227 protein-coding genes, 2 pseudogenes and 3 riboswitches (2 of these 232 only partly in view) are annotated in these 230,686 nt (G+C 27.4%); of the genes and pseudogenes, 188 read left to right on the forward strand and 41 right to left on the reverse strand.

Translation table 11 applies throughout. The annotated features are described in order from the left end of the window. The 3 genes from EJL03_RS01255 to EJL03_RS01265 all read left to right on the forward strand — a co-directional run. Nucleotides 1–802, forward strand: the 3' end of a protein-coding gene (locus EJL03_RS01255) for a methyl-accepting chemotaxis protein (RefSeq protein WP_125152151.1). Its footprint begins 1,193 nt before the window's first position; 802 of the gene's 1,995 nt are visible here — the last part of the coding sequence; its start codon lies beyond the left edge, outside the window; the stop codon is at nucleotides 800–802. A gap of 169 nt (nucleotides 803–971) precedes the next feature. After that, nucleotides 972–3,575: a sensor domain-containing protein gene (locus EJL03_RS01260; RefSeq protein WP_125152152.1), complete on the forward strand. Its 2,604-nt coding sequence runs from the start codon at nucleotides 972–974 to the stop codon at nucleotides 3,573–3,575. 291 nt (nucleotides 3,576–3,866) lie between these two features. Beyond that, nucleotides 3,867–4,886: a LacI family DNA-binding transcriptional regulator gene (locus tag EJL03_RS01265; RefSeq protein WP_125152153.1), complete on the forward strand. Its 1,020-nt coding sequence runs from the start codon at nucleotides 3,867–3,869 to the stop codon at nucleotides 4,884–4,886. 436 nt (nucleotides 4,887–5,322) lie between these two features. On the opposite strand, the gene EJL03_RS01270 is transcribed toward EJL03_RS01265, so the two are convergent. From EJL03_RS01270 to EJL03_RS01280, 4 genes are all read right to left on the reverse strand, one after another. Continuing rightward, nucleotides 5,323–6,204 carry a 4Fe-4S binding protein gene (locus tag EJL03_RS01270; RefSeq protein WP_125152154.1) on the reverse strand — a complete coding sequence of 294 codons (882 nt, stop codon included), beginning with the start codon at nucleotides 6,202–6,204 and terminating at the stop codon, nucleotides 5,323–5,325. After that, nucleotides 6,197–6,331 (reverse strand): CD1871A family CXXC motif-containing protein, encoded by a 135-nt coding sequence (locus EJL03_RS16745; RefSeq protein WP_279222042.1) that lies wholly within the window; start codon nucleotides 6,329–6,331, stop codon nucleotides 6,197–6,199. Before EJL03_RS16745 ends, EJL03_RS01270 begins: the two co-directional genes overlap by 8 nt. An 8-nt stretch (nucleotides 6,332–6,339) precedes the next feature. Beyond that, complete coding sequence (locus EJL03_RS01275; protein ID WP_125152155.1) at nucleotides 6,340–6,876, reverse strand: TlpA family protein disulfide reductase; 537 nt, start codon at nucleotides 6,874–6,876, stop codon at nucleotides 6,340–6,342. A gap of 125 nt (nucleotides 6,877–7,001) precedes the next feature. Next, nucleotides 7,002–7,676 carry a response regulator transcription factor gene (locus EJL03_RS01280; protein WP_125152156.1) on the reverse strand — a complete coding sequence of 225 codons (675 nt, stop codon included), beginning with the start codon at nucleotides 7,674–7,676 and terminating at the stop codon, nucleotides 7,002–7,004. 137 nt (nucleotides 7,677–7,813) lie between these two features. On the opposite strand from EJL03_RS01280, the gene EJL03_RS01285 reads away from it, so the two are divergent. Then, nucleotides 7,814–8,002, forward strand: a complete 189-nt coding sequence (locus tag EJL03_RS01285; protein ID WP_125152157.1) for a DUF896 domain-containing protein — start codon at nucleotides 7,814–7,816, stop codon at nucleotides 8,000–8,002. A gap of 97 nt (nucleotides 8,003–8,099) precedes the next feature. Further along, nucleotides 8,100–8,435, forward strand: coding sequence for a hypothetical protein (locus tag EJL03_RS01290; protein ID WP_125152158.1), 336 nt, complete (start codon nucleotides 8,100–8,102; stop codon nucleotides 8,433–8,435). A 45-nt stretch (nucleotides 8,436–8,480) separates the two neighbouring features. On the opposite strand, the gene greA is transcribed toward EJL03_RS01290, so the two are convergent. Next, a complete protein-coding gene (gene greA, locus EJL03_RS01295) occupies nucleotides 8,481–8,948 on the reverse strand; it encodes a transcription elongation factor GreA (protein WP_125152159.1) in 468 nt (155 codons plus the stop codon). Between the two features lie 257 nt (nucleotides 8,949–9,205). Beyond that, a riboswitch (THF riboswitch) is annotated at nucleotides 9,206–9,308 on the forward strand. 194 nt (nucleotides 9,309–9,502) lie between these two features. Between greA and EJL03_RS01300 the strand changes: the two genes are divergently transcribed. From EJL03_RS01300 to EJL03_RS01305, 3 genes are all read left to right on the forward strand, one after another. Next, nucleotides 9,503–10,018 carry a folate family ECF transporter S component gene (locus EJL03_RS01300; RefSeq protein ID WP_243108587.1) on the forward strand — a complete coding sequence of 172 codons (516 nt, stop codon included), beginning with the start codon at nucleotides 9,503–9,505 and terminating at the stop codon, nucleotides 10,016–10,018. A 175-nt stretch (nucleotides 10,019–10,193) separates the two neighbouring features. Further along, nucleotides 10,194–10,331 carry a hypothetical protein gene (locus tag EJL03_RS15900; protein WP_164508968.1) on the forward strand — a complete coding sequence of 46 codons (138 nt, stop codon included), beginning with the start codon at nucleotides 10,194–10,196 and terminating at the stop codon, nucleotides 10,329–10,331. Nucleotides 10,332–10,562: 231 nt separating this feature from the next. Further along, nucleotides 10,563–14,030, forward strand: a complete 3,468-nt coding sequence (locus tag EJL03_RS01305) for a 5'-nucleotidase C-terminal domain-containing protein (protein WP_125152161.1) — start codon at nucleotides 10,563–10,565, stop codon at nucleotides 14,028–14,030. Nucleotides 14,031–14,055: 25 nt separating this feature from the next. On the opposite strand, the gene EJL03_RS01310 is transcribed toward EJL03_RS01305, so the two are convergent. Then, the gene (locus EJL03_RS01310) at nucleotides 14,056–14,922 is read right to left on the reverse strand and encodes a formate/nitrite transporter family protein (protein WP_125152162.1); all 867 of its coding nucleotides are present in this window, start codon (nucleotides 14,920–14,922) and stop codon (nucleotides 14,056–14,058) included. 217 nt (nucleotides 14,923–15,139) lie between these two features. Beyond that, nucleotides 15,140–16,843 carry a homocysteine S-methyltransferase family protein gene (locus EJL03_RS01315; RefSeq protein WP_125152163.1) on the reverse strand — a complete coding sequence of 568 codons (1,704 nt, stop codon included), beginning with the start codon at nucleotides 16,841–16,843 and terminating at the stop codon, nucleotides 15,140–15,142. Nucleotides 16,844–17,035: 192 nt separating this feature from the next. On the opposite strand from EJL03_RS01315, the gene EJL03_RS01320 reads away from it, so the two are divergent. Both EJL03_RS01320 and EJL03_RS01325 read left to right on the forward strand, forming a co-directional pair. Then, nucleotides 17,036–17,542 (forward strand): gamma carbonic anhydrase family protein, encoded by a 507-nt coding sequence (locus EJL03_RS01320; protein ID WP_125152164.1) that lies wholly within the window; start codon nucleotides 17,036–17,038, stop codon nucleotides 17,540–17,542. Between the two features lie 79 nt (nucleotides 17,543–17,621). After that, the gene (locus tag EJL03_RS01325; RefSeq protein ID WP_125152165.1) at nucleotides 17,622–17,963 is read left to right on the forward strand and encodes a single-stranded DNA-binding protein; all 342 of its coding nucleotides are present in this window, start codon (nucleotides 17,622–17,624) and stop codon (nucleotides 17,961–17,963) included. A 118-nt stretch (nucleotides 17,964–18,081) separates the two neighbouring features. On the opposite strand, the gene EJL03_RS01330 is transcribed toward EJL03_RS01325, so the two are convergent. After that, nucleotides 18,082–18,954, reverse strand: coding sequence for a DegV family protein (locus EJL03_RS01330; protein WP_125152166.1), 873 nt, complete (start codon nucleotides 18,952–18,954; stop codon nucleotides 18,082–18,084). A 196-nt stretch (nucleotides 18,955–19,150) separates the two neighbouring features. Between EJL03_RS01330 and EJL03_RS01335 the strand changes: the two genes are divergently transcribed. From EJL03_RS01335 to EJL03_RS01475, 30 genes are all read left to right on the forward strand, one after another. Beyond that, on the forward strand, nucleotides 19,151–20,035 hold the full coding sequence (locus EJL03_RS01335) for a flagellin N-terminal helical domain-containing protein (RefSeq protein WP_125152167.1): 885 nt from the start codon (nucleotides 19,151–19,153) through the stop codon (nucleotides 20,033–20,035). A 537-nt stretch (nucleotides 20,036–20,572) separates the two neighbouring features. Further along, nucleotides 20,573–20,974 carry a flagellar basal body rod protein FlgB gene (gene flgB / locus EJL03_RS01340; RefSeq protein ID WP_125152168.1) on the forward strand — a complete coding sequence of 134 codons (402 nt, stop codon included), beginning with the start codon at nucleotides 20,573–20,575 and terminating at the stop codon, nucleotides 20,972–20,974. 16 nt (nucleotides 20,975–20,990) lie between these two features. After that, nucleotides 20,991–21,425: a flagellar basal body rod protein FlgC gene (flgC, locus tag EJL03_RS01345; RefSeq protein WP_164508969.1), complete on the forward strand. Its 435-nt coding sequence runs from the start codon at nucleotides 20,991–20,993 to the stop codon at nucleotides 21,423–21,425. A gap of 8 nt (nucleotides 21,426–21,433) precedes the next feature. Then, nucleotides 21,434–21,739, forward strand: a complete 306-nt coding sequence (fliE, locus tag EJL03_RS01350; RefSeq protein ID WP_125152170.1) for a flagellar hook-basal body complex protein FliE — start codon at nucleotides 21,434–21,436, stop codon at nucleotides 21,737–21,739. 15 nt (nucleotides 21,740–21,754) lie between these two features. After that, a complete protein-coding gene (gene fliF / locus EJL03_RS01355; protein ID WP_125152171.1) occupies nucleotides 21,755–23,326 on the forward strand; it encodes a flagellar basal-body MS-ring/collar protein FliF in 1,572 nt (523 codons plus the stop codon). A 6-nt stretch (nucleotides 23,327–23,332) separates the two neighbouring features. Then, a complete protein-coding gene (gene fliG / locus EJL03_RS01360) occupies nucleotides 23,333–24,355 on the forward strand; it encodes a flagellar motor switch protein FliG (protein WP_125152172.1) in 1,023 nt (340 codons plus the stop codon). Next, nucleotides 24,339–25,118 (forward strand): FliH/SctL family protein, encoded by a 780-nt coding sequence (locus tag EJL03_RS01365; RefSeq protein ID WP_243108590.1) that lies wholly within the window; start codon nucleotides 24,339–24,341, stop codon nucleotides 25,116–25,118. The genes fliG and EJL03_RS01365 overlap by 17 nt, the downstream gene beginning before the upstream one ends. Before the next feature lie 26 nt (nucleotides 25,119–25,144). Further along, nucleotides 25,145–26,455, forward strand: coding sequence for a flagellar protein export ATPase FliI (fliI, locus tag EJL03_RS01370; RefSeq protein ID WP_125152173.1), 1,311 nt, complete (start codon nucleotides 25,145–25,147; stop codon nucleotides 26,453–26,455). Between the two features lie 24 nt (nucleotides 26,456–26,479). After that, nucleotides 26,480–26,917 carry a flagellar export protein FliJ gene (gene fliJ / locus EJL03_RS01375; protein WP_125152174.1) on the forward strand — a complete coding sequence of 146 codons (438 nt, stop codon included), beginning with the start codon at nucleotides 26,480–26,482 and terminating at the stop codon, nucleotides 26,915–26,917. Nucleotides 26,918–26,922: 5 nt separating this feature from the next. Further along, nucleotides 26,923–28,326, forward strand: a complete 1,404-nt coding sequence (locus EJL03_RS01380; protein WP_125152175.1) for a flagellar hook-length control protein FliK — start codon at nucleotides 26,923–26,925, stop codon at nucleotides 28,324–28,326. A 10-nt stretch (nucleotides 28,327–28,336) separates the two neighbouring features. Beyond that, the gene (locus tag EJL03_RS01385; RefSeq protein WP_125152176.1) at nucleotides 28,337–28,939 is read left to right on the forward strand and encodes a flagellar hook assembly protein FlgD; all 603 of its coding nucleotides are present in this window, start codon (nucleotides 28,337–28,339) and stop codon (nucleotides 28,937–28,939) included. Nucleotides 28,940–28,955: 16 nt separating this feature from the next. Then, entirely contained in the window at nucleotides 28,956–29,351 is a 396-nt protein-coding gene (locus EJL03_RS01390; RefSeq protein WP_125152177.1) for a TIGR02530 family flagellar biosynthesis protein, read from the forward strand. An 82-nt stretch (nucleotides 29,352–29,433) separates the two neighbouring features. Then, nucleotides 29,434–30,441: a flagellar hook-basal body complex protein gene (locus tag EJL03_RS01395; RefSeq protein ID WP_125152178.1), complete on the forward strand. Its 1,008-nt coding sequence runs from the start codon at nucleotides 29,434–29,436 to the stop codon at nucleotides 30,439–30,441. Nucleotides 30,442–30,575: 134 nt separating this feature from the next. Beyond that, nucleotides 30,576–30,785 (forward strand): flagellar FlbD family protein, encoded by a 210-nt coding sequence (locus EJL03_RS01400; RefSeq protein WP_125152179.1) that lies wholly within the window; start codon nucleotides 30,576–30,578, stop codon nucleotides 30,783–30,785. Beyond that, complete coding sequence (locus tag EJL03_RS01405) at nucleotides 30,782–31,612, forward strand: motility protein A (RefSeq protein ID WP_125152180.1); 831 nt, start codon at nucleotides 30,782–30,784, stop codon at nucleotides 31,610–31,612. Before EJL03_RS01400 ends, EJL03_RS01405 begins: the two co-directional genes overlap by 4 nt. Next, entirely contained in the window at nucleotides 31,605–32,345 is a 741-nt protein-coding gene (locus EJL03_RS01410) for a flagellar motor protein MotB (RefSeq protein WP_125152181.1), read from the forward strand. Before EJL03_RS01405 ends, EJL03_RS01410 begins: the two co-directional genes overlap by 8 nt. Beyond that, nucleotides 32,342–32,848 carry a flagellar basal body-associated FliL family protein gene (locus tag EJL03_RS01415; protein WP_125152182.1) on the forward strand — a complete coding sequence of 169 codons (507 nt, stop codon included), beginning with the start codon at nucleotides 32,342–32,344 and terminating at the stop codon, nucleotides 32,846–32,848. The genes EJL03_RS01410 and EJL03_RS01415 overlap by 4 nt, the downstream gene beginning before the upstream one ends. Nucleotides 32,849–32,874: 26 nt before the next feature. Next, nucleotides 32,875–33,231, forward strand: a complete 357-nt coding sequence (locus tag EJL03_RS01420; protein ID WP_125152183.1) for a flagellar biosynthetic protein FliO — start codon at nucleotides 32,875–32,877, stop codon at nucleotides 33,229–33,231. After that, a complete protein-coding gene (gene fliP / locus EJL03_RS01425) occupies nucleotides 33,224–34,003 on the forward strand; it encodes a flagellar type III secretion system pore protein FliP (protein ID WP_125152184.1) in 780 nt (259 codons plus the stop codon). The genes EJL03_RS01420 and fliP overlap by 8 nt, the downstream gene beginning before the upstream one ends. Nucleotides 34,004–34,012: 9 nt before the next feature. Beyond that, nucleotides 34,013–34,282: a flagellar biosynthesis protein FliQ gene (gene fliQ, locus EJL03_RS01430; protein WP_125152185.1), complete on the forward strand. Its 270-nt coding sequence runs from the start codon at nucleotides 34,013–34,015 to the stop codon at nucleotides 34,280–34,282. Nucleotides 34,283–34,311: 29 nt separating this feature from the next. Continuing rightward, a complete protein-coding gene (locus EJL03_RS01435; protein WP_125152186.1) occupies nucleotides 34,312–36,141 on the forward strand; it encodes a fused FliR family export protein/FlhB family type III secretion system protein in 1,830 nt (609 codons plus the stop codon). Nucleotides 36,142–36,162: 21 nt separating this feature from the next. After that, nucleotides 36,163–38,229 carry a flagellar biosynthesis protein FlhA gene (gene flhA / locus EJL03_RS01440; RefSeq protein ID WP_125152187.1) on the forward strand — a complete coding sequence of 689 codons (2,067 nt, stop codon included), beginning with the start codon at nucleotides 36,163–36,165 and terminating at the stop codon, nucleotides 38,227–38,229. Beyond that, on the forward strand, nucleotides 38,230–39,387 hold the full coding sequence (gene flhF, locus EJL03_RS01445) for a flagellar biosynthesis GTPase FlhF (protein ID WP_125152188.1): 1,158 nt from the start codon (nucleotides 38,230–38,232) through the stop codon (nucleotides 39,385–39,387). Next, nucleotides 39,381–40,256, forward strand: coding sequence for a MinD/ParA family protein (locus tag EJL03_RS01450; protein WP_125152189.1), 876 nt, complete (start codon nucleotides 39,381–39,383; stop codon nucleotides 40,254–40,256). The genes flhF and EJL03_RS01450 overlap by 7 nt, the downstream gene beginning before the upstream one ends. Before the next feature lie 14 nt (nucleotides 40,257–40,270). After that, nucleotides 40,271–40,933, forward strand: coding sequence for a flagellar brake protein (locus EJL03_RS01455; protein ID WP_125152190.1), 663 nt, complete (start codon nucleotides 40,271–40,273; stop codon nucleotides 40,931–40,933). Between the two features lie 3 nt (nucleotides 40,934–40,936). Further along, entirely contained in the window at nucleotides 40,937–41,671 is a 735-nt protein-coding gene (locus EJL03_RS01460; RefSeq protein ID WP_125152191.1) for a FliA/WhiG family RNA polymerase sigma factor, read from the forward strand. A gap of 18 nt (nucleotides 41,672–41,689) precedes the next feature. Continuing rightward, nucleotides 41,690–42,115 (forward strand): DUF6115 domain-containing protein, encoded by a 426-nt coding sequence (locus EJL03_RS01465; RefSeq protein ID WP_125152192.1) that lies wholly within the window; start codon nucleotides 41,690–41,692, stop codon nucleotides 42,113–42,115. Between the two features lie 77 nt (nucleotides 42,116–42,192). Continuing rightward, nucleotides 42,193–42,315 carry a hypothetical protein gene (locus EJL03_RS16540; protein WP_279222043.1) on the forward strand — a complete coding sequence of 41 codons (123 nt, stop codon included), beginning with the start codon at nucleotides 42,193–42,195 and terminating at the stop codon, nucleotides 42,313–42,315. After that, nucleotides 42,312–43,103: a flagellar hook-basal body complex protein gene (locus EJL03_RS01470; RefSeq protein ID WP_125152193.1), complete on the forward strand. Its 792-nt coding sequence runs from the start codon at nucleotides 42,312–42,314 to the stop codon at nucleotides 43,101–43,103. Before EJL03_RS16540 ends, EJL03_RS01470 begins: the two co-directional genes overlap by 4 nt. An 18-nt stretch (nucleotides 43,104–43,121) precedes the next feature. Next, a complete protein-coding gene (locus tag EJL03_RS01475; RefSeq protein WP_125152194.1) occupies nucleotides 43,122–43,904 on the forward strand; it encodes a flagellar hook-basal body complex protein in 783 nt (260 codons plus the stop codon). Between the two features lie 45 nt (nucleotides 43,905–43,949). Here EJL03_RS01475 and EJL03_RS01480 read toward each other — a convergent pair whose 3' ends face one another. Continuing rightward, the gene (locus EJL03_RS01480; protein WP_125152195.1) at nucleotides 43,950–44,714 is read right to left on the reverse strand and encodes a hypothetical protein; all 765 of its coding nucleotides are present in this window, start codon (nucleotides 44,712–44,714) and stop codon (nucleotides 43,950–43,952) included. Nucleotides 44,715–44,795: 81 nt separating this feature from the next. Then, the gene (locus EJL03_RS01485) at nucleotides 44,796–44,981 is read right to left on the reverse strand and encodes a hypothetical protein (protein WP_125152196.1); all 186 of its coding nucleotides are present in this window, start codon (nucleotides 44,979–44,981) and stop codon (nucleotides 44,796–44,798) included. A gap of 575 nt (nucleotides 44,982–45,556) precedes the next feature. Here EJL03_RS01485 and EJL03_RS16750 point away from each other — a divergent pair. Both EJL03_RS16750 and EJL03_RS16755 read left to right on the forward strand, forming a co-directional pair. Then, nucleotides 45,557–45,727: a hypothetical protein gene (locus EJL03_RS16750; RefSeq protein WP_423243317.1), complete on the forward strand. Its 171-nt coding sequence runs from the start codon at nucleotides 45,557–45,559 to the stop codon at nucleotides 45,725–45,727. Beyond that, the gene (locus tag EJL03_RS16755; protein WP_423243318.1) at nucleotides 45,724–45,885 is read left to right on the forward strand and encodes an IS3 family transposase; all 162 of its coding nucleotides are present in this window, start codon (nucleotides 45,724–45,726) and stop codon (nucleotides 45,883–45,885) included. The genes EJL03_RS16750 and EJL03_RS16755 overlap by 4 nt, the downstream gene beginning before the upstream one ends. 63 nt (nucleotides 45,886–45,948) lie before the next feature. Here the strand turns inward: EJL03_RS16755 and EJL03_RS01495 are convergent, their stop codons facing one another. Beyond that, nucleotides 45,949–47,592 carry a putative manganese-dependent inorganic diphosphatase gene (locus EJL03_RS01495; protein WP_125152197.1) on the reverse strand — a complete coding sequence of 548 codons (1,644 nt, stop codon included), beginning with the start codon at nucleotides 47,590–47,592 and terminating at the stop codon, nucleotides 45,949–45,951. Between the two features lie 281 nt (nucleotides 47,593–47,873). Between EJL03_RS01495 and EJL03_RS01500 the strand changes: the two genes are divergently transcribed. Continuing rightward, nucleotides 47,874–50,426, forward strand: coding sequence for a calcium-translocating P-type ATPase, PMCA-type (locus tag EJL03_RS01500; RefSeq protein WP_125152198.1), 2,553 nt, complete (start codon nucleotides 47,874–47,876; stop codon nucleotides 50,424–50,426). A 75-nt stretch (nucleotides 50,427–50,501) separates the two neighbouring features. Here the strand turns inward: EJL03_RS01500 and EJL03_RS01505 are convergent, their stop codons facing one another. Beyond that, nucleotides 50,502–50,909: a hypothetical protein gene (locus EJL03_RS01505; protein ID WP_125152199.1), complete on the reverse strand. Its 408-nt coding sequence runs from the start codon at nucleotides 50,907–50,909 to the stop codon at nucleotides 50,502–50,504. Between the two features lie 391 nt (nucleotides 50,910–51,300). On the opposite strand from EJL03_RS01505, the gene deoC reads away from it, so the two are divergent. The 3 genes from deoC to trhA all read left to right on the forward strand — a co-directional run bounded on the left by deoC (nucleotide 51,301) and on the right by trhA (nucleotide 55,188). Next, nucleotides 51,301–51,963, forward strand: coding sequence for a deoxyribose-phosphate aldolase (gene deoC, locus EJL03_RS01510; protein WP_125152200.1), 663 nt, complete (start codon nucleotides 51,301–51,303; stop codon nucleotides 51,961–51,963). Nucleotides 51,964–52,092: 129 nt separating this feature from the next. Further along, nucleotides 52,093–54,393: an AAA family ATPase gene (locus EJL03_RS01515; RefSeq protein WP_125152201.1), complete on the forward strand. Its 2,301-nt coding sequence runs from the start codon at nucleotides 52,093–52,095 to the stop codon at nucleotides 54,391–54,393. 153 nt (nucleotides 54,394–54,546) lie between these two features. Continuing rightward, a complete protein-coding gene (trhA, locus tag EJL03_RS01520) occupies nucleotides 54,547–55,188 on the forward strand; it encodes a PAQR family membrane homeostasis protein TrhA (protein ID WP_125152202.1) in 642 nt (213 codons plus the stop codon). Nucleotides 55,189–55,622: 434 nt separating this feature from the next. Here trhA and EJL03_RS01525 read toward each other — a convergent pair whose 3' ends face one another. Then, complete coding sequence (locus tag EJL03_RS01525; RefSeq protein WP_125152203.1) at nucleotides 55,623–57,497, reverse strand: LTA synthase family protein; 1,875 nt, start codon at nucleotides 57,495–57,497, stop codon at nucleotides 55,623–55,625. A gap of 161 nt (nucleotides 57,498–57,658) precedes the next feature. Here EJL03_RS01525 and ychF point away from each other — a divergent pair, with 161 nt between their 5' ends. The 7 genes from ychF (at nucleotide 57,659) to EJL03_RS01555 (ending at nucleotide 64,891) form a co-directional block, all read left to right on the forward strand. Beyond that, nucleotides 57,659–58,756, forward strand: coding sequence for a redox-regulated ATPase YchF (gene ychF, locus EJL03_RS01530; RefSeq protein ID WP_125152204.1), 1,098 nt, complete (start codon nucleotides 57,659–57,661; stop codon nucleotides 58,754–58,756). Nucleotides 58,757–58,959: 203 nt separating this feature from the next. After that, nucleotides 58,960–59,589, forward strand: coding sequence for a hypothetical protein (locus EJL03_RS01535; protein ID WP_125152205.1), 630 nt, complete (start codon nucleotides 58,960–58,962; stop codon nucleotides 59,587–59,589). A 501-nt stretch (nucleotides 59,590–60,090) separates the two neighbouring features. Next, the gene (locus tag EJL03_RS01540) at nucleotides 60,091–60,900 is read left to right on the forward strand and encodes a putative bifunctional diguanylate cyclase/phosphodiesterase (RefSeq protein ID WP_125152206.1); all 810 of its coding nucleotides are present in this window, start codon (nucleotides 60,091–60,093) and stop codon (nucleotides 60,898–60,900) included. Nucleotides 60,901–60,971: 71 nt separating this feature from the next. Continuing rightward, nucleotides 60,972–61,103: a hypothetical protein gene (locus EJL03_RS16545; RefSeq protein ID WP_279222044.1), complete on the forward strand. Its 132-nt coding sequence runs from the start codon at nucleotides 60,972–60,974 to the stop codon at nucleotides 61,101–61,103. Nucleotides 61,104–61,229: 126 nt separating this feature from the next. Beyond that, nucleotides 61,230–62,450: a MerR family transcriptional regulator gene (locus EJL03_RS01545; protein WP_125152207.1), complete on the forward strand. Its 1,221-nt coding sequence runs from the start codon at nucleotides 61,230–61,232 to the stop codon at nucleotides 62,448–62,450. Between the two features lie 48 nt (nucleotides 62,451–62,498). Continuing rightward, nucleotides 62,499–63,677 (forward strand): DegT/DnrJ/EryC1/StrS family aminotransferase, encoded by a 1,179-nt coding sequence (locus EJL03_RS01550; protein WP_125152208.1) that lies wholly within the window; start codon nucleotides 62,499–62,501, stop codon nucleotides 63,675–63,677. A gap of 92 nt (nucleotides 63,678–63,769) precedes the next feature. After that, nucleotides 63,770–64,891, forward strand: coding sequence for a DegT/DnrJ/EryC1/StrS family aminotransferase (locus EJL03_RS01555; RefSeq protein ID WP_125152209.1), 1,122 nt, complete (start codon nucleotides 63,770–63,772; stop codon nucleotides 64,889–64,891). A gap of 57 nt (nucleotides 64,892–64,948) precedes the next feature. Here EJL03_RS01555 and EJL03_RS16550 read toward each other — a convergent pair whose 3' ends face one another. Further along, complete coding sequence (locus tag EJL03_RS16550; protein WP_279222045.1) at nucleotides 64,949–65,083, reverse strand: hypothetical protein; 135 nt, start codon at nucleotides 65,081–65,083, stop codon at nucleotides 64,949–64,951. A gap of 360 nt (nucleotides 65,084–65,443) precedes the next feature. Between EJL03_RS16550 and mraZ the strand changes: the two genes are divergently transcribed. The 28 genes from mraZ to EJL03_RS01690 all read left to right on the forward strand — a co-directional run bounded on the left by mraZ (nucleotide 65,444) and on the right by EJL03_RS01690 (nucleotide 89,722). After that, the gene (gene mraZ, locus EJL03_RS01560; RefSeq protein ID WP_125152210.1) at nucleotides 65,444–65,872 is read left to right on the forward strand and encodes a division/cell wall cluster transcriptional repressor MraZ; all 429 of its coding nucleotides are present in this window, start codon (nucleotides 65,444–65,446) and stop codon (nucleotides 65,870–65,872) included. Nucleotides 65,873–65,943: 71 nt separating this feature from the next. Beyond that, nucleotides 65,944–66,876: a 16S rRNA (cytosine(1402)-N(4))-methyltransferase RsmH gene (gene rsmH / locus EJL03_RS01565; protein WP_125152211.1), complete on the forward strand. Its 933-nt coding sequence runs from the start codon at nucleotides 65,944–65,946 to the stop codon at nucleotides 66,874–66,876. 37 nt (nucleotides 66,877–66,913) lie between these two features. After that, nucleotides 66,914–67,402 (forward strand): septum formation initiator family protein, encoded by a 489-nt coding sequence (locus EJL03_RS01570; RefSeq protein ID WP_125152212.1) that lies wholly within the window; start codon nucleotides 66,914–66,916, stop codon nucleotides 67,400–67,402. 14 nt (nucleotides 67,403–67,416) lie between these two features. Further along, nucleotides 67,417–69,612 (forward strand): stage V sporulation protein D, encoded by a 2,196-nt coding sequence (locus EJL03_RS01575; protein WP_125152213.1) that lies wholly within the window; start codon nucleotides 67,417–67,419, stop codon nucleotides 69,610–69,612. Between the two features lie 80 nt (nucleotides 69,613–69,692). After that, complete coding sequence (locus EJL03_RS01580) at nucleotides 69,693–71,141, forward strand: UDP-N-acetylmuramoyl-L-alanyl-D-glutamate--2,6-diaminopimelate ligase (RefSeq protein WP_125152214.1); 1,449 nt, start codon at nucleotides 69,693–69,695, stop codon at nucleotides 71,139–71,141. Nucleotides 71,142–71,157: 16 nt separating this feature from the next. After that, the gene (locus EJL03_RS01585; RefSeq protein ID WP_125152215.1) at nucleotides 71,158–72,546 is read left to right on the forward strand and encodes a UDP-N-acetylmuramoyl-tripeptide--D-alanyl-D-alanine ligase; all 1,389 of its coding nucleotides are present in this window, start codon (nucleotides 71,158–71,160) and stop codon (nucleotides 72,544–72,546) included. Between the two features lie 40 nt (nucleotides 72,547–72,586). Beyond that, entirely contained in the window at nucleotides 72,587–73,543 is a 957-nt protein-coding gene (mraY, locus tag EJL03_RS01590) for a phospho-N-acetylmuramoyl-pentapeptide-transferase (protein ID WP_125152216.1), read from the forward strand. Nucleotides 73,544–73,560: 17 nt separating this feature from the next. Further along, on the forward strand, nucleotides 73,561–74,667 hold the full coding sequence (spoVE, locus tag EJL03_RS01595) for a stage V sporulation protein E (RefSeq protein WP_125152217.1): 1,107 nt from the start codon (nucleotides 73,561–73,563) through the stop codon (nucleotides 74,665–74,667). Between the two features lie 169 nt (nucleotides 74,668–74,836). Further along, a complete protein-coding gene (locus EJL03_RS01600) occupies nucleotides 74,837–75,619 on the forward strand; it encodes a cell division protein FtsQ/DivIB (RefSeq protein ID WP_125152218.1) in 783 nt (260 codons plus the stop codon). Between the two features lie 12 nt (nucleotides 75,620–75,631). After that, nucleotides 75,632–76,348, forward strand: coding sequence for a DUF881 domain-containing protein (locus EJL03_RS01605; RefSeq protein WP_125152219.1), 717 nt, complete (start codon nucleotides 75,632–75,634; stop codon nucleotides 76,346–76,348). 39 nt (nucleotides 76,349–76,387) lie between these two features. After that, the gene (locus EJL03_RS01610) at nucleotides 76,388–76,741 is read left to right on the forward strand and encodes a small basic family protein (RefSeq protein ID WP_125152220.1); all 354 of its coding nucleotides are present in this window, start codon (nucleotides 76,388–76,390) and stop codon (nucleotides 76,739–76,741) included. Continuing rightward, complete coding sequence (locus EJL03_RS01615; protein WP_125152221.1) at nucleotides 76,742–77,464, forward strand: DUF881 domain-containing protein; 723 nt, start codon at nucleotides 76,742–76,744, stop codon at nucleotides 77,462–77,464. It begins immediately after the preceding gene. A gap of 78 nt (nucleotides 77,465–77,542) precedes the next feature. After that, the gene (locus EJL03_RS01620) at nucleotides 77,543–78,223 is read left to right on the forward strand and encodes a YggS family pyridoxal phosphate-dependent enzyme (RefSeq protein WP_125152222.1); all 681 of its coding nucleotides are present in this window, start codon (nucleotides 77,543–77,545) and stop codon (nucleotides 78,221–78,223) included. Further along, nucleotides 78,224–78,679 (forward strand): cell division protein SepF, encoded by a 456-nt coding sequence (locus EJL03_RS01625; protein ID WP_125152223.1) that lies wholly within the window; start codon nucleotides 78,224–78,226, stop codon nucleotides 78,677–78,679. A gap of 14 nt (nucleotides 78,680–78,693) precedes the next feature. Beyond that, entirely contained in the window at nucleotides 78,694–78,957 is a 264-nt protein-coding gene (locus EJL03_RS01630) for a YggT family protein (protein ID WP_125152224.1), read from the forward strand. Next, nucleotides 78,954–79,727 carry a YlmH/Sll1252 family protein gene (locus EJL03_RS01635; RefSeq protein WP_125152225.1) on the forward strand — a complete coding sequence of 258 codons (774 nt, stop codon included), beginning with the start codon at nucleotides 78,954–78,956 and terminating at the stop codon, nucleotides 79,725–79,727. The genes EJL03_RS01630 and EJL03_RS01635 overlap by 4 nt, the downstream gene beginning before the upstream one ends. A 15-nt stretch (nucleotides 79,728–79,742) precedes the next feature. Further along, nucleotides 79,743–80,354 carry a DivIVA domain-containing protein gene (locus tag EJL03_RS01640; protein WP_125152226.1) on the forward strand — a complete coding sequence of 204 codons (612 nt, stop codon included), beginning with the start codon at nucleotides 79,743–79,745 and terminating at the stop codon, nucleotides 80,352–80,354. A 64-nt stretch (nucleotides 80,355–80,418) separates the two neighbouring features. Continuing rightward, nucleotides 80,419–81,501, forward strand: coding sequence for a 3-dehydroquinate synthase (gene aroB / locus EJL03_RS01645; protein ID WP_125152227.1), 1,083 nt, complete (start codon nucleotides 80,419–80,421; stop codon nucleotides 81,499–81,501). A 5-nt stretch (nucleotides 81,502–81,506) separates the two neighbouring features. After that, nucleotides 81,507–82,199, forward strand: a complete 693-nt coding sequence (locus EJL03_RS01650) for a 5'-methylthioadenosine/adenosylhomocysteine nucleosidase (RefSeq protein WP_125152228.1) — start codon at nucleotides 81,507–81,509, stop codon at nucleotides 82,197–82,199. Nucleotides 82,200–82,210: 11 nt separating this feature from the next. After that, complete coding sequence (aroF, locus tag EJL03_RS01655) at nucleotides 82,211–83,008, forward strand: 3-deoxy-7-phosphoheptulonate synthase (RefSeq protein ID WP_125152229.1); 798 nt, start codon at nucleotides 82,211–82,213, stop codon at nucleotides 83,006–83,008. A gap of 23 nt (nucleotides 83,009–83,031) precedes the next feature. Beyond that, entirely contained in the window at nucleotides 83,032–84,333 is a 1,302-nt protein-coding gene (gene aroA / locus EJL03_RS01660; RefSeq protein ID WP_243108592.1) for a 3-phosphoshikimate 1-carboxyvinyltransferase, read from the forward strand. 60 nt (nucleotides 84,334–84,393) lie between these two features. Further along, a complete protein-coding gene (locus tag EJL03_RS01665; RefSeq protein WP_125152230.1) occupies nucleotides 84,394–85,029 on the forward strand; it encodes a TraR/DksA C4-type zinc finger protein in 636 nt (211 codons plus the stop codon). Nucleotides 85,030–85,186: 157 nt separating this feature from the next. Next, on the forward strand, nucleotides 85,187–85,645 hold the full coding sequence (gene lspA / locus EJL03_RS01670) for a signal peptidase II (RefSeq protein ID WP_125152231.1): 459 nt from the start codon (nucleotides 85,187–85,189) through the stop codon (nucleotides 85,643–85,645). Then, a complete protein-coding gene (locus EJL03_RS01675) occupies nucleotides 85,635–86,552 on the forward strand; it encodes an RluA family pseudouridine synthase (protein ID WP_125152232.1) in 918 nt (305 codons plus the stop codon). Before lspA ends, EJL03_RS01675 begins: the two co-directional genes overlap by 11 nt. Before the next feature lie 215 nt (nucleotides 86,553–86,767). After that, a complete protein-coding gene (pyrR, locus tag EJL03_RS01680) occupies nucleotides 86,768–87,304 on the forward strand; it encodes a bifunctional pyr operon transcriptional regulator/uracil phosphoribosyltransferase PyrR (RefSeq protein WP_125152448.1) in 537 nt (178 codons plus the stop codon). A gap of 45 nt (nucleotides 87,305–87,349) precedes the next feature. Further along, nucleotides 87,350–88,669: a uracil permease gene (uraA, locus tag EJL03_RS01685; protein ID WP_125152233.1), complete on the forward strand. Its 1,320-nt coding sequence runs from the start codon at nucleotides 87,350–87,352 to the stop codon at nucleotides 88,667–88,669. 138 nt (nucleotides 88,670–88,807) lie between these two features. Further along, nucleotides 88,808–88,936: a hypothetical protein gene (locus tag EJL03_RS16555; RefSeq protein ID WP_279222048.1), complete on the forward strand. Its 129-nt coding sequence runs from the start codon at nucleotides 88,808–88,810 to the stop codon at nucleotides 88,934–88,936. Between the two features lie 21 nt (nucleotides 88,937–88,957). Next, nucleotides 88,958–89,722, forward strand: coding sequence for an exodeoxyribonuclease III (locus tag EJL03_RS01690; RefSeq protein ID WP_125152234.1), 765 nt, complete (start codon nucleotides 88,958–88,960; stop codon nucleotides 89,720–89,722). Nucleotides 89,723–89,736: 14 nt separating this feature from the next. On the opposite strand, the gene EJL03_RS01695 is transcribed toward EJL03_RS01690, so the two are convergent. Further along, nucleotides 89,737–91,470: an Rqc2 family fibronectin-binding protein gene (locus EJL03_RS01695; protein WP_125152449.1), complete on the reverse strand. Its 1,734-nt coding sequence runs from the start codon at nucleotides 91,468–91,470 to the stop codon at nucleotides 89,737–89,739. A gap of 160 nt (nucleotides 91,471–91,630) precedes the next feature. Here EJL03_RS01695 and dapF point away from each other — a divergent pair, with 160 nt between their 5' ends. The 38 genes from dapF to spo0A all read left to right on the forward strand — a co-directional run bounded on the left by dapF (nucleotide 91,631) and on the right by spo0A (nucleotide 121,987). Beyond that, nucleotides 91,631–92,455 (forward strand): diaminopimelate epimerase, encoded by an 825-nt coding sequence (dapF, locus tag EJL03_RS01700; RefSeq protein ID WP_125152235.1) that lies wholly within the window; start codon nucleotides 91,631–91,633, stop codon nucleotides 92,453–92,455. Then, nucleotides 92,452–93,513: a hypothetical protein gene (locus EJL03_RS01705; protein WP_125152236.1), complete on the forward strand. Its 1,062-nt coding sequence runs from the start codon at nucleotides 92,452–92,454 to the stop codon at nucleotides 93,511–93,513. Before dapF ends, EJL03_RS01705 begins: the two co-directional genes overlap by 4 nt. A 108-nt stretch (nucleotides 93,514–93,621) precedes the next feature. Continuing rightward, nucleotides 93,622–95,058 (forward strand): GspE/PulE family protein, encoded by a 1,437-nt coding sequence (locus tag EJL03_RS01710; RefSeq protein WP_125152237.1) that lies wholly within the window; start codon nucleotides 93,622–93,624, stop codon nucleotides 95,056–95,058. Next, complete coding sequence (locus EJL03_RS01715; RefSeq protein WP_164508970.1) at nucleotides 95,021–96,268, forward strand: type II secretion system F family protein; 1,248 nt, start codon at nucleotides 95,021–95,023, stop codon at nucleotides 96,266–96,268. The genes EJL03_RS01710 and EJL03_RS01715 overlap by 38 nt, the downstream gene beginning before the upstream one ends. A 16-nt stretch (nucleotides 96,269–96,284) precedes the next feature. After that, nucleotides 96,285–96,671, forward strand: a complete 387-nt coding sequence (locus EJL03_RS01720; RefSeq protein WP_164508971.1) for a type II secretion system protein — start codon at nucleotides 96,285–96,287, stop codon at nucleotides 96,669–96,671. Between the two features lie 28 nt (nucleotides 96,672–96,699). Continuing rightward, nucleotides 96,700–97,152, forward strand: a complete 453-nt coding sequence (locus tag EJL03_RS01725; protein ID WP_125152240.1) for a hypothetical protein — start codon at nucleotides 96,700–96,702, stop codon at nucleotides 97,150–97,152. Next, on the forward strand, nucleotides 97,130–97,558 hold the full coding sequence (locus EJL03_RS01730) for a pilus assembly FimT family protein (RefSeq protein WP_125152241.1): 429 nt from the start codon (nucleotides 97,130–97,132) through the stop codon (nucleotides 97,556–97,558). Before EJL03_RS01725 ends, EJL03_RS01730 begins: the two co-directional genes overlap by 23 nt. Beyond that, nucleotides 97,555–98,016, forward strand: coding sequence for a prepilin-type N-terminal cleavage/methylation domain-containing protein (locus EJL03_RS01735; protein ID WP_125152242.1), 462 nt, complete (start codon nucleotides 97,555–97,557; stop codon nucleotides 98,014–98,016). Before EJL03_RS01730 ends, EJL03_RS01735 begins: the two co-directional genes overlap by 4 nt. A 143-nt stretch (nucleotides 98,017–98,159) precedes the next feature. After that, nucleotides 98,160–98,921, forward strand: a complete 762-nt coding sequence (locus EJL03_RS01740) for a hypothetical protein (protein ID WP_125152243.1) — start codon at nucleotides 98,160–98,162, stop codon at nucleotides 98,919–98,921. Nucleotides 98,922–98,941: 20 nt separating this feature from the next. Next, nucleotides 98,942–99,394, forward strand: coding sequence for a hypothetical protein (locus EJL03_RS01745; RefSeq protein WP_125152244.1), 453 nt, complete (start codon nucleotides 98,942–98,944; stop codon nucleotides 99,392–99,394). Next, nucleotides 99,384–99,785, forward strand: coding sequence for a hypothetical protein (locus EJL03_RS01750; RefSeq protein ID WP_125152245.1), 402 nt, complete (start codon nucleotides 99,384–99,386; stop codon nucleotides 99,783–99,785). Before EJL03_RS01745 ends, EJL03_RS01750 begins: the two co-directional genes overlap by 11 nt. Before the next feature lie 33 nt (nucleotides 99,786–99,818). Next, entirely contained in the window at nucleotides 99,819–100,295 is a 477-nt protein-coding gene (locus EJL03_RS01755) for a shikimate kinase (RefSeq protein ID WP_125152246.1), read from the forward strand. 103 nt (nucleotides 100,296–100,398) lie between these two features. Next, a complete protein-coding gene (aroQ, locus tag EJL03_RS01760) occupies nucleotides 100,399–100,839 on the forward strand; it encodes a type II 3-dehydroquinate dehydratase (protein WP_125152247.1) in 441 nt (146 codons plus the stop codon). Beyond that, a complete protein-coding gene (locus tag EJL03_RS01765) occupies nucleotides 100,840–101,907 on the forward strand; it encodes a M24 family metallopeptidase (RefSeq protein ID WP_125152248.1) in 1,068 nt (355 codons plus the stop codon). Nucleotides 101,908–101,979: 72 nt separating this feature from the next. Further along, complete coding sequence (efp, locus tag EJL03_RS01770) at nucleotides 101,980–102,537, forward strand: elongation factor P (protein WP_125152249.1); 558 nt, start codon at nucleotides 101,980–101,982, stop codon at nucleotides 102,535–102,537. Nucleotides 102,538–102,627: 90 nt separating this feature from the next. Continuing rightward, nucleotides 102,628–103,044 carry a CD1247 N-terminal domain-containing protein gene (locus EJL03_RS01775; protein WP_125152250.1) on the forward strand — a complete coding sequence of 139 codons (417 nt, stop codon included), beginning with the start codon at nucleotides 102,628–102,630 and terminating at the stop codon, nucleotides 103,042–103,044. A 128-nt stretch (nucleotides 103,045–103,172) separates the two neighbouring features. Next, complete coding sequence (gene spoIIIAA / locus EJL03_RS01780) at nucleotides 103,173–104,087, forward strand: stage III sporulation protein AA (protein WP_125152251.1); 915 nt, start codon at nucleotides 103,173–103,175, stop codon at nucleotides 104,085–104,087. 15 nt (nucleotides 104,088–104,102) lie between these two features. Then, nucleotides 104,103–104,621, forward strand: coding sequence for a stage III sporulation protein SpoIIIAB (gene spoIIIAB, locus EJL03_RS01785; RefSeq protein WP_125152252.1), 519 nt, complete (start codon nucleotides 104,103–104,105; stop codon nucleotides 104,619–104,621). Nucleotides 104,622–104,638: 17 nt separating this feature from the next. After that, nucleotides 104,639–104,836, forward strand: a complete 198-nt coding sequence (gene spoIIIAC / locus EJL03_RS01790) for a stage III sporulation protein AC (protein WP_125152253.1) — start codon at nucleotides 104,639–104,641, stop codon at nucleotides 104,834–104,836. Nucleotides 104,837–104,845: 9 nt separating this feature from the next. Then, nucleotides 104,846–105,229 carry a stage III sporulation protein AD gene (gene spoIIIAD / locus EJL03_RS01795; RefSeq protein ID WP_125152254.1) on the forward strand — a complete coding sequence of 128 codons (384 nt, stop codon included), beginning with the start codon at nucleotides 104,846–104,848 and terminating at the stop codon, nucleotides 105,227–105,229. Nucleotides 105,230–105,238: 9 nt separating this feature from the next. Beyond that, on the forward strand, nucleotides 105,239–106,393 hold the full coding sequence (spoIIIAE, locus tag EJL03_RS01800; RefSeq protein ID WP_125152255.1) for a stage III sporulation protein AE: 1,155 nt from the start codon (nucleotides 105,239–105,241) through the stop codon (nucleotides 106,391–106,393). A 4-nt stretch (nucleotides 106,394–106,397) separates the two neighbouring features. Next, complete coding sequence (gene spoIIIAF, locus EJL03_RS01805; RefSeq protein ID WP_164508972.1) at nucleotides 106,398–106,982, forward strand: stage III sporulation protein AF; 585 nt, start codon at nucleotides 106,398–106,400, stop codon at nucleotides 106,980–106,982. Nucleotides 106,983–106,994: 12 nt separating this feature from the next. After that, entirely contained in the window at nucleotides 106,995–107,624 is a 630-nt protein-coding gene (gene spoIIIAG, locus EJL03_RS01810; RefSeq protein ID WP_125152257.1) for a stage III sporulation protein AG, read from the forward strand. Between the two features lie 59 nt (nucleotides 107,625–107,683). Continuing rightward, on the forward strand, nucleotides 107,684–108,193 hold the full coding sequence (locus EJL03_RS01815; protein WP_125152258.1) for a SpoIIIAH-like family protein: 510 nt from the start codon (nucleotides 107,684–107,686) through the stop codon (nucleotides 108,191–108,193). A 90-nt stretch (nucleotides 108,194–108,283) separates the two neighbouring features. Then, nucleotides 108,284–108,679 carry an Asp23/Gls24 family envelope stress response protein gene (locus EJL03_RS01820; RefSeq protein WP_125152259.1) on the forward strand — a complete coding sequence of 132 codons (396 nt, stop codon included), beginning with the start codon at nucleotides 108,284–108,286 and terminating at the stop codon, nucleotides 108,677–108,679. Between the two features lie 108 nt (nucleotides 108,680–108,787). Continuing rightward, nucleotides 108,788–109,249: a transcription antitermination factor NusB gene (gene nusB / locus EJL03_RS01825; RefSeq protein WP_125152260.1), complete on the forward strand. Its 462-nt coding sequence runs from the start codon at nucleotides 108,788–108,790 to the stop codon at nucleotides 109,247–109,249. An 18-nt stretch (nucleotides 109,250–109,267) separates the two neighbouring features. Next, nucleotides 109,268–110,113 (forward strand): tetrahydrofolate dehydrogenase/cyclohydrolase catalytic domain-containing protein, encoded by an 846-nt coding sequence (locus EJL03_RS01830; RefSeq protein WP_125152261.1) that lies wholly within the window; start codon nucleotides 109,268–109,270, stop codon nucleotides 110,111–110,113. Next, on the forward strand, nucleotides 110,104–111,306 hold the full coding sequence (xseA, locus tag EJL03_RS01835; protein WP_125152262.1) for an exodeoxyribonuclease VII large subunit: 1,203 nt from the start codon (nucleotides 110,104–110,106) through the stop codon (nucleotides 111,304–111,306). The genes EJL03_RS01830 and xseA overlap by 10 nt, the downstream gene beginning before the upstream one ends. A 43-nt stretch (nucleotides 111,307–111,349) precedes the next feature. Beyond that, entirely contained in the window at nucleotides 111,350–111,559 is a 210-nt protein-coding gene (locus EJL03_RS01840) for an exodeoxyribonuclease VII small subunit (protein WP_125152263.1), read from the forward strand. Between the two features lie 30 nt (nucleotides 111,560–111,589). Further along, nucleotides 111,590–112,459 (forward strand): polyprenyl synthetase family protein, encoded by an 870-nt coding sequence (locus tag EJL03_RS01845; RefSeq protein WP_125152264.1) that lies wholly within the window; start codon nucleotides 111,590–111,592, stop codon nucleotides 112,457–112,459. A gap of 790 nt (nucleotides 112,460–113,249) precedes the next feature. After that, nucleotides 113,250–113,768, forward strand: coding sequence for a CNNM domain-containing protein (locus EJL03_RS01855; RefSeq protein WP_125152450.1), 519 nt, complete (start codon nucleotides 113,250–113,252; stop codon nucleotides 113,766–113,768). 2 nt (nucleotides 113,769–113,770) lie between these two features. Further along, the gene (dxs, locus tag EJL03_RS01860) at nucleotides 113,771–115,633 is read left to right on the forward strand and encodes a 1-deoxy-D-xylulose-5-phosphate synthase (protein ID WP_125152265.1); all 1,863 of its coding nucleotides are present in this window, start codon (nucleotides 113,771–113,773) and stop codon (nucleotides 115,631–115,633) included. A gap of 14 nt (nucleotides 115,634–115,647) precedes the next feature. Further along, nucleotides 115,648–116,466 carry a TlyA family RNA methyltransferase gene (locus tag EJL03_RS01865; protein WP_125152266.1) on the forward strand — a complete coding sequence of 273 codons (819 nt, stop codon included), beginning with the start codon at nucleotides 115,648–115,650 and terminating at the stop codon, nucleotides 116,464–116,466. A 4-nt stretch (nucleotides 116,467–116,470) separates the two neighbouring features. Beyond that, nucleotides 116,471–117,295, forward strand: a complete 825-nt coding sequence (locus EJL03_RS01870) for an NAD(+)/NADH kinase (protein ID WP_125152267.1) — start codon at nucleotides 116,471–116,473, stop codon at nucleotides 117,293–117,295. A 26-nt stretch (nucleotides 117,296–117,321) separates the two neighbouring features. After that, on the forward strand, nucleotides 117,322–117,774 hold the full coding sequence (locus EJL03_RS01875) for an arginine repressor (protein ID WP_125152268.1): 453 nt from the start codon (nucleotides 117,322–117,324) through the stop codon (nucleotides 117,772–117,774). A gap of 10 nt (nucleotides 117,775–117,784) precedes the next feature. After that, nucleotides 117,785–119,485: a DNA repair protein RecN gene (gene recN, locus EJL03_RS01880; protein WP_125152269.1), complete on the forward strand. Its 1,701-nt coding sequence runs from the start codon at nucleotides 117,785–117,787 to the stop codon at nucleotides 119,483–119,485. A gap of 234 nt (nucleotides 119,486–119,719) precedes the next feature. After that, nucleotides 119,720–120,931: a SpoIVB peptidase gene (gene spoIVB, locus EJL03_RS01885; RefSeq protein ID WP_125152270.1), complete on the forward strand. Its 1,212-nt coding sequence runs from the start codon at nucleotides 119,720–119,722 to the stop codon at nucleotides 120,929–120,931. 243 nt (nucleotides 120,932–121,174) lie between these two features. After that, complete coding sequence (gene spo0A / locus EJL03_RS01890; RefSeq protein ID WP_125152271.1) at nucleotides 121,175–121,987, forward strand: sporulation transcription factor Spo0A; 813 nt, start codon at nucleotides 121,175–121,177, stop codon at nucleotides 121,985–121,987. A gap of 889 nt (nucleotides 121,988–122,876) precedes the next feature. On the opposite strand, the gene EJL03_RS01895 is transcribed toward spo0A, so the two are convergent. Beyond that, nucleotides 122,877–123,140, reverse strand: coding sequence for a hypothetical protein (locus tag EJL03_RS01895; RefSeq protein ID WP_125152272.1), 264 nt, complete (start codon nucleotides 123,138–123,140; stop codon nucleotides 122,877–122,879). Between the two features lie 20 nt (nucleotides 123,141–123,160). Then, nucleotides 123,161–124,423 carry a Y-family DNA polymerase gene (locus EJL03_RS01900; protein WP_125152273.1) on the reverse strand — a complete coding sequence of 421 codons (1,263 nt, stop codon included), beginning with the start codon at nucleotides 124,421–124,423 and terminating at the stop codon, nucleotides 123,161–123,163. Nucleotides 124,424–124,961: 538 nt separating this feature from the next. On the opposite strand from EJL03_RS01900, the gene EJL03_RS01905 reads away from it, so the two are divergent. Both EJL03_RS01905 and EJL03_RS15905 read left to right on the forward strand, forming a co-directional pair. After that, entirely contained in the window at nucleotides 124,962–125,687 is a 726-nt protein-coding gene (locus tag EJL03_RS01905; RefSeq protein ID WP_125152274.1) for a polysaccharide deacetylase family protein, read from the forward strand. Between the two features lie 287 nt (nucleotides 125,688–125,974). Beyond that, nucleotides 125,975–126,151, forward strand: a complete 177-nt coding sequence (locus EJL03_RS15905) for a hypothetical protein (RefSeq protein ID WP_164508973.1) — start codon at nucleotides 125,975–125,977, stop codon at nucleotides 126,149–126,151. 59 nt (nucleotides 126,152–126,210) lie between these two features. Here EJL03_RS15905 and EJL03_RS01910 read toward each other — a convergent pair whose 3' ends face one another. Continuing rightward, nucleotides 126,211–126,699, reverse strand: coding sequence for a YhcN/YlaJ family sporulation lipoprotein (locus EJL03_RS01910; protein WP_243108594.1), 489 nt, complete (start codon nucleotides 126,697–126,699; stop codon nucleotides 126,211–126,213). Nucleotides 126,700–126,839: 140 nt separating this feature from the next. Here EJL03_RS01910 and spoIIM point away from each other — a divergent pair, with 140 nt between their 5' ends. From spoIIM to scpB, 8 genes are all read left to right on the forward strand, one after another. Next, complete coding sequence (spoIIM, locus tag EJL03_RS01915; protein ID WP_125152276.1) at nucleotides 126,840–127,466, forward strand: stage II sporulation protein M; 627 nt, start codon at nucleotides 126,840–126,842, stop codon at nucleotides 127,464–127,466. 329 nt (nucleotides 127,467–127,795) lie between these two features. Next, nucleotides 127,796–128,674, forward strand: a complete 879-nt coding sequence (gene xerD, locus EJL03_RS01925; RefSeq protein WP_125152278.1) for a site-specific tyrosine recombinase XerD — start codon at nucleotides 127,796–127,798, stop codon at nucleotides 128,672–128,674. Nucleotides 128,675–128,772: 98 nt separating this feature from the next. After that, on the forward strand, nucleotides 128,773–129,588 hold the full coding sequence (locus EJL03_RS01930) for a purine-nucleoside phosphorylase (protein WP_125152279.1): 816 nt from the start codon (nucleotides 128,773–128,775) through the stop codon (nucleotides 129,586–129,588). A gap of 20 nt (nucleotides 129,589–129,608) precedes the next feature. Continuing rightward, nucleotides 129,609–130,436 (forward strand): purine-nucleoside phosphorylase, encoded by an 828-nt coding sequence (locus tag EJL03_RS01935; protein ID WP_125152280.1) that lies wholly within the window; start codon nucleotides 129,609–129,611, stop codon nucleotides 130,434–130,436. A 24-nt stretch (nucleotides 130,437–130,460) separates the two neighbouring features. Further along, nucleotides 130,461–131,765: a pyrimidine-nucleoside phosphorylase gene (locus tag EJL03_RS01940; RefSeq protein ID WP_125152281.1), complete on the forward strand. Its 1,305-nt coding sequence runs from the start codon at nucleotides 130,461–130,463 to the stop codon at nucleotides 131,763–131,765. A 151-nt stretch (nucleotides 131,766–131,916) separates the two neighbouring features. After that, on the forward strand, nucleotides 131,917–133,098 hold the full coding sequence (locus tag EJL03_RS01945) for a D-alanyl-D-alanine carboxypeptidase family protein (protein ID WP_125152282.1): 1,182 nt from the start codon (nucleotides 131,917–131,919) through the stop codon (nucleotides 133,096–133,098). Between the two features lie 187 nt (nucleotides 133,099–133,285). Further along, the gene (locus EJL03_RS01950) at nucleotides 133,286–134,038 is read left to right on the forward strand and encodes a segregation/condensation protein A (RefSeq protein ID WP_125152283.1); all 753 of its coding nucleotides are present in this window, start codon (nucleotides 133,286–133,288) and stop codon (nucleotides 134,036–134,038) included. Continuing rightward, complete coding sequence (scpB, locus tag EJL03_RS01955) at nucleotides 134,025–134,606, forward strand: SMC-Scp complex subunit ScpB (protein WP_125152284.1); 582 nt, start codon at nucleotides 134,025–134,027, stop codon at nucleotides 134,604–134,606. The genes EJL03_RS01950 and scpB overlap by 14 nt, the downstream gene beginning before the upstream one ends. A 38-nt stretch (nucleotides 134,607–134,644) precedes the next feature. Here scpB and ytfJ read toward each other — a convergent pair whose 3' ends face one another. Then, nucleotides 134,645–135,094: a GerW family sporulation protein gene (gene ytfJ / locus EJL03_RS01960; protein WP_125152285.1), complete on the reverse strand. Its 450-nt coding sequence runs from the start codon at nucleotides 135,092–135,094 to the stop codon at nucleotides 134,645–134,647. Between the two features lie 16 nt (nucleotides 135,095–135,110). Then, on the reverse strand, nucleotides 135,111–135,659 hold the full coding sequence (locus tag EJL03_RS01965) for a DUF2953 domain-containing protein (protein WP_125152286.1): 549 nt from the start codon (nucleotides 135,657–135,659) through the stop codon (nucleotides 135,111–135,113). A gap of 148 nt (nucleotides 135,660–135,807) precedes the next feature. On the opposite strand from EJL03_RS01965, the gene EJL03_RS01970 reads away from it, so the two are divergent. From EJL03_RS01970 to EJL03_RS01985, 4 genes are all read left to right on the forward strand, one after another. Next, nucleotides 135,808–136,944, forward strand: a complete 1,137-nt coding sequence (locus EJL03_RS01970) for a D-alanyl-D-alanine carboxypeptidase family protein (protein WP_125152287.1) — start codon at nucleotides 135,808–135,810, stop codon at nucleotides 136,942–136,944. A 191-nt stretch (nucleotides 136,945–137,135) separates the two neighbouring features. Beyond that, complete coding sequence (locus tag EJL03_RS01975; RefSeq protein ID WP_125152288.1) at nucleotides 137,136–138,272, forward strand: iron-containing alcohol dehydrogenase; 1,137 nt, start codon at nucleotides 137,136–137,138, stop codon at nucleotides 138,270–138,272. 7 nt (nucleotides 138,273–138,279) lie between these two features. After that, nucleotides 138,280–138,465 (forward strand): hypothetical protein, encoded by a 186-nt coding sequence (locus EJL03_RS01980; RefSeq protein ID WP_125152289.1) that lies wholly within the window; start codon nucleotides 138,280–138,282, stop codon nucleotides 138,463–138,465. 32 nt (nucleotides 138,466–138,497) lie between these two features. Next, nucleotides 138,498–139,394: a chemotaxis protein gene (locus EJL03_RS01985; RefSeq protein WP_125152290.1), complete on the forward strand. Its 897-nt coding sequence runs from the start codon at nucleotides 138,498–138,500 to the stop codon at nucleotides 139,392–139,394. 58 nt (nucleotides 139,395–139,452) lie between these two features. Here EJL03_RS01985 and EJL03_RS01990 read toward each other — a convergent pair whose 3' ends face one another. Beyond that, the gene (locus tag EJL03_RS01990; protein ID WP_125152291.1) at nucleotides 139,453–140,631 is read right to left on the reverse strand and encodes a DEAD/DEAH box helicase; all 1,179 of its coding nucleotides are present in this window, start codon (nucleotides 140,629–140,631) and stop codon (nucleotides 139,453–139,455) included. A 127-nt stretch (nucleotides 140,632–140,758) separates the two neighbouring features. Further along, on the reverse strand, nucleotides 140,759–141,121 hold the full coding sequence (locus EJL03_RS01995) for a phage holin family protein (protein WP_125152292.1): 363 nt from the start codon (nucleotides 141,119–141,121) through the stop codon (nucleotides 140,759–140,761). A gap of 247 nt (nucleotides 141,122–141,368) precedes the next feature. Here EJL03_RS01995 and EJL03_RS02000 point away from each other — a divergent pair, with 247 nt between their 5' ends. The 3 genes from EJL03_RS02000 to EJL03_RS02010 all read left to right on the forward strand — a co-directional run bounded on the left by EJL03_RS02000 (nucleotide 141,369) and on the right by EJL03_RS02010 (nucleotide 144,829). Beyond that, nucleotides 141,369–143,063, forward strand: coding sequence for a bifunctional diguanylate cyclase/phosphohydrolase (locus tag EJL03_RS02000; RefSeq protein WP_423243321.1), 1,695 nt, complete (start codon nucleotides 141,369–141,371; stop codon nucleotides 143,061–143,063). A gap of 113 nt (nucleotides 143,064–143,176) precedes the next feature. Beyond that, nucleotides 143,177–144,355: a 30S ribosomal protein S1 gene (rpsA, locus tag EJL03_RS02005; protein ID WP_125152294.1), complete on the forward strand. Its 1,179-nt coding sequence runs from the start codon at nucleotides 143,177–143,179 to the stop codon at nucleotides 144,353–144,355. Between the two features lie 69 nt (nucleotides 144,356–144,424). Further along, nucleotides 144,425–144,829 (forward strand): hypothetical protein, encoded by a 405-nt coding sequence (locus EJL03_RS02010; RefSeq protein ID WP_125152295.1) that lies wholly within the window; start codon nucleotides 144,425–144,427, stop codon nucleotides 144,827–144,829. An 81-nt stretch (nucleotides 144,830–144,910) separates the two neighbouring features. On the opposite strand, the gene EJL03_RS02015 is transcribed toward EJL03_RS02010, so the two are convergent. Then, nucleotides 144,911–146,308 carry a hypothetical protein gene (locus EJL03_RS02015; protein WP_125152296.1) on the reverse strand — a complete coding sequence of 466 codons (1,398 nt, stop codon included), beginning with the start codon at nucleotides 146,306–146,308 and terminating at the stop codon, nucleotides 144,911–144,913. Nucleotides 146,309–146,821: 513 nt separating this feature from the next. Between EJL03_RS02015 and EJL03_RS15910 the strand changes: the two genes are divergently transcribed. Further along, nucleotides 146,822–146,980 (forward strand): hypothetical protein, encoded by a 159-nt coding sequence (locus tag EJL03_RS15910; protein ID WP_164508974.1) that lies wholly within the window; start codon nucleotides 146,822–146,824, stop codon nucleotides 146,978–146,980. A gap of 167 nt (nucleotides 146,981–147,147) precedes the next feature. On the opposite strand, the gene EJL03_RS02020 is transcribed toward EJL03_RS15910, so the two are convergent. Further along, nucleotides 147,148–148,341 carry a dicarboxylate/amino acid:cation symporter gene (locus EJL03_RS02020; protein WP_125152297.1) on the reverse strand — a complete coding sequence of 398 codons (1,194 nt, stop codon included), beginning with the start codon at nucleotides 148,339–148,341 and terminating at the stop codon, nucleotides 147,148–147,150. A 217-nt stretch (nucleotides 148,342–148,558) separates the two neighbouring features. Beyond that, entirely contained in the window at nucleotides 148,559–150,466 is a 1,908-nt protein-coding gene (locus tag EJL03_RS02025; protein ID WP_125152298.1) for an ABC-F family ATP-binding cassette domain-containing protein, read from the reverse strand. A gap of 295 nt (nucleotides 150,467–150,761) precedes the next feature. Here EJL03_RS02025 and EJL03_RS02030 point away from each other — a divergent pair, with 295 nt between their 5' ends. From EJL03_RS02030 to EJL03_RS02095, 13 genes are all read left to right on the forward strand, one after another. Beyond that, nucleotides 150,762–152,960 carry a DNA topoisomerase III gene (locus tag EJL03_RS02030; RefSeq protein WP_125152299.1) on the forward strand — a complete coding sequence of 733 codons (2,199 nt, stop codon included), beginning with the start codon at nucleotides 150,762–150,764 and terminating at the stop codon, nucleotides 152,958–152,960. Between the two features lie 147 nt (nucleotides 152,961–153,107). After that, entirely contained in the window at nucleotides 153,108–155,405 is a 2,298-nt protein-coding gene (locus EJL03_RS02035; protein WP_125152300.1) for an ATP-dependent Clp protease ATP-binding subunit, read from the forward strand. 84 nt (nucleotides 155,406–155,489) lie between these two features. After that, nucleotides 155,490–157,571, forward strand: a complete 2,082-nt coding sequence (locus EJL03_RS02040; RefSeq protein WP_125152301.1) for a helix-turn-helix domain-containing protein — start codon at nucleotides 155,490–155,492, stop codon at nucleotides 157,569–157,571. Nucleotides 157,572–157,778: 207 nt separating this feature from the next. Next, nucleotides 157,779–159,158: an MATE family efflux transporter gene (locus tag EJL03_RS02045; RefSeq protein WP_125152302.1), complete on the forward strand. Its 1,380-nt coding sequence runs from the start codon at nucleotides 157,779–157,781 to the stop codon at nucleotides 159,156–159,158. Nucleotides 159,159–159,562: 404 nt separating this feature from the next. Beyond that, the gene (locus EJL03_RS16305) at nucleotides 159,563–159,706 is read left to right on the forward strand and encodes a hypothetical protein (protein ID WP_243108597.1); all 144 of its coding nucleotides are present in this window, start codon (nucleotides 159,563–159,565) and stop codon (nucleotides 159,704–159,706) included. Nucleotides 159,707–159,776: 70 nt separating this feature from the next. Beyond that, complete coding sequence (locus EJL03_RS02055) at nucleotides 159,777–160,115, forward strand: arsenate reductase family protein (protein ID WP_125152303.1); 339 nt, start codon at nucleotides 159,777–159,779, stop codon at nucleotides 160,113–160,115. A 225-nt stretch (nucleotides 160,116–160,340) separates the two neighbouring features. Next, a complete protein-coding gene (locus EJL03_RS02060) occupies nucleotides 160,341–161,600 on the forward strand; it encodes a TcaA 3rd/4th domain-containing protein (RefSeq protein ID WP_125152304.1) in 1,260 nt (419 codons plus the stop codon). A gap of 96 nt (nucleotides 161,601–161,696) precedes the next feature. Continuing rightward, on the forward strand, nucleotides 161,697–162,626 hold the full coding sequence (locus EJL03_RS02065; RefSeq protein WP_125152305.1) for a DUF6414 family protein: 930 nt from the start codon (nucleotides 161,697–161,699) through the stop codon (nucleotides 162,624–162,626). 978 nt (nucleotides 162,627–163,604) lie between these two features. Beyond that, a complete protein-coding gene (locus tag EJL03_RS02075) occupies nucleotides 163,605–164,285 on the forward strand; it encodes an ABC transporter ATP-binding protein (protein WP_125152306.1) in 681 nt (226 codons plus the stop codon). Between the two features lie 9 nt (nucleotides 164,286–164,294). Further along, nucleotides 164,295–166,808, forward strand: a complete 2,514-nt coding sequence (locus EJL03_RS02080) for an ABC transporter permease (protein WP_243108598.1) — start codon at nucleotides 164,295–164,297, stop codon at nucleotides 166,806–166,808. 122 nt (nucleotides 166,809–166,930) lie between these two features. Continuing rightward, nucleotides 166,931–167,626 carry a response regulator transcription factor gene (locus EJL03_RS02085; protein ID WP_125152308.1) on the forward strand — a complete coding sequence of 232 codons (696 nt, stop codon included), beginning with the start codon at nucleotides 166,931–166,933 and terminating at the stop codon, nucleotides 167,624–167,626. Nucleotides 167,627–167,633: 7 nt separating this feature from the next. Next, nucleotides 167,634–168,884 (forward strand): HAMP domain-containing sensor histidine kinase, encoded by a 1,251-nt coding sequence (locus EJL03_RS02090; protein WP_125152309.1) that lies wholly within the window; start codon nucleotides 167,634–167,636, stop codon nucleotides 168,882–168,884. Between the two features lie 29 nt (nucleotides 168,885–168,913). Then, nucleotides 168,914–169,771 (forward strand): MBL fold metallo-hydrolase, encoded by an 858-nt coding sequence (locus EJL03_RS02095; RefSeq protein WP_125152310.1) that lies wholly within the window; start codon nucleotides 168,914–168,916, stop codon nucleotides 169,769–169,771. Between the two features lie 33 nt (nucleotides 169,772–169,804). On the opposite strand, the gene EJL03_RS02100 is transcribed toward EJL03_RS02095, so the two are convergent. The 4 genes from EJL03_RS02100 to pflB form a co-directional block, all read right to left on the reverse strand. Next, nucleotides 169,805–170,746, reverse strand: a complete 942-nt coding sequence (locus EJL03_RS02100; protein WP_125152311.1) for a DMT family transporter — start codon at nucleotides 170,744–170,746, stop codon at nucleotides 169,805–169,807. A gap of 94 nt (nucleotides 170,747–170,840) precedes the next feature. Further along, nucleotides 170,841–170,947, reverse strand: a riboswitch (glycine riboswitch). A 107-nt stretch (nucleotides 170,948–171,054) separates the two neighbouring features. Continuing rightward, a riboswitch (glycine riboswitch) is annotated at nucleotides 171,055–171,162 on the reverse strand. Between the two features lie 118 nt (nucleotides 171,163–171,280). Further along, nucleotides 171,281–172,288, reverse strand: a complete 1,008-nt coding sequence (hutG, locus tag EJL03_RS02105) for a formimidoylglutamase (protein ID WP_125152312.1) — start codon at nucleotides 172,286–172,288, stop codon at nucleotides 171,281–171,283. Nucleotides 172,289–172,554: 266 nt separating this feature from the next. Then, on the reverse strand, nucleotides 172,555–173,268 hold the full coding sequence (gene pflA, locus EJL03_RS02110) for a pyruvate formate-lyase-activating protein (protein WP_341472405.1): 714 nt from the start codon (nucleotides 173,266–173,268) through the stop codon (nucleotides 172,555–172,557). Nucleotides 173,269–173,289: 21 nt separating this feature from the next. Next, nucleotides 173,290–175,539 (reverse strand): formate C-acetyltransferase, encoded by a 2,250-nt coding sequence (gene pflB, locus EJL03_RS02115; protein ID WP_125152314.1) that lies wholly within the window; start codon nucleotides 175,537–175,539, stop codon nucleotides 173,290–173,292. A 643-nt stretch (nucleotides 175,540–176,182) separates the two neighbouring features. Between pflB and EJL03_RS02120 the strand changes: the two genes are divergently transcribed. Further along, nucleotides 176,183–177,211: a DUF1002 domain-containing protein gene (locus EJL03_RS02120; protein ID WP_125152315.1), complete on the forward strand. Its 1,029-nt coding sequence runs from the start codon at nucleotides 176,183–176,185 to the stop codon at nucleotides 177,209–177,211. Nucleotides 177,212–177,369: 158 nt separating this feature from the next. Beyond that, on the forward strand, nucleotides 177,370–179,034 hold the full coding sequence (locus EJL03_RS02125; protein ID WP_125152316.1) for a ribonuclease J: 1,665 nt from the start codon (nucleotides 177,370–177,372) through the stop codon (nucleotides 179,032–179,034). An 83-nt stretch (nucleotides 179,035–179,117) separates the two neighbouring features. Here the strand turns inward: EJL03_RS02125 and EJL03_RS02130 are convergent, their stop codons facing one another. After that, a complete protein-coding gene (locus tag EJL03_RS02130) occupies nucleotides 179,118–179,708 on the reverse strand; it encodes a 3'-5' exonuclease (protein WP_125152317.1) in 591 nt (196 codons plus the stop codon). A gap of 185 nt (nucleotides 179,709–179,893) precedes the next feature. Here EJL03_RS02130 and EJL03_RS02135 point away from each other — a divergent pair, with 185 nt between their 5' ends. The 6 genes from EJL03_RS02135 to EJL03_RS02160 all read left to right on the forward strand — a co-directional run bounded on the left by EJL03_RS02135 (nucleotide 179,894) and on the right by EJL03_RS02160 (nucleotide 186,418). After that, nucleotides 179,894–180,337, forward strand: coding sequence for a GNAT family N-acetyltransferase (locus EJL03_RS02135; RefSeq protein WP_125152318.1), 444 nt, complete (start codon nucleotides 179,894–179,896; stop codon nucleotides 180,335–180,337). 94 nt (nucleotides 180,338–180,431) lie between these two features. Further along, a complete protein-coding gene (locus EJL03_RS02140; RefSeq protein WP_125152319.1) occupies nucleotides 180,432–181,199 on the forward strand; it encodes a MerR family transcriptional regulator in 768 nt (255 codons plus the stop codon). 194 nt (nucleotides 181,200–181,393) lie between these two features. Continuing rightward, a complete protein-coding gene (glpK, locus tag EJL03_RS02145; protein WP_125152320.1) occupies nucleotides 181,394–182,890 on the forward strand; it encodes a glycerol kinase GlpK in 1,497 nt (498 codons plus the stop codon). Nucleotides 182,891–182,994: 104 nt separating this feature from the next. Further along, nucleotides 182,995–185,133, forward strand: a complete 2,139-nt coding sequence (gene recQ / locus EJL03_RS02150; protein ID WP_125152321.1) for a DNA helicase RecQ — start codon at nucleotides 182,995–182,997, stop codon at nucleotides 185,131–185,133. A 320-nt stretch (nucleotides 185,134–185,453) separates the two neighbouring features. Continuing rightward, on the forward strand, nucleotides 185,454–185,579 hold the full coding sequence (locus EJL03_RS16760; protein ID WP_125152451.1) for a PEP/pyruvate-binding domain-containing protein: 126 nt from the start codon (nucleotides 185,454–185,456) through the stop codon (nucleotides 185,577–185,579). A gap of 656 nt (nucleotides 185,580–186,235) precedes the next feature. Continuing rightward, nucleotides 186,236–186,418, forward strand: coding sequence for a PEP-utilizing enzyme (locus EJL03_RS02160; protein ID WP_279222055.1), 183 nt, complete (start codon nucleotides 186,236–186,238; stop codon nucleotides 186,416–186,418). 181 nt (nucleotides 186,419–186,599) lie between these two features. On the opposite strand, the gene EJL03_RS02165 is transcribed toward EJL03_RS02160, so the two are convergent. Further along, nucleotides 186,600–186,839: a DUF2164 domain-containing protein gene (locus EJL03_RS02165; protein WP_125152323.1), complete on the reverse strand. Its 240-nt coding sequence runs from the start codon at nucleotides 186,837–186,839 to the stop codon at nucleotides 186,600–186,602. 541 nt (nucleotides 186,840–187,380) lie between these two features. Here EJL03_RS02165 and EJL03_RS02170 point away from each other — a divergent pair. The 11 genes from EJL03_RS02170 (at nucleotide 187,381) to EJL03_RS02220 (ending at nucleotide 201,399) form a co-directional block, all read left to right on the forward strand. Next, nucleotides 187,381–188,340: a metallophosphoesterase family protein gene (locus tag EJL03_RS02170; RefSeq protein WP_125152324.1), complete on the forward strand. Its 960-nt coding sequence runs from the start codon at nucleotides 187,381–187,383 to the stop codon at nucleotides 188,338–188,340. Between the two features lie 117 nt (nucleotides 188,341–188,457). Further along, a complete protein-coding gene (locus tag EJL03_RS02175; RefSeq protein WP_125152325.1) occupies nucleotides 188,458–189,147 on the forward strand; it encodes a lantibiotic protection ABC transporter ATP-binding protein in 690 nt (229 codons plus the stop codon). Between the two features lie 15 nt (nucleotides 189,148–189,162). After that, nucleotides 189,163–189,897, forward strand: coding sequence for a lantibiotic immunity ABC transporter MutE/EpiE family permease subunit (locus EJL03_RS02180; RefSeq protein WP_125152326.1), 735 nt, complete (start codon nucleotides 189,163–189,165; stop codon nucleotides 189,895–189,897). A 5-nt stretch (nucleotides 189,898–189,902) separates the two neighbouring features. Next, a complete protein-coding gene (locus EJL03_RS02185; protein ID WP_125152327.1) occupies nucleotides 189,903–190,709 on the forward strand; it encodes a lantibiotic immunity ABC transporter MutG family permease subunit in 807 nt (268 codons plus the stop codon). A 199-nt stretch (nucleotides 190,710–190,908) separates the two neighbouring features. Further along, on the forward strand, nucleotides 190,909–192,336 hold the full coding sequence (locus tag EJL03_RS02190) for a S8 family peptidase (protein WP_125152328.1): 1,428 nt from the start codon (nucleotides 190,909–190,911) through the stop codon (nucleotides 192,334–192,336). 226 nt (nucleotides 192,337–192,562) lie between these two features. Further along, a complete protein-coding gene (locus EJL03_RS02195; protein WP_125152329.1) occupies nucleotides 192,563–192,712 on the forward strand; it encodes a gallidermin/nisin family lantibiotic in 150 nt (49 codons plus the stop codon). A gap of 208 nt (nucleotides 192,713–192,920) precedes the next feature. Continuing rightward, nucleotides 192,921–196,064: a lantibiotic dehydratase gene (locus EJL03_RS02200; protein ID WP_125152330.1), complete on the forward strand. Its 3,144-nt coding sequence runs from the start codon at nucleotides 192,921–192,923 to the stop codon at nucleotides 196,062–196,064. Between the two features lie 22 nt (nucleotides 196,065–196,086). Next, nucleotides 196,087–197,895, forward strand: coding sequence for an ABC transporter ATP-binding protein (locus EJL03_RS02205; protein ID WP_125152331.1), 1,809 nt, complete (start codon nucleotides 196,087–196,089; stop codon nucleotides 197,893–197,895). Nucleotides 197,896–197,906: 11 nt separating this feature from the next. Beyond that, the gene (locus EJL03_RS02210) at nucleotides 197,907–199,241 is read left to right on the forward strand and encodes a lanthionine synthetase C family protein (protein ID WP_243108602.1); all 1,335 of its coding nucleotides are present in this window, start codon (nucleotides 197,907–197,909) and stop codon (nucleotides 199,239–199,241) included. Between the two features lie 54 nt (nucleotides 199,242–199,295). Continuing rightward, nucleotides 199,296–199,994 (forward strand): response regulator transcription factor, encoded by a 699-nt coding sequence (locus tag EJL03_RS02215; RefSeq protein ID WP_125152332.1) that lies wholly within the window; start codon nucleotides 199,296–199,298, stop codon nucleotides 199,992–199,994. After that, a complete protein-coding gene (locus EJL03_RS02220) occupies nucleotides 199,984–201,399 on the forward strand; it encodes a HAMP domain-containing sensor histidine kinase (RefSeq protein WP_125152333.1) in 1,416 nt (471 codons plus the stop codon). The genes EJL03_RS02215 and EJL03_RS02220 overlap by 11 nt, the downstream gene beginning before the upstream one ends. A 310-nt stretch (nucleotides 201,400–201,709) precedes the next feature. Here the strand turns inward: EJL03_RS02220 and EJL03_RS02225 are convergent, their stop codons facing one another. The 3 genes and pseudogenes from EJL03_RS02225 to EJL03_RS02235 all read right to left on the reverse strand — a co-directional run bounded on the left by EJL03_RS02225 (nucleotide 201,710) and on the right by EJL03_RS02235 (nucleotide 203,941). Continuing rightward, nucleotides 201,710–201,910 (reverse strand): alpha/beta-type small acid-soluble spore protein, encoded by a 201-nt coding sequence (locus EJL03_RS02225; RefSeq protein ID WP_125152334.1) that lies wholly within the window; start codon nucleotides 201,908–201,910, stop codon nucleotides 201,710–201,712. A 129-nt stretch (nucleotides 201,911–202,039) separates the two neighbouring features. Next, nucleotides 202,040–202,333 (reverse strand): annotated as a pseudogene (locus EJL03_RS02230) (FAD-dependent oxidoreductase); the annotation flags it as partial. Between the two features lie 21 nt (nucleotides 202,334–202,354). Beyond that, a complete protein-coding gene (locus tag EJL03_RS02235) occupies nucleotides 202,355–203,941 on the reverse strand; it encodes a recombinase family protein (protein WP_125152335.1) in 1,587 nt (528 codons plus the stop codon). Between the two features lie 124 nt (nucleotides 203,942–204,065). Between EJL03_RS02235 and EJL03_RS15915 the strand changes: the two genes are divergently transcribed. The 7 genes from EJL03_RS15915 (at nucleotide 204,066) to EJL03_RS02265 (ending at nucleotide 212,089) form a co-directional block, all read left to right on the forward strand. Beyond that, a complete protein-coding gene (locus EJL03_RS15915) occupies nucleotides 204,066–204,233 on the forward strand; it encodes a hypothetical protein (protein WP_164508975.1) in 168 nt (55 codons plus the stop codon). 149 nt (nucleotides 204,234–204,382) lie between these two features. Beyond that, a complete protein-coding gene (locus EJL03_RS02240; protein ID WP_125152336.1) occupies nucleotides 204,383–205,486 on the forward strand; it encodes an ABC transporter ATP-binding protein in 1,104 nt (367 codons plus the stop codon). Between the two features lie 313 nt (nucleotides 205,487–205,799). After that, entirely contained in the window at nucleotides 205,800–206,810 is a 1,011-nt protein-coding gene (locus tag EJL03_RS02245) for a LacI family DNA-binding transcriptional regulator (RefSeq protein WP_125152337.1), read from the forward strand. Between the two features lie 76 nt (nucleotides 206,811–206,886). Then, entirely contained in the window at nucleotides 206,887–208,215 is a 1,329-nt protein-coding gene (locus EJL03_RS02250) for an ABC transporter substrate-binding protein (RefSeq protein WP_243108604.1), read from the forward strand. 54 nt (nucleotides 208,216–208,269) lie between these two features. Then, nucleotides 208,270–209,139 (forward strand): carbohydrate ABC transporter permease, encoded by an 870-nt coding sequence (locus EJL03_RS02255; protein WP_125152338.1) that lies wholly within the window; start codon nucleotides 208,270–208,272, stop codon nucleotides 209,137–209,139. After that, nucleotides 209,139–209,957 carry a carbohydrate ABC transporter permease gene (locus EJL03_RS02260; RefSeq protein WP_125152339.1) on the forward strand — a complete coding sequence of 273 codons (819 nt, stop codon included), beginning with the start codon at nucleotides 209,139–209,141 and terminating at the stop codon, nucleotides 209,955–209,957. The genes EJL03_RS02255 and EJL03_RS02260 overlap by 1 nt, the downstream gene beginning before the upstream one ends. A 14-nt stretch (nucleotides 209,958–209,971) precedes the next feature. Next, nucleotides 209,972–212,089, forward strand: a complete 2,118-nt coding sequence (locus tag EJL03_RS02265; RefSeq protein ID WP_125152340.1) for a glycoside hydrolase family 31 protein — start codon at nucleotides 209,972–209,974, stop codon at nucleotides 212,087–212,089. A gap of 114 nt (nucleotides 212,090–212,203) precedes the next feature. On the opposite strand, the gene EJL03_RS02270 is transcribed toward EJL03_RS02265, so the two are convergent. Beyond that, a complete protein-coding gene (locus EJL03_RS02270; protein WP_125152341.1) occupies nucleotides 212,204–212,410 on the reverse strand; it encodes a DUF1648 domain-containing protein in 207 nt (68 codons plus the stop codon). A gap of 1,715 nt (nucleotides 212,411–214,125) precedes the next feature. Continuing rightward, nucleotides 214,126–214,440 carry a signal peptidase II gene (locus tag EJL03_RS16765; RefSeq protein WP_125152342.1) on the reverse strand — a complete coding sequence of 105 codons (315 nt, stop codon included), beginning with the start codon at nucleotides 214,438–214,440 and terminating at the stop codon, nucleotides 214,126–214,128. A gap of 510 nt (nucleotides 214,441–214,950) precedes the next feature. Here EJL03_RS16765 and EJL03_RS02280 point away from each other — a divergent pair. Both EJL03_RS02280 and EJL03_RS02285 read left to right on the forward strand, forming a co-directional pair. Next, nucleotides 214,951–215,364, forward strand: coding sequence for a hypothetical protein (locus tag EJL03_RS02280; protein ID WP_125152343.1), 414 nt, complete (start codon nucleotides 214,951–214,953; stop codon nucleotides 215,362–215,364). Next, entirely contained in the window at nucleotides 215,357–215,611 is a 255-nt protein-coding gene (locus EJL03_RS02285; protein ID WP_125152344.1) for a hypothetical protein, read from the forward strand. The genes EJL03_RS02280 and EJL03_RS02285 overlap by 8 nt, the downstream gene beginning before the upstream one ends. Nucleotides 215,612–215,868: 257 nt before the next feature. Here EJL03_RS02285 and EJL03_RS16560 read toward each other — a convergent pair. The 3 genes and pseudogenes from EJL03_RS16560 to EJL03_RS02300 form a co-directional block, all read right to left on the reverse strand. After that, nucleotides 215,869–216,864, reverse strand: a pseudogene (locus tag EJL03_RS16560) (FAD-dependent oxidoreductase); the annotation flags it as partial. Then, nucleotides 216,861–217,847, reverse strand: a complete 987-nt coding sequence (locus tag EJL03_RS02295; RefSeq protein ID WP_125152345.1) for a sulfide/dihydroorotate dehydrogenase-like FAD/NAD-binding protein — start codon at nucleotides 217,845–217,847, stop codon at nucleotides 216,861–216,863. The gene EJL03_RS02295 and the pseudogene EJL03_RS16560, both read right to left, overlap by 4 nt. Before the next feature lie 319 nt (nucleotides 217,848–218,166). Further along, nucleotides 218,167–218,580 (reverse strand): hypothetical protein, encoded by a 414-nt coding sequence (locus EJL03_RS02300; RefSeq protein WP_125152346.1) that lies wholly within the window; start codon nucleotides 218,578–218,580, stop codon nucleotides 218,167–218,169. 600 nt (nucleotides 218,581–219,180) lie between these two features. Here EJL03_RS02300 and EJL03_RS02305 point away from each other — a divergent pair. The 7 genes from EJL03_RS02305 to EJL03_RS02335 all read left to right on the forward strand — a co-directional run bounded on the left by EJL03_RS02305 (nucleotide 219,181) and on the right by EJL03_RS02335 (nucleotide 227,755). Beyond that, on the forward strand, nucleotides 219,181–220,482 hold the full coding sequence (locus EJL03_RS02305) for a hypothetical protein (RefSeq protein ID WP_125152347.1): 1,302 nt from the start codon (nucleotides 219,181–219,183) through the stop codon (nucleotides 220,480–220,482). Nucleotides 220,483–220,976: 494 nt separating this feature from the next. Beyond that, nucleotides 220,977–222,812 (forward strand): glycosyl hydrolase family 18 protein, encoded by a 1,836-nt coding sequence (locus EJL03_RS02310; protein WP_125152348.1) that lies wholly within the window; start codon nucleotides 220,977–220,979, stop codon nucleotides 222,810–222,812. 446 nt (nucleotides 222,813–223,258) lie between these two features. Beyond that, a complete protein-coding gene (locus EJL03_RS02315) occupies nucleotides 223,259–223,816 on the forward strand; it encodes a sugar O-acetyltransferase (RefSeq protein WP_279222051.1) in 558 nt (185 codons plus the stop codon). A gap of 140 nt (nucleotides 223,817–223,956) precedes the next feature. Beyond that, the gene (locus EJL03_RS02320) at nucleotides 223,957–224,226 is read left to right on the forward strand and encodes a hypothetical protein (protein WP_125152349.1); all 270 of its coding nucleotides are present in this window, start codon (nucleotides 223,957–223,959) and stop codon (nucleotides 224,224–224,226) included. Between the two features lie 128 nt (nucleotides 224,227–224,354). Continuing rightward, nucleotides 224,355–224,663, forward strand: a complete 309-nt coding sequence (locus EJL03_RS02325; RefSeq protein WP_125152350.1) for a hypothetical protein — start codon at nucleotides 224,355–224,357, stop codon at nucleotides 224,661–224,663. A gap of 490 nt (nucleotides 224,664–225,153) precedes the next feature. Then, nucleotides 225,154–226,893, forward strand: a complete 1,740-nt coding sequence (locus EJL03_RS02330) for a M4 family metallopeptidase (RefSeq protein ID WP_125152351.1) — start codon at nucleotides 225,154–225,156, stop codon at nucleotides 226,891–226,893. 178 nt (nucleotides 226,894–227,071) lie between these two features. Continuing rightward, nucleotides 227,072–227,755, forward strand: a complete 684-nt coding sequence (locus tag EJL03_RS02335) for a PepSY domain-containing protein (protein ID WP_125152352.1) — start codon at nucleotides 227,072–227,074, stop codon at nucleotides 227,753–227,755. A gap of 81 nt (nucleotides 227,756–227,836) precedes the next feature. On the opposite strand, the gene EJL03_RS02340 is transcribed toward EJL03_RS02335, so the two are convergent. Beyond that, a complete protein-coding gene (locus EJL03_RS02340; protein ID WP_125152353.1) occupies nucleotides 227,837–229,069 on the reverse strand; it encodes an MFS transporter in 1,233 nt (410 codons plus the stop codon). 98 nt (nucleotides 229,070–229,167) lie between these two features. Continuing rightward, nucleotides 229,168–229,368, reverse strand: a complete 201-nt coding sequence (locus EJL03_RS02345) for an alpha/beta-type small acid-soluble spore protein (RefSeq protein WP_125152354.1) — start codon at nucleotides 229,366–229,368, stop codon at nucleotides 229,168–229,170. A gap of 419 nt (nucleotides 229,369–229,787) precedes the next feature. Between EJL03_RS02345 and EJL03_RS02350 the strand changes: the two genes are divergently transcribed. The 3 genes from EJL03_RS02350 to EJL03_RS02355 form a co-directional block, all read left to right on the forward strand. Continuing rightward, nucleotides 229,788–229,949, forward strand: coding sequence for an aspartyl-phosphate phosphatase Spo0E family protein (locus EJL03_RS02350; RefSeq protein ID WP_125152355.1), 162 nt, complete (start codon nucleotides 229,788–229,790; stop codon nucleotides 229,947–229,949). Between the two features lie 117 nt (nucleotides 229,950–230,066). Then, a complete protein-coding gene (locus EJL03_RS16565) occupies nucleotides 230,067–230,192 on the forward strand; it encodes a hypothetical protein (RefSeq protein ID WP_279222052.1) in 126 nt (41 codons plus the stop codon). 25 nt (nucleotides 230,193–230,217) lie between these two features. Next, nucleotides 230,218–230,686, forward strand: the 5' portion of a protein-coding gene (locus EJL03_RS02355; RefSeq protein WP_125152356.1) for an undecaprenyl diphosphate synthase family protein. It continues 191 nt past the right edge of the window; the window shows 469 of its 660 coding nt (coding positions 1–469); the start codon lies at nucleotides 230,218–230,220; the stop codon falls past the right edge of the window.

The following is a 230,686-nucleotide window of genomic DNA, read 5'->3' on the forward strand; positions in this document are numbered from 1 at the left end:
GGGAACAGGAAGTCAGGCTCAAGATTTAGTAAAAGTTACTTCTATAGTAGATGAGTTTGGAAAGGCCATAGACAATATAATACTATCTATAGAAGAAATAAGGGACAATTCTAAGAATATAGAAAATATAGCTAGTACAAGTAATGGTGATATGGAAAATTTAATTAATACTGCTAAGGATATAAAGAATGCATTTAAAGAGTTTGCGCCTCAAATAAAAAAACTTGGGCAAAGAGTTATAGAAATTAATGATATAACAGCTCTTATAAACAATATTGCGGATCAAACAAATCTTTTAGCATTAAATGCAGCAATAGAAGCTGCAAGGGCAGGAGAAGCAGGAAAGGGCTTTGCAGTAGTGGCAGATGAAATAAGGAAACTTGCTGAACAAAGTAAAGTTTCTTCAGAAAATATAAATAATTTAATATTAAATATAGCTAAAGAGACGGAAGATATGATTAAATCTACAGATGTTATGAGTAATAATTTAGAAGAATCTGTTACCATAATAGATAATTCAATAGTATCATTTGAAAGTATAGTTCATTCTATAGATGATGTAATCCCTAAAATAGAGAGTGTGTCAAATTTAACTAAAACTATAAATCAAGAGAAAAACTCTATAATAGAAAAAGTAGAATCTGTTTCTTCTATATCAGAAGAAGTTTCAGCATCTGCGCAAGAAATTGCAGCCTCCTCAGAAGAAATGACTGCTTCAACCCAAGAAGTAGCCAAATCTGCGGTGAATTTAAATGAAATTACTAAACAACTTATAGACCATGTTAATAAATTTAAACTTTAATAGAAAACTCTACAGAAATGTAGAGTTTTTATTATTATTAATAATTATGGAATTGTAGTTAATAAAATGGTAAAATTTAAATAGATAAATAAAATAACTTAAAATATTACATTATATAGAAAAAAACATACAATAAATGCAGCATATTTGATTTAAGGGGAGAAATATATTGAAAAATATAAAATTTTATAGAAATATACGAAAATATATATTATTTCAAATAGTAATAATGATTTTAATACTGATAGTTTTTCAAATTATATATTTTAAATATAACATAAACGAAGGAAAGAATAAGCTTACAATAGTAGGACAAGATGTACGAAGTAAAATAGAAAAGAATATTAATCTTAATATATCTTCATTTAAGGGATTTGTTTATAATTTTGATATGGAAAATGATGTAGATAAAATTAAGTTTGGTAATCTTGCAGAGGAATATTTGACAAATTTTAGTAATATAATGTGTGTTACCTACGAAAATAAAAAAAATATAACTCACATGTTTTTTACAAAAAAATATAAGGATACAGATATAGTGTCTTCAATAAAAAATGATAATAAAAGAAAATTAAGTTTTAATTTAAAAGTGAAAGACAAATTAATATTTGTACGAGGACCTTTTAATTTAAATGGAATATCAGATGAAAGGAAGTTTTTAGAAGTAACTTATCCTAGATTTTCAAATGAAGAAATTAATGATATTTTTGCCTGCATAATAGATTTAAATAGTTTTTTTAATACATTAATACCTAAGGAGATATCAGATATTTATAATATATCTATATCTGATGGCAGGTATAATTTTTATGGAAATAGTTTACATCATAATGAAGTTTTTAGTAAAAAAATAAAAGCAAATAAGGATTGGTGGTATCTAACTTTATCTAGTAAGACTAATTATAAATTGAAGATTTTTAAAGAGATTTTTGTAATAACAATTTGTTTTATTTTTATAGTATTAATTTTATTATATATAGAAAAAAAGATAATCAATAAAAATAGAATTATACGTGAACTAACTATTTTAAGCAAAAAATTAAAAATGGAAATATTAACAAGAAAGTCTGTGGAGGAAAAACTTAAAAAAAGTGAAGAAAGATATAAATTGGCTGTAGATGGTGCAAATGATGTAATATGGGAATGGAATATAGAGAATAGGAAATTGTTTATTTCGGACAAGTGGAAAAATATAAGTGGATATACTGATAATGAGTATATCAATATAAAAAAATTATTAAAAGATGTTGTCTGTTTAGAAGACAGAGGTAGAATGCTTAAAGACTTACGAAATTATATTAATGGTAAAAGCGCTTTTTATAGGAGTGAATTTAGAATTAAAACAAAAAATGGTTCGTATAAATGGATTTATAATAGAGGAAAGATGTTAAAAGATTCTACTGGAAAGATTATAAGAATGTCAGGATCTATAACAGATATTACAAAAAGAAAAAGAATAGAAGAAAAGATAAAGTATTTAGCATGGCATGACCAACTGACGGATATACCTAATAAAAGATATTTTATAGATGTAGTTTCTAAACTAATACAAAGTAACAAAGAAGATAATTTTTATGCAGCGGTGCTATTTTTAGATTTAGACAATTTTAAAAAAGTTAATGATATTTTAGGTCATTATTTTGGAGATGAACTTTTAAAAAAGGTGGCTAAAATATTAGAAAATTGTATAGGAACGAAGCAAAATATAGCCAGAGTAGGTGGGGATGAATTTTTAATATTTTTACCCTGTAGCAGTGACTATAGTAGTATATTGGAAATGTGTTTAAAAATAATAAATGCATTCAGTAAACCTATAAAAGTTGAAAATAAATTCGTACATATCTCTACTAGTATAGGAATAAGCGTATTTCCACAGGATGGAGATAATATTAATGTTTTATTAAGAAATTCTGATGTTGCTATGTACAAAGCTAAAAAAATAGGAAAAAATACTTATTGTTTTTTTAACAAAGAAATGGACAGAGAGATTAAAAGAAAGTGCCAAATTGAAAAGGAATTAAGAAATGCTTTACAAAATAATGAATTTGAAATATATTATCAACCTGAAATAAATGCTAACACTGAGGAAATAGTTGGGTTTGAAGCTTTATTAAGATGGGAAAATAAAGAGATAGGTCAGGTTTCACCTATGGAGTTTATACCTATTTTAGAGGACATGGGTCTAATTGTAGATATTGGGGAATGGGTTATAAAGAATGTTTTTATTCAAAATAAAAATTGGACAGACGCAGGGTTTAAATTTGATTTTATTGCTATAAATTTATCAGTTATCCAACTTCAAAGCTATAGTTTTAAACAAAGGATGGAAAATCTTATAAGGGATACAAAGGTTGAACCTAAAAAAATTCAATTTGAAATAACAGAAACAGTATTAATGAGTTATTTATCTGAGAATATTAAGCTTTTAAATCATTTTAGAAAGTTAGGATTACAAATTTCATTAGATGACTTTGGTACTGGATATTCTTCTTTTAAATATTTAAAGGATTTACCTGTAAATACTTTAAAAATTGATAAATGTTTTATAGACAATATTAATACAATAAACAGTGATAAAACAATTACTGAGGGCATAATTAAATTGGCACATAATATAAATATTGATGTGGTGGCAGAAGGTGTGGAGACACAAGAGCAATTTAATATTTTAAAAAGTATTTATTGTGATAAAATTCAGGGGAATTACTATAGTAAACCATTACCAGCAAAAGATATTGAAAAAAAATTTTATTGTAAGATTATTAAAAATTAATTTATAAGTAAAAAAGCAATAACTACGCTAGAATTTTTATTTATTAGAACTCATAGAATATTGCTTTTTTATATAAATTTATATGTTAGCATATAAAAATTCTTATTTACTATTTAAAAATTATATAATATAGTAAATAAATTTTAATTATTTATGTGTTTTTAATAAGGGGTGTAAACGATAATGTTAATTAAATATTAGTCTGATGAAATATATAGATGTATATAGTTATAGTTTATAATTATTGTAAAAATATTTCACAGCACTTCTCAATGTAAGGAGGAAATGTAAATGGCTATAACTATAAATGACATTGCCAAAAAGGCAGGAGTATCATTAGCTACAGTATCTAGAGTTTTAAATAAGTCTGGATATGTTAAAAAAGAAACAAAAGAAAGAATTTTAAAAGTAATAGAAGAATTAAATTATTCACCTAGTGCCATAGCTAGAAGCCTATCTAAAAATAAAACCAATACTATAGGGGTTATAGTTCCTCAGATTAATAATCCTTTTTTTGCTGAAATTATAAAAGGGGTAAGTAAAATAGCAGATGAGCATGACTTGAATATAATATTATGTGACACTGATGATAGTTTAAATAAGGAAATGAAAGCATTAAGGCTTTTAAAAGAACAAAGGATACAAGGAATATTAATAACCCCTACGTCTGTTGAAGATGAGTTTAATAGTGAATATTTAAATATAATTGAGAGCTTTGGTATTCCTATCATATTAATAGATGGACATGTAAAATGTTCTACTTTTAGTGGAGTGTTTGTTAATAACATTAAAGCTGCTTATGAATCTGTAAGTACGTTTATAAAGGCTGGGCATAAAAAAATAGGTATTATTACAGGGCGTATGAATTCAAAACCTGCACAAGATAGACTAATAGGTTATAAAAAGGCTCTTAAAATGAACCATTTACCCTTTAATGAAAACTATGTTTTTTATGGTGATTATCAACAAGACACAGCATATAAAATAACAAAAGGCATTATAAATATGGAAGACAAGCCTACAGCTATGTTACTTTGTAGTAATATGACCACCCTTGGATGTTTGAAAGCTTTTTTTGAGTGCAATATAAAAATACCAAAGGATATGGCTATTATTGGATTTGATAGAATAGATGTATTGGAGATAGTTGGCTTGAATATTAGCTATGTAGATGGGCCTACAATAGATATGGGGAAACTAGCTATGAAAATGCTAATAGATAATATTAAAAACAACAATAAAGAAGTAAAAAGAGTAACACTTATGCCAGAGCTTGTGCTAAAGGGATCGGAGGTTTACTATAACAGATAAAGTGTGAAGACATTCACATTTTTGTATGTTATATGTAACCGCTTTCCTATTTTAAATCTTTCATTATCTTAATTTTAAGTAGATGATAAAATCACATTTTAAAACTAAAAGCTAGATTTTTAGCAGATACATTTAAAATAATATGACTGTACTAGGAGGGCTACTTTAAAACTTTAAGTGAGTTTTAAATGCCGAGAGTTTTTGGTTAAGATGCAGAAGTTATATCTACCGTTCTAGAAGAAATAACGTCTAATAACAATGAATTTTTGTGTTTATAATATGGAAACTGGAATTTTAAAGCTTTCATTAAATAATAAAGATATTATAAAAACTTTTGCTGTGCCTAAGGAGAAGTTTATAAAGCTTTATATTATTAATAAAAAAACTTAATTATAATATAAGCTTTATAGTGAATAAATTAGTAGGAGTAATAGGTTTATTTATGAATAACCTTTTTTATAAAATTTGTTTTTAAGTTATATTTTTTAGATGATAAGGAAGTGCTTATAGCTTTTTCAGGGCAAGAGTCAATACATTGGCCACATCGAATACATTCCAAATTATTTGGAGTCTTATAAACTTCTATATTTAGTTTGCAGATTTTGCTACAAGCATTACACTTAGTGCACTTAAATTTATCAATTTTAAATTTATATATACTTATGGGATTAAATAGTGAATATATGGCACCTAAAGGGCAAATGAACCTGCAAAATGGTCTAAAAATAATTAATGATAAAAATAATAAAATTATAAGTATAGTAAATTTTAGTTTAAATAAAAGTCCTACAGCAGTACGTAAAGAAGCATTGATAAAAGTTAACGGCACGGCTCCTTCTAATGTTCCAGCGGGACAAATATATTTACAAAAAGTTGGGCTTCCCATGCCTATACTATTTGTCCAAAACATAGGAAAAATTATAACAAATACAAGGAGTATCAAATATTTTATATACTTAAGGGGATTAAATTTTTTATTTAGTTTAATTTTGTTAAAAGGAATTTTATATATAATTTCTTGGATTAAGCCAAAAGGACATAAGAACCCGCAAATAGCCCTACCTAAAAGTAACCCCATAAGCATTAAAAAACCTACAATATAATAAGAAAATTTGTATTTTAAATCACCTATTATTGCTTGTAAAGAACCTATGGGGCATGATCCAAATGCACCAGGACAAGAATAACAATTTAAACCAGGCACACAAATTTTTTTGAAATCTCCTTTATAAATAGTACCATTTATAAAACCTTTTAGGTAACCGTTATAAGATATAGTAGACAATATCTGAACAAATTTACGTTTACATTTACCCAATACCTATACACTCCAAACATATATTAGTTGCTTTTATAAATACTCTATCTATTTCACCACGGTATATTCCTAATCCGATAAAAATTATACTAATTACAAAAAACAGATTTGTGATTTTTTTATTCATAAGATCACCTATTGTATTTCCATTAAAGTCTTTTTAATTATATTTTTATATTCCTCTTTTGATTTAGAACCTATAATTATTTCTCCAACCCTTTGCCCCTTATTATTTATAAAAATAGATACAGGGGTTTCACTTGTTCTACTTACAAATTCTTTTATAAATTCTTCATTTGGAATCATGTTAATAAAATTAATTTTCTCATGGTTCAATATTTTTATTGCTGTTATCTCGTTACTTAATCCGTCTCCGACAACACCTATAATTTGAAAGTTTTGTGATTTTAATTCGTTATTTAATTCTTCAAGATATGGAAGCTCATCTATACATGGTTTACACCCTGTCCCCCATATATTTACCATTGTAAGATTTTTACCTTTGAAGATGTCCTTTGTAATATATCCATCTTTAGTGTCCTTACATTTAAATTCTGGCATAGTTTTTAATGTGTCAAAGGTTTCTCGAGAATTAGTCTTACTTTGAGAATTGCAACCAATAAAAGTTAGACTTATAATAAGAAAAACAAATAAAACAAAATTTTTTTTCATAATAAGTACCTCCAATAATTTACACGAATGATTTATTTAACTACATTTTATACATAATATAGTTTGTAAACCATTTATTTGACTTACAATACTGGAGGTATATCTTACAATTTCGTAATATTATTTTATGGAATTATATATCCCTGACCTTTTTTTGTTTTAATAAAGTTTTTTAAATTAACGTCATCTAGTTTTTTTCTAAGTCTATTTATATTTACTGTTAAAGTATTATCATCTACAAAGCTTTCATCTTCCCAAAGACTACGCATAATTTTATCTCTACTTACAATAGAACCATTATTTTTCATAAGAATATAAACTATTTTATACTCATTTTTTGTAAGTTCAATTTTTATATCCTTATATATTAAATTATTATCTTTTAAATTTAATACTACTCCTTTATGTTGTATAATGTTAGAATCTACATTTGAATATGAGTATGTTCTTCTTAAAAGGGCATTAACTTTTGCCATTAAAACGTCTAAAGAAAAAGGTTTTTGAATAAAGTCATCTCCACCCATATTTACTGACATAATTATATCCATGTTGGTGTTCCTAGAGGAAATAAATATGATGGGAACCTTTGAGACCTCTCTTATTTTGTTACACCAATAAAAACCATCAAATGAAGGGAGATTTACATCCATTAGTACTAAATGAGGTTGATATTTTACAAAAGAGTCAAATGTTTTATTGAAATCTTCTATATACATTCCATCATAACCCCATTTTTTTATATTTTCTAAGATAATTTCTCTAATTTTAAAATCATCTTCTACAATCATTATTTTAAACATAAAAATCCTCCCTTTATTTAAAGTATATTATATTATATACTTTAATGTTTTTTTATAATCCTGTAAAGTTTTTAATTGAGAGGAAATTAATATTATGTTATAATGTGAAAATATTTTCATATTTTAAGGAGGATTTTATGAATATAGAAGAGTTACTAAAAAGAATAAATTTTCTTTATAAAAAAAGTAAAGAACAAGGGTTAACAGATGAAGAAAAAGAGGAGAAAGAAATATTAAGAGAGAAATATCTACAAAATTTTAGAAATAATTTTAGAAATCAGTTAGAGTCTTTAGGGAGATCCTCTAATAAAAAAAGAAAAAATTAAAGGATATACATATTTTAAATTGGGTAAATAACTATATTATGGTATAATAGAAGTGAAATGGAGTTATTAGTTTTAATAATTAGTTGGGGGGACACTAATGGGAGAAGATAAGATAGTATTAGATAAGGAGATTTTAACAAAAATACAATCCAGGGCAACAGCAATAAAACTTATATCAAATGATAAACAAATTATTAAAGAAGCCAGTGAAATTTTGAGTATAATAGAAGAACAGTTTAAAGTAAATTCTGTTAGTCTATTAGAAAGAATAAATCAAAAAATGAAAGAAACTAAATTATCTAACCCAGAATTAAATGCTAATTTATATATACTTTATAGAAAACTATCAGATAATAAGATTTCTGAAGAAGATGCAGCAGTCTTGTATGATCTTTATGTATCTTCGGAGCCATTTGATAAAAAAATATATTAATAATTCTACTAAATAGGACTAGTATCCTAGTCCTATTTAGTAGAATTATATGATTTCTATAACTTCTACGTCATAGTCTCCATCTGGAGAAGTAACGGTAACTTTGTTTCCAATTTCAAGTTTATATAAAGCCTTTCCTAAAGGAGAGTCAATGCTAATCTTCATATTTTTTGCATCAGCTTCAATTGAACTTACTAATGTAACCTCTTCAGTTTCATCTACATCATAGAATTTAACTAATGCAGTCTTATTTAAATCAAATATAGTTTTAGAGTCGGAGCTTTCTACTACTATAGAATTTTTCAGCTGAGCTTCAAGATCTAAAATTTTAGTTTCATTAAGAGATTGATCATCTTTTGCAGCACTATAGTCTGCATTTTCACTTAAATCTCCTTGGGCCCTGGCAGCTTTAAGGGCAGCTTTAATTTCTACTCTTTTTACAGTCTTTAAAAATTCTAGTTCGTCTTCTAATTTCTTTTTTGCAGATTCTGTTAAGATAACTTTATTAGACATTTATATTCACCATCCTAAATTTAATATAAATTATGTATATAATAGAAAACATCTTAAATAATTGTACCACTAAAATAATGTTACTATCAAGTATAGAAGTGAATAGCATCATTATAGATAAAAAATGATAAAAAAGTAGTAGTTTTATGCTTTAGTCTGATAAAATTTTGTTTTATGACAATTTTCAGAATATCCAATAAAATCCCTTGTAATTTTGTATCATTTTGTTATATAATAGAATAGAAATGAATTTGCTGGTTAGAGTAGGTGGTTGCGCGTAAAGTGCTAGTTGAACGGGAAGTTGTCACTAGACGAAAAAATCTAAAAGATTTTGCGATGCAATTACCGCATTCCGCTAACAATGCCACTTCTCTATAGGCAAAATCAAAGAATATTAAATATTCTTAAAATTATCCTATGACTAGTATTTCTAATACAGCCACTTAAAGGTGGCAGCAAAGAGTTACTACGTCTCTGGATAACGATTTCTAGGTTTTAAAGGATAAGAAATTTCCTTAAAACTGAGAATTTTGTTTATGAGAGGAGGTGGCCAAGTGAAAGATACTAAAAAAATGGTGATTGTAAGTTTATTAATAGCATTACAAGTTGTGCTAACGAGATTTTTAGGAATAGAAACCCCAATTGTTAGAATAAGTTTTGGGTTTCTTCCATTATCCATTTGTGCGGCTATATTTGGACCTGTGGTTGGAGCAATAGCAGCAGTAGCAGCAGATATAATTGGTATGTTAGTATTTCCTAAAGGGGCATATTTTCCGGGATTTACTTTAAGTGCTGCTTTGTCAGGGTTTATCTATGGATTTTTTCTTCATAGAAAACCTAAGTCTTTATTAAGTATTATTTTAGCTGCAGTTTGTGTAACTTTATTTGTTAATCTAGGCCTTAATACTTTATGGTTATCTATGATAACTAAAAATGCTGTTTACGCAGTTATTTTGCCTAGAATAGTTAAAAATTTAGTTGAATTGCCAATAAGAATATCCATGATATATATATCATGGAGAGCAATAGGAATGTATTTCAACAAAAATTTTACAAATATTTCAATGTGATGATATTTTAATAAGTTAATAACACTCCTTTGTTAATAATAAAAAAGGTAGGATATGTATTTTATATCCTACCTTTTGTCATTTTAATTTATTTAAAAGTTTTTAGAATAAAAGTTATTCTATTAGGTAAACTAATAATGAAGTTATAAATTAGATAATTAGGAAGTGGAAAAATATGAAATCCTATAAAGGAGAAAAACATAAAAAATGTGATAAAAAAAGACATGACGGTATAAAGCCAGAAGATAGATATAAAGGTGAAAAGAAAAACTCCCCAATGTATGAGGATTTTAAAGGGAATCCTATAGAGTAAATTGAGTTTTCCATATCTGCTGAAGTGAAATTTATTTAAAGGGCATATAAGCATTAGCTTTATATGCTCTTTATTTTTCTAGAACGATTATTAAGATTTTTTTGCTTTAGATTTATAAATAAAATGTATTAGTTTACACTATAAGGTAAATGTTGTATAATATTGCTATGACTTATGATAAATTATGAAATAAAATAAAAAAATGTAAAAGTAGTAGAAAGGGGAGGTTATATGTTTAATAAGTTAAGAAAATGGACTTCTTATTTGGTAGCTATATTTATGATGTCTGGAATTCTTATGCCTTTAAATGTAGAGGCAGCTACTAAGATAGTGAATATTCAAATAATTGCCACTAGTGATACCCATGGAAAGTTCTTGCCTTATGAATATGCTACAAATTCGGAAAATAATTCTGGTAGTATGGCACAAATTGCTACTGTAATTAAAAAACTTAAAAGGGACAACCCTAATACTATAGTAGTAGATGCAGGAGATACTGTTCAAGATAATTCAGCCAGTTTATTTTTAAATGACAAAATTCATCCTATGATTTATGCTATGAATGAAATAGGATATGATACTTGGACTTTTGGAAATCATGAATTTAATTATGGTATACATACATTAGAAAAAATATCATCTACATTTAAAGGTACATCTTTATGTGGAAACGTTTATAAAAAGAATGGGGAAAGACTAGAAAAACCATATAAAATTATAGAGAAGGCAGGAGTAAAGATAGCTATAGTAGGAATGACTACTCCTAATATTACAAAATGGGATGTAGAAAATTTAAAAGATTATAATGTTAAAGATCCTATAAAAGAAACTAAAAAAGTTATATCAGAAGTAAAAAATAAAGTTGATGCAATAGTTGCAGTGGTTCATATGTCGGAAGGAGAAGAATATAATAATAAAAGCTCTTCTGCTATAGAGCTTGCTAAATTATGTCCTGAACTATCTTTAATAGTTTCAGCCCATGAACATAAACCAGTGGATGGTGTAAAATACAATAATACATTATTAGTAGAGAATAAAAACCTAGCTCAGACATTATCAAAGATAGATATAAAGTTTACTAAGAAAAATGGCAAGTTTGTAATACAAGATAAGTCTAAGGATATTTCATCTAAGATTATATGGATTCAGGACCAGGATACAAAAACTATAAATTATGAAAAGGATAAAGAATTAACAGATAAATTAATGCCTTATCATGAAAGGGCTTTACAAGATGCTAATAAAATAATAGGGGAATTAAAAGGTGGAAATTTAATTAAAGATGATGAAATAAAAGGGATTCCAACCTCTCAAATAGAGGAAAACCCTATGATTGATTTGATAAATAAGGTTCAAATGCATTATGGTAATGCAGATATATCTGCGGCGGCAGCTTTTAGATCAGATGCTAATATGAAAGAAGGTAAAATAAAAAAAAGTGATACATCTTTAATATATAAGTATGATAATACTTTATATATACTAGAGATTAATGGTAAGCAATTAAAACAGTATATGGAATGGTCTGCAAATTATTATAATACCTATAGAACTGGAGATTTAACTATATCTTTTAATGAAAAAGTTAGAGGATATAATTATGATATGTTTTCAGGAATTAAGTATGATATAGACATTTCCAAGGAACCAGGAAAAAGAATTGTTAATTTGAGAAAAATGGACAACTCTCTAATAAAAGATACAGATGTTTTTAAATTAGCAATAAATAATTATAGAGCTAATACTCATTTATTAAATCCTAGTGCAGGTATATTTAAAGAAGGAAATATGCCCAAAGTAATAGCTAAGGATATTTATAATGGTAAAGCAATAAGAGATATGATAGGTGAATATATTATTAATGAGAAGAATGGGGTATTAACCCCAGAAAAAAATCAAAATTGGAAAATTATTGGTAATAATTGGAGTGAACCAAAGAGAAGGGATTTAATTAAATTTATTAATGAAGGAATAATAAAAATTCCTAGGTCTAAAGATGGAAGAACTCCTAATGTGGCAGCTATTACAGAAAGTGAGTTAGAAGATGCTAAAAATACTAAGATCATTAATATAATATCTTTTAATGATTATCATGGAGTAGTAAAGGAGTCAGGAAAGGATGTAGGGATTGCTAAATTTGTGGACGCTATCAAAAAAGATAAAAAAGAAAATAAAAATACAATAGTTGTAGGGGCAGGAGACTTATATCAAGGAACAGCATTATCTAACTTAAATTATGGTGCCCCAATAAATGAAATGGTAAAATCTATGGATATGGTAGTTTCTGCAGTTGGAAATCATGAATTTGACTGGGGAACAGAAAAAATAGCTAAGTGGGCTGATGAAGGAGAGTTTAATTTTTTAGCCTCAAATATCTATAGCAAAAAAACAGGAGAACCCGTAAACTGGGCTAAACCTTATAAAATTATAGAAATAGATGGTGTGAAGATAGGATTCATAGGCCTTGCCACTCCTGAAACTGAATTTAAAAGTAAACCAACCAATATTAAAGAGTTAGATTTTAAAGATTTTAAAGTTGCAGCTAAAGAGTGGACAAGAAAATTAAGAAGTGGGGAATTAAAGGAAGGTAAAGCGGATGTAGTAATAGCATTAACTCATTTAGGATCTATACAAGATAAAAAGACAAATATTATTACAGGGGAAGCAGAAGAACTTGCTAAGGCTAATGTAGGAGTAGATGCTATAATTTCGGCTCATACCCACGAAGTGGTTTGTGGAAAAGTTAATAAAATTCCTATAATACAGTCAGGAAAGAATGGAAGAAATTATGGGAAAATGAGAATAGCTTTTAATACTAAGACTAATAAAGTGAATGTAAAATTGCAGGTAGTTGATTTAGCATCACAAGTAAAAACTTTATCTGAGGATGAAATGGGAAAAAGTATAGTTAAAAAATATGAGGAAGCTTCTAAATCAAAATTAGATGAAATAGTAGCAGTAACAGATAAGGAGTTATCCCATGACAGATACGGTGGTCCATCAATTCTTGGGGAATGGGTTTGTCAGGTTATGGCTAAAGAATCTAATGCAGATATCGCTTTAACTAATGGTGGTGGATTAAGATGCCCTATAGAAAAGGGAAATATTACTGTTGGGAAATTATATCAGCTAATGCCTTTTGATAATACATTATATACAATGGAACTTAAGGGATCTGAATTAAAAAAGATAGTCGAAAATGGGATAGGAAATGATAATAAAGTAGGATGGATTGCAGTATCAGGGATAAAGGTTAAATATGATTTAAGTAGACCTTTTGGAAATAGAATATATGAAATGAGATTATGTGATGATTCAAAGGTTGATATGAATAAATACTATAAGGTAGTAACTAACGATTTTATGGCTGCCAATGGAGACAATTATGATTTTACAGCAGCTAAAAACTTGAGAGATACTAATTTACCTATAAGGGATGCTTTAATAAAAGAATTAAAATTTGTTGAAAATCTTTCAGTGAAAAGAAAGAACTACTTAACTGAAGGGAAGGCATCTAATAATAAACCAGAATTAAAGCCATCATCTAAAAAAGTAGTTTATACAGTAAAGAAGGGAGATTGTTTATATTCTATCGGAAGAAAATTCAAGGTAGATTATAAAAAAATAGCTAATGAAAATAAAATTATAAATATAAATTTAATTTTTGAAGGCCAAAAATTAATAATACCTATAAGATAAAATAAAACCTTGCTTATGCAAGGTTTTATTTTGTTTCTATATTAGAATTTAAATTTACAATTTTTTCATTACACAAATTTTTTCTGTATACCGACCAATATAAAGTGGCAACTAGAACACTACCTCCAACTATATTACCTAAAGTTACCCATAGAAGATTATGGGATATATTTAACATGTTTATATTCGAAAGTTGGTTAATATTTAAAGAAAGGTTGGTTAAATAATTAGGATTGTTTTTAGCCAAAAGTCCAATAAACAAAAAATACATATTAGCTACACTATGTTCAAACCCAGAGATAACAAAAGCCATAATAGGAAACCATATTATAGATATTTTACTTATAATATCTTTGGCTGCAAAGGAGCCCCACACAGTTAAGCAAACAATAAAATTGCATAATATTCCACTGAAGAATGCTTTGGAACTTGAAAGTATACTTTTGGTATAGGCGGTTTTTATAGCAAAGCTCCCTAATTTACCAGAGTTTACATCTAAAGAACCACTATAATATATTAATAAGACTATTAATAAGGAACCTACAAAATTTGCTATATATACTAAAATCCAATTTTTCATCATTTCTTTAAAAGTAATTCTTTTTTCTAAAACAGCGGTGACCATTAAAGAATTACCAGTAAAAAGTTCAGCACCACAAATTATAACTAGCATCAATCCTACAGGAAAGATCATTCCAGCCAATAGTTTTGAAATAGAAAAATTTGTGACATTATGAGAGACTATAGCTGAAGAAAAACCACCTATGGCAATAAAGGCACCAGCTAATATACCGAGTATTAACATTTGTTTAGAAGATAGATTAGCTTTAGATATAGCTGAATTAATATTTTCTTTACATAAATCATTTGGCTTTAACATTCTTTTTTCCATGAAAATCCCCCTTTGTATTATTGCAAATAGTACTTTGAATTACAAAAAAATTATAATAGTGAAAATTAATATATATTTTATTATATTAGCATAATAAGGTCTTGTCAAAATTTTCAGTAAATTATCATTGTAGAGTTTTACTATAATAAAGCTATTTTAGTATATTAAAATGAACTGTCTAAAGAATTCTCTACAAGACAGTTCAGCTGGTTTTAAACTATATAAACTTTCTATATTTATCTATAAAATTCATACAGCCTTCATCTAAATTGCTAAGAACTTTAAAACAGTCTATTGTTTCCATTATATCTTTTGAGCTAGTATCCACAATAACTGCATCAACTCCATAGATTAAAGCTGCTGCTAAAAATGTTCTATTTAAACTTTTTCTTAAGGGAAGTCCAAAGGAAACATTACTTATACCAAGTACCGTTTTTACTTTTAATTTTTCCTTAACCATTTTTAATGATTTTAAACATTCTAAAGTTTTTTCTTGATATACTGATGTTGGTAAAACAAGGCAATCTATTAATAAGTCTTCTTTAGGAATACCATAGGATAATGCGCAGGCAACCATTTTTTCAGCTATTTTAAATCTATCTATAGCAGTTGAAGGTATGCCATTTTCATCTAATGTTAAGCATATAATACAAGCACCATATTTTTTTGCTAAAGGAAATATTCTTTCCATTACTTTTAATTGCCCATTTATAGAGTTTATAATAGGCTTTCCATTATATATTCTTAAAGTATCTTCAAATATATTTATGTTGGAACTATCAATTTGTAATGGAATGTTTATTGAACTTTGGATTTCTTTTATGCACTTAAGCATTGAGCTTTTTTCGTCTATTTCAGGTATTGCTACATTTATATCCAATATATCTGCACCAGACTCTTTTTGTTCAATGGCTTCATCAACTATAGTATCTATATCTTTATTTATTAAAGCTTTTTTTAAGTAATCTTTTCCTGTAGGATTAATTCGTTCTCCTATAACTGTCATATTGTTATCTAAAATTACAGTTTTACTTCCAGAGGATACTGCAGAAATATGATTATTCTTTATTTTTTTAAAGGGAATATCTAATAATGCATTTTTTAAGGCTTTGATATGGCTAGGAGTTGTACCACAGCAGCCACCTAATATGGAAATACCTTTTTGTGCGAAGGTTTTCATTATACTTGAAAAGTTTTCACAAGTTATATCATAACTTTGATGGTTTTTATTTAATTTGGGTATTCCTGCATTAGGTTGTACAATTATAGGAATTTCACTGTAATTAATTAGTTCATCAACTAGTGGAATCATATCACTAGGTGTTAATGAACAATTTATACCTAAAGCATCTACACCTAGTCCTTGAAGTACATTTACCATAGTTAAAATATCTGCTCCAGTTAATGTTCTTTTATTTTTATCTAAGGTTAAAGTACAAAATATTGGTAATTTGGAATTTTCTTTTGCGGCTAAAATCGCAGCTTTGGCCTCATATAAATCACACATAGTTTCTATTAGTATTATATCTACCCCAGAGTTATACCCGCAAATAATTTGTCTTTTATATATATTATAGGCATCATTAAAGGATAATTCTCCTAAGGGTTCTATTAATTTTCCAATTGGACCTATATCTAATGCTATTAGATTTTGATTTGAAACTTTTTTTGCTATTTTTACAGCACTGTTTATTATTTCTTCAACAGAATAATCATACTTAGATAATTTTAATTCATTTGCTCCGAAAGTATTGGTGGTTATTATATCTGAACCTGCCTTTAAATAAGATCTATGTAAATTCTCTACAACAGTAGGGTTAGTTATATTAAGTATTTCAGGGATTTGACCAGAGTAAGACGAATATTTTTGTAGGTTAGATCCCATAGCACCGTCTAAGATTAAAAAGTTATCTATATCCATATAATCACATCCTTAAAAATTATTTTATATAATAATTATAACTGTTGACAAAGTAAAAATATACAAATAACATATAATAAATTTTGTAAAAGTATAAGTTTGAAAATATAGACTAACATATTTATATAATGTAAAATATTAAATTATTAATATGTTAAAATTTATTAGATTTATTTTAAGGAGTGATAAAATATGATTTATAAATTTAAAAATTTACAGCCCAATATACATGAAAGCTGCTTTATTGCTAAAAGTTCGGATTTAATTGGTAGTGTGATTTTAGGAGAAAATTCTAGTGTATGGTTTGGAAGTGTAATAAGAGGAGATAGTAATAATATAGTTGTTGGAGAAAATACAAATATTCAGGATAATTGCACACTACACGTGGATAGCAATGCTGAGCTTAAAATAGGAGATAATGTAACTATAGGTCATAATGTAATTTTACACGGATGTAATATTGGGAACTGTTCTTTAATAGGTATGGGAAGCATTATATTGAATAACGCTAGAATAGGTGAAAATACTATAGTTGGAGCTAAAAGTTTAGTTACTCAAGATAAAGAGATTCCTTCAGGAGTGCTGTGTATAGGTAGCCCAGCAAAGGTTGTAAGAAATCTTACAGAAGATGAAATAAGAAATTTAAAATATAGTGCAGATCACTATGTTCAATTGGCAGATATGTATAAGAATATTTAAGTCTATGTTTATAAATCTCATTTCTGGATAGAATCATAAAAGAGCGTCACGCTAATAGAAAATAATCAGAGGTGAGAATATGAATAAGGTATTACTTATAGGTAGACTTACAAAAGATTGTGAGGTAAAATATACTTCTCAAATGGGTAATCCATTTTTAAACTTTACTCTGGCGGTACAGAAACCCTATAATAAAAACAAAGAAAATAGAGACGCAGATTTTATACGTATTATATATTGGAAGAAATGGTGTGAATCTTTGGCACCTTATTTAACTAAAGGGAAATTAATAAGTATTTTTGGAAGAATCAGTGTAAAGTCTTTTACAGATAAAGATGGGGAAAAGAAGTTTATGACTGAAATTGTTGCTGAGGAAATACAATTTATAGATTCATCTAGTTCTAAGGAAAAAAGTAGTTAAATTTACATACAGGGTTATGGTTAATAAGAACATAAAAGGTAGGATTTAAAAAGTCCTACCTTTAATCATATTATTATAAAAAATTAATAACTATAAGATTTAATAAGTGCAAATAATATTAAAATATACGTTCTTTTCCTAAAAAGCATATAGAAAGCATGTTTTCTCCTGTATGAGAAGCAAGTACTGGTCCTACATAATTCATTAATACATTCTTTATTTTGTATTCTTTAATTAAAAGTTCTTTCAAATGCAAAGCATCTTCAATACAATCACCATGTGTTATTCCTATAACTTCATTTTCGATATTAGTAAAGTTATCCTCAAATGCTTTTACTAATGACTTAATTGCTTTTTTCCTCCCCCTAATATTATATGGATTTATTAATTCTCCTTTTTTATTTATAAATATTATGGGTTTTATATTTAATAAAGTTCCTATGGTTGCAGAAGTAGAGGACAATCTACCTCCCCTTTTTAGATGCATAAGATTATCTACCATAAACCAATGATTCATTTTTAATATATTTGTTTCTAACCAATATAATACATCATTTTTTGAGGCACCTAATTTTAACATCTCTATAGCTTTGTATACCAAAATTCCTTCACCTATAGAAGCACTTTTACTATCTACTATATTTATATCTGCATTTGGTATCTCTTCTATTATTTGATTTTTGGCTATTAATGCACTGTTTATGCAACCACTAATAGCAGAAGACATACCGATATATATAATTGATTTTCCCTCGTGTACGTATTTTCTAAAAATTTTCTCAAATGTATATGTATTTATTTGAGAAGTTTTAGGCATTTCTCCCTGCCTTAAACTATTATAGAACTTTTTATAGTCAAGTGTATTACCGAAATCGTCTTTAAAATCTCCATAACTTAGGTGGCAAGTTAAGCTTAAATAAGGAATATTATTCTCTTTTATATAACTTAGTGGTAAATCGCAACTAGAATCTGTTAATATTACTATGTCCATTTCATCACTCTCCTTAAAATACAATTGGTATTATTATATACTTATAAGTCTAATTATAAATATATTCTATAAAGTATAAAAGTAGTCCTTTTTATATTATTGAAAAATAGCTTGGAATTTATTATACCACTATTAAGTTTATATTACATAGTACGATAAAAATAAAGAATTAAATTATATATGGAGTGATTAGTAAATGAGATTAAATCATAATCTAACGTCTTTAAATATATATAGAGAGTATGGAAAAAATTTAAAAAGTCAAAGTACAGCTTTATCTAGAATATCCTCAGGATTAAAGATTATAAAATCAGGAGATGACCCAAATAAAATAGCAAAAAGTGAAAGAATGAGGCTTCAGGTAAGAGGGCTTCAAATGGCTCAAAGAAATGTTCAAGATGGAGCTAGTATGATGCAAACTGCGGATGGGGCATTAAGTAGTATAAATTCTATACTATTAAGAATTAGAGAACTATCTGTTCAATCTGGTAGCGGAAGTAATAGTGATTCTGATAAAGAGGAAATAAAAAATGAAATTAATGAAATGGTTGAGACTTACAAGGATATAGTAAATAATACTGAATTTAATGGAGTAAAGCTTTTTAAAAGTGAACAGGAAAAGCCTATGCAGATAGGATCTGATGTGGGAGAAGTAATGGACATAAAATTTTACGACTTATCCGCAGATAAAGTAGGGGTGTATAAACTGGATAATAACGGTACTAAGGTTATAGATGATAATAAAACTTTAGAAAGTCTAAAAAAAATGGATCCTAAGGAAAAAGATTTTGCAAATAGGGCTTTAGAAATAGTTGATGCAGTTTCTGAAAAAGTAGTGGATACAAGAAGTAAATATGGAGCATTGTCAAATAAATTTGAGAGCACCTATAAAAATTTGGGGGAATTTGAAGAGATTACACAAAGAAATGAGAGTAGTTTAAGAGATGCAGATATAGCAGAAGAAATGATGGATTATGCTAAAACTTCTATTTTAATAGATGCTGGTAATGCTATGATGGCACAAAGTAATAAATTTCCACAAGACATGCTTAGAATACTTGAAAATGTAAGAACTAGATAGAGAGTAAAGATAGAGATATATGGTAAAATTATCTCTATCTTTTTATTGTTATATAATATATCAAAAAAATACAAATAACAACAATAATAATACAATTAAATGTTTGATAATTAACATACTTTAATGTAAAATAAAGTTAGTTTATATTAAATGTTTCTATAAATGTCTATATTTATAAAAGTAAAAAGTGTACGAAAATAAAAGTATAAAATAAATTTTAATTTCAATATAAAAAGAATTAAAAACATATAGAAAAAAATGTTCAAATATTGTATAATAATTGTGGTAATGGTAATTTAATATAATTAGTATAAATAAAATGATATACATGAATATTATATTATAAATACAATAAAAATAAAATTAATCTATTATATTACAAATAAACATTTTTATTCATGACGGAATATAGGGTTACATGGGAAAAAATCTATTAAAATGTAATTACATTAAATCTAAAATTTCATAAAAAATAATTTGTTATTTATAAGTATGAACTATTATGAAAAAAATGGCATGTTTTTGGAGGATGATATTATGAAAGTTCAAAATATGGCACTAGATAGTAAAAATTATGATTTAATTAAAAAAGAATTACAGGCAAGCTCTATAAGGGGTAGAGTTATAAGTAATAATTTATCTAATATTAACACTAAAGGATATAAAAGAAGATATGTTAAGTTTGAGGACACATTAAAAGAAAGTTTAAATAATTTGGAATTAAGGACTACTAACAATAAGCATTTAAACACAGGGGAGGATTATGGAAGCATAAAAGTTGAACAGGACAAGGTATCAAGTATGAGGGAAGATGGCAATAATGTGGATTTAGATATTGAAAAGGTGAATCAAGCGGCAAATGCCCTTATGTATAATACTATGATTTCTCAATTAAATAATAGGCTGTCAACTAAAAGATATATTATAAATGGTAGATAGGAAAGGGGATAGAATATTGATAAAAGCATTTAGTGGTCTTAGAATAAGTGCAAGTGGGCTTTCGGCTGAAAGACTAAGAATGGATGTAATATCATCTAATATGGCAAATGTAAATACTACTAGGGGGGAAGATGGGAAAGCTTATAAAAGAAAAGTAGCTATATTTCAAGAGAATCTTGAAAGGGAGATAAATAAAAGTACAGGTACACTAGAGGAAAAACCTTTAGGTGTTAAAGCAGTGAAAGTTGAGGAGGATAAGTCAGAACTTAGAAGAGTTTACGATCCATCACATCCGGATGCAGATGAATCTGGGTATGTACTTATGCCTAATGTTAACATTTTAAATGAGATGGCAGATATGATAACAGCAGCTAGATCTTATGAGGCTAATGTAGACGCTATCAATTCACAAAAGAGTATGTTTGCTAAAGCGTTGGAAATAGGGAGGTAGACGTATAAATGAAGATTAATGAATTTACACCGGACTCTAAAATTTTTGAAAGTAATAGTGTGGGGAATGTTATAAATAAAGAAAATAATGATAGTAATGTTTTTTTTACTATTTTGAAAGATAAATTAAATGAAGTAAATAATAAGCAGATTAGTGCAGAAAAGTTTACTTCGGATTTTATAAAAGGTGAAGATGTAGATGTACATGAAGTAATGATAAACTCGGAGGAAGCAAAAATGTCTATGGAACTTGCAGTTCAAGTTAGAAATAAGATAGTAGAGGCTTATCAGGAGTTGAATAGAATGCAGTTATAGTAAGGAGTGCTAGAAATGAACAAGCTATCCCAATGGATAAAGGGTTTAAAAGAAAAATGGATTGAATTAAGCAAAAAAAAGAAGATAGCTTATGGGGTAATTTTGGCAGGTATAATAGCAGCATTAGTATTTGCAGTATTTTCATTTGGAAAGACTAAATATGCGGTACTTTTTTCAGATGTTGATAAAAATGATACGGGATTAATATACAACAAACTAAAAGAGAAAAAAGAGGATTTTAAGGTGGATGGAAATACTATATTAGTACCAAAGGATAAGGTAGACACCTTAAGAATGGAAATACTTGCAGAAGTACCTATGACAAATGGAACTCAGGGTTTTGAACTTCTTGATAAAAGTAAATTTGGAGCTACAGATGCTGAAATGAAGATTAACTATCAAAGAGCTTTACAAGGAGAATTAGAAAGAACAATTAAAGCTTTTCCGGAAGTGGATAATGTAAGAGTTCATATAGTATTGCCAGAAGATAGTGCTTTTGTAAAAGATACTACCCCAGGAAAAGCTTCTGTAACCTTAAAGTTAAAACAATACAAAAAACTTACGGAAGAACAAGTAAAAGCAATAGTTGCATTAGTATCTGGTAGTGTGAAAAATTTACCTCAAGAAAATGTAGAGGTAAATGATACTAATGGTAGTTTAACAAAGGATTTATTTAAAAAAGATTCAATGGACATGACAGATTCCACTGAGAAACAACAACTTTTAAAAAGCGAATATGAGAAAAAATTAGAAAATAAAGTTTTAAGTATGCTTCAGGCTGTTTATGGTAAAGAAAAAGTAAAAGTAAAGGTAAATGCAGATTTAAATTTTGATGCTGTAAAAAGAGATAGTATTATCTATGATCCTAAAAACGTAGTTGTAAGTGAAAAAAGTGTAAAGGACACTAATAATGCTGAGAAGGATACAGCTAGTGGTAGTCCCGTAGATGATAATATGAGTAATAGAGCTAGTGACAATACGGGATCTGGTTCAACAAGTAGTCATGAGGAAAATACAAAAAACTATGAGGTATCAAGAACAGAGGATAAAACAATAAAGGCTCCAGGAGATGTAAGAAGATTAACAGTTTCTGTACTTTTAGATGGTAATCTAGATAATGCCACAAAAGCCTCTGTAAGTAATGCAGTTATGTCCGCTGTAGGATATGATGACAAAAGAGGAGATACTTTAAGTGTTGAAGGACTTCCTTTTGATACAGCTCAGCAGGATAAGATTAATAAAGATATAGAGGAAATGAAAAAAGAGGAACAAATAAAGAACCGTAAAAAATTATTTGCCATTGTTGGTATAGTAGCTGCTATTGTTATGGCCTGTATAATAGCTTTTATAATATGGAGAAGAAATAATAGAGAAGAAGAGGAAGAAGATACACTTGCCACGCAAGGTTTAGATGTTGTAATTGGTGATGAGGAAGCTAAAAATGAAACACCAAAATTCAAACCTATTGAATTAGATATTGAAAATGAGAAGAGCCATATAGAAAAGGAAATAAGAAAATATGCGGCAGAAAAACCAGATCAAGTTGCCGAAATTGTTAAAGCTTGGTTGGCAGAAGATGAGAGGTGATAGTGAATGGCTAAAGTAGGAGATGGTGAAAAACTTAGTGGGTTTCAAAAAGCAGCAATACTATTTATAACCTTAGGACCAGAAGCTTCTGCAGGAATAATAAAAAAATTACCTGAGGCGGAAATTCAAAAAATAACCTATGAAATAGCAAATATAACATCTGTTAAGTCAGAACAAAAGGAAAGAATATTAGATGAATTTATACAAATGAACAAAGCTAAGGATTACTTAATAGAAGGCGGAATTGAGTATGCAAAAACTTTGCTAGCCAAAGCATTAGGGAGTCAAAGAGCTATGGAAATTTTAGATAAAGTTACAGAAGCTACTCAGCAATTTAGACCTTTTGCTATTGCAAGAAAAGCAGATGCAAATCAGCTATTAAATACTATATCCAATGAGCATCCACAAACTATTGCTCTTATACTTTGTTATCTTCAGTCTGATAAGTCAGGGCAGATTTTATCTGCTCTTCCTGAGGATGTACAGTCAGATGTAGCTTACAGAATAGCTACAATGAGTACTACATCTCCTATGGTTGTTAAGGAGATTGAGAAAGTTTTAGATAATAAATTGTCCTCAGTAGTAAGATCAGATATGAAGGTTATAGGTGGAGTTACTACAATAGTTGATATATTAAATCAGGTTGATAGAACAACAGAAAAGAATATTACAGAAGCGTTAGAAAGAGAAAATCCAGAACTTGCAGAAAAAATTAAGGAATCTATGTTTGTATTTGAAGATATTATTACATTGGATGATGTGTCAATACAAAGAGTTTTAAGAGAAGTAGAAACAAAGGAACTTGCACTTGCATTAAAAGGATGTTCAGAAGAAGTTGCTAATTGCATCTTTAGAAATCAATCCAAGAGAGCTGCTGCTTCCTTAAAAGAAGATATGGAATTTTTAGGGCCAGTAAGGCTTATGGATGTTGAAAAATCACAACAGAGAATAGTCAGTATTATAAGGCGACTTGATGAGGCTGGAGAAATAGTTATATCAAGAGGTGGAGAGGATGCAATCATTGTATAAAATAATTAAAAATACTAGCGTCATAAAACAAGGAAAAACAAAAATACATACAGATTATACTCCACCAGTAGAAGAAGAAGTAGAAGTAATAAGGGAAGTAAATGCTAAAGAGTTTATAAATAGTTATGAAAATTTAGCAAGGACTATGCTTGAAAGTTCTCGAAAGAAAAGTGATGATATAATTGCTAAGGCCTTTCAAGAAGCAGAAAAAATACAGTTAGAGGCATATCCTAAGGCTTATGATAAGGGATATAAGGAAGGAAAAGAAAAAGGATACAAAGATGCTTATGAAGAAGCTTATGTAAAAAATATGGAAAAGTTAGAAGAGGAAAAAACTAAAATCATAGAAAATACTAGAGAAGAAATAAGTACAATGATGAAAAATGCTCGAGAAGAATATTTAAACTATCTTCAGGATAAAAAAGATGAAATAAAGGATACCATAGAAAATATAGTTGAGAATGTATTTCAAAGAGAGATTAAGGATGGGGACAGTTTAAATAGTATGATACTAAATGTATTAGATGATGTGAAAAATTCTAAGACCATAATTATAAGGTGCAATGGAATATACTTAGAAGATATAAAATGTGGAATAGATTCATGGAGACAAAATACAGTATTCAAAGGAGAAATTTTTGTTATATCAGATGAATTTATAGAAGAAGGATCAGCTGTTATAGAAAAAGATAATGGGAAAATAGTTGTAAGTTCTAGTAGGGCACTTGAAAAGGTAAAGCAAATAATAGAAGACTCAGAATAAGAAAGGTTTTAGTTTGAGGTGTTTATATGGATTTTTTAAATCTTCAGTTAATAAATAAAAGAGTTAAACAAACTAATTATTCTTATAGAGAAGGTGTAGTAAAAAAAGTAATAGGACTTACAATAGAAGTAGAGGGGATAAGGGCTTTTATTGGAGAAGTTTGTTTAATTTATAATGAAAGAAATGATACTATAAATTCTGAAGTGGTTGGTTTTAAGGAGGATAATGTAATTTTGATGCCTTTAGGAGAGCTTGTTGGTATAGCACCTGGATGTAAGGTAGTACCTACAGGTGAAGCTTTAAATGTAAAGTGTTCTGAAGAACTTTTTGGGAAAATATTAGATGGACTTGGGCAACCACTTACAGATGAAGAAATTATATCTGGGCTTTACTATAAACTAGATACTGAACCACCAGATCCACTGAAAAGAAGAAGAATAAAGGATGTAATATCTACAGGTGTAAGGGCGATAGATGGTTTTTTAACCTGTGGAGAGGGTCAAAGAATCGGCATTTTTGCTGGTAGTGGAGTAGGTAAAAGCACAACCTTGGGTATGATTGCAAAGTATGCAGAAGCAGATGTGAATGTTATTTGTTTAATTGGAGAGAGAGGAAGAGAAGTAAGGGATTTTATTGAAAAGGACTTGGGAAAAGAGGGCATGAAAAAAAGTATAGTTGTGTGCGCCACATCAGATAAACCTGCTTTAGTTAGACTTAAAGGTGCTTTTGCAGCCACAGCTATTGCCGAATATTTTAGAGACAAAGGGAAAAAAGTAATATTAATGATGGACTCAGTTACTAGATTTGCTATGGCTCAAAGAGAAGTTGGACTTGCTATAGGAGAGCCTCCAGCAACTAAAGGATATACTCCCTCTGTTTTTGCTATGCTACCAAGGCTTATGGAAAGAGCTGGTATGTCTGATAAAGGATCTATTACTGCTTTTTATACAGTACTTGTGGATGGGGATGATTTCAATGAACCTATAGCAGATGCAGTAAGAGGTATTTTAGATGGTCATATAGTATTGTCTCGTAGTTTGGCCTCTAAAAATCATTATCCAGCTATAGATATACTAAATAGTGTTAGTAGACTTATGACAGAAATTGTAGAAAAACAGCACAAGGATAATGTTTCATTAGCAAGAGATTTATTATCAACATATAAAGATTCGGAAGACCTTATAAATATAGGGGCTTACGTATCTGGAAGTAATAAAAAAGTGGATATGTCCATTAAGTATATAGACGAGATTAATAGATTTTTAAGACAAAAGATAGATGAACATACGAATTTTGAAGATACAGTGAAATGTCTTAATAATATTTTTAAAAAATAATAGATGAAAGTTAGTGAGGGTAACATGAAAGGATATAAGTTCAGACTTCAAAAACTTTTAGATATAAGGGTTTCTAAAGAGGAAGAGTGTAAAAGAAGATTCCAAGAGGCACAAAGAAGAAGATTAGAAGTTGAGAATAGATTAAGTTTGCTTAAGGACAATTATAAAAAATACAGTACCATAAATGCTAAGGATTCTATAATTGAAAAAAAAATAAAGCATCAGTATTTAATAGCTTTAAATTCTAGCATTGAAAACACACATTTAGAATTAAAAAATAAAAAAGAGAAGGTTAATGAAGTAAGATTAGATTTAAAACAAAAGCAAATAGACAGAAAAACTGTTGAGACTTTAAAGGAGAAAGGACAGGATGCATTTATAAAAGAGCAAAAATTAATTGAACAAAAAAGCAATGATGAATTTGCATTGTATGCATTTTTAAGAAACATTGAAAGGAGGTGAGGAATATGGAAAGTGTAATGGGTATTATAGGCAATACATCTTTAAATAATTCTAATGAAAAAATGAAAGGAAAGCAAAAATTAGAAACAAGTTTTGTAAAAACACTAAATAAGGTATCTCTAAAAGAAATTAATACAGATGATAGTATTAAGAGTAATTTGAAGTACTCTAAGAAAATATATCCTAATAGTAGTAAAGAAAATGAGGATATTAGTGCTATAAAAGATACATTAAAGAAAGCTGGATTTACCGAAGAAAAGTTAAATAAGATAAATTCTTCTGATGAATGCATAGAGTTATTAGATTCTTCAATAGGGGATATGAGTTTAGATAATTTAACTTTAAATGAGTTATTAAATCTTTTACAATCCTTGTTTGTAAGTAATAATTTTTTAAAAGAGAATGTATCATTAGAATTAAAAAACAATATGGAAAATTTAGTTGATAAAACATTAGATTTTATAAAATCTAATGACAGCTCTAAAAATATTCAAATAAGTAATCTGGGAAAAGAATTAAAAAATTTGCTTAAAAATATGTTAAATGAAAATTCTTCTACAATTCACTTAGAAATTAAAAATCTTTCAGATATTATAGATAATTTTGTGGATACTGCATTTAATAAGGTAAGTACAGAAAAAGAGTCAAAAAATAATGTAAAAAAAATATTAACTGAAATAAAAGCAAGTTTGGGTAATAACTCAAAGATTGAAGATAAGGAAATAGTAGCTAAAAAAGATAATTATATTGCTTTAAGGGATGCTTTAGAAAATAGCAAAAATACAGTTTCTAAAAATATCTATAAAAATCAACAAAAAAATTCATTTTTAAAAGAAGATTTTTCCTCTGAAGAAAAATTTTTAAAAAATATAGTTGTAGAAGAAAAAGAACAAAAGTTTTTGAAGAATGTAAATTTTTTAAGCCAGTTTAATAGAGTGGATAATATAGAAAATTTAAATGTAGAACCACAAGAGAAATTAATTTTAAATAAAGCTACATTAGGACAAGATATAATAAAAACTGTAAAATATATGGAATTAAATAATATAAAAGATTTAACTGTAAAAATAAATCCTAAGGAACTTGGGGAAGTTATAATAAAAGTTACTATGGAAAATGGTGCTTTAAAGGCTGATATATCTGCTAAGAATAAAGAGGCATTTAATTTGTTAAATGCTAATATAAGTGATATTACAAATAAACTTCAGAATACAGATATAAAAATACAAAACTTTACTTTAAGTTTATATGAAGATACTACCTTTTATAAAAAGGATGGAAATGAAAATAATAATGAAAGTAAAGAAAAAGGAAGGAATTCAAATCAAAGATCTATTGAAGGTATTGAGGATATCAATTCCATAGAAAATTTAAGTGAAGATTTAAGCAATGTAAATATTTTAGCTTAGGAGGTATTGAATGCCTGATTCAACTATAAATTCAAAAAATCAATTTTATACTAAACAGACTAATAAGTCTAAAGTAAAATCAAGTGCTGGTAATTATACTGAAAATGGTACTAGAATAGTAAAACCAGGTGGGGAACTTGATAAAAATGCTTTTTTAATGATACTTTCAGCAGAACTTTCTCATCAAGATCCTATGAATGCTAAAGATGGAACGGAATTTGTTTCACAAATGGCTCAGTTTGCAGCACTAGAGCAGATGACAAACTTAAATAGTAATATGAGGTTTATAGGTGCTACATCTTTAATAGGTAAAGTTGTAATGGTAAATAGAGTAGATGAAAATGGGGATTTATATTTTGGTAAGGTTAAAGGTGTGTCAAGGGATAAAGATTCTATTAGAATAAATGTAGTTGTTGGAGAAACTGAAGATGAAGAAGGTAATATAGTAGATGTAATTCAACAGTTTAATTTAGAAGATATTATAGAACTTATTAATAATCCTATTGATGATGGTAAAGATATTGATGATGGACAGGATGATGAAGAAGATATTCATGATGACAATGATGAAAATACTGAAGATATTATAGAGGATAAGAATAAAAAAATATAGAAAAGGATAATTTACTATGGGATACAGGGTTATAAATGGTAAAATTCAATTTTTAGGACAATTTGATTGTAACTATTCTAATAATAAAACTAAAATTACTCAAAATACTGATAAAAATAATTTTTCTAATGTATTAAAAAAGGAAATAAATAAAGAAAATAGTTTTGTTATTTCTAATCATGCATTAGATAGACTAAGAGAAAGAAATGTGTCCTTTAACCAAAATGATATGAAAAACATAAATAATGCTATAAATAAAGCAGTAAATAAAAACTGTAAAGAATCAGTAATATTATACAAGGATATAGCGTTGGTAACCAGTATAAAAAATAGAACCATAATAACTGCTGTAAATAAAAATGAGGGAAAGGACAATGTATTCACTAATATTGATAGCTTAGTAATTATATAGGCAGGACCGTTAGGATGCCTAGTTTTGCGGAATGATAGAAGCAAAACGATTAATAAGAAGAAAGATTTTGGAGGGTTAATATATGTTAAGATCTATGTACTCAGGAATCAGTGGATTAAAAGCAAATCAGATAAAACTTGATGTTATAGGTAACAATATAGCTAATGTAGGAACTACAGCATTTAAGACTCAGAGGGTAAGATTCCAAGATATGTTGAGTCAAAATTTAAGACAAGCAACTGGTCCTGGAACTAATCAAGGGGGAACAAATCCAAGCCAAGTTGGATTAGGAACTCAAGTATCTGGTATTGATACAACAATGTCACAGGGACATTTGCAACCAACAGGGAATGATTTTGATTTTTTAGTAGATGGTAATGGATATTTTGTAGTTGGAAAAGGAGCCACAGGAGATGATGCTGGTGTTACTTTAGGAGAGAATCATAGCATTGAAACAGAGGGAGACGATGGAGAGGATGGATCTTTTGAACTATCTTTTACAAGAGATGGATCTTTTACGTTAGATGAATATGGACAACTTGTTAATTCAGATGGGTTGAGAATTATGGGTTATGCTATAGAAGGTTCTGAAATAACTTATGATGAAAATGGAAAACCACAAATTTCAGAAGCTGCAGATGTAAATTCTGAAGAATTAAAAGCTAATGAAGAAAAATTAGTGCCACTTTGTATACCTGATGAGATTGCAGGACAAAAGGTAAAAAGTTTTTCAGTAGGAAGAGATGGGATTATAAAAGCTAGTTTAGCAGATAATAGAACAGTTGCAGTAGGGCAGATTGCTATGGCCACTTTTAAAAACCCTGCAGGTCTTTCAAAGGAAGGAAAAAACCTTAATACGGCTACAGCTAACTCAGGACAACCAGTATTTAGAAGTGGAATTGGGGCAGAGGAGAATAATAATGAAAAAGGCTTTGGTAATATAGTACAGGGAGCATTAGAATCGGCTAATGTGGATTTAGCAGAGCAATTTACAGAAATGATAGTTGCAAGTAGAGCTTTTCAAGCAAATGGAAAGATAATTAGTACTGGAGATGAAATACTTCAAGATCTTGTAAATTTAAAAAGATAATAATTTAAATTAAAGCTTCGCTTCTAAAGTATTAATTTAGAAGCGAAGTAAAAATTAATTAGAAAACAAAAGAGGGTTTCTCTTTTAATATAGATTGATACTAATGGATAAAGAAGCTAGGGGGGATAAATATTATGATTGAATTGACGGGGTTAAATCATAAAAGATTTATTTTAAATGCAGAACATATTGAAAAGATTGAATCAGTTCCTGAAAGCATTATAACTTTAATTAATGGTAAAAAATATTTAGTTGAAGAAAATATAGATGAAATTATAAACAAGGTTGTAATTTATAAAAGAAAAATATTTACAATGAATATACAGGAGGCATCTGCAAAATGAAGAGAAGAGATATTTTGACAGCTATAGGAGTTATTGCAGGATTTGCAATGATGATATGGGCTATGGCTATGGTAAGTATTACTAAATATGATGTTAAACAATTGAAGCTATTTTGGGATGTATCATCAATAATTATAACCATAGGTGGATCCTTTTGTGCAATGCTTGTTAATTATCCAGCTAATAAATTAAAGAAAATAATAAAAATAATTATAGAGTCTTTTAAAGAAGGCGAAAAGTCTAGTATTGATATAATTCATCAGTTTATAGAGCTTTCTAGAAAAGCTAGAAGAGAGGGGTTACTATCTTTAGAAGATGAAATAAACCATATAGAGGAAGATTTTTTAAAAAAGGGATTACAAATGGTGGTAGATGGTATAGAGCCAGAAACTATAAGAGAAATACTAGAGCTTGAGATATCGGAAATGGAAAGAAGACATAAAATGGGTTCTGATATGCTTAAAAATTGGGGGGCATATGCTCCAGCTTTTGGTATGGCAGGAACTCTTGTTGGACTTATACAAATGCTTGGGAATCTTACTGATTCTGGTCAGATAGCCAGTGGTATGGGGAAGGCCTTAATAACCACCTTCTATGGTGCAATAATGGCATATATAGTTTTTAACCCTATGGCGGCTAATTTAGCTTTAAAAAGTGAAGAGGAAGCTGCTATAAGGGAAATGATGTTGGAGGGAATATTATCTATTCAATCTGGAGTAAATCCAAGAATAGTAGAGGAAAAACTTATATCATATTTATCACCAGAAGAAAGAAAGATATATTCAACAACTGTAGCTTCAGGAGAAGGGGTGTCAGAAAATGGCTAGAAGGAAAAAAAATAACGGGGATGGAGGAAGTACAGGTAATGAATGGTTACAAACATATGCTGATACAGTTACGTTACTTTTAACATTCTTTGTTCTACTATATTCCTTTTCTAGTGTAGATGCTCAAAAGTTTAAGCAAGTAGCTAGTGCTTTTCAAAGTGTACTTATGGGACAATCTGGAGATACTATTTTTGATTTTAACATGAAAAACGGAGAGGTACCTTTAGTTGGAGAAACGGTAAAAATGGGACCTGCCAGTGGCGGACGGGAAAATGAATTGTATGACAAAGTAAGGGAAGCTGTGGATAAAAATCAGCTTCAAGGAGCAGTTAAAATAAAAAATGATAGTAAGGGTGTAATATTAGAGCTTAAAGATAGTATATTATTTGAAACAGCGGAAGCTAATATAAAAGAAGATAGTAAGCCAATTTTAGAGAAATTATATAAGCTTATAGGTACCTTCCCCAATAATATAGTAGTAGAAGGTCATACAGATAATGTGCCTATAAAAAATTACAAGTATGATTCTAACTGGGAGTTATCTACAGCTAGAGCTGTTAATGTATTAAGATATTTTGTGGAGACTAAAAAACAAAATCCTTCAAGATTTACTGCTGCTGGATATGGAGAATTTAAACCATTGTATCCAAATGATACTAATGAGCATAAGGCTAGAAATAGAAGGGTAAATATTTTAATAGTTTCTTTAGAAAAGGAGAATGTTAAGAAATGAGTGAAAAGAATGTAGAAGCTAAAAGTGGGAAATCTTTAAAGATAGTAATCATAATTTTAATAATAATAATAATAGGTGGAGGAGCTTTTGGGGGATATATGCTACTTAATAAGAAGGGAAGTGGCATAAGTAATAATTCTGAACCTGTTAAAAATAACCCAAATGTAAATATAAATGCTAATGGCGTAAGACCAGTAGTATCAGAATATACTTATGATATGGAAGAATTTTTGGTTAATTTAGCAGATGAGGACGGAAAAAGATTTGTAAAAGCTAAAATTTTCTTGGGATATGAGAATAAAAAATTAACTAAGGAAATGGAAAATAAAAAGCCAATTATAAGAGATGCTATAAATAATGTTTTAAGATCTAAAAAGGCTAAAGATATTTCTAATTCAAAAGGATTAGAACAAGTAAAAACAGATATTTTAAATAAAATTAATTTGATGTTTGAAAATGGAAGATGTGATAGTGTTTATTTTAATGAAATCCTTATACAATAGATAATTTATAGAAAGATGGATAAAAAATGGACAGACAGTTTGTAGTTATGATTTTTAAAATATTAGTTTTTTTACCATTCATTTTGCTTATATTTTATATATCTATAAAGTATGGGGGAGATAAACTTCAAAAGATTCAAAATGGACGGTATATGAAAATATTAGATAGAATTTCACTATCAAAAGACAATGCTCTTTTGATAGTGAAAATAGGAGAAAGAGGTTATGTAGTTTCATCTTCTAATGGGAAGATAGAGATATTATTAGAAATTTCTAAAGAGGAACTTTTAAAAGTAGAATCTTCTAAAGAAGTGATAGAGCTTAAAAGTTTAAAGGATATGTACAAAAAACTTATAACTAAAAAGGAAGATAAGTATGAGTAAAAAAATCAATAAAAAATTAATATATATATTAGGAACTTTAATAGTGTTAATGGTTATATTTACTTGCAACAAGGTGTATGCAGCCTCAAACACTATACCTATTCCCAAAGTTAATATTTCCGTAGATGGAGCTGGTACACCTCAAAATTATGTGGATAGCATAAAGCTTTTAATAATACTTACTATATTAACATTATTACCATCTTTTATAATTATGATGACAAGTTTTGTAAGAACTATAGTAGTATTTGGTTTTTTAAGAAGTGCCATAGGAACACAGCAATCTCCTCCTAATCAAGTGCTTATAGGACTGGCATTGTTTTTAACAATATTCATTATGAGACCTGTATATATTGATATAAATTCAAAGGCATTGCAACCCTTTCTACAAAACAAAATTACGCAAGAGAAGGCTATAGAGGAGGGGAGTAAACCATTAAGAAACTTTATGTTAAAGCAAACAAGAAAAAAGGACTTAAAACTATTTATGGAAATAGGGAAAATGGGCAAAGATGTAACAGAAGAAAATGTACCATTATACATAGTAATACCGTCTTTTATGATAAGTGAGTTAAAAACTGCATTTCAAATAGGATTTTTATTATTTGTACCATTTTTAATAATTGATTTAGTAGTATCAAGTGTACTTATGTCTATGGGAATGTTTATGTTGCCACCGGTTATGATTGCACTACCATTTAAATTATTATTATTTGTAATGGTAGATGGATGGTATCTATTAATAAAATCTCTTATTTTAAGTTTTAAATGAGGTGATTAGATGAGTGAAAATATGGTTATAGGTGTAGTAAAAGATGCAATACAAACAGGTCTATTAGTAGCAGCACCCATACTTACAGTCTCAATATTAGTTGGTCTTTTAATAAGTATATTTCAAGCCACAACACAAATACAAGAACAGACATTAACCTTTGTCCCTAAACTTGTGGCTGTAGCATTGGTTGGCTTGTTAACTGGTAGCTGGATGCTTCATCAGTTAGTAAATTTTACTGAGAGGATATTTTCTATTATTTCAAATATTATAAATTAGATGTTTAATTTTAAAAGTAGGTGTTATTTTTGATTAATGTAGCATTTTTTACAGGAGTAATATTGATCTTTTTAAGATTATTAGGATTTTTAGTAATAACACCTGTGTTTTTTCCAAAGGGAACACCGGTAATATTAAAAGTTGGTTTTGCGCTAATATTAGCCTATATGGTTATACCAGGAGTTGATTATTCCACTATAAATAATATAAATAACACATTTTATTTTATTGGTGTTTGTATAAGTGAGATTACTACTGGAATTACATTGGGTTTTATAACTGAATTATGTTTTATGGCAGTTAAATTTGGTGGAAATCTTATGGATCTACAGATTGGATTTTCAATGATGACAATGTTTGATCCTAACTCAAATAGTAATTCTACACTACTAGAAAGATTATTATATTTTATAAGTTTAGTAATTTTTCTCATAGTTGATGGACATCATATGCTTTTATTACAAATAGTAAATAGTTTCAAAGTTGTGAATTTGGGGAAATTTATATTAAATGGTGATTCACCTACAATAGTGATACAAGCTTTTATAGAGTTTTTTACTATAGGGGTAAAAATAGCTATACCTATTGTATTAATAATTATACTTACTGATTTAACCTTAGGGCTTGTAGCTAGGACTGTTCCCCAATTAAATGTAATGATACTTGGATTGCCAATTAAAATATTAGTTGGTCTTGCAAGCTTTGTATTTGCACTACCTATTTTTCTACATTTAATAAGCGATTTATTTTCACAACTACCGGAAGCATTTAAAGGTATATACAAAACAATTCCAATAATAATTATTTTTGCTTCAGAAGAAAAAACTGAAGATGCAACCCCTCATAAGCTTAACGAAGCTAAGAAAAAAGGACAAGTGGCTAAAAGTAAAGAAGTAAACTTAGCTTTGACCCTTTTAGCGGCTACAATGGTATTATCGGTATTTGGCGATTATGTCTTTAGTAGTTTAAAAGACACCATGGTGGCTTTTTTAAATGATTTTATAAATATGGAATTAAATTATGATAATATATTTAATCTTACAATGATTGTAATATTCAGAGTGGGGGTCATAGTATTACCTATAGCGTTGCCAATAATGATTATAGGAGTATTTTCCAACCTATTACAAACAGGTTTTATACATACTAAGGAACCATTGAAACCAGATTTTAAAAAGATAAGTCCTATAAGCGGATTTAAAAGGCTTTTTTCTACTAGAACGGTTATAGAACTTATAAAAGATGTGGCTATTGTAACTGTAGTTGGAGTAGTAGGATATAAGTTTTTGTTAAATAATTATACAACAATTATAAATTTAAATAACTTAAGATTTCCTGTACTTATTGAAGGGATTAGGAAGTTGTCAGTAAGTATATTTTTTAAAGTAACACTTATAATGAGCATAATAGCTTTAGCAGACTTTATATTTCAAAAGAAACAATATAAAAAAGATATGAAAATGACTAAACAGGAGATAAAAGAGGAATTTAAACAAGAAGAGGGAGACCCTCAGATAAAAGGAAAAATTAAACAAAAGCAAAGAGAAATGGCTATGAGAAGAATGATGCAAAGCGTTCCAGATGCTACAGTAGTTATAACTAACCCAACACATATAGCCATAGCTTTAAAATATAAAGATGGGGAGGATAAGGCTCCTAAGGTAGTAGCTAAGGGAGTAGATCATGTAGCGTTTAAAATTAAGGAGAAAGCTAAAGAGTTTAGTGTGCCTATAATAGAAAATAAACCTTTAGCAAGACTTATATACAGTGAAGTAGAGATAGATTCTGAAATATCACCACAGATGTATCAAGCGGTGGCAGAAATATTAGCGATTGTTATGAAAATAAAGAAATCGTAACTTTATTAAGGGGTGTTTTTGGTGGAAGGTATTAGAAAAAGGCTAGATTTGAAAAAAAATATAGATGTAATTATAGCTTTGGGTGTTATAGCTATTGTTATGATGATTATTATTCCAATGCCATCACAAGTTTTGGATATATTAATAGCCTTAAATATAACTATATCTGTAGTAATTATATTATTAACCATGTTTACAACAGATGTTTTACAATTTTCATCTTTTCCCACTTTGTTATTGGTTACTACACTTTTTAGATTGGGATTAAATGTATCATCCACTAGACTTATTTTAGGTGATGGAGATGCAGGTAAGATAATAGAAGCTTTTGGTACTTTTGTTGTAAGAGGAAATTATGTGGTTGGAATTATTATATTTTTAATTATAATAATAATTCAGTTTATAGTTATAACCAGTGGTGCCACAAGGGTAGCAGAAGTTTCAGCCAGATTTACATTGGATGCTATGCCTGGAAAACAAATGAGTATAGATGCAGATTTGAACTCTGGTCTTATAGATGAAACTGGGGCTAGAGATAGAAGAAAAAAGCTTCAACAGGAGGCTAATTTTTATGGTGCTATGGATGGTGCATCAAAATTTGTAAAGGGAGATGCAGTAGCAGGACTTATAATAACGGCTATAAACATTTTAGGTGGAATAATAATTGGAACATTGATGATGGATATGACTGCTGGAGATGCAGCTCAAAAATTTACTAGACTTACTATAGGAGACGGGCTAGTAGGTCAAATCCCAGCACTTTTAATATCAACCGCATCGGGTATTTTAGTTACTCGTTCAGGTAGTGATGAAAATTTTGGGTCCGTTGTAGGAAAGCAGTTAACAGGATTTCCTAAAGTTATAGCTATGGCATCAGCAATTTTATTTTTCTTATTTTTAGTACCTGGTTTGCCTAAAATACCATTTTTTATACTTTCAGTAGCTAGTGGCATATCTGCTTACTTTTTATATAAAGATGAAAAAGAAAAGATAATAGAACAAATTGAGATGGAGAAACAGGAAATTACAGATATAGAGAGTAAAGAACCAGAAAATGTTATGAGTCTTATTAATGTAGAACCTATGGAAATAGAAATAGGTTATGGACTTATTCCCTTAGCAGATGAAGGTTCAGGTGGGGATTTACTTCAGAGAATTACCTCTGTTAGAAGACAATGTGCTATTGAAATGGGTATAGTGGTACAACCTATAAGAATTAGGGATAATCTTCAACTTAAAGCTAATGAGTATATTATAAAAATAAGGGGAACTGTTATTGCTAGGTCAGAACTTATGCCTAATATGCTTTTATGTATGGATCCAACGGATGGGGAAAGTAATATAGAAGGAATTAGAGGAGTAGAACCAGCCTTTGGACTACCAGCTATTTGGATTAATAAAGATGCTAGGGAAGACGCGGAAATAAAAGGATTTACAGTAGTAGATCCTACTACTGTAATGGTTACTCACTTAACGGAAACTATAAAAGCACATTCCTATGAATTAATAGGAAGACAGGAAGTAAAACTTATTATAGACTCTGTAAAGGAGAAATATAATACAGTAGTTGAAGAACTTATACCAGATTTAATGACTATAGGAGAAATACAAAAGGTTCTTCAAAATTTATTAAAAGAAAGAGTATCTGTAAAGGATATGGTAACAATATTAGAATCCCTTGCAGATAATTCTAGAACTACAAAAGATATAGAAATTTTAACTGAATATGTAAGGTTTTCTCTATCAAGAAACATATGTAATTCATTAGTGGATGAAAATGGAGCTATAACTGTAGTAACCCTCCATCCGGATATAGAGGAGATAATAGGAGACAATATTCAAAAATCAATGCAAGGCTCTTTTCCAGCATTGGATCCGGATACTACGGGTAAAATATTAAGTTCTTTAAAAAATGTATTAGAAAATACATTCTTTTACGAGGGACAACCTGTAATTTTAGTATCACCTAAAATAAGACCAGCTTTTAGAAAACTTACGGAAATGGTATTTCCAAGCCTTTATGTACTTTCTATAAATGAAATTCCTAATGATATAGAAATAAAAACTGAAGGAGTTGTGACAATATAAATGTTAATTAAAAAGTATATTGTAAATAATATGAATGAAGCTATGAATAGAATAAGATATGAACTAGGGAAAGAGGCTATAATAATTAGTCAGAGAAAAATAAGAAGACCAGGTTTTCTAGGATTTTTTAAAAAGAAGGTTATAGAAGTCACAGCTGCAATAGATAATTCAAATAAAGATGATAAAGATATGGAAAGCAGTGTAGAAATTATAAAAAAGATAATGGAAAATAAAGAAAAATTAAATAGCAAAAAATTAGAACTTTCAAAAGAAGAATTTAATAAAAATTCTCATGAGGATAAGAATAAACAGTTATTAGATAAAGAGATTTTATTAAATGAAATTCAAGAAATGAAAAACATGATGAGTAGTATGATGAATAATAGCTTAAGTGTATCTCAAGAGGAAAGTGAACTTGAGGGCTTATTAAAGAATAGTGATTTAAATGAAGATATTATAAGAAATATTTTGATGAAAGTGGAAAATATAGATAATGAATTAGAAGATGTAGAAAAAGCTAAAATTGTTATAAAAGAAATGATTCCTATATCTACAATGATTTTAAAGGATGTGATTGTCTTAGTTGGTCCAACTGGTGTTGGAAAGACTACTACCATAGCAAAATTAGCTGGTCGCTTATCTTTAATAGAAAAAAAGACAGTAGGTCTTATAACAATAGATACTTATAGAATAGGGGCAGTAGAGCAATTAAAAACTTATGCAGATATTATGAGAATACCTTTTAAAGTTGTTTTTTCAATAAAGGATATGGAAGAAGCAATAAGTGACATGAAGGATTGCGATGTAATTTTGGTAGATACTACTGGGAGAAACTCTAAAAATACTATGCAGATATCTGAACTTAGGGCGTTTATAGATAATACAAGAACAGAAAATATACATTTAGTAATAAGTGCTACTACAAAAAATAGAGATATAGATACTATAGTGGAAGGATACAAGCCTTTAGGATATAATAACATTATAATAACTAAATTAGATGAAACTACCACATATGGGTCTGTACTTAATATAATACAATATGCAGGAAAACCTGTAAGTTTTATTACAACAGGACAAAATGTACCAGATGATATTAGAAAGATAGATCCTGAAGAAATGGGAACTTTGATACTAGGAGAGAATAATATATGTTAGATCAAGCAGCGAGTTTAAGAAAAATTGTATTTGACAGTATGAATCCCGAAAGTATAGATAATGAAAAGACTAAGGCGAAGATTATTACTGTTACATCTGGAAAAGGTGGAGTAGGAAAAAGTAATTTTGTAGTAAACTTAGCTATTGCTCTTCAAAAAAAAGGTAAAAAGGTTATGATTTTTGATTCTGACATTGGTATGGGAAATGATGATGTATTAATGGGTGTTATGCCTAAATATAATGTATATGATGTTATATTTAATAACATGGAGATCAACGAAGTAGTTGTTAATGGACCACAGGGAGTAAAGTTATTATCTGGTGGTATGTGGGTTACTAAAATGGATGAAATTACAGATAAAAACCGGGATATCTTTGTAGAAAAGTTAACTAAGTTAAGAGATTTAGATTATATTTTAATTGATACTGGAGCAGGAATCAGTAGAAGTATTTTAGGGTTTATAGCTTGTTGTGAGGATGTTATTGTAATTACTACACCAGAACCTACATCACTAACTGATGCATATAGTTTACTAAAAGCTATAGATCATTTTAAATTAAAACCTACTGTAAAATTAGTTATAAATAAAACTTTAAATATAAAAGAATCTTTAGAAACTTATAGTAAATTTAGTAATACTGTGAATAATTTTTTAAAAATTAATTTAGATTATTTAGGGAGAATGTCAGAGGATAGAAAACTTGTAGAATCAGTTAGAAAACAAGAACCGTTTATTATAAAATTCCCCGAAAGCAATGTAGCTAAAGATGTATCTTATATTGCAGACAGGTTAATAGGTTTAAATACTAAAGAAAAGGGAATGGGTATTGAAAAATTTTTCAAAAAAATATTTAAAATTTTTTCTTGATTGGGGAGAGTTTTATGTATAAAAATATCAAGTTTAATATAAATAGAAAGATTGAGATTTTAATGGAAGATGGGGTTTATAAAAGTAATGTTCAGGATTTAGAAAGAGATTATATAGGAATAAGTATTCCAGTAAAGGATGGACAATATTTACCATTAAAAACAGGAGAAAAAGTAGAGGGTGTATATTATGATGAAAAAAATATATACAAATTTTATACAACAGTAAAGGGAAGAAAAATAGATAGAATTATGATGATTCTCTTACATTATCCAACCAAATTTATAAAAATACAAAGGAGAAATTTTGTAAGAGTACCTTTAGTTATTAATGTTTGCTGTGGATTACTTAACAAAGATTTAGATTTTAAGAATATTGGGGACAATCAAATAGAGTTCTTTGACGCTTTTTCTATAGATATGAGTGCTGGTGGAATAAAGATAGCAACTGAAAGGAATATAAAGATAGGAGATATATTAATGATAACCCTTCCTTTAAAAAATGAAGTGCTAACTTTAAAATGTAAAGCTGTTAGAATTGATAGAGATTTTAATAATAATAAAAACCTATGTGGCTTAACTTTTATGGACTTAGAAAATAAAACTAGGGAAAAAATAATTAAAATGCTATTTCAAATTATGAGGGAACAAAGGAAAAAAGCACCTAAGGGGGATTAAATTATGGCTATGGCAGCAGATTGTGATATAAAAGAACAAGTAATAAAAAAATATATACCGTTAGTAAAGTATATAGCTTCAAGAGTTATAATTGGAAAAACTAAATATATAGAATATGAAGATCTAGTTAGTTACGGTATGATAGGGCTTATGGATGCATTAAATAAGTTTGATAAAAGTAAAGGTATGAAGTTTTCAACTTATGCATCCATAAGAATAAAAGGATCTATGATAGATGAACTAAGAAAAATAAGTCCTATATCAAAGGGAGCTATGGATAAGTTAAATAGATACAATGATGCTATAGAAAGATTGCAAAAGAAAAATTATAAAGATCCTGATATTATAGAGATATCTAAGGAATTAGGAATTTCTATAAAGGAAGTTTCTCAAATTGAAAATTATATAAATTATATTTCTATAGTTTCTTTAGAGGATTTAATTTTTTCTGAAGATGATGATATACCACTGATTGGAACTATTGTGGATGAGAAGAGTCCAAGCCCTGAAAATACTTTAGAGGAAAAAGAACTCTTAGAGTATTTAGCTAGAGCATTAGATAATCTAAATGAAAAAGATAAAACTGTATTGTCATTATATTATTATGAAAAGCTCACATTAAAAGAAATAGGGAAAGTTTTAAGCGTTTCTGAATCAAGGGTTTGTCAGCTTCATAGCAGAGCTATAATACATTTAAGGCAAGAATTGAAACGACTTAAATATAATATTTTAAATTAATTTTTGGGAGTTATAATTATGATTATAATTTTAATATTAACAGGGACTATACTTATTGTGTTAAATGTTATAGCTTTAAAAAAAGAACAAGGTTCATTTAGAAAAATATTAGATAATAAAGAAAATAATATGGAAAATTTCCAAATAGAAATAGGAAAAGTAAGAAAAGATATGGCAGAAACTATTTTTCAGCTTCAAAGTGAAGTGGAATTTTTTAAAAAAGAAATTGAAAATATAAAAAAAATGTATAATGTAAAACAAGAAGAAAACGAAAATATAAGTGAAGAAGATAAAAAAGCATTATATCAGCAGGATAATAATGTGGTAAAAATAAAAGAAGTAGAAAAAATGATTAGTTCTGGTATGAGTGTTGAAGATATATCTAACGATTTGGGTATTGGTAAGGGGGAAGTACTATTAATAAAAGAATTATATCTAAAATAAAAAAAATTATATTTTTTCTTGGTGATAGAAAAATACTTTTAGGTATAGGAATAGGAATAATTATTTCTACTGTAATTATGACAGGTGTAAAAATTAATTATGAGTTAAGTAACTATGAGATAGAAAAAAAAGCTAGGTCAATGGGAATGGAATATCCTGATGAAACAAAAGTTATAATTGATAAGGATGTGGGGAAATGATTAGAAGTCTTTATACAGCTGTGTCTGGTATGATAACACAAGAAGCAAAACAGGATGTAATAACAAATAATTTGGCAAACGTTAATACTGTGGGATTTAAAAACGATGGTGTAGTAACTAAAAGTTTTGATGAAGTGTTATTGTATAACTATGACAAAAAGGTTAACGGAAAAAATTTTAGACAAAACTTAGGAAATTTAAGTTTCGGAAGTAGAATAGATGATGTAAATACGAATTTTACTCAAGGAATTATAGAAAAAACAGATAAATCAACAGATTTTTCTATTATGGGAAGAGGTTTTTTTACTGTAGTAAGAGATGATGGGATAAATACAGAAAGATTATACACTAGAGATGGGCATTTTCATACTAATAAAATGGGGTATTTAGTAAATGATAGTGGAAACAATGTGTTAGGAAGAAATATTCAAAATGGGAGAGTAGAGCCTATTAGAATAAATGGTGGTAAAATTACAGTAGATGATATGGGAAACATAAAGGAGAACGATGTATTAAAATATAAATTATATACAGTTGATTTTCCGGGAGATAATTCTTATAGTAATTTAAAAAAGGTAGGAGATAATCTTTACATAGGTGGTAATCCAGAAGAAAATAATAACGTAGTAGTAAATCAATATGCATTAGAAAGATCAAATGTAAATGTAACTAAAGAAATTATAGACATGATTACGGTCATGAGAACTTTTGAAACTAATCAAAAGGTTATACAAACTATAGATGAGACTCTAGGTAAAGCAGCAAATGAAGTTGGAAGTATTAGATAATAGTTTGGGGGTGTAAGAATGCTTAGAATCCTTTGGAATGGAAGAAGTGCTATGATGGCGCAACAAGAAAAATTAGATTGTATTTCTAATAATATTTCTAATGTAAAAACAGAGGGTTACAAAAGAGAAGAGGTGACTTTTCAAGATTTAGTTTATGAGACTTTAGATAGAAGGGGATATCCAACGAATTCAGGTGAAGATAAAAATTTAATATCCGGTACGGGTGTAAAAGCAGGAAGATGGATAAGAGACATGGAAAAGCAAGGTGATTTAGTAAATACAGGAACAAATACAGATTTAGCTATAGATGGGTTAGGATTTTTTAGGGTTGTAAATTCTAGTGGGCAATATAGATATGAAAGATCAGGGAACTTTAGTGTGGATACTAATGGCGATATAGTGGATAAGATGGGGAATAAATTAGATATTCAATTTTATGGAGAAAAAACTAAGTTTACTGAGGATAGTTTTGCAGTTAGACAAGATGGTACTGTTTTTGTACAGGAATACAGTAATAGTGGAAGTAAAACTAGGGAGGTAGGCAGAATAAATATTTATAATGCTGTAGGAGATGATGCTTTCATATCAGTTGGAGAAAATTTATATGAGGCTGTGGAGGGGGTTAACCCTACTCCGATACAAGCTGATATATTATCCGGTTATTTAGAAGGATCTAATGTGGATATGGGGAAAGAGATGACGGATATGCTTATGTCACAAAGAGCCTTTGAATTTGGATCTAGAGCGTTAAAAGCGGCAGATGAGATGTGGGGAATGGTAAATAGCTTAAAAGGCAGATAAAATACATAATTAAAGAAAAAATAGCATGTAGTAAAATTCTACATGCTATTTTATTCTTATAATTGAAAAGAAAAGTAAAAAGGTTATCATACATATGCTGTAAGTAATGCTTAAATAATCTTTTATAGAGTGTGCATCTATTTTTTTACTATATTGTCCATAGCTCTTTAAATAAGAAGTGTTATCTGCATTAAAATAATAATAAAAATTTACAGATTCAATATAAGCTGCTAAAATATCTACATTTAAAAGAGGATTTTTATAAAGATTAACCAGAAAATCTCCTCTAAAATTAATAGTAAATTTTTTATTTCTAATTATATATATTAAATATAAAAATACTTCGGCTATTATAGATGGAATTATAGTAAGTGTGTTAAAAACAAACTTTAATTTATTAGATTCATTATTAAGGTTAAGATTATAAATGTAAGTATAAATCAAAGCTAATGTGTTACCAGATATTAATATATATAAAAGAGGAGCTATAAATCCACATACAACGCATTGAGAGATCGTAGATATAGAATCATAAAAGTGGACCTTTTCTCTTTTCTTTAAATTTTTTCGTTCATTATTACTTATATCTATAACTAAAAAACTGGTAATAAAGTTTAAAAGTTCTTCTTTTGGAATAAATTTTATAATAAAGCAAATAAATAGTAGCATTAAAATATGAAATAGAAATAATATATATTTGTTTTTAAAAAATTTTTTTATTAAAAGATCCATTTTATAATATATTATTTGTCTATCTATTCTCCATAATAAGATGCTAAAAAGACAACCAATTAAGTAACCCACTCCCAAAACTTACTCCCCTCCTATATAAAAATAATATTAGTAATTAATATGCGGGGAATAGTAATTTAATTCTAATATATTTTATGTCTAATCTATTACTTCGCTTATATCTACCTGTTTAATTTTTATATTACATTGATTTTCTGAAAAATCTAAATCGTTACAACAACTCCTAAATGGAACGTAGTCTTCTGTATCTACCATAGGACACATATACATAGGGCACTTATATCTAGACAAATAAGGGATATGAAAATTATTCATATAATACATAAAAAATTCCTCCTAAAAATTTATCATTATATTATATGAAAAAAATAATCGATATATTTACAAATTAATAAAAAAAAGAATGTAGCTATATTTAAAATGGTACCTATAGATTGGATACATAAAAAAGAGTGTCTAGTTATAGGTGTTTTTTTGTATATAATAACTTTTGAATATGGAGGTTAATATGAGTAAAATTACATTTTCTAAAGAAGTTATTAAGACACTAAATCGTAATCCCTATGTTAAACCCGTTAGCAAGAAGTCAATAACATACTCTGACGAGTTTGAAAGATGATATCATTAATAAACAAGAAGCAAAAATAAAATTTTTAGAGGAACAATTGAAGTTGTTAAAAAACTCGATATAACAGAAAAAAGGCTGGTAAGAAACTGCCTAAATCTAATAAATAATGAAGTATATAAGAAAGGCTCAAAATCTATTAAAATGACTCTGAAAAATTAATTTAACATTACATATAGTAGTTCCTAATTTACTACATAGGAACTTTAAACAAAGTATTCCTGGTAAAACTTTACTCACAGATATTACGTATATCCCTTACGGGATAAATCAAATGGCGTATCTATCAGTTATAAAAGATAGTTTTTGTAATGATATTTTGGCATATCATATATCTAATCAAATTACACTAGATATCGCAACTACAATTATTTATAAACTAATAAGCTTACATAAATATGTATTTATTCACTCAGATCAAGGATTTCATTCTTTGGTCATATGAAAGATGAAGTAAACTTTAAATCATGTTGTTTCACTATTGAAGATGTATTTAATGAAGTCGACGATTATATAGAGTATTATAATAATCATAGATGTCAATGGGGATTAAAAAAGATGATTTCTAAACAATTTAGAAATCATCTTTTAGATGTTGCTTAACCCTTTTTTTATAATGTCCTTGACACGGGATCTATTTTAAATTTAGCCACACTTTTTTTATTATTAATTACTTTCTGTTGCTGCTGCAGTTAGTGGTGGAATAACTTGTTTTTTTCTTGACATGAGACCAGGAATATACGCACAAGATTCATTAAGTTGAACGTTAAATGCTTTATTTATGAGGTATTTCTCAGGTCCTTCTGCCAATAGTTCAGAACCATCTTTTAGAAGGTCTGTTACCATAAGGATTAGAAGATTAAAGTTTTCGCTATTAGATTTTTCATTCATATATGCAAGCATTTCATTTTTCATAGTAGCAAAGCCTTCTGTATCCATTGTAGTTATTTGGCCTACACCTACTTTAAGGGAACCTATTTTAAACACTTTAAAGTCTTGATTAAATATTTCGTCTAACGTCTTTCCTTGAAGTGAGGTACCTGCTTTAAACATCTCCTGTGCAAATTTATCTACGTCTATATTAGCTATTTCGCTAAGTCTTTTAAGCATTATTTTATCGGTGACAGTAGATGTTGGGGACTTAAATAAAAGTGTGTCTGATATTATTGCAGAGCAAAGTAATCCTGCGATTTTTTTAGTTGGTCGTAAACCATTCTCAAAATAGATTGAAGCAATTATTGTTGCAGTACATCCTACAGGTTCATTTCTAAAATATATAGGAAGACCTGTTTGTATATCGCCTATTCTATGATGATCAATTACTTCTAAAAGTTCTGCATCTTCAAGCCCTGGAATTGATTGTGTCCTTTCATTATGATCTACTAAAATAACTTTTTTCTTATTTTTAGAAATCAAATGATATCTGGATATACTTCCAAGTATTTTATTATTATTATCTACTACAGGGTAACTTCTATATCTGGTTTGGAGCATTGTTTCTTTAATTTCATCTACTAAATCTTCTTTGTTAAATACTATTAAATTATCTTTAGTCATTACGTAGTGTACAGGAACACTTTGGGGTATCAATCTTGCTGCAGTGAAAGTATCATAAGGAGTCATTATTATAGAACAGCCTATTTCTTTAGCTTTTTTTATTATTTTATCAGTAACATCATGTTTTCCTGTAATAATCATAAGTGAAGCTTTGCAATCAAGGATTATTTCTTGAGCATCTTCTCTATCACCGCATATAATTATATCATCTTTTTCTATAAGTTCTCGGGCACTATCAGGTTGCATTGCAGTAACTACTATTTTTCCATTGAAATTTTTAGTATTTTCACTTACGTATATGCATTTGGCAGAAAGAGTTTCTACTATATTTTCTAAAGTAGTGTTACTTTTTGATAAAATATTATTATCCCATATATCCATATAAGTGGAGGTTATATTTGAAAGTGAAGCAAGACCTATTAGTCGTTCTCTTTCATCCACAACTGGTAATGTTTTAACATTATGTTTTTTCATTATTGACCAAGCCATTTTAAGGGAAATTTCTGGTGATATAGGAGTTACAGAATCAATAGCTAAGTCTTTTATTTGAGTTCTAACTGTTTCAATATATTTAGGAGATTCCACACAAAAATAGTTAAGAACAAACTCTGTTTCTTTATTTAAATTTCCAAGTCTTACTGGCAATGTAGGAGCATCTCCAATTCTGTTTTTAAATTCGGCGTAAGCTATAGCAGAACATATAGAATCTGTATCCGGATTCTTATGACCGCTAACATATATTATATCTTTCACATTAAAAACCTCCTTAGGTTGTCATTGGTTAATAAAAATGATTTTTTATTAATTTAACTTACAAATCAATATTTGTAAAACCATGTATATTTATATATAATATCACTTTTTTATCATATCAAAAAATAAAGGAAATTTAAAGTAACATTTCTTTTAAAGTTGGAAAATGTAAAATTGGGTCTATTAAAAAAATTAAAAATATTTCACCTGTACCTTACATATATTTATATAGTAAAAATAATTCTTATGATATGTAAATTATGGGTACGGAGGTGTTTATATTGATTAACGAAAAAGAACTTTTCTCGGGTTTAACAACTATAGAAGCAGAGAGAAGGCTTAAAAAATATGGACCAAATGTTTTAGAAAAAAAAGAGAAAATTTCTCCAGTTAAAATTTTACTTCAGCAATTTAATGACTTTATAATATGGGTATTACTAGCTGCTACAGTTATATCAGGATTTATGGGAGAAAAGGCAGATGCAATAACTATTCTAATAATAGTAATTATGAACGGAATTTTAGGATTTATACAAGAATTTAAAACAGAAAAATCTTTGGAGGCATTAAATAGCTTAGCTGCACCTACAGCAAAAGTTATTAGAAATGGAAATGTAAAAGTTATAAGTGCAGAAAAGTTGGTTATTGGAGATTTAATAATTGTAGAAAGTGGTGATAGGATTCCAGCGGATTGTATTATTGTAGAAGACTCTGCATTAATGTTAGATGAATCTTTACTTACCGGGGAATCGGTTGGTGTTAATAAAAGCAGTCAGGATAAAGACAATATAGTATATATGGGTACTATAGCTTTGACAGGTAAGGCTAAGGCTAAAGTTATTGCTACAGGTATGAAAACTGAAATGGGAAAAATCGCAGGTATGTTACAAAATATAGAAAAAGATAAATCTCCACTTAAGGAAAAGCTTAATGCTTTAGGAAAAGTATTAGTAGTTCTTTGTATTGGAATTTGTATTATTGTTACTATAACAGGCATAAGTAGAGGTCATGATAAATATCAAATGTTTTTATTAGGTGTAAGCTTAGCGGTAGCAGCTATTCCAGAGGGATTGCCTGCTATTGTAACTGTAGCATTAGCACTTGGTGTGTCAAGAATGCTTAAAAAAAATGCATTGGTAAGAAGGCTACCTGCTGTGGAAACTCTTGGATGTACATCTATTATTTGCAGTGATAAGACGGGTACATTAACTGAAAATAATATGACAGTTAAAGCGTTGTATTTTAATAATAATTTATATAATTTGAATAAAGATACAGTGCCAGAAAATATGTTGTTTAAAAAATCTGTTACATATTGCAGTGATTGTAATATAGATTATAATGAAAAAAATTTGGATAAGGGATTATTTGGTGATCCTACAGAAACTGCTCTTATAAAGGCATTTTTAAAAAATACGGGGGAACTTAAAAATTTTCTATCAAAAGGAAAGAGGATAAAAGATAGACCATTTACATCGGAAAGGAAAATGATGTCTGTAATAATAAATGAGAATGGGAAAAAGAGATTATATTTAAAGGGGGCTCCAGAAAGGGTAATAGATAGATGTAGATATATTGTAATTCATGGGGAGGTAAAAGCTTTTACTTCTTTATACAAAGATAAGGTATTAAGAAGTGTTGAAACTATGTCATTTAAAGCATTAAGATGTATTGCTACTGCTTATAAAGAAATATCAAGTGTTAATGGTAATAACTTAGAAAATGATCTTACTTTAATAGGTGTTGCAGGTATTATAGATCCACCAAGAAGAGAGGTTAAGGATGCAGTACTAAAGTGTAGAATGGCAGGTATAACACCAGTTATGATAACAGGAGATCATAAAAATACTGCTTATGCTATTGGAAAAGAATTAGATATAGTAAATAATGAAAATCAAGTGATTACGGGAACAGAATTGGACAAAATAGATAACAAGTCATTAATAAGTAAAATAGATAATATAAGAGTATTTGCTAGGGTAAATCCAAATCATAAATTAAGAATTGTAAAAGCTTTTAAAGAAAAAGAAAATATTGTGGCAATGACAGGAGATGGAGTAAATGATGCTCCTGCAGTGAAAGAAGCTGATATAGGTATATCTATGGGTGTATCTGGTACAGATGTAACTAAAGAAGCATCCTCAATGATATTATTAGATGACAATTTTGCAACCATAGTATCAGCTGTAGAAGAGGGAAGGGTAATATATGATAATATAAGAAAATTTATAAGATATTTACTATCATGTAATTTAGGTGAGGTACTTACAATGTTCTTAGCATCTATATTAAATCTTCAAACACCCATGTTACCAATACAAATTTTATTTGTAAATCTAGCTACAGATGGTTTGCCAGCCATGGCTCTAGGAATTGATCCTGCTGATATGGATATTATGGAACAAAAGCCAAGACCTAAAAATGAAAGCATATTTGCTAGAGGATTAAGGGAGAAAATACTTATAAGAGGTAGCCTAATAGGGATTTGTACAATACTTGCTTTTATTATGGGAAGTAAATATGATATGAGTCTTAGAACTTGTAGAACATTGGCACTATGTACACTTGTAATGTCTCAACTTATACATGTATTTGAATGTAGATCAGAAAGACATTCAATATTTGAAATTAAATTATTTACAAATATGTATTTAGTAGGTGCAGTTGCTATATCAATTGTTATGCTTATGAGTATACTATATATTCCTTTTTTACAAGGAGTATTTCATACAGTCCCTTTAAATATAGGGCAATGGTGTATAGTATTATTTTTCTCAGGGATTATTGCATTCATAAATAGTTTGTATTTGTTTCTATTCCATAAAAATAAATAATGTTATGTAAAAGATAAAAAACAAAGTCTTGAAAAGATATTAAACTTTTCAAGACTTTAGATTTATAAGATTATATTATTTAAATCTTGTTTTGACTCTCTGTACTTTAGGCTCTTTTCCTTCCATTGGAATTAAGTCTTTTTTTGTAGTCATATTACGTACATTCATAATTTCTAGTTGTTCTCTATTTTCTTTTCCTTTTTTACCTTTAAGACCTTGTACTAAAAGATAATTTCCTTGAGATATTGAAATGAATTGAACAGGTTTAAACCATCTATGTTTTTTATAAGTGCATCTAACTATATTTTTGCTTCTTTCAGGTCTTACAAGTAATACTACAGTTAATTTATGGAATATTCCTAAAATAGTCTTTTGCTCTACTTTAACGGATACAGCATTACCTTGGACTTGAGATAATCTATCTCCATATTTTTTTATATAATTTTCAGCATAATATTTATTTAATTTTTCTCTGAAACTCATGTGCAATAACTCCTTTGCGTTAAATTTTGTGCATAGTTTTATAAATAATATAATATATGTATTATTTCATAATATAAAGTAGTAAATATCTACTAATTTTCTAAAATACTGTTAGAATTGATATTTAGAACATTTTATATACATTATAGCATAGTATTTTGAAATTTAAAATATATTAAAATCAGGTTTTATGTTCATAGTTTAACCTTATAAAAGAATATTTATTATTATATTATCTTTTATTTGTAAATTAATATTCTTTTATAAATAAAAGATTGAATTAAAAGATTTGTAAAGTTATAAAGAATAGTATAAAATATATATGTAAAATTTTAGATATTAATGATAGTTTAAATTAAAGTTTTATTAGTAAAGTTAGGGGGATTAAAGTATGAATAAATGTGATTTAGCTAGTATGATTGACCATACTATGTTAAAACCTGAATCAATTGAGGAAGATATAAAAAATATATGTAAAGAAGCAATTGCAAATGAATTTGCATCAGTATGTATTAATCCTTGTTATGTTAAATTAGCATCAAATTTATTAAAAGAGAGTAAAGTTAAGGTTTGTACTGTAATTGGATTTCCATTAGGAGCCACTACAACTAAGGTAAAAGCTTTTGAAGTAGAAGATGCCATATTAAATGGTGCAAGGGAAGTAGATATGGTTATAAATATTGGGAAATTAAAAGATAAGGATTATGATTATGTTAAGGAGGATATAAAGGCGGTAGTGGACAAGGCTAAAGGAAGAGCATTAAGTAAAGTTATAATAGAAACTTGCCTTTTAACAGAGGAGGAAAAAATCATTGCCTGTAAAATTGCAAAAGAAGTAGGCGCAGATTTTGTAAAGACTTCCACTGGATTTTCTAAGGCAGGTGCTAAAGTAGAGGATATTAAAACAATGAGAGAGACTGTAGGGAAAGAAATGGGAGTTAAAGCATCAGGAGGAGTGAGAACTTATGAGGATGCTATAAAAATGATTGAAGCTGGAGCAAGTAGAATAGGTGCATCTGCGTCTATAGAAATATGTAAAAATTGTAGGAAATAATATATTTATCTTTTTAAGGGCTAGAAAAGTAAAAGTTTTTCTAGTCCTTATTTTTATCTTTTTTAAAATTTTGTTCCTAAAAACACAGATTTGGAATATTAATATATTAATGGATATTAAGGGGGGATTATAATGAATGAACTTACGTCCATGGAAGTAAAATATAATATAGAATTTGACAATATACAGAGGAGAGATTCAAATGATTATATACCAGAGTATAGTGAAGTATATAAAAGTATTAAAACCGCTTTAGAAATTGATAAGGAAGGATATAATGTATATTTAATAGATGATTTTTCACAAGACAAATTAAATAATATTATGAATTTTATTAAGGAGAATTCAAGTGATATTCCACCTAAAGATATATGTTATGTAATATATGATAATCCTAAAGAACCTAAGGGCCTATTTGTGGATAATGGAAAGGGGCATTTATTTAAAAGCTATGTAGAGGAGATAAAAAAGACTTATTTAGAATTAACTTATGAATTTTATAATACTTCTGATAATAAAAATAAAGAAGAACTTTTAGATAAGATCGAAAAGGGAAGAAGCGAATTGCTAAGTAAAATGATCAAAATAGCTGAAGAAACAGGATTTGATATAAGATTTAGTCAAGGGGGATTCTCTTTTATACCTCTAAAAGATGATGGAGAGGTTATGAGTGAAAAAGAATATGAGTCATTAGAAAAGGATAAAAAAACTGAAATTATAGATAATGTTAGTATTTTGAAGAAACAAGCAGAAAAAATATTGGATGATATAAAAGAAGAGGAAGATATAGGAATAGAGAGTATAAAAAAACTTATGAGGGAATATTATAAAGTTAATATGGAAAATGTAAGAGATTCCTATGGGAAAGACTTTAATAGGGAAGGAAAGGTATTGGAGTATTTAGACAATATGTGCAATACTACAGAGGATGAATTAATCGAAAATTATTCATCTACTTATGAGGATGATGAGGAAGCTATAGGTGAGATCGTAGGGAAGTATATGGTAAATGTGTTAGTAGATAATAATGAGAATAAAAAACCTGTTTGTATATATGAAGATGATCCTAGTTTAAGCAATTTATTAGGAACTATAGAATATGAAAATAAAAATGGAGTATATATAACAGATGTGAGCCTTATAAAGGCAGGCTCTATGCTGAAAGCTAATGGGGGATGTCTTATAATAAGGCTCAGTAGTCTTTTGGCTAATCAATCAGCTTATTACTATTTAAAAAAATCTCTTATAAGTGGAAAGGTGGATATTGATCATAACAGAGGATATTTAGAATTATTGTCTTTAAATGGTCTTCATCCAGAACCTATAAAAATAAATGAAAAAGTTATACTTATTGGAGATTACGAAACTTATGATGTATTATATAGGTATGATGATGATTTTAAAAAGATTTTCAAGCTAAAAGCTGAATTTAATCCTATTGTAAAAATAAATGATAAGACAAAGGCAGCTCTCATAAAAGATATAGAAAAGATAAGTTATGAAAACAGTTTAAAACCTATAAAAGCTGAGGGTATAAAAGAAATAGGAAAATTTTTATCTAGAAGAGCGGAGGATCAAAATAGATTTTATTTTGATGGATATGAACTAAATAAATTATTAATGCTTACAAATAACAAGGTAAAAAATCAAAATAAGGATTTTATTGATAGTAATGATATAAGAGAAATACTTTATGAGGAAGAAACAATACAAAAAGAGATTCTGGAAACTTTTAAGGAAAATAAGATATATATAAATGTTAAAGACAAGGTAGTGGGGGAAGTAAATGGGTTAACTGTGTTGGACGCAGGATACTTGAGGTTTGGAAAACCTGTAAGAATAACCTGTAGATGTTATAAAGGCGATGGAAGTATAATAGATGTGCAAAAAGATTCGGAGTTAAGTGGAAAAATACACAGTAAGGCTATAAATATATTAAATGGATATATTAATGGGCTTTTAGGTGATTATGGAAAGTTGCCAGTGGATTTTCATCTTAGTTTTGAACAGGTATATGGAAAAGTAGATGGAGATAGTGCTTCAGTTGCAGAAATAATAGCTATGTTATCTTCTTTAAGTAAAATTGGTATAAAGGGAAACATTGCAGTTACAGGCTCTGTAAATCAGTTAGGTGAAGTTCAACCAATAGGAGGAGTAAATGATAAAATAGAAGGTTTTTTTAAAGTTTGCAATATAGTAGATACAACACATGGCAAAGGGGTTTTAATACCCTATTCTAATATTGACAATTTAGTTTTATCTAAAGAAGTAGAAGATGAGATTGAAAAGGGTAATTTTCATATATATACTATGAAAAATATAGAAGAAGCAGTGGATACTTTAATGGGTGATGGTAATATTAGTTTTAAAGATGTATTAGATTTGGCAGAAAAAGAGCTGAAGAAATACGGAAAGAAAAGAGGGTTTTAAAAAAATATAAAATCAAATTATTTAACTATTTAAAAATGAAGTAACATGGATTTCCCTATGGGAAATCCTATTATTTATTTTGTACAAAGATAATAAATTTATAATATATGTGATATAATAAGTTAAACTATTAAATAGAATTCGGGTGATAATTTGGAAGGAAATTTCTATACTAAAAAAGAAGAGATAATGAATGCATTAACTCATGGTTTAGGTACTTGTTTAGCAATATCCGCCTTAGTAATATTAATAGTGTTTGCTTGTATTAAGGGGACAGTGTGGCATGTAGTAAGTTTTTCTATATATGGTTCAACGTTAGTCATTCTTTATTTGGAATCAACACTTTATCATAGTTTACCAGGTAAAAAAGTAAAAAAATTATTTAGAAAATTTGATCATATGTCTATATTTTTACTCATAGCAGGTACTTATACACCATATTGTTTAACGGTATTAAGAGGGTATATAGGATGGTCAATATTTGGTATAGTTTGGGGATGTGCTATATTTGGAATTGTTTTAAAAGCATTTTATACAGGAAAAAAAGAAATACTATCAACACTGTTATATATTATTATGGGTTGGATTATAATATTAGCAATAAAACCTTTATATAATATAATGACAATTAGTGGTTTAGCATGTCTAGTAGTTGGTGGATTATTATATACACTAGGATCATACTTTTTTATTAAGGACAAAATAGTTTTTAATCACGCCATATGGCATTTATTTGTATTAGGGGGAAGCGTGTGCCATTTCTTTTCCGTAATGTCCTTACTTTACATAGGATAAAAATAAGTTAGAATATTTCAGTAATATAATTAGTTATGTTTAGTATTATAAAAAAGGTTTATATTAATTCTAAAATAAATAATCTATAAATATATTATTTTTTATGATGTGTTTAAGTGTATAAATAAGGGGCTGCTTTATAGCAGACCCTTATATTATCTTAAAATATTATTTAAAAAGAAAGAGGTACCTTTTAAAACAAGTATGTTAAATAGTGCACCTAGTAAAATTGCTATAGAAGTGTAAATAATACATTTGGTTAATTTCACTTTTGTGGGAAAAGAATTATTTGTACTTGATTTTATACATTTTGATGAAAAGAATATAAATATAAACCATGGGACTATACTTTCTATAGAAAATATAGGGATCAAAATACAAATAAATATAAATATTAAACACCATTTAGGAAGTGTAAAGTCCATAAAATTCACCTACTTTTTAAAATAGTTTGCTCTTATTATTTTATCACTAATAGTAATACCTTTAAGAAAAAATTCTTTATTTAATTTTTTAGTTTCTTTGCCAATATATTTTCCTGTAGAGGTTACTGCAAAATCTAATTTTGTGTTTAATAGATTCCTCCCTATAGAGCTTAATAAATAATCAGAGGAATTGGCTCCCATAAGGTAACTTAAAGTGGGAAGCAGATCAACTTGTCCACCAGTTGTAGATATAGTTTCTCCCTTTATGTCTTTAGAATATATTATTAGTGGAATTTCTAAATTATTATCCCACCATTTTTCCTTTTGTGACATAGAATTTATTTCATCATCAAAGAATTTATGGACTCCTTCATGGTCCCCATATAAAACTACCACAGAATTATTTAATAGATTTTTTTTCTTTAAAATATTTAAAAAATTGCCTATTTGTTTATCTGTATAGTGTATTGATTGAAAATATTTTCCCATTCTACTTTCATTAAAGGAAGAGTTAAGTTTTAATTCTTCATATTCCTTAGGAAGATTAAAAGGAGAATGACTAGTAACAGTTATTGAAAAACTATAAAAAGGTTGTTTTTCTTTTTCTAATATATCTGGTAATTGATTTAAAAAGCTTTTATCGCTTATCCCAAGGCCTATAACTTCATCTGAGTTAAAAGAGCTTGAATCATAACATTTATCAAAGCCTATGGATTTTAATGCAGGAAGCCAGTTCCAATAAGAGCCTTTATCAGGATGGCAGGCTACAGTATTATAACCTAGTCTTTTCATAATATTTGGCAATGAATTTACATATGTATTTCCTGGATATCTAAAAAAAGTACTCCCACTGCGTACAGGATAAATAGAGGTATTAGTTAAAAGTTCAGCATCGGAGGTTGTACCATTATGTGTTTGTTCTATATAATTGTCAAAATATAAACTATTTTTTAATAGCTTATTCAAATTAGGAGTAATTTCTTGGTTTTGTATTTTTTGTCCAACAACAAAATTTTCCAAAGATTCCACTTGAAGTATTATTAAATTTTTATCTTTAAATATACCTTTATATCTATTGTCAGGTAGAGTAACAGATTTAGATTTAAACCAATTATCTATTTGAATTTTTTCATTATCATCTATAATATATGGTTGAGATTCTTTATAGAATGTATATATATCAAAAATATGATATCCAATTGGGGTAAGGGAAGCCATAGTTTGATTTTGAGTCCAACTTCCTTTAAAGAGAATTTGATTTTCATAACCTTTTTTTAATATATCTACTTTATAATGAGCATAAACTAAATACAGAATAGGTAATAAAAATAAAATAAAAAAACTGGTTAAATTCCTCTTACATCTTTTATACATTTTTAGATCCTTTAAAGATATAAAAATTATAAATATTATATCTAATAAAAATAAAATATCTATTGATCGTGACATAGCAAATATGCTATCACCTAAGTTATTTAAGTTGGAAGTAGCTTTTAAAAGATGGTAGCTTAAAAAAGAATGATTACTTCTATAATACCAAATGTCACCTATATATATTATAGTTAAGATTATATTTGTTAATATAAAATAACATAGCTGTGGTATTCCATTAAATAAGAAGCTGAAGGAAAATATTAAGCATATAAAGCTTATGTATACCAATATAGGCGGAACACTATGAAGTACTGTATTTGCATTAATGCTAACTGCCTTGTCACTAGAAATAAGTAATACAAATAGTAATGTTTTTATTAATATGATTATAAAACTATATTTAAATAATTTATTTTCTTTTATATTTTTATAAGATAAATATAAATTATTTAAAATTTTATCAAATTTACTATATTTAGTTTTAAAATTTGTGTTTTTAAAAGTTTCCATAATATCTCCTTTTCAAAAATATTTTAGTAAAATTCCATATAATAATTATACTATGATAATACATAAACGCAAAATATAAGGGTTATATTGAAATAAAAGCTGTAGTAGAGTATAATTTTAGAAGGAATTAACTAAAGGTAGGAAAGGACTGGATACACAATATGAAATTAGGAATTGTTGGCTTACCAAATGTAGGTAAGAGTACTTTATTTAATGCTATTACCAGTGCAGGAGCTGAAGCAGCGAACTATCCATTTTGTACTATAGAACCCAATGTTGGAGTAGTTACTGTACCTGATAAAAGATTAGATGTGCTTGAAAAAATGTATAATCCTAAAAAGAAGATATATGCAACTATAGAATTTTATGATATAGCAGGGCTAGTAAAGGGTGCAAGTAAGGGAGAAGGATTAGGAAATAAGTTTTTATCTCATATAAGAGAAGTTGAAGCTATAGTTCATGTTGTAAGATGTTTTAATGATGAAAACGTAGTACATGTGGAAGGAAGTATAGATCCTATAAGAGATATAGAGACTATAAACTTAGAACTTATATTATCTGATTTAGAAATTTTAGATAGAAGAATTGAAAAAACTTTAAAGATGGCAAGAGGCGGAGATAAAAAATCTAAGGAAGAACTTGTTTTAATGGAAAGGGTAAAAGCTCATTTAGAAGCGGAAAAACCTGTGAGAACTTTAGAGGTTACAGAAGAAGAAAATGAAATAGTAAAAGGATTATTTTTAATTACATCAAAACCTGTCTTATATGCAGGAAATATTTCTGAAGAAGATTTAGTATCTGGAAATGTGGAAAATGACTATGTAAAAAAAGTTAAAGAATATGCTAAAAAGGAAGGTTCAGAAGTAGTTGTAATAAGCGCAAAAATAGAAGAGGAATTATCTACATTAGATGAAGAGGAGAAAAAGGAAATGTTATCTGAGTATGGCATAGAGGAACCTGGACTTAATAAGCTTATACAAGCTAGCTATAAATTATTAGGACTTATGAGTTTTTTAACAGCTGGATCAGATGAAGTTAGAGCTTGGACTATAAAATTAGGAACTAAGGCCCCAATGGCAGCAGGTAAAATACATACAGATATTGAAAGAGGATTTATTAGAGCAGAAGTAGTGTCTTATGATAAGTTAATAGAATGTGGCTCAGAAGCTGCCGCTAAGGAAAAAGGATACTATAGACTTGAAGGAAAAGAATACGAAATGCAGGATGGAGATATAGTTTTATTTAGATTTAACGTATAATTTATAATTTATTTTGTGAAGATAAAAAGCATTTAGAAATAATATTTCTAAATGCTTTTTTTTATATATTTTAAATTCTTAATTTGAAGAAAGGAGGAAAATATTTAAATAAAAACATTTGATATTCACACTTAATATTTATATAATTGTATATAGAGAATTTTATGAAAATTATAAAAATATAATTATGAGGGATTTGTAAAATGAATAAAAAAAATAAAGTAATATCACTTTTTATCTGTGGGCTCTTTTTAAGCTCAAACTTAGTTATACAGGGTGTACATGCTAAATCTATAGAGGATAAACATATACAAAATAATTATGATTATAAATTATTTACTAATGATAATAAGAATAATAAAGTAGAATATTTAATGATTAATGATGAATTAGTTAAGTATGAATACTTATTTCAAGAAGATGAAAGAATTGTAATAATGGAAACTAAAAATGGTAAGGAAATTGCAAAATATGATATTAAAAATGATACTCTCTATTTGAATAATAAAATTATAGAGACGGAAACATTAGAAAGTAATATATTGCCACCAGCATGGAGACAGTACAATTATAAAGAAAGAAAAATAAATGTTAGTGGTATGACACTAGCAGGTACTACAGCAGCAATATCTGCGGCAACAGGAATAGTTGGAGGAGGAATACCTGGAGTTATAGCTAAATATATAGATGATAATATTCATCAATTATATTTTAGTTATAAAATTTATTACTATTATGATGATAGTACTTTAAATCATGGAAGACCATTTACAAAGGCTGTAAAAAAATTATATTATGGTAAAGAATTTAATAAATTTTTAGGAACCTTTTAATTATGCGTAAAGTTTGGAGAGTTTATTTATTTATCGCGACTTTTATTAGTTTAATATTATATATGGATGTTTTTTGTATACAAATTAAATATATTAAAATATTTTCATTTGTCCCTATATGGATGTATATATTATGGTATAAGAAAAATATTCTAAATTTAGATATAACATCTAAAATTAGAAAATATGATAAAATAGGAATTCCAGTAATATTTACATTAACTTTATGTTTAACAATTATTGAAATTTTTAAAAATATATTTTAAATTATATTATTTCTATAAAGTTAAATTCAAATAAAATGGTATTATTTTAATAAAGTGAAACTAAGGGATATTATTAATAAAAAAAAGGGCTTGTCACATAGAATTAATTCAATTGTGATAAAGTCCTTTTTTAACATTTATACTATATATAAATATATTAATAGTATAAATCTAAAAATAATTATATGAATTAGCTTAAATCTTAATTTAAATTTATATTAAAGGACTTGAAAAAATGAGTAAATTGGAAAATTTAAATTATAATGAAGAATTAAGAGAAATAAAAATAGAAAAAAATTTAAGAGATGCAATAATTAAAGAGGAATTAGAACTTTATTATCAACCTCAAATTGATATATCTACTGGTAAGATTTGTTCAATGGAAGCATTGGTTAGATGGAACAGTAAAGAATTAGGTATAATACCTCCTAGTGAATTTATTAAAATAGCGGAGAAAACAGGATTAATAAATGAAATGGGGGAGTGGATTTTATTAACTGCTTGTAAGCAAAATAAAATATGGAAAGAAAAAGGATATAATTATAATTATATGGCTGTTAATATATCGGCAATCCAATTAGAAAAAGAGGATTTTGTAACGCAGATCAAAAACGCATTAGATAATAGTAAATTAAGACCTGAAAATCTAGAACTAGAAATTACAGAAAATATATTAATGGATTCATTAAAGTGTAATATCGAAACTTTAAAAAAATTAAAAAAAATGGGCGTAAGAATTGCTTTAGATGATTTTGGGAAAGGATATTCTTCATTAAATTATCTTAGAATATTGCCTATGGATACTTTAAAAATAGATAAATGTTTCATAGATAATATATGCTACAATGAAAATGAAAAAGCAATAATAAAGTGTATAATAGAACTTGCAACTATCTTAAATTTAGATGTGGTAGCAGAAGGAGTAGAATATAGACAACAATTAGATGTTTTAAAGAATCTGAATTGTTTTAAAATACAGGGCTACTATTTTAGTAAGCCTTTGAAAAAAGATGATATGGAAGCTATGTTAGACAAGCTTAAATAATATATTTTATACAAAGGGTAATAATAATTATATTAATGCTGAAAGGAGGAAAGGTTAATACAACCAACGATATGGCAAAGGATAGTCAAGTGGACAATAAATTAAAGAGAATGGAAAAATGTAATTGGGATACACCACTAACAAGAGAAACGGCTAAGAATCATAATGCCACCAGTAAAAAACAATCTATAAAAAAACAGTAATAAAGTTAAATATATAAAAAAGAGAGTATATAGTAGCTTTTAGTTATTATATACTTTTTTTATTAAAAAGCTATTGACCATTACCTAAGGTCATGGGGTAAAATAAAGAAAACAGAGGTGGTAATTATGGAAAGTAATACTGAAAAATTATTTAGTGTTGGAGAGTTTGCTAAAAAAGCAGGAGTTACCATAAGAACTTTAAGATATTATGATAAAATAGGTTTATTAGTTCCCACTGATTATAGTGAATTAGGATATAGGTTATATAGTAAGCAGGACTTTGCTAAACTTCAAAAAATATTAACTTTAAAATTCATAGGATTATCCCTTGAAGAAATTGGCGATATTATGAAATACGATATAAACGATAAAGATTTTAAAAAATCATTATATATTCAAAAGCAAATTATAGAAGAAAAAATTAGACATATGTTTACTGTAGTAAAGGCTATTGATGAAACTATTCACATGGTAAATGAAGAAGATACTTTAAATTGGAACAAATTCATAAATATAATAAATGTGCTTAGTATGGATAAAAAATGGGTAGAACAATACAAAAATGCGTCTAATTTAAGAGCTAGAATAAATTTACATGAAAAATTTAGTTCAAATAAGCAAGGATGGATGCAGTGGTGTTTTCAACAATTGAATTTAAAAGATAAGGACACTGTACTGGAATTAGGCTGTGGAGATGCTACATTTTGGGTGAAAAATTTAAAATATATACCTAAAGATTTAGGTATTGTGTTAACTGATTATTCGCAAGGAATGTTAAAGGATGCAAAAAATAATTTAGAGAATAAGGCAGGAAAGTTTAAGTTTAAAGTAGTAAATGCTGAAAACATTCCATATGAAGATAATAAATTTGATATAGTTATAGCAAATCATATGCTTTATCATGTTGACAATGTAGACAAAGCATTGTCTGAGATTAAGAGGGTTTTAAAACCCGAAGGAAGGTTTTATGCTTCAACAGTTGGAGAGAGTCATATGAAGGAAATGAGGCAGATGATATCTGAAATAGATGAAAATATTTTAAAAAACGAAAGTTTTTATCTAACTAAAAAATTTCAATTAGAGAATGGGAAAGATATATTAAGTAAATTTTTTGATAATATAAAGTTAAAAAGATATGAGGATAGTTTAAAGCTAACAAAAGCAACTCCACTTGTTGATTATATATTCTCTATGCCTGGGAATATAAAGCAGGAGTTTAATGAAGAAAAATTAGGAAAACTATATGAATATATAAACAAAAGTATAAATGACTTTGGGAAAATTTATATAACAAAAGATACTGGTTTATATATTTCAGAAAAGGATAGTAATAAAGGAAGGAAATAGACTATGTTTAAAGAGCATAGTTTAATATAAAATAAGGAGTGAATTATTATGAATAAGAAAATACCATTTTCACCACCGGATATAACTAAAGAGGAGATAGAAGAGGTAGTAAAAGTTTTAGAATCTGGATGGATTACCTCTGGACCTAAATTAGCTCAATTTGAAGAGGATATGAAAAATTATTGTAATGCAAATCATGCAGTTGGAGTAGCTAGTGCTACTGCTGGAATGGAACTTATTCTGAAGGTATTTAACATTAAAGAAGGAGATGAAATTATAACAACTCCTTATACCTATACTGCAACATCTAATGTAATACTTCATAGAGGAATAAAACCTACTTTTGTAGATGTGGCAAAAGATAGTTTTTTAATGGATTTAAATAAATTAGAAGAATCTATTACTCCTAAAACTAAAGCTATAATAACAGTGGATTTTGCTGGAGTACCAGTAGATTATGACAAGGTAAGAGAGATTTTAAGAAAAAAGAATAGAGAAGATATAATATTAATATGCGACTCAGCCCATGCTTTTGGGGCATCATATAAGGGAAATAAAGTGGGAGCTCAATATGATTTTCATGTATTTTCTTTTCATGCAGTGAAGAATTTAACAACAGCAGAAGGGGGAGCTATAACCTATAATGATAATAACTTCCATGGCAAGGAGGATCTTTTCCGAGAACTTAAGTATACTGCTCTTCAAGGACAGACAAAAGATGCCCTTAGTAAAATGAAAGCTGGAGCATGGAAATATGATATATTAACAGATGGATTTAAATGCAATATGACAGATATACAGGCAGCTATTGGAATTATTCAATTAAAGCGTTATGAAAACATGCTAAAGATACGTAAAGAAATATTTAATATATACACTAATGCGTTAAAGGATAAGCCATGGGCTATAATTCCATTTGATGAAGATCAGGTTATGGAGACATCATATCATTTATATCCTCTAAGAATAAGAGGATTTGAAGAAAAGCAAAGAGATATGGTTATAGAAAAATTAGCTGAAATGGATATAGCTACTAATGTGCATTTTATACCTCTTCCTATGTTTACATTATATAAAAACTTAGGATATAAAATAGAAGATTATCCTAATTCATACAATCAGTATAAAAATGAAATAAGTTTACCAGTGTATTCAATTTTATCATTAGATGATGCTAAATATGTAGTTGATAATCTTATAAAGAAAGTAGAATCAATTTTAAAATAATCCAGTTGTAAGAAGTTTAAAGAGTAATAAAGTTTTGTAAATGCATTAATTTATTTTTTACTATATATAATAAATATATGGAGGGGATAATTATGAGAGTAGGGTTTTACACTTCAAAAAGAGAATACTGTGAAAAGAAACAAGAGTTTCAAGAAGCTATAGAAAAAGTTTTAGTAGATGGGATACAAACTTTAGGTAAGGAAGTAAAGGATCTTGAAACAGAAATTGAAAATTTTACTGAAGTAAAACATGCTATAGGAGTTGCTTCTGGCACAGATGCACTTGTTATTGCATCGGATATATTAGGATTTAAAAAAGATAAAGAGGTAATAACTTCACCTTTTACTTTTTTAGCATCCGCTTCTTGTATAGCTAAACATGATGCTAAACCAGTTTTTGTAGATATAGACGAAGATACATTTAATATAGATACTACTAAAATAGAGGAAAGAATAACAAAAGACACTTGTGGTATACTTCCAATACATCTATTTTGTCAAATGGCAAATATGGATAATATAATGGAGTTAGCAAAAAAATATAATTTATTTGTATTAGAGGATGCTGCAGAAGCTTTTGGAATGAAATGGAAGGGGAATGGAGACTTTTATAGATATGCAGGTACTATAGGCGATATGGGCATTTTTTCATTCTTCCCAACTAAAACTTTGGGAGGCTATGGTGATGGTGGAATGATAATCACTAATAATGATAGATTGGATGAACTTACTAAAATATATAGAGTCCATGGAGCCAGTGTAAAATATCACTATGATTATATAGGATACAATTCTAGGCTAGATACATTGCAGGCAGCAATATTACTTGTAAAGATGAAATACATTAAGGGAGCTATAAGAAAAAGAGAAATTATTAGTGAGTGGTATAAAGAGAGATTAAAGGATATAGAATATATAAAATTACCTAAGATAAAAGGGGAACAAGAGCCTGTATATTATGTATTCAATATATTATGCAAGGATAGAGATAATCTTAATAAATATTTAAAAGAAAATGGTGTAGGAACAAGTATATATTATCCAATTCCATTACATCTTCAAAAATGTTTCAGTTATTTAGGCTATAAAGAAGGAGATTTTCCAGTGGCAGAAAAAGCTTGTAAGAATGTGTTAGCCTTACCTATATATCCAGAAATAACTATAGAAGAAGTGGATTATGTATGCGAAAAAATAAAAGAATTTTATAAAAAATAAATAGAGGACACTGTGCAACAATATAATTTATTGCACAGTGTTTTTGTTAATAGTATATTATTTTTCATTTAAATACATACCTATACAAATTCCTCTTATGAAAGTTAATACAATTAGTCCTGAGATACAAATTTTATCTTTTCTATTTAATCCTCTAAAATTCGTTTTGTATAATTTTTTCATACATTTCAATTTTAATGCCTCCTAATCTAAAGTTTTAATATGGATATAATATAATAGTTTATACAAGTAATTAATTATTATTAAAAAAATTGTAGGATATTAGGAGAAAAAACAGATGAAATTTAATTTTATAATAAATATATTCTATTTAATTAAGATAAAGTGTGTTTTTATTCAAAAAATTACACAGCATATACTGATTTGTAAGGAAAATATTATAAATATAAATCGATTTATAAAGTTTAATGCTTTTAAAATTTTTATTAAAAAACTCTTTAAAAGAAGGAAATTTTGTTTTATTATAGAATAGTAAAATAAGTGGATTAAAGTGGTTGAAAGTGGAGAGAAATAGGAAATAGGGGTGCAGAAATGTTTATTGGGGAGTATGCACATGCTATAGATGCTAAAAATAGAATGATTATTCCTGCTAAGTTTAGAGAGGAATTAGGGGAAAAGTTTATTTTAACGAAAGGTTTAGATGGATGTTTATATATTTATCCATTATCTGAGTGGAATATACTGGAAGAAAAGTTGAAAAAACTTCCATTAACTAGTAAAAATGCTAGAGCATTTGTTAGATTTTTTTTCTCTGGAGCTAATGAGGTTTATATGGACAAACAAGGCAGGGCTTTAATACCCCAAAATCTTTTAGAGTATGGAAATATAAAAAAGGATATAGTAAGTATAGGAGTGTCAACTCGAATAGAGATATGGAGTAAAGAAAAATGGCAAGAATATAATGAATCTAATATAGATTTTGAAGAGATAGCAGAGAAGATGTGCGAGTTGGGAATTTAGTATTAAATTAAAGCAATAAACAAATTAAATTTATAATTGAGAATTCAATAAAAGGATGGAGAGAATATATTATGAAATTTAAACATGTATCTGTACTATTAAATGAATCAATAGAGGCATTGGATATAAAAGAAGATGGAATTTATGTAGATTGCACATTAGGTGGAGCAGGACATTCATCTGAAATATTAAAAAAATTATCTGCTAAAGGAAAATTAATTGGAATAGATCAAGATGAAGATGCCTTAAATGCAGCAAAAGAAAAGTTGAAGGATTATAGTAACGTAACATATGTACATAATAATTTTTACAATATAGAGAAAATATTAAAAGAACTTAGTTTAGAAAAAGTAGATGGAATACTTATGGATTTAGGGGTCTCATCTTATCAATTAGACCAAAAAGAAAGAGGGTTTAGCTATATGCAAGATGCTCCTCTTGATATGAGAATGGATAGGAGAAATAGTTTATCAGCTCATGATGTTGTAAACACATATAGTGAGGAAGCACTTGATAAAATAATTAAGGAATATGGAGAAGATAATTTTCATAAAAGAATTGCAAAATTTATTATTGAAAGAAGAAATAAAGAAGAAATAAAAACTACATTACAATTAGCTGACATTATTAAAGAAGCTATACCAGCCAGGTTTAGAAGAGAAGGACCACATCCAGCGAAAAGAACATTTCAAGCTATTAGAATTGAAGTTAATAAAGAATTGGAAATATTAAACAATACAGTTGAGCAGGGAATAAAGTATTTAAATAAAAATGGAAGAATGGCTATAATAACATTTCATTCACTTGAAGATAGAATAATAAAAAACAAATATAAAGAACTAGCCAATCCGTGTACTTGTCCTAGTGATTTTCCTATGTGTATATGTGGGAAAAAACCATCTATAAAAATTAAAACTAGAAAACCTATAGAACCGTCAAAAGATGAGGTGGAGATAAATCCAAGAAGTAGGAGTGCAAAGCTTAGGGTAGCAGAAAAGCTTTAAGAACTTGTTGTTCTAATTATAAAGGAGAGTGAATAAAGTGATAGTATCAGGGAATGAAGAATATATAAGAGGGAATACTGCTCTTGCTCCACAGGTTGAACCTGAAATTAAAAAAGAGAAGTCCAAGAAAAAACAAAATAGATCTAAAATATTAAAGAAAAAAAACAAAAGTATACAAAAGAAAGCTAAAACTATCAAAAGTATATCTATAGCTTTTATTATAGGGGTAGCTTTATTATCTAGATATAGTTATATCTACAATATGCAGCAGAATTTAAATAATATAAATAAAGGAATAACTAAGCTAAATAAAAATAATGAAAACTTAAAGGTGGAACTTGTTAAATATAATAATATACAGTATATAGAAGATATAGCTACAAAGAAACTAAAAATGACAAAGCCATCAAAAAATTCTATTGTATATTGTGACTTGAATAAAGAAGTTTTTAAAAATCAACAGAAAAGTGATGTTAAAAAAACTGAGGAAAATATCTTTAAAAAGTGGTTCAGCAAGTTATTTTAACGGAGGTATAAATCTTGGACAAAAAAATATATAGAGATAAGGTTGTTATTAAAAAAAGATTATTTTTAATATTTATAGGATTAACATTTTTATTTACAGCTCTTATAGGAAGGCTCTCCTACATAATGATTAAAAAATCACCGGAATACGAAAATATGGCTATAGAGCAGTGGACAAGTGAAGTAAAAATAGATGCTAAAAGAGGACGAATATTAGATAGAAATGGCAATGAATTAGCTGTAAGCGCTAATGTATATAGAGTGGATTTAGATTTAAATACATTAAGGCAAACTATGGATACAAATAAATTATCTGTACAGGAAGTTTCAGATCGTCTTTCAAAAGTTTTAGATATGGAGTCTCAGGACATTGTAAAAATCATAAATAAAAAACTTCCTAATGGTATACCATATGGTTCTGCTACACTAAAAAGAAGAATAGAAAAACCCATGGCAGATAAAGTTAGTGCTTTAAAAATTAGGGGGGTTATAGTATCTGCGGATACAAAAAGATACTATCCGAACAATAATTTTTTAGCGCATGTTCTTGGACATACTAATTCAGATGGTAAAGGGTTAACAGGAGTAGAAATGATGTATGATTCAATACTTTCAGGAAAACCTGGTAGGAGAATTTCGGAAATGGATAGTGGCAGATCTAGTGAGCTTCCTTATGTTATTTCAGAATTTACTAAACCTGAGGATGGAAAAGATGTAGTTTTAACTATAGACGAAATGGTTCAGCACTTTTGCGAAAAAGCAGCAGACCAAGCTTTGAAAGATAATAATGCTAAAAATGTTTCAATTATGGCTATGGATCCTAATACTGGAGAGATATTAGCTTTAGTAAATAAGCCTGACTACAATCCAAATGATCCATGGGTGGAGGGTAAAACTAGTGATGAGCTTCAAGCTATGTGGAGAAATAGAGCTGTAAATGATACATTTGAGCCAGGGTCAATATTTAAAGTTGTAACAGCGGCTACTGCCTTGTCTGAGAATTCAGTATCAGATAGTGATAGATTTGTTTGTGGTGGTGCCACTAAAATAGGAAAAAATACTATTCATTGTTGGAAAAGTGGAGGACATGGATCGCAAAGTTTTCCAGACATACTAAAAAATTCTTGTAACGTTGGGTTTATAGAATTAGGAAAGAAAATTGGGAAAGAAAAGTTAAATGATTATATAGAAAAATTTGGTTTTGGAAAGAAAACAGGAGTGGATTTACCTGGTGAAGCTAAAGGGATTATAAAGAAAACTTCGAGTATAACAGAGGTGGATTTAGCAACAATATCCTTTGGACAGACTAATACGGTTTCTATGGTTCAATATATGGCAGCATTTAATGCTGTGGCTAATGGAGGAAAATGGATTAGGCCACATGTTTTAAAAGAATTGGCTCATTATGATGAGGAAAATGGAAAAGAAATAACAGATAAAAAGTTTGATAATTATGGGGAAAAAGAAATATTGGATTCAAACAAAATGTCTACCCTTAGAGGATACTTAGAAAAGGTTGTTTCTGAAGGTGGTGGAGGAAATGCTTTCATTGAAGGCTATCATATTGGTGGTAAAACAGGTACTGCTAAAAAAGTTTTAAATGGAAGATATGGAGATGGAATGTATATTTCATCTTTTGTAGGGATGGCACCTGCTGATAAACCTAAAATAACAGTTTTTGTTTCTGTGGACGAACCGGATGCATCAGGACCGTCAGGCTATTATGCATCTCAAACTGCAGCACCAGCAGCTAAACAGGTATTTGATGACATATTTAATTATATGGCATTTAATTCTGATGAGTCCTCTGGAGAATTAGCTGATAGCTTAAAAAGAGATGTTATAATACCAGAAGTAAGGGGATTGAAAAAAAATGAGGCACAGAAAATATTAAAGGATAATAAATTGGATTATAAAATAGAATCTAATGGGGAGTATGTCACGGATATAAACCCTAAACCAGGGTATACAGTAAAGGAAGGAGCAAAAGTTGTACTTTACACAAAAGATACATCAAATTATAATAAAGTAGTGGTAGTTCCAAATGTAAAAGGCTGTACTGTACAAAGAGCATCTCAAATGTTAAATAGTATTGGATTAAAATTACAATATACAGGAAGTGGGCTTGTAAATGACCAAAACAAAAAACCTGGAGAAGAAGTTACAAAAGGTACTACAGTATTTGTAAAATTAGAGGAGATGGCTGATTAATTACAGTGAACGGATGAATCCGTTCACTGTTATATTGTAATATGGTAAATAACCAACTTTTATAGAGAGGTGTAGTTATTATGCAATTAAAAGAAGTATTAAAGAATGTAGATTATGAATTATTAAATGGAGAAGAAAACATAGAAATATGTGATATGCATTATGATTCAAGAAAAATAAAAAATGGAGATCTATTTTTTGCAATTCAAGGATATAGTACTGATGGACATAAATATATAAAAGCCGCTTGGGATAAGGGTGCTATCGCTGTAATTTGCGATAAAGAATTAGAATTTATGCCTGAGTGTACAGTGATTAAAGTAAAAGATAGCAGAAAGGTAATGGCAGTATGTTCTTCAAATTTCTATAAAAATCCTAAAGATAAATTAAAAATTATAGGTGTAACTGGTACTAATGGGAAGACAACTTCCACATTTATGATAAAATCTATTTTAGAAGAGGCAGGTTATAAAGTAGGACTTTTAGGTACTATAACAAATTATATAGGCAGTAAAAAAATAAATTCAGATAGAACAACCCCAGAATCATTAGAAATTCATAAATTGTTTAAAGAGATGGTAGAATCTAAGATAGATTACTGTGTTATGGAAGTATCATCTCACTCCCTTTATTTAGATAGAGTATATGGTATAAATTTTTCAGAGGCAATATTCACCAATTTAACTCAAGATCATTTAGACTTTCATAAAACCTTTGAAAATTATTATAATTCTAAGCTTATTTTATTTAAAAATAGTAAAAATTCTATAATTAATATAGATGATAAATATGGTAATAGAGTAATTAAGGATTGTGCAAATAAAAAATATACTTATTCTATAGATAATAAATCCGATTTTCAGGCTTATGATATAGAAATGCATTCACGTGGTGTGGAGTTCACTGTTAAATTTGCCGATAAAGAAGTAAGATTTAATTTAAATATACCAGGAAGATATAATATTATGAATGCTTTAGGGAGTGCTCTAGCTTGTTTAAATGAAGGAATTGGAATTGATAAAGTTAAAAAAGGGTTAGAAGATATGGTTGGAGTTCCTGGAAGATGTGAAATTGTTACTAAATCCTATAAATTGGGGTATGAAGTTATAGTTGATTATGCACATACACCAGATGGATTGGAAAATATACTAAGAACAGCTAGAGAATTTACAAAGGGTAGACTTATAAGTGTGTTTGGATGTGGAGGAGATAGGGATAAAACTAAAAGACCTATAATGGGACAATTAGGATCTATTCTTAGTGATATAGCTATTATAACCTCAGATAATCCTAGAACAGAAGAGCCATTGGATATTATAGAGGATATAAAAAGTGGAATAAAAAAAGATAATTATATGTTAGTAGAAAATAGAAGAGATGCTATAAAAAAAGCAATGGAGATAGCCCAAAAAGACGACGTAATTGTAGTAGCGGGAAAGGGTCATGAAGATTATCAAATTTTAAAGGATAAAACAATTCATTTTGATGAAAGAGAAATAATTGAAGAAATAATTGAAGAATTATATTAAGAAAGGGGTTTTCTAATTGGAATACTTAGCTTTTGATGAGTTAGTTCAATCTGTAGATGGAGTAATTATAAAAAAAGGAAATATTATAAATTATGATAAAATTTCTACAGATACTAGAAAAATAGAAAAGGGAAGTATATTTATTGCGTTAAAAGGTGAAAATTTTAATGGAAATGATTATGTAATTGAAGCTAGTAAAAAGGGAGCATATGTATGTATAGTAGATGAGTTGAATTTTAATAAAAAGGATTTACAAGAATTTACATCTGTAATAAAAGTTTGTAATACGGGAAAAGCTCTTTTAGATTTGGCTAAATATTATAGAAGTAAACTAAATATAAAAGTGGTGGGTATAACAGGATCTACTGGAAAAACATCCACTAAAGATTTAACAGCAGCTGTTTTAAGTAAAAAATATAAGGTGTTTAAAACTGCAGGAAATTTTAATAATGAAATAGGATTACCACTTATGATTTTTCAGTTGGACAAAAGTTATGATATAGCAGTATTAGAGATGGGAATGAGCGATTTTAGAGAAATACATAGAATGGCTGAAGCAGCAAAGCCGGATATAGCACTTATAACTAATGTGGGTATTTCGCATATAGAAAATTTAGGAAGTAGAGAAAATATATTGAAGGCAAAAATGGAAATAACAGATTTTTTTAATGAAGAAAATTCATTAATTATAAACTATGATAATGATCTGCTTAAAAATGTAACAAAAACTAAATTTAATTTAATAAGAACTGGCATAGAAAGTGGAGAAGATTTTTATGCAGAGGATATTATTTTAAATGAGGATAGTGTAGAATTTAAAGTTATAGAAAAAGAAACATTAAGTGAAAAAAATATACATATAAATATACCAGGAAAGCACAATATTTTGAATGCATTACTGGCAATAGCTTGTGCAAGAAATCTAAAAGTTAGTTTTGAGGAAATAGTAGATGGACTAAAAAATTTAGAAAAAACTTCCATGAGATTAGATATTATAAGAGGGGATAAATTTTCAATAGTAGATGATTGTTATAATGCAAGTCCTGATTCCATGAAAGCTGCTATAGATGTGCTTATGAATATGAAAGGTAATAGTAAAATAGCTATATTAGGATCTATGAAGGAATTAGGAAACGAAGGGTTTGATGCTCATAAAGACATAGGAAGATATGCTTATGATAAGGGGGTAAATATACTTATAGCTTTAGGAGAATATAAAGATGCTTATAAAAAAGGCTTTGTTAACTTAGACAAAACTAGAGAATTTATATACATAGAATCCTATGAAAAAGTTATAGAATATTTAAGAAAAATTTTAAAAAAGGATGATGTGATTTTAGTAAAAGCTTCTAGAGCAATGAAACTTGAAGGAATCGTAGAAAGATTAAAGAATTATAAGGACTAGGGGAGGTGAAGATGCTCTTAGTTATAGAGCATAGAATAAAATGAACAAAATAGCGTATTCAGTACTTGTAGCTTTTTTATTATCAATAATAGGAGGTCCTATTTTAATACCTATATTACATAAATTAAAATTTGGACAAAATATAAGAGAAGAAGGACCTAAGAGTCATCAGAAGAAGGCGGGAACGCCTACAATGGGTGGAATAATTTTTATAATTTCCGCACTTATATCTATGGTGATTTTGGTTAAAAAACCTAGTGATGAAGCAATGTTTGCTTTATATGCGTTTATCGCATTTGGATTTATAGGTTTTATAGATGACTTTTTGAAGATAGTTCATAAAAAAAATTTAGGGCTTAGAGCATATCAAAAGATGATATTAATTCTTATAGTAGCTTTTGCTTTTGCTTATTATGCTTATAAAAATCCTGACATAGGTAGTTCAATAATTATGCCATTTACAGGAAAAGCCTATGATTTAGGAATATTCTATATACCATTTATAATTGTATATTTTGCAGCTACCACAAATGCAGTTAATTTGACTGATGGTCTAGATGGTTTAGCCACATCAATTACTATACTTGTAATGACATTTTTTGTAATTGTAAGTTATTACATGGGACATTATACATTAGCCATATTTTGTGCAGTTACTGCAGGAGCACTATTAGGTTTTCTAAGATATAATGCTTTCCCAGCTCAAGTATTTATGGGTGATACAGGATCTTTAGCTCTTGGTGGAGCTGTAGGTGCTGTGGCTATGATATTAAAATTACCTTTGCTACTTATATTAGTAGGTGGGATATATGTAATAGAAACTTTGGCAGTTGTTATTCAAATAGTATATTTTAAGTTCACAAAGAAAAGATTTTTCAAAATGGCTCCACTTCATCATCATTTTGAACTTTGTGGATGGCATGAAACAAAAGTAGTATCCATATTTTCAATAATTACTGTTGTATTATGTATGATTGCTTTTTTATCCTTTAAATAATTTAGTGGGAGGTAAGTATGAAAAAGCTCCGAAATAAAATGGGTTCTGTTGACTTTTTATTATTTTGTGTGATTATGCTTTTAGTTGCTATAGGTGTAATCATGGTTTATAGTGCCAGTTCATATTTTGCATTTTACAAGTTTAAAGGAGATAGTATGTACTATCTTAAAAGGCAGGGACTATGGGCAATAATTGGAATATTTTTTATGCTATTTGCTATAAATTATGATTATCATAAACTAAAAAAGTACACTAAAATATTAATGATAATTACAACTATATTATTACTAGTAGTTTTTGCATTTGATGAAAGAAACGGAGCAAGAAGATGGATTCCACTTGGACCTGCTACATTTCAGCCTTCAGAAATAGCTAAATATGTTATAGTACTTTATTTAGCTAAAAGCATAGAATCAAAAGGTGAAAAAATGAAGAGTTTTATGTATGGAGTTATTCCATATTTACTTGTAGCTGGATTTTACGCAGGACTTGTATATGCAGAAAAGAATTTAAGTATTGCTACAGTAATAATGATGGTAACATTTTTTATGCTTTTTGTGGGAGGCTCTAAGTTTCACCATTTAATTGCAGTAGTTTTGCCTGTTATGGTAGCAGGTATGGCTGCTATACTTATGGTAGACTTTAGAAGAAAAAGGTTTTTTAATTTTACAGATCCCTGGCAAGATGCAAAGGGTACGGGATATCAGCTTATTCAATCTTTTCTGGCATTAGGATCTGGAGGGATATGGGGAGTTGGACTTGGCCAATCTAGACAAAAGTGCTATTATATACCTGAACCTCACAATGATTTTATATTTGCAGTTATTGGAGAAGAATTAGGGTTAATAGGGTGTACTTTTATAGTAATACTTTTTGGAATACTTATATGGAGAGGTATTGTAACAGCTGTAAAAGCAAATGATACTTTTGGTACTTTATTAGCCACAGGTATAACTTCTGTTTTGGCAGTACAGGCTTTAATTAATATTGCTGTTGTAACTGGTTCCATACCTGTAACGGGAGTACCTCTTCCTTTTATAAGTTCTGGAGGGTCATCCTTAGTTGTAAATATGACTGCCGCTGGAATACTTCTGAATATTTCAAGACAAAAGGGTAATGCTTAAAAATCAATAATTATATTTAAAACATGTATTGTAGCTACAATACATGTTTTTCTTAATAGGTTTATTTAAATTAAAATGTACATAAAATTTAATAATTAATTTAATGAAATTAATTTTATATCGTGTTATTATATATATAGCTTATATATTTTTATAAGGTGGAGATGATATGGTAAGTAAGGTAGGGTTTAATGATTCTCAAAAAAATGAACTAATTATAAGAAGAAGAAGAAAAAAACTTATACAAAAAAGTATATTGTTATTCATATTTCTTGCTTCTATTTTAACTACGTTATGTTTTAAACACCCATATTTTAATGTGAAAAAAATACAGGTTAAGGGTAATAAAAATATTATTTCTGAGGATATAATAAAATTCTCACAAATACATAAGGGTGATAATATATTTTATTTAAATATGGATAAAGCTAAAAGAGGTATAATGGAAAATCCATATATATTAAAAGCTGAAATTGAAAGAAAAATTCCTGATGGTATAGTAATAAATGTAAAAGAAAGAGAAGCTGTATTTTATAGTGGAGAAAAGGAAGATTTTTTTATTATAGATAAAAATGGAGTGGTTTTAGAAAGAAAAAAAGATATTAAAGGAATGAACTTAGTTAAACTTGAAGGTTTTGATGTTAATAAATGTGAAATTGGTAAGGTTATTAACATAAATGATAAAAGAAAAATAGAGGCTGCTAACACTATAAGTTCTCTAATAGGTACAAAAAAAGATAATTTTAAAGTTTCACTAGTAAATATAAGTAATATAAATAATATACTAGTTTACTATAAAAATATATGTATTAAATTAGGAAATATAGAAAATTTAGAAAAAAAACTTAATAGGGCCTTTAGCATAATAACCCAAAGAGAGGAATTGGATAAAGCTAAAGGGTATATAGATGTAAGTTTTGATGGAAATCCAGTAGTTTATATACAAAAATAGGAGGAATTTTATATGCGTAAAATAAGTTCTCAAATAAGTGTAGCTGTAGTTTGTGCTATACTTGGTTTTATGTTAGCTTATCAATTTAGGGTACTAATTAGGCAAGAAAATGCTGTAACTGTTAATCCATATAATAGTACGGATATTGCAGCACAGATTGAGCAGTACAAAAAAGATAGGGAAAAATTAACAAAAAAAGTTGACGAACTTCAAGATAAGGTAAAAAAGTACGAGGAGGCAGCAGCAGGAAGAAATGATGCTGCTAAGGCACTTTTAAAAGAATTGGAGGATACAAGAATAATCACAGGAACTACAGATGTTCAAGGTGAAGGTATCATAATATATATTACACCTAATAGTGGAATATTTGGTGCGAATCCAGATGCTAGGGTATCGGATAAAAGCTTAGTAGAATTAATTAATGAATTAAAATTTGCTGAGGCTGAAGCTATTTCAATAAATGATATAAGAATTACCGGGGCTACAGGGATAAGGGTTTCAGGAGATAGTATTTCTGTGAATGGAGAGGATAGAATTTCTCCTTCAAAGAAAATAGTAATAAAAGCTATTGGGGATAAGAAGAAATTACAGACAGTATTAGATTTCCCAGAAACTTTACAAAATTTCAAAGGAATCTGTGAAGTAAAGTATGAGCCAACTGATAATTTGAAAATAGATGCTTATAAAAAACAATATAAATTTGAGTATGCAAAGCCAGTAAAAGAGTAAGAGTTAAGTTATTATAAAAAGAGTAAGAGGTGATAAAAAGTGATTGCATTTTTGGGACTAATAATAGGAATAATAATAGGTACTGTCTGGAATATTAACATTCCAGAAAAATTTTCACCATATATGTCGGTAGCTATACTGGCATGTTTAGACTCAGTATTTGGAGCTATTAGAGCAAGTCTTTCTAAAAATTTTAGGGCGGATATATTTATATCAGGTTTCTTCGGAAATTCTGTGCTTGCAGCTGGATTGGCTTACTTAGGAGATAAACTAGGTGTTCCTATATATATAGCTGCTGTAATAGTATTTGGAGGACGAATTTTTGATAACTTTGCAATAGTTAGAAGGTTGTTATTAGAAAAAGCAAGAGGTCACGCTAATGAGGTGAAGTAAGTGAGAAATAATGAAGCTAATATTTTTATGTTTATAGCTTCCATAATCATAGGGATTTTAATTGCTATGAATATGAGCTTTTCTAGAGAAAGTAAAACTATATTTTTAAGTAGTAAGCAATACCAAGATGCTTATGCATATAGAAATAATCTTTTAAATGATATAAGTAATTTAATTGATAAATGTAATAAATATGAAAATAAACTTGAAAAATATGAAAACAATACAAAAGATACAAATAAGATAACACAAGAGGTAGAGAAGGAACTAAATCAAAATAAGGAAATTTTAGGATTAACTGATCTTAAAGGGCCGGGAATTAGAATGACACTTAAAGATGCAAATACTGATTTTGTAGTAGATAGATATGAATATAAGCTTAGGTTAATTCACAACACTGATATAATACATGTTATAAATGATCTTATAAATGCAGGAGCAGAGGCCATAGCTATAAATGGTATCAGATATGTTCCAACAAATGGTATATATTGTAATGGAGCTTTTTTAAGGATTAACGGAATCCAAGTAGGTGCACCATTTTACATAGATATTATTGGAAATAAGGAATCATTGAAATCTTATATGGAATCAGAAGAGAGCTATACTAAATTACTAATGTTAAGAAAAATATCTGTGGAGATAGAAGAGGAAGATAATATTAAAATTCCAGCTTTTAATGGTGAAATTAAAAATAAATTTATAAATTCAGTAAGTAAGTAGACAAAAATGCAGGAATTTTAAGTTTTATGAAGAATATTTAAAGTAAGAAAATATTATAGCGTTAAGGGGACGGTAGTAATGTCGATAGCTGAAAATATAAAAAATATAAAAAATATCATTGAAGATGACATTAATTTAATAGCTGTATCTAAGACTAAGCCATTTAAAGACATTGAAGAAGCCTATAATGCTGGAATAAGAAATTTTGGAGAGAATAAAGTTCAAGAATTATCAAGTAAAATGGAAATTTGCAAACATAAGGATATAAGATGGCATCTTATAGGACATCTTCAAAGAAATAAAGTTAAGTATATTGTAGGAAAAGTGTATCTTATTCATTCACTAGACAGTGTAAGATTATTAAATGAAATTGAGAAACAATATAAAAGTAATGGGGAAATTGCTAATGTATTAATTCAAATTAATATAGGTAGAGATGGAAATAAAACAGGATTATTAATAGAGGATTTAGATGAGCTAATTAGTCTTTGTGAAAAATGTGATAATGTAAAAGTAAAAGGCTTAATGGCTATAATACCAATAGGAGATGAAAAACAATGTAGAAAATATTTTAAAGAAATGAAGACATTATTCGATAAATTAAAGAGAAATACATTTAAAAATATTGAGATGAAGTATCTTTCTATGGGTATGACAGGAGATTATAAAATTGCTATAGAAGAAGGTTCTAACATGGTTAGAATTGGTGAAGGTGTATTCGGTAAAAGAAATTATAATATAAATAAGGAGGAAGATTAAATGGCAGGTAAAGTTTTAACAAAGGTTATGGGTATGTTTGGCTTAGAGGACGAACTTGATGAATATGAAGAAAATGAATTAGAAGAAAGAGAATTACAAGAGGAAGAAATTGAACCTTTAATTCATTCATCTAATAAGAAACAAGGAAAAGTTGTTAGTATACATACTGCAGCTACGCCAAAAATAGTTATATTAAAACCTAATAGCTATGATGAAGTAGTAGATATTTGTGATAATTTAAAAAATAGAAAGATTATAGTTATAAATTCTACTGGGCTTGATCCTAAAATAGGACAAAGACTTTTAGATTTTGTAAGTGGTGCTACATATGCTTTAAATGGAACTCTTGAAGAAATAGAGAGAGGAATATATATAGTGTCACCTTCAAATGTTGAAGTTGATAGTGAATTGAAAAGTGAATTAAGTAATAAAGGAATTTTTAGTTGGAATAAATAATATTGGAGGGCACCATGAATTTTGCATTTTATAAAATTTTGGATATGCTTTTTAACTTTATGGAATGGGCTATACTTATAGATGTAATATTATCATACGTAATGCGTGGTAGTGAAAATGCTTTTACTCAAATAGTGCATACTATTACGGAACCCTTGCTAACTCCTGGTAGAAAAATACAAGAAAAAATTCTACCAGGTCTTATGTTGGACTTTTCACCTGTTTTTGCTATATTAATAATATATTTAATTAGAAATATAGTATTTGCAATAATATGATAGATAAAAAGCAATTCCTAGATTATTTTACTTATGAAGATAAAAACAGGCTTTCTCAAATTTATGATAAGATATTATTTTGTAATAAAACTGGTATAACTACTTTTACAGAGGAGTTCTTCACTCCATTAGTATGGAAAGTATTACAAGGGTTAAGAGATAGTTTACCAGTACAAATATCCTCCAATGGAGTTTTTATGCAAAGTGAGAGAAGAATAATAGCTTTTTCAATAGATCAGGTGTGGGAATACCCAATAGTGCTTTTGAGAATTAAAAGTAAATCTTCTTTTAAAAAACTTTCTCATAAAGATTTTTTAGGTGCGTTAATGTCTTTAGGAATAAGAAGAGAAAAAATAGGAGATCTTATAATTTATGAAAATTGCTGTTTTGTAACGGTTAGTGAGGGCTTAGAGAATTTTATTTTATGTAATTTAATATCTGTAGGAAATTGTCCTTGTGAAGTTGAAATTGTTGATATTTATTCAGAATATATACCAGATTATAATTTTGAAGATTTAAACCTTATAAGCACTTCTTTAAGATTAGATTGTATAGTTAGTTCTATAATAAATTTATCTAGAAATAAATCTTTAGAATTGATATCTTCTGGAAGGGTACTTCTTAATTATATGACTGTAAGAGAAAAAAATAAGATAGTTCAAAAACAAGACATTATAACTATAAGAGGATTTGGTAAATATAAATTCATAGAAGATTTTGGATTTACTAATAGTGGAAGATTAAGAGTTTTAATTAAAAAATTTGTTTGATTTGGGGTGTTATTAATGAAAATCACTGCAATGGATATAACAAGTAAAGAGTTTAAAAAAGGCTTTAGAGGATATGATATGGATGAAGTAGATGAATTCCTAGATAAGATAGCTGAGGATTATGAAGCCTTATACAAAGAGAATTCATTTTTAAAAGAAAAGTTAAACAATATGGAAGAGAATGTAAAACATTATTCTAGAATGGAAGAAACTATACAAAATACACTTCTCTTAGCACAGAATGCAGCAGAACAAGCTAAAAAAGCTGCTCAGAAGGAATCTGATTTTATAATAAAAAATGCTAATGAAACCGCTCAGAAGTTATTAGATAAAGCCCATAGTGATGTTATAAAAATTAATGATGATTATCAAAATACTAAACAAGAATTTGTAATGTTTAGAACAAAATTTAAAAACTTTATGCAATCACAGATAGAGATGTTTGAAAAAATGGAACAAGGTTTTGTAAAAAACTATAATATAGGTAGTTCTATAGAGGAATTAGAAGAAAAGGATATAGAAATTGAAGGGGAAGAAAATAATATAGAATTTTCACAATTAGAGATAAAAAAGGATGTAAAAGAAGATAGTTTAGAGGAAATTAAAAATTTTTTTGTTAAGGATTAAATCTCGCTCACACAAGAGTGAGATTTTTTATATGGGATATTATAATAAGTAGTGAGGTGATTATATGAGAGAAATAAAAATAAATTTAAAAAGGCCATATACAATTTACATAGACAGCAATCTAGATAAACTTTTTAATACAATGAATGAATATAAAATAAAGAAAAATGATACTTTATTTTTAATAACGGATGATAAAGTAAGTGGTTTATATAATGATATAATATTAAAATTTGAAAAACATTTTAATATTAAAAAATATTTTTTTAATAATGGCGAACTAAATAAAAATATGACTACTATTCAAGGAATATATTCTTTTTTAATAGAAAATAATGCAAATAGAGATAGTATTTTAATTGGACTTGGGGGAGGAGTTGTGGGAGATTTAGTTGGATTTGTAGCTGCAACTTATATGAGGGGAATAAGATACATTAATATTCCTACTACACTGTTATCTCAAGTGGATAGTTCTATAGGTGGAAAAGTAGGATACAATTACAATGGAATCAAAAATATAGTGGGGAGTTTTTATAATCCCGAATTTGTATTTATATCAACTAATTTTTTAAAAACATTAGAGAAAAAACAATTTATTGATGGATTAGGTGAAGTTATAAAGTATTCTTTAATAAAGGATAAAACTCTTTTGGAATATATAAAAGAAAATATTAAGGGTATAGCTGAAAAAGAAAATGATAAAATGCTTTATATAATAAGAAGTTGTTTGAGTATCAAAAAATATTTCGTAGAAATAGATTATAAAGATACTGGAATAAGAAATCTTTTAAATTTTGGACATACAACAGGTCATGCAATAGAAATTACATCTAATGGTAAATTTACTCATGGTGAATCTGTTGCATTAGGAATATTAGTAGCTATTAAGATGTCAGAAAATATTTTAGATTTATCTAATGAAATATATAATGATGTGGAGGAAGTTTTAAAAAAGCTAGGATTACCTATAGAGTACAAAGTTGACAATTATAATTTATTTATGTATGCTATTAATCATGATAAAAAAAATGGCAAAAAAATAAGATTTGTTTTGCTTCAGGACATAGGAAAAGGTAAAATAAAAGTAGAAGTAAATAATGAAGATATTTTAAAAGGAATAAAACAAAGCATAGATAAAGGGGAGTAAGAAAGATGATTATAGGAATTATTGGAGCAATGATTGAGGAAGTACAGCCACTTTTAAATGAAATAAAATTAGAAAAAAAAGTTCATAAAGCACAAATGGAGTTTAATTATGGAAAACTTTGGGATAAAGAAGTTGTTATTGTGAAAAGTGGTATAGCAAAAGTTAATGCAGCTATTTGTACTCAAATATTAGTAGATGATTTTAATGTGGATGCAGTAATTAATGTTGGTGTAGCTGGTGGAGTTGCAAAGGATATTTACCCAGGAGACGTAATTGTTGCGGATAATTTAGTTCAACATGATGTGGACTCTACTGTATTTGGAGATAGAAGAGGGCAAATACCAAGAATAGATACTTTTGATTTTAAATGTGATAAAAATTTAATATTAAAGGTTAAGGAGGCATGTAAAAATATAGATCATTGTAAGTGTTTTGTGGGAAGAATAGTTACAGGTGATCAATTTATAGCTGACAAAGAGAAAATAAAATGGTTAAGTGAGGAGTTTAATGCATTAGCATGTGAAATGGAGGGCGGAAGTATAGCTCAAGTTGCATATCTAAATAATATTCCTTTTGTGGTTATAAGATCTGCATCGGATAATGCTAACAATGGAGCGCATATGGAATATGAAGAATTTAAACCTATTGCAGTTAATAATTCAGTAAGAATACTTAAAAACATGATAAAATCTATGTAGGTGATAAATTAATGAAAGATTTACTAGTTGATTTAAAAAGTGGAGATAAAATTACTGTTCAAGTTGGAAATGTCATAATTGGGGGAGAAGAAAAAATTTTTATATCTGGACCTTGTTCAGTTGAAGATTATGATTCAATGCTTACTATGGCAAAAGAATTAAAAAATGTTGGAGTAAACATATTAAGGGGAGGGGCTTTTAAACCTAGAACTTCCCCTTATGACTTTCAAGGACTACAATTTGAAGGGCTTGAAATATTAAAAAAAGTAAGTGAAAAAGTAGGCATTCCTATAGTAACGGAAATAATGGATACTCGACATATTGATAAATCCATAGATCTTATAGATATGATACAAGTTGGGTCTAGAAATATGTATAATTATAGTTTATTAAAAGAAATAGGGAAAACAAAAAAACCTGTATTATTAAAAAGAGGAATGAGTGCTACTTTATCTGAGTGGTTATATGCAGCAGAGTATATAATGGCTGAAGGTAATGAAAATGTTGTGCTTTGTGAAAGAGGAATTAGAACTTTCGAAAATTATACTAGAAATACTCTAGATTTAAATGCGGTGGCTGTCATAAAAAATAAATATAGACTACCTATTATAGTAGATCCAAGTCATGGAACAGGACTTAGGGAAATAGTACCTACTATGAGCTTAGCTGCTATTGCTACAGGAGCAGATGGTCTTATGATAGAAAGTCACATTAGTCCTGATAATTCAGTATCAGATGCTAGAGAAACGATTACAATAAAGAGTATGGAACATATAATAAAAAGAATAAAATCTAGAAAATTATATTAAATACCGATTTGGAGAGATAAAAAGTGAATACAAATTCTATTATTATAAAATCTGCAGGTGGACTTGTGAAAAAAAATTATAGTATGTTAGGGGATAAATCTATAGCCCATAGAGCTATTTTATTAGGAGCTTTAGGTAGTGGGGAATATAAAGTTAAAAATTTTCCTAACAATAAAGATTGTAGTACCACTTTAAACTGTATGATGCAACTTGGTGTGGATATAAAAAAAATAGGCAATACACTATATATAAGTTCTCCAGGATATAGTAATTTTAATAAAAAAATTTATAGCTTAAATGGGGAAAATTCGGGAACTACAGTGAGGCTAATTTCTGGAATATTAGCTGCTTTAGGAATTGAAACTAAAATTATAGGAGATGAATCTTTAAGTGGGAGGCCTATGGGAAGAATAGTTGAGCCATTAGAACTTATGGGTGGAAAAATTAAAATGGAAGATAATCATCTTCCATTATATTTTCATAATAATAGTGGGATGCATGGAATAAATTATCATATGAAAGTGGCATCAGCACAGGTGAAATCATGTATACTTATGGCAGGTTTTTTATCTAAGGGTGTTACTAAAGTTATAGAAAATATGTATACTAGGGATCATACAGAGAGAATGTTTAAATTCTTAGGTGCGGATATAAAAATTATAGATAAAGAAATAGTAATTAGAAATTCTAAATTACAATGTAAAGATATATTTATACCAGGTGATATTTCCTCTGCGGCTTATTTAATTGCATGTTGTATATTGGGAACAGGATGTACTATAACCATTACTGATGTGCTATTAAATGAAAGAAGAAGGAAGTATATAGATATTTTAAAAAGTATGGGTGCAAAAATAAAATACAATACAACTAAAATATTAAATGAAGAAAAAGTAGGAGATATTGTTGTATGTAGTGGAATTTTAAAGGGTACTAGTATAGATAAAAATATAATTCCATATATAATAGATGAAATTCCTATATTATCTTTATTAGCGGCATTTGCCAAAGGAGTTACTATTTTTAAAGGTGTTGAAGAGTTAAAATACAAAGAGAGTAATAGAATAGAGGCTATAATATATAATTTAAACAACATGGGAGTGAAAACTAAATTTGATGGAGAAGATCTTATAATATATGGTGAGAAAAAGTACATAGATAAAAATATTTATATAAAGACATTTAATGATCATAGGATTGCTTTAACATTTTTATGTGCTGCTGTTAGAAGTAAGGAAACTGTGTTTATAGATAATTGGGCATGTACGGATATATCCTTTCCTAATGCAATAAATTATTTTAAGGATTTTATAAGAATAATTTAGTTATGTTGAAGGGAAAATAGTTATAGTAAACCACTTTTGTAGAAAGGGGATTTTATAACTATGAATAAAAATGAAATGACTAAATTTAAAAAAAGACTTCTAAAAGAAAAAAGTGATGTAGAAGAAATTATAAAACTTATGAAAAAAAATGAAACTATTACTTCTAATACTGAAGCATCATCCGAATTATCTACTTATGATAATCATCCATCGGATACAGCCACTGAACTTTTTAATAAAGAAAAAGGATTGGCACTTAAAGAAAATGAACTAAATATTTTAAAGAAGATAGATTCTGCTTTAAAAGATATAGAAGAAGGATCTTATGGAAAATGTAAAGGCTGTGGTAAAAAGATCAATAAAGAAAGATTGAATTTTATACCTTATGCAGAGTATTGCGTTTGTTGTCAAAATAATATAAATGCCCCAGTTAATTATAAAAAAGAAAAAACAAATTTTGATGCCAAAAATAGGGCAATAGAAGAAAAGGCTTTAGGACGCTTTGCTGGATATGTTAATAATGATTTTAGTTTAAAAAATAAAGTACAATTTGATTCAGAGGATAGTTATCAAAGCGTAGCAAGATTTAATAGATTAGAAAATGTATATGATGAGTATTTTGATGATGAGGAGGATGGATACGTAGAGCCAGTAGAAAAAATCAGTAATGAACAATATAAAAGAAGTTTAGAGTAACAAAAGTTTTTAGTTTAGAAAAATAGTTTTTTTATCTAAAGGTAGAAATTATTTTAAAGGGATGCGTAGTACTTATTAGCTTCTACTTTTTAAAAAAGTGGAGTATATAAATTATATAAGAAAAAAATGTATTTAATAAAGGTATGGGGGGGATTTAATGATAGTCATCATGGTTGTAATCGGAATAATTTTTGATAGATTAACTAAACTTTGGGCAATAAAAAACTTATCTTTCGGAGATGACTTAGTTATAATAAAAGACTTTTTTCAGTTTTCATATTTAGAAAATTCAGGTGCCGCATTTGGAATATTAAAAGGAAGATCTATATTTTTAATAACTATAACATTAATAGTTATAATAAGTATAGTATTTTTTATGATAAAAAATAAAAATAAATGCAATCCCTTGTTAAGTATAAGTTTAGCATTAATTATAAGCGGAGCTATAGGAAATTTAATAGATAGAATTCAGTATAAATATGTTGTAGATTTTATATTAGTTCATTATAAAGAGAGCTATTATTTTCCTACTTTTAATGTGGCTGATGTGTTGGTATCAGTTGGAACTTTTTTGTTAGCAATATATGTGTTAAAGGAAGATGCTTATGGAAGATAATATATTTTTAATTGGTAAAGAAGATGAATTAAAAAGAGTAGATGTATTTTTATCTCATAAAATAAAGGATAAATCTAGATCCTATATACAGTCACTTATAGAAAAACAAAAAGTGAAAGTAAATGGTAAAATAAGAAAAAGTAACTATAAATTAAAGGAAAATGACGAAGTTTTTATAGATATTCCGGAATCCATACCATTAAATATACAAGCTGAAGATATACCATTGGATATATTATACGAAGATAAGGATATAATTGTAGTAAATAAGTCCCAAGGAATGGTAGTTCATCCTGCTAGTGGAAACTTAAATGGAACATTAGTTAATGCCCTATTAAATCATTGTAAGGACTTATCTGGTATAAACGGAGTTACTCGTCCTGGAATAGTACATAGAATAGACAAAGACACTTCAGGAGTTTTAGTGGTAGCGAAAAACGATTTAGCACATAATAAGTTAGCAGAACAATTAAAAAATCATTCTATGAATAGAATTTATGTAGCTTTAGTTGAAGGAGTATTGAAAAATGATGAGGGGATTATAGATGCACCTCTTGGTAGGCATCCTGTTGAAAGAATAAAAATTGCCGTAATAAAGGGTGGTAGAAAAGCTATAACCCATTATAAAGTAATAAAAAGGTTTAATAATTATACTCTTGTGGAGTGTAAATTAGAAACTGGTAGAACTCATCAAATAAGGGTACATATGGCCTATACTGGACATCCACTTGTAGGGGATCCAGTTTATGGGTACAAGAAACAAAAATTTAATCTATTAGGACAAATGTTGCATGCTAAGAAACTGGGTTTTATACATCCCTCCACTAATAAATATATTGAATTCAGCACAGAATTACCGAGTTACTATAAGAATATACTTATAAATTTAGAAAAACAGTTGAAATAGAATATAATCTGTGATATTATAATTAAAAACCTTTAAGTGATCCAGAGAGATCATAAGGCGTAAGTATGTTTTGCAGTATTAGTTCTCTACGTCTTGATTTCTTGATCAAGGCGTTTTTATTTTTCTTAAGTTTATAAAAGTTAAAAATTTTAAAAATATATGTTAAATATTGTTAATAATCATTATTTTATTGAAAAGAGAGGTAGGTGAAAAAATTGAAATTAAAGGCGTCAATATTAGATGATAAATCTGTTAAAAGAGCTCTTGTAAGAATTTCCCATGAAATTATAGAAAAGAATAAGGGGATAGAAGATATTGTATTGGTTGGAGTAAAGAGAAGAGGATTCCCTTTAGCTGAAAGAATTGCCCAAAATATTGAATTTATAGAAGGAATAAAGGTTCCTGTAGGAAGTGTTGATATAACTTTATATAGAGATGATCTTACAGCAATATCAGATAAGCCTGAGATAAAAGATGATGATATACAGGTGGATGTGAAAGATAAAAAGGTTATTCTAGTTGATGATGTTATATATACAGGTAGAACTGTAAGGGCAGCAATAGATGCAGTATTTCATAATGGAAGGCCTAAAATGATACAACTTGCTGTACTTGTAGATAGAGGACATAGAGAATTACCTATAAGGGCAGATTATGTTGGGAAAAACATACCAACATCTAAGAGTGAAATAGTTTCTGTCCAGGTGGCAGAAATAGATAAAGAGGATTCAGTAAATATATATGAACTATAAAAACTTTTAAATTAGTCCTGTGAGACTAAAAAGGAGGAACTGATAATGAAAGATTATATTGATATAAACGAGAAATTACCTATTTTAAAAACTATTCCTTTAAGCCTTCAACATTTATTTGCTATGGTTGGAGCGACCATATTAGTACCAATGTTAACGGGAATGAGTCCATCTATAGCACTTTTCTGTAGTGGTGTAGGAACACTTTTATATATACTATGTACTAAGGCGAGACTGCCAGCATATATTGGATCATCCTTTGCATTTATAGGCCCAATGACTGTGGCATCAGCAGCTTATGGTGCTAATGCAATGATGTCTGGGGTTATTGCTGCAGGAATAGTTTATGCAACAGTAGCTATTATAATAAATTTTACAGGAACTAACTGGTTAAATAAATTGTTGCCTCCTGTAGTAGTAGGATCAGTTGTAATAGTTATTGGACTTGGACTTGCATCAGTAGCTATAAATTGGGCAGGACTCAATTCGAGTTTTACAGTTGAGTCAATGGCTCATGTACCTAGGTGGCAGTGGATAGCAGTATCTATGGTTACTTTAGCAGTTGGAGTATTAGGAACTATGTATTTTAAAGGGTTTTTAGGAGTAATTCCAATTCTTATTGCTATGATAACAGGGTATGTGTTAGCTCTATTTTTAGGAGTAATATCTCCTGAAAATTTAAATAAGATTGCAACAGCTAAGTTATTTCAGTTTCCACCATTTATGAAGCCGAAATTTAATATAAATGCGATGATACTTATGGCACCGGTTGCTTTTGTAACTTTAGCTGAACATATAGGACATGTTTATGTAACAAATAATGTAGTTGGAAAAGACTTTACTAAAGATCCTGGATTGCATAGATCAATACTTGGTGATGGAGTAGCTACAATTTTTGCAGGGTTAATAGGGGGACCTCCAAATACAACTTATGGAGAGAATGTAGGAGTAATGGCCATAACAAAGGTTTATAGTGTATGGGTAATAGGTGGAGCAGCTATAATCGCTATAGTATTATCTTTCATAGGTCCTGTTGCTACTATAATAGAAACAATGCCAATGCCAGTAATGGGTGGAGTAAGCATATTATTGTTTGGTATAATAGCTTCATCTGGTTTTAGAGTATTTGTTGAGGATAAGGTAGATTTTAGTAAGAAAAGAAATCTTGTCATAGCATCAGTAATAATAGTACTTGGAATAGGTGGAGCAGCTATAAAATTTAGATTTAATGGAGCAGATGTAGAAATTGCAGGAGTAGCATTAGCGACTTTAGTGGGGATTATCTTAAACTTAATTTTACCTGCTAAGAGTAGAACAGAAGAAGAAACAAAAGAGAAACAAGGAAAAGTAAAAAAGGCAATTTAAAACATAATATAGATATTAATTTGAATAAAAGCTATTGACACTATAAAAGTGTTAATAGCTTTTGTGTTTTGAAGTGTTATTGTGATATAATTTACATTAAGTATTATGCTGGTTTATTAAATATAAGGAGAGATATAGATGGAAAATGTGTTAGTTATATATTCTTTTTTAGAACCATTAGTTAGTATAATGGCTAAAATGGCATTTATATTTTTAGCTTATAAAGCTATGCAAGTTATGAATTTGTACATACATAAAAACAAATAGTTTATATAAGGGGAGAATTAGATGAGGATATACTCATGGAATGTAAATGGATTAAGAGCTATAGCAAAGAAAAACTTTTTTCAATGGATTGAAATTGAAAAACCAGATATTTTGTGTATTCAAGAAACTAAATTGCAGGAACACCAACTGGAAGAAAGTTTAAAGGATATTAAAGGATATAGTTCCTATTTTAGCTTTGCAGAAAAAAAGGGATATAGTGGGGTGGGAACTTATACCAAAGTTAAGCCTATAAGAGTGGAAAGGGGTATACACTTAGAAAAGTTTAATACTGAGGGTAGAATACTTTTAACAGAATTTGATGAATTTATACTTTTGAATATATATTTTCCTAATGGTCAGATGAATGAAGAAAGACTTAAATATAAACTAGCCTTTTATGATGCTATATTAGATTTCAGTAATGATTTAGTTGAACAAGGGAAAAAACTGATTATATGTGGAGATTATAACACAGCCTATAAAGAGATAGATTTAAAAAATCCAAAGCCTAATGAAAAAAGTTCTGGATTTTTACCTATAGAAAGATTATGGATAGATAAATTTATAAATAATGGGTACACAGATGTGTTTAGACATCTATATCCGGAAGAAGTACAATATTCTTGGTGGAGTTACAAATTTAAAGCAAGAGAAAGAAATGCAGGCTGGAGAATAGATTATTTTTTTGTATCTAATAATTTTATAGATAGAATTGAAGATGCGAAAATATTAACGGATGTATATGGTTCAGATCATTGTCCGATACAGCTTGTAATAAAAGACTAGAAAAAGGTAACACCTTATTCTAGTCTTTTTAATAACGGTTTTTCCGGGTTTATATATATTGTTTTATTAGTATAATATATAACCATACCGGGTTTGGCTCCATTAGGTTTATGAACATTTTTAATATTTGTATAATCCACTGCTACCTTAGAGGAGTCTTTGGCTTTACTATAATAGGCTGCCAGATTTGCTGCTTCTTCTAAAGTTTTATTAGTAAAGTCTTTTGTAGTTTTTAATATAACGTGAGACCCAGGTATTTCTTTTGTATGCATCCATAAATCATGATTATTAGCAAATTTTAATGTTAAAAAATCATTTTGAATATTATTTTTGCCTACATATATATCCACACCCTCAGAGGAAAGAAAATGCATGGGTTTACTTTCTTTCTTCTTTTTTTTAGATTCTTTTTTAAACTTTATATAGCCAGTTTCCATAAGTTCCCTCTTAATATCATCTATACTTTTATAATCTTCAACATTTAGTACACTAGTTAGTACAGATTGAAGATAATTTATTTCTTCTTTTGTAGAGTTTATCTGTATAGTAGTAGCTTCTTTGGATTTCTTAAGTTTATTATATTTCTTAAAATAGTTTTGTATGTTTTCAGATGGAGTTTTATTTGGTGATAATTTAATTGTAATATATTCGTTATTTTCGTTATAATAATTAAGTACAGAGATTTCTTTATCCCCCATATTTATATTATATATATTTGCTGTTAGTAATTCACCATATGTTTTATACATATCTTTTTTATTACATTCTTTTAAAGTATTTTCAAGGAGTTTAATTTTTTTAAAACACCTATCTAAATTATTATTTAAAAGTCTTAAAAGATTTGAACTTTTACTATGAAGTCTATCTTTTTTATCTTTTTCGTAATAATAGGTATCTAAAAGAATTGATGGAGTTTTAAAGTTTTTTGTATTATAATCCTGTAAATTAGTAAGTGGCAAACAGTAAAAATCTTTCCATTCTTTTTCATTATAATAAGCATCAAAAGTAAAATTATCTTTTTTTATAGTGTTAAATATATCTAAAATATATTCATTGATTTCAAATAAATTTTCTACAGAGAATTCGATGTTTTCACTATATATTTTAAAGTGTATTTCTGTTGAAAATTGTTTACTTATACCTGTGAAGACCTTATAAAAAAGATTTTTGTCAAAGCTAATATAATTATTTATGATAAATAAGGATAAATCTTCATAATTATAATTAAAGGGATTTAGCTTATTTGATTTTGGTGGGAATTTAAAGCTAATTCCTGGATAAAGGCATCTTACACTATTTATTTCAGGAGTAACATGTTTTATACTATCCATTATTAAGTTATCTCTATCTCTTATCAAAGTTATATTACTATGTCTTCCCATTATCTCTATAATTAAAGTATATATACTATTAAATCCTAAGTCATCGGTACTCTCGAAGTCTAAAAGAACTATTCTATCTGAATCTATTTGTCTTATATTTACTAACTTAGAGCTGTTAAGATATTTTCTTAATAGCATACAAAACATTGGTGGTGCCATAGGATTTTCTTTTATTATATTTGTAAAGTGTATTCTAGGATAAATTGCGCTAGCACTTATAAGTAATTTATAGGTTTTTCTATCCTTTTTCATAGATAATAGTATTTCGTCCTTTTCAGGTTGGTTAACTTTCTCTACCCTTCCATTTATAATTTTATTTTTAAGTTCTTGAATGATGCTATATAAAAAAATTCCATCTAGAGCCAAGTCTATCATCCTTTCGGTAGTATAATTTATTGCTTTCATTAAAGATTTTATTTATGTATAGTATAGCATTATAAAATTTTAAAATAAAGAAATATTATTATTGATATTGTATACTTAAAGTAGTAAACTATTTCTGATATTTTTTTAGGAGGAAAGGGTTATGAAATTTACTAAAATGCATGGAGCTGGAAATGATTTTATAGTTATTGAAGATATGTTTGAATTATATTTAAATAAAGAAAGTGTGATGGCTAAAAAATTATGCCATAGACATTTTTCAATAGGAGCAGACGGTGTATTATTTGTAAGAAAAAGTAATATTGCAGATATACAAATGGTAATAATAAATGCAGATGGATCTTATGCAACTATGTGTGGAAATGGAATACGATGTTTCGCAAAATATGTTTATGAAAGTAAGTTGATAAATAAAGAAATTATAGAAATAGAAACAGGAGATGGGATAAAAAAGGCTTATTTAAAAGTTATAGAAGGAAAAGTGCATAGTATAACCATTAATATGGGAAGTTTTTCTTTTAATCCTAAAGATATTCCTGTTAATTCATCAGAAGAAATAATCAACAAAAAAATTTGTATTGACCATAAAGAATATAAAATAACTTCTGTATTTATGGGTGTGCCACATACTGTTGTATTTGGTAGATTGGATGATTTTAATATATTAGAGGGAAGTTTTATAGAAAATTATAGTATGTTTCCAGAAGGAACCAATGTGAATTTTTGTGAAATAGTAGATGAGGATAAAATAAAGGTTAAGACTTTTGAAAGAGGAGCAGGTGAAACTCTTGCATGTGGTACAGGTAGCTGTGCTACTGTAGTTATAGCAAATAGACTAGGGTTTATTAGATCTAATGTAAAAGTGAAGGTTCCAGGTGGTACACTTTATGTGGAAGTTGTGAAAAAACAGGTATTTATGACTGGTAGTGCTGATATTATTTTTACAGGAGAAATTGATTATAAATGATGAATGTTAGAAAATTATTACTGATAGGTATTAGTGCTTTTATGGTAACAGCGGTATCGTCTTGTAGTAATAAAAAAAATCATAATGAAATAGAAAATGCTATTACTAAGCCCCAATATACAAATGTAATAGTTGCAGAAAATAAAGATGAAAATATAAAAATTTATGGTGTAAACAAAAAAGAATTAGCTAAAATAGAAGATAGAGAGAAGTTTTCACAAATATTATATACTAATAAAGATTCTACATTTGTATATTTAATGAAAGATAAAGAGAATGAAAAGAAAAATAATATTAAGATTTTATCTAATAATGTTGAAGACACAATAAACAATTTTTTTTGGGCATCAGATTTAAATATGTCTCCAAATGGTGGAAAGATAGCATATAGAACTTTTAAAAGAGAAGAGATAGATAGTATAGAGGGCTTAACTTTATATGATACAAATAAAAATATATCTATTAAATTTGATAGTAAAGTAACAATTTCAGGTAATTTATACACATGGATAAACGAGAAAGAAATTTTATATTATGGTGTGGATAGTGATACAGAAAAGAAGGGAATTTATAAATATAATACGGAAACAAAAAAAGAAAATGTGTATTTAGAAAATATGGATGGCTACTGTATGTATTTTATGTATTTTGACAATAAATTATTAGTATTGTCAAGTAACAGGGATAAAGATAATCTTTATATCTATAATAATGGGCAGAAGTTATTATTGTCTAATAAAGTAAATAAGATATATAAGGGGATATATGATAAGTATAGAAAAATAATATATATTATAGCATCTGATTTAGATAGTGAGGCTACACTGTATAAAATTGATACTGAGAAAAATTTCATGGAGAGACTTACTTATGATTTGCCAGAAAAAGTAGACGAAAATGGTGGAATAGGCGTCTCAAGTGATGGACTTGTATATTATTGTGGATTTACATCATTAAATGATAATAGTAATGATGTATTTATGTATAATCCAGAAGATAACTCCAATAATTTGATATCTGTAAACCCATCAAAATATCATATTTTTACTTCTAATTAAAAGGATAAATAGTTTTAAAACTATTTATCCTTTTCTGATTATTAAAAAGAAGTATGGGTATAATGATTAATGGAAAATAGTTACAAAATTTAAAGGAGCTTATTTCATATGGATGAATATTTAGATTTAAGTTTTACACAATTAAATATGGATGCATTAAAGTATGTGCCTATGGATATAGCAATTAATTACTGTATATTTCCGTTTAATATAAAGGATAAAAAGTTGTACTTAGCTGTAACGGATAAATTTAATAGTAACATTATGGAAGAATTAAAATTTATTTTTAATGTTGATTTATTAACATTTAAATCAAACGAAGATGATATTATAAATCTTATACATAAATATTATAGAAAATATGAAGTTAATAAAGTAGTTACTAGTTTAAAATATGATAAAAATGAAAAATTACAAGGACTTGAAATTAATAAAGAGGTCTCACCAGTAGAAAAAATAACTAACTATATTATAGAGGAAGCTATTATAAAACATTCCAGTGATATACATATTGAACCTTTTCCTAAAGAAGCTATTATACGATTCAGAATAGATGGGATATTATATAAAATTAAGCAGATTCCATTAGATGTTTACTACAATTTATTAGGAAGGATAAAGATATTGTCTAATATAGATACTACAGAAAAGAGAATTCCACAAGATGGAAAGTTTGTATATGAATTTAGAAGAAAAAAGTATGATTTAAGAGTATCTACACTACCAATTGTAGATGGAGAAAAACTAGCTATAAGAATATTGGATAAATCCGATAGATTTAAAAAATTAAGTTCTTTAGGTTTTAATAAACAAATAGATGAATCTATGAAAAATATAATAAATAAACGGCATGGAATTTTTCTTATAACTGGACCTACGGGAAGTGGTAAGTCTACTACCTTATATGCAATTTTAAATGAAATGGATAAAGAACATAAAAATATTATAACACTTGAAGATCCCATAGAATATTCAATAAAAGGTATAAATCAGGTCAATATAAATCCTAAAATTGGATTAGATTTCTCTTTAGGACTTAAAAGTATAGTAAGGCAGGATCCAGACATAATAATGATAGGTGAAATTAGGGATGAAGAAACTGCTCAGATGGCCATAAGAGCTGCAATTACAGGTCATTTAGTTTTGGCAACAATGCATACTAATGATGCTATTTCATCAATTTTAAGACTAATAGATATGGGGGTACCTACATATTTGTTGGCAGATGCAATGATAGGAGTAATGGCACAAAGATTAATTAGAAAATTATGTCCTTATTGTAAGGAAAAAGAAAGTAATGAATCAGCTTATTATATATATAGTTCAAAAGGATGCAAAAAGTGTAATAATGGGTATTTTGGCAGAATTGCAGTTTGTGAGTTAGTAGAGTTTACAAATGAGCATAAAAGATTAATTGCAAAGGGTTTCAGTATAGATAGATTAAGAGAATTTAGTATAAAACATGGTATGAAAACATTGAAAAATAATGGAATGGAACTAGTTGAAAGTGGCAAAACTTCAATGCAAGAAATTATTAATTTGTAAAGGAGGGAATAAAATCTATTATTATAAAGCTATAAATTTAGAGGGAAAAGAAATAGAGGGTAACTATAATGGTAAAAGCATAGAAAACTTAACTTTGAATCTAAAAAGTAGAGGTTTTTTTATTATAAAATACAGAAAAACTTTAAATTTAAAAGAAAAAATTAAAATATACAAACCTTCCAATAAGAGCATATATATTTTTTGCAAACAGTTAACAATTCTATTGTCCTCAGGAGTTACCATTACTCAATCCATTAATATATTGTCAGAAAACAATAGTAACAAAATATTTAAGAGCAGTTTATTAGATATAAATAAAAATCTATTAGAGGGAAAAAGTTTATCCAGTAGTATGAAAAAATATAAGTTAATATATCCTAGTTTATTAATAGAAATGATTTGGATTGGGGAGAAAAGCGGAACATTATCAACAGTATTAGAAAAACTAACTATATTTTATGAACAACAATATAAAATGGATAATAAATTAAGAAAGGCTTTAGTTTACCCTATAGTATTATGTTTAGTGTCTTTTATATCAATATTATTTTTAATAAATAATATATTACCACAATTCATAGACATTCTTAAAAACACATCTGTATCAATACCCAAGCAAACTAGTTTTATTATATATACTTTTAAATTTTTTCATAGATATAAATTTATTATATTAATAGTTTTTATTTTTTTAATAATGTTTTTGCATAAGTATTTTAAAAGTGAAAGAGGAGATTACAATTTATCTAAAGTTAAATTAAAATTTCCTATTCTAAAAAATATATATTCCAATTTGTATATTTATAAAATATGCACAACATTAGGTATTATAATAAAATCTGGAATGAATATAAATCAATCTTTTGAAATACTATCATCCGTTGTAAAAAATAAAATTATAGAGAGAAAAATTATAGATGTCAAGGAATGTATTCAGCAGGGAGAAACTTTAACCAATTCCTTTAAGAATAATTACTTATTTAATTCAAACTTTTTATCAATGATATATGTAGGAGAAGAAAGTGGTAATTTGGATAATGTGTTTATCACATTAGGAAAACTATCAGAGGAACAAGTGTATATTACTTTAGATAGTATGATAAAACTAATTGAGCCAATTATAATACTTGTTGTGTCAATTATAATTCTTATAATTATCTTATCTATAGCAGTCCCTATGTTAGATATTATAGATACGTGTATAGATTAAAGAAAGGAGAAGTATTGTGAGAAAACATAAAAATGGATTTACTATAGTAGAACTTTTAATAGTAATGTCCATAATATTTATACTAATGGGGTTTATATTACCAAGATTTAAGGGGTATCAGACAAAGGCTAAGAAGCTAAAGGTTGAAAATTATGCCAGGCAACTATATACAGCAGTAATGGCAAGTTATGGAGAAAATAATGGAAAGTTAGAAACAGAAAAAATAGAAAAAGATATAGAACAATTAGTAGGAATTTTAGAAGGGAAGGATGATTCTGTTGCAGTTTCTGTAATAGATGATAATGCTATTATAGATTTTAGTTTAGATAGTAATAAATATAACATGGTAGTACATGAAGATGGATATACTTTAAGGGATTCTAAAGGAGAGATTATAAAATGAGGTTAGGTATTTAAAAGAGGGAGATAATGTGAAAATTACTAATAAAAATGGGTATATGTTAGTTGAAGTTATTTTAAGTTTAACTATAGTTTTTTTTATATCAACCATATTTATGTTAAACATAAATGGAATAAAAAGTTTACTGAATAATATTCAAAATGATTTTTGTAGTAGCTCTATACTAAATTTTATCAATAATAGCAAGGAGTATTGTAGATATAATCAAACTAATGGAGCGGTTGTTTTTGTATATAAAGAGAATAAGCTTATGTTTTATAGTAATAGGAAAAAAATATATGAGTATAAATTACCGCAAAAATTTAATATATATTATGTTAATGCTAGGAATAATGAAATAAGAATTGATAAAACAGGGTTTAGTAGCGATGCATGTACAATATGTTATAAAGATGGAAAGGGGAAAGAACACAAAATAACTATGTGTGTTGGAACTTCACATGTACAAATACAGGAAAGATGAAAAGGGTTTTATACTAATAGAGGTTCTATGCTCTATTTTAGTATTTATAGCCATATGTACTATATCTTTTAAAGTAATAATAAGTGCTTTTAAATTAAAAACATATAATGAAAATTTATATTATTATGCAAGGTTTTTATCAGAGGTTAAAAACTGTATTATATATAATGACTTAGACATTCATAAGGAAGACAAAGAAGTTTATATTTGGGGAAAGGATATGAAACTTGGAATTTTAAAGGAAAATAACTTAATTGATATTAAAAAGGAGACTCCTCCATCAAAACCTCCATATTTGATTATAAAAGTTAATAAATTTCATGAGAACAAAGAAGAAATATTATTAAGCATAATGCTTGAAAAGGAAAATATAGAATGTAATTTTATTAGAGGAGGTTCTAGATGAAAAAAGGATTTACATTAGTAGAGATGATAATATCTATAAGTTTAATGTTAAGCATATATACCATGGGATTTAAGGTGATGACCCAATATCTACACTATTATAAAAAAGAACAAAATTATGCAGTTAACGAATTTTATGCAAATGAAGCTTTTATTTTTATTGAAGAACAAATTCATAGGGCAGATAATGTAGAACTTTTAAATAATATGGGAAAATCAGAACTAAAACTATGTAAAAATGGCATGGAAAATTATATAAAATTAAAAGGGAAAAAACTAATTTTAACATATGGGAATAGTGATACAGGTTACCATAATAATATCTTAGTAAATATAAAAGGGTTAAATATGTATAAAAAAGGAAATGTTTTATATCTAGCTATAATTACAGAAATGGGGAGTGAATACGAAAGGTGTATAGGAATACCGAAGAAAAAGGTTTTATCCTTGTATATATAATATTTATAGGTATAGTTTGTTTAACTATTTCTCTGTATATTTTTAAAATTCAGTATATGAGATTTGAGAATACAAAATCTTATATGAAAACTTTAAATATACGCTATAGATAATCTATTGGGTAAGTAGGAAGGTGATAATTTTTGTTTAAGAAAAATACTTTGCTTGAAATAGATAAGAAAAAAATATATATTAATAGATTAAATAAAAAAAATGTTTTTAAAAAAACAATAAGAATTACAAAGGATAAAGAAATTAGAAAAGAAGATTTAACAAATAGTAAATTAAAGGTTTGTTTAAAAAATAGAAATATATTTATGTTATTAGAAGAAGAAAAAATCTTTATAAAACTTATAACCATTCCAAAAGTTAAAGGAAAGTCATTAGATACAATAATTAAAGGTGAAATAAAATGCTATTTTAAATATAATAAAGATATTATATATTCCTATAATATATATAAAGAATATGAAAAAACTTTAGAGGTGCTATTATTTTGTGTGAAATGGGATGATATTTTTATATTGAGAGATTTTCTTCATAATAACAATAGTGTTAAATCTATATGGTTGGTGCAGATATGCTTTTTACAATATTGTAAAGATAGATTTAAAGAGGAAGACTTTATATTTTCCTTTATTTTTAAGGATAATTTATATTTATTGGCTTGTAAAAATGGGAAATTAATTAATAATAATATTATTAAAAAATTTTATGACTATGAGTTTTTTTATAAAAATTTGTATGAATTTATAGAGGATTGTAATGACAAAAAGATTAATTTAAATCTAAAATCAATTTATATAGCTAATTTTAAAGATAAGTTTGAGTTATTTAAGGAGGGTATATCATATAAGATACATAATTTAGGGAACATAAATAGAGAGGAATTGATAAATTTTTAGATTAATAGGATGGATTTATTATGGGAAAAATAAATTTTTTGCCTTATTGGTATAAAAAGGAAGAACAAAAAAGAGACAATAAAAAAATTAAAGGAATAATAATTGTAGAGATTTTTATATTCTCTATACTTATATTTTTAGTTATGTATAACAAACCTAAGTTAGAAGAATTATATAATTTAAAGAAGAAAAAGGAAATTAATTTTCAGAGAAATTCAAAGACAAAAGAGGATGGTGTTGAAAAGTGTTTCTATGCTGTTGAGAATTTATTCAAACAGGATATTGAGTATAAAAGTATTTTTATAGATAAAGATTTTGTTTTTATAGAAGTTGATTTTGATAAGTTAAATGATTATAAAAAATTTATAGAGCTCATAGAGCATGAGAATATTCAAATTTTAAGTGTTAAAAAAATGGATAATACAAATAAAAAATATAATTATAAATTGAGTGTGAAAATAAATGAAAAATAAGAAAAGTGTACTAATAGTCTTCCTATTGTTTTTTGGTATAATAGGATTAAGTATTATAAATATTAAAAAAATAAGGGATATTAAGAATTTAAATTACATAATTAATAATAAAAATAACATAGAAATATATAAGGAAGATAAAAAATTTTCCTATAGTGATATCATAGAATGTAGCGAAAAAGATAATAGAATAAATATTTTACATTTTAAAAGAGAAAATAATAATACAATAAAATTAGATTTAGAATTTAATGGAGATATTAGGGAGATACATGATTTAATTTCATTTTTCAAAAATAAGAATGGATATAAAAATATACATAATATAAATTTATTAAATAAAGATAATAAAACATATAGTAATTTAAAAATAAATTTCACAGATAGATAAGGGGGAGTAAAAATAAATATAATTTTAATAGGTATGCCTGGGGCAGGGAAAAGTACATTAGGTAGAATGTTAGCATTAAAATTAAACTGCAAATTTATAGATACAGATAAATGTATAGAAGAAAGAGAAAATATGAGTGTAAGTAGTATATTTAAAGAAAAAGGGGAAAATTATTTTAGAAATTTAGAGACACAAATTGTTTCTGAATTAAGTTTTATAAAAAATTGTGTTATATCTACAGGGGGAGGCACGCCTATTTTTAATAATAATCTGCAAAAATTAAATGCTTTAGGCACTACTGTCTTTTTAAATGTTTCAATTGATGAACTTTTTAAAAGAAATAATCTAAATATTGAAAGACCGTTGCTTAAAGTAAATATGAAAGAAAGATTAAGTAATATGTATAAAAATAGATTACCCATTTACAATAAAGCAAAAATAATAATAGATATTACTGATTTTAATATTAAGGAAAGTTTAAATAAAATATTACAACTTGTGAGAAAATGAAATAAATATACAATATTATTTGCAAATAATCACAAGTTTTGATAAAATATCATTGTTCAATGAAGGAGAATATATCTATAAATTTTATGGAGATGAAAATTATTTGAAGAAAATATTAATTATAAATGGACCTAATTTGAATCTTTTGGGAGTTAGAGAAAAGGAGATATATGGATCTTTAACTTTAAATGATATAAATAAAATTTTGATTAAAAAATTTAAAAATGTAAGTTTATATTTCTATCAAGGTAACATAGAAGGTGAAATAGTATCAAAAATAGGGGAATCTATAGGTAAATATGATGGTATTGTTATAAATCCAGGAGCCTATTCACACTATAGTATAGCTATTCTTGATGCTATAAGAAGCATAGATATTCCGGTTATTGAGATCCACTTAAGTAATATATACAATAGAGAAGAGTATAGAAGGAAGAGTGTAACGGCTCAAGGGTGTAAAGGTATAATAAGTGGTTTTGGATATTATGGGTATATTATGGCTATAAATGCACTAATAAATAAGTGCTTTGGGGGTGAAAGATAATTGTTTCAAGAAAGAATTAAAAAGCTAAGACAGTCTATGGAAAGACAAGATTTAGATGGAATACTATTGGTGGGTGATGCTAATAGAAATTATCTGAGTGGATTTACTGGGGATGAGAGTTTTTCTATAATTGGATTAGAAAAAGCAATATTTATAACAGATTCAAGATTTACTGAACAGGCAAAAGAGCAGGTTATAGGGTATGAAGTAAGAGAGTATAAAGGGAAAATAGAAAAATTTATGTCAAAAATAGTGAAAGAACTAAACATAAAAAAATTAGGATTTGAAGAAGATATAGTTACCTTCAAAAATTATGTTACATACAAGGATAGTTTTTCTTGTGAACTAGTACCTATAAAAGGTATAATAGAAGATATAAGAATTATAAAAGATGAAGAAGAAATAGTTTGCATTAAGAAAGCTGCTGAAATAGCAGATAGAGCTTTTGCAAAAATATTACAATTTGTAAAACCAGGTATGACGGAAAAGGAAGTTGGAGTAGAACTTGAGTATTGGTTAAAAAAATTTGGAGCTAGTGGACTATCTTTTCCATCAATAGTAGCGTCTGGAGAAAGGTCAAGTTTACCTCATGGTCAGCCTACAGATAAAGTAATAAAAATGGGAGATTTTTTAACACTTGATTTTGGGTGTGTTTACAATGGCTATTGTTCTGACATGACTAGAACAATAGTTATGGGAAATGCAACAGATAAAATGACAGAAATATATAATGTTGTTTTAGAGGCCCAAGAAACTGCAATTAAAGCTTTTAAACCGGGATCAACAGGTGCTGAAGTTGATAAAGTTGCTAGAGATTATATAAAAGAAAAAGGTTATGGAAAATATTTTGGACATGGATTGGGCCATGGTGTAGGAAGAGAAATTCATGAATTACCAGGAATTAGTCCAAATGGAGATATAATATTAAAACCTGGAATGATAGTAACAAATGAGCCGGGAATATATATACCAGATTTTGGTGGTGTTAGAATTGAGGATTTAATCCTTATAACTGAGAATGGTTGCGAAGTGATTTCAAAAACCACAAAAAAATTAATAACTATATAAAATAAATAGTATTAACTTACCTGATAAGGTTATAATATAAATGAATTAATAGTTTTGGAGGGATACTTAAAAATGATATCAGCAGGAGATTTAAGAAAAGGAACCACTTTTGAATTAGATGGACAAGTTTATACAGTAGTAGATTTCTTACATGTTAAACCTGGTAAAGGTGCAGCATTTGTAAGAACTAAAATAAGAAATGTTATTTCTGGTGGAGTTACTGAAACAACATTTAACCCAACTACAAAACTTCAGGAAGCTGTTATAGAAAGAAAAGAAATGCAGTATTTGTATTCAGATGGAGAATTATATTATTTTATGGATCAAGAAACTTTTGAACAGATTCCATTAAACTTTGAAAAAGTAGAAGAAGCTATAAAATATTTAAAAGAAAATATGTTTGCAGTAATTAAGTTTTACAAAGGAGAAGCTTTCTCTGTAGAGCCACCTAACTTTGTTGAATTACAAATAACTCATACAGAACCAGGAGCTAAAGGAAATACTGCAACTAATGTTATGAAACCTGCTACTGTTGAAACAGGAGCAATTATCCAAGTTCCATTATTTGTAAATGAAGAAGACGTTATAAGAATAGATACAAGAACTGGCGAATATATGGAAAGAGTTTAACCAATACTATGGATAGAAGTTAAAAAAGGCGACATACATAATTTTATGTATGTCGTTGCTTTCTAAATTATAAAATAAGGATGTGAATATATGGATACAATTAAATCAAGAGTTTCTTATTTAAATGGACTGATTGACGGTCTAGAAATTAAAAAAGAAAGTAAAGAGGGAAAGGTTTTATATGAAGTGGTAGAGGTGCTTAAGGATATAGCTGATGAATTAGAGGAGTTAAATGATAGACAAAATGATATCGAAGAATATATGGATGCAGTTAATGAAAATATATCATTTATTGAGGATGATTTATACGACGAAGATGATGATTTTTCAGAAGAGGATATAGAAGATTTTATAGATATGTTATGTCCTAAGTGCGGCGAAACTTTATATATAGATACTAAAATTTTACATGATAAGGACAGTATTGTATGTCCAAATTGTCATAATGATATTCCTTTGGATTTAAAATGTGGGTCAGAATGCGAAAGCTGTAATAGTTATAAATAATAAATTTAAATATATAAATTTAAAAAGATAGATTAATTTTATTTTAAAATTAATCTATCTTTTTTATTGTTATTGTCATATTTTTTGATTTGTTAAAATACTTTTTAATAAGAAAGGAGGATAAATAAATGATAAACATGAGAGATATAACTAATGTTTTACCAGATAGTATTAAAAATTCTATTAGATTTGAAGAGTTAGATAAACTTCAGGAAATACGAATAAAAGCTAATAAACCTATAATACTTCAAAATGGATATAAAGAAATAATAACTAAATATACTACAAATGTAGAAGAAATAAAATCTATCATTCAAAGAATGAGTAATTATTCTATTTATGCATATGATGAAGATATAAAACAAGGATATATAACAATTAAGGGAGGACATAGGGTAGGCATATGTGGAAGATGCATTATTGAAAACAATAAAGTTAAAACAATAAAAGATCCGGCATCTTTGAATATAAGAATATGTAGAGAAGTTATAGGATGTTCTAATTTTCTAATACCTCATATTATACGAAATAATAGTGTTTATAATACAATTATAATATCTCCTCCTAAATGTGGTAAAACTACAATAATAAGGGATTTATGTAGGAATATTTCTAATGGAGTTTTAGAATTAAAACTTACAGGTAAAAAAGTTTGTGTTATAGATGAAAGAAGTGAAATAGGAGCATGTTTTAATGGAATTCCACAGTTAAACGTGGGAATTAGAACAGATGTATTAGATAGTTGTCCTAAAAGTGAGGGAATAATAATGGCTATAAGAAGTATGTCTCCTGAAGTAATTGTTTGTGATGAAATAGGAACTCTTAAAGACGTGGAAGCTATGATAAATGCAATGAATTCTGGAGTAAACTTAATTAGTACAATTCATGGATATGGGATAGAAGATTTATTAAATAGAACTGTATTTAATGAAATATTAAAAAATAATATATTTCAAAAAGCTGTTGTTTTAAGTAACAAAAATGGAGCAGGGACTATAGAATATATATTTGATTTTGAGAAAAATAAAAAGCTTTCAAATTAATAAAAAGGAGTTAGTATGTTAAAAGTTATAGGAAGTTTAATGGTTATTCTGTCTTGCAGTATAATTGGTTTTTTATATGGAGAAAAATTCAAAAGAAGAACTTCACAATTAAAAGAGTTAGAAAGGTCTATTCATCAACTTCAAAATGAAGTTATATATACCCATACTGCTTTGCCAGAAGTATTACATAATGTGTATCTTAAAAGTAATAGTACTGTAGGAAAAGTATTTGAAGATGTATCTAAAATGCTTTTTTTAAATGATGTGGATAATGTATATGATGGATTTTATAAAGCATTTAATGATTCATTAGAATGTATAAGTTTAAAAAAGGAGGATGTAGATGTAATACTTAATTTGGCAAAAACATTGGGAGAATCTGATGTGGAAGGACAAAACAGAATGTTTTCATTAACAATAGAAAATATAAAAAAACAAATATCTAATGCAGAAGTACTTATGCACAAAAATGTAAAAATGTATAGATATTTGGGGTTTACTTTAGGAGCTACAATAGTAATCATGTTTATTTAAAAAGGGGGAAACTAAGCATGCTAGATATAAATTTAATATTTAAGATAGGAGCAGTAAGTATACTCATAATAATTTTAGATAAAATACTAAAAACTAGTGGGTATGATGATTATGCTGTAATAACTAATTTAGCAGGAATAGTTATAATACTTATGATGGTTATAAATTTAGTAAGTAAGTTATTTAATGCTGTAAAAACTATGTTTCAACTTTAGGAGGCTTCTATGGAAATAATAAAAGTGGTTAGTTTTGCTTTTGCAGCATTGTTTATAGTTCTTATTGTAAAGGATAGAAGAGAGGATTTAGCTATACAGATAAGTATGGCAGCTGGTATATTAATATTTTTATTTATGATAAGTAAAATAGCTACTGTGATGAATTTACTGCAACAACTTTCGTTAAAAGCCAACATAGATTTTGTATATCTTACTACGGTGTTTAAGATACTTGGAATTGCGTATTTAGCATCTTTTTGCAGTGAAATTTGTAAAGATGCTGGGCAAAGTAGTATAGCTTCTAAAGTGGAATTTGCAGGAAAAATATTAATACTTGTACTTGCTATCCCAATTCTTATGGCGGTGTTACAGTCTATTCTAAGGATAATGTAGGTGAGAAGAATGAAAAAGATAATTACCAAGTTATTAATATTTTTAATGTTTTTTTGTGTGACCTGTAATGTACAAGCATCTTCTAAAGAAATTGCCAATAATAATGATAAAGAGGTAGAGCAACTTTATGATTATATTACCAATATGAAAAGTGAATATGAAATTTTAAAGGATATGAATATAAAATCATATGTAAATGAGTTTATGAAAAATGGAAAAGATAATATGTCTTTTAAGAAAATAACCAAGGCTCTTATATCTTTTGGATTTAAGGAAATGTCAGCGGCTATTAAACTTATGGCAGTTTTAGTTATTATTTCAATCGTATGTGTACTTATAACTAATTTAGAGAAAGCGTTTAGCAATGAGGGGTTATCAGAAATCGCATATTTTGCTTGCTACTCGTTGATAATAATAATAATGGCTAAAAGCTTTTATATAGGTGTGGATTTAGGAAGAGAGACTATAAATAAAATGGCGGATTTTATGCTTGCATTGATACCAGTGTTATTAATGCTTCTTGCAAGTATTGGAGGAATTGCAGAAGCAGCAGTAATAGATCCCATAGTAATAGGTGCAATAAACATAAGTGCAAGAATATTTGCAAATGTTTTAATACCAATAATATGCATGACATTCGTTTTACAATTTGTAAATAATATAAGTGAAGAATATAAAATAGATAAATTGACTAAACTTTTAAATCAGGTAGCTCTTTGGGGACAAGGTGTATTAATGACTGTTTTTATAGGAATACTTACAGTAAGAGGAATTTCTTCAAAAACCTTGGATCAAGTAGTTGCTAAAACTGCTAAATATGCAGTAGATAATTTTGTACCTATAGTAGGGAAATGTTTATCTGATGCTATATCAACTGTAGCAGGATATTCATTATTACTTAAAAATGCTTTAAGTAGCGTAGGGCTTATAGTTCTTATAGGAATAGTAATTTTTCCAGTAATAAAAATACTTATAATTGCTTTGTTATATAAACTTACTGCTGCTTTAATTGAACCTATAGGAGATAAAAAACTTGTAAATTGTATAGCATCAGCTGGTGATTCTTTAATATTAATAACATCTTGTCTTATATGTGTATCAGTAATGTTTTTTATAATGATTTCTATAATAGCTTCCGCAGGGAAAATAGCTGTAGGAGGATGATATAGTGTTAGAATTTTTAAGAGGTTGGATAGTTAATATAGCTACTATAGTGTTATTTATAACTGCAGTAGAAATGATACTACCTAATAATAGTTTGAAGAAATATTCTAAATTTGTATTAGGGTTAATACTTATGACTGCACTTATAAACCCACTTATAAAAATATTTAATAAAAATTTCGATATAAATATTTATAGTGAAAATATAAGCAAGAAAATAGAAGAGGATAATTTTAAAGGAGAGATAAAGGAATATCGAGAAAAAAATGTTGATAATACAGTGAAGGCATTTCAAAAAAATTTAGAAGAAGTTATAGAAGAAAAACTTTTAAAAGAATTTAAAGGAAATAAGTATAAGATAAATACCAAAGTTGAGTTTCATGAAAAAGAAAACAAATTTTTAATCAAAAATATTAACCTAGGAATTAAAGATAATAAAATTAAAAAGGTGAAGAAGGTGCAAGTAACCTTAAATAATAAGATTAAGAAAGAAGAAAATGTAGATTCTGAGCTAGCTAAAAATATAAAGGAATATTTAGGGAAAGAGCTTAATATTTCTCCTAAAATAATAACAATTCATAAGATATAAAGGAGGTTAACTATGAATCTAAAAAGATTACTAGAAAAACTTAAAGATAATAGTAATAAAAGTAAAAAAGTTTACAGTAATAAGACTACAATTAATTTACTAATAATTTTTTTAGTAGGAGTATTAATATTAATAACTGCAAGTTTTTTTAAAACTACGGGTAATGAATCTAAGGAAACTTTTATAAAGAAAGGTAATGATACTGAAAAAAAGGTTGGAGAAGATGAGGAAAATAAAAAAGATCAAGATTTAGAAAAGACACTTAAATTTGATTTGAAAAATATTCTGCAGCAAACGGAGGGTGTTGGAAGAGTAGAAGTAATGATTTATTTTGAAAGTGGTGAAGAACAAGTACCTGCAGTAAATATTAATAATTCAACTAACTCAGCAGTAGAGACTGATAATGAAGGGGGGAGGAGAAATACAACACAAAAAAATAATGGTGAAACAGTAGTAATAACTAATGAAGGTGATACAAGTAAACCACTTATAGTGAAAAAGAATAAACCAAAGGTAACAGGGGTGCTTATTGTAGCGGAAGGAGCAGAAGAAAAAGTTACAGAGTATAGGATTAGAAAGGCGGTAACTAACTTATTTCAGATTCCAGATGTTAAAGTTAACGTTTATCCTATGAAAAAGTAGTATATATTTAATTATTAAAGCATATAATTCTTTAGAAAGATGGATAGGGGGAATGTTTTATGAATAAGAAACAAGCTGTTATAATTGTTACTTTGTCGGCACTTATTATTTGCATGGGGTTACTAGCTACAAGACTTAATAGTCCACTGTATACTCAAAGTGGTGCAGAGGATAAAAGTGCTATTTCATTAAAAGAAACTAGTTCTAAAAAAGAAGCTACTACTTCAAATTATTTTGTTGAAGCAAAAATCAATAGAGACAATAAATATTCTCAAACATTACAAAGTTTAAAAAATGTAATGGAAGATAAGAACATATCACAACAGCAAAGGGATAAATCAGCTGAAAAATATGCACAAGTTGCTATGGCAGTAAATCATGAAAATAAGATAGAGATGAATTTACAGGCTAAAGGTTATGAGGACGCAGTGTGTCTTCTTAATGGAGATAAGGCTACAGTTATAGTTAAAACCAAGGATAAGCTAACAGATAAGCAACTTAAGGAAATACAGAGTGTAGTAATTAATGAGGCTAAAATTAAGGATGTAGAGATTCAACCTAAACAATAGTAATTGTAAAAGGGAAATGTATTTGATATAATATAGCTAATGATTAACCTTTTACGAGTGTAGAAGATGAGAAGCAGGGGGTAGAGAAGTATGGAAGAAGAGATGAGAAATGAGTTAGATATGGGTATAGTTAAGATATCAGATGAAGTTGTAGGAGTAATTGCAGGGCTTGCTACTACAGAAATATCAGGAATAGTTGGCATGAGTGCAAGCCTTGTTGGCGGGATAACTCAGATACTTACAGGCAAGAAAAACTTATCTAAAGGAGTAAAGGTTACTGTTGGAGAAAATAGCGCAACTATTGATTTATATGTTGTAGTAGAATATGGAGTAAAAATTCCTGAAGTAGCGGTAAAAGTTCAGGAAAATGTAAAAAAGGCTGTAGAATCTATGACAGGGCTTACTGTATCTGGTATAAACATACACGTACAAAATGTGATGATCCCCAAAATGGAAACAAACAACATACAAGAATTAGAAGAGTAAGTTTATCACCCTCTGTTTTCAGAGGGTGTTTGTATGTTATAAATAAGTTAGTATAATTATGAATTATGTGACAATAATTTAAATATGAGTAAATATAGGAGGCATACTATGAACAGAAAAAAGACTAGAGAAATAGCAATGAAACTATTATTTGAAATGGCAATAAAAAAAGAAGATTATAAAGATGTAATTGAAAATTTAAAAGAAGCCAATACACAAGAAGAAGGAAAAACTGGAGAAATTCTAGGTATAAAAATAGAAAAAGATCCAGAAAATATAGATTTACAAGATGTGGATATGCCATATTTAGTAAGAGTTCTTAAAGGTGTTGAAGAGAATAGAAGTCTTATTGATGAGAAAATAGAAATGCATTTAAAAAAGTGGAAATTACATAGAATTGCAAAAGTGGATTTATCTATATTAAGACTTTGTACATATGAAATATTATTTGAGGAGGACATTCCAGAAAAAGTATCCATAAATGAAGCAATTGAACTTGCTAAAAGATATGGAGAAGATAAGTCTTCTTCTTTTATAAATGCAGTATTAGATAGTATAGTTAAAAATTAAAGAGGAGTTGTTGCAATAATGGGAGTACCAATAGATGGCAAAAAAGTGGCTATGGATTATAGAAAAAATTTGAAAGAATTTATAAAGAAAAGAGTTGATAAGGGACTTGAACCTCCTTGTATTGCAAGTATTTTAGTAGGTAGTGATAAAGGCTCATTATTTTATATAAAAAATCAAAGCAAGATTTGTAGCGAAATGGGGGTAGAGTTTAAAAGTATTATTTTAAACGAAAATATTGCTGAAGAAGAAGTGTTAAAAACTATTGATAATTTAAATAAAGATAAAAATACACATGGTATAATTCTTCAACTGCCTTTACCCAAAAAATTTAATGGAGAAAAAATTATTAATAGGATTTATTATAAAAAAGATGTAGATGGATTAACAGATATTAATTCAGGTAAGTTTTATAAAGGAGAAAAGTGTTTTATACCATGTACTGCCCAAGGAATTATAGAACTTATAAAAAGCACTGGAATAAAAATTTGTGGAAAAAAAGCTGTGGTTTTAGGAAGAAGTACTATAGTTGGGAAGCCAGTTGCTCAGCTTTTAGTAAATGAGGATGCTACTGTTACTATATGCCATTCAAAAACGGAAAATTTAGAGAAAATTTGTAAGGAGGCTGATATTTTAGTATCAGCTGTTGGGAAACCAAAAGTAGTTACTCTGGATATGGTTAAGAAAGGGGCTGTAGTAATTGATGTTGGTTTTTCAGTAGAAAATGGTAAGATGGTAGGAGATGTAGATTATTATAATGTGTTAGGAAAGGTTAGTTTTATAACACCAGTACCAGGTGGAGTTGGTTCAATGACGCCAACTATGCTTGTAAAAAATACATGTGAGGTTTTAAAGGGATGCATATAAAAACTTTATCTGTGTCAGATGTGAATAATTATATAAAAAAGATTATAGATAACGATTTTATACTAAATAATACATTGGTAAGTGGGGAAATTTCTAATTTTAAATTACATTCTTCAGGACATATGTATTTTTCCTTAAAAGATGAGTTTAGTAAAATAAATTGTGTAATGTTTAGAAGTAATACTAGAAATTTAAGGATAATTCCAGAAAATGGAATGAAAGTAAGAATTAGAGGAAGAATATCTGTATACACTAAAGATGGTTCTTATCAGCTTTATTGCGATGAAATTCAAATGCAGGGGCTAGGAGAACTATATATAGCTTTTGAAAAACTAAAAGATAAGTTGCAAAAGGAAGGTCTTTTTGATGAAAATCATAAAAAGCCCATTCCCTATTATGCTGAAAATATAGGGGTAATAACATCTTCTACAGGAGCGGCTATAAGAGATATTATAAATGTTTCTAAAAGAAGGAACGCTAATTGTAATATATATATATTTCCTGCATTAGTTCAAGGAATTGAGGCTAGTCAGACAATAATAAATGGAATAAACTTTTTTAACTTTAGAAAAAATGTAGATCTTATAATTATTGCTAGAGGTGGAGGGTCTATAGAAGAGCTATGGACCTTTAATAATGAAGAGTTAGCAAGACAAATTTATTCGTCTAAAATTCCTATTATTACAGGGGTAGGGCATGAAACTGATTATACAATAGTAGATTTTGTTAGTGACAGGAGGGCTTCAACTCCTTCTGCTGCTGCAGAAATAGCCGTACTTAACTTGCAGGAAGCTAATAATAAATTAAAGCAATATAAAAAAAATTTAAACAGCTATATGATTAACATGTTAAATGAAAAATATAATAAAGTTGATATATTAAATAGAAGGTTGAATTTTAATAATCCGTTAAACAATATAGTTAAAGAATATGAAAAAATAGATAGGATCAAAAAGCTTTTGACACATAAAATTAATTCTTACTTGAACATGAATAAAGAAAAGCTTTCTAAGCTTAATGCATTGCTTATTGCACGTAATCCATTGAGCATATTAGATAAAGGATATTCAGTAATTCAAGATGAAGACAATAAAATAGTCAATGAAATTGAGATTTTAAATGCTTTATCCATTGTTAAAATAACTTTAAAAGATGGATATGGCTATTTTAATATAGATAAGAGAAATAAATGATAAAATATAATTTGTAGTAATTATTTAATAGGGTGGTGTTATTATGCCAAGGAAAATTGAAAGTTATGAGAGTTTAATGGATAAGTTAGAAAATATAGTGGAGATTATGGATAGTAATGAGCTTACTTTAGAAGATTCTATGAAAAAATATGAGGAAGGTATTAAAATATGTAATAAACTATATAAAACTTTAAATGAAGCTGAGGGTAAAATAAAAATTCTTACGGATAATGGAGAAAAAGAATTGGACTAAAAATATTTTTTAAAGATTGAGGTGATATAAATGCACGTAGAAACCTTAAAAAAAGAGGTAGATGTTTATTTAAACAATTATTTTAATAATAGAGAAAGTTTTAATAGGAAATTATTTGAAGCAATGTCTTATAGTCTTAATATTGGTGGTAAAAGAATAAGACCTATATTAAATCTTCTTACATATGGCCTCTATAATGATAATTATAAAGAGGCTATGCCTGTTGCAGGGGCTATTGAAATGATTCATACATATTCCCTTATACATGATGATCTGCCATGTATGGATGATGATAATTTAAGAAGAGGAAAACCAACCAATCATAAAGTATTTGGAGAAAATTTAGCGGTTTTAGCAGGAGATGGGTTGTTAAATGAAGCGTTTTCCATATTAATTGAAAGTGCTTTAAATAAAGGTTTGAATTTTTTAAAGGCTGCTAAAGTTATAGCAGAAGCTGCTGGTACCGATGGAATGATTGCAGGCCAAACTGTAGACATATTAAGTGAAGGTAAATCTGTGGAATTAGATGAGCTTTATTATATGCATAATAAAAAAACAGGGGAGCTTATAAGAGCCTCTATAATATCCGGAGCAACTATGGCAGGAGCTTGCTCAAAGGACTTAGAGAGTTTAAAAAAATTTGGAGAAATGCTAGGGTTGGCATTTCAAATTAAAGATGATATTTTGGATGTAGTGGGAAACAAAGACAAAATTGGAAAAAGTTTAAATAAAGATAAAAAAAATAATAAGACTACTTTTGTTAAGAAGTATGGGTTAGAGCAGTGTAAAAATATGTGTAATGAACTTAGTGAAGAATGTATAGAGGTTTTAAATAATATGGAAAGAGATACGAGTAAATTAGAGGAATTGACTTTATTCTTGCTTAAAAGGGATTATTAGAATATTGACTTTTAAAATAGCATATTGTAAAATTATGAAACATCATCTAAAGTAAATTATTATTTTTAGATGGAAATATGTTATAATCTTATAGGAATGGTGGCGCAGTATTCTAGTCAGGTAAGTGTCTTCTGAAGGCGGGGCTAAAAATCCGTCAAAGGGCACATCGATGAAGTTCCTTGTGCTGGCTTATGACGCCCAGTCATGGGTTGGTGCTGGGAGTAAGGAAAATGGGGCGGCCGCAATGGCATGCGGGAACTGACCCTATTTCCGTGGAGACCATTATTTGTGTTTTAGGTTAGTCGCCTATTGCACGAAAATGGATTAAACCTGCATTGTGGTATAAAAGCTATGTGCAGTGTAGCCTGCCTTGAGTGATGTGGGGAGAGGTAATAGCAACTTGTAACTTTGGCCAAAAGTTACAAGCCTAGTGTGCTGAAACCTATATTGCAAAAGAGGCTAAGGGGATACCTAACTGTCGAGGAAATCTCCTAGACTGTTCTCACCGAAGTATATTGAGGATTGCAGTGCGGACTAAGTGGTAATCCAGTCCTGTTAATGGCGACATTACAGATAGAATATTAAAGGGAAACCGTCAAAATGGCGACATTTTGATTATTCTGTGGGAAATCCTACTGGACCTAAGCCGCAAGGTTTACTCGATTTACTGCCACCTTCCATTTATAATTGGAGGATTTTTAATTTGGATAATGATGTAAAAGTCAAAGATAAGAGTGATAATAATATAAATAAGAAAAATACATTAAAAAATAATAAATCAAGGGTTAATATGAAATGGACTATAACTATTGTATTATGGACAATAGTTATTTCAGGAACTGCTAACCTTTTGTCTGATATGCTACTAAGAAATATAAAAATGTTATTAGTAGCTTTTATTATATTGATTTTTATAATATGTGTAGGTATTATATTTGATATAATAGGGGTAGCTGTTACTGCAGCTGATGAGACTCCTTTTCATTCTAAAGCTGCTAAAAAATTACCTGGTGCTAAAATTGCAGTTAAACTAATTAGAAATGCAGATAAAGTATCTAACTTTTGCAATGATGTGGTGGGAGATGTATGTGGTATAGTTAGTGGTTCTGTTGGGGCATTAATAACTAGTAAAGTTTTGATAACCTTTCCTAACGGTAATACAACTTTAATTGCTGCATTTATGGGGGCTATTGTAGCCGCAGCTACAGTTGGTGGAAAAGCACTTGGAAAAGGTTTTGCTATGAATGAAAGTGAAAAAATAATAGATAGGGTATCAAGAATAATATATCTAATAAAAAAGGATAGATGAACATGTATAAAATACTGGATGAATATAAGGATATAAATGAAATAAGGAGTATGACTTTAGAAGAGTTAGATGTTTTTGCAAAAGAAATTAGAGAATTTTTAATAGAAAATGTTTCGAAAACAGGAGGACACCTTGCATCAAATCTTGGAGTGGTGGAATTAACTATAAGTTTATATAACGTATTTAATTTTAAAGAAGATAGATTAATATGGGATGTTGGACATCAATCATATGTACATAAAATACTTACAGGTAGAAAAGATAAATTTGATACACTTAGAAAGTATAATGGACTTAGTGGGTTCCCTAAAAAAGTGGAAAGTAAATATGATCATTTCGAAACTGGCCATAGTAGCACGTCTATTTCAGCTGCTTTGGGTATGGCAAGAGCTAGAGATTTAAAGAAACAGCATCATGAAGTTGTTGCGGTAATTGGAGATGGGGCTTTAACCGGGGGAATGGCTTTAGAAGCGTTAAATGATATAGGGTATAGAAATTCCAAGATGATTATAATATTAAATGATAATCAAATGTCTATAGGTAAAAATGTAGGAGGGTTATCTACATATCTAAGTAAACTTAGAGTAGAGCCAGGGTATAATAAATTCAAGCAAGATGTAGAATCTGTATTGAAAAAAATACCTAATATAGGCGGTAGCATGGCTAGAACTATTGAAAAAATAAAAAATGGTATAAAACAGATGGTTGTACCTGGTATGCTTTTTGAAAATATGGGAATAAAGTATTTTGGACCGATAGATGGTCATAATATTAAAGAATTAAGCAAAGTTATGTCTAAAGCAAGAGAAATAAAAGGACCCGTACTTATACATGTTGTTACAACCAAAGGGAAAGGGTACGAGTTTGCTGAAAATAATCCAGATAAATTTCATGGAATAGGACCTTTTGATTGCACAAATGGAAAAGCTTTAAAGGGAAAGGTATTAACATATTCTCAAGCTTTTGGAGATTCTATGATAAAAGTTGCAGATGAAAATGAAAAGGTGGTAGCTATAACCGCCGCTATGCGTGATGGGACAGGACTTGAAGGTTTTGCAAAAAAATTTAAAAATAGATTTTTTGACGTAGGTATAGCCGAGCAACATGCAGTGACTATGGCAGCTGGTATGGCGGCAGATGGATTAAGACCTGTTTTTGCTGTATATTCTACTTTTCTTCAAAGGGCATATGATCAAGTATTACATGATGTATGTATACAGAATTTGCCTGTAGTATTTGCAATTGATAGGGCAGGTATAGTTGGTGCTGATGGAGAAACGCATCAAGGAATTTTTGATTTGTCTTATCTTTCCCATATACCTAATATGACTATAATGGCACCTAAATGTGTTTATGAAATTGAACATATGTTAAGGTGGGCATTAAATCAAGATTTTCCTGTAGCTATAAGATATCCTAGGGGAGGAGACTGTGATAAGTCAGATATACCTGTACAAAAGGATTTTAAAATAGGAAAATGGGAAGTATTATATGATGAAGGTAATATAGCAGTAATAGCTACTGGTAAAATGGTAAGTACAGCGTTGCTAGCGAGGGAAAGGCTTTTGAACATGGGGGTAAAAATATCAGTTATAAATGCTCCTTTTATAAAACCTTTAGATATAGCTATGCTTAAAAATTTAACTAAGGATAAAGAGAACATAATTACTTTAGAGGATAATGTGTTATACGGTGGGTTTGGCTCGTTAGTATTAGATTATTTACATGATATAGGTAAAAGTTGTAAAGTTATTAATTTGGCTTTTAAAGATGAATTTGTTCCACACGGGAATGTAAATATTTTATATAAAAATTATGGATTAGATGTGGATGGAATAGTTGAAAATATAATAAAACTGATATAGAAAAGGAGTTAAACATGTCTGAAAAGAAAGTTAGACTAGATGTATTGTTGGTTGAAAAAGGTTTTTTTGAGTCAAGGGAAAGAGCTAAGGCTAGCATAATGGCAGGAGAAATATTTATTGATGGGATTAGATTCGATAAATGTGGAGAAAAAGTTAAAGAAAATTCTAATGTAGAATTTAAGGGTGAAAAAATGCCTTATGTTAGTAGAGGTGGATATAAATTAGAAAAGGCTATAAGAAACTTTGATATAAATTTAAAGAATAAAACATGTTTAGATATAGGTGCAGCTACAGGAGGATTTACAGATTGTATGCTCCAAAATGGAGCTAGCAAGGTTTTTGCTATAGATGTAGGTTATGGGCAACTTGCATGGAAACTTAGAACAGATCCTAGAGTTATATGTATGGAAAGAACAAATTTTAGATATGTAACTTATGATGATGTAGGTGAGTATGCTGATTTTGGTAGCATAGATGTATCTTTTATTTCTTTAGAAAAAGTAATTCCTCCAGCTTTAAAGTTATTATCTGATAAAGGAGAAATGGTAGCTTTAATTAAGCCGCAGTTCGAAGCCGGAAGAGACAAGGTTGGAAAAAAAGGGGTAGTTAGGGAGAAAAGCGTTCATGAAGAGGTAATTAATAAAATAGTCCTCTTTGTTAAAAAATCCAATTTAAAAATTAAAGGATTGCAGTATTCACCAATAAAAGGGCCTGAAGGCAATATAGAGTATCTTATTTATTTTACCAAGGATAAAGAATATAATGAAAAATTTTCTATAAATAATATAAAGGATATAGTAGATATGTCTCATGAAAATTTAGATGAGAGGTAATTACATGAAAAAAATAGGGATTAATGTTAATTCGAATAAAGATTTTGATGGTAGAATATTAGAATCTTTAGTATTAAAAATAAGAGAAGTTTGTAAAAATATAGAAACAATATCATATAAGGATTCTGTAGGATTTGAAAATGAGACCACTAAAGATTTAGATATGGTTATAGTACTTGGTGGAGATGGAACTATACTAAAATCATCTAAATACTTAGCAAAATATAATGTTCCTATATTGGGAATTAATATAGGACATCTGGGCTTTTTAGCAGAGGTAGAAAGTTCAGAATTAGACTTTGCAATAAGAAGTATTTTAAACAACAATTATACTATAGAAGAAAGAAGTATGATACAGTGTTATATAAATTTTACTGATAAAGTAAACACATATCATGCTTTAAATGATATTGTAATATCTAAAGGTGTCATAGGAAGAGTTGTAAAGTATAATGTACATATTGATGGTAATTATTATACTACTTTTGTATCAGATGGAGTTATAGTATCTACTCCAACAGGATCTACAGCATATTCACTTTCTGCTGGTGGGCCTATAATATATCCAACACTTAAGGTTATGTGTTTAACACCTATTTGTTCCCATTCTTTAGGTATGAGGAGTATAGTTCTTAATGAACATAGTAATATAAAGGTTACATTTGAAAAAAAATTTGGAGATGTGCATTTATCAATTGATGGACAGGAAACAATTGATTTATCAGGTGTAGATAATATAGATATAAAAGCTTCTCCTTATAAATGTAGACTTATAAAATTAAATTATCAGGATTATTTTAGTATATTAAGAAAAAAATTATACTTATAAAATTAAGAAATAAGAAGGTGAAAAATATGAAGGTTACACGTCATGCAAAAATATTAGAGCTTATAGCTTCAAAAGATATAGAAACTCAAGAGGAGTTGGCAGAAGAACTTAAAAAAAGTGGCATGAATATTACTCAAGCTACTGTATCTAGAGATATAAAAGAGTTAAAACTAATAAAAGTTTTATCAAATAACGGTAAGTATAAATATGCTACTATAAATCATAAAGAAAATTATATTTCTGATAAACTTGTAAATATATTTTCTCAATCTGTTATGAGTGTAGAAAATGTAATGAACTTTGTAGTAATAAAAACACTTCCAGGTTCTGCTGCGGGAGCTGCAGAAGCTATAGATTGTTTTAGGTTTGATGGGATAGCAGGAAGTTTAGCAGGAGATAATACAATTTTTGTTATGGCCAGAAGTGAAGAACAAGCAGCTGAAATAACTCAAAAGATGAAAAAAATGATAACAGGATAGGTGGATTATAATGCTTCTTCAGTTAAATATAAAAAACTTTGCATTAATAGAAGAATTAAGTATTTCCTTCGAAAAAGGATTTAATATCCTTACTGGTGAAACTGGTGCAGGGAAATCTATATTAATAGATGCAATTAACTATGTATTGGGTGGAAAATTTAATAAGGATCTTATAAGAACAGGAAAAGATAAGACCTTTGTAGAAGCTATTTTTACATTAGAAAATGAAAAGACAAAAGAAGAACTTATAAATAAGGGAATAGAATATGAAGATTATATAATAATAAGTAGAGAGACTTTTCAAAGTGGAAAGAGTATAACTAAAATTAATGGAAGAACTATACTTTTATCAGCTCTAAAATCTATAACGGAAACTTTACTAGATATACATGGTCAACATGAAAATCAAAATTTATTAAATACCTCTAAACATTTAATGTATTTAGATTATTTTGGAGAAGCTAGTATAAAAAAAGAATTAGAAGAATACAGGAAATGTTATAATGATTTAAAAAAAATAGAAAAAAAAATATTGGAATTGTCAGGAAATGATGGTGAAAGAGAAAAGTTAATAGACTTTTTAAAGTTTCAAATAGATGAAATAAATAATGCAAAATTAAAAATTGAAGAAGAAGAAGAGTTAAATGAAAAATTTAATATATTATCCAATTCTGAAAAAATAAGCAAGGTTTTATCTTTAAGTTATGAAGTTTTATATAATGGAGAAGAAAGTACGCCATCTCTTTTAGATAGTATTTCTTACATATTAAAAGATTTAAGAACTGTTGAAAATCATATGGAAAAAATAGAATCTATTACAACTTCTTTGCAAGAAGTTTATTATATTATACAACAAATTACACAAGATGTGAGAAGTATAAAAGAAGATATATATTATGATGAAGATGAGCTTAACTTTATTAATAGTAGGCTATTTCAGCTAGCAGCATTAAAGAAAAAATATGCACCAGATATAAAAGGAATTATAGAATATAAAGATAAAATAGAAAAACAGTATGAAGATTTGTTACATAGCAGTGAAATAATAGAGAAGTTAAATAATAATAAGAAGGTAATATTAAAATCTTTAAAACTTAAAGCTTTGGATATTAATAAAATAAGGGTTAATGTTGCAAAAACTTTAGAAAAAAATATTAAAGAAGAGTTAAATTATATAGGAATGGGAAAAAGTTCATTTAAAATACAGGTAAATTTTAATGAAGTTGATTTTAATGAAAATGGAATGGATACAGTTCAATTTTTAATAGCCACTAATCCAGGAGAACCATTAAAACCTCTTGAAAAGGTGGTATCTGGAGGAGAACTTTCAAGAGTAATGTTAGCTTTAAAAACTGTGTTTGTAGATAAGGACAAAATACCTTCTGTAATATTTGATGAAATAGATACAGGAATTAGTGGAAGAATTGCGCAAAGTGTAGCAGAAAAAATGTATGTAATATCAAATAAGCATCAAGTTTTTTGTGTTACTCATCTTCCACAAATTGCAGCTATGTCAGACTATCATTATTTAATTAGCAAAAAAATATGTAAAAGTAAAACTTATACATTGGTAAAACAACTTTCTATTGAAGAAAAAGAAAAAGAAATAGGAAGAATGATTAGTGGAACAGAAATGACTGAACTAACTTTAAAGAATGCTCAAGAAATGGTAAAGATGGCGGAACATAAAAAACATGAACTTATAAGTTAAAATTTTGTATAATTTTTTTAAAATTACTTTAAATAAAATTTGATACAAAAAGATATATTTTTTTATTAAAAAGGTTACAATATAACTATTATTGTAACCTTTTTTTTGTCTCATTGTTATAAATTTAGTTTATACAAGTAATAGTTGACTACATATACAAAGATATCACAGCATAATAAAACTTTTAAAAGGGCAACTTAAATGTATACAAAAGAGCAAACAGGAGGTATAAACATGAAAAAAATAAAAAATAAAATATTTTGTTCTTTTATAATATCCATCCTGTTAATTACAGTAGTTGCCTATTATAAAGCATATAATGTACCAACTACAATATTTTTAAGAGAAGGTCAAAATTTTGAATCAAATAAATTTGTAAAATTAATAGAGGATGATAGTATAAAAACATCTCAGGGTATAAGTGGAAATGAAAAAAGCGCAAATGTTAGCTTACTAGGGTTACTTAAAATAAAGTCTGTATCTATAAAATCTATTCCAAAAGATCTTTCTGTATATCCTGGAGGGCAACCAATAGGAGTAAAGTTAAATACAAGAGGAGTTTTAGTAGTAGCACTTTCGGATTTGGAAACAGAAGAAGGTAAAGTGCCAAGTCCAGCAATAGATTCTGGTATTCAAATTGGAGATAGTATAGTAAAAGTCAACAATACAAAAATAAACAGCTCCGAAAAGTTGGCTTCCGAAATAAGTAGTAGTAAAGGAGAAGAAATACAATTAGTAATAGAAAGAAAAAATAATACATTAAATACAAAAATAAAACCAATAAAATGTTCAGACAGCAATTATAAAATAGGACTTTGGGTAAGAGACTCTACAGCTGGAGTTGGAACATTAACTTTCTATGATGAAAATTCTAAGATATTTGGTGCTTTAGGTCATCCTATAACAGATGTAGATACAGGAACTATATTAAATGTTAATTCTGGTCAAATAGTACAGTCTTCTATAGTATCTGTTAGAAAGGGGCAAAAAGGTACTCCTGGTGAATTAAAAGGAATTTTCATAGATGAAGATGTAGTATTAGGTGAAATTTTTAAAAATACTCAATGTGGAATATTTGGAAAATCTAATATGGATATAAATAATAAAGCAAATAAAAAAATGAAGTTGGCACTAAGAAATGAAATAAAAGAAGGACCAGCTCAAATACTTAGTACAATTGACGGAAATGAGCCTAAGCTGTATAATATATTGGTAGAGAAATTATTACCACAAAGTTCACCTGGTCCCAAAAGTATGATAATTAAAGTTATAGATAAAGAATTATTAGCAAAAACAGGTGGAATTGTCCAGGGAATGAGTGGAAGCCCAATTATACAAGACAATAAAATAATTGGTGCAGTCACGCATGTTCTTATAAATAAACCAGATACAGGATATGGAATTTATATTGAGTGGATGTTAAAAGATGGAGAAGTAATAAAATAAAACTAAGTAAAATAAAAGTGAAGTAAAATAATGTTTAAAATTTTTAATAAATGACTAAGATTATAATATAATGAGATTATTTTTACTAAACTGTATCCTTGTAGATAGCAGTAATATGATTGCTATCTATTATTTTATATTGTTATGAAAAAATTTTCTTATTAAAGAAGGAATTCTCATTCTTTTGTCGAAATTATTAATTGCTAAGATATGGGAATTAATATGTAAAGGGGAGTAGTTATTATGGAAGACTCAAAAATAAGTGTTGTTATTGCGGACGATAATAAGGAATTTTGTAATATTTTAAACGATTATTTACTAAACCAAAGAGACATCGTAGTAGTTGGAGTAGCTAAAGATGGAGTGGAAGCATTAAAACTAATAGAGGACAAAAAACCAGATTTAGTTGTTTTGGATATAATTATGCCTCATCTTGATGGTTTAGGAGTATTAGAAAAGTTAAATGGCATGGATATAGAACCAATGCCAAGAATCATAGTATTATCGGCTGTAGGACAGGATAAAATAACTCAAAGAGCAATAACTTTAGGTGCGGATTATTATGTAGTAAAACCATTTGATATGGATGTATTTACAAAAAGAATTAGGCAAATGTTTAATAATACAATATCAAGTGATGAAGTTAAAAGAACAGTACCTATAATTGAAAGTGGAGAAATTAGAGTAAATAGAAATGAACCTATAGACTTAGAAGCGGAAATTACCAACATAATACACGAAATAGGTGTACCAGCTCATATTAAAGGTTATATGTATTTAAGAGAAGCAATAACTATGGTAGTAAATGATATGGAATTGCTATCTGCTGTAACAAAGGAATTATATCCATCTATAGCTAAAAAGTATAATACAACCGCTAGTCGTGTGGAAAGGGCTATAAGACACGCTATAGAAGTAGCGTGGTCTAGAGGACAAGTAGATACAATAAACAGGATATTTGGCTATACGATACATAATGATAAGGGTAAGCCAACTAATTCTGAGTTCATTGCTATGGTAGCTGATAAGTTAAGATTAAAAAATAGAGTTAGCTAGGATAGTAATATATGCTTTACGGTGTATATACACTATACGGATAGACCAACTGATAACTTTTTAAATTAAATAATATATTAAATTTTAAAAGACACTTTTGTATCAGGATTTTTCTTGATACAAAAGTGTCTTTTGTTTTGTCTTGAATAATAAAAATTTACTACTATATTTGTGCCAAAGGTTTTGGAATAAGAATTTGTATATCAATTCTTTAGTTATATGGTGTTATTGCTATAGTATATTCAGCAATAGGAGATATAACAAAAAAATTATTAATAAAGATGATATATAATATAAAATTGAAGAGTGATATATTTGAATGTTATTATATAAAAAGTGGATTATAATAAATCATATATATTAGTTAATAGTATCTTGTAGAAATATAATAAAAAAGAACTAAGATAAGATATGTTGATATTGCGGTAATAGTTTGTATTAATGGAAAATTATTTATAATAATTGAGATGGAATATAATCACATGATATTCCTTTAATAGTAATTTTTTTATAAATTAATTTTTAAATAGAATCTCTATATTATTTTTATTAAATAGTTTTTTAATCGTTATATTTCTCCTTATGTAAATTAATTTTTATTCTATTATACATAAAAGTATCTTATGGAATAGACTTTTTTATAGTGACTTTCCTATAGAGTAGATTTTATTTAAATTTAGTCTTTTAAAATTAGTTCTATTAAAATGATTTAATCTTCACAGGAATGATGAATTTTTTAGGAGAACAATTTTTTGAAGATAGAGTTACTTCTATATTGGCATCAGGGTTAACCAAATATATATATTTAAAATTTAATTGTTAAAAAGCACCTTTTATCTATATGTTTAAGATTTAATATACAAAAGGTAATATTATTTTCATGAAAAAATTAAATTTTCCATAATATCCATTTACATGAGTTTATTTCATATTTAATTTCGTAAAGTTTTTCAATTCCATTAATGTAACTTTTACACCTATATACAAGCATAGGATTACCGGCTAGATGTTCTTTATCTCTAATTAAAATATCATTAATTTTAATGATAGTAAAACTTTCGTCTTTATTTTTAAATCTAAAACGAACGGGAGTAGGTATTCCATTTTCGTCAAACCAAACAACCATTTGAACTATTTTATTAAGGATTTTCATAATTTAAAATCACACTCCATTTATAATTTGCTATTCATAATAGGATAATCAAAATCCCCAACTCCACCAGACATATGATAAATTCCTGAATTAATAAAACAAGAACGTTTAATTGCAGTAGCACCATATTTTTGTCTTATTTTATCAATTGTTGAATCAATAGATTTTTGTTTTTCAATACTTTTATTTTCAAATAATGAATATTGACAAAAATCATTACTATATAAATCAGCTACATGAATTCCTAAATGTCTAATAGGATTACCTTGCCAATACTCATCAAAGAGTTTATAAGTGACTTCAGCAATTTTTTGTGTAGAGTCTGTGGCAATATATAATTTTTGTTGGTGAGAATAGAAATTAAAATCATTTTCTTTTATATTAACTGATATTACTCTACAACAATTATTTGATTGTCTTAAGCGTGATGCTACACGCTCACATAAAGACAATAAGATTATATGTGCAGTTTGTTTATCAGTAACATCAAAGGGGATAGTTGTGCTATTACCCATACTTTTTATATTAATATGATTATTTTTTTTTACTTCTGAGTTATCTATTCCATTTGCATAATTCCAAAGCATGACACCATGACTTTTTAAATGGTTTTTAAGAATTTCCACATCATAGTTTGCCAAATCTCCAATAGAGAATATATTTAATTTATGAAGTTTAAGTAATGTAGCTTTACCTACCCCAAACAAGTTTTCCACGGGAAGTTTCCACATTTTGGATTCAATTTCATGAGGAAATAGAGTAGTAATTGCATCAGGTTTTTTCATATCTGATGCAACTTTAGCCAAAAGTTTGTTACTGGATATACCTATGCTTACAGTGAATCCTAGATTGTTTTTAATTTTATCTTTAATTTCATAGGCTAGTTTAATATAATTAGGGTAATGATTCTTCATATCTGTGAAGTCCAGCCAACTTTCATCAATGGAAAAACGTTGAACTATAGGAGTATAGTTTTCAAAGAGTTTATGCATTGCATTACTACATTTAATATATAGATCATATTTAGGTGGCACTATAATTAGATTAGTACATTTATTTTTAGCAGAATACAAAGGTTCACCTGTTTTTATATCAAACTTTTTTGCAGGAATACTTTTGGTTAATACGATACCATGTCGTAATTTTTCATTGCCACCTACAACTGAAGGAATCTTTCTTAGATCAGTAAGCTCTCCATGTTGTAATCTGTAAGCTGCCTCCCAACTTAAGTAAGCAGAATTAACATCTATATGAAATATTAATCTTTTAGAATTATTTTTCATTGTTTATCTTCCTTTGCCAATTAGTATATCCATATTATACGGAACATATGTTCTTGTGTAAAGTGGTATTTTATTGAATATTTTTATCTGTGAAATCTTTAGTTTTAAAAGAATCATAATATAGTTATGAAAATAAGAATGGGTAATAATCACATTGGTATATTGTTGAAGAAAGCAGAAAAAGCCATAACACTAAAAATAGTGATACAGCTTTTAAAAATAATATTGTGGAGGTTGCTTATAAATATGCTATCATGTTATTTTCAAAATAGGAGTTAAGAGGAATATAAACTATGATATTTCTAGTTACTATTAGTATGTTCTAATTATACTTTTTTATACTATTAATTAAACTTTCATATGATATGTTTGTTATTATAAATATAATGAAGATGAGGTATTATGTTTAATAGAATTAAAATTGTTGTTTAAAATATAATATTTATATAATTTTAATGTATAATCATATTTTCTAATAAAAATAAAAATTAGTGAGATAATATATTATTGATGATATACTTACACAAAGGAGAGGGAAATGAGAAAATTTTTAATTAAAATTTGTATAATTTTTATTTTTATATGTTCTTTATTTATAACCAATGTGTATGGTTTTGATAAAAAAATAGAAGCTATAGACGATTCAAAGGATAGTAAAATAATATATTTAACATTTGATGATGGACCTAGTTGTAATACTGGTAGTATATTAAATACACTAAAAACATATGATGTTAAGGCTACATTTTTTCTTATAGGAAACCAGATTCAGGGACAAGAAGCTATAGTTAAAAGAATTGTAAATGAAGGACATAGCGTTGGACTGCATAGCTATACTCATAAAACTAAAAGTATATATTCTAATAATGAAAGATTTATTGATGAAATGTTAAAATGTCAAGATGAAATTTATAGAGTAACAGGTGTTAAAACAAATATAATTAGGTTTCCCTGTGGGAGCGCTAAAAGACTAAATAGTGGATTTAAGGAAAAATTAGAGTACCAAGGTTTTAAAATATATGATTGGAATATTGACTCAGGAGATGGAATAAAACCTAAAACTGCCCCAGATAGGTTGTTTAAACGTTCTATCGAAAATAAAATGGGGAAAAATCCTGTAATATTGCTTATGCATTGTGATTATTGTCAAAAAAATACTTGTAAGGCGTTACCTAAAGTAATTAAATTCTACAAGGATAAAGGATATGAATTCAAAGTAATAGATAAATCAACTCCTGAATATTATTTTCCATTTAAAAAATAATATGCTTGTAAAATCTTTAGTTTATATAATTAGTGCACTAAAGATTTTTTCTTTAATTAATTTTTAAGAAAATTTAAAATATTTATCTGTTTTAAGTACATATTTTTTAGAATTTGCATATAATATTAATATAAATTGTTAAAAATTTAATTAGCAATACATAGGATAAACTTTCTAACAGCTCATCAGAAAAATAAAAATATTTAGAAAATATTTTTATTTTAGCAGGAATTTTTTCATTTTTATAGAAAGTATAATTATAGAAAATAAAGAGAGGGGTATAAGTCATGGATGAAAATTTATTAAAATTATTGGAAAATATATCTTATAGTTTAAAAGACATTGATAAAAAATTATCAAAAATGGAGGAAGAAAACCAGGGAGAAGATAGTTATTTAATTAACAATAAAAATTATAGTAATAACATTTTTTCTAATTCCATAGATATAGAAGATGTTTTATAAAAGAAAACTTCCTCTATTAACTTTAAAGTTAATAGAGGAAGTTTTTTATGTTATAAATTTTAACTTGGTATAATTCTTCTAAATATCTCTTCTATTTCATTTCCGAATTCTGACAAAGGTCTACCTTCTTTAATTCCATTACCTACATTAGTTATTCTGGTAATCACATCTGGATCTGCAGAAACAGCTACTGTTTTAATTTCTGTATCCGTTTCTTTTACTTTAGTATCCACTTTATTTTTTAAATCATCTGTTATTTTTCCCTCGGCATTATTCTCAATGTTGACACCTACTAACGCTCTTTCTTCAGAAATAACTACATTAGCGGTTTTTATTCCTGGAATAGAAGCTACAGCAGTAGCAATTTTCTCTGCTCTTTGAGAGAGATTTTTAGTTTTTTCGTCCATTTGTTCTGTGCCTTTTTCCTGGGCTTGCTGTGTATTATTTTTGGACTCTTGTGCAGTTTTATTATTAGTTGAGCATGCCATTATATTCAAAGAGAACGCACAAACTAATAATAAAGTCATAATAGAATATTTAAAATTCATTTTTATCACCTCTTTATGTATTATGTGCAATTTTAACATTTTTATAAAGTTTATTGAAAATTTATACTTAATATTTTATTCATATACTTTATAAAAAAATCATAAATATAAAAAGATAGTAAACAAAAGGGGGAGAATAAATGGGGAAGAATAATTTTTTACAAAATTTTAGTGATCATATAAGATTAAATTTTTGGCTGTATGTTATAAGTCTCATATTTATATTTACTGGAGTAGTACTTGGAATATATAGTGTAAAATATATGCCATCTGTTAATAAAAATGACCTTTTAAGTTATTTAAATAGTTTTGGAGAGTATTTAACAACAAAAGATTTAGATTATAGATTTATACTTATTCAAAGTATAAAAAGTAATATTCCTTTTATAGTAGTAATTTGGTTTTTAGGAATGACTATGATAGGAATACCTATTATACTTATAATTGATTTAATAAAGGGATATACATTAGGGTTTACTATAAGTTTTGTTATAAGTAGTGTAGGTATTAAGGGGTTTAATATGGCTATGCTAGGAGTCATACCTCAAAACATAATATATGTGCCTTGTATAATATTTTCTTCTGTTTTAGCTATGGAGTTTTCTTTGAATTTTTTAAGAGAGAGAATTAACAATAAACTTTCAAGTGGTTTATTAGTTAAAGTAATGTCATATTCAGTATCTTTCTTAGTAATATTTTTTGCTATGTTTTTTGGATTTGTTATAGAGGCTTATATTACACCTAATATATTAAAAATTATAGTTTAAAAGCTAAAATAACAGATTGGAAGTGGTAAAATGAAAAGCATTAGCATTATCATAGAAATTGTGATTAGGTTTTTAAAATGCTTTTTTATATTGTTGGTATTTGGACAGTTTTTACCTAAAATATTGGACTACATATTGTATAATTTTATTGAGAAGATGAATGTTTATGATAATAGTATTTTGGTATACAATATACTAAGTAGAAATAAAAATATATTATATAATTATATATATATTTTTAATGAATTTTTAAAATTTTGAAGGTTTTGCATTATTTTTGTTGAATTAAATACTAATAAACATATTTGTTTATGATAGGAGAATAATCTATGGATGAATTAATTAATAATTATTTAGAGTTTTTAAGAAAAAAAAAATTAAGTAAAAATACCTTAGATGCTTATGCTAGAGATATAAAGAGGTTTTGTCAATTTGTTGTAAAAAGAGATGAAGACATATTATCAATTGAGGAAATAACTGTAATGGCATATGTACAAGAGTTGCAAAAATCAAAAAAGGCTAATTCTTCTATTGTAAGAAATATAGTATCTATAAGAAATTTTTATAGATATCTTAATAGAAAGGGGATTATAGAAGATAATCCTGTTATAAATTACGAAATACCTAAAATAAAAAGGAATATACCACAAATACTTTCCATAGAGGAAGTGGATAAGCTATTAGAAGCACCAGATTTAACTACACAAAAAGGTATAAGAGATAAGTCCATGCTTGAAGTTATGTATGCAACTGGAGTAAAGGTAAGCGAATTATTAAATATAACTATTTTTGATGTTAGTTTAAAGTTATGCTACATAAAGTGTAAGGGAAGTAAAAATAAAGAAAGAGTTATCCCAATAGGATCCTATGCAATACAATGTTTAAGTGAGTATTTGAAAATCAGACCAGATCTTAATATATATAATTTAGATTATCTCTTCTTAAATTTAAAAAGTACAAAAATGACAAGACAGGGTTTTTGGAAAATAGTAAAATATTATGCAAAATTAGCTGGAATAAATAAAACTATAAATTCCTATACATTAAGGCATTCATTTGCGGTGCATCTTCTTCAAAATGGGGCTGATATAAAATCTGTACAAGAACTTTTAGGACATAGTGATATGGCTGCAACTCAGATATATTCTACTATATCTAAAAAGAGTAAGATTGCTGAAGTTTATAAAAAAGCTCATCCTAGAGCTTAAGCATGTATAGAATAAGAGAAGTTTATAATTGTATGTTTATGCTTTAGATAGTAGTTTATTAATAATATATAGTTAATTTCAAATGAGGAGGAAAAATTATGAATTTAGAAATAATAAGTGAGAGTGTTAAATACATAAAAAGTAAGATAAAAAACAAACCTGACATAGGAATAATACTTGGGTCAGGTCTTGGAGATATGGCAGAAAGTGTTGAAAATAAAGAGGTAGTTAAGTATGAGGATATTCCGAACATGCCTAAATCTACTGTAAAGGGTCATAAGGGACAATTTGTTTTTGGTAGATTAAAAGGTAAAAGTGTAGTAATGATGCAAGGAAGAATACATTTCTATGAGGGTCATGAAATGGAATCTTTAGCATTACCTATTCATATTATGAAAAATTTAGGAATCAAAACTTTAATAGTTACTAATGCAGCAGGAGGAGTAAATAAAAGCTTTACTCCAGGAGATTTAATGATAATAACAGATCATATAAATCTTGCGTTTACTAATCCGTTAATAGGTAGAAATGAGGAAGAGATAGGGCCAAGATTTCCAGATATGAGTAATGCTTATGATAAGGATTTAGTAAATCTAGCTAATGAAATTGGTAATAAATACAATGTGAATTTAAAACAGGGAGTTTACGCTATGATGACAGGACCAACTTATGAGACACCGGCGGAAATAAAAATGATAAGAATCTTAGGTGGAGATGCGGTTGGTATGTCAACGGTTCCAGATGTAATAACGGCTAAGCATTGTGGCCTTAAAGTATTGGGAGTATCATGTATAACCAATATGGCGGCAGGCATATTGGATCAACCGTTAAATCATGAAGAGGTTATGGAGACCTCTAAAAAGGTGAAAAATAACTTTATAAAATTGATTAGTGAAATAATAGGGGCAATATAATTAAAGGGGATGATGTTATTATGGAACTAATTAAAAAAGTTAGAGAGGCTAAAGAATATATAAATAGAATTGACAATAGTGAAATCGATATAGCTATAATATTGGGAACAGGTTTAGGAAGTTTAGGAGAAGAAATAAAGAATAAAAAAGTAATAAAATATACACAAATACCTCATTTCCCAACGTCAACGGTTTTAGGGCATAGTGGGGAACTTATAATAGGAGATTTAATGGGAAAAAGAATTTTAGCTATGAATGGAAGATTTCACTATTATGAAGGATATAATATGCAAAACATTACCTTTCCAATAAGGGTTATAAATGATTTAGGAATAAAAAAATTAATAGTTTCTAATGCTGCAGGAGGAATGAATGAAAGATTTAATCAGGGGGATCTTATGATAATAACAGATCACATAAATCTTATGGGGGATAATCCTTTGATAGGCAATAATTATGAAGAATTTGGACCGAGGTTTCCCGATATGAGTAATGCTTATAATAAGGAGTTAATTAATTTGGCAAAGGATTGTGCAGATAATTTAAATATAAAAGTTAAAGAAGGTATATATATAGCAGTATCGGGACCAACATATGAAACTCCAGCAGAACTTAGAATGCTAAGAAAAATAGGTGGAGATGCAGTTGGTATGTCAACTATACCTGAGGTAATAATAGCAAATCATATGAAAATGAAAATTTTAGGTATTTCATGTATAACAGATATGGCTATTGCAGATAATTTGGAGCCATTGGATCATGCCAAAGTAGTTGAAATTGCAAATAAGTCAAAAGATAAATTTGTAGACTTAGTAAAAGAAATAGTATTTGAAATGAAGTCAAATTAATTAGCAGTAGGAGGTATGAAATTTATGAGGATGTATGATATTATTTTAAAAAAAAGAAATGGGGAACAGTTAACAACTGAAGAACTAAATTTTTTTGTGGATAATTATACAAACGGCAATATTCCTGATTACCAAGCATCAGCATTATTAATGGCTATTTATTTTCAAAAAATGAGTAAGAAAGAGACTTCAGATTTAACTATGGCTATGGCAAATTCAGGGGATGTACTTGATTTATCTTCAATAAATGGTATAAAAGTGGATAAACATAGTACAGGAGGAGTAGGAGACACTACAACTTTAGTATTAGGGCCCATGGTAGCTTCTCTTGGAGTCCCAGTGGCTAAGATGTCAGGAAGAGGTCTTGGTCATACTGGTGGAACTATAGATAAATTAGAATCTTTTAAAGGATTTTCAGTAGAGATGTCTGAAGAAAAATTTATAGAAAATGTAAATAAAATAAAACTTGTAGTAGGTGGACAAACTGGTAATTTAGCTCCTGCAGATAAGAAGTTATATGCATTAAGAGATGTAACTGCCACGGTAGATAGTATATCTTTAATAGCTTCTAGCATAATGAGCAAAAAAATAGCATCAGGTGCTGATGCTATAGTATTAGATGTGAAAGTTGGACAAGGTGCCTTTATGAAGACAAAAGAGGAGGCAATTGAACTTGCAAGTGAGATGGTTGAAATAGGTAAGAACTTAAATAAGAAAACAGTTGCCATAATATCAGATATGGACCAACCTTTAGGATTAGCTATAGGAAATGCTTTAGAGGTTAAAGAGGCTATTAATACTTTAAAAGGTGAGGGACCTAAAGATTTGTTTCATTTATGTCTTACTTTAGGAGCTAATATGTTGGTATTGTCTAAAAAGGCAGATACAGTTAAAGAAGGAGAAAAACTTTTACTACAGTCAGTTAAAAGTGGAAAAGCTTTAGAAAAATTAAAAGAGTTTGTAAAAGCTCAAGGAGGAGATACATCTTTTATAGATAATACAGAAAACTTTCCAAAGGCTAATTATATAATAGCAGTAAAAAGTAAAACAAAAGGTTATGTAAAAAAAATATGTGCTGAAAAAATAGGATTAATTGCTATGGAACTTGGAGCAGGAAGAGCTACTAAAGAAGAAAAAATAGATCTTTCAGTAGGATTAGTTTTAAATAAAAAAAGAGGAGATAAAGTATTAGTAGGAGATATCCTTTGTTATATCCATGCTAATGATATGCAAAAAGCTAAGAAAGCAGAGAGAGAAATATTAGACAGTTATAAAATATCACAAACATTTACTGGGGATATTCCACTTATATATAATATATTAAAATAAATAAAGAGGTTTTGGAATCTGTATTCTGAAACCTTTTATTATTTTTTTTGAATTGTAATATAAACAAATATGAAGTTTAATACATGTTTTTTATGGATAAATTTTTGAAAGAAAGGAGAAAATACTATTGAAAGGAAGGAGGAATTTATCTATGAAAAAAATCCATGTAAAGTTAATAGCATTAAATTTATTTTTACTATTATTATTCCAGGCCGTTATAGTACCCATTAAGGTTAAAGCCGCTGGTGAAGAAATAAAAGTAGATGCCCAATCAGCATTGCTTATGGAACCAGTGTCTGGTAAAATAATATTCGAAAAAAATCCACATGAAAAATTAGCGCCAGCATCGGTAACTAAGATAATGACTATGCTTTTAGCTATGGAGGCTATAGATTCCGGTAAAATAAAATTAACTGATAAAATAACTGTAAGTGAAAATGCAAAACTTAAAGGTAAGAATGGAAATAGTAGTATGCTATTAGATACAGGAGAAGTAAGAACTGTAGAGGAAATTTTAAAGGGAATAGCTATAGCTTCAGGGAATGATGCTGCTACTGCTATGGCAGAATATATAGCGGGAAGCGAAGAAGCCTTTGTTAACATGATGAATAAAAGGGCTGAAAAGTTAGGAATGAAAAATACTACCTTTAAAAATTGCACAGGACTTTCTGAACCAGGACATTTAACAACTGCTTATGATATATCTATAATGTCAAGGGAACTCTTAAAGCACCCTAAGGTACTTAAATATACAGGAACCTATATGGAAACCATATCGGAGGGAAGAAAGAGTCCTATTGGACTTGTAAACCATAATAAACTTGTAAGGTTTTTTAAAGGGTGTGATGGACTTAAAACAGGATTTACAAATGAAGCAAAGTATTGTATATCGGCTACGGCAGTAAGAGATGGAGTTAGGATGCTTTCTGTTATAATGGGATCACCAACCTATAAAGTTAGAAACAAAGAAGCAAGTTCACTTATAAATTATGGATTTTCTAAATATGAGAGTAAAAAGGTAATTAAAAAGGATGAATCAGTTGAAAAGATAAAGATAGGTAAAAGTGAAGATAAATTTTTTATGGCAAAGGCATGTGAAAATTTAAATTGTATAGTAGAAAAAGGCACTAATAATAAAATCTCTAAAAAGTGTGTAGTGAATTTAGATAAGAAACATTATAATAAAGGTGATGTTGTAGGACACTGTGAAGTATATTTAGATGACGCATTGGTTGGAAAAGTGAAAGTATATTGTGATAGAGAAGTAAAGAAGGCTAGCTTTATTGATAATTTTAAGTTTAATATTAAAAACTTATTCAATAATGCTATATAGTATTAAATTATATGATAGTCTAAATTAGACTATCATATAATTTTTTTTGTGATTTAAGTATGTATATTGGACTTATATAAAAATTTTTTATAATATATAATAAAGAATATTATGTTAAAATAATTATACACATATAATAAATTTAAAAGTAAAAACTATTTATTTAGTTAATTAGGAGAGAGATTTAATGGCACTTAATATAAAAATAGATAATTTTGAAGGTCCTTTTGATTTGTTGCTACATCTTATTAAAAAGAATGAATTAGATATATATAATATAAAAATATCTCATATAACGAATCAATATATTACATATATAAATACAATGAAAGAAATGGATTTAGAAATAACTTCTGAATTTATAGTTATAGCAGCAACTTTAATAGAAATAAAATCTAAGGAATTATTACCTAAAGGTAATACAGATGAAATCGCTGCAGTAGTAGAGGAGGACCCAGAAAAAGTTCTCATATCAAAACTTATAGAATATAAAAAGTTTAAATATGCTGCATCTTTTTTAAAAGAGCAATGTAAAGAGGAAGGAATTATATTTACAAAAAAACCAGAAATAATAGAAATTAAAAGGGTAAAAGATAATGAAGAGATATTAAAAAATATCTCTATGCTGGATATATACAATATTTATAATGAGCTTATAAAAAATTATAAAAATAAAATTAATATAAATAGTATATCCACTGAAATACCCATTGATACCTACAAGGTTGAGGACAAGATATTAGAATTGCAACATATACTCATAAAAGATAAGAAAATATGTTTTTTAGATATTTCTAAAAAATGTACAAGCAAGATTGAAATAGTTGTGACTTTTTTAGCATTATTAGAAATGATAAAATTAAAGACTATAATAGTGCTACAAGAAAAGAATTTTGGGAACATATTTATAGAAAGAAGTGAAAGTATTGAAGGAAATTAATTTAACTCAAATAGAAATGGAAGAAGTTTCTATAAACAATAGACTTATGTCTGTAATAGAATCTTTATTATTTGTTAGTGGAGAACCTTTAAAAATAAAAGAAATAGCTAATATAATAGAGTGTGACATAAATTTTACGAATGTATTATTAAAAAATATGACTAATAAATATGAAGAGGATGATAGAGGAATAAAATTAATAGAAATAGAGGGAAGTTATCAACTAGTTACTAAAAAGAAAAATAGTGAGTTTATACAAAAACTTTTGAAAACCAATGTGAGACAATCCTTATCACAAGCTGCATTGGAAACATTATCCATTGTAGTTTATAAACAACCTATAACGAGGGTAGATATAGATGAAATAAGAGGTGTTAAGAGTGATAGGGCTATTCAAACATTACTTGAAAAAGAATTAATTAAGGAATGCGGAAGACTAGAAGTTCCTGGTAGACCAATACTTTATGCAACTACTGAAGAGTTTTTGAGACACTTTGGATTAGAAAATTTAAGTCAAATGCCTAGTTTAGAAAGTTTATTAAATGATCATAGCGTAAAGGAAAGATAAAGGTATATAGTGCTTTATTAGCACTATATACCTTTATCTTATTCTAAGGGTTCTACTTCTATAGTTCCACTTTTGTATGAATTATTTTCATTTTTGCACTTTTCTTTTTCAGAAGAATCTTTTTTAAACATATCTTTAAATGTATCTATTAGTTGAGGTACAGTATCTATAATTTTATCATAGGTATTATCTTGATCTAATGGTAGTAATCTTACAGAGTCAGGTTTTATTACTAAAAAAGCAACAGGTTTTACAGTAACACCTGCTCCTGAACCACCACCAAAAGGATATTTAGGATTGTCATTGTTTATTGTAGGACAAAATTCACTACCCCCAGAGGCGAATCCAAAAGATACTTTTGAAATTGGTAGAACTAGAGAGCCATCTTGCGTTTCTACAGGATCACCCACAATGGTATTAACATCTATCATTCCTTTAATATTTTCCATAGTACTTTTCATTAAATTTTCAATTGGATGATTTTCCATTAAATTACCTCCTAAATTAAAAGGCATTACTACCCTTTAATGTTTTTTTTCGACTATGTAAACTAAAAAATATTAATAACCCTATATGAATAATTTTAACTAAATTTATAAAAATTATACCTTGTATTTCAATATATAAAAATTCTTTATTAAATACTGGATTAACTTTTAAATCAATATGTTTTAAATTAAAGAAGAAATTTAAAATATTAAAGACAAAAGGATATAAGCTATAAATTAGACCATTTAAGATAGCTGTTATAGCAGCATCAGATAAACCATAGCCTATAGTTATATTAGTTGTTAATTTGGGTTTAAATATATTTTTTTTAAATTTTTCCATTATGATTTTTGCATTATCACCATCAATATTTTTTTTAGAAGACATTTCTTCCATATGATGTTTAAAGGTTAAGATATCTTTAGAACCATTTTTGGTACTTAAATTAAATTCTTTCTTTAAAAATTTAACGCTTATTTTATTTTTTTCATATTTAAAATTAATTTTTATGGAAAAAGGAAAAAATAAGATTACAAATAATAAAATTAAAAAAATTAACATCATATAAATTTAACCTCGGTCCTTATTTATTATTCTATATTATAGCCGTTAAATGTAATAATATACCTTTTCATTTACTTATTCCAATTAATGCATGAGTAATAAAATTAAATTTGAGGAAAAATAAATAAAGCAGAAAGAGGTGGATAAAATGAAAAGATTAACAAAGACTATAATCTATGGAGTTGTATTTTCCTTAATTATAAATATATTTTTACCTGTAAATTTTGTTAAGGCTAGTAATAAACAAGTTAAAATGGAAACAGATTTAAACATAAATGCAAGAGCTTATATAGCCATGGATGCAAATTCAAGAGTTGTACTTGAAGAAAAAAATTCTGAAACTATAATGCCTATGGCGAGCACTACAAAAATAATTACTTCTTTAGTAGCGTTAAAGTACGGAGATTTAGATAAAAAAGTTGAAATTTCATCAAGATCAGCCTCAATACACGGATCTACAGTGGGATATAAAAAGGGTGAAACTATAAGCATAAAGGAGCTTTTATATGGACTTATGTTAAGATCTGGTAATGATGCAGCCATAGCTATAGCTGAAGGTATAAGTGGCACAGTGGAAGAGTTTGTAAAATTAATGAATGAATATGCGGCTTCTTTAGGGCTTATTGATACACATTTTCATTCGCCACATGGATTAGATGATCCGGAACATTATTCTACTGCATATGATTTGGCTATTGTTACAGCAGAAACTAAGAAACATCCATTATTTAATCAAATAGTTAGTTCAAAAGATGTAGAAGCGAATAAATACAATTTTACAAGAAGTTATCATAATATAAATAAAATTTTATGGCAGATTCCATCTGCTAACGGAGTAAAAACAGGATATACTGGAGGAGCAGGTAAATGTTTAGTAACTTCTGTAAATGTCAAAGGGAATGATGTAATAATAGTAGTATTAAATGCCCCAGGCAGATGGAAAGAAACTTCAAAAATCTATGATTATGTAAGCAAAAACTACGAATATAAAAAATTTTATTCAAAAGGAGAAATAATAGATTCTGCACCGCAAGGTAGAAGTGATTTAAGATTAACTTGTGATAAAGATATTATAATTCCTATAAAAAATAATGGAGAATATTCAGTTAAAACAAGAGTACCAAAAGAAATAAATTATAATGTAAAAAAAGGCGAAAATCTAGGAACTTTATATATATTTAAACAAGATAAACTTATATTTAATTACGCCTTAAAGGCTGACAATGATTACAAAGTAAGTATAACTAAAAAGATTAAGTTTCTTCCCAGATTACTAGGAAAATAGTTTTTAAAATGAGAAGTGTTTAATTTAGATGAATTAAAATTTAATATATGATTAAATAAAGACTTAGGCATAATGCCTAAGTCTTTATTTAATTTATTATCATAAGATAATTTTATTATTATGATATAATAAAGATAATAATATTGTCCAATATATGGTATAGATTAATAGTGGTTTAGGAGGAATTTATAATGAAAAACTTGATTTTTGGAGGAAAGAAAATAGTAACAGGTATAAATTCTATAGAATATTTAAAAAACTTTAAAGAAGAAAGGGTATTTATAGTTACGGGTGCAGGTTCTATGGTTAAAACTGGAGTTGTAGCTAAAATAGAAAAAATACTAAAAGCTATTAGATGCCAGGTTTATTTGTACTCTGGAGTTAAGAAAAATCCAGACAAAGAGGATGTAACCCAGGGTATAAAAAAAATGCAAGAATTTAAACCAAGTATAATTATAGGACTTGGTGGTGGTTCAGCTATGGATGCAGCAAAAGTTATGAGTATTTTATACGAAAATAAATATATAAACTTTAATAATATATTATCATTGGAATTACCTAAAAAAAGAAAAAAAATTAAATTGATATTTATACCATCAACATCTGGTACTGCTAGTGAGGTAACAAAATCTGCTGTTATAACTTTTAAAGAGAAGAATTTAAAAATAGGTTTTAAAACAGAGGCGTTTATACCAGATTTAGCCATATTAGATGCTAATTTAACGATGACAATGCCAGATAATATTGTAGCTGAAACGGGAATGGATGCGTTAACCCATGCCGTGGAATGTTATATAAATGAAAAATCGGATGACTTTACTGATGTTATGGCTATAGGAGCAATTGAGGGAATAATAAAATATTTACCTATATCTTATGTACAGAAAACTTTAGAAAGTAGAGAAAAAATGCATAATTTTCAATGCTTAGCCGGATTAGCCTTCGCTAATGTAGGATTAGGAATGGCCCATGGAATATCCCATGCAGTTGGAGGAAAGTTTAACTTAGGTCATGGCTTAATTAATGCTATTGTTTTACCCTATGTACTCAATTTTAACTGTAGGAATATTAAAGTTAAGGAAAAACTGAGTAAGTTAGCAATAAGACTAGGAAAAGATGATTTTATAGAGGAAGTTATGTCATTAAATTCTTTATTAAATATACCTAAATCATTAAGTGAACTAGGTGTAGATAAAAATGATTTTTATGGTAACTTTGAGTTAATAGTTGAAAATTCTTTAAAAGGCTCAACAAAAGTTAACCCAGTAAAACCTTTAAAAGGGGAAATGGAAATGTTATTAAAGAGCATATGGAAGGGGGATATATAATAAATAAATGCAAAAGAAAAATAAATTAAAAATACGTGTGATAGTAGTATGTGTGATATTGTTGCTTCCGGGATTGTTGTTGAAACTTTCAGCATTTGACAATGTTAAACAAAGTACTATATACATATTAGGTATGATTGTTTTTTCATATTTTATAGGTGTATTTGTAAGTAATATTATATATGATAAATAATAATTAAAATTTAAAAAATGGTGGTGGGTATTGTGCAAAACAAAATACTATTAGAAACTGGTACAGGGGAAGTGGAGATATTAGAATTTGTTATAAATAATAAGCATTATGCTATTAATGTAATCAAGGTTAAAGAAGTAGTAGACATAGATAACTTAACTAAACTTCCGAATTGTCCCCCTTCTATAGCTGGTTTAATACTTTGTAGAGATGAAATAATAACATTAATCGATTTAAAATATATAATAGAAAATAAAAAAGAGTATAAAGAAAAGTTTAAAACCATAATATGTGAATTTAATAAACTTAGAGTAGCTTTTAATATTGATAGTATTGTAGGTGTACATCGCATTGCTTGGGATAAAATAACTAAGCCAGATGAAATATCAGCAAACTCTTTAGTCATAGGGAATATTGTTTTGGATAAAAAGATTATATTATTATTAGATTTTGAAAAAATAGTTACGGATATTAATCCTAGCACGGGGATTAGCGAAGATAAAGTTGTTCAGGTTAATTATAAGGATAGATCACATATCAAAATTGTTTTAGCAGATGATTCTGATTTAATAAGAAGATTATTAAAAGACACCCTTACGAAAGCTGGATTTAAAAACTTGAAACTGTTTAATAATGGTAAACTAGCATTAGATTATTTGTATGAGAGAGTGGATGAAAAAAAGGATAAGTTTATGGAGGACGTTGATTTACTAATTACTGATATTGAGATGCCACAAATGGATGGACATACTCTTACTAGAAAAATAAAAGAGCATCCTATATTAAAGAGATTGCCAGTGATAATCTTCTCATCACTAATTACTGAAAGTCTTAGGCATAAAGGGCAGGCAGTAGGTGCAAATGCTCAGTTAAGCAAACCAGAAGTAGGAGACTTAGTTGATTGTATAGATAAGTATATAGTTTCTTAAATAGAATAATAAGAATAGATATTTAAGACTGTCTATATATAGACAGTCTTAAATTATTTTATTTTAGTTTTTTAAAAGTATGAGGTACATGCGAATTTTTTACATGTAAATCCATAATGGAGCCCTTGTATATTTTTTTAGGTTTAATATTTATGTTAAATTCTTTTTCAAATTTATTAATCAAAAATAACTCTTGGGTTGTAATAATTGAAATAGCAGTTCCTATATTGCCAGCACGTCCTGTTCTGCCTACTCTGTGTAAATATTCTTTTGAATTTTCAGGTATGTCTAAGTTAAATATATGGGTTATTCCTTTTATATCTAGTCCTCTAGCAGCTAAGTCTGAAGCTATTAAAATATTTATTTTCCCATTTTTAAAATTATCTATGGCTTTTTTTCGATCTTCCTTTGATGAATTACCATATATTGAAGAACAATTAATGTGATGATATAAAAGTTTAGAATTTGTTAATTGTATCTCGCTGTTTTTATTTATAAAAACTATAGCTTTTTTAGTTTTTATAGAAGATAAGAGTTTTCTTAAGACTTCAATTTTATCTCTTTTTTCACAAATAAAATACATGTGATTAATATTATCACTAATTATAGTGGTGTTCTTTATTTTAATTATCTCTGGATTCTTCATTAGTTTTTTGGCAGTATTGATGGTTTTTTCATTGATTGTAGCGGAAAATACCATAAGTTGTGTATCTTTCATTACAGATTTAATTATGGCTTTAACAGGGAATAAATTATTTTCATCTAATAATCTATCACCTTCATCTATTACTATAGTTTTAATAGTATGGGCACTTATTTTTCGTTTCTTTATAAGTTCAAGTACTCTACCAGCAGAACCTACAATTATTTGAGGTTTTTCTTTTAATTTATCTATTTGTCTTTTAATGTTTACTTCACCTATTATAGCAATAGATTTTATATTTATATTAGAGTTTTTGGATAAAAGCTTAATTTCATTATGTATCTGCATAACTAGTTCATGTGTTGGAGCTAATATTATGGTTTGCATCTCCTTTTTAGAGGTGTTAATTTTTTCAAATAAAGGTAAAAGGTAAGCAAGAGTTTTACCTGTACCTGTTTCTGATTCAGCAATAATATCCTTATTTTTAAATACCAAAGGTATAACTTGATTTTGGACAGATGTAGGTTTAGTTATATTACTTTTTTTTAACCCCTCTATTAAAGAATTATTTAAATTATTAAATGAATTTATCATGTTTATCTCCTTCGCAAAGTATTATAGTAAAAAACTCCTATAATTCTATACGTAGCATATAATTTTGTCAATTTAATTTATATTAAATAAATTTTAACCCCCATGAAATTTTCCATGGGGGTTAGGATTACATTACTCTACCAGGTATAATCATATCTATTATTCCTATAACAAGGGATGCTAAAAGTGCTCCAATTATAGAAACACGCATATTAGGTACTATAAATTGAGTTATATAGATTATTATAGCTGCAACTAAGAAACCTTTTATACCTTTACCAAAAGGAGAGGCATCAATTCCCATATAGTTTTCAATTAATAAATCGATAACAGTTATTACTACTGCAGCTAAAAGCATTGGCCAAAAACCAACTATACTAAAACCAGGAGTGAAAAATGATGTAATGGCCAAAACAATGGCAACTAATATAAATCTTACTATATATCCTAATATACCTGGTTTTCTATCTTCAGTATTTCTATCATCCATAAAATAAAATCTCCTTTCAATGAATTTATTAAATAAGTTGTTCTAAGTATATTATGCTCATAAAATTTAAAAATATTAAAATGTTTATAGGAAATTATATATAGCGTTTTTTATATTACAAGGTTGAAAAATATAAAATTTTAAATTATTATATCTTTAGCATATTTAGATATATAATATATATATATTTATAAAAGTGTAAATTTTAATAAAATAATTGTGCAGAAAAGTTATGGATGTGAGAAAAGTGGATAAAATGGATCAATATAGACAAAGAAGTGTGAATGAAATATCTGTAATAACTAAATTATTGTTATTACTGTTTTGTATGGTAATACTATTAAAAAAACATTTAAAAAATTTAGATTATAGTAATAATAGTATATATTTAAATTTATACAATATAGTAACTTTAACTATATTTATTGGTGGAATTTATGGATTATGGGCATTTATTTCTTTAAAAAGATTTAATATGAAAACATTTAAAGTGATTCAGTATATTGAAAACTTCATGTTTGTAATTATATTTATAATATTAATAATGTATACAGGTGGAAATGAAAGTCATTATAAATTTATATTTCTTTTCATAATAATAATATCCACTATACAATTAGGGGTGAAATATGGACTTTGTATTTCAATAATATGCTCCATTTCTATATTATTTATAGATTTAATATGGCAGCCAGGAATTAAAATCAATGAAGATTTTGAAAATGATTTAATACTTTCCATCCTATTTTTGTTGACAACCTGGATATTGGGTTATTATAGAAAAATGGAAAAAAAATATATAGAAAAATTGTCGTATTTGGCTAATGTAGATGGTCTTACCGGAATATATAATCACAGATATTTTTATGAAAATTTAAATAGGTTTATAGAGTATGCAAAAAATAGCAGCACTTCCGTATCATTGATTTTGATGGATATAGACTTTTTCAAAAACTATAATGATCTCTATGGACACCAAAAAGGAGATCAGGTGTTAAGAAATATAGGAAAATTATTGAGTGATAATATTAGAGAAGATGATATGGTAAGTAGATATGGAGGAGAGGAATTTGCTATAATTTTGCCTAAGACAGAAGAAAGACAAGCTTTAATTTTAGCTGAAAATATAAGAAAAAAAATAGAAGAATTTAGATTTGAAGGAGAGGAAAATCAACCTAATGGAAAGATAACTGTTTCAATAGGAGTATCTGTGTTTCCATATAGAGCTAGAAATCAAGTTGAGCTGATAAGTAATGCAGATGATGCTTTATATAAAGCTAAATTTTTAAATAAAAATAGAGTGGAAAGTTATTCTTCTATATTAGAAGAATTAAAAAATGATATAACTAATGATGAAATAGAGGTTATAAGTTCTATAAAAACTTTAATAGGGGTAATAAACTCTAAAGATAACTATACTTATGGTCATGTAGAAAGAATGATAATGTATTGTGGACTTTTGGAAGAAGAATTAAATTTAAATGAAAGAGATAAGAAAATCTTAAAATATGCAGCATATATGCATGATGTAGGGAAAATAAATATATCAGAAGAGTTATTAAATAAGAAAGGGAAGCTAACAGAGGAAGAGTTTAGTATAATGAAAAACCATCCTATAAATAGCGCAGAAATAATAAAACCTATAAAATCACTAAAAGAAATTATTCCTATAATTTTATATCATCATGAAAAATATAATGGAACAGGATATCCAAAAAAATTAAAGGGAGAAGAGATACCATATTTGGCAAGAATACTTGCGGTTATAAATACATTTGATGTAATAACTACAAATAGATTGTATAGAAATAAGAGTACTTATGAGGATGCGGTAAACCGATTAAATGAATGTAAATATAGTTGGTTTGACCCATATATTGTAGATGCATTTATAAGAGTTTTAAATAATAATAAAGATAAGTTTCAAGATTTAATAAAGTAGTAGTTTTTTTATATTTAATTTAAATATGGGCATTGCTGTATTAATATATAATAGTTTGTTATAATATACTTAATTTACTGAATAATTATATGCGTAGATAAGGAGAGATGATTATGGAAAATAATAAGGAAGAATTATCAATGAATGAAATGATCAATGAAATAGAAAAATCAATGACTAAAGTTTATGTAGGAGACATTATAAAAGGGAAAGTGATATCAATATCCCAAAATGAAGTGCTAGTTAATATAGGATATATGATAGATGGAGTTATTTCTAAAAATGAGCTATGTGAAAGTGAAGAAATAGAAATACAGGATTTAGTAAAACCAGGAGACGAAATATATGTATATATTTTAAAAGTAAATGATGGGGAAGGAAATGTATGTCTATCAAAAAAAATGGCAGATAAAATTAAAACGTTAGAAAAATTAGAAGAATATTTTAAAAATGATAAAATATTTACTGTAAATGTATCAGAAGTTGTTAAAGGTGGAGCATTAGCTTTTGTTGATGGAATAAGAACATTTATACCGGCTTCACATATTTCATATTCATTTGTTAAAAACCTAACTTCATATTTAAATAAAGATCTTAAAGTAAAAATAATAGAATTTGTTAAGGATAAAGAAAAGGTAGTATTATCTGCTAAAGAAGTAGAAAAAGAAGAAATAGAAAATAAGAAAAAGGCTTTATGGAAATCACTTAAAAGAGGAGAAAAAAGAAGAGGAAAGGTAGTAAAGATAGTTAAATTTGGTGCCTTTGTAGATTTAGGTGGGATACAGGGATTAATACATCTAAATGATTTATCTTGGAAAAGAGTTAATAATCCTTCGGAAATTTTATCTGTTGGAGATAGTGTAGAGGTGTACATAATAGATTTTGATAAAGATAGTAATAGAGTTTCATTAGGACTTAAAGATGTAAGTGAGGATCCATGGAACAGTGTTGAACAAAATTATAAAGTAGGAAGTGTATTGGAAGGAACTATAGTTAAACTAATGGATTTTGGAGCCTTTGTAGAACTAAAGGATGGAATAGAAGGATTGGTTCATATAAATGAAATCTCAGAAGAGAGAGTATTAAAACTAGATGATGTACTTAAGGTGGGAGATAGAACTAAAGTAAAAATTATGGACATCGATAAGAAAAGAAGAAGAATGTCCTTAAGTATAAAAGAAGCTAATAATATAGTGGTTGAACAGTTAAATAAATACAATGACAAAGAAGAAGGATTTACTTTAGGAGATATATTAAAGGATAAGTTAAAAGGATTTAAATTTGAAGAATAAAATAGGTAACAAAACATGACCTCTCACATATAATGGTAATGTAGTTAAAAATTATATTAGAGGTGTGCTATGGAAGATTACTTAAGGGGCTCAAAAAAGAAAAGTGGGAAAACATGTGGTATGGGTGGAATGAAATCAATGTGCCCAATGATGGGTATGTGCATGATGCCGCTTTTCCCAATGTGGAACATAAAGGATATGATGGGGATGAAGCCAATGTGCCCAATGATGGCTATGATGCACCATATGATGTGCATGAAACCAGTATGTCCAATGACACAAATGAAAAAACCTATGGAACAGGGAAAGAATAATATGGGATGCATGCAGGGAGCGAACTGTACTCAACCTATGCAGGGTTGTAATATGCAAGGTATGATGGGGATGTGTCCTATGAATCAAATGATGGGATGTAATATGAAACCCATGTATCCCATGATGGATATGAAAGATATGTGTGAATGTGATAAGTAAATAGTTACTTTTGTTAAAGGACTAATTTAGAAAGTTAGTCCTTTAACTTTTTTTATTAATGAAATCAGTAAATTTTTTTTATCACATTAAAAATATACTTAAAAGGGTAGTAACTGCAAGGCCAATTGCTACTGGTATCAAATTTCGTTTTGCTAATTCAAATGGATCTACATTACATATGGCAGCAACGGACAGTAATGACCATGGAACAATTGTTCCACCACCAGTCCAAATTGCAGAAATTTGACCTAACGCCGTAAGAGTAGCAGTGCCCTTTCCCAGTGCAATACCAAATATTTTTGCTATGGAGCCAGTAAGAGATATGCCTGAAAAACCAGAGCCATCCAGTCCAGTTATAACTCCTACAGTAGTTAAGGTAGCGGCACCTACAGGAGCATTTAATGGAACTGTAGACGAAAGAGCTAGTCCTAAATCGTTTACTAGGCCTGTAGAACCTTTAGGGAGAACTTCACCAAATATTTTAATAAAACCTGTATCACCAAGATAAAAAAATGCAGCAATAGGAATAACAGGACCAAATACTTTAAAACCAAAAATGAAACCTTCTACTATATATGAAATTACTAAAGAGGAGGCCTCCCTTTTCTTTATATATAACGAAATGGAAATTAATATAAAAATTGAAGTTCCTCCAATTAATGCAGTGGCAGCTCCACCTTGGAGATTTAATTTATACATAATATATATATCAAGTATAAATAAGAAACCTATTAATATAGAAAAAATATTTTTTTCTTTTTCATTTAATAAATTCTTTAAATTATTATCATCAGATGAGTTTATTTTAGAGTAATTTTTATGTGAAGATAATGTTTTATTTTTAAATTCTTTTTTTAACATGAAAAAAGATATTAATGTTGTAACTATGCCCATTGTAATAACTAAAGGTATAGAAGCAGCAATTACGGTTGATACGGATATTCCCGCACTATCTGCAGTAAGTTTTGGAGCACCTTGAATAATAAAGTCTCCAGATAATGCGATACCATGACCAAATAAGCTCATAGCAATAGCAGCACCTATGGCAGGTAAGCCAGCTTTCTGGGCAGCTGGAAGAAAAAGAGCTCCTATTAAAGCAATTGCAGGAGAAGGCCAAAAGAATAATGATATAATCATTGTAAATATACCTATTATAAAATAAGCAGATGTGGGATTTTTTATAAATTTAGTAAAGGGTTTTACCATGCATTCATTTATACCAGTTTTATTAAGAAGTATGGACATAGATGTTATAACAGAAATTATAAGTATTGTACCCATAAGTTCAGTTATAGCATAAGCCAAACTATCAAAAACTCCTGTTATAGCTAAGGGAATAGAATTAGTAGAAATAGTACCTAAAGTAAATATACCAACTAAACAAAGAATAGTTATATCTTTTTTAAAAATCATAAATACAATAATTAGAGCAATAAAAATTAGATAAATATAATGTAAACTTCCTAATTTAATTAACATTTTAGTCCCCCCTATATGATATGAAGGTAATAAAAACTTCATAAACAAAAAATTTAAAATAGAAAATCATGATATCTATATAATTTAAATATGCACTGTAAAAAATAGAATGTTACAATTTCAATGCTACAAACAATTGAATTTTTAAAGAGAAAGAATATTTTAATTTATACTATACTAAATAAATCTTATATTTAATATTCATATTATATGTTAGTTGCATTTTGGAGGTGACACTATATAATAATAATCTACTTAATTCAAAGGATATCATTTAGGTGGGATCTTATTAACTTTATTTATATATATGATTATTAAAGGGAAAAGTGATGATATTACTTAGAAATTTGATATTATAAGGTGGATAATATAAAAAATAAAGTATAAAAATGATGAAATTTATTTTTAATGGATAGTGACCATAAAGTTTAATTGTAAGTTTTAAATAAGAATAAAACATTTAAGTTAGGGATACTATAGAAATGATAATAAAAAATACAAAGGAGAATTATTATGAAAAATAAGGATGAAGTTAAAAGTAATAATAAGAAAAATTATAATGCTAAAGGAAATAAATCTCAAGATCAATTTAGTAAAAATCAAATAGTGCAAACAATAGAAGAGAGGGAATTTAATGACAGTGTAACAAATAGCAAGAAAAATGGTTATTAAAAGTTGTACATTTACATAGGTTAGAATAGTGTTATTTTTTTACAAATAGGTTATATTTTAAAAATGAAATTTTCAAATTTAAGTATTAAATTATTTAACTTATAATATTCCCCCATGTGGTTACATGGGGGAATATTTAGTGATCAATTTTATAATTTAAATATTTTTTAAGCGTCTACATTTACAGAAATACTTTCAGAGGAGTCTTGTATTTTGTCTACAATCATTGCAACTGCTTGGTCACCTGATACGTTACAAGCTGTTCCAAAGCTATCTTGAGCTATATATAGCGCAATCATTAAAGCTAACATAGGTTTAGTAAATCCTAAAATAGATTCTAAAACCCCAAGAGATGCCATAACAGCACCACCTGGAACTCCAGGAGCTGCTACAATGGAGATACCAAGCATTGCTATAAATCCTGAAAATGCTCCTAAATTTACAGGCATACCATTAAGCATCATAACTGCCATTGCGCACATTGATAAAGTAATAGTACTACCTGACATATGAGTAGTGGCACATAGAGGAATAACAAACTCTCTTATACCTTTAGAAGTACCCATATTTTCAGAGCATTGTATATTAATAGGGATAGTTGCTGCAGAAGATTGAGTACCTAAAGCGGTTAAATATCCGGGAACCTGCAATTTTAAACATTTAAATAAATTCTTTTTACTTATAGAACAACTAATAGCAAATTGGAATAAAAGTATAATAAAATGACAACATATTATAATTAAAAATACTTTCCAAAACACAGAAAATACCGTGGAAACTTGACCAGTATATGCCATGTTCCCAAAGATTCCTACTATGTGTATAGGAAGCAAAGGAATAATAACACTTTCAATTACTTTTGTAATGATTGCTTGAAAGTCTTCTGCTATTTTTCTAAGAGGTTTGCTATTAATAGCAGCAATGCCTAATCCTAATAAGAAAGCTAGTATAAGAGCACTCATAACCCCCATAATTGGAGGCATTTCAACTTTGAAGAAGGGTTCTAAATCTTTAGCTGATGAAGCTATATTTTTAGCTGTATCAGCTGTTATTATTGAAGGTAATAAGGTTTTCCCTACCCCATATGAAAAAAAACCAGATATTAATGTAAAACCATAAGCTATAGCCACTGTTATACCTAAAAGTTTACCAGCACCAGTACCAAGTTCAGCAATACCTGCGGTTACAAACCCTAATATTAACAATGGAATAATGAAACCTAGAAAATTACCAAAAATAGAACTGAATGTTACAAAAATTCTGATAAAAACAGACGGACATGTTTTACCGATTAGTACACCTATTATGATACCAATAATAATTTTAGGAATTAATCCTAACGTAACTTTTTTGCTACCCATAAATATTTCCCCCCACTATTAATTGAAATAAATGGTAGATTAATCGATTAATCAAATTACTTTTCAAAATGAAGTATAGCATATAAAGTTGCATATTTCAACTATTAAAAGGCTTAAATACAAATTTTTTACTTTAAATTTATATTGAATAAATATTTAAGCTCTGAATATAGAGAATAATAAAACTAGCACTTATTGTCAATGCTAGTTTTAAAGTTTATCTTAAGTTTTGGTCCTTTATTTTTTGGTATAATTCAGACAAATAGGCCCAGCGGTCCATTTTTTCTTCTAACGAATTTTCTAAGGATTGTTTTTGTAACATAAGATCTTGAAGTTTAGAAAAATCTGTACAATTTATTTCTATAGCTTCATTTATGGTAAATAATTCATTTTCTATACTTTCAATTATGTTTTCAATTTCATCAAATTCTCTTTGTTCTTTATAGGAGAATCTTAAAACTTTTTCTTTATTTTTTGTTATGGTAGGAACTTTATTGGAACTTTCTATTAGTGTATTTTTATTTAAAGTATCTTTTATTTTTTCTAAGCATTCTGTATAATTGCCAGTAAATTTACTTATAACTCCATTACCTTCAAAGAGGAATATTTTTTCTGCAAATTTATCTAAAAAATATCTATCATGAGATACAGCTATAACTGCACCATTGAAGTTTTCTAAATAATCTTCTAGTATTGTTAATGTTTCTATGTCTAAATCATTTGTTGGTTCATCTAAAAGTAAAACATTTGGAGAAGACATTAAAATTTTTAATAAATATAATCTTCTTTTTTCACCACCAGATAGTTTACAGATAAGAGACCATTGTGTATCTGACGGGAATAAAAATTTTTCTAGCATTTGAGATGCACTAATTTTGCTACCATCTTTACAGGAAATAAATTCAGCAGTTTCCCTAATATATTCTATAACTCTTAAGTTATTGTCCATTTCATCACAGTGCTGTGAAAAATGACCTATTTTTACTGTATCACCTATATCTATAGTACCGCTATTTATAGATAAGTTACCATTTATTATATTCATAAGAGTAGATTTACCTATACCGTTAGATCCAACAATTCCTATTCTATCGTTAGGTAAAATAATATAATTAAAGTCTTTAATTATAATGATATTTTCAAAATTCTTATTTATATTTTTAAGTTCTATAACTTTTTTTCCTAGCCGACTGCTGGCTGTAGATATCTCTAATTTGGGATCAAATGTAAATGGTTTATTTTCCTGTAGTTTTTCAAATCTATCTATTCTAGCTTTTTGTTTTGTGGATCTAGCCTTAGCTCCTCTTTTTATCCATTTTAATTCTTGTCTTAAAAGATTTTTTCGTTTTGCTTCTGAAGATTCTAACATTTCTTCCCGCACAAGTTTTTTTTCTAAAAATAGACTATAATTACCCATATATATATGTAAATTACCTTTTTCTAGTTCAAATATTTTATTTGTTACTCTATCTAGAAAATATCTATCATGGGTAATCATAATTAAGGCACCTTTTCTGTTATTTAAATAATCTTCTAACCAAGATATTATTTCATTATCCATATGGTTAGTAGGTTCATCTAATATAAGTAGATCAGATGGATTTATAAGTGCACTGCAAAGAGCAATTTTCTTTTTTTCTCCTCCTGATAAGTTTTTTACTTTTCTATTAAAGTTATTTATACCAAGTCTAGTTAATATAGATTTGGCTTCACTTTCTATTTTCCAAAGATTTAATCCATCCATTTTTGAAGTAACAGATATAAGTTTTTTTTGTAAGTCTTCATTTTTACTATCACTTTGAATGGAACTTAAACAATTTTCATATTCTCTTATAGTTTTCATTATATCAGAGTGTCCCTTAAAAACTTGTTCAATTATTGTAGCGTTTTGATCAAATGTTGGATTTTGAGGTAGATACTCTATAACTAAATTACTATTTTTAAGCATAGTTCCAGTATCATAGCTTTCTATACCAGCTATGATTTTCAGCAAAGTAGATTTTCCAGTACCATTTACTCCTATAATACCTATTTTATCGCCTTCATTTATTCCAAACCCTATATTATTAATTAGTATTTTTTCGCTATAACTTTTACTTAAATTTTCTACAGAAATTAAATTCATATAATTTATCACCTCTTATTTCTACATGTAATTTTATATCATATAAAAAGTATAGTCAAAGTTTAGGATACAACATTAATGAAGTTAAGAAAAATATTTGGTGATAATATATTTTTATATTAAGATGAAAAATTATAAAAAAATGAAATAGAATAATAATATATATGTAATATTATTTATACTGGGCTATAATTACATAACACTAATTACAGTAGTTGTTCTAATAAAGCTAAAGTAGTTTTTTAAATTAATTTATGATACTATTAGGTAAGCATATTTTGAAAGGACTGTTTATATGAATAAAATATTAGTATTAGCTGAAAAACCTTCTGTTGGAAGGGATTTAGCTAGAGTATTAAAATGTAGTAAAAAAGGGAATGGATATATAGAGGGAGAGAAATATGTAGTTACATGGGCTTTAGGACATTTAGTAACATTGGCAGATCCAGAAGCATATAATTCAAAATATAAGGTTTGGAAGATTGAGGACTTACCAATGCTTCCTAATAATTTAAAATTAGTTGTTATTAAAAAGAGTGGAAAACAGTTTAATATTGTTAAACAACAAATGATTAGACAGGATATAAAAGAGATAATTATTGCTACGGATGCAGGAAGAGAAGGGGAACTTGTTGCAAGGTGGATAATAAAAAAGGTAAGGGTGAATAAGCCAATAAAACGTCTTTGGATTTCATCTGTTACAGATAAGGCTATAAAAGATGGTTTTAATAATTTGAAACTAGGTAAAGACTATGAGAATCTTTATTTATCAGCAGTTGCACGTGCTGAGGCTGATTGGGTTGTAGGACTTAATGTCACAAGGGCATTAACCTGTAAATATAATGCGCAACTTTCAGCAGGAAGGGTTCAAACCCCAACTTTAGCAATGATAGTTCAAAGGGAAGAAGATATATCAAATTTTATACCAAAGGATTACTATACTATAATAGGGAATGGTATAGGATATACAATGCAGTGGCAAGGTAAAAATGGACAATTTAGTACATTTGATGAAAGTTATGCAAAAAAAATTATAGAAAAAATCAGGGATAAAGAAGGAAAAGTACATAATATAATAAAAAGTGAAAAGAAAAAGCATGCACCTAATTTATATGATCTAACAGAGCTTCAAAGAGATGCTAACAAGATATTTGGATACTCTGCAAAGCAGACTCTTTCTATAATGCAAAGATTGTATGAAAATTATAAAATATTAACATATCCAAGGACGGATTCTAAATACATAACTAAAGATATAGTACCTACTATACCAGATAGATTAAAAGCTATATCTACTGGAGAATATAGTAATATTTGCAAGGATATATTAAAAAATAAAATAAAAGTCCATAAAGGTTTTGTAGATGATAGCGAAGTCTCAGATCATCACGCTATAATTCCTACGGAAGAGAGGGTAAAATTATCATATTTAAGTACTGAAGAAAGAAATATTTATAATTTAGTAATCAAGAGATTTTTAAGTGTTATGCTTCCTCCATTTGAGTATATTCAAACTACTATAATTTCAAAAATTAATGAAGAGACATTCATTGCTAAGGGGAAGGTAATAAAATCAGAAGGATGGAAAATTTTATATCGTAAAAGTGAAGATGTTGAGTTTATAGAGGATGGTTCAAATGAATCTATAAAGGAGCAGATACTTCCTAAAGTGCAGATTGGAGATTCTATAAAATTTATTTCTGTTAAGATGAATAAATTAAAAACAAAAGCACCTTCAAGATTTAATGAAGGAAGTTTGCTTGCTGCTATGGAAAATCCTCAAAAATATGTACAGCTAAATAAAGATGCAGCTAAAACATTGAATGAAACTGGTGGACTTGGTACAGTGGCTACGAGAGCAGATATAATTGAAAAATTATATAATACATTTTATATAGAGAAAAATGGAAAAGATATAATACCTACTTCTAAAGGAAAGCAAGTTATTCAATTAGTACCAAAGGACTTAAAATCGCCACTTTTAACTGCTAAGTGGGAAAAAGAATTAGAATTGGTTAGTAAAGGCAAACTAAATAATAAAAACTTTGTAAATAATATGCGAAATTATGCATTGAAATTAGTAAATGATGTAAAAAATGGTAATCAAAAATATATACATAATAATTTAACTGGACGTAAATGTCCACAGTGTGGTAAATATATGTTGGAGGTTAATGGTAAAAAAGGTAAAATGATTGTATGTCAAGATAGGGAATGTGGGTACAGAGAAAGTTTAAGTATATTTACTAATGTAAGATGTCCAGAATGTCATAAGAAATTAGAATTAAGAGGACATGGGGAAGGGAAAATATATGTTTGCACTAATTGTACTTTTAGAGAAAAATATTCCTCTTTTGCTAAAAGGTTTAAAAATAAATCAGATAAGGTTAATAAAAGGGAAGTAGCTAAATATATGAAAAAAATGAAAGAGGAGAATGAAAGACCAATAAATTCAGCATTGGCTGAGGCACTATCAAAACTTAATTTTAAATAAACAAGTTATGTAATAAATTTTAATTAATTAATAAATTAGTGTAAATAATAATTTTAATTATCTACAATAATTATTATAGATGGTATAATAATTATTGAATAAAATTCAGATAAATTACTGCTTAATATAATGGATGGAGATGAGGTTATGAAATTATGTTCTATATGTAAAAAAAATATGGCTACAGTATTTACAGCAAAAATAGAAAATGGGAAACCTCAAATCGTGGGAGTATGTCTAGAATGTGCTAAAAAAATGGGACTTCCAGAGTTTAATCAGTTAATGCAAGCAACAGGCATAACCCCAGAGGAGATGGAGAATTATACTGAACAAATGAATAATATGCTTGAAAATATTGATATGAACGAAATTGCTAATAGTGACATGTTCAAAAATATAATAGACAATTTTAATAATTTTAGTGACTTTTCATCTGAAAATAATGTAGAGACTATAGATAAAAGTAATGTAGAACAAGAAGGTAACGAAAATTATAAAAAATCAGACTTGAAAACTAAAAATCCTATACAAAGGAAAAAAAGAAGTAATTTAGATAAGTATGGTACAAATCTAACAGATAAAGCAAAAAGAAAAGAAGTTGATATAGTAGTTGGAAGAGATAAAGAAATAAATAGAGTAATTCAAATATTAAATAGAAGAACAAAAAATAATCCTATTTTAATAGGAGAACCAGGAGTAGGAAAAACTGCTATAGCAGAAGGGCTAGCTGTTAGAATAGCAGAGAAACAAGTGCCTACAAAATTGTTTAATATGGAGGTATATCTTTTAGATTTAACATCTGTAGTTGCAGGAACACAATTTAGAGGTCAGTTTGAAGGACGTATGAAAGCTATTATTGAAGAGGCAAAAGAGAATGGAAATATAATTCTTGTCATAGATGAAGTACACAATATAATAGGGGCAGGTGAAGCACAGGGGGGCGCTTTAAATGCGGCAAATATATTAAAACCTGCACTAGCTAGAGGAGAAATACAGGTAATCGGAGCTACTACCCTAGATGAATACAGAAAATATATAGAAAAAGATTCGGCTTTAGAAAGAAGATTTCAGCCTATTTTGGTAGAAGAGCCTAGTATAGAAGATACTATAAAAATACTAAAAGGTATAAAAATGTATTATGAATATTATCATAAAGTAAAAATATCTGATGATGTAATAGAGGAATCAGTAAAATTATCAGAAAGATATATAAATGATAGATATCTTCCTGATAAAGCTATAGATATAATAGATGAGGCTAGCTCAAGGGCCAATTTAAATAACAAGGCATTAGTTAAATTTGAAAGTTTAAAAGGAGAGTTAAAGGCATTACAAAATGAAATGCTTCAAGCAGCAAATAGCGGAAATTATGAAAAAGCAGCAGAGTATAAAACAAAAGAGTGTAGACTAAAAGAGGATATTAAAAAAGCAAGGGAAGAAAGCAAAGATGTAGAACTTACTGTAGATGATATAGCTTTTGTTATAGAAGCTTGGACTAAAATTCCTGTTCAAGGTGTAAAAGAGAACGAAGGAGAGAAGCTTTTAAATTTAGAAGAAAGACTTCATAAAAGAGTAATAGGTCAAAATGGAGCAGTGAGAACTTTATCTAGAGCAATAAGAAGAAATAGATTAGGTTTTAGAAGAAAAAAAAGACCATCATCTTTTATATTTGTAGGATCTACTGGAGTGGGTAAAACAGAACTTGTAAAGGCGTTAGCTGAGGAATTATTTCAAAGTGAAGATGCTTTAATAAGAATTGACATGTCAGAGTATATGGAGAAACATACTGTATCCAAACTTATAGGTGCGCCTCCAGGATATGTTGGATATGATGAGGGAGGTCAATTAACAGAGAAGATAAGAAGAAAACCTTATTCTGTAATACTTTTAGATGAAATAGAAAAAGCTCATCCCGATGTGTTTAATATGTTACTTCAGATATTAGAAGATGGTAGACTTACAGATAGTCAAGGGAGAACTGTGTATTTTGATAATGCTGTATTGATTATGACATCTAATGCAGGAACTAATTTTAAAGGGAATAAAATAGGATTTGGCAATGAAAATGAGATAGCTTATGAGAATCATATTAAAGATTCTTTGAAAAAGGTATTTAGGCCAGAATTTTTAAATAGAGTAGATGAAATAGTAATATTTGAACATCTCACAAAGGAGCAGCTATATAAAATTATAGATTTAATGTTAGATGAGGTAAGAGAAGAGTTAAGGCAAAAGGATATAAATGTTGAAATTGCACCGCAGGTTAAAGATTTTATTTTAAAGGTAGGATACGATGAAAAATATGGTGCAAGACCTTTAAGAAGAGCTATTCAAAAATATATTGAAGACGAAATAGCAGAACAATATTTCCAAAAGAAAATACAAGAAGGTTCTTTAGTTAAAATAACTTTAAATGGGGAAAAGATTGTTCTAGAAAAGCTTTAGGGGATACTTGAAAGTATCTCCTAATTATTTTATGGTATACTTAGTATGTAAAAAATAAGTAAGGAAACATAGTTGAGGTGTTTTATGAGAAAAGAATATTTAAATTATTCTTCTGATATTCCAGTTAGCATATCTTTTGCAACAATAAGGGAATACCCCTTTCATTGGAATAATTCTATGGAAATATTATTTGTACTAAAAGGAACAATAAAAGTTACTATAGATTCTTCAACTTATGAGATACATGAAAGAGAATTAGAAATAATAAATGTGGATGAAACCCACAGAATATTTAGTAATGATAAAGATAATAGAGTTTTAATATTCCATTTTGATTCCTCTTTTTTCTCAAAATATTATAGTGATATAGAAAATTTGTCTTTTTATACTAATACAACTGATGAAGGTGTTCAGGAAACAGAAGAATACATTGAGCTTAGAACATATCTTTCAATAATTTTATATGAAATCATACAAAGAAAAGAGGATTACGATGAAGAACTTGAAAAAACTTTGGTAGACTTATTATATCATTTAATAAATAATTTTCATTATTTAACATATGAAAAAGAGGAACTAAGGGAAAATGAAGAACAATTAGCAAGATACCATAGAATAGCTAAGTACATATATAATAACTATAATAATAAAATAAGTCTTCAGGATATAGCTAAAAAGGAATTTTTAAGTACTCACTACTTGTCACACGAAATAAAGTATGCAATGGGGTATAGCTTTACAGATCTTTTAAATCTAACTAGGGTGGAGGAGTCTGTTAAACTCTTATTAGATACTGATAAAACTATTTCAGAAATATCAGAGGAAGTAGGATTTTCTCATACAAGATACTATAATAAACATTTTAAAATTCATTTTAAATGTACCCCTATGCAGTTTAGAAAAAAATATAAAGCCTCTGAAGAAATTTATGAAAATCAAAAAAAGATTACATACTATGATTTAAATGAAAGCTTAGAGTATGTAGTATCCTATCTTGAAAACTATGATAGATTTAGTTATGAAAATAAGATTATTAGAATTAATATAGATGTAGAAGATGAACTAGAAGAGATGGATAAGAGTTTTAAGGAAATAATAAATTTAGGAGATGCTTTTGATCTTTTAATTGAAGATAATAAAGATATATTAGAAGAAATACAAGAAGAGGTATCTTTTAAATATGGTAGAATTCTAAATGTTTTTAGTACAGATATGGGTATTTTTCCCTCCACAGAATTTTATAACTGGAATAGAGTTAAATCTGTATTAGAATATTTAGATGATATTAATTTAAAGCCTTTAATAGTACTAGATAATAATGGATTTAAAAAGGATGAGTTTATTAAAGCTTTAAGAAATTTTATAGAGTACTTTATAGATATAGAATCATTAGATATAAATAATTTTAGATTTCAATTCAGTGTAAATATTGATGAGGATTTATTAAAGGAAGTAAAAAATATTTTAGTGAATGAATATGATTTAGAAGTATGTAAAAAGTACTTTTGTGTTCCAAATGACATTAATTATATTTATGATACAGCATATATGTTACCTTTTATAATTCATAATATAATAAGTGGCAATGTAAATTTAGAATTTTTAAAAGCTTTTGATGTACTTGAAAGACAAGTTAATCTTACCAATGAAGTATTTTTTGGATATCCAGGTCTAGTTAATGACATGGGTATAAAGAAACCTTCCTATTATGCTTATTATTTATTAAATAAGCTTGGAGATACAGTTATATGTAAAGGGGATGGATACATTATTACTAAAAGTCATGATGAATTTCAGATTCTTTTATATAGTTATAATGAGGAAGTAGATAGGTTATTAAGCTTTGAGGATTTTTCTAAAATGAGAGGTTTAAAGAGCAACATAGGAAGAAAATTATCTATGAATATAATAAACGTATTATCTCATGTAAGAATGATAATATATGATGTAAATGAAAAGATGGGTTCTTCTTATAATTATTGGCTTGGTATGGGAAGTCCTGTAAGATTGAGCAAGGAGGAGAAAGAGATATTATATAAAGCCTCTTTTCCTAAAATAGATTTTAAATATGCTAAAAAAAGTACAGTATTAAACATTGTTACTGAGATTAAAAATTATGGGGCTACTTTAATTTTAATTAAAAAGATATCAAAACACCTTAAATAAGGTGTTTGTTTGCTTTTTTGAATTTTGTTCCATTTTCAAAACACCTCATATTAGTACCTTCAAGTGAGCACTTAAGTGAATGTAATAAATATGTATATATCTTATAATATTATTAAGTGATAATTTAAGAAAGAAGATTTTAAATTATGAAGTGAATTTATTTATACATAATAATATAGACAGTAATAAGAATTTGAGGTGTATTTAATGGGGATTGATGACAGGATATTCACTAACGGAAAAATAGGTAAGACTTTGTTTAAATTTGCAGTACCTTCAGTTATATCTTTATTGGTAGCTGAGCTTTATAACTTAGTAGATACTATATTTGTAGGGAGATATATAAATTCAAAAGCTATAGGGGCTTTAACCATAGCTTTCCCAATTCAAAGATTTCTTATCGCATTAGGACTTCTTATCGCAGTAGGAACTTCTACAATGGTTGCCAGAAGTTTAGGAGAAAAAAATTATGATAATCTTAAAAAGGGTATTATTAGTGCATTTAGTTTAACCTTGATTGTCATTTCTATAGTCACATTTACTATATTTATTTTCAAAAAACCTATTATTATTAGCCTTGGGGCTAGTGAAAATATATATCCATTAGCTAATAGTTATATAAGTATAGTTTTAATGGGAGCGGTATTTCAATGTTTAGGTGTAGTGGCTTCCTATATAATGACCGCATTAGGCAATACTAAAATTACTTTACAGGGAAACTTAATCGGTGCAATAGCCAATATCATAATAGACTATTTATTAGTTGTAGTTTTCAAAATAGGGATTGAAGGTGCGGCTATAGCTACAGTTATATCTCAGATATTAAGCTTTACCTTTATATTTTATAAATTTAGTTATATTAGAAAAGCATTTAATATTAAATTAAAATTTAAATTAAGTAATAAATTAGCATGGACTATTATAACTGTAGGATTTTCAACTTTTATTGTAGAAATATCAGATGCAGTAATAGCTGCTATGTTGAATAATTTGTTATATGCAGAGGGCGGAGATGCAGCTGTTATAACAGTTGGAGTAGTAACTAAATTATCTATGTTTATGTATATAACCATTATAGGTATAAGTGCCGCTATGCAACCTATAATAGCTTATAATTATGGAGCTTCAAATTTTAAAAAAATGAGAGAAGCATTAAGAATATCTATAATTACTATTGTTACAGCTTCTTTAGGATTCTGGGCTATATTCATGATTTTTGCAAAACCTATGATAGGATTCTTTTTAACAGATGCAGCTATATTACCAGAGGCAATAAAGGCTTTTAGAATATGTATATTACTTTTACCAGCCATAAGTATTGAGTATATAACAATATACTATTATCAGGCTATTGGTGAGTCAAAAAAATCATTTTTACTTTCAATATTCAGGCAGTTAGTAGTATTTATTCCTGTTGCATTTATTTTGATTAAAAAAATAGGAGTAATGGGAGCTTGGATAGCTTATCCTGTAGCGGATGTAATAGCATTTGTAACAGCTGTGTATTTTATTAGAAGGGCTACAGAAGAAATAGAAGAAGAAGTTGAAATGTTCCAAGATCAGGATAAATCTTTAGCAAAAGCTTAATATAGCATAGTAAATAAATACCAAATAGCTCCCTGTCAAGTAGCCAGGGAGCTATTTGGTATTTATAAATATTTCCAGTTAATTTTTTCTAATATTAAAGACTATATATTATTTTATAATATTAATATACATGATAAGATTAAATTACTTAATAAGAAAGGTAGCATTATGTGGAAATATTCAAATAAAAGAAGGGATCATATTCATTTTATAACACAATATTATTGTAATACTGAGAAATATACAGGGACTAGAATAGTAGTATTTATAAAAAATGAAAAAAATATATTTATGATATAGATAATTTTAAAATACATAAATATAAGAACCCAAAAAGTAAGTCACCAAGTATTTCTACCTGGGAAATAGTGAATTGTGAAATAGATAAAGTAATAAAAAAAGAGATGATAAATTTTAGTGAGGATGGTAAACTTAAGATGTATCACACTATATATGAATCTATAGACTTAGAATTATATCAGTATTATTTGCTAGCCTTCTATAAAGAAAATATTAATCCGTTAAAATTAAAGATAAAGTGGAAATAAAACAATATTTATAATAAGCTAATAGTTTTATAATATATAATAACTTATTTGATTAGGAGGAAGTGAAATAATGAATATTCAAATTTTGGGGATAAAAAAGTGTTTTGAAACTAAAAAGGCAGAAAGATACTTTAAGGAAAGAAGAATTAAATATCAATTAGTGTATTTAAATGAAAAACCTTTAAGTAAAAGAGAACTAGAAAGTGTAAGGGCTAATGTAGAACTTAAGGAGTTAATTGATATTAAATCTAAAGATTATGAAAAATCAAATATTAAACATATGAGAGAAGATAGTGTAAAACAAGAAATATTATTAAATAATCCAAAACTTTATAAAACTCCTATAGTACGTAATGGTAGACAAGCTACTGTAGGATATAAACCTGATGTATGGAAAGAATGGGAATAAATGATGCTGTAGCCAAATTTAATTTGGGATAGCATTTTAACTTTTTAATATTAAAAGTTATAGCATAGATTGTAATTAATCTAAATTTGGATATTAAATTGTAAATAGGGAGAAAATCTATAATAAGTTATTTATAAACTTATATTTTAGAGATATAAGTTATTATACAAAAAATATTATGGTATAATTTTATAAAAAGTTTATATATTGGAGAGGTTGAGGTTTTTGAATTATTTTAAAGATGCTTTAAATAAATTTAGAATTAAAATAAAAAAAGTATATGAAGAGTATGGAAATAAAAAGACAATGTTTTTTTTATCTATGTTTTCTTTAATTATTATGATTTCTATAGGGTATTGGTTTGGAATGCTAGTAGGGAGTAAGGAGCGAGTAATAAATGGTTTTGAAAAGGCAGTTATTGCTAAGAACAAAAGAGCCATATTAAAATATGTACAATTAGATAGTGATATTATTAAACTTAATTCTAAAAGTATAGAACCATTTATGAGATATATTAATGATAATCCTGACAGTATAAAAAATAAAATAAATATACTTAGGTATAGCAGTGGAGAGAATAGTAAGGAAATAATAAATCTAAAAAGTAAAAAGGGAATTATAGGATACAAGTATAAAATATTAATTTCTCCGGTATATGCAGATATAACTACTAATTTAAAAGATATGGAAGTTTTTTTAGATGGGAAATTTTATTATAAAAGTGACAAGGATAATTATATAAAAAGTATTGGACCATTGGTTCCGGGAATTTATAAAGTAGAAGGAAAATTAAAAACTTATAATGGACAGATAAAGGATTTAAAATCTATAACTTTTTTAGAGAAAAAAAATAAAATTAGTATTGAACCTAAAATAAGTAAAATATCTATAGATAGTATAAATGAAGAGGCACAAGTTTTTATAAATGGTGAGAACACTAATAAATTAGTAAAAGAGTTTAAAAACATAGGGCCGATACCTATGGATGGATCCTTCAAAGTTTATATACAACAGCAGTTCCCTTGGGGGAAAATTAATAGTGAAGAAATAGAAATAAAAGATTTATCAAATATAAAATTAAAAATTAATCCTGTAAATGATGAGTTAAAAGAGAATTTAAGTTCTATATTAAAGGAATTTTATTACAATGGGTTCCAGGCTGTAAATAAGGTAAATAAGTCTATGATGATAAATAGTAGCGATGAAATTAAAAATAAGTTTTTTGATGTTTATGGAGATAATAGAGGAGTTTTAAAAGAAGAGTTTTTTTTAAAGAAATTAACTATAGATGAAAGTGTTATAGAGGTTAAGGAAGACAAAGAAAGTTACTATATATCTATAGTTGCATCTATTGTTTATAAAAAAGAAAAAAGCTTTTATGGGATTTCTTTAGGTACAGGGGAAGAAAAAGATAGATTTATAAATGAATTAGTATATGAAAAGAAAACTAAACAGTGGAAAATAGTTTCTATTGAAAAAGCTTAATACAACTGAAAGTAAAAAAAGGTATAAAGAAATTTGTGGGTAAAGTATGACCATTAGAATAGTATATATTAGCAAGATATATTTGGAGGAGATTTAATGGCTTATAGTATTGATACACCTATATATATAAATAAGGAATTAGTACTTTCCTTATATTCTATATTAATAGATGGATATATAGAAAGTAGGTCTATTAAATGTGTAAAAGACAGAACTGATAATTTAAAGTTACAAAGTTGTTGTAAGGGTGAAGAATGCTTAGGAGAAAAAAAATCTAATAATAATAAAGAAAAGAATATTACAAAGGATGGTGAACAATGCTGTAGTCGTCAACTTACAGCAGGGTTAGACGACAGGAATACTACAAGAAATGAAATAAGTATAAAAAAAATATATACTACTTTCCAAATTTTTAATAATTTAAAAGAGATTATGACAGATGAAAACATAGTAAAAAATATAAGAGGTAAGGATATATTAAATTCTAATTTTGTATGTGGAGAATGTTTAGAAATTAAAGGTGATATATTACCTAACTCTATAGTTTCACAAATAAATACTATAATAGATACGTTAGATGCCTATGATTGTAAAAATTTAGACAAGTTTCTTAATAATAAGAAAGAAGATACATTAACTAACTACTCTTTTATATCAAAACAATTAAAAAATTTAAGTAATTGTTTAATTAAAAATAATACTGTAAATATGATAATACAATGTAATAATTTTAAAACAATTCTCAATGTAAATTTAAATAATTTTTTAGATAAAAGTAATTATATATATGATAACGCTAATTGCTCCTGCACAGTATTATGTAAAACTATTAAATTTGCAAATGAAGGTGAATATATAGACTTATTGTGTAAAACTTGTATGAGTGACTATTATAATAATTTTGTGGATGCTACTAATAATTATATAGATATTTTAGAAAGAAATAATATTTTAATACCAGGGAAAATTGTTACTAAAATTTGGGGACCGGCTATTCAGGCTATACCCATTGCTATGTATGTATAGAAAGGTTGCTTTTGATGCAACCTTTTTTATTATATGCAATACAGTAGTCAAAATAGGATATACAAATATTGTTTACTTATTTGTTGTTAGTATAAAATTTTAATTTTACAAATAAAAAATATTTGTATATTGTAATTATATTAGAACATATTTTTATTAAGTAGTTGTGACTTAAGCTAAAAGTAAACTATAAAAGGATTATTTTTTAATATGTAGAAAAAAATCATAGAAAGATAAAAAAGGGCAAGAAGAAAAACAGCATAATATAAAACCAGGACTGGTAAAAAATATCATAGATTAGGATGTAGGTATTTAAAGAGAAGTTGCTATGAAACAACATTTATAGATGCGGGAAACATAGGATTGACTCCATGTAGTGTATGTAATCCATAAAGTGAAATTTAAGTAGCTTTTATTGAGTCACTTATTTTCGCATAAATATATTTAATAAGCCTATATAGTATGTTTGATAAAAGCAAAATTAAATCCTTCAAAGGATATTTATTAGTATTAATTTAGGGGATAAATAGATTAAAAAACGATCCACATGAGAGAATACGAAATGGATTATAAACAAGCTGTATACAATGTCATATATAAGTAAATTTTATTTGGAGTAATTGAAAAGACTAGGATTTTATCCTAGTCTTTTCAATTTGTGATGTTTATGCAATTATGGCATATTCATCTCATTCTTTCTATATTGTAATAAGAGCTGAATAAAGCTAGATATACCAAGGTTTGTTTAAATAAAGAGGATTTTATTATAGACCTATCTTACAGAATTGTAATAATTAGTATCTATGTGTAAGTCTACTGTTATTGTTATCAGGTGTATAACAAAATATAATAAAGACATGGCTATTAAAAACAATTTTAATAATTAATTTTGGTATTTTTAAAAGTTTTATTAAAATTATAAATTTTGTTATATATATATAAATTTTTATTTAAATATTTAAAGAGAGGTAATGTTAAATGGAGATATTAAAGGTAGAGAACTTATCAAAAATTTATGGTGAAGAAAATAATAAGGTTGTAGCACTTAAAAATGTATCTTTTTCTGTAAATAGAGGTGAATTTACTGCAATTGTGGGAGCTTCCGGTTCGGGAAAGAGTACTTTACTTCATATGTTAGGGGGATTAGATAGACCAACTTCCGGAAAGGTATTTCTAGATAGTGAAGATATATATAAGCTAAATGAAGAGAAATTAGCTATATTTAGAAGACGGAATATAGGATTTATATTTCAGTTTTTCAATCTTATACCTGTTTTAAACGTAGAGGAAAATATATCTTTACCCACATTATTAGATAAAGGGAAAATAGATAATAGGTATTTAGAAGAGGTAATAGGTATTTTAGGGTTAAAAGAAAGAATAACTCATCTTCCATCAGAATTATCTGGAGGACAGCAACAGAGAGTATCTATTGGAAGAGCTTTAATAAATAAACCAGCTATAATTCTTGCAGATGAGCCTACGGGAAATTTAGATAGTAAAAATAGTAAAGAAGTAATCGAACTTTTGAAACTGTCTTCAAAAAAGTATAATCAAACCCTTATAATAATAACTCATGATATGTCTATAGCGCAGCAGGCGGATAGAGTAATAACTATTGCAGATGGTGAGATAAATTCAGATGAAAGAATGGGATAAGGGGGAAACATGGTGAAAAGTTATAAAAATATAACCAATAAATATTTGGCTCATAATAAAAAAAGAACTATATTAACTATTTGTGGAATAATATTATCCGTAGCGTTGATAACATCAATAGGATTATTTATAAAGAGCTTCCAAAATAGCTTTGTGGAAGAGACAAAAAATAGCGTAGGCTCCTTTCATGGAATATTATGCAAAAACGATAATGAAGTTTATGATAAAATTACTAAGAACCCTAAAATAGGAAAGGTAGGAAGAAACGAAATTTTAGGGGAGGCAGAATTAAAATCTTCAAAACACATAGAAATAAATAAATTTGATAAAAGTGCGTTAGAACTTTTGCCTTATAAAGCTATTAAAGGAAGATTGCCTGAAAAAGAGGGGGAGATAGCTTTAGAAAGTTGGATATTAAATTATATAGATAACTTTCCTAAAACTGGGGACATAGTAAAATTAAAATTAAATAACAGGTTGGAAAAGAAATTTAAGATAGTAGGACTTATTATGAATAATTCTTTTAACCAGTATAAAGGTAAGTCCTTAGGTATAGTTTTTTCTAATAATTTTAATATAGAAAAATCACAAATTTATTTTACTGTATCTGAAAAAGCAAACATAAAAAATACCATAAAGGAATTAGGAGAGACTTTTAAAGGTTTAAAGACCAACGAGGAATTATTGAGATTTTTAGGGCAGGCTTCTGATAAATCTATAAATAACAGTTTATATTCCATGGCTGCAATAATAATTTCTATAGTAGTTATAGCTACTATTGCGGTTATATATAATTCATTTCAAATTAGTGTAGTTGAAAGGATAAAACAGTTTGGATTATTAAGAGCAGTAGGTGCTACTCCAATGCAAGTAAGAAAATTGGTTTTGAGGGAGGCTTTTATTGTAAGTATAATAGGCATTCCAATAGGGATTTTATCAGGAATATTTGCAATATATATACTATGCATAGTATTTAATTTCATGTCAACATCTGCCTTTTCAAATATGAGTTTAGTAATATCTTATCCTATAATAACTATAAGTGCTTTAATTGGGTTATTAGCAGTATATGTATCGGCTTTAATACCAGCAAGATTTGCAGGAAAAATATCTCCTATGGTAGCTATAAGTAGTAGAAACTCTATAATAAAAGAAAAAATTAAAAAAAGAAGAGGAAGAGTAGTAAAAAAAATATTAAGTATAAATGGGTTAATGGCTTACAAAAATATAAAAAGGAATAGAAAAAGGTTTAATATAACGGTATTTTCTATAACTATAAGTATTACACTTTTTATATTTTTCTCATCATTTATAAATATGATTACAAATTTTGATGGTGGTGAATCGGAAGAAAGTAAGTTTCAATTTAGAGTAGAGGGGTTAATAGATAAAAATAAAAATAGTTCTTTAAACGAGAATTTTATAAATAAAATCAAAAGTAATGAAAATGTAAAAGAAGTTTATATGTATTATCCTAAATACGAATCAAAGGCTATATTAAAAGAAAAATATAAAAGTAATGACATTTCAAAAATACAACCTGATATATATAATAGTATTCAAGTAAAAGGTAAGAATTTAGTTTATTTAAATACTACTTTAGATGTTTATGATAGTAATAAATTTAAAGACGCTAATAAATATTTAAGCAGTGGTAATATAGATGAGGAAAAAATAAATAAAGAAAATGGGATTATTATTATAGAAAGTGAAATGTTTAAAAATAAAGGAAAATATTATAAAATGCCAATAACAAGTTTAACGGTTGGAGATAGTTTATATATAGATAAAAATTTACATATAGTAGATTCAGATAAAAATAAAAAAATAAATATTGAGGATAATAACCTTGTAAAGGTAAAGGTCATTGCAATAGTTAAAAATCCACCTTATGATCTTTTTACATTGTCACCTCAATTAAGATGTATAACATCAAAGCAAGTTATGGAAAATATGTTGGGAAAAAATATGGAAGATATGACGTATGTTTCTATGGGGATAGTACTAAAGGATAAAAACACTGAAGATGAATTTGAAAAATGGATTAGACCTTTAGGGGATAACAATGGTGTAAAAGTTATTAATACACTAAAGCAAAATGAAGAGACTAGTGATACCGCATTACAAATGAAAATACTAATGTATGGTTTTATAGCAGTTATTTCTCTTATTGGAGTAGTAAATATAGTAAATACTGTAACTACTAATTTGATATTGAGACGAAGAGAAATTGCCTCTTTAAGTGCTATTGGTATGACATATAAAAATATAAGGAGCATGATTTTAAAAGAGGGTGTTTTATATGGATTATATGGGGCAGTATATGGTTCTATTATTGGGACAATATTATCCTATATGATAGCGTCTCCTATGAGAGAGCTTTTAGAGTTTAAATGGCCTATTCCATGGATGTCCATATTTATTGCCACTACAACATCTATATTTATAGGGGTAATTGCTATTATAAAGCCATTAAACAAAATAAAGAAAGAAAATATTGTGGAAGTAATAAGAGGGGAATAAAATATAATATTTAAAGACATACAAAGTTAAGGTCTATGCCTATATTATGTATGTCTTTTTAAGTGTTGGAATTAATTGTGATATAATTAGTTCATAATTACCTTTAAGGGAGGCTTTAAAATATGAGTAGAATACTTTTAGTAGAAGATGATGAAGGATTAGCTTTAGGTATGGAGTTTACGCTTAAGGATGAAGGGTTTTCAGTTAATAGGTCTTCGTCTGTAAAAGAAACTTTGGAAAAATTTAAAGGAGAAAAATTTGATATAGTTATATTAGATATAATGTTGCCAGACGGTACTGGGTATGATATATGTAAGTATATAAGAAAAGAAAGTGATATTCCAATAATATTTTTAACTGCCTGTGACGATGAAGTAAATGTTGTGTTAGGTTTAGATATTGGTGGAGATGATTATATAACAAAGCCATTTAGAGTAAAAGAATTTATTTCAAGAATAAAAGCAATTCAAAGAAGATTTGAAAATAGACTTTGTAAAAAAACTGTGTTTATAAGTGATGATATTATACTAAATACAGAAAATGCATTAGTAAAAAAGGATGGACACACTATAAGTTTATCTTCGCAAGAGTATAAACTTCTTTTAATATTTATGAATAATGCTAATAAAATAATGAGCAGAGAAGAGATATTAGATAAACTTATGGAGGGGGCAGGCTCTTACTTCGATACAAATACCCTTTCGGTATATATAAAAAGAATTAGAGAAAAAATAGAAAAAGATTCGGCAAAACCTAGATATATAATAACTAAGCGAGGATTGGGATACCAATGGAATATAGATGTAAAGAAGGGGTAAATACAATATGAATAAATATTTTTATAATCCTGAACTAAAAAAAAGTTCCTTTATTATGGTAATACTAGCAATTAGTACTTTGTTCATAACGATTATTACAATAAATTCCAACTATGAAAATATAAAAAAAGGTTATATGGAAAATAATATGGCATTAATTGGAGGCATAATAAAAAAGCACCCTGAGTTAAAAAAAGAGATTGTCCCTTTAGTGTTGAAAGCACCTAAAGAATACAATATACAATATGGGAAAGAAATACTAAAGGAGTATGGAATAAATGAAAATTTAGAAATTGAGTTTATTCCTACAATGAAATTTAGTAATAATATAGCTTTAAAGAATATAATTATTACTTTATGCTTATTTTTTGTAATAGTACTTTTATATAATTATGTTCAGTACATAAAAATATACAAAAGACTTGAAAGAATTATTTTAGCTTCTGAAAATATGTTAGATAGTAATTTTGATATAGGAATTTATGAAAATTCGGAAGGAATATTTTCAAAGCTTGCATACTCATTTAATAATATGAGAGTAGTTATTAAAAATAACTTTTTAGAGATTCAAAAAGAAAAAAAATTTTTGGTAGATATATTATCAGATATTTCTCATCAGTTAAAGACACCTGTATCTGCGCTAGTAGTTTATAACGATATATTATTAAATAGAAAATTAAATGAAGTAAAAAGAAAGGAATTTTTATATAATAGTTCAAGACAATTAAATAGAATAGATTGGCTTATAAAAAGCTTACTTAAACTTGCAAAGTTAGATGCGGGAGTAATAAATTTTGATAAGAATAAGTATGATTTAAATATGACAGTTAAAGAGGCGGTAGATACACTTATTTCAAAAGCATATGAAGAAAAAGTAAAACTTATATTTAATAGTAGTGAATCAAAAATTTTGTTTTTACATGATAAAAATTGGTTATGTGAAAGCATAATTAATTTGATTAAGAATGCATTAGAACATACCCAAAAAGGTGGAACAGTGCAAGTGTATACAAAAAGAACTCCAATATGTACTAAAATAGTAATTAAAGATAATGGAAATGGAATTTCTAAGAAAGAGTTGCCCCATATATTTAAAAGATTTTATAAGGGAAGTAGAAATAAAACTGTTGAATCTGTAGGCATTGGTTTAGCTCTTTCAAAATCTATAGTAGAGGAACATAATGGTATGATAGAAGTTAAAAGTAAGGAGGGGGAAGGCACTACTTTTACAATTATCTTTTTATCGTACAGTCAATAACTTATTGTTGATATAAAGGAGCAGTATTTATGAAAATTACAACGTTAATAGAAGATTCTTTTGGGAAAAATAAAGATTTAGCTAATGAGCATGGATTGTCTTTTTTTATAGAAACAATTAAAGGAAATATATTATTTGATACGGGGAAAAGTGATAAAATTATAGACAATTCTAAAAAGTTGGATATAAATTTACATACTACTAAGAGTTTAATACTTAGTCACTCACATTATGATCATTGTGGTGGAGTGAAAAACCTTTTGGATACTTTTGAATTTAAACCAGAGCTTTATATTCACAAAAACTTTTTTAAAAATGCAAATAGATATCATCGGTTAAATAATAATAAAAATCATACTGATTTAAGGGCATATAAATACATTGGTATTGATTTCGATGAAAGCTATATAAGATCAAAAGAAATAAATATAAATTATGTAGGTTGCTCTATGACAAAAATAATAGATAATATATATGTTTTTGCTAACTTTCAGAGAAATTGTCTATTTGAAGATTTAAATGAGAGAATGATGATTAAAAATGAAGAGGAACAATATGTGATAGATAGCTTTGATGATGAAATAGTGGTAGGTTTAGATACAGAAAAAGGTTTGATTATATTATTAGGATGCTCCCATCCTGGAGTTATAAATATATTAAATACAATTTCTAAGGTTACTTTAAAAAAAATTTATGGTATATTTGGAGGAACCCATCTTATAGAAGCAGATGAGCAGCGTATTATTAAAACTATAAATAAGTTAAAAGAGATGGAGATTAAACTTATAGGAGTATCGCACTGCACTGGGGACAGAGCTATAGATTTATTCAGTAGGTCCTACTCTAATTTTTTTATTAATAATACAGGAAGTGTTATATATATATAATAAAAGTATCAAGGGATACTTCCCTTGATACTTTTATTCTTTGGTTAAGGCCACTTCATCACTAACTTTATTAAAGTTAGTATCATTTATGTTTTTATTGTCATCCAATTGAATTAACATTATTGAAAATATAATTAAAAACATGCCAACTAGTTGAGGGATTTCAAAAAGTTCACCAAATATTAAAAATGCTAGTATTGAAGCTATTACAGGTTCTACACTAGCTACAATACTTGCTTTACCTGATTCAATGTATTTAAGTGATTTAACAATTGTGCTATTTGGTACCAGTGTAGCTATAATCCCAAGGCCAATGACATTAATAAGTGTTGACCTGTTATTAATAGAAGTTACTAATTTCCATGGTGGTGCAAAGAACCATAAAAATATTGCTCCAAATAAAAATGAATATACTAAAAATGTTTTATGTGAATATTTTTTTATTGCAACTTTACCCAGAATATTTTGTAGTGCTACTGCAAAACCAGAAAGAACACCCCATATAATTCCTATTAAGTTTAATTTGAAAGAGGAACTGTCATAAGCCTTTACAACTAGACAGCATCCAATTAAAGCAAAAATAAGGGCTAAAAACTTTTTAAAATTAAAGCTTTCTTTAAATAGGAAGTATGATAATACAACCACTATAATAGGATTTATAAATAGTAACACAGATGCTGTAGCTACTCCTGTGTATTTGACTGCATAACTGGAAGCAATAAACATGCCATCTAAAGCGAATATTCCATATATAGCAAATAGAAGTAGGCCCTTTAAATCTGTTTTAAAACACTTAGGATTCTTGATTAAATTAAATATGAGATAAAAAATTATTGCTATAGTTGGCCTAAAAGATGATATGGTCATAGAATCTAGACCTATAAGATCTAAATTTTTCACAAAAATACCCATGGTACCCCAAGAGGCACCAGCAATTAAAGCTAAAAGATATCCTTTCTTATTTGAGTTTGTCAAAAAAATCCTCTCCCTTCTGCTGTTGTTTTTTTAATACACAAAAAATACAGAGAAAACAAACCCATTATTGTTCTCTCTGTTTATGTCCAGAGTCTATCCAGATATAATCCACTTGCCTGAGAATTTCACTTTATTTTTGGGAAATAATAAAGCTTGTCCCTTCGGCGGCTTATAAATTAAGCACTCTCTTATACCTTTCACCTAGTAAGTTTTATTAAAATTTATTTTAATAAATATACTACTAATAATTTTGAAAAATAAAAAGAGAACAAACCCCTTGTTTGTTCTCTCTGTTTATGTCCAGAGTCTATCCAGATATAATCCATTTGCCTGAGAATTTCACTTTATTTTTGGGATAAAATAAAGTTTGTCCCTTCGGCGACTTCTAAAATTAAGTACTCTCTTATATCCTTCACCTAGTAAAAATATTAATATTGTTACATCGTTTACATTATATCTAATAAATACACCATTGTCAACATAGCTTTATAAAATCTACTTATAATGTTATCTATTGAAATAGAATTTTATTTGTTATAAATTGTGAAGCTGGGACAAAGCACTAACTAGTGAGAAAATTATTACTGCAGCTAAATTAGCGGTAGTATTATCTTGGTCAAATCTAGGGGAGACTTCACAAATATCAAAACTTACAACTTTATCAGATTTTACTATATATTTTATAAATTTTAATACTCTTTCAGGGTCTAGTCCCAATACTTGAGTTGCACTCACTCCTGGAGCATAGGCAGATGAAAATACATCTGAACATATGGTTATATATATATGCTCTTTCATTTTCATGAATTCATCTAGTTGTTCAAATATACTCCAATTATCGCTATTTAAAATATCTTTAGACAAAATATACTTTACACCCAGGTTATCTGCAGTTTTAAATAAATAATTAGTATTACTGTGTTTTTGTATACCTACGCAAAAATAAGAATATGGAAGATCTTTTTCTTTACATAAATCAGCAATTTGTCTAAACATTGTTCCTGAGTTACATCCATCATGATATGATCTTATATCAAAATGAGCATCAAAATTTATAATACCGATATGTGGCCTAGCCTCTTTTTCACATAAATAATTTAATACTCCCTTATAATTACCAAATGTGGTTTCATGTCCACCACCTAGTACAATAGGAAAAAGGTTTAAATTTAGTATTTTTGATACTGCTTGAGAAAGTAATACATGAGCTTCTTCTAATGCGATATCTTTACAATATATATCTCCCGCATCATAAATTCTAACTTCTTCTGAAAAACAGCAGGGAAGATTGGCTAATTCTTTTCTAATACTTTCAGGACCTTTTGCGGCACCTATACGTCCTTTATTACGTCTAATACCTTCATCGCAACAAAATCCAATAAGTGCAAAGCCTAATTTTCCAGAAAAGGAAGGTAGTGTTTCCTTAGATAAATCTATAGGTTTAATCCACTGATGCCATCTAAATGCATCAAAATCGCTGATACTGTCAATACGGCCATGCCAAGTATCTTTGTTTATAGGTTTATAGCACATATTAAACATTTTACCGCCTCCTAAAATCAAAAATAAAACATTATTTTACATATAATTTCAAATTTATATAATATAAAGACTCTATAATAATAATATAGCAAAAAATAATGTGATTTGCATTAAAAATATTAGCCATATTAATTTATGTATTAAAAACCTATTATTAGATATTATAAAGAAAAATATTCTTAAAATAATTAGTGTGAAATATTTTAAGAATTTAATTAACTTATAAAAAGAAAGCTTCCTTATATTTTAAGGAAGCTTTCTTTATGTTAAATGAGATTTATTAATTTATTTTGAAGTTGATTACATTTTATCTTGTTCATAGGAGGAGTATTTGAAAGCGTATAATTATAATTCATTAATTTATATTTATTTATTCCTAATGTATTGTAGGGGAGAAGTTCTATCTTTTCTATTTTATTAGTTATTTTAATGTTTTTTATTAATTGTGAAAGTAGGGTAATATACTCTTTTGAATCGTTAAAGTTTGGAACTATAACTTGTCTAATCCATAAAGGTGTTTTAGTTTTTGTTACTTCATCTAAAAACAAATCAAATTTTTTTTTGTTTTTATTAGTCAATTTTTTATAGTCTTTAGGATTAACATGTTTTATATCTAACAAAATTAAATCTACATATTTTAGGATTTCAGCATAATTACCTTCACCATACCCCGCAGTATCTATGGCAGTATGTATATGGTTTTCTTTACAAAGCTTTAGCATTTGTAGCAAGAATTTGGGTTGAAGAAGAGGTTCTCCACCAGAAAAAGTTACACCACCGCCATTTTTAAAGTATGGTTTGAATCTAATGATTTTTTCTATCAATTGATTTGAAGAAATTTCTGTTCCAACATTATAATCCCACGTATCTGGATTATGACAAAATTTACATCTAAGATGGCATCCTTGAAAAAAAACTACATTCCTAATACCAGGACCATCTACTAATCCCATACTTTCAAAAGAATGAATTCTGCCCATTACCATTATAAAAAACTCCTTTTAAATTTTTTCGTGGAAAGTTCTTTTAATAACTTCCAATTGTTGTTCTTTAGTTAACCTATTAAAGTGAACAGCATAACCAGAAACTCTTATTGTTAAAGTAGGATATTTATCTGGATTTTCCATGGCGTCTTTTAAAGTTTCTCTATTTAATACATTAACATTTAAATGAAAAGCATTTTGTGCAAAATATCCATCTAATAACGTTACCAAATTATGAATTTGGTCAGTTTTTTCAATTCCAAGAGCATTTGGAACTATAGAAAAAGTATTTGAAATACCATCTTGACACCACTGTGAATAAGGAATTTTAGCTACTGAATTTAGAGAAGCTAAGGCACCATTTATATCTCTTCCATGCATTGGATTAGCACCAGGAGCTAGAGGCTCTCCTTTTTTTCTTCCATCAGGGGTAGAGCCTGTCTTTTTTCCGTATACAACGTTAGAAGTTATTGTTAATGCAGATAAAGATACATCTGCATTTCTATAAGTGGGATGTTTTCTTAATTTTTTTGTAAAATCTTTTACTAATTGTATGGCAAAATCATCTACTTCATCATCGTCGTTTCCAAATTTAGGGAAACTACCATATACCTCAAAATCTACAGCAATACCATCTTCGTTTCTAATTGGCTTAACCTTAGCGTATTTTATTGCGCTTAATGAATCTGCGGCACAAGAAAGACCAGCTATTCCAAAGGAAATATATCTTCCAATATTTGTATCATGCAGTGCCATTTGTCCAGCTTCATAAGCATATTTATCATGCATATAATGTATTACGTTCATTGTATCTACATAAAGTTTAGCTACGTAGTCTAATACCTTATCATAGTTGAATTTTACTTTATTGTAATCTAAAATATCCTCAGTGATTTTTTCAACGCCAGGTACTACAGTAATTAGGCTACCATCTTTATTTTTTTTAATTTCATCAATACCACCGTTAATAGCATATAATAATGATTTAGCAAGATTAGCTCGTGCACCAAAAAATTGCATCTGTTTACCTATTTGCATAGCAGATACACAACAAGCAATAGCATAATCGTCACCAAAGATATGTCTCATCATGTCATCATTTTCGTATTGCAACGAATCAGTTTCTATAGACATTTTAGCACAATATTTTTTAAAATTTTCAGGTAATTTTTCAGACCATAGTATTGTCATATTTGGTTCTGGGGCAGGACTTAAGTTATTTAGAGTATGAATAAACCTATAAGTGGTTTTGGTTACTAGGGATTTACCTGATAAAGACATTCCTCCTAAAGACTCAGTGATCCAATTTGGATCTCCAGCAAATAAACTATTATATTCAGGAGTTCTTAAATGTCTTACTAATCTTAATTTAATAACTAATTGATCTATTAATTCTTGTGCTGTGTTTTCTGTTAGTGTGCCATTTTTTAAATCTCTTTCTATATAGATATCTAGGAAGGCTGTATTTCTACCAAGGGACATTGCCGCACCATTATTTTCTTGAACTGCAGCTAAGTATCCAAAATATAAAAATTGAACTGCTTCTCTAGAATTTTGAGCAGGGGAGGATATATCAATCTTATATTGAGCTGCAAATTTTTTTATTTTATTTAATGCTTTTATTTCTTCCGATATTTCCTCACGACGTCTTATATTTTCTTCAGTAGTTGGTTGTTCATCTAAATATGTTTTATCAATTTTTTTATTAGCTATTAGGTAATCAATACCATATAAGGCTATTCTTCTGTAGTCTCCAATAATTCTTCCTCTGCCATAAGCATCAGGTAAACCAGTTAAAAGGCCTACATGTCTTGCTATTTTAGTAGCATTACTATAAGTATCAAATACTCCATCATTATGAGTTTTTTTAAACTCATTAAAGTTTTTTTCTAATCCTATATCCATCTGGAATCCATATTCATTTAGAGATTGTTTTACCATTCTCATACCACCATATGGATTCATTATTCTTTTTAAAGGAGCATCAGTTTGAAGGCCTACTATGACTTCATTATCCTTATCAATATAACCCGCATCAAAATTGCCAATCCCAGAAAACTTAGTAGTTTCTACATCTATGATACCTTTTTTTATTTCTTCAATAATTAAGTTATTAGCTTTTTCCCAAACTTTTGACGTTTTTGATGTAGAGTTGGATAGGAAAGATGCATCCCCTAAATATTCAGAAAAGTTTTTGAAAATAAAGTCCCTAACATCAATAGTTTCTGTCCAATTGCCAATATTAAATCCTTCCCATTGTATAAACATTAAAATACCTCCTTGAAATTGAAAATCGTTATCAAACATTTGAGAAAAAAATAACAAAATATTAGTTGTAAGTTATCATTTTCTCTAATTGATTACATTATACGACAACTTTTATCAAAGTATAAGGGGTTTTATTTAAAAAAATAAAGAAGTAATATTTTAACTTTTTTAAATATTTTAATTATATAAAATATAAGCATTACACATTGAATAATTTTTAACAAATAATATTCATAATAATTTAGTGTTTTTACTCATAAAGATGGAATATAAGAAGGTATAAGTTTAAAAAGAGATGGGTATTTTTTTATTATAATAGAAAAGAATCATAATTTAAATGTGAAAATGCATGATACTATATTTGGAGAGGATAAAAATTTTAAAGTAAATAACAAGACTTATTATATTGGAAGACCTAATGATGTTTCATTTTTCTAAAAATATAAAGAATTTCAATTTTTTTAGAGATGAATAAGGAAGTTCACAATATATTAAAAACAATTAAATATTGTTATATTAATTGAAAAACCTTCTTATTTAAAATGTTTGCTATTATGAAAACTATGTTAAAATTTATTTTTATTACTATTTATATTTATAATATATAGTATAATATATTGGACAGGTAAAGGAGAGTGAAGGCATGAAATTTAAAAAAGGTATAAGCAAATTTTTAATCCTTTTAACAACTATGGGATTAATTTTTTCGACCACAACTAAAAGTGTTTATGCAGATGCATATAAAATTGTTACATTAGGGGCTAATTTAACGGATAAACAAAAAGAAGATATGCTCAAATATTTTAATGTCAATAAAAAAGAGGCTAATATAATAGTGGTTACTAAAGAAGAAGAAGAAAAATATTTAGGAGATGTAGCTTCCGCAAAACAAATAGGTACAAGATCTATATCTTGTTCTTATGTAGAACCAACTAATAAGGGTGGATTACAAATTTCTACACATAATATATATTGGGTTAATGATAATATGATAAGAAATGCATTAATTACTGCAGGAATAGAAAATGCTGTAGTAAAAGCATCGGCTCCTTTTAATGTATCAGGAACAGCTGCACTTACGGGAATATTAAAGGGATTTGAAAATAGTTCCGGAGGTAAAAAAATAGATGAAAATAAAAAGAAGGCTGCTAATGAGGAAGTTGTGGTTACTGGTAATTTAGGAGAGAAAATTGGACAGGATAAGGCTGCTGGATTAATAAATGAAGTCAAAAAAGAAGTTGTTAAAGAAAAACCGAAAAGTGAAAATGAAATAGAGAAAATTGTGGTAAATGTAGTTAACAATTATAATCAAGATTTAAGTAAGGAAGATATAAAAAGTATAACTTCCTTAATGGGGAAAATAAATTCATTAGATTTGGATTTTAAAAAATTAAAAGGTCAATTAAATGACGTTACAAAACAATTAAAGGATACTTTATCCAGTGAAGAAGCTAAAGGCTTTTTTAGTAAATTATGGGAAAATATTAAAAGTTTTTTTGTAAATTTATTTTCAAGTAGTAATAATACTAATGAAAATACAGTGAGTAATGAAGAAACTATAACCACTAGTACTTTTGAAAATGAAAGTGATAATACATATAAGAATAAATCTTATAGTGAAGAGAATAATAATAATGAGAATGTAAAAACTTCAACTAATAATAAAAAATAATAAAGTGAAACTGTAGATTTTTAAAATTCTACAGTTTTATTTTATAAATGAAAAGGAATTTTACATGGAAAGTTGAAAAGATATATAGAATATAATTTATTTATAGAAGCCAAAATAGTATGGAGATAAAAATTAATTAATGTAAGGGGGTAAAATTTATGAAAGGTAATCATAGTGTAAAAGTGATTCCACTTGGAGGAATTGGCGAGATAGGTAAAAATATAACGGCTATTGAATATAGAGATGAAATTATAGTTATTGATTGTGGTATATCATTTCCAGATGAAGAAATGTATGGAGTAGATTTGGTAATTCCAGATATTACTTATTTATTAAACAATTCAGATAAAGTAAAAGGAATCTTTTTGACACATGGTCATGAAGATCATATTGGATCACTTCCATATGTTTTAAAACAATTGAATGTACCTGTTTATGGAACAAAATTAACATTAGGTATAGTTGAAAATAAACTCAAAGAACAAAAAATACTTTCTGATTGTAATTTATTTGTCGTAAGTGCTGGAGATAAAATTGAAAAAAATTATTTTCAAGTTGAATTTATTAGAAATACCCATAGTATAGCAGACTCTTGTTCAATTGCAGTTTATACTCCAGTAGGAACAATATTACATACTGGAGATTTTAAAATAGATTACACACCTATAGACGGTTTAGTAATGGATTTAGAACGTATATCTGAAATAGGGAAAAAAGGTGTATTATTACTTATGGCTGATAGTACTAATGTTCATCGTAAAGGACACTCAATTTCTGAAAAATCAATAGGTGAAACTTTAACTAGGATATTTTCTAAAGCTAAAGGAAGAGTAATTGTTGCTACATTTGCTTCTAATATACACAGAATGCAACAAATAGCAAATGCATCTATGAAATATGAAAGAAAAGTAGCGTTTAGTGGAAGGAGTATGGAAAACATTTCAAAAGTAGCTATGGAATTGGGTTATCTACATATACCAGAAACTTCTATTATAAGTGTAGATGAATTGCGTAATTATCCTAATGAAAAAGTTACTATAATAACTACAGGTAGTCAAGGAGAATCTATGGCTGCATTGGCTAGAATAGCTTTTTCAAACCATAGAAAGATTAGTATACAGCCTAATGATTTATTTATAATTTCTGCTTCTCCAATACCAGGAAATGAAAAACTTATATCTAGGGTAATTAATGAATTGCTTAAAAAGGGGGCAGATGTAATATATGAGGCTTTAGAAGAGGTGCATGTATCCGGGCATGCTTACGAAGAGGAACTAAAACTTATTCACACTTTAGTTCATCCTAAATTCTTTATGCCAGTTCATGGAGAATATAGACACTTAAAACATCATGCTGAATTAGCAGAACAATTGAGAATGAAAAAAGAAAATATATTTACCTTAGAAAGAGGAGAAGTTTTAGAATTATCTAAAGGAAGTGCTAAGATTTGTGGTAAAGTTCCTACAGGTGAAGTTTTTGTAGACGGAATTGGAGTAGGAGATGTTGGGAATATAGTGCTTCGTGACAGAAAATATTTAGCTCAGGATGGAATGTTAACTATAGTTGTAACTTTAGAGAAAGAAACATATAGTGTTATAGCGGGACCAGATGTAATTACAAGGGGCTTTATTTATGCTAGAGAATCAGAAAAGTTAATTAATGATGTAAAGGATATTGTAAAAAAAGAATTAGATAACTGTTTGGAAAATAAAATAATTGAATGGTATGTACTCAAAAATAATATGAAAAAATCCGTGGAAAAATATTTATATGAAAAGACAAAAAGAAGACCAATTATACTTCCTATTATTATGGAGATTTAAGGAAAAGCTAGGGTTTGTAGTTAAACTCTAGCTTGTTTTATATAATCAGTTTTTAAATATTATTAATATGTAAGAATTTAGTGCTATAAATTATAACCTAATTTTTTAGCTTTATAATAACAAGATACAAGGGAGGCTACATCGTATCTAGCATCATGAAAGCTTATATTATCACAATTAAAGAGTCTTTTAGCACCATTGGATAAGCTATTTTTATTTACATCAAGGAATGTTAAAGTTTCTTCTAAACTGGGATTTTTAATTCTACCTGTTTTAGATTTGGCTTGTACTATAGGTTTAAAATATTCCATTGTGCAAAAGAAATCTTTTGGATTCCAAATAATTGAGTTTAATCTTTCAAACTCTGCAGCAATAAACTTTTTATCGAATTTCACATTATGGGCAATAAATATTCCATCTTTTAAGTCTTTAGCAATTTCTTTTGCCGCATCTCTAAAGGTTTTTCCCATAGATAGATTTTTTAAATTTTCTACATTAAATCCGTGTATTGCTTGAGCAGAAGGTTCTATATAATCAACGGAAAAAAAGAAGTTTTTTGCAAAAGATACTTTTTCTAATCCCTGTTTATTTATTTCACATACGCAATAAGTAAGTTGAAGAATTTGACCGGGATTTAAACCAGTTGTTTCTGTATCTAAAAAAATTTTTTTCATATAAATTATAAGCTCCTTTCTATTTAATGTCATGGTAAATATATTAACATGGTAATCCATTTATTAATATAATAACATATTTTAAAATACTGAGTTAATTAATATGGGATTTTACATTATAAAATATGGTACAATTAAAAATACATTGTATATGGATAATAGTTATAAATAAAGGAGGAAGTATAATGGAAGAATGTATTGAAGAGTTTAAATATAAGGATTTAAAAGAATGTATATACTTATTTATAGATGCTTTTAAAAGTGAGCCATGGAATGACAAGTGGGATTTTAATACTGCTTTTAAAAGATTAGAAGATATATATTACACTCCAAAATTTAATGGGCTAGTTTATAAGATAGATAATAAAATTGTAGGAGTAATTATGGGGAATTATGAACAATGGTATGAAGGAATGTACTATAATTTGAAAGAATTTTTTGTAGATAAAACTATTCAAGGAAGAGGAATTGGAAGTAAGATGATAGATATTTTAGAAAGGGAGCTAAAAGAGAGAGGAATAAAATCTATACAATTACTTACGATTAAAAATCACAAAACGGAAGGTTTTTATATGAATAATGGATATAAATCCCAAAAATATATTATCAATATGAGTAAGAATATATAAATTTATTTTCATGAACGGGTTTATTGATTTTAATAAATAAATTTATTGACTTTAACACTGTGTCATAGATTACTATATAATTGGAGGTGAATAAATGTATTATAAGATAAAAGAAGTTGCAGATATGGCAGGTATAAGTGTGCGTATGTTGCATCATTATCATAAGATTGGATTATTAAAACCAGACTATATAAAATCTAATGGGTATAGGTTATACACATACAGAAATCTTGAAAAATTACAACAAATTTTATTTTATAAAGAATTAGATTTTAGCCTTCAAGAAATAAAAAATTTATTAGATAATCCGGGATTTAATAGTAAAAATGCATTGAAGGCTCATAAAAGATTGCTAATTGAAAAAAAAGAAAGGATGGAAAGAATTATTAAATCTTTGGACAAAACATTAAAATCATTAGATGAAGGAGTAAAAATGAATAGTAATGATTTGTTTAAACCTTTTGATATGACACAGATAGAAAAGCACAAAAGAGAATATGCAAAAGAAACAAAAGAAAAGTATGGAAGTAGCAAAGAATATAAACAAAGTAAAGAAAAAACAGCAAAGTATACTAAGGATAATTGGATTAATATTATGAACGAGGCAGAGAAGATATGTGAAAAGGTTGCACTTTTAATGGATAGAGAACCACATAATCATGAGGTTCAAGAAGCTGTAGGTGCATGGAGAAAATTTATAACAGATAATTTTTATGAATGTAGCATTGATAATTTTAGAGGGTTAGGGGAGCTTTATATTGTAGATAAACGATTTACTAAAAATATTGATAAATATAAGAAAGGCCTTGCAAAATTTTTAAGTGAAGCTATAAATATATATTGCAATAATTTGAAATATTAGTCTATTTTAATGAAATTTTTGTGAAATATAAGTTTTATATTGAAAAAAAGTTGAAATATATATAAAAGAATTATATAATGTAAACGTAAGTCAAATTAATATTAATGGCAGAGAATAAGAGAGCCAAATAAGGATAGATATCTATCTTTATTTGGTTTTTTAAATTATTAGTATAATTATTTAGGAGGGTAAAAATGGGGAAATATATAATGGTGTTTGACCAAAAAAGTACAAAGTCTAGATGTGTATTATTTAATAAGAATGGAGAAATTATAGGGGAAGCTGAAAGGGAAATAAAAACCATATATCCGGAGACACAATGGGTAGAACATGATGCTATAGAGATATGGGCCACTCAATTTTCTGCAGCTATAGAAACTATGGCAAGGTTTAATATATCTTCAAAAGACATTGTTTCTATAGGAATTACAAATCAAAGAGAGACTTTTGTAGTATGGGATAGAAGAACTGGAGTACCAATTTATAATGCTATATCATGGCAGTGTTCAAGAACTGGGGAATATTGCGAACAAATTAACAACAATGAAATAACTAGGAGAATAAATGAAAAAACGGGTTTAATATTACATCCATATTTTTCTGCAACAAAATTAAAATGGATACTTGATAATGTTCATGGAGCTAGGAAAGAAGCAGAAAAAGGTAATTTGTGTTTTGGGACTATAGATTCATGGCTTTTGTGGAATTTAACTAAAGGGGAGAAACATATAACTGATTATACTAATGCATCTAGAACTATGTTGTTTAATATAAATACTCTACAATGGGATGAAGAACTTTTAAGTTACTTTGACATTCCAATAGCTATGATGCCTGAAGTTATGCCATCTAGTCATTTATTTGGTCATTCAGATAAAGTTTTATTTGGGAAAGAAATAGCTGTATCAGGTATAGCAGGAGACCAACAAGCGGCTTTATTTGGTCAAACTTCTTTTGAAGATGGTATGGCAAAAAACACATACAGTACTGGTTGCTTTATGCTTATGAATATAGGAGACAAACCTATAAAATCTAATAAAGGTCTTTTAACTACAATTGCATGGGCTACAGATAATGAGGTTAAATATGCTTTAGAAGGAAGTATATTTATGGCAGGAGAAGCAATAAAATGGATTAGTGAGGATCTTAGAATGATAAAAACCCCACAAGATTCAATAGAATATGCTTTGACAGTGACAGATACAAATGGAGTATATATGGTGCCAGCTTTTGCTGGTCTTGGGGCACCATACTGGGATACTGAAGCTAAGGGAGTAGTTGTAGGATTGACTAGAGGAAGTAAGAAAGAACATTTTATTAGAGCTGTACTTGAATCTTTAGCTTATCAAAGCTGTGATGTGTTAAAGGTAATGGAAGAGGAGTCAGGTATTAGACTTAAGCACTTAAGAGTTGATGGAGAAACATCTATGAATAGCTTTGTAATGAAGTTTCAAGCGGATATACTAAATTGTAAAGTTCAAAGACATAAGGATATTGAAAGTACAGCAGCGTTAGGAGCGGCCTATTTATCAGGGCTTTCAGTAAAGTTTTGGGAAAATAAAGATGATATATTAAGAAATAATGCAATTGATAAAGAATTTATTGGGCAAATGGGTGAAAAACAAAGAGAAAATCTCTTAAAAGGATGGCATGAAGCAGTAAAAAGATCTAAAAGTGATTATACGCTATAGGAAAATAAACCTCTCTATGCAAATAGGGAGGTTTATTTTTTACAATTAGGATATAATTGTACATAGGCAAAGAATAACTATGAAAAGAAAGGCAGGCAGATATAATGTTACAAAATGCTAAGAAAATTTTAAAAAAATATTTTGGATATGATGAATTTAGAAAATCACAGGAAAAGGTAATTCAAAGTATTTTAAATAAGGAAGATACTGTAGCAATTATGCCAACGGGAGCAGGAAAATCTATTTGTTATCAAGTCCCAGCAATACTATTAAAGGGAGTAACTATAGTAGTATCTCCACTTATATCTCTTATGAAAGACCAAGTGGATTCTTTAAAGGAATTAGGAGTAGAAGCGACTTATATAAATAGCTCACTTAATGATTTAGAGATACAGGAAAGGTTATTTAATGCTGAAAGTGGACAATATACACTTATTTACGTTGCACCAGAGAGACTAGAATCCAAAGATTTTTGTAATAGCTTAAATAGTATACATATTTCATTAGTAGCAGTGGATGAGGCTCATTGTGTATCACAATGGGGACATGATTTTAGACCAAGCTATAGAAGAGTAAAAGAATTTATAGAAAGATTGGATAAAAGACCTATAGTTGGAGCTTTTACAGCTACAGCTACGGAAGTAGTACAGAAAGATATATTAAAATTACTAGCTTTAAATAATCCCAATGTATTTTTGACAGGGTTTGATAGACCAAATTTAAGTTTTGAAGTAATAAAAGGAGAAAATAAAGAGAATTTTATATATGATTTTTTGGAGAATAATAAGGGTAATACGGGTATAATATATACCTCAACAAGAAAGGAAGCCCAAACTCTCTATAATAAAATAAGCTCTAAAGGTTATAAAGCTTCAGTATATCATGCAGGGCTTAATGATAAAGAAAGAAAAAAAGCTCAAGAGGATTTTTCTTTTGACAATATACATATTATGATAGCAACTAATGCTTTTGGTATGGGGATAGATAAATCTAATGTAAGATTTGTAATACATTATAATATACCTAAAAATATGGAAGCATATTATCAAGAGGCAGGACGTGCTGGAAGAGATGGAGAGGAAAGTCAGTGTATATTGTTATTTTCACCAAAAGATATACAAATACAAAAATATTTTATAGATGCAAGTTTAATGTCACCAGATAGAAAAAATTATGAGTATAATAAATTAAGAGCAATGGTGGATTATTGTTATACATCTAAATGTTTGAGGGCATACATACTAGAATATTTTGGGGAGAAAAATGTATTAAAGAACTGTAATAACTGCAGTAATTGTAAAGATGATAGGGAAGAAAAGGATATAACTTTAGAGGCGCAAAAAATACTTTCTTGTGTTTATAGGATGCAGGGGAGATTCGGTGTTACTATGGTGGCAGATGTGTTAAAGGGCTCTAAAAATAAGAAAGTATTAAATTCAGGATTAAATGAAGTATCTACTTATGGAATAATGAAAGAATTTCCACAAAAAAATATTGTGGCACTAATAAATAAGCTTATAGCTGATGAATATTTGGCAACTACAGATGACAAATATCCTGTTGTAAAATTAACATCTAAATCTTATCAGGTTTTAAGGGGAATAGAAAGTGTATTTATGAAAGTTAGTAAGGTGAAAAAGGTAAATAAACCAGATAACACCTTATTTAATATATTAAAGGAACTTAGAAAAGAAATATCTAGTACTGAAAATGTTCCACCTTTTATGATTTTTCATGACTCTACATTAAAAGAGCTTAGTGAAGTTATGCCTACTAATGTAGATGATTTTATTTTAATTAAAGGAATTGGAGAAAGGAAATCAAAAGTATATGGAAAATTATTTGTTGAAACAATTAAAGATTATGTTAAAGATAATAATATACAGATAGACAGATTTAAAACAGAGAATTTAGGAAAGGAGGAAAAAACTAAAACTCATATAGTAACCTATAATTTATATATAACAGGAAATAACTTAGGTACTATTGCAAAGGAAAGAGGTTTGGCAGTAAGCACTGTAAAAGAACATTTATTGAAATGTTTAATGGAGGGTATGGAGGTAAATACAGATAATTTTATAGACCATACTTGGAAAAAATTAATATGGGAGGCCATTGAAAAAATAGGAGGTAATAGGTTAAAACCTATTAAGGAAGCTTTACCAGCAGAAATTGATTATGCTACTATAAAGTTTGTATGGTATAAATATAATAGTGAGAAAATAAATGAAAAGACCAGTTAATAAATATTGATTTTTTAAATATTATTGTCTGTATATTTTAGCTACATTCTTATATGTTGATTATAAAGTTTTGTATATAATAGTTTTTAATAATTGTAGGATATAAATATTATTTATAAAGGAGGGAGGTATGCATAATATTAAAGATTCATCGGAAAATTATTAGAAACAATTTATAGATTAAATATGAGGAAAAACATTATATGATCTGTTTTAGTTGCTAGATCTTCTGCTACAATGGAAGATTTAATGGATGGAAGTTTTCAGGGCAACAGGAAACGTATCTAAATGTTAAGGATATAGAAGAACTATTATTTTGAATAAAAAAGTGTTTTGCATCTCTTTGGAATTTCCGTTCTTTTTCTTATAGAAATAATAATGGATATGATCATTTAAAAGTTGGAATGGCTATTGTTATACAGAAAATGGTTGAATCAGAAGTTTAAGGGGTGTTGTTCATAGCCAATCCCATAACAGGTAAAAATGAAATAATTATTAATGCTTCCTATAATCTTGGAGTAGCTATAATAGCCTGAAGCTATATTCTAAATAGGAAGGTGGAATAGGTAGATGCCACTATAAATAATAAGGAGATTTCTAATGTATACTCAGTTAATGGCATAAAAGTTATTAATAACTCCTATGAAATGAGAGTAAAAAGGGTCCTAAATGATAAAAGTTAAAAAACTATTTTATTTATCCTTAAAAATAGAATATATATATAACCTATAGATTTTGAGATTGAAATTATTTTAAAAAATATGAAATATAAGCTTTTTAAAGAGCTGGGATTGATAATGGGATCCTCAACTTATATACACAAAATGGAATTATAAGAATGAAAAAATAAAATTAAAAATAAAGATGTAATTTCAAATAGAAGTTAGCATCATAAACAAGCAGAGGAAACTTGGAATAGTATGATATTTGATATTTTTTATGATGATAAAAAAGATGTTTTTTATGGAACAAGTGATAGTAATGGATTAGTAAAAGGGAAAGCTTGTTTAACAAGCAGTTCTAAGGAGTTTAATAAATTAAAGAAATTGGATATATTAATATGTTCCTATACAGACCCTGAAGGGTCTACATTTTTCAAATTATCAGTGGTAGTAGTTTTGATACAGGAGGTGCCTTATTACATGTGGCTATTGTTGCACGTGAATATAATATACCTTCAGTATTGGGTGTAGGGAATTTAACAACAAATTTAGATGATGGAGGTTTTGTAATTGTAGATGGTTATAATGGGATTGTGAAAAAGATATCTAATGGTTTTTATTAAAAAATCATTAGATATTTAAAATAATAGCAATATTTATTTAAGGACTTTTAGGATAACTTTTTTCTATAACACAAAGTTTTACAGCGTTATTCAAAGGTTAATTATTATATTTTGTATAATAACAAGCAGTTAAATTTTAAAAAAAACACTAATAAATATTTTTCATATATTAAAAAAATAATTAGTATTTTTGAATCGATAATATATCTTCAATTCTATCAGTCATGTATTTATACGAGTCATATACTCCTTGATTGTAAAATTCTGGTGCTATTTCTTCTATTATAAAATTCAAAATTAAATTAGCAGCTAAATCTCCTAATTCTTCATCTCTCTCATTTGAAAAATATTCTTTTATTGAAGAAATAATATCTTCTTTTTGATTTTGGTTTAACTTAATTTTTACTTTATTACTGTTCATTTTTTCCTCCTTTAAATCTATTTTAATTTTATTTATTAGTAATAAGGATAGAGTCACTTAAAAAGAGTGTACTACTGCATTTATAAATTGTAAAACAAAAAATATACTCATCTATTATATTACAATTTTTATAAATAATTTTTATAAAATATATAATAGCTTTCTTAATTTACTTAGGAGAGTATTAAAAAATATCTTAATTATGAAGCGCTTCTTCTTTTTTAGTCGTCTTATAAGTGTAAGTTATTGAAATATAATACATAGCAGGCGATTATATGATTTTAGAGAAAAATTTTGTAATATAATATAAATACAAAGATGTTAATTATATTTAAAATGAAAATTTTAGTATATTAATTATATCCTAACATATGTATTAAACATAACATTTTAATATATTATCATCTAAATTTTAGTATAATGCAATATAATGTAAAAGTGTGTAAAAAGATAAAAATGAAAATAACAAGGAATTTAATTATATGTAAAGAAGGTTATAATTATAGGCTGTTATGTGAAAAACAAAATAGGAGGTAATTTAGTGATTAAAAAGAAAATAGCTTTATTGTTGACATGTGTTTCTCTAACTTTTCCAGTTCAGGGAGTATTAGCTGCGGAAAATGTACGAGAGGATAAGGTACCAATTAACCAAAATATATCAAATGACAAAATACACAGTGGAAAAGAAAAATTAGATATAATGTGTAAGGAAGGTAAAATAGTTAGTTTATTAGAAACTAAACAGGGCATTATGATGCAGATGAGTGATATAAATATATTTCTTGATGATAAAAGTGAAATAATTGATGAATTTAGTGGTGAAAAATTAACTAAGAGTGATTTAATAGAGGGCACAAAAGTAAGAGTACTATATGGACCAGCTGTTACTTTAAGTATACCACCAATGTCTTATGGAAGAAAAATTATGGTTATAAATGATTATAAAGGTATAGATAGATCAAAACAAACTGTAGAGAAAGTAGTAAAATTTAATGATGGTAATAATGCTTATATTAAGTCTAAATATAACGAAAACATAACTTTGATAAGTAGTAAAACTGAAATAATAAATGAAAATGGAGAAAAATCATCTATTGATGATATAAAGTCTAGGTATAATATAAGACTTTATATTAATGAAAAGGAAGGAATTTTAAGTTCGAAATTATATTTACCAACTATATATGTACCACAAAAGGTTGTAATTTTAGGCAAAGAAAAGGAAAATCTGTTGAATACAGAGGGCAATATAAGTAATATAAAAAATAATAATCAAGGGAAATCTTTTTTATTAAAAGGAGAAAAAATAACTGAATCTGGTTATGATAAAATAATACTTAATGTTGATAGTCATACTAAAATTATAGATGGTAAAAACAATAAGGAATTATCTATTAATGACTTAAAGGATGGTATACGTATATTGGGTTATTATGATAAAATGGTTACAAGAAGTATGCCACCTATAGGAAATTGTAAAGAAATAATAGTGTTAGAATAAATAATAGGCTGTTGATAAATTAAATTTATCAACAGCCTATTATTTTTGTTTTAATTATAAAATCATTAGATTTATTTGATAGGATATTATACATAAAGAGGTAAGGGAGCGTAAAAAATGAGTGAGTATTATTTAGAGACAAAAAATTTAACTAAAAAATTTAGAAAACAAAGGGCCGTAGATTCTATTAATTTAAAGATAAAAAAGGGAAGTATTTATGGATTTTTGGGCCCAAATGGAGCAGGAAAATCTACCACTTTAAAAATGATTGCAGGATTATTATATCCCACAGAGGGTGATATATTTATAGATGGACATAAATGGAGTAGAAAAGATCTTAGGAATATAGGTGTACTTATAGAATCTCCAGCCTTTTATGGCAATTTGACGGCTAGAGAAAACTTAAAAGTTCATACAACACTTCTAAATATTACAGATAGTAAAATCGATGAGGTTTTAAATATTGTAGATTTAAAAAACACAGGAAATAAAAAATCATCACAATTTTCCTTAGGAATGAAACAAAGACTTGGTATTGCAATAGCACTTCTTAATGAGCCAAAGCTATTAATATTAGATGAACCAACAAACGGCTTGGATCCTTTAGGTATACAGGAATTAAGGGATTTGATTAAATCTTTAAAGGAAAAAGGAATAACAATTATTTTTTCTAGTCATATTTTATCAGAGGTTGAGCATGTAGCTGAATATATAGGCATTATTCACCAAGGGAAGTTAAAATATCAGGATAAAATTAATAAAACTGAAAATTTAGAAAAATTATTTATGAATGTAGCTACAGTATAGGGAGGAAGTTTAACAATGATTAATATGTTACAATCTGAAAATTTAAAGTTTAAAAGGTCTTTTTCTAAAAAATTTTGTTTTATAGTGCCTATGTATATATTAGTTCTATCCCTTCAAATGAATATATACTTTTTTACAAATACAATGAATTGGTGGAGTGCTTTCTTTATTCCGTTTGTTGTATGTATAGTTTGTATACTGTCTACTAATAGAGAAAAAAAGGCTGGAAACTACAGAACTTTGAAGTCTAAGGATATAAATTTAAAGGCATTGTGGATTAGTAAAATTATGGTTATAGCTTATTATTTATTGATAGCCTCAATAATTATGATAATTAATTTTCTTATAGTAAAATTACTATACATTAGTTATAGTAATAATCTTATTCCAATAGATAAAACAATTAAAGCTATTTTAACTATATGGATTACAACCCTTATATTAATTCCAATTTGTTTATTTATCGCAGAAGCCCTAGGTACATTTATGGTAATATTAGTTACCTGTGTGGGAATTATAATAGGACTTTTTACAGTTGGGAATAGTTTATGGTATCTATGTCCTTGGGCACTTAATATTAGACTTATGTGTCCAATATTGAAACTAAATCCTAATGGGGCTTTATTAGAGGCTGGTGATCCTTTGTTAGATTCAGCAGTAATACCAATTGGAATTTTAGTAGGAATTGTAGGCTTTACAGTGTTATCCTTATTAACAAGTATTTGGTTTGCTAAAAAGGAGGCACGTTAATAATTATGTGTTTAATAAGAGCTATTAAATCTGAGTGGAGAAAAACTAAAAGGACCCCCTTTAGATATATAGTATTACTAGTACCAATTTTGTTTTCTTTATTAGTAATATCATATATATCTATTTATAATATAAATTACACATTTCAGATTAAAGTGTATGAACTATATTTTGGAACAATTGGTATAGCATTGCCCATGGTCACATCAATTTTGGCGGGCTTAAATATTATAGAAGAAGAAAATGCAGGAGATTTTAGAGCGCTATTGATGGTTCCTATTTCAAGAAAAAATATATATTTGGGAAAGTTATTTATGATTATTTTAGTTACTATAATTGATATGCTTGTGTCTTTAGGAATTCTATTAGTAGGAATGAAGTTTATTTTTCCCGGAATAGATATTCAGTATGGAGTTTTTCTACAAGGAACAATATTTGGGACTATAGGAGCGTTATTTTTATATGTAGTATATCTTATTATAAGCTTAAATTTTGGTATAGGTGCTACCATTGCAGTAGGAGTAGGCGGAAGCGTTTCTGGAGCATTACTTCAAACAGGCTTAGGAGACAAGGTTTGGAATTTTGTACCTTGGGCTTGGTCTGGAAGGCTTAGTTCACTACCATGTTATACATTAAAAGGGTTTATAAAATTTAAAGGTTTGAATACTATAGAAAATATAAATGAGATCTTAAAGAAAGTGTTAATGAAAGAAATATATAAAGGATTATCTATTGCAACCATATCTTTTATTTTAGTAGCCATTGCTGGAATGGTATGGTTCAAAAAGTGGGAGGGTAGAAAAATTCGTTAATTTTAAAATTATGTATAGATATTTTAAAGCTGCATCAATTTAATAAAAAGAAATTGATGCAGCTTTTGAAATTTGAAAAAGTATAACTTAATAAAACATGAGACTAAGCATTATATACTTTTAATTTATGAACTATAAAATGATATAATAGTAAAAATATGTTATATTATAAATGAAATGAAAGTAAGGGGGAATAAAAATGAAAAAAAGAAAAATATTGAAAAAAAGTTGTTCTTTTTTATTTGCAATTTTAGTATTTAGTAGCTTATTTTTAGTGAATAAAGTACAAGCTAGTAAAATGGGTTCACATAGCGAAATCCATCTTATTATTTTATTTAATGACGATAGGATTGATACAAATGTTAATAAATTTATAGAGAAGTCTGGGGGAGCTATACTAAATACATTATCACAAGTTGGAGGTATAGAAGTTAAATGTGAAGCTAAACTTATACCAGAAATTAAATCTTATAATACTGTTAAGGCATTGGTTCCAAATCATAATGTTAAGATACCAAAGGAAAGAACTATTAAATTTAGGGAAAGTAGAAGGAGCAAAAGAAGTAGTGAATACCAAGAAGGGGATTTATATAAATTATATCAATGGGATATAAAAAAGGTAACTAATAATGGTAAGAGTTTTGAATTAGGAACAGGTAGTCATGATGTAGTAATAGCCATTTTAGATTCCGGAATAGATAAGAACCATGCTGACTTAAAAAATAATCTTTTAGGTGGTGAAAATTTTATTCCTAAAAATTTTAATGGCAATAAAACTGAAACTGGAGAACCAGAGGATATAGAAGATAGATTAGGACATGGCACATATATATCTGGAAGTATTGCTGGAAATGGAAGAATTAAAGGGGTGGCTCCTGATATTGGATTTAAAAGTTATAGAGTCTTTGATTCAAATGGACAAACAAATGCTACAATAGTTTGCTCCGCTATAATAAAAGCTACTGATGATGGTGCGAATGTTATTAATTTAAGTATGGCTGGTTATGATATAAAAGGAAAATGTTATTGGACTGACCCAGAAACGGGAATTAGATATGATCTTGGTGATGATATGGCTGAATATGAACTATATAAACGTTCTATTGAATATGCAGTAAACCATAATGTTTCAGTAGTAACTGCATCAGGAAATGACGGATTAGATTGTACAGATGGAGAGCTCTTAACTGAATTTCTTAATAAGCGAGATAAAGAAGATGGATTTGAATATGAAGGTGTTACTTGTGAAATCCCAGGGGGGATTGATGGTGTTATAAATGTTTCTGCAACAGGTAGAAATGATATTATAGCAGAATATTCAAATTATGGGGATGGCTTTATTCATGTGTCAGCACCAGGTGGAGATTATTCTGAAAGAGAGTCTATATATGATATGTGTCTAAGTACTGGAATAGGTAATAGTTATATGTTTGAGGAAGGAACATCAATAGCTGCCCCAAAAGTTTCAGCTATAGCGGGATTGATGTTATCCAAGGATAAAACCCTTACTCCTAAAGAAATAGAAAAAAAGATTTGTGAAAAAGCAGATAAATTAAATGGGAATAGGTTAAAAGAATTTTATGGTGCAGGACTTGTTAATGCTTATAATATTTTAAATAAAAAGTAAGAAATTTATTTCAGTAATTAGTATAATAAATGTAAAAATAAAACATTTTAGTGAAATAATATAAAAAAAGTAAAAACATTATAAAAAAATTAGAATTATATTGTAAAATATTAACTGTAGACAAGTCTATAAGACATAATAAATAGTAACTTAAATATTTTGTTAAGACGTCAAACAAAATTTATTGGTTACAACATATTTAAAGAATATATTGGAGGGTGGAAAAATGGGAAAATTAAACGATTTTGATTTAGACTTAAAGGTAAAGGAAACTACTAAGAAGGGTGTAGAGCCAACTTGGAAAAGTAAAAGTTTTTGTACACCAGGATGTGTTACTGGAATATTAATGACTTGTACAAGCAATGGTTGTAAATAATATTAAATAAACCAATCAGTTTTTTATAAATAAAAGATAGTGAAGGATTAGGTAATTCTTTACTATCTTTTATCTGTAAATATGTGAATTAATTATGAATTGCTTTAAAGGTTAATCAAAAGTATTAATTATCAATGGTAAATTAATGTTTTTGACTAGTCTTTAATAAAGCTAGTTTTAAGCATTATTTGGCAAAGGAGATTAAGAAATGAAAAAAAACGTATATGAAAATATAAATACATTTATGATTAGAACTCCAACACTTCCTATAGAAAAATTTTTTGATTTTTTTAATGAACAATATGAAAAAGATAAGAGTTTAGAAGAAGTAAGAATACTATGTAATAACCCTATCTTCAGGGAGAGCATTTTAATAGGTAGTCCTAATCTTTATAATACTCTAACGCAGTTTGCACAGGGGAAAAGTATAAAAAAGCAAGGTTACTTTTTACAATCTATATATAAATATTTAATTAGAATAAGTACACGACCAACTCCTTTTGGATTATTTTCTGGAGTGGATTTTGGAACTTATAATAATTATAAAACTATATTTCAATTTTCAGATAATAAGTATAAAAAATATGTCCGTCCAGATATGAAATGGTTAGTGGAATTAGTAAAATATGTAGAAAAAAAGGAATATATTAATCTAAAATTTAGAACAAATGATAGCATTTTTTTAAAAGGGGATAGAGCTTTTTTACTATATACAACAAGAAAAAAAGAGGATGATAGTATTGAAGAAATAAGTGTAAGATTAACAGGAGCATTAGAGAAGGTATTAGTGTTAGCAAAAAAATCAATATCATATAAAGAATTGATGAAAAGGTTAATTGAGAATTATGGATATGAGTATAATGAAAAAATCCAAGATTTTTTAATTAATTTAATAGAAAATGAATATCTAATATCTAATTTAATGCCTCCTCTAACTGTAGAGGATCAGTTTGACTATATTATAAATGAGATTAATAAATTAAATAATGATTGTAAATTAGTAGAAAAACTAAAAAAAGTTAAAAAAATGATTAATGAGTATATGGAAACTGACCTAGGGGAAGGAGAGGAACTATATAAAACAATATGTCATATAATGAAAAATATTGTTGCTTGTAAAAGTTTGTTACAAGTAGATATGAAATTAAATTTAAAAGAAAAAACAATAAATAGTAAAGTTATAGATGAAATAAATGATTTATTAAATATACTTTTAACTTTGGCAATTCCATATAGACAAAAGGATTCATATTTTGAAAGATATAAACAACAATTTATTGAAAATTATTGTCATAATAGAGAGGTACCGTTACTAGAGATGTTAGATAATGATAGAGGGATAGGGGCCCCAGCTGATTATATGCATCCTGAAAGTAATAGATATGAAAGTACACTATTAAATAACGAAGTGGATAATAAAATAAAAAGGTACTTTTCAGATAAATATATAGAAGCAATAAAAAATAATAAGCATATAACTATAACTGATAAAGAAATAAAAAAATTGCAGTTAGATGAGTATTCTTATGAAGAACTACCTAATTCTTTAGAAATTAATTTAATAGTAAAAACTACTTCTAAAGATAAAGAAGAGAATAAATATAGATATTATTTAGGTCCTAATTTGGGATCTAATACTGCAGGTAAATCTTTTGGAAGATTTTCCTATATGATGGAAGAAGAGAAAAAATGTTTCAATAATATAGCTGAAAATGAATTAGAAAGAACTATGAGTAATGATTATATAACATGTGAACTTGTATACCTACCTAATAGAGTAAGAATAGCTAATGTTGCTAGGAATATACATGGAAGTGATTACGAATTAGCTTTATTTACTAATAGCTCAAAGGATGATAAACACAAATTATCTTTAGATGATATTCTTATAGGGTTAGATAATAATAAATTTTATGCTAAAAGTAAATCTTTAAATAAAAAATTAGTCATAACAATGAATAATATGCTTAATACGGAGTTGGCACCAAATGCTATAAGATTTTTATCAGATATAAATTATGATGGGAAAAGATCATGGTTTCAATTTCCATGGAAAAATATTTTGAAGGATAGTATTTTTATTCCTAAAGTTCAATATAAAAACTTTATTATTTCACCTTCAATTTGGAGGATTAATAAAGAATTTTTAGGAGTGAGTAAAAAGACTAGTTTTGAGGATTTTAAAAATAAAGTAGAAACTTATTTCAAGAAATATAATATCCCTAAGTATATTTATATAACATTACAAGATAATAGGACATTATTGAATACCAAGGATAATAGATGTTTAAAAATATTACAACATGAAATTAATAATAACCAGGATGAAGTAGTGTTAAATTCTTATGAAGATGGTGAGTTTAATATAGCTATAGATAGTGAAGATAAAGAATATTTATGTGAAGTAGTGATTCCATTAGTAAAAGTAAGAAAAGAAGGGGAAAAGTTAGAAGGAATGGAAAATACAAAGGAATATATTCCTAGCTTAAGTGAGCACCGTCTAAAACTTCCTTTCGATCAATGGCTTTATTTAAAGTTATATGGTGTAACAAGTAATATAGATGATTTAATTGGATTTTATATTTCAGAATATTGCAGAGAAAAGGTTAACACAGGGGAAGTATATAGATATTTCTTCATGCGTTATGCAGATCCAGTACCACATATTCGATTAAGATTGAATTCATCAAGGACGAAACTTTTGGATTTATATCCTGAATTACAAGTTTGGCTTAAGGATTTAATAAGCAAAGGATTAATAAGTAAATACAATATTGATGCTTATGATAGAGAGATAGAAAGATATGGTGGATTAGAGCTAATGGATGTAGCGGAAACTGTTTTTTATTTTGATAGTATGGTAGTAGAGGACATATTAAGAGAAGTTAGATTAAAAAACTTAGGGTTTTCAAGGGAGCTTATAGGGATGGTGTCTATAATACATTATATGGACTCTTTTAAAATTAAATATGAAGAACAAGTTTCTTTTTTAAGGACACAAGTTAAATCTTCAGATTATAGAGATGATTTTAATAAAAATAGAGATGAATATATAAAGCTATGTAATAGTAGTGATAATTGGAGAAATCTAAGAGAACTAGAAGAAGGAGTTTTATTATTAAATATTTTAGATAAAAGAATGGAAATAGTAAGGGAATATGGGGATATAATAAATAACAATTTGCAAAAATTGTATAAATTGTCTATATTAGATAGTATAATACATTTACATTGTAATAGATTATATGGTATAGATAGGGATTTTGAAAAAAAGGTTAGAGCATTAACATCCCATGCACTATATGCATTAAAGTATTTCAAGAATAAAGAAAAGAAAAACTATAAATTTTAAAATTATAAGAGGAGAGTATATTATGGATTTAAAAGAATATGATACTCCGGTTACAATAAAGGGAATATTAAATATTATGAAAATGATCCCTAGGGTATTTAAATTAATAAAACAGGTGGATAAAACTAATTTTTATATAATTTTATTATTGAGTGCAGTAACAGGAATATGTCCTATAATTACTTTATTAGCTTCTCAAAATCTTTTAAATTTAATAGGAAGAACTACTATGAACGTAATACTCGTTGCATTAATTATATATATAGTAGCTAACTTGTTTAGTGAATGTATGGGGTGTTTATCTGAATATTTTGATGGACGTTTTCAAAAACTTATAACATATAAGCTTAGTTATATGGTTATGAAAAAATGTACTAATTTATCGTTAAGACATTTTGAAGATGCAGATGTGTATGATAAGCTTCAACGTGTACAAGATCAAACTTCTTATAAACCCTACACAATATTTATGTCTATTATAAATATAATAACTTCTTCGGTTACTTTAGTATCCTCTGTTATTATTATATGCAATTGGAAGCCTTGGGTATTGCTTATACTAGTTCTGATTCCTCTAGTATCATCTTTATATTTTTTCAAAATAGCTCAAAGGGAATTTAATGTTTTATGGGCAAGAGCTTCAAAGGCCAGAGAAAGTTGGTATATATCATATTTGCTAACAAGAGACAATGCATTTAAAGAAATAAAATTATATAATTTGGGAAAATATTTACTTCAAAAATTTAAAAATATAAATGAAAATTTTTTAAAGCAGGATATTAGTTTACTAAAGAAGAGGAATTTATTCACATTTTTATTTGAAGTGGTAGAACAATTATGTATAGATGTAATATTAATAATTGTAATATATTTTGCAGCTATAGGAGAAATACTAATAGGAAATGTAGTTGGATTAATAAATGCGTTGAATTTAGTTTCTTCTAATAGTAAAAAGATATTAAACACAATATATTCTTTATACCAAGATAATTTATATATAGAACAATTATTTGATTTTTTATCTATAGAGGAGGATTTATCTGAAAATGGAGAAACTTTGGATAAAAAAAATATGATAAGTGAAATAGAAAAAATAGAAGTTAAAAATTTAACTTTTAGTTATCCATCTAATAATATTGATGTTCTAAAGGATATAAATTTTGAAATAAAAAGAGGAGAAACAGTGGCAATAGTTGGTAAGAATGGCTCGGGTAAAAGCACTTTAGTAAAGTTGCTATTAAATTTATATAAAGTAAAGGATAATAGAATTTTTTTTAACAATAGTTGCATAAATACCTATGATTGTATTGAATTAAGAAGGAATATCGCTGCATTATTTCAAGATTTTGTAAAGTATGAGCTAACACTAAGAGAAAATGTAGGTTTTGGTGATATTGAAAATATATCTAACGATGATGAAATGAAAAAAGTGCTTGAAAGCATCAATATAGATTATATTGATAATTTAGATGATCAATTAGGATTATGGTTTAATGATGGGGTAGAGTTATCAGGGGGGCAGTGGCAAAAAATTGCTATAGCAAGAACTTTATTTAGAAATGCTTCTTTATATATCCTAGATGAGCCAAGCTCTGCCTTAGATCCCATAGCAGAAAAGAGTATTATTGATATGTTTATAAAGATGGTTAAGGGGAAAATAGGGATTTTTATTTCTCATAGATTATCAACGGCTAAGTTAGCGGATAAAATAATTGTTATAGATGCAGGAAAGGTCATAGGTATTGGTACACATGAAGAATTATTACAGAATAATAAAACATATAGAAAGATGTATGAAATTGAAACCCTTCAGTGGAAAGTAGTAAGTTAGGAGGATTTATCGTGGAACAAGAACTGTACAATTTGGATATTAGGGAGATAGTATATAATACGGCTTTTAAGTTATCGGATTATAATAAAATATTAGGGTGTGTTACTAAAGAAGAAAATTATATAGAAATTGATGGAGAAAAAATTTCTAGATTTAATGAATTATCATTAAGTGAGGGGATACCCTCATTATGTATTTTGTATGGTGAACTAAATGAGTTATACCCTGAAGATGGTTGGGATGTAAAAGGTCATGAATATATAAAAAAAATAGGTGAATTATTAGAGGAAGATTCAAATTTGTTGTTATCTATGTTCTCAGGGTTGTCTGGAATAGGGTTATCAGCAATATGTTTATCTAAAAATGGAACAAGATATAAAGGTTTCATTAATACTGTTAATAAAATTATAAAAAACCAAATAGGAGATTTCTTAAGTTTTCTAAATAAGAAATCAGGTGTGGACGTACAAGATTATGATGCTATTTCTGGAGTATCTGGTATATTAAATTACTGTATGTTATTTGAAAATGATATGGAAGAAGAAATAATTTTGATGCTTAATTATATAGTTGAATTGTGTAAATATAAAAATTTTAGGGGAATAGATCTTCCAGGATGGTATATAAAACCTGAAAAACAGATAACTAAACAAGAAAAAGAACTTTGGGAAAAAGGATGTTTTAATCTTGGGCTATCCCATGGGGTTCCATCTTTACTAGTTAATTTGTGTAATGCAGAAAACTTGAATATAAAAGTTAAAGGACAGCGGGAAACTATTGAGAAAATTTCTGAGTTTTTATTTAATTATAGAGTAAGAGAAAGAAGGGAATACGGGTGGGATTATGTTGTAACTCTAGAGGAATATAATAAAAATATTAATAACAAAGAGTGCTGTAGAGATGCCTGGTGTTATGGAGCTCCTGGGGTAGCATATTCATTACTTTTATCTGGGCGATTATTAAATAATAAAGAATATATTGATTATGCATTTCAGTGCATAAAAATCGCTAGTAAAAGACTGAAATGTGTTCACTCCCCTACATTTTGTCATGGGTATTCAGGCATTGCTTATATAAGTAATAAGTTTTATGAATTAACAAATATTGATGAATTTAAGTTTATATCATTGGAGTTATATAATAAGATTCTTTCCTTCTACGATGAAAAAAATATATTTAATTTTGTAGATATAGATAAAAAATTAGGTAAGGTTAAATCTTATAATTCAATAGGAATACTTGAAGGGGTAGTAGGTATAATTTTAACACTATTATCTATAAAAGAAGGGAGAAAAACTCCCTGGGACACAGCTTTTTCATTAGGAGATTATAAACAAAGATATTAACAAAAATAGATTGGGATTAATCAGATAATAATTTATATAAAAGAGGCGATTAATATGAAGATAAATAATAAAATTTTAGTTATTGATGATAATGAGGATATTTGTACAACAATAAAAAGTTATATGCAAAATTATGGTTATGATATTAAAGTAGCTTTGAATTATAAAGAAGCACTAAAGATTATAAATGAGGGATTTAATTTAATAATATTAGATATAATGATGCCTGGTATGGATGGTATAGAGTTTTGCACTCTTATTAGGGAAAAGGTATCTTGTCCTATAATTTTTGTAAGTGCTAAAGTTTTAGAAGAAGATAAACTAGAGGCTTTTTCTGTAGGAGGGGACGACTATATTACTAAGCCATTTAGTCTCAAGGAATTAAAGGCTAGAATAGAAAGTCATTTAAGAAGGGAACAGAGAATAAAGAACAAGGAAGTTTATATATTAAGTTCGGGAAATATAATATTGGATGTTTTTGCTAATGAAATATTATGTAAAGGTGAAAAGTTAAAGTTAACTAAGAAGGAGTATAAACTTATAAAGTTTTTAATGACTAATAAAAATATAGTTTTTTCAAAAGAAAAAATTCTTGATAGTGTTTGGGGAATGAATTCTGAAAGTTATCTAGATACTGTTACTGAAAGTGTAAAAAATGTAAGAAAAAAAATTAGATGTATAGATAAAGAAAAATCTTATATTAGTACAGTATATGGACAAGGATATAAGTGGGAAGTAAAAGATGAAAAGTAAGACTATAAAAAGGGATTTTTATAATTTAGTTTTAAAAGTATTTATATACACTGTTATTTCAACTATGGTTACTTATATATTTATAGTGCTAGTTATTCAGATGCTAGGTAATAATAAACCTACAGATTATTATGTTAAGTATATTCATGAAGTAGCTAAAGAGGTAGAAAAAAATGGGGATAGTATTTTAAAAGGAAATTTAATAGATATAAAAAAGTATAGTATAGAACTTCAAGGTGAGGTTATAGATTTAGCAGGTAACCATTTGTATGGTGAAGAAGGAATAAAAAATGATAATTTTAATATCCTAAATTCCATTAATCAAGATAAATATGATAATAATTATATTTACAGATATGTAGGAATAACCAAAGATAACAATATCAAAGCTATATATGTTATAAAAGCTCCTTTTGATTTTATAAAAAACAATTTTAAAACTAATAATTGTAAGTTAATAATATACTCAATAGCAATGTTTGCCCCAATATTGTATTTTATATTATTTTTATCTTTATTTACTTCTAAATTGTATAAATATATATCCAAAAATGTAGATATACTTTTAAATGGTGCCGAAAAAATTTGTGAAGGTGATCTTGATTTTCATATAACAGGGGTAAAAGGAGAAGAATTTAACAAAATTCAACAATCCTTTAATATGATGGTAAAAACATTAAGAAGTAATATTAAAGATCTTTCTAAATTAGATAATGAACGTAGAATGATGGTTTCATCTATAGCTCATGATATAAGAACACCTATAACTGTCATTAAAGGACAAATTGAAATAATAGAGGATTTAAAAGATAATCCTAAGTATAAAATAGATGATAATATGAGTATAATTAATAAAAATTGTGATAAGATGACTAATTTAACTAATAATCTTTCATTACTATACAAAGTTGAAGGGGAATGTTTTTTACTTAGAAATGAGAAAGTTGATTTAAAAAAGATGCTTCAATATAAGGAGTTAGAAATAAAATCTTTAACACAAAAGAAAGATGTAACTATTGAATTTATTATAAATTTAAATAAAGAAAAATATATATTAGATGGAAGTATGTTATTTAGAATATTAGATAATATATTATATAATAGTTTAAGGTTTACTGAAAGGGGAAAAATAATATTAGAAGTCAGGGATGATTTAAGTTTGTTAAATAAAATCATATTTAAATGTAGTGATACAGGCTCTGGATTTAAACAAAAAGATACATCTAAATTATTTGAGGCTTTTTATCAAGACGAAGATTATAAAAACCATTTTGGATTAGGGCTTTTTATAGCAAAAAAGATAATAGATAATTATGGTGGTGATATTAAGGCTTATAATAATGAACTAGGTGGAGCTACAATAGAATTTTATATAAAAGAATTAAAAGAGTATCCTATATCTTAACATTAAAATAAACAATTAAGCTGCCCTAAAGTTTAACTTTAGGGCAGCTTAATTGTTTATAAGATATATATTTTTTTATAAAAAGTTTTTTGAGAATTTTGGTGTGATAGCGAATATTATCTTCTCATTTTTAATGGAATATATCACAAAGCTGCATTAAAAGTACTACTTATTGATTTTAAAATATGATATAAAAACTTTACAGAAGTGTGAATAAATTATGTATATCTAAAAGTATTATCAAAAAAGATGCAGTTATTTATAAATACAAAAATTAAAAGAACCGCTTATGCGATTCTTTTAATTTTTATTATAGATTTCTTTCGTAGGCTTCAACCATTCTTTTAGTCATTTCTCCACCTACTGAACCATTCTGTCTTGAAGTTAAGTTACCCTTATCTACTGTTTCGTAGTTTGCTAATCCAAGTTCTGAAGCTACCTCAGTTTTAAAATTGTTCAATCCTTGTTTAGCCTCTGGTACTACTAATTTATTAGAACTATAATTTGCCATAATGTTTTTCCTCCTATTTTTTTATATTTTTTTATTTTTGTTTTGTTTTTCTTTTGTACTATAAGTTTTTGCTTAAATGGCAACTTATATTCTAGAGGATTAGAGGAAAATATGGAATGATATTCTACATTATATTAATTTTTCCGACATTATATTGCTTAAGTTAAGTTTCTGTATTTTATTTTTTATTTCTTCATTATTAACGGAATATAAGTTTGTATCTTTCATTCTTTTAAAATATCCCGCACCAGCGAAAGTATATCTATTGCGTCTACCTTCTTTTGTAGCCATTTTACAATTAGCATAAGCTATAAGATCCCCTATGGCTGTTGCTTTAGGAAGTATTAAAAGAGGCATTCCTAAATAATGTCTTACTGCATTATGCCCAGCTAAAGATCCCGTACACATTGCTTCAGCTTTCCCAAACAAACTGCAATAATAAAATTATTTTAGGTATATACTTATGGTTTCTATTGAGGCATCCCAAATAATTTTTTTTATTAAATAATGAAATAAAATTTTTTTGTATTTATCTTCTAATTTCTCTGTAAAATAACTAATTTTTTTTAAATCATGGCAGATGACATGGATATTATTATTAGATAAATTAATTTTTGAATTTTTATAAGTTAAGATTTGTTTTTTAGTATTATTTATAATATTTTCTTTTGCTTCTATTTCTTTTATTATATATTTACCAGCAACGGAAGTTTTATTTTGTGATAGTTGATTTATTAAATTTTTAATAGCCATCTCATTTTCCTTTATAGTTTTTTTAAATAAATTAAGTTCTATATTAGGATCTTTAGAATTGGAACTATATTTTAAATGATTGTAAAATGTTTTACTTAAATGAGAAAATGATATTAATATATGTTTATTTAAATTATTTAATAGGGCACTTTCTAATTTATCTGTGCGTATATTTTTATTATTACATTTAGAACCTTTACTAGCTATTTTCATAGAACAGCTATAATAGAAAAATTTAGATCCAAATTTATTTTTAGTTCCATGTATAACAGTCATAGGTGAACCACATTTTGCACACCTTAATATACCTGTAAGTAAAGCATTATGAGTTTTTCCTAATCTAGGTGAATTAATTTTATTGGAGTTTAAAATAGACTGAACCTTAAGCCAAGTTGATGCATCGATAATACCTTCATGTTTAGATATTGCAGCTAACCATTTTGATGTGTCTTTGTATTTATTTTTTTCATTTTTTTTGTTATACGTTAATATACCATGTTTATTATCTGGTATACCAACACAATTTATACCTAAATTTTTTAAATAGTTAAAAACAGCCTCATTAGCTATTACATAAGTTGGATTGCTTAATATATCCGATATTGTTCTAATATTGAAGTTGCATTTAAGCTTAGTTTTAAAGTTGTTTTCTAATAGGTAATTATTAACTTTTCTTAGAGATTTAAATTCTAGGTATTTATTAAATATTAGTTTAACCAAATTTAGTTCAGATTCTATTGGAGAAAGTTTGTACATATACTTTTCTTGATAATTATGATCAAGGTATAATATTTTTTCACTATGAAACCCTAAAGGAGTTTGACCACCAAGCCACCGTCCTGTTTTAGCTAATTCTAACATATTATCCTTCACACGTTCAGAGATAGTTTCTCTTTCTAATTGAGCAAAAACAGAAGCTATATATACCATTGCTTTTCCTATTGGAGATGTGGTATCAAATTGTTCTTTAATAGAAATAAAACTTATATTATTTTTTTGTAGTAATTCTAAAGTAGAAGAAAAATCTGCTACATTACGGCTTATTCTATCCAAACGGTAACATATAAGGAAATTGAATTTTTTAGCTTTAGCATCTCTTATAAGTTTTTGAAAACTTGGTCTATTTGTATTCCCACCAGAAAAACCTTCATCTTCATATAAGATGTATTTTTGAATCCCTATTTTATTTCCATATTCTTTGCATAGTTTTATTTGATTTTCAATAGATTCCCCCTTTGATGTGAATATAGATTTTCTTGAATATATTGCGGCAATCATGATTATCACCCTTCAAAATTATAAAGTTATTATTAAAATATGAATTTAAAATAAATTTGGAACGGTTTAATATATAAATCATATATTGTATAATGGGAAATAATTTTAAAAAGGGGATTAAAATTTGGCTAGAAAATCATCTGAGGTAAAGGAAGTTATAGTACATTATCCAGAAGGAGAAAATAAAGAAGAATTTAATAAAAAAGCTTCAGAGGCAGTAATAAAAATTTTATGTGACAAATATCCAAAAGAGGTCATAGAAGAAGTATTAGATAAATTATCAAAACTATAAATTAGAAATGCAATAGATGTAAAGTGATAAACTTCAGATTTTTTCAAAGTTAATATTAAAATTTGAATATAAATTGGGAATAACAATTATAGATTAATTAAGTAAATTGAGTTAAAATTTAACTATGGAAATAAAAAGGGGGTAATAAAATGTCTAGTTTGTCTTTAAGGCATATTTACAAAATATATCCTGGGGAAGTGAAGGCAGTTAAGGATTTTAATTTAGAAATTGAGGACAAGGAATTTGTAGTTTTTGTTGGACCATCCGGTTGCGGAAAATCTACTACTTTGAGGATGATATCTGGTTTAGAGGAAATCTCTAAAGGAGAATTGTATATTGATGATAAATTAGTAAATGATGTAGAGCCAAAGGATAGAGATATTGCTATGGTATTTCAAAACTATGCTCTATATCCTCATATGACAGTTTATGAAAATATGGCATTTGCTTTAAAACTAAGAAAAGTTTCTAAGGGAAAAATTGAAAACAAAGTAAAAGAGGTAGCAAAAATATTAGATTTAGAAGAACTTTTAAAAAGAAAACCAAAGGCTTTATCAGGAGGTCAACGTCAAAGAGTCGCATTAGGAAGGGCAATTGTTAGAGAACCAAAAGTATTCTTGATGGATGAGCCATTGTCTAATTTAGATGCAAAACTTAGAGTTCAGATGAGAGCGGAAATAGCTAAGCTTCATGATAGGCTTAAGACTACATTTATATATGTAACTCATGACCAGACTGAAGCTATGACTATGGGGACAAAAATAGTTGTGATGAAAGATGGAGTTATTAATCAAATAGCATCACCAAGAGAAATATATGAGAATCCATTAAATATGTTTGTAGCTGGATTTATTGGAAGTCCTCAAATGAATTTTATAGAGGGAGAAATAGTCGAAAGCAATGGAAACACAGACTTTGATTTTAAATATGGGAATATTACTATTTTAAATAAAAAATTTGATATATTGAAGAAAAAGGAATATGTAGGGAAAAAAATGATTCTAGGTATAAGACCAGAAAACTTAAAGATATGGGACGAGAAAAAGGGAGAGAAATATGATATAAAGGGTGTTGTGGATGTTACAGAACTTATGGGGGCCGAGAGTTATATATATATTAAAGTGGGTGAATTAAGTTTTACAGCTAGAGTAAATGGAAATACTCCATTTCAAAAGGGAGATGAAATAAAATTTTCTTTTGATGATAATAGAGTTTATTTTTTTGATAAAGAAACTAAGAATAGAATAATATAAAAAATATGATGACAACTTCACATATTAAAAAAATATTTTAGTTTATCTAGTAGTTACTACTTTAGTTAAAAATAATCTATATATTATAAATTATTTTTAATTTGGAAGAATTAATGTATATTTATAAATTTTTGTATTAAACTAGAATATTCTAAATATTAAAACAAATATGTTGTTTAATATTTAAGTAGGGTGTAATATATAGTATATAGGAAACATATTGTATTAATAGAAATATGTTAAAAATATATTTGGAAACGGTACCGGGTAGTTTTTGTAAAAGATAAATGTATTTTGTAACAGGAGGGGTTTTGTGGATATAAAGGATATAGCTAGAATATCTAAGGTTAGTGTAAGTACGGTATCAAGGGTTATTAATAATCATCCAGACGTAAAAGATGAGACAAGAAAAAAAATATTAAATGTTATAAAAGAAAATAACTATATACCCAATAATAGTGCTAGAATATTGAAAAAAAATAATAGTAAATGTATAGGAGTATTAGTAAAGGGTGTGTACAATCCTTTTTTTTCAGAAATGGTTAAAGTTATTAGTGACAAAATAAAGGAAGCAAACTATACTATGATACTTCAACACTATGATCAAAATACTACAGAAGACTTAAATGCTTTAATAACTTTTATAAAGGAAAAAAAGTTACAAGGAGTTATATGTTTAGGTGGAGACTTTACTTGTATAAGTGATGAAAGTTTTAAAAAATTAGATGTTTCAGTTGTGCTAACATCCGTTACAAATTTTTCTAAAACTGCATGCAATAGTTTCTCATCTATAGGTATTAATAATGAAAATTCTGCTTATGAGGCTACAAAATATCTTATTAAAAATGGCCACAGAAAAATTTTATTAATAATTGGAACTTATGATGATTTTGGTGTTGGAAAACTAAGGTTAAAAGGCTATAGACAGGCTTTATTTGATTGTGGGATATGTTTTGATAAAGAGCTTGTAACCATAGGAAAATATAGTTTTCATGATGCCTATATTACTACAAAGAAAATATTAAAGAGACGAGATGATATTACAGCAATATTTTGCATTTCAGATATTATGGCGATAGGTTCGGCTAAAGCGGTGATAGATAGTGGATATAAAATAGGGGTAGATATTTCAATTATGGGGTTTGATGGTATGGATATTGTTAGATATTATAATCCACCTATAACCACAATATATCAACCTAAAACTAAAATGGCCATTAGGAGTGTAGAGTTATTATTAGGATTAATGAATAAAGAAGAAAATAACCAACATATTATTCTAGATACTAAGTTAGTGGAGGGACAGTCATGTAAATTAATTTAGTGTAATTTTAAATATTTATTGGTATCGGTTCTAAAACTAAGTTTTATATTAAAAGTAAAAGGAAGGTGTAATTAAAGTGAAAAAAAGAAGACTTTTAGTTTTAACTATGGGGCTAACCAGTGTATTAACGTTTACCATGCTAGGATGTGGAAAATCAGCGGAAACTAGTAGTACTGGAAAAGAGGATAAAACAGAGGTTAATATATTTCAGTTTAAAGTGGAAGTAGCAGAAGAATTTAAAAAAGCTGCAAAGGAATATGAAAAAGAAAATACAAATATAAAAATAAATGTAGAAACTGTTGGTGGAGGAGATAATTATGGTGCAGCTTTAAAGGCTAAATTTCAGTCTGGTAAAGAACCAACAGTGTTTAATGTAGGGGGACCACAGGATGTAAAAGATTGGAAGAAAAAGTTGGATGATTTATCTAAAGAGCCCTGGGTAAGTAAGGCTTTACCAGGAATGTTAGATGGTGTAACTATGGATAAAAAAATATATGGACTTCCCTACAATACTGAAGGGTATGGATTAATATATAATAAGGATATTTTTAAAGCGGCAGGAATAGATGGAAGTAAAATAAATAGTTATGCAAAATTAGAGGATGCTGTTAAAAAGCTTGATTTAAAAATAAAATCAGGAGAACTAAAAAAAAGTTTCCCTAAGTTAGAATCAGTTTTTGAATTTCCAGCTAAAGAAAAATGGGTAACAGGGCTCCATAGCTCAAATGCTGTATTAGGGCAAGAGTTTAAAAATTCAATAGAAGCGTATAATACAAAAAAACTGTTATTTAAATATGAAGATGGGTATAAAAAACTTATAGATCTTCAAAGTAATCACTCATCAAATGGTAACTTTAGAGAAAAATTAAATGCAGTAGATTATGCAACACAAGTTGAGCAAGGTTTGGCTATTGAAAGGGTGGCTATTATTCAACAGGGTAATTGGGTTTATGGTCAAGTTAAAGGAGTAGATGAAGAGGTTGCAGAAAAGTTAGATATAATTCCAATACCAGTACAAGGTGGAAAAGAGGATTGTATACCTGTTGGAGTACCAATGTATTGGGTTATAAATAAAGATCAACCAGATCAGGCTAAAAAAGCAGCTAAGGATTTTTTAAATTGGCTATATACTTCAGATAGAGGAAAAGATTATGTTGTAAATAAATTTTTCTTCATACCAGCTTTAAAGGGGTATGAGAATATAAAGCCTAATGATCCATTAGGGAAATCAATTCTTGCATATATAGAAAAAGGAAAAACAACTCCTTGGGTATTCATGGGATATCCAACTGCTTGGGGAGAGGATACTTTAGGTGTTAATATTCAAAAATATTTATCAGGGAAAATGTCTTGGGATGAAGTAATAAGGGAGTCTAAAGCGCAATGGGAGAAGAGTAGAAAATAATTTTTAAAGGGTGGGGGAAGATCCCTCACCTTCTCCATTTAAGGAGGGACAAATATGAATAAAAATAACAAAAAGTGGTTTGCTGTATTTGTATTACCAGTGTTATTTGTATTTATAGTAGTAGTTTTAATACCTATTATTATGGGAGTACTATATTCATTTACTTCATGGAATGGTATAGAAGAAAAATCACAGTTTATAGGGTTGGCTAATTACGTTGAGATTATAAAAAATGATAAATTTTTTTTTGATGCATTTATGTTTACCGCTATGTTTGCTATAGTTTCGGTTATTACAATAAATGTAATAGGTTTTTTACTGGCAATTCTTGTAACGAAGGGATTGAAAATTTCTAATTTTTTAAGGGGAATATTTTTTTTACCTAATCTTATTGGAGGACTAATTTTAGGGTTTATATGGCAGTTTATATTTACTAAAGGATTTGACTTTATAGGAGCAAATTTAAAAATAGATTTTTTAAGAGGATGGCTTTCAGATACAGTGACTGGTTTTTGGGGATTAGTTATACTTATGTCTTGGCAAATGGCAGGATATATGATGATAATTTATATATCTGCGTTGCAGAATATACCAGAAGATGTAATTGAAGCAGCGAAAATAGATGGAGCTAGTGGAGGGCAGATATTAAGAAAAATAATAATACCTTTAGTTTCTCCAGCTTTTACAGTAGGAATATTTTTAACCTTATCTAATTCATTTAAACTTTATGATCAAAATCTCTCCCTCACAGCTGGGGGACCATTTAATTCAACACAAATGTTAGCTATGAATATATATGATACCGCTTTTAAATTTAATAATTTTGGATTAGCTCAAGCTAAGGCAATAATATTTTTAATTATAGTAGCATCTATTACACTTACACAAATGTATTTTAATAAGAGAAGGGAGGTAGAGATGTAATGAAGCGGAGTAAAAAAATTTGTATACTATTAATTTCTATAATACTTGCTTTAATATTTATATCTCCTTTTTATATTGTACTTGTAAATTCTTTTAAAACACAAAAGGGTATATTTTCTGATGTTATAAGTCTTCCTAAAGATAGTTTTACACTAGAAAACTACAAGGAGGCCTTTGAAGAATTAAATTTTATAAAATCTTTTACTAATTCCATATTAATAACTGTGGTTTCAGTTGTAGTAATAATATTTTTTTCCTCTATGGCTGCTTGGATGCTTGTTAGAACGAAAAGTAAGATAAGTACATTTATCTTTTTAATGTTTTCCGCCTCGATGCTAGTACCTTTCCAAGCTGTAATGCTTCCACTAGTTAGGATAATGGGAAAAGCGGGTCTTTTAAATCCTGGAGGATTAATTTTTATGTACTTAGGATTTGGTACATCATTATCTGTAATTTTATATCATGGGTTTATAAAAAGCATACCAAAGGAGATAGAAGAAGCAGCAGTAATAGATGGATGTAATAAATTTCAGATATTTTATCTTATAGTATTTCCAATATTAAAACCAATAACAGTTACAGTTGCAATATTAAACTCTATGTGGATTTGGAATGATTTTTTATTACCACAGTTAGTAATAAATAGACCCGAATGGCAGACTATCCCTTTAAAAATGTTTTATTTCTTTGGGCAGTATTCAAAAAGATGGGACTTAGCTTTAGCAGGGTTGGTAATATCTATAATACCAATTGTAATATTCTATTTAATCATGCAAAAGCATATCATTCAGGGAATTATGAATGGATCAGTTAAGTAGGAGGGGTAAAATTTATGAGTATAAATAGATTCAGTTTTGGTTCTGTTCCCCATACAGAAGTGGTTACATTAAATATTAAAAAGAGCGACAATAATTTAATACCTTATTTTAAAATAAATAATAGTAATGAATTAATATACAATCTTTATAAAGATCAAGTAATATATGGACTTGGAGAAAATGTAAGGGGTATAAATAAAAAAGGATGGATTTACGAAAGTTTTTGCAGTGATGAGTTTGATCACACAGAAGATAAAAGATCTATATATTCCGCACATAATTTTATAATTATACATGGGAAAGAGACTTTTGGTGTGTTTATTGATTGCCCAGGAAGAGTGATTTTTGATTTAGGGTATACTAAATGTGATGAAATATCTATAAAGGTACCAGAAAATGATTATGATTTATACATTATAAAAGGTCAGAGTCTAAATTTAATATCTAAAGAGTTTAGAAAACTTGTAGGAAGTAGCTATATCCCCCCTAAATGGGCTTTTGGGTATCAACAAAGTAGATGGGGATATAAAAGTAAAGATGATATTTTAGATATAGTAAAGAATTTTAAGAAAAATAATATACCTCTAGATGGAATTTGTCTAGACATAGATTACATGGAAAGCTTTAAAGATTTTACTATAAACAAAGATACTTTTGGTGGTTTTAAAGACTTTGTAGAGAGTTTAAAGAAAGAAGGAATAAGATTAATACCTATTATTGATGCAGGAGTGAAGATAGAAGATGGCTATGATGTATATGAAGAAGGTGTGGAGAAAGGGTATTTTTGTGTAGATAAAAATAATAAACCTTTTGTAGCAGCAGTGTGGCCGGGTAAAGTCCACTTCCCAGATTTTTTAAATGAAGAAACTAGAAAATGGTTTGGAAAGAAATATAAAATGCTAATTAATAATGGGATAGAAGGTTTTTGGAATGACATGAATGAACCGGCAATTTTTTATTCAGAAGAATCTTTAAGAGAAGCTTTAGATAAGGCTGAAAAATCAAAAGGAAAAAACTTAGATGTGTATAGTTTTTTTAATCTTAAAGATAGTTTTTTACAGATTAGTAATAATATAAAAGACTATAAAAGATTTTATCATAATTTAGATGGAAAACTTATAAGACATGATAAAGTTCATAATATCTATGGTTATAATATGACTAAGGCTGCAGCTAAGGCTTTTAATGTAATAAAGCCCAGTAAAAGATTTTTATTATTTTCAAGAGCCTCTTGTATAGGTATGCACAGATATTCTGGAATATGGACAGGAGATAATAAATCATGGTGGCAACATTTAGAAATGAATATAAAGATGATGCCAAATTTAAATATTTGTGGTTTTCTATATTCAGGTGCAGATACCGGTGGATTTGGAAGTGATACCACATCGGATTTATTAATTAGATGGAATCAGTTTAGTATGTTTACTCCACTTTTTAGGAATCATTCTTCAAAAGGTACGAGACAACAAGAACCTTATAAATTTGATGAAGATACTATAGATACTTTAAAAAATGTTATAGAAAATAGATATGCGTTCATACCATATATTTACAGTGAATATATGAAAGCAGCAAAAAATGATGATTGTTATTTTAAAGCTATTACTTTTGAATATGAAAATGAAGACTTAATAGAGGATCAATTGTTGGTAGGTGATTCCTTAATGATTGCTCCAATATATAAACAAAATGTTAAAGGAAGATATGTTTATTTGCCGGAAGATATGTTATTTTGGAATATGGAATCATACAAAAACAAGAAGTTACAAATATTAAATAAAGGACATCATTATATAAATGTACCATTAAAATCCACTCCTATATTTATAAGAAAAAATAAAGCTTTAATATTAGGAGAACATAATAGCTGTGTAGATAAATTAAAAAATCAGAGCTTAGATGTTATAGCTTTTATGGATAAGGAAGCTAGTTATATTTATTATGATGATGATGGAATTACAAAAGAATATAAGCATAAGGATTATGAATTAAAAATATATATAAAAAAGGTTGAAGATGATTATAAAATTGATATTTTACAAACATCAGACAGTTCTATTAAAAAAATAAACTTTAACATAATAGATATTAATAGTAATAAAATAACAAAGCAAGTGTTTCTTAAATAATTAACTTAATTATTTATTATTAGAAATTGAAACCTGCATTTTTATACTAAATAAAAATGTAGGTTTATTAATATTATAGTTAGATTAATAATTAATATATTATGAGAAAAAATATTAATTATTATTTTTTATTTTAACGATTTTATATATTAAAAAGGGCAATATACCTAAAGCGAAAGCATATTTTTTATGAATAAACCCATCTGCAATTCCAGAGGATGTAAAGTGAATGGGAACTTTATCTGGTAAAAAAGGTGTAAGGAAAATCATTATAGCTATAGGTACTATCAATATTAAAATGTATTTTTGAGTAGTATTCATATTTATAGTTCCTTTCTCAAGTGTCTAGTACTAAGAGATATAAAATACATTGTAATGATAATTTATTGATAATACTATATATTATAACATATTTTAGTATTTAAACAATTTAGTTGAAATTATTTAAATGTTTCTAAGATCAATAGTATTTTTAATATAACACCATTAAAGATTTAAATACTTAATAGGGGTTAATTTTTATAATATATTTAGAATAGCACTCTTAAGTTCTCTATTTATTTTATTTGAGTCCCATAGTATTAATTCGTGCAATTTATATTGTTTACTTGGATAGGCTATTATTTTATAGCCAACCACGTAACCGATACGTTGAGGAATATTATAATTCCATTGATTTTTAGTACAGAAGTATTTAGCTAAATAGAAATCCTCAGTAACGGAATTGTCCGACCATGATAATAAAATTTAGTTTTATATTATCTATGATAAACAGTTCACTGCACTTTTTACAAATTATATATTTTTCTTTTTTTATAAGTTTACTTAGGATTTTTATATTATTATACTGAGTAGTATATTTTTTAAAAGAATTTTCAAAATATTTATCGATATTATTATTTTCTTCCACTGATTTGTATATATAATTTAAATGAATAAAAATATCCTTATTTGGCTATACATATAGTTTTTCCAACAGTGATTTTTGTTGTTGAAAGTTTATTTTACTAGATTTATCCTAGAAATTACAAAAATCATTTGAAAGATCTTTTATTTTTATATCCATGTTTTTATCCTTCTTTAAATTATAAAAACTAATTATTACTTTACTAAATGTATATATTAAAGGCTATTTTTATAAGATTATTTATAAAATGAATTTTAAAAAATAAAGATATATTTTAATTTAGAATTTTTTATAGGATATTTTTATTTTATAAATTCAATAAATATAATATTAATTATATACAATAAACTCCATAAAGTATTGTTACTATAATTATAGTAATTGCCCATATTAGGGTATTAATAAGTCCTAAAATTATAAAGTTTTTTATATTTAGTAATAAGGTTAATAAAAATACTACAATTCCTGATGATATAGAAAATAGTAGATTTTTAACAAAGAGATTTCTAGATTTTTTTTAAGTTCAATCACAAACTTTTTTAAAAAAATACTTAATGATATCATATTATTAAGGTTACCATCCAAATAAATCTTACTGGTTGTGGGAAGTCTGCACCAAGAAGGGAAATTATTAACCAACAAAAAAACAATTTCGTTAATATAAATGATTTTTTTAACTTAAAAGAGTTCATCTTGTTAATTTCTTTCATATATTTATCATAAAAATATATATTTAATATAAATGGTATGTATTTTTTATAATATAATATTTCAAATGCATGATTATAATAGTTTTTTTAAATTGTTGATAATAAAGTAAAGTCATAATAGAGTTATACTAAAATTTGTATATTAAATAACTATACCGTAAAATTCACTTATATGAAAACTACGGTATAAAATAATTATTATTTTTTTATTTGGAAAGTATATATTTAGTAAAATCTTTTAAAGTGTAATTATGAATTTGTGATAAAATTTTATTTTTTAATATTAAAGATAAAATTAGGAGACTTAAAAAAATATTAATATATAAATCTTTTAAATCAAAAGTAAAAAAGCCTTTTACCAGAATATAATCCAAACTACCATCCCAAAAAATCTTATTAATTAAAGAGCAAAAAGCACCTTAGAATATAAAAACATACATTATATTAATAATTTTGTTAGTTCCAAATTTATTATTTACATATCCATACAAAAGATATATCAAAATAATTAAAACCGTTACTACTAAAATATGTATATATTTACTAATTTCTAATTGTAGCATAGAATTAAACCATGAATAGTCCCTATTATACATGGGCTCAAAGTATAAAAAATGAGATATTATATGGAAGCGTTTATAAAAAAAATTGTTGTTAATGACTATTTTAATAAACTGGTCTAATGCTATTAAAGAAATTATTGCAACATATGTGATTTCATTTTTAATTTTCATGAACCCTTTGCAACTCCTAATGTATTTATCAAAACATGTTCTAGTTAACTTGAGAGGTTTGTATAGTTCAAAATATTACTAATAAGCAAATTATACCATAACAATTACATGTTAACTAGAAATTAATTTATAAAATAGTAATACTTTGGCACTAAATTTAAATAGTAATGTTCATGTTTTGTTTTTGAACAAAGTGCAAATTAATAAAGTAACTGATAGGAAAATACTAATTTTTTTAGACAATCATCTGTATTAATTAATTCTTCTGGGGCTCAGTGGACAGTAGATTTAGTTGCAGAGTATTATAGTATTTGAGAGAGGGCTAAGGTTGTATATGAGTAATTATATTGCAAAATCAATGCTAGAGAAGTAGATGTGTTTAATATTATTTATAATAAAACTTAGAATTTGTCATCAAAATTAATTAAATTTTCTAACAATTGACAGGAATATCATGATAAATGTAGAAGTTATTAATGGAATACGGTTTCAAGTGTGGGGGTGTTAGTAGTGGTCTACTGTAATAAGTGTAAAGAGGGATTTGAAGTTTCGTCTAAAACACAATTTTATAAAGGATACCCAGAAGGAATAGAAGAAACGTATTTCAAGTGCCCTAATTGTGGTGAAAGATATTCTTTGTATTTTACAGATATTAATATTAGACATAAACAAGAAAGAATAAAGAGATTGTATAGAGAAGCAATGGTTTCTACAGATATTAATTATATAAGTAGGATAATAAGTAAAATAGAATGCATAAAAAAAGGAATTAATTTGGATTATGATAATTTAGTAAATAAATATTGTAAAAAGCAAATAGAGTATGTTTTTATATCTAAGGAAGATAATAGTTCAATGGAGTTGAAGCTAGAAAAAGGTTTGTTTCAAATTAATAAACATAAAGGGAGTGAACAACATGCCTGAAAGTATCGAAGTTAAACCTACACCTATACAAAGGAACCCTCATGATGTAGCAATAGAACTATTAAATATATATTTAAAAAATAATTTGTACAAAGATAAATTTTCAAATGTAGATGATTTAAGAAAGTTGTATTTAGAGTTTTATTCAACAGTGAAAATGGCAGATTCAATACACTTTGAATATTTAAAAGAATATTTACCAGAGGAATTAAAGAAAGTTGTAGGGGAATTTGAAGAGATTACTTAATAAACGGATTTTTATTTATATTAGAATATTTTTGCTTGATATGAAAATAATAAAAAATAATCTTGTTTAAAACACCATATTTTTTATTTTAGAATTCTATGGTGTTTATATGTTTTTTCTAAATGAAAGTATATTTAAGTAGTAGAAACATTTTCATGACCTAATATATGTTAAAGAATTATAATTTGTATATTACCGCATTAATACATATGAGTAATAGATTTTAATTATAATTATTGTAGTTTGCTGTAACGATCATCAGTATGCCCTACGAAAAGACCGGACTTTTCACCGGCACAAAATAGGTTATCAAGACCTTTTACTTTCATATCATCGTTTCTCGGAGCAACTGAAAGATATCTGATGGAGTTTGTTTTCCCTCCTGCATATGGATCTATGAATCTTGCATTCTCTAAGCCATGAATTTTTCTAAGTTTATCTAAGGGGTAAAATGGGGTCATAAGTTTTATATGACCTGTATCTAATAAAACTATATTTTCTGCAAATTCCCTTAAAGCATATTGTTGACATACCTTTAGTTTTAATTTATCAATATTTATATCTTCAGGGGGAACTTTTAAAACTACAGAACCCTTTTCTTCTATTTCTTTTAATAGCCCTTTGTCAAGACTTTCTTTACATAATTTACAAGAACCACTAAATGCACCATACACATCATCCTCTCGTTCACCTTGTAAATCTTCAACTCCTGCTCTTGCACTTATACTTACTCTAGGTCCAAAGGCAGGACATCTTAAGATGCACATGGAACATCCATTTCCATATCTTAAACAATTACCCATAGGTCCTGTGGAACCTGTGGTTTCAATAAAAACATCCCCTTTTATATAAGTCTCATCCGATAGATATATGCCAATAATTTCATTATTTTGTTTTTCTACGTCAACTACTCTTGTCATAAAATGCAATTCAATACCCATACTTTGCAGATGGTTTCTGACACTGGGTTCAACTAAATTCACATCATAAAGCCATGCATGTTCATGTCCAGGAAAATTTATGTTTTTGTGTCTAGTATGGGAATCTGTTATTTTTATTAGATCTCCAGCACCTAGATTTATTAGTTCTTCTGCTGCAGTGTATCTTCCATTATTTCGCATTATGCCTCCCACATTTCCTAATCCGATAAGCATATCAGTCTTTTCATAAAGTATAACTTGTGCACCAGCTTTTTTAGCAGTAATTGCAGCTGCACAACCTGCCCAACCACCACCAATAATTATAACCTTCATAGTAATTTTCGTCCCTCCAAAATATTTCTAGGATCAATTTGTAACTTACATGATCTTTCTATATTAAAGTATTTATTTTTTACGCTACAACTTCCACAAACTCCTTCACCACAACACATTTTTGCATTGTTACAACAAGAAAAATCTATAGATTCCCCAATTAGATTTAATACATTGTAGTTTATAATATCTGCGGCGGAGGAATGCACTAAATTTACATTTTTATTTTTTATAATAGAGAGTAAAATATTTTTAAATTCTGCTGGAATTTCACCTTTATCATTTATAACACTTGTAGTTATTAATTCGCAATTGCAACTATCAATAATTTTTTTTATAAATGTATTTTCATAAGGACTTTTATCTAGTATTATATATATTTTATTTCCATTACCATAAAGTTTTTTAATCACAGGAACTATAGGTGCTTGACCTATTCCTCTTGCAACTACTATAGAAGAAGCATCTTTACTTTTATAAATATTTTTCAGCCCAAAAATTCCATTCCAGAATGGACCTTTTACAAGTATTTTATCTCCTTCATTAATTAAATTTAAATTTTTCGTTTTTATTCCTTTTATTTCTAAAGCTAAAACTATTCTATTTTCTTCTACATCTACTTCCATAATAGAAATGGGAGTGGCGAAAAAATGCTGGCTATCTGGATGTCTCAAAAAAACAAAACTACCAGGAGAGGTTAGCTCTTTCGCAAGTTTATGAGGTACAGATATAGTAAATAAGGCTAATTCATTATATATAAATTCTTTTTTTAATAATATACATTCTATTTCCTTTCTACCCTCTTTAGCTTTTTTACCGTTCCATACAAACTCTTGATATATGCAGACTCCTTTCCAGTTTATACAATCACAAAATTTTTTCTCTCTTAACTGAGAACAAAGTATACATTCACCACTTTCAGCTAAATGGCAAGGACAATACTCTGTTCCTGCATCAATGCAGTCTCTAACCTCATAGTTCATATATAATCCCCCCGTTAATTACTAAACCTATACTAACAATTTATTTATATAGTTGATTTTTGTTACTAAGAAATTTTTCTAGTGGGTATTAAAAAAAAGACAGTGTCAGTGATATGATATAATGGGATATTACAAAGTAAATAAAAAATTTTGTAATTAATCCACTGTAAATTTGAATAAAGGAGTGATTTAGGAAATACATTTTGTATCTAGTAATTTAATAGAACAGTTTTTAAAATTATATTATATTTATTTTTAGTGTGATTTATAGTGTAAATATTTTGATTGTATACTTATCAGTTAATAAAAAACTCATAATCTATCTGTATCCTGACCAATTTGTAGTAGCACCAGCATGCCAACTAACAGTAACTATGTCTGGGCCAAAATAAGTCCAATCATCATATGCTTTTGCACTTATATTTGAAGCTAGTTCATTATCTATATATAATTTGTTAGAAGCATTATCAGATACTATAGTATGATTTTCTGCACCACTGATTTCTATAACATTTTCACCATCTTTTATAGAATGAGTGAATGTATAATTTTTTTCGTAAATAGCTAATTTTTCAATTAAGTAGACTCCATTATTTTCATCCGGATTCATATATTTGATTGATTCTACATTGCTTAAAGTATGTGCAGAAACCGGATTTACGTTTGTCATTAAAAACATTGTGAAAAGTAAAATAAATGAGCATATTTTTTTTAGTTTAGAATTCTTATTCATAGTAACGCCCTCCACCTCGCTTTTTCACCTTTTTTTGTATTATAGATAAATTATACAAAAAAATGGAATCGTTAACAAGTAGATAGTCTGTAAATTAAAGTTTAACTAGGTACTTTAAATAACACTTTTTAATAATTATTTTATAGCTTTAGGGCCCTGATATGGTTATATTAAGAAATGGAGTAAGAAAACAAACTAAAAATAAAAACTTTTTTTGTTTATTATTACACATTTATAAGAATAGCTAGTAATAGTAAAAGAAATAAATTGTAATTAAAATTATTTAAGCCTAATTTTAGAGAGTTGTATCCTATGAAATTTTTCTATTATGTATTAAAAAAAAGACAATGTCAGTGATATACTATAATGGGATATTACAAAATAAATAAAAAATTTTGTAATTAATCCATTGTAAATTTGAATAAAGGAGTGATTTTGGGAAAATATTTTTGCATATAGTAATTTAATAAAACAGTTTTTTATAATTATATTTATTTTTAGTGTAATTTGAAGTGTGAATATTTGGATTATATATTAAGAATTCAAAATATCGTAAGTAGAAAATAAAAACACAGTGACTTTAGAAAGGATTAATTTTATATGGAAAAATGTATTTTAAATAATGAAAAATATTATAAGGGTGTAATAATTTTAGGGATGCTTTTATCAGTATTATGGGTATTTTTAGTGGATACAAAGCCGTTCTCTGATTTTAATTACTATTACAAATTAGCAGGAAATATTGCAAATGGTAAGTCCTGGGGTAGTACATATACTTCTGTAGGATATTGTATTATTTTAGGGGCAATATTTAAAATTTTTGGGATAAGTTTATTAAATGCTAAAATATTTAATTTGTTTTTAACGTTAGGAAATTATATATTGTTTTATAATATTTTAAAGAGAGTTAACTTAAAAGAAAGAGATAGAAAAATAATTTTTACATTATTTGTACTAATTCCTTCTAATATATTTTATAATAGCATTTTAGCTACGGAACCATTGTTTACTAATATACTTATATATATTACATTTGTATATTTTAGTGATATGAAATGTAAGTATGTATATTTAGGGATACTAGTAGGATTGAATACTATGATAAAACCTTATTTTATAATTTATTTCTTTGTTATATTTTTATTGGAATTATTAATTAATAAAAACATTTTAAATTCTATAAAAAATTCTCTTCTGATTCTACTGATCTGTGCTATTACTATATCCCCTTTTATATACAGAAATACTAAATTAATGGGTCAATTTACTTATGTGTCTAATAATGGGGGCATAGTATTATATATAAATAACAATTCCCAAAACAAAACAGGCAGATGGATGGCAGCTAAAGATGTAGAAAATTCAATTGTAAAAACAGAAGAATATAAATTAGCTAACCAAACAGTAAAAAATAAGATGCTAAATAAGGCTGCAAAAGAATGGATAAAATCTCATCCTATTCAGTTTATTAAATTAGGATTTAAAAGGTTATTTAATGTATATTTTTTAGCGGATGATGTTTTTTATGGTTTTTATGGAACACAAGTAAGTGATAATAATAAAATTAATGTATTTATAAGAGTAACTATAATTAAAAATATAATTTTTATACCAGCTATAATCTTTATTTTAATTTATAGTATAGTTGTTTTAAAGCATATATGGAGAGGAGAAACTCATCTTTTAAATAAATATACATTATACAATGTAATATTATTTTATATGTTTACCTCTGTGTATTTTATAACGGAAGGACAGGGAAGGTATTCTTTCCCACAAATTTTTACAATGATATATTGTTTTTGTGGTTTCATAAATTTTGTTGTTAAGAAAAAAAGTACAAAAGAATATTTTATTAGAGATGGAGTACCTTTTTTGAAAAGTGAAAAAATCAAAAGATAGTTTAGGATATTCTCCGCAGTAATGTGGACTTTATATTGAACCGACACTTTGGTAATTTATTGATTATATGTCTGCAATTAAAGTAATAAAAAAGTAATTAGTGAAGTTTACAATTTTAAAATAGAATAAATCTTATTGTGTAAAAGTGTGTATATAAATTACACACTTTTTTGTTGGAAACGCTTGGTTTTACACATAAATTAATGGCATGAAATTTGCTTTTAAATATTAATAAGGTTTTATATGGTTGGCTATTTAAAGTAAGTTTAAGTATATAGATTCTTTAGGCACTTTGTTTTAAAATTTTATCCTGAAAACTAGAATGCTCATTAGTATGCCAATATTTTATATTATGTTAAATTTATGATTTGTTCATTGTTTTCTTTGGTATACAAACTTATTATTATGTATGACTAATTCAGTTTACTATATTAAAGGAGAACAATGTACATAAAACTTTACAAAATGTAAAGATAAATTAGGAGGATGAGAAAATGAAGAAGACGCATTTAACGAAGTTGGTAGCAGGTTTCATTGCTGCTACATTTTCCCTATCTCTTTTAACAACAACAGTAAAGGCAAGAGCTACTGAGGATAAGGGCAATTTAAATCATGTAAAAAAGACTGTTAATAAGGATTTACAAAGAAAGCTAATTGGATATTTTCCGGAGTGGGCCTATAATAATGAAGCACAAGGTTTTTTTAATGTTACCGATTTACAGTGGGACTCATTAACCCATATTCAATATTCTTTTGCTATGGTAGATGAAAATACAAATAAAATTACATTGGGAGATGAAAATGCGGCATTAAGAGAAGAATTTAAGAATTATGATTTATCATATAAAGGGAAAAAAATAGAATTGGATTCTACTCTTCCATATAAAGGACATTTTAATTTGCTTCAAACTATGAAAAAGCAATTCCCTAATGTTAATTTACTTATATCAGTAGGTGGATGGGCAGGGAGCAGAGGATTTTATACTATGCTTGATACAGATGCAGGAATTAATACATTTGCAGATTCTTGTATTGATTTTATAAAAAAATATAATTTTGATGGTGTTGATATTGATTTTGAATACCCATCTTCAACAAGCCAATCGGGTAATCCAGCTGATTTCGATTTATCTGAACCGAGAAGAGCTAAGCTAAATGAAAGATATAATTTACTTATGAAAACGTTAAGAGAAAAAATAGATATAGCCTCCGATAAGGATAATAAAGACTATGTATTATCAGCAGCAGTAACCGCATCTCCTTGGGTACTTGGTGGTGTAAAGGATAACACATATGCTAAGTATCTAGATTTTTTAAGTGTTATGTCTTATGACTATCATGGGGGATGGAATGAATACGTGGAAAATTTAGCAGGTATTTATCCTGATCCAGCAGATAGAGAAACAATTAATCAAATTATGCCTACACTTTGTATGGATTGGGCCTATAGATACTACAGAGGAGTATTACCTGCTGAAAAAATTTTAATGGGGATACCATATTATACTAGAGGATGGGAAAATGTACAAGGAGGAAAAAATGGTCTTCATGGATCAAGTAAGACTCCTGCCACTGGTAAATATAATATTTGGGGAGATGACTTAGACAATGATGGAATATTAGATCCAGCAGGAGCTAATCCTCTATGGCATGTATTAAATCTTATGGAAAAAGATCCAAATTTGAAAGTGCATTGGGACGATGTAGAGAAAGTACCATATGTTTGGCAAGATACAGAGAAGGTTTTTTTATCATTTGAAAATGAAAAATCTATTGATGAGAGGTTAACATATATTAAAAATAAAAACTTAGGTGGAGCTCTAATTTGGGTTATGAACGGTGATTATGGATTAAATCCTAATTATAAAGAAGGGTCAGACAGTGTTAATGAAGGGAAGTATACTTTTGGAGATACTTTAACTAAGAAATTGAGTAATGGTTTACGCAATATGGGAGAATGTAGTGTAACTCCAGAGGATAATAATATGAATTTAAAACCAATTAATGTTTCAGTAGATTTATCTGGAACCTACGATCATCCAAATTATACTTACGATATAAAAATTACTAATTTTACAGGGAAAGAGATTAAAGGTGGCTGGGAAGTTTCGTTTGATCTTCCTAAATCAGCATTATATAAATCTTCTTGGGGAGGAGCATATACATTAAAAGATAATGGTGACTTTACAACGGTAACAATAAAGTCTAGTGGGTGGCAAAGTATCAGTGCTAATGGAACTGAGCATATACAGGGAATGATAGGGCTGTGTTTTTCAGGTGTTAGAAACATTACCTTTAATGGTATGAATCCAGTGAGAGATAAAAAATAACTAAACAAAAATACTTAAGGGGAGTTTTAACTTCCCTTAAGTATTTTAATAATAAATATATTATTAAATGTTTTAAACTATAAAGTTGAATAAAAATTTACTTTAGGAATATAATAAAAACTATAAGATGATAAAATAGAAATAAGGCCATAAAGGCCTTAGGATAATACTGAAATTATATATACTATTATTAAAAATATTATTATATAAAGAAATACTATGTTTTTTTGGAGGAATGATACTGTATAAGATAAAATATATGGCAAAATAATCAAAAGGGCACTGGATAAAGTAGTAGTAAACCTTTGAAGATTACGCCTTTTCATACGTTATCGCCTCCTTATATTTTATCTTTAAATTACCCATAATTTCAAAAATTATACTTGTTTTTTTGCATAGGACAAGCATTTTTATAAAATTTACAAAAAATTAAGGAGGTAAAAGATTTGACAGAAAAAGAAAAGATGATTTGTGGGGAGTATTATAGTGCAAATAATCAAGAACTTATACATGCCAGAAACAGGGCTAGAAGGCTTATAAAAAAATTTAATAATACTTTGCCTGAGGAAGAAGAAGTAAGAAACAAAATTATTAAAGAGTTATTTAAAAGCACAGGGGAAAAGTTTTATATAGAACCTCCTTTTAGATGTGACTATGGTATGAATATTAAATGGGGGGAAAATTCTTATGCGAATTTTGATTGTGTAATATTAGATTGTGCCACTGTGAACATAGGGAACAATGTATTAATAGCACCTAATGTAAAAATTTTTACTGCCACCCATCCAATAGATCCAAATTTAAGAAAGAAAGGATTAGAATATGCTGAATCTATAACCATAGGTAATAATGTATGGATAGGAGGTGGTAGTATTATAAATCCAGGAGTTTCAATTGGTGAAAATAGTATAATTGGATCTGGGAGTATAGTAACTAAGGATATACCTTCTAATGTGATTGCTGTAGGAAATCCATGTAAAGTGATAAAAACACTAACAAAATAGTATTTATGTATTATAACTAAGAATTAGGTATTAATCTTATAAAAATTTTTGGATACCCTTTAAATAGGATATTGATAAAGATATATGAAGTTTGAGGAGATGATAATTATTTGGTAGTATTAACCTAAGGAGGGATTACAATGAATATATTAGATATACTTAATAAGTTCAATATGAATGATTGCAGTGGAACTAAAATGAAGGTGCATTTTTTAATAGGTGGGTTTGAAGTTAAAGAGCTACAAGATATGGCAATAAATAGTGCTAAAGCATTGCTTGGAGATCAGGAATTTGTTTGTAATGAAAAAGGGTTTAGTACATATCTTGCAGTACATGAAATACCCAATGTAATAAATACACTTGTAAAAGATATGATAGCTGTATATGGAGTTATTCCAGAAGTAGAATAAAAATTTTAAAGTAAGAAAGAGCTTTTTAATAGCTCTTTTTTATTTTAAAATTATTTGTTAATTAAAGTAATAACTTCAACATATATATTATTAAGTATATATTAGATTTATTTAGTAGGGGTGATTTTATGGTGTTTGAGGATTTTCTTACAATAGATTATGTTGCTACATTTATGGGAACAGTAGTTGTTACTATGCTCACGGTACAATTTTTAAAGGAATTACCGGGCATAAAGAAAATACCAACTAAATACTTTACATTTATCATAGCTTTTTTTAATATTCTTATTTGTAGTATTGTTAAAAAAAATCTTTCTTTAAGTGGGTTATATTTAATTTCTATAAACTCTATGATGGTAACATTCACTGCTACGGGAGGGTATGATTTTACTATAAAAACGATAAAGTTCGATAAAGAGAAAAATGTAGATAATTAATTTCAAAGGTTAGTGGTACTAACCTTTTTTAGTATCTAAATATTATCATTTTTCAACCTTATTTTTATTAAAATTATGCTATTCTTTAATTCGTGTTTAATATTTAATTGGACTATCATATTTAGCAGTAAATATAAATTCTGCTTTTCTTGTGTTATATATATAAATACATTTTTCCCCCTTTATTTCTGATTTAACTCTAAAATTAAATTTATTGTCTAGAGATTAAAAAATATGTTTTATTTATTTAGGAAAGAATTAAAATTTATTTCAAATGTAATTCACATTTTTTTTTTACTCACATATAATAAATTTGATTTGAAAAATGAAGGAATATTTACAATTTTAAAGAATGATTAACAATCATTAACTTAATGTTAACAAATGTTAATAAATGTTAATATTATGAAATTGTTCTTTATTTTATGAGTTGATATAATAAATATTGTAAATTCCAATTAACCATAAATTTATTAGGGGGTAACAATTTATGAAAAGTAAAAAATTATTAGCTACAGTCTTAAGTGCTGTAATCACATTATCAACGGTCTCCGTAGTTTCTGCTGCACCTATAGGTAAAGAAAGTAGAAAAGAACCAAAAACTACAACAATATATTGGGAAAAGAGTAAACAAAACACTAAAAGAGCTACTACAGGTATAACACAAAAAAAATTTAAAAATTCTGATGAAATAAGAAAATTTTTTGAGAAAAATATTTCAAAATTTGGTGTAAAAAAAGGATCTCTTAAAAACACCAAAGCTGTAAAAGATGATAAAGGTAATACTCATTATCATATGCTCCATGAAATAGAGGGTATACCTGTTTATTATGGAAGAATCGTTTTCACAACTGGAAAAGACTCATCTATGAATTCTATAAATGGTAGAATAGATACAGCTTTTGAAAATGGAAATTGGAAAAATAAAGTCAAATTATCAAAGGATATTGCTATAGAAAAAGCTAAAGACAGTGTAAAATATGATAATTTATCTAAATCAAATGCAGATTTATATTTGTACAATTTTGAAGGTGAACCATATGTAGTTTATTTAGTAAATTTGGTTACTAATGATGGTGATTGGAATATTTTTGTTGACTCTGAAAATGGTTCTATAGTAAATAAATTCAATAACACCCCTACTCTAATTAATAATAAAGATGAAAAATTACCCAATGCTGAAGAAATTAAAAAAGGTTCTGAAAAATATACTAATATAAATAGTGTGACTAATGTTAATGGAGAAAAAACTAAAGGAAAAGGGAAAACTAGTTTAAATGGTATAGTAGATATTGATTTAACTTATAAAGATGGAAAATATTATTTGAAAGATAGCACTAAAAATATTTATTGTTATGATATAAATAATAGCTGGGCATGTTTGTATAATTTTTCTAAATCTTATATACTAAGACGTTCAAATCTTGTAGAAAATAATAATTCTAATTTCACAGATGACAGTTTAGTTACAGCTGTAGATGCCTATGTAAACCTATCTAAAACTTATGATTATTATAAAGAAAAGTTTAATCGTGATAGTATTGATAATAATGGTATGAACGTTGAAGGATTTATTCATGCAGGAGAAAAATATAATAATGCTTTTTGGAGAGATGACCTTGGAGCTATGTTTTTTGGTGATGGTGATGGCAAATTATTTTCATCTCTTTCAAAATCCTTAGATGTAGTAGGTCATGAAGTAAGTCATGGTATAACTAGTAAAGAATCCAAACTAAAATATGAAAATGAATCTGGTGCTTTAAATGAAGCATTTTCTGATATTATAGGAGTGGCTATTGATGGTAAAAACTTTGAAATAGGAGAAGAATGCTATACTCCCAATATTCCTGGAGATACAATGAGAGATATGAAGGATCCATCTAGAGGAAATCAACCAGCTCATATGAAAGATTTTAAATATCTTCCTAATGATAAAGATAACGATTGGGGTGGAGTTCATACAAATTCAGGTATTATAAATCATGCTGCTTATCTAATTGCAGATGGGATAGAAAAATCTGGTGAGTCAAATGGCAAAGATATAATGGCAAAATTATTTTATAGAGCTAATTGTTATAAATGGGATGAAACAACAAATTTTGCTAAATGCAGAAATGATGTAGTTCAAATTACAAAAGAACTTTATGGTGATAATAGTAAAGAGTTAAAAATTGTTGAAGATGCATTTGATAAAGTTGGAATAACTGCAACACCTCAGTTACCATTATAATAACAACCCTATAAAATCTATAAAAATATTTATATAAAAAAGTAAATTTAAATAAATAAGATGATCTCTTACTTGTATAGAGATCATCTTATTTATATATAATAATTATATGCTTTATTAGTTTAAACTATAGAATAACTATATAAATAATGTATATTATATTAGGGGATGATAATTTATGAAAATGAACAAAATATTAACTATATTTTTGAGCACTATTCTGACAATGTTACCAGCCTCCACAGTTTATGGGGAAGGATCTGTGGAGGAAAAAAATAAAAAACAGTTTAAAATTATAACAATATTTTGGGAAAAAAGTAAACATAACAATAATAAAGCAACTACTAATATAGCTTTAAAAAAATTTAATAGTTTTGAAGAAATAAATGAATTTTTTATAGAAAATATTTCGAAGTTCGGTTTAAAAAAAGGATCTCTTAAAAGTACAAAGACATTAAAAGATGAAAAAGATAGAACTTTCTATCACACAATTTATCAGATAGATAATATACCTGTTTACTATGGAAGAATAGTTTTTACTACTGAAAAAGATTGTACTATGAGCTCTATAAGCGGTAGAGTAGACACTTCATTTGAAAATGGAAATTGGGGAGACAAAATTAAGGTTTCAAAAAATATTGTTATAAAAAAAGCTAAAGACTGTGTGGAATATGAAAATATCTATAAATCAAAGGCGGACTTATTTTTATATAATTTTCAAGGAAATCCCTATGTAGTTTATTTAGTTGATTTAATTACAAATACTGGGGAGTGGAATGTTTTTGTTAATGCTGAAAATGGATCTATAATAAATAAATTTAATAATACTCCTACTATAACTAAAATTAACAAAGAAAGTTAGTTAATACTAAAAGTGAATATCATAATATTAACAAATTTTTATGATGTATAATTATAAAAAGATTAGCAATATAAAGATATTTTATCTAGCTAATCTTTTTGATTTTATATTTTTAGCTATAAGTATAATGATTAATGAGAATAGTCCTGTTAATAAACCACAAACTAAAAATCCAATAGTAACGCCTAAAGAGTTTGTTACACTGCCTGCGAAAAGATTTCCTATTGGGGTTGTACCAGCATTTAAAAGGGTATAAAAACTCATTACCCTACCTCTATATTCATCACTAGAATTTAATTGTATAGTTGAATTGGCGGTATTTAAAAATCTTAAATTGAAAAATCCTAAAAAGCAAAGTAAAATCATATCAATATAGTAGTTATTTGCGATACCTAATAGTATTAAAAATATACTTGAAAGTAAGGCACTATAAATTATTACAGATTTTTTGGGGCTATTTTTACTGTTTTTTGCTGTGGTAATAGCTCCTAATAATGAACCTAACCCCATGGCGGATAAGAGGAAGCTATAACCTTTTTCAGACTGATTAAGTACGGTTTTCGCTAAAACGGGAATCATTATGTCATTGTTCATGGCAAATGTACAAACGGCTCCCATAATTAGCATAACTGTAAATATATTCTTATTATTTATTACATATAAATAGCCTGTTTTTATATTATTAAATATGTTCATATTTTTTATATTAGTGCTAGGTAGACCTTCCTCCGTTATTTTTAATAGTCCCATAATTACAGCTAAAAAGCTTATAGTGTTTATAAGAAAGCATATATTCATACCTAAAGTATACATAATAAAACCAGATATAGCGGGACCAATTATTCTTGCTAAATTAAATATCATAGAATTTAGCCCTATAGCATTTATTAAGTGATTCTTTCCTACTAAGGATATAAAGAAGGATTGTCTAGCTGGCATATCAAATGTATTGGCTATACCTGAAATTAAAGCTAGTATTAAAACATGCCAGTATTCTATTTTATTACTCCAGACTAATATAGTGAGAAGTAAGGATTGAAACATCAATATCATTTGAGCGGTTATTATTATTTTCTTTTTAGGTAACTTGTCTATTAATACACCAGCAAATAATGATAATAGTAACATAGGCGTAAACTGAAATACTCCTACTAAACCAAGTAAAAAAGAAGATTTAGTTAAAGAATATACTAACCATGCTTGGGCAGTTTTTTGCATCCAAGTACCTATTAATGATATGCATTGGCCAAACCAAAAATATCTAAAATTTTTGTGGGTTAATGCAGGAAAAGTATTTTTAAAATAGCTATGCATATTATATCTACCTCACTAACGATTCAATACAAACATTGTAACATAATTTTTATAGTATAAAAAATACTAGACCAGCTATATTACTGGTCTAGCATCTATTATAGATTTCTTTCGTAAGCTTCTACCATTCTTCTAACCATTTCTCCACCTACTGAACCATTCTGACGAGAAGTTAAATTTCCTTTATCTACGGTGTCGTAATTTGTTATTCCTAATTCGTTAGCTACCTCCATTTTAAATCTGTTCAAACCATTTTTTGCTTCTGGAACTATTAATTTATTTGAACTATAATTTGCCATAATGCATTCCTCCTAATTATAATTTATTTGAATTTTGTTTCACTATAAGTATTTGCATATATCAACTTTTATATGATATTAAATTGGAGGAAAAAAAGTATATTAAATGTTTAATTATAATTTATTTACATTTTATAAATATTTAGTAAATAAAAGTGTTATGGATATAAAGGTATCTAAATAAAGCTTTTATTGTTTACATAAAAGAACATTTCTCTATTTATATAAAAAGTAGAATTATAGGTTTTAAAACAAAGAAGATGATATGCTTTTAGGCTTATTTTTAAAATTAGGATATAAAACCCAAATAATTAATATTGTCAGTTATTCGGGTTTTTACATTAATAAAATTAAATTTTACATAAAAGAAAGAAAGAGCCCTCCTTTTGTTGTAGTAAAAAAACGAAAGGAGGGATAGTATGGAGGAACTAATAAAGAAAATAGAAGAAGTTAGACAGGCTATGTATAAGCTTTTGGAAGAAAAAGATATATTAGATCCAGAAGTAGTAGCTTTAAGTCAATTTCTTGATGACATTTTAAACGAATACAACAATCTCTTAAAAAAATCTTATAAAGAGTAGGTATAGCAAGAATGGGAGAATAGATATATTCTCCCTATTTTTCAACTAATTATTTAATATACTAATGAATAAAACTTTTTTCTAAGGGAAAAATGTTTTTAGAAAGGAGTGTTTAAAATGGATAATGATGAAAAAAAATTATTGCAAGAGATTAAAAATGAGTTAATTGAAATGAGGGAAGTTCTTGATGAAGTAAATCGAAAAGCAGCCAATGGAGACTATACTTATAGAGAAGAGGATTAAAAAAATCTGTTTATGGGAGTGTATTATGAAAAATATAAGTTTTAAGAGGTTACCTAAACATATAGGGATAATTCCTGATGGAAATAGAAGATGGGCACAGAAACAAGGATTTGAAAAGAAAAATGGATATAAATATGGTATTGAGCCAGGGGTACAATTATTTGATACTTGTTCAAAGCTTGGAATAGATGAATTGACATTTTATGGGTTTACAAAAGACAACTGTAAAAGACCTTCGGAACAAACGGAGGAATTTAGGAAAGCTTGTGTTGAATCTGTAATGAAATTAACAGAAAAAAATTGTGAGATTTTAGTCGTGGGAGATACAAGCTCTCCTTTATTTCCAAAAGAGCTAGTTCCTTTTACCACTAGAAAAATTTTTGGAAAAGGAGGAACAAAAGCAAATTTTTTAATTAATTATGGATGGCAGTGGGATATATTTAAATATAAAAAAAATCAAGTAGATAATAAAAAACTAACCAATAATATAGCTT

This window comes from Clostridium rectalis (assembly GCF_900626095.1).
GTDB lineage: Bacteria > Bacillota > Clostridia > Clostridiales > Clostridiaceae > Clostridium_AS > Clostridium_AS rectalis.

Bases quoted from the DNA above. Each gene is read 5' to 3' on its own strand.
- EJL03_RS01265 (WP_125152153.1), top strand. From the start codon at position 3,867: ATGGCTATAACTATAAATGACATTGCCAAAAAGGCAGGAGTATCATTA.
- EJL03_RS16745 (WP_279222042.1), bottom strand. From the start codon at position 6,331: ATGAATAAAAAAATCACAAATCTGTTTTTTGTAATTAGTATAATTTTT.
- EJL03_RS01275 (WP_125152155.1), bottom strand. From the start codon at position 6,876: ATGAAAAAAAATTTTGTTTTATTTGTTTTTCTTATTATAAGTCTAACT.
- EJL03_RS01280 (WP_125152156.1), bottom strand. From the start codon at position 7,676: ATGTTTAAAATAATGATTGTAGAAGATGATTTTAAAATTAGAGAAATT.
- EJL03_RS01285 (WP_125152157.1), top strand. From the start codon at position 7,814: ATGAATATAGAAGAGTTACTAAAAAGAATAAATTTTCTTTATAAAAAA.
- EJL03_RS01290 (WP_125152158.1), top strand. From the start codon at position 8,100: ATGGGAGAAGATAAGATAGTATTAGATAAGGAGATTTTAACAAAAATA.
- greA (WP_125152159.1), bottom strand. From the start codon at position 8,948: ATGTCTAATAAAGTTATCTTAACAGAATCTGCAAAAAAGAAATTAGAA.
- EJL03_RS15900 (WP_164508968.1), top strand. From the start codon at position 10,194: ATGAAATCCTATAAAGGAGAAAAACATAAAAAATGTGATAAAAAAAGA.
- EJL03_RS01305 (WP_125152161.1), top strand. From the start codon at position 10,563: ATGTTTAATAAGTTAAGAAAATGGACTTCTTATTTGGTAGCTATATTT.
- EJL03_RS01310 (WP_125152162.1), bottom strand. From the start codon at position 14,922: ATGGAAAAAAGAATGTTAAAGCCAAATGATTTATGTAAAGAAAATATT.
- EJL03_RS01315 (WP_125152163.1), bottom strand. From the start codon at position 16,843: ATGGATATAGATAACTTTTTAATCTTAGACGGTGCTATGGGATCTAAC.
- EJL03_RS01320 (WP_125152164.1), top strand. From the start codon at position 17,036: ATGATTTATAAATTTAAAAATTTACAGCCCAATATACATGAAAGCTGC.
- EJL03_RS01325 (WP_125152165.1), top strand. From the start codon at position 17,622: ATGAATAAGGTATTACTTATAGGTAGACTTACAAAAGATTGTGAGGTA.
- EJL03_RS01330 (WP_125152166.1), bottom strand. From the start codon at position 18,954: ATGGACATAGTAATATTAACAGATTCTAGTTGCGATTTACCACTAAGT.
- EJL03_RS01335 (WP_125152167.1), top strand. From the start codon at position 19,151: ATGAGATTAAATCATAATCTAACGTCTTTAAATATATATAGAGAGTAT.
- flgB (WP_125152168.1), top strand. From the start codon at position 20,573: ATGAAAGTTCAAAATATGGCACTAGATAGTAAAAATTATGATTTAATT.
- fliE (WP_125152170.1), top strand. From the start codon at position 21,434: ATGAAGATTAATGAATTTACACCGGACTCTAAAATTTTTGAAAGTAAT.
- fliF (WP_125152171.1), top strand. From the start codon at position 21,755: ATGAACAAGCTATCCCAATGGATAAAGGGTTTAAAAGAAAAATGGATT.
- fliG (WP_125152172.1), top strand. From the start codon at position 23,333: ATGGCTAAAGTAGGAGATGGTGAAAAACTTAGTGGGTTTCAAAAAGCA.
- EJL03_RS01365 (WP_243108590.1), top strand. From the start codon at position 24,339: ATGCAATCATTGTATAAAATAATTAAAAATACTAGCGTCATAAAACAA.
- fliI (WP_125152173.1), top strand. From the start codon at position 25,145: ATGGATTTTTTAAATCTTCAGTTAATAAATAAAAGAGTTAAACAAACT.
- fliJ (WP_125152174.1), top strand. From the start codon at position 26,480: ATGAAAGGATATAAGTTCAGACTTCAAAAACTTTTAGATATAAGGGTT.
- EJL03_RS01380 (WP_125152175.1), top strand. From the start codon at position 26,923: ATGGAAAGTGTAATGGGTATTATAGGCAATACATCTTTAAATAATTCT.
- EJL03_RS01385 (WP_125152176.1), top strand. From the start codon at position 28,337: ATGCCTGATTCAACTATAAATTCAAAAAATCAATTTTATACTAAACAG.
- EJL03_RS01390 (WP_125152177.1), top strand. From the start codon at position 28,956: ATGGGATACAGGGTTATAAATGGTAAAATTCAATTTTTAGGACAATTT.
- EJL03_RS01395 (WP_125152178.1), top strand. From the start codon at position 29,434: ATGTTAAGATCTATGTACTCAGGAATCAGTGGATTAAAAGCAAATCAG.
- EJL03_RS01400 (WP_125152179.1), top strand. From the start codon at position 30,576: ATGATTGAATTGACGGGGTTAAATCATAAAAGATTTATTTTAAATGCA.
- EJL03_RS01405 (WP_125152180.1), top strand. From the start codon at position 30,782: ATGAAGAGAAGAGATATTTTGACAGCTATAGGAGTTATTGCAGGATTT.
- EJL03_RS01410 (WP_125152181.1), top strand. From the start codon at position 31,605: ATGGCTAGAAGGAAAAAAAATAACGGGGATGGAGGAAGTACAGGTAAT.
- EJL03_RS01415 (WP_125152182.1), top strand. From the start codon at position 32,342: ATGAGTGAAAAGAATGTAGAAGCTAAAAGTGGGAAATCTTTAAAGATA.
- EJL03_RS01420 (WP_125152183.1), top strand. From the start codon at position 32,875: ATGGACAGACAGTTTGTAGTTATGATTTTTAAAATATTAGTTTTTTTA.
- fliP (WP_125152184.1), top strand. From the start codon at position 33,224: ATGAGTAAAAAAATCAATAAAAAATTAATATATATATTAGGAACTTTA.
- fliQ (WP_125152185.1), top strand. From the start codon at position 34,013: ATGAGTGAAAATATGGTTATAGGTGTAGTAAAAGATGCAATACAAACA.
- flhF (WP_125152188.1), top strand. From the start codon at position 38,230: ATGTTAATTAAAAAGTATATTGTAAATAATATGAATGAAGCTATGAAT.
- EJL03_RS01450 (WP_125152189.1), top strand. From the start codon at position 39,381: ATGTTAGATCAAGCAGCGAGTTTAAGAAAAATTGTATTTGACAGTATG.
- EJL03_RS01455 (WP_125152190.1), top strand. From the start codon at position 40,271: ATGTATAAAAATATCAAGTTTAATATAAATAGAAAGATTGAGATTTTA.
- EJL03_RS01460 (WP_125152191.1), top strand. From the start codon at position 40,937: ATGGCTATGGCAGCAGATTGTGATATAAAAGAACAAGTAATAAAAAAA.
- EJL03_RS01465 (WP_125152192.1), top strand. From the start codon at position 41,690: ATGATTATAATTTTAATATTAACAGGGACTATACTTATTGTGTTAAAT.
- EJL03_RS16540 (WP_279222043.1), top strand. From the start codon at position 42,193: ATGACAGGTGTAAAAATTAATTATGAGTTAAGTAACTATGAGATAGAA.
- EJL03_RS01470 (WP_125152193.1), top strand. From the start codon at position 42,312: ATGATTAGAAGTCTTTATACAGCTGTGTCTGGTATGATAACACAAGAA.
- EJL03_RS01475 (WP_125152194.1), top strand. From the start codon at position 43,122: ATGCTTAGAATCCTTTGGAATGGAAGAAGTGCTATGATGGCGCAACAA.
- EJL03_RS01485 (WP_125152196.1), bottom strand. From the start codon at position 44,981: ATGTATTATATGAATAATTTTCATATCCCTTATTTGTCTAGATATAAG.
- EJL03_RS16750 (WP_423243317.1), top strand. From the start codon at position 45,557: ATGGCGTATCTATCAGTTATAAAAGATAGTTTTTGTAATGATATTTTG.
- EJL03_RS16755 (WP_423243318.1), top strand. From the start codon at position 45,724: ATGAAAGATGAAGTAAACTTTAAATCATGTTGTTTCACTATTGAAGAT.
- EJL03_RS01505 (WP_125152199.1), bottom strand. From the start codon at position 50,909: ATGAGTTTCAGAGAAAAATTAAATAAATATTATGCTGAAAATTATATA.
- deoC (WP_125152200.1), top strand. From the start codon at position 51,301: ATGAATAAATGTGATTTAGCTAGTATGATTGACCATACTATGTTAAAA.
- EJL03_RS01525 (WP_125152203.1), bottom strand. From the start codon at position 57,497: ATGGAAACTTTTAAAAACACAAATTTTAAAACTAAATATAGTAAATTT.
- ychF (WP_125152204.1), top strand. From the start codon at position 57,659: ATGAAATTAGGAATTGTTGGCTTACCAAATGTAGGTAAGAGTACTTTA.
- EJL03_RS01535 (WP_125152205.1), top strand. From the start codon at position 58,960: ATGAATAAAAAAAATAAAGTAATATCACTTTTTATCTGTGGGCTCTTT.
- EJL03_RS01540 (WP_125152206.1), top strand. From the start codon at position 60,091: ATGAGTAAATTGGAAAATTTAAATTATAATGAAGAATTAAGAGAAATA.
- EJL03_RS16545 (WP_279222044.1), top strand. From the start codon at position 60,972: ATGGCAAAGGATAGTCAAGTGGACAATAAATTAAAGAGAATGGAAAAA.
- EJL03_RS01545 (WP_125152207.1), top strand. From the start codon at position 61,230: ATGGAAAGTAATACTGAAAAATTATTTAGTGTTGGAGAGTTTGCTAAA.
- EJL03_RS01550 (WP_125152208.1), top strand. From the start codon at position 62,499: ATGAATAAGAAAATACCATTTTCACCACCGGATATAACTAAAGAGGAG.
- EJL03_RS01555 (WP_125152209.1), top strand. From the start codon at position 63,770: ATGAGAGTAGGGTTTTACACTTCAAAAAGAGAATACTGTGAAAAGAAA.
- mraZ (WP_125152210.1), top strand. From the start codon at position 65,444: ATGTTTATTGGGGAGTATGCACATGCTATAGATGCTAAAAATAGAATG.
- rsmH (WP_125152211.1), top strand. From the start codon at position 65,944: ATGAAATTTAAACATGTATCTGTACTATTAAATGAATCAATAGAGGCA.
- EJL03_RS01580 (WP_125152214.1), top strand. From the start codon at position 69,693: ATGCAATTAAAAGAAGTATTAAAGAATGTAGATTATGAATTATTAAAT.
- mraY (WP_125152216.1), top strand. From the start codon at position 72,587: ATGAACAAAATAGCGTATTCAGTACTTGTAGCTTTTTTATTATCAATA.
- spoVE (WP_125152217.1), top strand. From the start codon at position 73,561: ATGAAAAAGCTCCGAAATAAAATGGGTTCTGTTGACTTTTTATTATTT.
- EJL03_RS01600 (WP_125152218.1), top strand. From the start codon at position 74,837: ATGGTAAGTAAGGTAGGGTTTAATGATTCTCAAAAAAATGAACTAATT.
- EJL03_RS01605 (WP_125152219.1), top strand. From the start codon at position 75,632: ATGCGTAAAATAAGTTCTCAAATAAGTGTAGCTGTAGTTTGTGCTATA.
- EJL03_RS01620 (WP_125152222.1), top strand. From the start codon at position 77,543: ATGTCGATAGCTGAAAATATAAAAAATATAAAAAATATCATTGAAGAT.
- EJL03_RS01625 (WP_125152223.1), top strand. From the start codon at position 78,224: ATGGCAGGTAAAGTTTTAACAAAGGTTATGGGTATGTTTGGCTTAGAG.
- EJL03_RS01630 (WP_125152224.1), top strand. From the start codon at position 78,694: ATGAATTTTGCATTTTATAAAATTTTGGATATGCTTTTTAACTTTATG.
- EJL03_RS01635 (WP_125152225.1), top strand. From the start codon at position 78,954: ATGATAGATAAAAAGCAATTCCTAGATTATTTTACTTATGAAGATAAA.
- EJL03_RS01640 (WP_125152226.1), top strand. From the start codon at position 79,743: ATGAAAATCACTGCAATGGATATAACAAGTAAAGAGTTTAAAAAAGGC.
- aroB (WP_125152227.1), top strand. From the start codon at position 80,419: ATGAGAGAAATAAAAATAAATTTAAAAAGGCCATATACAATTTACATA.
- EJL03_RS01650 (WP_125152228.1), top strand. From the start codon at position 81,507: ATGATTATAGGAATTATTGGAGCAATGATTGAGGAAGTACAGCCACTT.
- aroF (WP_125152229.1), top strand. From the start codon at position 82,211: ATGAAAGATTTACTAGTTGATTTAAAAAGTGGAGATAAAATTACTGTT.
- EJL03_RS01665 (WP_125152230.1), top strand. From the start codon at position 84,394: ATGAATAAAAATGAAATGACTAAATTTAAAAAAAGACTTCTAAAAGAA.
- lspA (WP_125152231.1), top strand. From the start codon at position 85,187: ATGATAGTCATCATGGTTGTAATCGGAATAATTTTTGATAGATTAACT.
- EJL03_RS01675 (WP_125152232.1), top strand. From the start codon at position 85,635: ATGGAAGATAATATATTTTTAATTGGTAAAGAAGATGAATTAAAAAGA.
- uraA (WP_125152233.1), top strand. From the start codon at position 87,350: ATGAAAGATTATATTGATATAAACGAGAAATTACCTATTTTAAAAACT.
- EJL03_RS16555 (WP_279222048.1), top strand. From the start codon at position 88,808: ATGGAAAATGTGTTAGTTATATATTCTTTTTTAGAACCATTAGTTAGT.
- EJL03_RS01690 (WP_125152234.1), top strand. From the start codon at position 88,958: ATGAGGATATACTCATGGAATGTAAATGGATTAAGAGCTATAGCAAAG.
- dapF (WP_125152235.1), top strand. From the start codon at position 91,631: ATGAAATTTACTAAAATGCATGGAGCTGGAAATGATTTTATAGTTATT.
- EJL03_RS01705 (WP_125152236.1), top strand. From the start codon at position 92,452: ATGATGAATGTTAGAAAATTATTACTGATAGGTATTAGTGCTTTTATG.
- EJL03_RS01710 (WP_125152237.1), top strand. From the start codon at position 93,622: ATGGATGAATATTTAGATTTAAGTTTTACACAATTAAATATGGATGCA.
- EJL03_RS01730 (WP_125152241.1), top strand. From the start codon at position 97,130: ATGTACAAATACAGGAAAGATGAAAAGGGTTTTATACTAATAGAGGTT.
- EJL03_RS01735 (WP_125152242.1), top strand. From the start codon at position 97,555: ATGAAAAAAGGATTTACATTAGTAGAGATGATAATATCTATAAGTTTA.
- EJL03_RS01745 (WP_125152244.1), top strand. From the start codon at position 98,942: ATGGGAAAAATAAATTTTTTGCCTTATTGGTATAAAAAGGAAGAACAA.
- EJL03_RS01750 (WP_125152245.1), top strand. From the start codon at position 99,384: ATGAAAAATAAGAAAAGTGTACTAATAGTCTTCCTATTGTTTTTTGGT.
- EJL03_RS01755 (WP_125152246.1), top strand. From the start codon at position 99,819: ATGCCTGGGGCAGGGAAAAGTACATTAGGTAGAATGTTAGCATTAAAA.
- efp (WP_125152249.1), top strand. From the start codon at position 101,980: ATGATATCAGCAGGAGATTTAAGAAAAGGAACCACTTTTGAATTAGAT.
- EJL03_RS01775 (WP_125152250.1), top strand. From the start codon at position 102,628: ATGGATACAATTAAATCAAGAGTTTCTTATTTAAATGGACTGATTGAC.
- spoIIIAA (WP_125152251.1), top strand. From the start codon at position 103,173: ATGATAAACATGAGAGATATAACTAATGTTTTACCAGATAGTATTAAA.
- spoIIIAB (WP_125152252.1), top strand. From the start codon at position 104,103: ATGTTAAAAGTTATAGGAAGTTTAATGGTTATTCTGTCTTGCAGTATA.
- spoIIIAC (WP_125152253.1), top strand. From the start codon at position 104,639: ATGCTAGATATAAATTTAATATTTAAGATAGGAGCAGTAAGTATACTC.
- spoIIIAD (WP_125152254.1), top strand. From the start codon at position 104,846: ATGGAAATAATAAAAGTGGTTAGTTTTGCTTTTGCAGCATTGTTTATA.
- spoIIIAE (WP_125152255.1), top strand. From the start codon at position 105,239: ATGAAAAAGATAATTACCAAGTTATTAATATTTTTAATGTTTTTTTGT.
- spoIIIAG (WP_125152257.1), top strand. From the start codon at position 106,995: ATGAATCTAAAAAGATTACTAGAAAAACTTAAAGATAATAGTAATAAA.
- EJL03_RS01815 (WP_125152258.1), top strand. From the start codon at position 107,684: ATGAATAAGAAACAAGCTGTTATAATTGTTACTTTGTCGGCACTTATT.
- EJL03_RS01820 (WP_125152259.1), top strand. From the start codon at position 108,284: ATGGAAGAAGAGATGAGAAATGAGTTAGATATGGGTATAGTTAAGATA.
- nusB (WP_125152260.1), top strand. From the start codon at position 108,788: ATGAACAGAAAAAAGACTAGAGAAATAGCAATGAAACTATTATTTGAA.
- EJL03_RS01830 (WP_125152261.1), top strand. From the start codon at position 109,268: ATGGGAGTACCAATAGATGGCAAAAAAGTGGCTATGGATTATAGAAAA.
- xseA (WP_125152262.1), top strand. From the start codon at position 110,104: ATGCATATAAAAACTTTATCTGTGTCAGATGTGAATAATTATATAAAA.
- EJL03_RS01840 (WP_125152263.1), top strand. From the start codon at position 111,350: ATGCCAAGGAAAATTGAAAGTTATGAGAGTTTAATGGATAAGTTAGAA.
- EJL03_RS01845 (WP_125152264.1), top strand. From the start codon at position 111,590: ATGCACGTAGAAACCTTAAAAAAAGAGGTAGATGTTTATTTAAACAAT.
- EJL03_RS01855 (WP_125152450.1), top strand. From the start codon at position 113,250: ATGAAATGGACTATAACTATTGTATTATGGACAATAGTTATTTCAGGA.
- dxs (WP_125152265.1), top strand. From the start codon at position 113,771: ATGTATAAAATACTGGATGAATATAAGGATATAAATGAAATAAGGAGT.
- EJL03_RS01865 (WP_125152266.1), top strand. From the start codon at position 115,648: ATGTCTGAAAAGAAAGTTAGACTAGATGTATTGTTGGTTGAAAAAGGT.
- EJL03_RS01870 (WP_125152267.1), top strand. From the start codon at position 116,471: ATGAAAAAAATAGGGATTAATGTTAATTCGAATAAAGATTTTGATGGT.
- EJL03_RS01875 (WP_125152268.1), top strand. From the start codon at position 117,322: ATGAAGGTTACACGTCATGCAAAAATATTAGAGCTTATAGCTTCAAAA.
- recN (WP_125152269.1), top strand. From the start codon at position 117,785: ATGCTTCTTCAGTTAAATATAAAAAACTTTGCATTAATAGAAGAATTA.
- spoIVB (WP_125152270.1), top strand. From the start codon at position 119,720: ATGAAAAAAATAAAAAATAAAATATTTTGTTCTTTTATAATATCCATC.
- spo0A (WP_125152271.1), top strand. From the start codon at position 121,175: ATGGAAGACTCAAAAATAAGTGTTGTTATTGCGGACGATAATAAGGAA.
- EJL03_RS01895 (WP_125152272.1), bottom strand. From the start codon at position 123,140: ATGAAAATCCTTAATAAAATAGTTCAAATGGTTGTTTGGTTTGACGAA.
- EJL03_RS01900 (WP_125152273.1), bottom strand. From the start codon at position 124,423: ATGAAAAATAATTCTAAAAGATTAATATTTCATATAGATGTTAATTCT.
- EJL03_RS01905 (WP_125152274.1), top strand. From the start codon at position 124,962: ATGAGAAAATTTTTAATTAAAATTTGTATAATTTTTATTTTTATATGT.
- EJL03_RS15905 (WP_164508973.1), top strand. From the start codon at position 125,975: ATGGATGAAAATTTATTAAAATTATTGGAAAATATATCTTATAGTTTA.
- EJL03_RS01910 (WP_243108594.1), bottom strand. From the start codon at position 126,699: ATGAATTTTAAATATTCTATTATGACTTTATTATTAGTTTGTGCGTTC.
- spoIIM (WP_125152276.1), top strand. From the start codon at position 126,840: ATGGGGAAGAATAATTTTTTACAAAATTTTAGTGATCATATAAGATTA.
- xerD (WP_125152278.1), top strand. From the start codon at position 127,796: ATGGATGAATTAATTAATAATTATTTAGAGTTTTTAAGAAAAAAAAAA.
- EJL03_RS01930 (WP_125152279.1), top strand. From the start codon at position 128,773: ATGAATTTAGAAATAATAAGTGAGAGTGTTAAATACATAAAAAGTAAG.
- EJL03_RS01935 (WP_125152280.1), top strand. From the start codon at position 129,609: ATGGAACTAATTAAAAAAGTTAGAGAGGCTAAAGAATATATAAATAGA.
- EJL03_RS01940 (WP_125152281.1), top strand. From the start codon at position 130,461: ATGAGGATGTATGATATTATTTTAAAAAAAAGAAATGGGGAACAGTTA.
- EJL03_RS01945 (WP_125152282.1), top strand. From the start codon at position 131,917: ATGAAAAAAATCCATGTAAAGTTAATAGCATTAAATTTATTTTTACTA.
- EJL03_RS01950 (WP_125152283.1), top strand. From the start codon at position 133,286: ATGGCACTTAATATAAAAATAGATAATTTTGAAGGTCCTTTTGATTTG.
- ytfJ (WP_125152285.1), bottom strand. From the start codon at position 135,094: ATGGAAAATCATCCAATTGAAAATTTAATGAAAAGTACTATGGAAAAT.
- EJL03_RS01965 (WP_125152286.1), bottom strand. From the start codon at position 135,659: ATGATGTTAATTTTTTTAATTTTATTATTTGTAATCTTATTTTTTCCT.
- EJL03_RS01970 (WP_125152287.1), top strand. From the start codon at position 135,808: ATGAAAAGATTAACAAAGACTATAATCTATGGAGTTGTATTTTCCTTA.
- EJL03_RS01975 (WP_125152288.1), top strand. From the start codon at position 137,136: ATGAAAAACTTGATTTTTGGAGGAAAGAAAATAGTAACAGGTATAAAT.
- EJL03_RS01980 (WP_125152289.1), top strand. From the start codon at position 138,280: ATGCAAAAGAAAAATAAATTAAAAATACGTGTGATAGTAGTATGTGTG.
- EJL03_RS01990 (WP_125152291.1), bottom strand. From the start codon at position 140,631: ATGATAAATTCATTTAATAATTTAAATAATTCTTTAATAGAGGGGTTA.
- EJL03_RS01995 (WP_125152292.1), bottom strand. From the start codon at position 141,121: ATGGATGATAGAAATACTGAAGATAGAAAACCAGGTATATTAGGATAT.
- rpsA (WP_125152294.1), top strand. From the start codon at position 143,177: ATGGAAAATAATAAGGAAGAATTATCAATGAATGAAATGATCAATGAA.
- EJL03_RS02010 (WP_125152295.1), top strand. From the start codon at position 144,425: ATGGAAGATTACTTAAGGGGCTCAAAAAAGAAAAGTGGGAAAACATGT.
- EJL03_RS02015 (WP_125152296.1), bottom strand. From the start codon at position 146,308: ATGTTAATTAAATTAGGAAGTTTACATTATATTTATCTAATTTTTATT.
- EJL03_RS15910 (WP_164508974.1), top strand. From the start codon at position 146,822: ATGAAAAATAAGGATGAAGTTAAAAGTAATAATAAGAAAAATTATAAT.
- EJL03_RS02020 (WP_125152297.1), bottom strand. From the start codon at position 148,341: ATGGGTAGCAAAAAAGTTACGTTAGGATTAATTCCTAAAATTATTATT.
- EJL03_RS02025 (WP_125152298.1), bottom strand. From the start codon at position 150,466: ATGAATTTAATTTCTGTAGAAAATTTAAGTAAAAGTTATAGCGAAAAA.
- EJL03_RS02030 (WP_125152299.1), top strand. From the start codon at position 150,762: ATGAATAAAATATTAGTATTAGCTGAAAAACCTTCTGTTGGAAGGGAT.
- EJL03_RS02035 (WP_125152300.1), top strand. From the start codon at position 153,108: ATGAAATTATGTTCTATATGTAAAAAAAATATGGCTACAGTATTTACA.
- EJL03_RS02040 (WP_125152301.1), top strand. From the start codon at position 155,490: ATGAGAAAAGAATATTTAAATTATTCTTCTGATATTCCAGTTAGCATA.
- EJL03_RS02045 (WP_125152302.1), top strand. From the start codon at position 157,779: ATGGGGATTGATGACAGGATATTCACTAACGGAAAAATAGGTAAGACT.
- EJL03_RS16305 (WP_243108597.1), top strand. From the start codon at position 159,563: ATGATAAATTTTAGTGAGGATGGTAAACTTAAGATGTATCACACTATA.
- EJL03_RS02055 (WP_125152303.1), top strand. From the start codon at position 159,777: ATGAATATTCAAATTTTGGGGATAAAAAAGTGTTTTGAAACTAAAAAG.
- EJL03_RS02065 (WP_125152305.1), top strand. From the start codon at position 161,697: ATGGCTTATAGTATTGATACACCTATATATATAAATAAGGAATTAGTA.
- EJL03_RS02075 (WP_125152306.1), top strand. From the start codon at position 163,605: ATGGAGATATTAAAGGTAGAGAACTTATCAAAAATTTATGGTGAAGAA.
- EJL03_RS02080 (WP_243108598.1), top strand. From the start codon at position 164,295: ATGGTGAAAAGTTATAAAAATATAACCAATAAATATTTGGCTCATAAT.
- EJL03_RS02085 (WP_125152308.1), top strand. From the start codon at position 166,931: ATGAGTAGAATACTTTTAGTAGAAGATGATGAAGGATTAGCTTTAGGT.
- EJL03_RS02090 (WP_125152309.1), top strand. From the start codon at position 167,634: ATGAATAAATATTTTTATAATCCTGAACTAAAAAAAAGTTCCTTTATT.
- EJL03_RS02095 (WP_125152310.1), top strand. From the start codon at position 168,914: ATGAAAATTACAACGTTAATAGAAGATTCTTTTGGGAAAAATAAAGAT.
- hutG (WP_125152312.1), bottom strand. From the start codon at position 172,288: ATGTTTAATATGTGCTATAAACCTATAAACAAAGATACTTGGCATGGC.
- pflA (WP_341472405.1), bottom strand. From the start codon at position 173,268: ATGGGCAGAATTCATTCTTTTGAAAGTATGGGATTAGTAGATGGTCCT.
- pflB (WP_125152314.1), bottom strand. From the start codon at position 175,539: ATGTTTATACAATGGGAAGGATTTAATATTGGCAATTGGACAGAAACT.
- EJL03_RS02120 (WP_125152315.1), top strand. From the start codon at position 176,183: ATGAAATTTAAAAAAGGTATAAGCAAATTTTTAATCCTTTTAACAACT.
- EJL03_RS02125 (WP_125152316.1), top strand. From the start codon at position 177,370: ATGAAAGGTAATCATAGTGTAAAAGTGATTCCACTTGGAGGAATTGGC.
- EJL03_RS02130 (WP_125152317.1), bottom strand. From the start codon at position 179,708: ATGAAAAAAATTTTTTTAGATACAGAAACAACTGGTTTAAATCCCGGT.
- EJL03_RS02135 (WP_125152318.1), top strand. From the start codon at position 179,894: ATGGAAGAATGTATTGAAGAGTTTAAATATAAGGATTTAAAAGAATGT.
- EJL03_RS02140 (WP_125152319.1), top strand. From the start codon at position 180,432: ATGTATTATAAGATAAAAGAAGTTGCAGATATGGCAGGTATAAGTGTG.
- glpK (WP_125152320.1), top strand. From the start codon at position 181,394: ATGGGGAAATATATAATGGTGTTTGACCAAAAAAGTACAAAGTCTAGA.
- recQ (WP_125152321.1), top strand. From the start codon at position 182,995: ATGTTACAAAATGCTAAGAAAATTTTAAAAAAATATTTTGGATATGAT.
- EJL03_RS02165 (WP_125152323.1), bottom strand. From the start codon at position 186,839: ATGAACAGTAATAAAGTAAAAATTAAGTTAAACCAAAATCAAAAAGAA.
- EJL03_RS02175 (WP_125152325.1), top strand. From the start codon at position 188,458: ATGAGTGAGTATTATTTAGAGACAAAAAATTTAACTAAAAAATTTAGA.
- EJL03_RS02180 (WP_125152326.1), top strand. From the start codon at position 189,163: ATGATTAATATGTTACAATCTGAAAATTTAAAGTTTAAAAGGTCTTTT.
- EJL03_RS02185 (WP_125152327.1), top strand. From the start codon at position 189,903: ATGTGTTTAATAAGAGCTATTAAATCTGAGTGGAGAAAAACTAAAAGG.
- EJL03_RS02190 (WP_125152328.1), top strand. From the start codon at position 190,909: ATGAAAAAAAGAAAAATATTGAAAAAAAGTTGTTCTTTTTTATTTGCA.
- EJL03_RS02195 (WP_125152329.1), top strand. From the start codon at position 192,563: ATGGGAAAATTAAACGATTTTGATTTAGACTTAAAGGTAAAGGAAACT.
- EJL03_RS02200 (WP_125152330.1), top strand. From the start codon at position 192,921: ATGAAAAAAAACGTATATGAAAATATAAATACATTTATGATTAGAACT.
- EJL03_RS02205 (WP_125152331.1), top strand. From the start codon at position 196,087: ATGGATTTAAAAGAATATGATACTCCGGTTACAATAAAGGGAATATTA.
- EJL03_RS02215 (WP_125152332.1), top strand. From the start codon at position 199,296: ATGAAGATAAATAATAAAATTTTAGTTATTGATGATAATGAGGATATT.
- EJL03_RS02220 (WP_125152333.1), top strand. From the start codon at position 199,984: ATGAAAAGTAAGACTATAAAAAGGGATTTTTATAATTTAGTTTTAAAA.
- EJL03_RS02225 (WP_125152334.1), bottom strand. From the start codon at position 201,910: ATGGCAAATTATAGTTCTAATAAATTAGTAGTACCAGAGGCTAAACAA.
- EJL03_RS02235 (WP_125152335.1), bottom strand. From the start codon at position 203,941: ATGATTGCCGCAATATATTCAAGAAAATCTATATTCACATCAAAGGGG.
- EJL03_RS02240 (WP_125152336.1), top strand. From the start codon at position 204,383: ATGTCTAGTTTGTCTTTAAGGCATATTTACAAAATATATCCTGGGGAA.
- EJL03_RS02255 (WP_125152338.1), top strand. From the start codon at position 208,270: ATGAATAAAAATAACAAAAAGTGGTTTGCTGTATTTGTATTACCAGTG.
- EJL03_RS02260 (WP_125152339.1), top strand. From the start codon at position 209,139: ATGAAGCGGAGTAAAAAAATTTGTATACTATTAATTTCTATAATACTT.
- EJL03_RS02265 (WP_125152340.1), top strand. From the start codon at position 209,972: ATGAGTATAAATAGATTCAGTTTTGGTTCTGTTCCCCATACAGAAGTG.
- EJL03_RS02270 (WP_125152341.1), bottom strand. From the start codon at position 212,410: ATGAATACTACTCAAAAATACATTTTAATATTGATAGTACCTATAGCT.
- EJL03_RS16765 (WP_125152342.1), bottom strand. From the start codon at position 214,440: ATGAAAATTAAAAATGAAATCACATATGTTGCAATAATTTCTTTAATA.
- EJL03_RS02285 (WP_125152344.1), top strand. From the start codon at position 215,357: ATGCCTGAAAGTATCGAAGTTAAACCTACACCTATACAAAGGAACCCT.
- EJL03_RS02295 (WP_125152345.1), bottom strand. From the start codon at position 217,847: ATGAACTATGAGGTTAGAGACTGCATTGATGCAGGAACAGAGTATTGT.
- EJL03_RS02300 (WP_125152346.1), bottom strand. From the start codon at position 218,580: ATGAATAAGAATTCTAAACTAAAAAAAATATGCTCATTTATTTTACTT.
- EJL03_RS02305 (WP_125152347.1), top strand. From the start codon at position 219,181: ATGGAAAAATGTATTTTAAATAATGAAAAATATTATAAGGGTGTAATA.
- EJL03_RS02310 (WP_125152348.1), top strand. From the start codon at position 220,977: ATGAAGAAGACGCATTTAACGAAGTTGGTAGCAGGTTTCATTGCTGCT.
- EJL03_RS02320 (WP_125152349.1), top strand. From the start codon at position 223,957: ATGAATATATTAGATATACTTAATAAGTTCAATATGAATGATTGCAGT.
- EJL03_RS02325 (WP_125152350.1), top strand. From the start codon at position 224,355: ATGGTGTTTGAGGATTTTCTTACAATAGATTATGTTGCTACATTTATG.
- EJL03_RS02330 (WP_125152351.1), top strand. From the start codon at position 225,154: ATGAAAAGTAAAAAATTATTAGCTACAGTCTTAAGTGCTGTAATCACA.
- EJL03_RS02335 (WP_125152352.1), top strand. From the start codon at position 227,072: ATGAAAATGAACAAAATATTAACTATATTTTTGAGCACTATTCTGACA.
- EJL03_RS02340 (WP_125152353.1), bottom strand. From the start codon at position 229,069: ATGCATAGCTATTTTAAAAATACTTTTCCTGCATTAACCCACAAAAAT.
- EJL03_RS02345 (WP_125152354.1), bottom strand. From the start codon at position 229,368: ATGGCAAATTATAGTTCAAATAAATTAATAGTTCCAGAAGCAAAAAAT.
- EJL03_RS02350 (WP_125152355.1), top strand. From the start codon at position 229,788: ATGGAGGAACTAATAAAGAAAATAGAAGAAGTTAGACAGGCTATGTAT.
- EJL03_RS16565 (WP_279222052.1), top strand. From the start codon at position 230,067: ATGGATAATGATGAAAAAAAATTATTGCAAGAGATTAAAAATGAGTTA.